At 65.8% G+C, this 227,794-nt stretch carries 211 protein-coding genes and 2 pseudogenes (1 of these 213 running past the window's edge); 144 read left to right on the forward strand and 69 right to left on the reverse strand.

Annotated elements, in window-relative coordinates:
• Positions 1–313: the 3' portion of an STAS domain-containing protein gene (locus tag I4484_RS07985; RefSeq protein ID WP_197450424.1), read on the forward strand. The gene continues 200 nt to the left of window position 1, outside the view; the window shows 313 of its 513 coding nt (coding positions 201–513); its start codon lies off the left edge, out of view; it ends in the stop codon at positions 311–313.
• Between the two features lie 83 nt (positions 314–396).
• On the opposite strand, the gene tal is transcribed toward I4484_RS07985, so the two are convergent.
• Positions 397–1,332: a transaldolase gene (gene tal, locus I4484_RS07990; RefSeq protein WP_197450425.1), complete on the reverse strand. Its 936-nt coding sequence runs from the start codon at positions 1,330–1,332 to the stop codon at positions 397–399.
• A 144-nt stretch (positions 1,333–1,476) separates the two neighbouring features.
• Here tal and I4484_RS07995 point away from each other — a divergent pair, with 144 nt between their 5' ends.
• The 7 genes from I4484_RS07995 to I4484_RS08025 all read left to right on the forward strand — a co-directional run bounded on the left by I4484_RS07995 (position 1,477) and on the right by I4484_RS08025 (position 9,422).
• A complete protein-coding gene (locus I4484_RS07995; RefSeq protein ID WP_197450426.1) occupies positions 1,477–2,682 on the forward strand; it encodes a Bcr/CflA family multidrug efflux MFS transporter in 1,206 nt (401 codons plus the stop codon).
• A 94-nt stretch (positions 2,683–2,776) separates the two neighbouring features.
• Positions 2,777–3,805 carry a PstS family phosphate ABC transporter substrate-binding protein gene (locus I4484_RS08000; protein WP_197450427.1) on the forward strand — a complete coding sequence of 343 codons (1,029 nt, stop codon included), beginning with the start codon at positions 2,777–2,779 and terminating at the stop codon, positions 3,803–3,805.
• Between the two features lie 103 nt (positions 3,806–3,908).
• Positions 3,909–5,165, forward strand: coding sequence for a phosphate ABC transporter permease subunit PstC (gene pstC, locus I4484_RS08005; protein ID WP_197450428.1), 1,257 nt, complete (start codon positions 3,909–3,911; stop codon positions 5,163–5,165).
• Positions 5,166–5,183: 18 nt separating this feature from the next.
• Positions 5,184–6,350, forward strand: coding sequence for a phosphate ABC transporter permease PstA (pstA, locus tag I4484_RS08010; protein WP_197450429.1), 1,167 nt, complete (start codon positions 5,184–5,186; stop codon positions 6,348–6,350).
• 57 nt (positions 6,351–6,407) lie between these two features.
• Positions 6,408–7,217 (forward strand): phosphate ABC transporter ATP-binding protein PstB, encoded by an 810-nt coding sequence (pstB, locus tag I4484_RS08015; protein WP_197450430.1) that lies wholly within the window; start codon positions 6,408–6,410, stop codon positions 7,215–7,217.
• Between the two features lie 57 nt (positions 7,218–7,274).
• A complete protein-coding gene (locus tag I4484_RS08020; RefSeq protein WP_234283514.1) occupies positions 7,275–7,628 on the forward strand; it encodes a metalloregulator ArsR/SmtB family transcription factor in 354 nt (117 codons plus the stop codon).
• 114 nt (positions 7,629–7,742) lie between these two features.
• Complete coding sequence (locus I4484_RS08025; RefSeq protein WP_197450432.1) at positions 7,743–9,422, forward strand: methyl-accepting chemotaxis protein; 1,680 nt, start codon at positions 7,743–7,745, stop codon at positions 9,420–9,422.
• On the opposite strand, the gene arsB is transcribed toward I4484_RS08025, so the two are convergent.
• The gene (gene arsB, locus I4484_RS08030) at positions 9,419–10,504 is read right to left on the reverse strand and encodes an ACR3 family arsenite efflux transporter (RefSeq protein ID WP_197450433.1); all 1,086 of its coding nucleotides are present in this window, start codon (positions 10,502–10,504) and stop codon (positions 9,419–9,421) included. The two genes, I4484_RS08025 and arsB, sit on opposite strands and share 4 nt — an antisense overlap.
• A 131-nt stretch (positions 10,505–10,635) precedes the next feature.
• On the opposite strand from arsB, the gene I4484_RS08035 reads away from it, so the two are divergent.
• Both I4484_RS08035 and fetB read left to right on the forward strand, forming a co-directional pair.
• On the forward strand, positions 10,636–11,256 hold the full coding sequence (locus tag I4484_RS08035; RefSeq protein ID WP_197450434.1) for an ATP-binding cassette domain-containing protein: 621 nt from the start codon (positions 10,636–10,638) through the stop codon (positions 11,254–11,256).
• Positions 11,247–12,050, forward strand: coding sequence for an iron export ABC transporter permease subunit FetB (gene fetB, locus I4484_RS08040; protein WP_197450435.1), 804 nt, complete (start codon positions 11,247–11,249; stop codon positions 12,048–12,050). Before I4484_RS08035 ends, fetB begins: the two co-directional genes overlap by 10 nt.
• A gap of 51 nt (positions 12,051–12,101) precedes the next feature.
• Here fetB and I4484_RS08045 read toward each other — a convergent pair whose 3' ends face one another.
• The gene (locus I4484_RS08045; RefSeq protein WP_197450436.1) at positions 12,102–13,289 is read right to left on the reverse strand and encodes an acetyl-CoA C-acyltransferase; all 1,188 of its coding nucleotides are present in this window, start codon (positions 13,287–13,289) and stop codon (positions 12,102–12,104) included.
• 167 nt (positions 13,290–13,456) lie between these two features.
• Here I4484_RS08045 and I4484_RS08050 point away from each other — a divergent pair, with 167 nt between their 5' ends.
• The 5 genes from I4484_RS08050 to I4484_RS08070 all read left to right on the forward strand — a co-directional run bounded on the left by I4484_RS08050 (position 13,457) and on the right by I4484_RS08070 (position 19,313).
• Positions 13,457–14,041 carry a TetR/AcrR family transcriptional regulator gene (locus I4484_RS08050; RefSeq protein ID WP_197450437.1) on the forward strand — a complete coding sequence of 195 codons (585 nt, stop codon included), beginning with the start codon at positions 13,457–13,459 and terminating at the stop codon, positions 14,039–14,041.
• A 174-nt stretch (positions 14,042–14,215) separates the two neighbouring features.
• Positions 14,216–15,880 carry an AMP-binding protein gene (locus I4484_RS08055; protein WP_197450438.1) on the forward strand — a complete coding sequence of 555 codons (1,665 nt, stop codon included), beginning with the start codon at positions 14,216–14,218 and terminating at the stop codon, positions 15,878–15,880.
• Between the two features lie 16 nt (positions 15,881–15,896).
• Entirely contained in the window at positions 15,897–16,664 is a 768-nt protein-coding gene (locus I4484_RS08060) for an SDR family NAD(P)-dependent oxidoreductase (protein ID WP_197450439.1), read from the forward strand.
• Between the two features lie 91 nt (positions 16,665–16,755).
• Entirely contained in the window at positions 16,756–17,208 is a 453-nt protein-coding gene (locus tag I4484_RS08065; RefSeq protein WP_197450969.1) for a MarR family winged helix-turn-helix transcriptional regulator, read from the forward strand.
• Between the two features lie 293 nt (positions 17,209–17,501).
• On the forward strand, positions 17,502–19,313 hold the full coding sequence (locus tag I4484_RS08070; RefSeq protein ID WP_197450440.1) for an acyl-CoA dehydrogenase C-terminal domain-containing protein: 1,812 nt from the start codon (positions 17,502–17,504) through the stop codon (positions 19,311–19,313).
• Positions 19,314–19,423: 110 nt separating this feature from the next.
• Here the strand turns inward: I4484_RS08070 and I4484_RS08075 are convergent, their stop codons facing one another.
• Positions 19,424–20,434 (reverse strand): alpha/beta hydrolase, encoded by a 1,011-nt coding sequence (locus I4484_RS08075; RefSeq protein ID WP_197450441.1) that lies wholly within the window; start codon positions 20,432–20,434, stop codon positions 19,424–19,426.
• The gene (locus I4484_RS08080; protein ID WP_197450442.1) at positions 20,431–20,733 is read right to left on the reverse strand and encodes a helix-turn-helix domain-containing protein; all 303 of its coding nucleotides are present in this window, start codon (positions 20,731–20,733) and stop codon (positions 20,431–20,433) included. The genes I4484_RS08075 and I4484_RS08080 overlap by 4 nt, the downstream gene beginning before the upstream one ends.
• 179 nt (positions 20,734–20,912) lie before the next feature.
• Between I4484_RS08080 and I4484_RS08085 the strand changes: the two genes are divergently transcribed.
• A complete protein-coding gene (locus tag I4484_RS08085) occupies positions 20,913–21,173 on the forward strand; it encodes a hypothetical protein (RefSeq protein WP_197450443.1) in 261 nt (86 codons plus the stop codon).
• A 20-nt stretch (positions 21,174–21,193) separates the two neighbouring features.
• Here the strand turns inward: I4484_RS08085 and I4484_RS08090 are convergent, their stop codons facing one another.
• Entirely contained in the window at positions 21,194–21,619 is a 426-nt protein-coding gene (locus I4484_RS08090) for a DUF721 domain-containing protein (protein ID WP_234283513.1), read from the reverse strand.
• Positions 21,620–21,716: 97 nt separating this feature from the next.
• On the opposite strand from I4484_RS08090, the gene I4484_RS08095 reads away from it, so the two are divergent.
• The 4 genes from I4484_RS08095 (at position 21,717) to I4484_RS08110 (ending at position 27,287) form a co-directional block, all read left to right on the forward strand.
• Positions 21,717–22,109 carry a hypothetical protein gene (locus I4484_RS08095; protein ID WP_197450445.1) on the forward strand — a complete coding sequence of 131 codons (393 nt, stop codon included), beginning with the start codon at positions 21,717–21,719 and terminating at the stop codon, positions 22,107–22,109.
• 62 nt (positions 22,110–22,171) lie between these two features.
• The gene (secA, locus tag I4484_RS08100; RefSeq protein WP_197450446.1) at positions 22,172–24,910 is read left to right on the forward strand and encodes a preprotein translocase subunit SecA; all 2,739 of its coding nucleotides are present in this window, start codon (positions 22,172–22,174) and stop codon (positions 24,908–24,910) included.
• Between the two features lie 94 nt (positions 24,911–25,004).
• A complete protein-coding gene (gene argJ, locus I4484_RS08105) occupies positions 25,005–26,234 on the forward strand; it encodes a bifunctional glutamate N-acetyltransferase/amino-acid acetyltransferase ArgJ (RefSeq protein WP_197450447.1) in 1,230 nt (409 codons plus the stop codon).
• 93 nt (positions 26,235–26,327) lie between these two features.
• Positions 26,328–27,287, forward strand: a complete 960-nt coding sequence (locus I4484_RS08110) for a Nudix family hydrolase (RefSeq protein WP_197450448.1) — start codon at positions 26,328–26,330, stop codon at positions 27,285–27,287.
• 56 nt (positions 27,288–27,343) lie between these two features.
• Here I4484_RS08110 and I4484_RS08115 read toward each other — a convergent pair whose 3' ends face one another.
• The gene (locus I4484_RS08115) at positions 27,344–28,246 is read right to left on the reverse strand and encodes a carbon-nitrogen hydrolase (RefSeq protein ID WP_197450449.1); all 903 of its coding nucleotides are present in this window, start codon (positions 28,244–28,246) and stop codon (positions 27,344–27,346) included.
• Positions 28,243–29,304: an agmatine/peptidylarginine deiminase gene (locus tag I4484_RS08120; RefSeq protein ID WP_197450450.1), complete on the reverse strand. Its 1,062-nt coding sequence runs from the start codon at positions 29,302–29,304 to the stop codon at positions 28,243–28,245. The genes I4484_RS08115 and I4484_RS08120 overlap by 4 nt, the downstream gene beginning before the upstream one ends.
• A gap of 162 nt (positions 29,305–29,466) precedes the next feature.
• On the opposite strand from I4484_RS08120, the gene I4484_RS08125 reads away from it, so the two are divergent.
• Positions 29,467–30,708, forward strand: coding sequence for a lipoprotein-releasing ABC transporter permease subunit (locus tag I4484_RS08125; RefSeq protein WP_197450451.1), 1,242 nt, complete (start codon positions 29,467–29,469; stop codon positions 30,706–30,708).
• Entirely contained in the window at positions 30,701–31,444 is a 744-nt protein-coding gene (locus I4484_RS08130) for an ABC transporter ATP-binding protein (protein WP_197450452.1), read from the forward strand. The genes I4484_RS08125 and I4484_RS08130 overlap by 8 nt, the downstream gene beginning before the upstream one ends.
• 43 nt (positions 31,445–31,487) lie before the next feature.
• Here I4484_RS08130 and I4484_RS08135 read toward each other — a convergent pair whose 3' ends face one another.
• Positions 31,488–32,027 (reverse strand): DUF2062 domain-containing protein, encoded by a 540-nt coding sequence (locus tag I4484_RS08135; RefSeq protein WP_197450453.1) that lies wholly within the window; start codon positions 32,025–32,027, stop codon positions 31,488–31,490.
• A gap of 140 nt (positions 32,028–32,167) precedes the next feature.
• Here I4484_RS08135 and I4484_RS08140 point away from each other — a divergent pair, with 140 nt between their 5' ends.
• The 9 genes from I4484_RS08140 (at position 32,168) to murB (ending at position 40,889) form a co-directional block, all read left to right on the forward strand.
• Positions 32,168–34,447: a DNA internalization-related competence protein ComEC/Rec2 gene (locus I4484_RS08140; protein ID WP_197450454.1), complete on the forward strand. Its 2,280-nt coding sequence runs from the start codon at positions 32,168–32,170 to the stop codon at positions 34,445–34,447.
• A gap of 33 nt (positions 34,448–34,480) precedes the next feature.
• Positions 34,481–35,149: a MotA/TolQ/ExbB proton channel family protein gene (locus I4484_RS08145; RefSeq protein WP_197450455.1), complete on the forward strand. Its 669-nt coding sequence runs from the start codon at positions 34,481–34,483 to the stop codon at positions 35,147–35,149.
• Positions 35,146–35,574: a biopolymer transporter ExbD gene (locus tag I4484_RS08150; RefSeq protein ID WP_197450456.1), complete on the forward strand. Its 429-nt coding sequence runs from the start codon at positions 35,146–35,148 to the stop codon at positions 35,572–35,574. Before I4484_RS08145 ends, I4484_RS08150 begins: the two co-directional genes overlap by 4 nt.
• Positions 35,571–37,328 (forward strand): lipid A export permease/ATP-binding protein MsbA, encoded by a 1,758-nt coding sequence (gene msbA, locus I4484_RS08155; protein WP_197450457.1) that lies wholly within the window; start codon positions 35,571–35,573, stop codon positions 37,326–37,328. Before I4484_RS08150 ends, msbA begins: the two co-directional genes overlap by 4 nt.
• Complete coding sequence (gene lpxK, locus I4484_RS08160; RefSeq protein WP_197450458.1) at positions 37,325–38,335, forward strand: tetraacyldisaccharide 4'-kinase; 1,011 nt, start codon at positions 37,325–37,327, stop codon at positions 38,333–38,335. Before msbA ends, lpxK begins: the two co-directional genes overlap by 4 nt.
• 78 nt (positions 38,336–38,413) lie before the next feature.
• Entirely contained in the window at positions 38,414–38,623 is a 210-nt protein-coding gene (locus I4484_RS08165; protein ID WP_197450459.1) for a Trm112 family protein, read from the forward strand.
• Positions 38,623–39,396, forward strand: a complete 774-nt coding sequence (kdsB, locus tag I4484_RS08170) for a 3-deoxy-manno-octulosonate cytidylyltransferase (protein ID WP_197450460.1) — start codon at positions 38,623–38,625, stop codon at positions 39,394–39,396. The genes I4484_RS08165 and kdsB overlap by 1 nt, the downstream gene beginning before the upstream one ends.
• 9 nt (positions 39,397–39,405) lie before the next feature.
• Positions 39,406–39,885 carry a low molecular weight protein-tyrosine-phosphatase gene (locus I4484_RS08175; protein ID WP_197450461.1) on the forward strand — a complete coding sequence of 160 codons (480 nt, stop codon included), beginning with the start codon at positions 39,406–39,408 and terminating at the stop codon, positions 39,883–39,885.
• Complete coding sequence (gene murB, locus I4484_RS08180; RefSeq protein ID WP_197450462.1) at positions 39,882–40,889, forward strand: UDP-N-acetylmuramate dehydrogenase; 1,008 nt, start codon at positions 39,882–39,884, stop codon at positions 40,887–40,889. Before I4484_RS08175 ends, murB begins: the two co-directional genes overlap by 4 nt.
• A gap of 86 nt (positions 40,890–40,975) precedes the next feature.
• Here murB and rne read toward each other — a convergent pair whose 3' ends face one another.
• Positions 40,976–44,149 (reverse strand): ribonuclease E, encoded by a 3,174-nt coding sequence (gene rne, locus I4484_RS08185; protein ID WP_197450463.1) that lies wholly within the window; start codon positions 44,147–44,149, stop codon positions 40,976–40,978.
• 564 nt (positions 44,150–44,713) lie between these two features.
• Between rne and I4484_RS08190 the strand changes: the two genes are divergently transcribed.
• From I4484_RS08190 to sppA, 3 genes are read left to right on the forward strand one after another with little or no spacing between them, the layout of a single operon-like run.
• Complete coding sequence (locus I4484_RS08190; RefSeq protein WP_197450464.1) at positions 44,714–45,661, forward strand: RluA family pseudouridine synthase; 948 nt, start codon at positions 44,714–44,716, stop codon at positions 45,659–45,661.
• 36 nt (positions 45,662–45,697) lie between these two features.
• Entirely contained in the window at positions 45,698–46,348 is a 651-nt protein-coding gene (locus I4484_RS08195; RefSeq protein WP_197450465.1) for an HAD family hydrolase, read from the forward strand.
• A 23-nt stretch (positions 46,349–46,371) separates the two neighbouring features.
• Positions 46,372–47,475, forward strand: a complete 1,104-nt coding sequence (sppA, locus tag I4484_RS08200) for a signal peptide peptidase SppA (RefSeq protein WP_197450466.1) — start codon at positions 46,372–46,374, stop codon at positions 47,473–47,475.
• On the opposite strand, the gene I4484_RS08205 is transcribed toward sppA, so the two are convergent.
• A complete protein-coding gene (locus I4484_RS08205; protein ID WP_197450467.1) occupies positions 47,463–48,056 on the reverse strand; it encodes a nucleoside triphosphate pyrophosphatase in 594 nt (197 codons plus the stop codon). The genes sppA and I4484_RS08205 overlap by 13 nt on opposite strands.
• A 119-nt stretch (positions 48,057–48,175) precedes the next feature.
• Between I4484_RS08205 and I4484_RS08210 the strand changes: the two genes are divergently transcribed.
• The 17 genes from I4484_RS08210 to I4484_RS08290 all read left to right on the forward strand — a co-directional run bounded on the left by I4484_RS08210 (position 48,176) and on the right by I4484_RS08290 (position 63,110).
• Positions 48,176–48,703, forward strand: a complete 528-nt coding sequence (locus I4484_RS08210) for a YceD family protein (protein ID WP_197450468.1) — start codon at positions 48,176–48,178, stop codon at positions 48,701–48,703.
• A gap of 31 nt (positions 48,704–48,734) precedes the next feature.
• A complete protein-coding gene (rpmF, locus tag I4484_RS08215; protein WP_021820795.1) occupies positions 48,735–48,905 on the forward strand; it encodes a 50S ribosomal protein L32 in 171 nt (56 codons plus the stop codon).
• A gap of 35 nt (positions 48,906–48,940) precedes the next feature.
• Positions 48,941–49,978, forward strand: a complete 1,038-nt coding sequence (gene plsX, locus I4484_RS08220; RefSeq protein ID WP_197450970.1) for a phosphate acyltransferase PlsX — start codon at positions 48,941–48,943, stop codon at positions 49,976–49,978.
• Positions 49,979–49,983: 5 nt separating this feature from the next.
• The gene (gene fabD / locus I4484_RS08225) at positions 49,984–50,937 is read left to right on the forward strand and encodes an ACP S-malonyltransferase (RefSeq protein ID WP_197450469.1); all 954 of its coding nucleotides are present in this window, start codon (positions 49,984–49,986) and stop codon (positions 50,935–50,937) included.
• Positions 50,938–51,008: 71 nt separating this feature from the next.
• Positions 51,009–51,752: a 3-oxoacyl-ACP reductase FabG gene (gene fabG / locus I4484_RS08230; protein ID WP_197450470.1), complete on the forward strand. Its 744-nt coding sequence runs from the start codon at positions 51,009–51,011 to the stop codon at positions 51,750–51,752.
• A gap of 122 nt (positions 51,753–51,874) precedes the next feature.
• Complete coding sequence (gene acpP / locus I4484_RS08235; RefSeq protein ID WP_008956801.1) at positions 51,875–52,108, forward strand: acyl carrier protein; 234 nt, start codon at positions 51,875–51,877, stop codon at positions 52,106–52,108.
• Positions 52,109–52,300: 192 nt separating this feature from the next.
• Positions 52,301–53,539, forward strand: coding sequence for a beta-ketoacyl-ACP synthase II (gene fabF, locus I4484_RS08240; protein ID WP_197450471.1), 1,239 nt, complete (start codon positions 52,301–52,303; stop codon positions 53,537–53,539).
• A 22-nt stretch (positions 53,540–53,561) separates the two neighbouring features.
• Positions 53,562–54,383, forward strand: coding sequence for an aminodeoxychorismate lyase (pabC, locus tag I4484_RS08245; RefSeq protein ID WP_197450472.1), 822 nt, complete (start codon positions 53,562–53,564; stop codon positions 54,381–54,383).
• A gap of 93 nt (positions 54,384–54,476) precedes the next feature.
• Positions 54,477–55,481 (forward strand): endolytic transglycosylase MltG, encoded by a 1,005-nt coding sequence (gene mltG / locus I4484_RS08250; RefSeq protein WP_197450473.1) that lies wholly within the window; start codon positions 54,477–54,479, stop codon positions 55,479–55,481.
• Between the two features lie 24 nt (positions 55,482–55,505).
• A complete protein-coding gene (gene tmk, locus I4484_RS08255; protein ID WP_197450474.1) occupies positions 55,506–56,159 on the forward strand; it encodes a dTMP kinase in 654 nt (217 codons plus the stop codon).
• Positions 56,126–57,151, forward strand: coding sequence for a DNA polymerase III subunit delta' (locus tag I4484_RS08260; protein WP_197450475.1), 1,026 nt, complete (start codon positions 56,126–56,128; stop codon positions 57,149–57,151). Before tmk ends, I4484_RS08260 begins: the two co-directional genes overlap by 34 nt.
• 24 nt (positions 57,152–57,175) lie before the next feature.
• Entirely contained in the window at positions 57,176–57,511 is a 336-nt protein-coding gene (locus I4484_RS08265) for a PilZ domain-containing protein (RefSeq protein ID WP_197450476.1), read from the forward strand.
• Positions 57,512–57,560: 49 nt separating this feature from the next.
• Positions 57,561–58,406, forward strand: a complete 846-nt coding sequence (locus tag I4484_RS08270) for a TatD family hydrolase (RefSeq protein WP_197450477.1) — start codon at positions 57,561–57,563, stop codon at positions 58,404–58,406.
• A 30-nt stretch (positions 58,407–58,436) separates the two neighbouring features.
• Complete coding sequence (locus I4484_RS08275; protein WP_197450478.1) at positions 58,437–58,994, forward strand: DUF1285 domain-containing protein; 558 nt, start codon at positions 58,437–58,439, stop codon at positions 58,992–58,994.
• On the forward strand, positions 58,991–61,222 hold the full coding sequence (locus tag I4484_RS08280) for an ATP-dependent helicase (RefSeq protein ID WP_197450479.1): 2,232 nt from the start codon (positions 58,991–58,993) through the stop codon (positions 61,220–61,222). Before I4484_RS08275 ends, I4484_RS08280 begins: the two co-directional genes overlap by 4 nt.
• A complete protein-coding gene (locus I4484_RS08285) occupies positions 61,219–62,040 on the forward strand; it encodes a sulfurtransferase (RefSeq protein ID WP_197450480.1) in 822 nt (273 codons plus the stop codon). Before I4484_RS08280 ends, I4484_RS08285 begins: the two co-directional genes overlap by 4 nt.
• A gap of 89 nt (positions 62,041–62,129) precedes the next feature.
• Positions 62,130–63,110: a Gfo/Idh/MocA family oxidoreductase gene (locus I4484_RS08290; RefSeq protein ID WP_197450481.1), complete on the forward strand. Its 981-nt coding sequence runs from the start codon at positions 62,130–62,132 to the stop codon at positions 63,108–63,110.
• Positions 63,111–63,202: 92 nt separating this feature from the next.
• Here the strand turns inward: I4484_RS08290 and I4484_RS08295 are convergent, their stop codons facing one another.
• On the reverse strand, positions 63,203–64,873 hold the full coding sequence (locus I4484_RS08295) for an electron transfer flavoprotein-ubiquinone oxidoreductase (protein ID WP_197450482.1): 1,671 nt from the start codon (positions 64,871–64,873) through the stop codon (positions 63,203–63,205).
• Positions 64,874–65,223: 350 nt separating this feature from the next.
• Here I4484_RS08295 and I4484_RS08300 point away from each other — a divergent pair, with 350 nt between their 5' ends.
• From I4484_RS08300 to I4484_RS08310, 3 genes are all read left to right on the forward strand, one after another.
• Positions 65,224–65,973 (forward strand): electron transfer flavoprotein subunit beta/FixA family protein, encoded by a 750-nt coding sequence (locus tag I4484_RS08300; protein WP_197450483.1) that lies wholly within the window; start codon positions 65,224–65,226, stop codon positions 65,971–65,973.
• Between the two features lie 14 nt (positions 65,974–65,987).
• Positions 65,988–66,914, forward strand: a complete 927-nt coding sequence (locus tag I4484_RS08305) for an electron transfer flavoprotein subunit alpha/FixB family protein (protein WP_197450484.1) — start codon at positions 65,988–65,990, stop codon at positions 66,912–66,914.
• A 283-nt stretch (positions 66,915–67,197) separates the two neighbouring features.
• Positions 67,198–67,809: a superoxide dismutase gene (locus I4484_RS08310; RefSeq protein ID WP_197450485.1), complete on the forward strand. Its 612-nt coding sequence runs from the start codon at positions 67,198–67,200 to the stop codon at positions 67,807–67,809.
• A 128-nt stretch (positions 67,810–67,937) separates the two neighbouring features.
• On the opposite strand, the gene I4484_RS08315 is transcribed toward I4484_RS08310, so the two are convergent.
• Positions 67,938–68,705 (reverse strand): ABC transporter ATP-binding protein, encoded by a 768-nt coding sequence (locus I4484_RS08315; protein ID WP_197450486.1) that lies wholly within the window; start codon positions 68,703–68,705, stop codon positions 67,938–67,940.
• A gap of 20 nt (positions 68,706–68,725) precedes the next feature.
• The gene (locus I4484_RS08320) at positions 68,726–69,130 is read right to left on the reverse strand and encodes a hypothetical protein (RefSeq protein WP_197450487.1); all 405 of its coding nucleotides are present in this window, start codon (positions 69,128–69,130) and stop codon (positions 68,726–68,728) included.
• Between the two features lie 169 nt (positions 69,131–69,299).
• On the opposite strand from I4484_RS08320, the gene fhuB reads away from it, so the two are divergent.
• Complete coding sequence (fhuB, locus tag I4484_RS08325) at positions 69,300–71,303, forward strand: Fe(3+)-hydroxamate ABC transporter permease FhuB (RefSeq protein WP_197450488.1); 2,004 nt, start codon at positions 69,300–69,302, stop codon at positions 71,301–71,303.
• Between the two features lie 33 nt (positions 71,304–71,336).
• Here the strand turns inward: fhuB and I4484_RS08330 are convergent, their stop codons facing one another.
• From I4484_RS08330 to I4484_RS08340, 3 genes are read right to left on the reverse strand one after another with little or no spacing between them, the layout of a single operon-like run.
• Positions 71,337–72,257, reverse strand: coding sequence for an ABC transporter substrate-binding protein (locus I4484_RS08330; RefSeq protein WP_197450489.1), 921 nt, complete (start codon positions 72,255–72,257; stop codon positions 71,337–71,339).
• On the reverse strand, positions 72,248–73,204 hold the full coding sequence (locus tag I4484_RS08335; RefSeq protein ID WP_197450490.1) for a sucrase ferredoxin: 957 nt from the start codon (positions 73,202–73,204) through the stop codon (positions 72,248–72,250). The genes I4484_RS08330 and I4484_RS08335 overlap by 10 nt, the downstream gene beginning before the upstream one ends.
• Positions 73,201–73,512, reverse strand: a complete 312-nt coding sequence (locus I4484_RS08340; RefSeq protein ID WP_197450491.1) for a hypothetical protein — start codon at positions 73,510–73,512, stop codon at positions 73,201–73,203. Before I4484_RS08340 ends, I4484_RS08335 begins: the two co-directional genes overlap by 4 nt.
• A 200-nt stretch (positions 73,513–73,712) precedes the next feature.
• Here I4484_RS08340 and I4484_RS08345 point away from each other — a divergent pair, with 200 nt between their 5' ends.
• A complete protein-coding gene (locus tag I4484_RS08345) occupies positions 73,713–75,899 on the forward strand; it encodes a TonB-dependent siderophore receptor (RefSeq protein ID WP_197450492.1) in 2,187 nt (728 codons plus the stop codon).
• Between the two features lie 134 nt (positions 75,900–76,033).
• Here I4484_RS08345 and I4484_RS08350 read toward each other — a convergent pair whose 3' ends face one another.
• Entirely contained in the window at positions 76,034–79,093 is a 3,060-nt protein-coding gene (locus I4484_RS08350; RefSeq protein ID WP_197450493.1) for a cellulose binding domain-containing protein, read from the reverse strand.
• A 369-nt stretch (positions 79,094–79,462) separates the two neighbouring features.
• On the opposite strand from I4484_RS08350, the gene I4484_RS08355 reads away from it, so the two are divergent.
• From I4484_RS08355 to I4484_RS08380, 6 genes are read left to right on the forward strand one after another with little or no spacing between them, the layout of a single operon-like run.
• A complete protein-coding gene (locus tag I4484_RS08355) occupies positions 79,463–80,230 on the forward strand; it encodes a DUF3450 domain-containing protein (protein ID WP_234283512.1) in 768 nt (255 codons plus the stop codon).
• On the forward strand, positions 80,227–81,603 hold the full coding sequence (locus I4484_RS08360; RefSeq protein ID WP_197450494.1) for a MotA/TolQ/ExbB proton channel family protein: 1,377 nt from the start codon (positions 80,227–80,229) through the stop codon (positions 81,601–81,603). The genes I4484_RS08355 and I4484_RS08360 overlap by 4 nt, the downstream gene beginning before the upstream one ends.
• Complete coding sequence (locus I4484_RS08365) at positions 81,587–82,120, forward strand: MotA/TolQ/ExbB proton channel family protein (protein WP_234283548.1); 534 nt, start codon at positions 81,587–81,589, stop codon at positions 82,118–82,120. Before I4484_RS08360 ends, I4484_RS08365 begins: the two co-directional genes overlap by 17 nt.
• Positions 82,113–82,520 carry a biopolymer transporter ExbD gene (locus I4484_RS08370; RefSeq protein ID WP_197450496.1) on the forward strand — a complete coding sequence of 136 codons (408 nt, stop codon included), beginning with the start codon at positions 82,113–82,115 and terminating at the stop codon, positions 82,518–82,520. Before I4484_RS08365 ends, I4484_RS08370 begins: the two co-directional genes overlap by 8 nt.
• On the forward strand, positions 82,517–83,266 hold the full coding sequence (locus I4484_RS08375; RefSeq protein ID WP_197450497.1) for an energy transducer TonB: 750 nt from the start codon (positions 82,517–82,519) through the stop codon (positions 83,264–83,266). Before I4484_RS08370 ends, I4484_RS08375 begins: the two co-directional genes overlap by 4 nt.
• Before the next feature lie 9 nt (positions 83,267–83,275).
• A complete protein-coding gene (locus I4484_RS08380; protein ID WP_197450498.1) occupies positions 83,276–84,364 on the forward strand; it encodes a hypothetical protein in 1,089 nt (362 codons plus the stop codon).
• Positions 84,365–84,400: 36 nt separating this feature from the next.
• Here the strand turns inward: I4484_RS08380 and xthA are convergent, their stop codons facing one another.
• Both xthA and I4484_RS08390 read right to left on the reverse strand, forming a co-directional pair.
• A complete protein-coding gene (gene xthA, locus I4484_RS08385) occupies positions 84,401–85,231 on the reverse strand; it encodes an exodeoxyribonuclease III (protein WP_197450972.1) in 831 nt (276 codons plus the stop codon).
• Positions 85,231–85,479, reverse strand: a complete 249-nt coding sequence (locus I4484_RS08390; RefSeq protein ID WP_197450499.1) for a hypothetical protein — start codon at positions 85,477–85,479, stop codon at positions 85,231–85,233. Before I4484_RS08390 ends, xthA begins: the two co-directional genes overlap by 1 nt.
• A 144-nt stretch (positions 85,480–85,623) precedes the next feature.
• Here I4484_RS08390 and rhlB point away from each other — a divergent pair, with 144 nt between their 5' ends.
• Positions 85,624–86,898 (forward strand): ATP-dependent RNA helicase RhlB, encoded by a 1,275-nt coding sequence (gene rhlB, locus I4484_RS08395; RefSeq protein ID WP_197450500.1) that lies wholly within the window; start codon positions 85,624–85,626, stop codon positions 86,896–86,898.
• A gap of 209 nt (positions 86,899–87,107) precedes the next feature.
• On the forward strand, positions 87,108–89,243 hold the full coding sequence (gene dinG / locus I4484_RS08400) for an ATP-dependent DNA helicase DinG (protein ID WP_197450501.1): 2,136 nt from the start codon (positions 87,108–87,110) through the stop codon (positions 89,241–89,243).
• A gap of 61 nt (positions 89,244–89,304) precedes the next feature.
• Here dinG and I4484_RS08405 read toward each other — a convergent pair whose 3' ends face one another.
• Positions 89,305–90,381 (reverse strand): 3-deoxy-7-phosphoheptulonate synthase, encoded by a 1,077-nt coding sequence (locus tag I4484_RS08405; RefSeq protein ID WP_197450502.1) that lies wholly within the window; start codon positions 90,379–90,381, stop codon positions 89,305–89,307.
• Between the two features lie 299 nt (positions 90,382–90,680).
• On the opposite strand from I4484_RS08405, the gene rpoE reads away from it, so the two are divergent.
• The 11 genes from rpoE to acpS all read left to right on the forward strand — a co-directional run bounded on the left by rpoE (position 90,681) and on the right by acpS (position 101,114).
• Positions 90,681–91,286 (forward strand): RNA polymerase sigma factor RpoE, encoded by a 606-nt coding sequence (gene rpoE, locus I4484_RS08410; protein ID WP_197450503.1) that lies wholly within the window; start codon positions 90,681–90,683, stop codon positions 91,284–91,286.
• Between the two features lie 179 nt (positions 91,287–91,465).
• Positions 91,466–92,173, forward strand: a complete 708-nt coding sequence (locus I4484_RS08415; protein ID WP_197450504.1) for a sigma-E factor negative regulatory protein — start codon at positions 91,466–91,468, stop codon at positions 92,171–92,173.
• On the forward strand, positions 92,173–93,168 hold the full coding sequence (locus I4484_RS08420; RefSeq protein WP_197450505.1) for a MucB/RseB C-terminal domain-containing protein: 996 nt from the start codon (positions 92,173–92,175) through the stop codon (positions 93,166–93,168). The genes I4484_RS08415 and I4484_RS08420 overlap by 1 nt, the downstream gene beginning before the upstream one ends.
• Before the next feature lie 125 nt (positions 93,169–93,293).
• Positions 93,294–94,718: a DegQ family serine endoprotease gene (locus tag I4484_RS08425; protein ID WP_197450506.1), complete on the forward strand. Its 1,425-nt coding sequence runs from the start codon at positions 93,294–93,296 to the stop codon at positions 94,716–94,718.
• Positions 94,719–94,915: 197 nt separating this feature from the next.
• Positions 94,916–96,733, forward strand: coding sequence for a translation elongation factor 4 (gene lepA / locus I4484_RS08430; RefSeq protein ID WP_197450507.1), 1,818 nt, complete (start codon positions 94,916–94,918; stop codon positions 96,731–96,733).
• Between the two features lie 13 nt (positions 96,734–96,746).
• Positions 96,747–97,550, forward strand: coding sequence for a signal peptidase I (gene lepB / locus I4484_RS08435; protein ID WP_197450508.1), 804 nt, complete (start codon positions 96,747–96,749; stop codon positions 97,548–97,550).
• Positions 97,551–97,574: 24 nt separating this feature from the next.
• Positions 97,575–98,267, forward strand: coding sequence for a ribonuclease III (gene rnc, locus I4484_RS08440; RefSeq protein WP_197450509.1), 693 nt, complete (start codon positions 97,575–97,577; stop codon positions 98,265–98,267).
• Entirely contained in the window at positions 98,264–99,163 is a 900-nt protein-coding gene (gene era, locus I4484_RS08445; RefSeq protein WP_197450510.1) for a GTPase Era, read from the forward strand. Before rnc ends, era begins: the two co-directional genes overlap by 4 nt.
• Positions 99,164–99,214: 51 nt before the next feature.
• Positions 99,215–99,916 (forward strand): DNA repair protein RecO, encoded by a 702-nt coding sequence (gene recO / locus I4484_RS08450; protein WP_197450511.1) that lies wholly within the window; start codon positions 99,215–99,217, stop codon positions 99,914–99,916.
• 32 nt (positions 99,917–99,948) lie between these two features.
• A complete protein-coding gene (pdxJ, locus tag I4484_RS08455) occupies positions 99,949–100,734 on the forward strand; it encodes a pyridoxine 5'-phosphate synthase (RefSeq protein WP_197450512.1) in 786 nt (261 codons plus the stop codon).
• Positions 100,731–101,114, forward strand: coding sequence for a holo-ACP synthase (gene acpS / locus I4484_RS08460; protein ID WP_197450513.1), 384 nt, complete (start codon positions 100,731–100,733; stop codon positions 101,112–101,114). Before pdxJ ends, acpS begins: the two co-directional genes overlap by 4 nt.
• On the opposite strand, the gene I4484_RS08465 is transcribed toward acpS, so the two are convergent.
• Entirely contained in the window at positions 101,048–103,768 is a 2,721-nt protein-coding gene (locus I4484_RS08465) for an ATP-binding protein (RefSeq protein ID WP_197450514.1), read from the reverse strand. The two genes, acpS and I4484_RS08465, sit on opposite strands and share 67 nt — an antisense overlap.
• Before the next feature lie 117 nt (positions 103,769–103,885).
• Here I4484_RS08465 and cysM point away from each other — a divergent pair, with 117 nt between their 5' ends.
• Genes cysM through ppc form a run of 5 tightly spaced genes read left to right on the forward strand, consistent with a single transcriptional unit; the run spans position 103,886 to position 112,019 of the window.
• Positions 103,886–104,782 (forward strand): cysteine synthase CysM, encoded by an 897-nt coding sequence (gene cysM / locus I4484_RS08470; RefSeq protein ID WP_197450515.1) that lies wholly within the window; start codon positions 103,886–103,888, stop codon positions 104,780–104,782.
• Position 104,783: 1 nt separating this feature from the next.
• A complete protein-coding gene (locus I4484_RS08475) occupies positions 104,784–106,202 on the forward strand; it encodes a TRAM domain-containing protein (protein ID WP_197450516.1) in 1,419 nt (472 codons plus the stop codon).
• A 2-nt stretch (positions 106,203–106,204) separates the two neighbouring features.
• Positions 106,205–108,481, forward strand: a complete 2,277-nt coding sequence (gene relA, locus I4484_RS08480; protein WP_197450517.1) for a GTP diphosphokinase — start codon at positions 106,205–106,207, stop codon at positions 108,479–108,481.
• Positions 108,478–109,374, forward strand: a complete 897-nt coding sequence (mazG, locus tag I4484_RS08485) for a nucleoside triphosphate pyrophosphohydrolase (protein ID WP_197450518.1) — start codon at positions 108,478–108,480, stop codon at positions 109,372–109,374. Before relA ends, mazG begins: the two co-directional genes overlap by 4 nt.
• On the forward strand, positions 109,371–112,019 hold the full coding sequence (ppc, locus tag I4484_RS08490) for a phosphoenolpyruvate carboxylase (RefSeq protein WP_197450519.1): 2,649 nt from the start codon (positions 109,371–109,373) through the stop codon (positions 112,017–112,019). The genes mazG and ppc overlap by 4 nt, the downstream gene beginning before the upstream one ends.
• A gap of 99 nt (positions 112,020–112,118) precedes the next feature.
• Here the strand turns inward: ppc and I4484_RS08495 are convergent, their stop codons facing one another.
• The 4 genes from I4484_RS08495 to I4484_RS08510 form a co-directional block, all read right to left on the reverse strand.
• Entirely contained in the window at positions 112,119–112,778 is a 660-nt protein-coding gene (locus I4484_RS08495; protein WP_197450520.1) for a peroxiredoxin, read from the reverse strand.
• Between the two features lie 161 nt (positions 112,779–112,939).
• Entirely contained in the window at positions 112,940–113,614 is a 675-nt protein-coding gene (locus I4484_RS08500) for a hypothetical protein (protein WP_197450521.1), read from the reverse strand.
• 133 nt (positions 113,615–113,747) lie between these two features.
• The gene (locus tag I4484_RS08505) at positions 113,748–114,650 is read right to left on the reverse strand and encodes a ketopantoate reductase family protein (RefSeq protein ID WP_197450522.1); all 903 of its coding nucleotides are present in this window, start codon (positions 114,648–114,650) and stop codon (positions 113,748–113,750) included.
• A 65-nt stretch (positions 114,651–114,715) separates the two neighbouring features.
• Positions 114,716–116,644 (reverse strand): DNA topoisomerase III, encoded by a 1,929-nt coding sequence (locus I4484_RS08510; RefSeq protein ID WP_197450523.1) that lies wholly within the window; start codon positions 116,642–116,644, stop codon positions 114,716–114,718.
• Between the two features lie 129 nt (positions 116,645–116,773).
• On the opposite strand from I4484_RS08510, the gene I4484_RS08515 reads away from it, so the two are divergent.
• Entirely contained in the window at positions 116,774–118,018 is a 1,245-nt protein-coding gene (locus I4484_RS08515; protein ID WP_197450524.1) for an AarF/ABC1/UbiB kinase family protein, read from the forward strand.
• Positions 118,019–118,101: 83 nt separating this feature from the next.
• The gene (locus tag I4484_RS08520; RefSeq protein ID WP_197450525.1) at positions 118,102–119,919 is read left to right on the forward strand and encodes an SEC-C domain-containing protein; all 1,818 of its coding nucleotides are present in this window, start codon (positions 118,102–118,104) and stop codon (positions 119,917–119,919) included.
• A 9-nt stretch (positions 119,920–119,928) separates the two neighbouring features.
• On the opposite strand, the gene I4484_RS08525 is transcribed toward I4484_RS08520, so the two are convergent.
• Positions 119,929–121,296: an MFS transporter gene (locus I4484_RS08525; protein WP_197450526.1), complete on the reverse strand. Its 1,368-nt coding sequence runs from the start codon at positions 121,294–121,296 to the stop codon at positions 119,929–119,931.
• Positions 121,297–121,474: 178 nt separating this feature from the next.
• Here I4484_RS08525 and rfaH point away from each other — a divergent pair, with 178 nt between their 5' ends.
• The 3 genes from rfaH to ccoM all read left to right on the forward strand — a co-directional run bounded on the left by rfaH (position 121,475) and on the right by ccoM (position 122,837).
• A complete protein-coding gene (gene rfaH / locus I4484_RS08530) occupies positions 121,475–122,017 on the forward strand; it encodes a transcription/translation regulatory transformer protein RfaH (RefSeq protein ID WP_197450527.1) in 543 nt (180 codons plus the stop codon).
• Between the two features lie 41 nt (positions 122,018–122,058).
• Complete coding sequence (locus tag I4484_RS08535) at positions 122,059–122,565, forward strand: peptidylprolyl isomerase (RefSeq protein ID WP_197450528.1); 507 nt, start codon at positions 122,059–122,061, stop codon at positions 122,563–122,565.
• 155 nt (positions 122,566–122,720) lie between these two features.
• A complete protein-coding gene (ccoM, locus tag I4484_RS20970) occupies positions 122,721–122,837 on the forward strand; it encodes a cytochrome c oxidase subunit CcoM (protein WP_276571223.1) in 117 nt (38 codons plus the stop codon).
• A 94-nt stretch (positions 122,838–122,931) separates the two neighbouring features.
• On the opposite strand, the gene I4484_RS08540 is transcribed toward ccoM, so the two are convergent.
• The 3 genes from I4484_RS08540 to I4484_RS08550 form a co-directional block, all read right to left on the reverse strand.
• Positions 122,932–123,396 (reverse strand): lytic transglycosylase domain-containing protein, encoded by a 465-nt coding sequence (locus I4484_RS08540; protein ID WP_234283547.1) that lies wholly within the window; start codon positions 123,394–123,396, stop codon positions 122,932–122,934.
• 202 nt (positions 123,397–123,598) lie between these two features.
• Positions 123,599–125,320 carry a proline--tRNA ligase gene (locus I4484_RS08545; protein ID WP_197450529.1) on the reverse strand — a complete coding sequence of 574 codons (1,722 nt, stop codon included), beginning with the start codon at positions 125,318–125,320 and terminating at the stop codon, positions 123,599–123,601.
• Positions 125,321–125,626: 306 nt separating this feature from the next.
• Positions 125,627–126,220 carry a GNAT family N-acetyltransferase gene (locus tag I4484_RS08550; protein ID WP_197450530.1) on the reverse strand — a complete coding sequence of 198 codons (594 nt, stop codon included), beginning with the start codon at positions 126,218–126,220 and terminating at the stop codon, positions 125,627–125,629.
• A gap of 134 nt (positions 126,221–126,354) precedes the next feature.
• Between I4484_RS08550 and I4484_RS08555 the strand changes: the two genes are divergently transcribed.
• The gene (locus I4484_RS08555) at positions 126,355–126,792 is read left to right on the forward strand and encodes a hypothetical protein (RefSeq protein ID WP_197450531.1); all 438 of its coding nucleotides are present in this window, start codon (positions 126,355–126,357) and stop codon (positions 126,790–126,792) included.
• Between the two features lie 6 nt (positions 126,793–126,798).
• Here the strand turns inward: I4484_RS08555 and I4484_RS08560 are convergent, their stop codons facing one another.
• The 5 genes from I4484_RS08560 to I4484_RS08580 all read right to left on the reverse strand — a co-directional run bounded on the left by I4484_RS08560 (position 126,799) and on the right by I4484_RS08580 (position 131,374).
• Entirely contained in the window at positions 126,799–127,716 is a 918-nt protein-coding gene (locus I4484_RS08560) for an N-acetylmuramoyl-L-alanine amidase (protein ID WP_197450532.1), read from the reverse strand.
• Positions 127,717–127,718: 2 nt separating this feature from the next.
• The gene (locus tag I4484_RS08565; RefSeq protein WP_197450533.1) at positions 127,719–128,477 is read right to left on the reverse strand and encodes a DUF3307 domain-containing protein; all 759 of its coding nucleotides are present in this window, start codon (positions 128,475–128,477) and stop codon (positions 127,719–127,721) included.
• Positions 128,474–129,115, reverse strand: coding sequence for a hypothetical protein (locus I4484_RS08570; RefSeq protein WP_197450534.1), 642 nt, complete (start codon positions 129,113–129,115; stop codon positions 128,474–128,476). The genes I4484_RS08565 and I4484_RS08570 overlap by 4 nt, the downstream gene beginning before the upstream one ends.
• Before the next feature lie 222 nt (positions 129,116–129,337).
• Positions 129,338–130,516: a VWA domain-containing protein gene (locus tag I4484_RS08575; protein WP_197450535.1), complete on the reverse strand. Its 1,179-nt coding sequence runs from the start codon at positions 130,514–130,516 to the stop codon at positions 129,338–129,340.
• A gap of 3 nt (positions 130,517–130,519) precedes the next feature.
• The gene (locus tag I4484_RS08580; protein WP_197450536.1) at positions 130,520–131,374 is read right to left on the reverse strand and encodes a MoxR family ATPase; all 855 of its coding nucleotides are present in this window, start codon (positions 131,372–131,374) and stop codon (positions 130,520–130,522) included.
• Positions 131,375–131,497: 123 nt separating this feature from the next.
• Between I4484_RS08580 and I4484_RS08585 the strand changes: the two genes are divergently transcribed.
• On the forward strand, positions 131,498–132,343 hold the full coding sequence (locus I4484_RS08585; protein WP_197450537.1) for a sterol desaturase family protein: 846 nt from the start codon (positions 131,498–131,500) through the stop codon (positions 132,341–132,343).
• Here I4484_RS08585 and I4484_RS08590 read toward each other — a convergent pair.
• The 3 genes from I4484_RS08590 to I4484_RS08600 form a co-directional block, all read right to left on the reverse strand.
• On the reverse strand, positions 132,340–133,224 hold the full coding sequence (locus tag I4484_RS08590) for an NAD(P)-dependent oxidoreductase (RefSeq protein ID WP_197450538.1): 885 nt from the start codon (positions 133,222–133,224) through the stop codon (positions 132,340–132,342). The genes I4484_RS08585 and I4484_RS08590 overlap by 4 nt on opposite strands.
• A 119-nt stretch (positions 133,225–133,343) precedes the next feature.
• On the reverse strand, positions 133,344–134,159 hold the full coding sequence (locus tag I4484_RS08595) for a DUF1206 domain-containing protein (protein ID WP_197450539.1): 816 nt from the start codon (positions 134,157–134,159) through the stop codon (positions 133,344–133,346).
• A gap of 205 nt (positions 134,160–134,364) precedes the next feature.
• Positions 134,365–134,940, reverse strand: a complete 576-nt coding sequence (locus I4484_RS08600) for a hemerythrin domain-containing protein (RefSeq protein ID WP_197450540.1) — start codon at positions 134,938–134,940, stop codon at positions 134,365–134,367.
• A gap of 169 nt (positions 134,941–135,109) precedes the next feature.
• Here I4484_RS08600 and I4484_RS08605 point away from each other — a divergent pair, with 169 nt between their 5' ends.
• Positions 135,110–135,871, forward strand: coding sequence for a metallophosphoesterase (locus I4484_RS08605; RefSeq protein ID WP_197450541.1), 762 nt, complete (start codon positions 135,110–135,112; stop codon positions 135,869–135,871).
• A 132-nt stretch (positions 135,872–136,003) separates the two neighbouring features.
• Here the strand turns inward: I4484_RS08605 and nhaD are convergent, their stop codons facing one another.
• On the reverse strand, positions 136,004–137,476 hold the full coding sequence (nhaD, locus tag I4484_RS08610; RefSeq protein WP_197450542.1) for a sodium:proton antiporter NhaD: 1,473 nt from the start codon (positions 137,474–137,476) through the stop codon (positions 136,004–136,006).
• A 216-nt stretch (positions 137,477–137,692) separates the two neighbouring features.
• On the opposite strand from nhaD, the gene I4484_RS08615 reads away from it, so the two are divergent.
• Positions 137,693–137,974, forward strand: a complete 282-nt coding sequence (locus I4484_RS08615) for a DUF503 domain-containing protein (protein ID WP_197450543.1) — start codon at positions 137,693–137,695, stop codon at positions 137,972–137,974.
• Between the two features lie 541 nt (positions 137,975–138,515).
• Here the strand turns inward: I4484_RS08615 and I4484_RS08620 are convergent.
• Positions 138,516–139,007, reverse strand: coding sequence for a general stress protein (locus tag I4484_RS08620; protein WP_197450544.1), 492 nt, complete (start codon positions 139,005–139,007; stop codon positions 138,516–138,518).
• Positions 139,008–139,313: 306 nt separating this feature from the next.
• Here I4484_RS08620 and I4484_RS08625 point away from each other — a divergent pair, with 306 nt between their 5' ends.
• From I4484_RS08625 to I4484_RS08635, 3 genes are all read left to right on the forward strand, one after another.
• Positions 139,314–140,321: a potassium channel family protein gene (locus I4484_RS08625; RefSeq protein ID WP_197450545.1), complete on the forward strand. Its 1,008-nt coding sequence runs from the start codon at positions 139,314–139,316 to the stop codon at positions 140,319–140,321.
• Between the two features lie 136 nt (positions 140,322–140,457).
• On the forward strand, positions 140,458–142,233 hold the full coding sequence (locus I4484_RS08630; protein WP_234283511.1) for a methyl-accepting chemotaxis protein: 1,776 nt from the start codon (positions 140,458–140,460) through the stop codon (positions 142,231–142,233).
• Positions 142,234–142,307: 74 nt separating this feature from the next.
• Positions 142,308–143,279, forward strand: a complete 972-nt coding sequence (locus I4484_RS08635) for a DUF523 and DUF1722 domain-containing protein (RefSeq protein ID WP_197450546.1) — start codon at positions 142,308–142,310, stop codon at positions 143,277–143,279.
• Positions 143,280–143,301: 22 nt separating this feature from the next.
• On the opposite strand, the gene I4484_RS08640 is transcribed toward I4484_RS08635, so the two are convergent.
• Together I4484_RS08640 and I4484_RS08645 are read right to left on the reverse strand one after the other, a co-directional pair.
• Entirely contained in the window at positions 143,302–145,077 is a 1,776-nt protein-coding gene (locus tag I4484_RS08640) for an ABC transporter transmembrane domain-containing protein (RefSeq protein ID WP_197450975.1), read from the reverse strand.
• Positions 145,078–145,200: 123 nt separating this feature from the next.
• Positions 145,201–147,675: a vitamin K epoxide reductase family protein gene (locus I4484_RS08645; RefSeq protein WP_197450547.1), complete on the reverse strand. Its 2,475-nt coding sequence runs from the start codon at positions 147,673–147,675 to the stop codon at positions 145,201–145,203.
• A 183-nt stretch (positions 147,676–147,858) separates the two neighbouring features.
• On the opposite strand from I4484_RS08645, the gene I4484_RS08650 reads away from it, so the two are divergent.
• The gene (locus I4484_RS08650; RefSeq protein WP_197450548.1) at positions 147,859–148,584 is read left to right on the forward strand and encodes a glutamine amidotransferase; all 726 of its coding nucleotides are present in this window, start codon (positions 147,859–147,861) and stop codon (positions 148,582–148,584) included.
• Between the two features lie 30 nt (positions 148,585–148,614).
• Here the strand turns inward: I4484_RS08650 and yejK are convergent, their stop codons facing one another.
• The 9 genes from yejK to I4484_RS08695 all read right to left on the reverse strand — a co-directional run bounded on the left by yejK (position 148,615) and on the right by I4484_RS08695 (position 156,903).
• On the reverse strand, positions 148,615–149,631 hold the full coding sequence (yejK, locus tag I4484_RS08655) for a nucleoid-associated protein YejK (RefSeq protein WP_197450549.1): 1,017 nt from the start codon (positions 149,629–149,631) through the stop codon (positions 148,615–148,617).
• A gap of 118 nt (positions 149,632–149,749) precedes the next feature.
• Positions 149,750–150,976, reverse strand: coding sequence for a GGDEF domain-containing protein (locus tag I4484_RS08660; RefSeq protein ID WP_197450550.1), 1,227 nt, complete (start codon positions 150,974–150,976; stop codon positions 149,750–149,752).
• A 200-nt stretch (positions 150,977–151,176) separates the two neighbouring features.
• Positions 151,177–151,938, reverse strand: a complete 762-nt coding sequence (locus I4484_RS08665; RefSeq protein ID WP_197450551.1) for an ABC transporter permease — start codon at positions 151,936–151,938, stop codon at positions 151,177–151,179.
• Entirely contained in the window at positions 151,935–152,858 is a 924-nt protein-coding gene (locus tag I4484_RS08670; RefSeq protein WP_197450976.1) for an ABC transporter ATP-binding protein, read from the reverse strand. The genes I4484_RS08665 and I4484_RS08670 overlap by 4 nt, the downstream gene beginning before the upstream one ends.
• Before the next feature lie 195 nt (positions 152,859–153,053).
• Complete coding sequence (locus I4484_RS08675; protein WP_197450552.1) at positions 153,054–154,520, reverse strand: Nramp family divalent metal transporter; 1,467 nt, start codon at positions 154,518–154,520, stop codon at positions 153,054–153,056.
• A 158-nt stretch (positions 154,521–154,678) separates the two neighbouring features.
• Complete coding sequence (locus I4484_RS08680; protein ID WP_197450553.1) at positions 154,679–154,957, reverse strand: peptidylprolyl isomerase; 279 nt, start codon at positions 154,955–154,957, stop codon at positions 154,679–154,681.
• 82 nt (positions 154,958–155,039) lie between these two features.
• Complete coding sequence (locus tag I4484_RS08685; RefSeq protein WP_197450554.1) at positions 155,040–155,360, reverse strand: hypothetical protein; 321 nt, start codon at positions 155,358–155,360, stop codon at positions 155,040–155,042.
• A 29-nt stretch (positions 155,361–155,389) separates the two neighbouring features.
• Positions 155,390–156,274, reverse strand: a complete 885-nt coding sequence (locus tag I4484_RS08690; RefSeq protein WP_197450555.1) for an SDR family NAD(P)-dependent oxidoreductase — start codon at positions 156,272–156,274, stop codon at positions 155,390–155,392.
• On the reverse strand, positions 156,271–156,903 hold the full coding sequence (locus tag I4484_RS08695) for a glutathione S-transferase family protein (protein ID WP_197450556.1): 633 nt from the start codon (positions 156,901–156,903) through the stop codon (positions 156,271–156,273). Before I4484_RS08695 ends, I4484_RS08690 begins: the two co-directional genes overlap by 4 nt.
• 168 nt (positions 156,904–157,071) lie before the next feature.
• Here I4484_RS08695 and I4484_RS08700 point away from each other — a divergent pair, with 168 nt between their 5' ends.
• The 4 genes from I4484_RS08700 to I4484_RS08715 all read left to right on the forward strand — a co-directional run bounded on the left by I4484_RS08700 (position 157,072) and on the right by I4484_RS08715 (position 161,460).
• On the forward strand, positions 157,072–157,542 hold the full coding sequence (locus I4484_RS08700) for a GFA family protein (RefSeq protein WP_197450557.1): 471 nt from the start codon (positions 157,072–157,074) through the stop codon (positions 157,540–157,542).
• Between the two features lie 66 nt (positions 157,543–157,608).
• Positions 157,609–158,145 carry a hypothetical protein gene (locus I4484_RS08705; protein WP_197450558.1) on the forward strand — a complete coding sequence of 179 codons (537 nt, stop codon included), beginning with the start codon at positions 157,609–157,611 and terminating at the stop codon, positions 158,143–158,145.
• A complete protein-coding gene (locus I4484_RS08710; RefSeq protein ID WP_197450559.1) occupies positions 158,117–159,328 on the forward strand; it encodes a methyltransferase in 1,212 nt (403 codons plus the stop codon). The genes I4484_RS08705 and I4484_RS08710 overlap by 29 nt, the downstream gene beginning before the upstream one ends.
• A gap of 146 nt (positions 159,329–159,474) precedes the next feature.
• Positions 159,475–161,460, forward strand: coding sequence for a diguanylate cyclase (locus tag I4484_RS08715; RefSeq protein ID WP_197450560.1), 1,986 nt, complete (start codon positions 159,475–159,477; stop codon positions 161,458–161,460).
• A gap of 23 nt (positions 161,461–161,483) precedes the next feature.
• Here the strand turns inward: I4484_RS08715 and I4484_RS08720 are convergent, their stop codons facing one another.
• Complete coding sequence (locus I4484_RS08720) at positions 161,484–162,656, reverse strand: site-2 protease family protein (protein ID WP_254799129.1); 1,173 nt, start codon at positions 162,654–162,656, stop codon at positions 161,484–161,486.
• A 93-nt stretch (positions 162,657–162,749) separates the two neighbouring features.
• Here I4484_RS08720 and I4484_RS08725 point away from each other — a divergent pair, with 93 nt between their 5' ends.
• Complete coding sequence (locus I4484_RS08725) at positions 162,750–163,811, forward strand: M20/M25/M40 family metallo-hydrolase (RefSeq protein WP_234283510.1); 1,062 nt, start codon at positions 162,750–162,752, stop codon at positions 163,809–163,811.
• 85 nt (positions 163,812–163,896) lie between these two features.
• On the opposite strand, the gene I4484_RS08730 is transcribed toward I4484_RS08725, so the two are convergent.
• Positions 163,897–164,367: an aminoacyl-tRNA deacylase gene (locus I4484_RS08730; RefSeq protein WP_197450561.1), complete on the reverse strand. Its 471-nt coding sequence runs from the start codon at positions 164,365–164,367 to the stop codon at positions 163,897–163,899.
• Between the two features lie 215 nt (positions 164,368–164,582).
• Here I4484_RS08730 and I4484_RS08735 point away from each other — a divergent pair, with 215 nt between their 5' ends.
• From I4484_RS08735 to I4484_RS08770, 8 genes are all read left to right on the forward strand, one after another.
• On the forward strand, positions 164,583–164,930 hold the full coding sequence (locus I4484_RS08735; protein ID WP_234283509.1) for a hypothetical protein: 348 nt from the start codon (positions 164,583–164,585) through the stop codon (positions 164,928–164,930).
• A gap of 40 nt (positions 164,931–164,970) precedes the next feature.
• Positions 164,971–166,074, forward strand: a complete 1,104-nt coding sequence (locus I4484_RS08740; protein WP_197450562.1) for a heparan-alpha-glucosaminide N-acetyltransferase domain-containing protein — start codon at positions 164,971–164,973, stop codon at positions 166,072–166,074.
• Positions 166,075–166,091: 17 nt separating this feature from the next.
• Entirely contained in the window at positions 166,092–167,162 is a 1,071-nt protein-coding gene (locus I4484_RS08745; protein ID WP_197450563.1) for a serine hydrolase, read from the forward strand.
• A gap of 214 nt (positions 167,163–167,376) precedes the next feature.
• Positions 167,377–168,450: a TRAP transporter substrate-binding protein gene (locus tag I4484_RS08750; RefSeq protein WP_197450564.1), complete on the forward strand. Its 1,074-nt coding sequence runs from the start codon at positions 167,377–167,379 to the stop codon at positions 168,448–168,450.
• A gap of 63 nt (positions 168,451–168,513) precedes the next feature.
• Positions 168,514–169,104 (forward strand): TRAP transporter small permease, encoded by a 591-nt coding sequence (locus I4484_RS08755; protein ID WP_197450565.1) that lies wholly within the window; start codon positions 168,514–168,516, stop codon positions 169,102–169,104.
• A 3-nt stretch (positions 169,105–169,107) separates the two neighbouring features.
• Positions 169,108–170,391, forward strand: a complete 1,284-nt coding sequence (locus I4484_RS08760) for a TRAP transporter large permease (RefSeq protein ID WP_197450566.1) — start codon at positions 169,108–169,110, stop codon at positions 170,389–170,391.
• Between the two features lie 27 nt (positions 170,392–170,418).
• Complete coding sequence (locus tag I4484_RS08765) at positions 170,419–170,943, forward strand: gluconokinase (protein ID WP_234283508.1); 525 nt, start codon at positions 170,419–170,421, stop codon at positions 170,941–170,943.
• Positions 170,944–171,057: 114 nt separating this feature from the next.
• Complete coding sequence (locus tag I4484_RS08770; RefSeq protein WP_197450567.1) at positions 171,058–172,053, forward strand: substrate-binding domain-containing protein; 996 nt, start codon at positions 171,058–171,060, stop codon at positions 172,051–172,053.
• 45 nt (positions 172,054–172,098) lie between these two features.
• Here I4484_RS08770 and I4484_RS08775 read toward each other — a convergent pair whose 3' ends face one another.
• Positions 172,099–172,524, reverse strand: coding sequence for a RidA family protein (locus I4484_RS08775; RefSeq protein WP_197450568.1), 426 nt, complete (start codon positions 172,522–172,524; stop codon positions 172,099–172,101).
• 166 nt (positions 172,525–172,690) lie between these two features.
• Between I4484_RS08775 and I4484_RS08780 the strand changes: the two genes are divergently transcribed.
• Both I4484_RS08780 and I4484_RS08785 read left to right on the forward strand, forming a co-directional pair.
• Positions 172,691–174,109, forward strand: a complete 1,419-nt coding sequence (locus I4484_RS08780) for a bifunctional enoyl-CoA hydratase/phosphate acetyltransferase (protein ID WP_197450569.1) — start codon at positions 172,691–172,693, stop codon at positions 174,107–174,109.
• A complete protein-coding gene (locus I4484_RS08785) occupies positions 174,106–175,326 on the forward strand; it encodes an acetate/propionate family kinase (RefSeq protein ID WP_197450570.1) in 1,221 nt (406 codons plus the stop codon). The genes I4484_RS08780 and I4484_RS08785 overlap by 4 nt, the downstream gene beginning before the upstream one ends.
• A 44-nt stretch (positions 175,327–175,370) precedes the next feature.
• Here I4484_RS08785 and I4484_RS08790 read toward each other — a convergent pair whose 3' ends face one another.
• Positions 175,371–176,474, reverse strand: a complete 1,104-nt coding sequence (locus I4484_RS08790) for a class I SAM-dependent methyltransferase (protein WP_197450571.1) — start codon at positions 176,472–176,474, stop codon at positions 175,371–175,373.
• A 113-nt stretch (positions 176,475–176,587) separates the two neighbouring features.
• On the opposite strand from I4484_RS08790, the gene I4484_RS08795 reads away from it, so the two are divergent.
• Entirely contained in the window at positions 176,588–177,622 is a 1,035-nt protein-coding gene (locus I4484_RS08795) for a GlxA family transcriptional regulator (protein ID WP_197450572.1), read from the forward strand.
• Between the two features lie 14 nt (positions 177,623–177,636).
• Here I4484_RS08795 and I4484_RS08800 read toward each other — a convergent pair whose 3' ends face one another.
• A complete protein-coding gene (locus tag I4484_RS08800; protein WP_197450573.1) occupies positions 177,637–179,031 on the reverse strand; it encodes a PLP-dependent aminotransferase family protein in 1,395 nt (464 codons plus the stop codon).
• 97 nt (positions 179,032–179,128) lie between these two features.
• Between I4484_RS08800 and I4484_RS08805 the strand changes: the two genes are divergently transcribed.
• A complete protein-coding gene (locus I4484_RS08805) occupies positions 179,129–179,731 on the forward strand; it encodes a LysE family translocator (protein WP_197450574.1) in 603 nt (200 codons plus the stop codon).
• A 26-nt stretch (positions 179,732–179,757) separates the two neighbouring features.
• Here I4484_RS08805 and I4484_RS08810 read toward each other — a convergent pair whose 3' ends face one another.
• The gene (locus I4484_RS08810; protein WP_197450575.1) at positions 179,758–180,705 is read right to left on the reverse strand and encodes a threonine/serine dehydratase; all 948 of its coding nucleotides are present in this window, start codon (positions 180,703–180,705) and stop codon (positions 179,758–179,760) included.
• A 9-nt stretch (positions 180,706–180,714) separates the two neighbouring features.
• A complete protein-coding gene (locus I4484_RS08815) occupies positions 180,715–181,332 on the reverse strand; it encodes an exopolysaccharide biosynthesis protein (protein WP_197450576.1) in 618 nt (205 codons plus the stop codon).
• Between the two features lie 291 nt (positions 181,333–181,623).
• Here I4484_RS08815 and I4484_RS08820 point away from each other — a divergent pair, with 291 nt between their 5' ends.
• Together I4484_RS08820 and I4484_RS08825 are read left to right on the forward strand one after the other, a co-directional pair.
• Positions 181,624–183,339 (forward strand): methyl-accepting chemotaxis protein, encoded by a 1,716-nt coding sequence (locus I4484_RS08820; RefSeq protein ID WP_197450577.1) that lies wholly within the window; start codon positions 181,624–181,626, stop codon positions 183,337–183,339.
• A 179-nt stretch (positions 183,340–183,518) separates the two neighbouring features.
• The gene (locus tag I4484_RS08825; protein WP_197450578.1) at positions 183,519–184,868 is read left to right on the forward strand and encodes a cytochrome P450; all 1,350 of its coding nucleotides are present in this window, start codon (positions 183,519–183,521) and stop codon (positions 184,866–184,868) included.
• A 25-nt stretch (positions 184,869–184,893) separates the two neighbouring features.
• On the opposite strand, the gene I4484_RS08830 is transcribed toward I4484_RS08825, so the two are convergent.
• The 3 genes from I4484_RS08830 to I4484_RS08840 all read right to left on the reverse strand — a co-directional run bounded on the left by I4484_RS08830 (position 184,894) and on the right by I4484_RS08840 (position 187,899).
• Complete coding sequence (locus I4484_RS08830; protein ID WP_197450579.1) at positions 184,894–186,426, reverse strand: diguanylate cyclase; 1,533 nt, start codon at positions 186,424–186,426, stop codon at positions 184,894–184,896.
• Between the two features lie 142 nt (positions 186,427–186,568).
• Complete coding sequence (locus I4484_RS08835; RefSeq protein ID WP_197450580.1) at positions 186,569–186,904, reverse strand: DUF2795 domain-containing protein; 336 nt, start codon at positions 186,902–186,904, stop codon at positions 186,569–186,571.
• Positions 186,904–187,899 carry a DUF2795 domain-containing protein gene (locus tag I4484_RS08840; protein WP_197450581.1) on the reverse strand — a complete coding sequence of 332 codons (996 nt, stop codon included), beginning with the start codon at positions 187,897–187,899 and terminating at the stop codon, positions 186,904–186,906. The genes I4484_RS08835 and I4484_RS08840 overlap by 1 nt, the downstream gene beginning before the upstream one ends.
• 149 nt (positions 187,900–188,048) lie before the next feature.
• Here I4484_RS08840 and I4484_RS08845 point away from each other — a divergent pair, with 149 nt between their 5' ends.
• Positions 188,049–188,882 carry an AraC family transcriptional regulator gene (locus I4484_RS08845; RefSeq protein ID WP_197450582.1) on the forward strand — a complete coding sequence of 278 codons (834 nt, stop codon included), beginning with the start codon at positions 188,049–188,051 and terminating at the stop codon, positions 188,880–188,882.
• Here the strand turns inward: I4484_RS08845 and I4484_RS08850 are convergent.
• The 3 genes from I4484_RS08850 to I4484_RS08860 all read right to left on the reverse strand — a co-directional run bounded on the left by I4484_RS08850 (position 188,868) and on the right by I4484_RS08860 (position 190,679).
• The gene (locus tag I4484_RS08850; protein WP_197450583.1) at positions 188,868–189,461 is read right to left on the reverse strand and encodes a LysE family translocator; all 594 of its coding nucleotides are present in this window, start codon (positions 189,459–189,461) and stop codon (positions 188,868–188,870) included. The genes I4484_RS08845 and I4484_RS08850 overlap by 15 nt on opposite strands.
• Before the next feature lie 74 nt (positions 189,462–189,535).
• Positions 189,536–190,222 (reverse strand): type 1 glutamine amidotransferase domain-containing protein, encoded by a 687-nt coding sequence (locus I4484_RS08855; RefSeq protein WP_197450584.1) that lies wholly within the window; start codon positions 190,220–190,222, stop codon positions 189,536–189,538.
• A 40-nt stretch (positions 190,223–190,262) separates the two neighbouring features.
• Positions 190,263–190,679 (reverse strand): DCC1-like thiol-disulfide oxidoreductase family protein, encoded by a 417-nt coding sequence (locus I4484_RS08860; RefSeq protein WP_197450585.1) that lies wholly within the window; start codon positions 190,677–190,679, stop codon positions 190,263–190,265.
• A 158-nt stretch (positions 190,680–190,837) separates the two neighbouring features.
• On the opposite strand from I4484_RS08860, the gene I4484_RS08865 reads away from it, so the two are divergent.
• The 13 genes and pseudogenes from I4484_RS08865 to I4484_RS08920 all read left to right on the forward strand — a co-directional run bounded on the left by I4484_RS08865 (position 190,838) and on the right by I4484_RS08920 (position 200,206).
• On the forward strand, positions 190,838–191,320 hold the full coding sequence (locus I4484_RS08865; RefSeq protein ID WP_197450586.1) for a hypothetical protein: 483 nt from the start codon (positions 190,838–190,840) through the stop codon (positions 191,318–191,320).
• Between the two features lie 123 nt (positions 191,321–191,443).
• A pseudogene (locus I4484_RS08870) lies at positions 191,444–191,602 on the forward strand (SDR family NAD(P)-dependent oxidoreductase); the annotation flags it as partial.
• A gap of 20 nt (positions 191,603–191,622) precedes the next feature.
• Positions 191,623–191,733 (forward strand): annotated as a pseudogene (locus tag I4484_RS20900) (glyoxalase superfamily protein); the annotation flags it as partial.
• Between the two features lie 36 nt (positions 191,734–191,769).
• Positions 191,770–192,153, forward strand: coding sequence for a nuclear transport factor 2 family protein (locus tag I4484_RS08875; RefSeq protein ID WP_197450588.1), 384 nt, complete (start codon positions 191,770–191,772; stop codon positions 192,151–192,153).
• Positions 192,154–192,174: 21 nt separating this feature from the next.
• The gene (locus tag I4484_RS08880) at positions 192,175–192,732 is read left to right on the forward strand and encodes a dihydrofolate reductase family protein (RefSeq protein WP_197450589.1); all 558 of its coding nucleotides are present in this window, start codon (positions 192,175–192,177) and stop codon (positions 192,730–192,732) included.
• Positions 192,733–192,773: 41 nt separating this feature from the next.
• Positions 192,774–193,520 carry an SDR family oxidoreductase gene (locus I4484_RS08885; protein WP_197450590.1) on the forward strand — a complete coding sequence of 249 codons (747 nt, stop codon included), beginning with the start codon at positions 192,774–192,776 and terminating at the stop codon, positions 193,518–193,520.
• A gap of 415 nt (positions 193,521–193,935) precedes the next feature.
• On the forward strand, positions 193,936–194,454 hold the full coding sequence (locus tag I4484_RS08890) for a GNAT family N-acetyltransferase (RefSeq protein WP_197450591.1): 519 nt from the start codon (positions 193,936–193,938) through the stop codon (positions 194,452–194,454).
• A gap of 197 nt (positions 194,455–194,651) precedes the next feature.
• Positions 194,652–196,844 carry an OsmC domain/YcaO domain-containing protein gene (locus I4484_RS08895; protein ID WP_197450592.1) on the forward strand — a complete coding sequence of 731 codons (2,193 nt, stop codon included), beginning with the start codon at positions 194,652–194,654 and terminating at the stop codon, positions 196,842–196,844.
• A 103-nt stretch (positions 196,845–196,947) separates the two neighbouring features.
• Complete coding sequence (locus tag I4484_RS08900) at positions 196,948–197,421, forward strand: NYN domain-containing protein (RefSeq protein WP_197450593.1); 474 nt, start codon at positions 196,948–196,950, stop codon at positions 197,419–197,421.
• A gap of 56 nt (positions 197,422–197,477) precedes the next feature.
• Entirely contained in the window at positions 197,478–197,828 is a 351-nt protein-coding gene (locus I4484_RS08905; RefSeq protein ID WP_197450594.1) for a DUF1622 domain-containing protein, read from the forward strand.
• A gap of 117 nt (positions 197,829–197,945) precedes the next feature.
• Positions 197,946–198,359, forward strand: a complete 414-nt coding sequence (locus I4484_RS08910) for a GNAT family N-acetyltransferase (protein WP_197450595.1) — start codon at positions 197,946–197,948, stop codon at positions 198,357–198,359.
• A gap of 110 nt (positions 198,360–198,469) precedes the next feature.
• Entirely contained in the window at positions 198,470–199,147 is a 678-nt protein-coding gene (locus I4484_RS08915; protein ID WP_197450596.1) for a Crp/Fnr family transcriptional regulator, read from the forward strand.
• 111 nt (positions 199,148–199,258) lie between these two features.
• Positions 199,259–200,206 carry a sensor domain-containing diguanylate cyclase gene (locus I4484_RS08920; RefSeq protein ID WP_197450597.1) on the forward strand — a complete coding sequence of 316 codons (948 nt, stop codon included), beginning with the start codon at positions 199,259–199,261 and terminating at the stop codon, positions 200,204–200,206.
• 61 nt (positions 200,207–200,267) lie between these two features.
• Here I4484_RS08920 and I4484_RS08925 read toward each other — a convergent pair whose 3' ends face one another.
• The gene (locus I4484_RS08925) at positions 200,268–200,648 is read right to left on the reverse strand and encodes a hypothetical protein (protein ID WP_197450598.1); all 381 of its coding nucleotides are present in this window, start codon (positions 200,646–200,648) and stop codon (positions 200,268–200,270) included.
• A 10-nt stretch (positions 200,649–200,658) separates the two neighbouring features.
• On the reverse strand, positions 200,659–201,990 hold the full coding sequence (locus I4484_RS08930; RefSeq protein ID WP_197450599.1) for a sulfite oxidase: 1,332 nt from the start codon (positions 201,988–201,990) through the stop codon (positions 200,659–200,661).
• Between the two features lie 245 nt (positions 201,991–202,235).
• Here I4484_RS08930 and acsA point away from each other — a divergent pair, with 245 nt between their 5' ends.
• From acsA to I4484_RS08955, 5 genes are all read left to right on the forward strand, one after another.
• Positions 202,236–203,954 (forward strand): acetate--CoA ligase, encoded by a 1,719-nt coding sequence (gene acsA, locus I4484_RS08935; RefSeq protein WP_197450600.1) that lies wholly within the window; start codon positions 202,236–202,238, stop codon positions 203,952–203,954.
• A complete protein-coding gene (gene pdhA, locus I4484_RS20905) occupies positions 203,951–205,960 on the forward strand; it encodes a pyruvate dehydrogenase (acetyl-transferring) E1 component subunit alpha (RefSeq protein WP_234283507.1) in 2,010 nt (669 codons plus the stop codon). The genes acsA and pdhA overlap by 4 nt, the downstream gene beginning before the upstream one ends.
• The gene (locus I4484_RS08945) at positions 205,957–207,171 is read left to right on the forward strand and encodes a dihydrolipoamide acetyltransferase family protein (protein ID WP_197450601.1); all 1,215 of its coding nucleotides are present in this window, start codon (positions 205,957–205,959) and stop codon (positions 207,169–207,171) included. Before pdhA ends, I4484_RS08945 begins: the two co-directional genes overlap by 4 nt.
• Complete coding sequence (locus I4484_RS08950; protein ID WP_197450602.1) at positions 207,168–207,419, forward strand: acyl carrier protein; 252 nt, start codon at positions 207,168–207,170, stop codon at positions 207,417–207,419. Before I4484_RS08945 ends, I4484_RS08950 begins: the two co-directional genes overlap by 4 nt.
• Positions 207,420–207,506: 87 nt before the next feature.
• Positions 207,507–208,382 carry a LysR family transcriptional regulator gene (locus I4484_RS08955; protein ID WP_217626099.1) on the forward strand — a complete coding sequence of 292 codons (876 nt, stop codon included), beginning with the start codon at positions 207,507–207,509 and terminating at the stop codon, positions 208,380–208,382.
• Between the two features lie 13 nt (positions 208,383–208,395).
• Here I4484_RS08955 and I4484_RS08960 read toward each other — a convergent pair whose 3' ends face one another.
• Both I4484_RS08960 and fabF (I4484_RS08965) read right to left on the reverse strand, forming a co-directional pair.
• Positions 208,396–210,843 carry an FAD-dependent oxidoreductase gene (locus I4484_RS08960; RefSeq protein WP_197450604.1) on the reverse strand — a complete coding sequence of 816 codons (2,448 nt, stop codon included), beginning with the start codon at positions 210,841–210,843 and terminating at the stop codon, positions 208,396–208,398.
• Positions 210,844–211,188: 345 nt separating this feature from the next.
• On the reverse strand, positions 211,189–212,454 hold the full coding sequence (gene fabF / locus I4484_RS08965; protein ID WP_197450605.1) for a beta-ketoacyl-ACP synthase II: 1,266 nt from the start codon (positions 212,452–212,454) through the stop codon (positions 211,189–211,191).
• Between the two features lie 91 nt (positions 212,455–212,545).
• On the opposite strand from fabF (I4484_RS08965), the gene I4484_RS08970 reads away from it, so the two are divergent.
• Positions 212,546–213,202: a TetR/AcrR family transcriptional regulator gene (locus I4484_RS08970; RefSeq protein WP_197450606.1), complete on the forward strand. Its 657-nt coding sequence runs from the start codon at positions 212,546–212,548 to the stop codon at positions 213,200–213,202.
• A 50-nt stretch (positions 213,203–213,252) separates the two neighbouring features.
• On the opposite strand, the gene I4484_RS08975 is transcribed toward I4484_RS08970, so the two are convergent.
• Positions 213,253–215,313, reverse strand: coding sequence for a hypothetical protein (locus I4484_RS08975; RefSeq protein ID WP_197450607.1), 2,061 nt, complete (start codon positions 215,311–215,313; stop codon positions 213,253–213,255).
• 104 nt (positions 215,314–215,417) lie between these two features.
• On the opposite strand from I4484_RS08975, the gene I4484_RS08980 reads away from it, so the two are divergent.
• The 12 genes from I4484_RS08980 to I4484_RS09040 all read left to right on the forward strand — a co-directional run bounded on the left by I4484_RS08980 (position 215,418) and on the right by I4484_RS09040 (position 227,689).
• Positions 215,418–215,786, forward strand: a complete 369-nt coding sequence (locus I4484_RS08980; RefSeq protein ID WP_197450608.1) for a truncated hemoglobin — start codon at positions 215,418–215,420, stop codon at positions 215,784–215,786.
• Between the two features lie 255 nt (positions 215,787–216,041).
• Positions 216,042–216,485, forward strand: a complete 444-nt coding sequence (locus tag I4484_RS08985) for a DUF1801 domain-containing protein (protein ID WP_197450609.1) — start codon at positions 216,042–216,044, stop codon at positions 216,483–216,485.
• 117 nt (positions 216,486–216,602) lie between these two features.
• On the forward strand, positions 216,603–217,115 hold the full coding sequence (locus I4484_RS08990; protein ID WP_197450610.1) for a DinB family protein: 513 nt from the start codon (positions 216,603–216,605) through the stop codon (positions 217,113–217,115).
• 306 nt (positions 217,116–217,421) lie between these two features.
• The gene (gene sigZ / locus I4484_RS08995) at positions 217,422–217,991 is read left to right on the forward strand and encodes an RNA polymerase sigma factor SigZ (protein WP_197450611.1); all 570 of its coding nucleotides are present in this window, start codon (positions 217,422–217,424) and stop codon (positions 217,989–217,991) included.
• A gap of 261 nt (positions 217,992–218,252) precedes the next feature.
• Positions 218,253–218,723: an AAC(3)-I family aminoglycoside N-acetyltransferase gene (locus I4484_RS09000; RefSeq protein WP_197450612.1), complete on the forward strand. Its 471-nt coding sequence runs from the start codon at positions 218,253–218,255 to the stop codon at positions 218,721–218,723.
• Positions 218,724–218,928: 205 nt separating this feature from the next.
• Positions 218,929–221,127: a catalase/peroxidase HPI gene (gene katG, locus I4484_RS09005; protein WP_197450613.1), complete on the forward strand. Its 2,199-nt coding sequence runs from the start codon at positions 218,929–218,931 to the stop codon at positions 221,125–221,127.
• A 550-nt stretch (positions 221,128–221,677) separates the two neighbouring features.
• On the forward strand, positions 221,678–222,277 hold the full coding sequence (locus tag I4484_RS20910; RefSeq protein ID WP_234283506.1) for a cold shock and DUF1294 domain-containing protein: 600 nt from the start codon (positions 221,678–221,680) through the stop codon (positions 222,275–222,277).
• A 251-nt stretch (positions 222,278–222,528) separates the two neighbouring features.
• A complete protein-coding gene (locus tag I4484_RS21055) occupies positions 222,529–223,137 on the forward strand; it encodes a class I SAM-dependent methyltransferase (protein ID WP_197450614.1) in 609 nt (202 codons plus the stop codon).
• 25 nt (positions 223,138–223,162) lie between these two features.
• Complete coding sequence (locus I4484_RS09025) at positions 223,163–223,771, forward strand: hypothetical protein (protein WP_197450615.1); 609 nt, start codon at positions 223,163–223,165, stop codon at positions 223,769–223,771.
• A 105-nt stretch (positions 223,772–223,876) separates the two neighbouring features.
• Entirely contained in the window at positions 223,877–225,277 is a 1,401-nt protein-coding gene (locus tag I4484_RS09030) for a transglycosylase domain-containing protein (protein WP_197450616.1), read from the forward strand.
• Between the two features lie 122 nt (positions 225,278–225,399).
• Entirely contained in the window at positions 225,400–227,229 is a 1,830-nt protein-coding gene (locus I4484_RS09035; protein ID WP_197450617.1) for a hypothetical protein, read from the forward strand.
• Positions 227,230–227,356: 127 nt separating this feature from the next.
• Positions 227,357–227,689: a hypothetical protein gene (locus tag I4484_RS09040; protein ID WP_197450618.1), complete on the forward strand. Its 333-nt coding sequence runs from the start codon at positions 227,357–227,359 to the stop codon at positions 227,687–227,689.
• The last annotated feature ends 105 nt before the right edge of the window (positions 227,690–227,794 follow it).

The following is a 227,794-nucleotide window of genomic DNA, read 5'->3' on the forward strand; positions in this document are numbered from 1 at the left end:
GGCCAAGGTCGCCATGGCGGTCAAGGATCGGATCCTCTACAAGCCCACCATCGTGGTGAACAACCCCGACGTGCAGCGCATGCTCGAGGTCATGGGCTTCGCCCAGTACTTCGCCATGGTCGAGGCCCCGCTCACCGAAGCCTGCGAACTCAGTGACCTGCCCGAGGTCCCCGCCGACATGGAGGAGATGCGCCTGCGGATCCTCGAGGCGCATCGCATCCTGATGCGCATGAGCGAGCACAATCGGGAAGAGTTCCAGCCGCTGGTCGAGATGCTGGAGGCGCAGGAAACCTCGCACAGCGACAAGCACTAGCCCCGCTTTCCTACGGCGTGGCGCCTGGTGAGACGCCACGCCCGTCGCGCCGCTTCGCGGCCTGTTCCGGTGACCGAGCCCCGTTACTGGCGCAGCTCGCCCAGCAGCTTCTCCAGCTTGCGTTGGTCAGCGGTGAACTTGCGTATGCCTTCGGCCAGTTTCTCGGTGGCCATGGCATCCTCGTTCATTTCCCAGCGGAACTCCGACTCGTCCTGGGGCTCCGGCGGCGAGGTCTCGGCGCCGGCCGGGCTCAGCCGGCGTTCGAGTCGCTCTTGGCTCTCGGCCAGTTCGCCGAGCAGGGCGGGGGAGATGGTCAGGCGATCGCAGCCGGCCAGCGACAGGATCTCGCCGACGTTGCGGAAGCTGGCGCCCATCACGATGGTCTTGTAGCCGTGCCCCTTGTAGTGCTCGTAGATGCGCCTGACCGACTTGACGCCGGGATCGTTGTCACCGCTGAAGTCGGCATCCGGCCACTCCGCCCGGTACCAGTCGAGAATGCGGCCGACGAAGGGCGAGACCAGCGTCACGCCGGCATCGGCGCAGGCCTGGGCCTGGGCGAAGCTGAACAGCAGGGTGAGATTGCAGTGAATGCCCTCCCGCTCCAGGCGACGGGCGGCGCGAATGCCCTCCCAGGTCGAGGCGATCTTGATCAGGATGCGCTCGGGACCGATGCCGTGGCGATCGTAGCGCTCGATCAGCGAGCGCGCGCGGGCCAGGGTCGCCTCGGTATCGAAGGAGAGCCGGGCGCTGACCTCGGTGGAGACGAAGCCGGGTACCAGGCTGCTGATCTCGCTGCCGATCTCGACGGCAACGGCATCCAGGGCGTCGTCGATGTCGGTGGCCTGCCGGGCGATCTGCCCCAGGCGCTCGCGTCGGTCCTCATGCTGGGCGGCCTGGAGGATCAGCGAGGGGTTGGTGGTGGCATCGGTGGGCTGGAAACGGCGGATGGCGTCGATGTCGCCGGTGTCGGCCACCACGGTGCTCATCGTCTTGAGTTGGCTAAGCAGGTCCTCTGCCATGACGGTCTCTCCTGAGGGTCGGTATCGGGCCACTTTAGCAACTGGAGGGAGTAGCGAACAGCCGCCTGGCCGAGGCAGCGCGCCGGGAGTTACGCTATGATTAGCGTCCTAGCTTTTTCTCCCCCAGGTCGCAACGGAGCTCTCTTGACCCTCTCTGCCCGACGCGTGGCCCTGCTGGTGGCAACCAACACGGCGCTGGCGCCCTTCGCCATCGACGCCTATCTGCCTGCCATGGCGGCGCTTGCCGACAGCATCGGTGCCAGCATCCACCATACCGAACTCTCGCTGAGCGCCTTCCTGGCCGGCTTCGCCCTGGGCCAGCTGCTGTTCGGGCCGCTCTCCGACCGGGTGGGGCGCAAGCCGGTGCTGCTGGGGGGCCTGGTGGCCTTCCTCCTGGCCAGCCTGGTGATCACCAGCGTCGATTCGTTGTCCGAGCTCCTGGCGTGGCGCTTCGTACAGGCGCTGGGCGGCGGGGCCACGGTGGTCAACTCGGCGGCCATCGTGCGTGATTGCTTCAGCGGTCGCGAGGCGGCCAAGGTGATGTCGACCATGGCAATCATCATGCTGCTGGCGCCCCTGGTGGCGCCGGTGGTGGGCAGCGGGCTGCTCTATCTCGGCGACTGGTGGCTGATCTTCGTCTTCCTTGCCGGCTATGCCGCCTTCCTGATGTGGCTGATGGGTACCCGGCTGCCGGAGACCCGGGATCCCGGCGCGCCTGCCGCCTCGCCGCGCCAGATGCTGGGCAACTACGCCAGCGTGCTGCGCCACCGCGAGGCCATGGGTTACGTGTGCGCGGCGTCGATGTCCTTTGCCGGGCTGTTTGCTTTCATTACCGCTTCGCCGTTCCTCTACCTGGAGCACTATGGGCTGAGCCCGGGGCACTATCCGCTGGTATTCGGCGTCAACGTGGTCACCATGGCCGCCTCCAATCGCCTCAACATTCGCCTGCTGCGCTGGCGCAGCCCGCAGCAGAATCTGCGCCTGGGGCTGGCCATCCAACTGACGGCGGCCTCCGGGCTCGCCCTGCTGGTCGCCACCGGGCTGGAGTCGCTATGGAGCGTGGTGCCGCTGGTCATGCTGTTCGCCGGCACCATCGGCCTGGTGGCACCCAATGCCATCTCCTCGCTGCTCGACCACTTCCATCACATGAGCGCCACGGCGGCGGCCCTGCAGGGCAGCATCCAGTTCTCCTGCGGGGCGCTGGCCGGGGTGCTGGTGGGTGCCTTCCAGATCGACAGCGCCTGGCCCATGGTGGCCACCATGCTGGGGGCATCGCTGGCCGGCAACCTGGGGCTGCGCCTGCTGGCGGGCCGGGCGGGTCTGACGCCGGACGGATCCGGGCGGCGATAAAGTTTGGTCACATTGTCACGAAGCTGTCATCGAGTCGCGGCATCTTATGCCATGCAAAGGCGAGATACCTTTCTCATCGACAGGAGTGACCCGCATGAACCGCACCAACCAGGGCCGTGTCTTCAAGGCTACGATCGTCGCCGCCGCCGTCATGGGCGTAGTGGGCGTCGCACAGGCTCGCGATCAGATCCGCATCGTCGGCTCCAGCACCGTCTACCCGTTTGCCAGCTACGTGACGGAAGAGTTCGGTGCCGTCACCGATTATCCGACGCCGGTGATCGAGTCGACCGGCTCCGGCGGCGGCATTCGTCTGTTCTGCAACGGTGTGGGTGAGGGCACTCCGGATATCTCCAACGCCTCGCGCCGCATCAAGCCCTCCGAGCTCGAGCGTTGCGAAGAGAACGGCGTGACCGAGGTCACCGAGGTCAAGATCGGCTCCGACGGCATCGTCTTCGCCCAGTCCAGCGCCAACGAAGCGCTCGACCTGACCCTCGAGCAGCTGTTCCTCGCCGTGGCCGCCAAGGTGCCGGTCGATGGCGAGCTGGTGGACAACCCCTACGAGAAGTGGAGCGACATCGACGCCTCGCTGCCGGATCGCGAGATCTCCATCTACGGCCCGCCCAGCACCTCGGGTACCCGCGATGCCTTCGAGGAACTGGTCATGGAGGCCGTATCCAGCGAGATGGACGTGTACGGCGAGGAGGGCTATACCGAGATTCGCGCCGACGGTGCCTACATCGACGCGGGTGAGAACGACAACCTGATCGTCCAGCGCCTCTCCGAGGATACCAAGGCCTTCGGCATCTTCGGCTACTCTTTCCTCGTCGAGAACCCGGACGCCCTGACCGCCGCCAGCATCGATGGCGTCGAGGCGCAATCCGAAGCGATCAGCGCCGGCGACTATCCGATCGCCCGCTCGCTGTTCTTCTACGTCAAGAACCAGCACGCCCAGGACGTGCCGCCGCTGTACGACTATGTCGAGATGTTCGTCTCCGAGGAGATGATCGGCGAAGGCGGCTACCTGACCGACCTCGGCCTGATTCCGCTGCCCGAGGCGGAGCGCGAGCAGACGCGCGGGAAGGTGGAGGAGCGTGCCAGCCTGCAGGTTTCCGACCTGAAATAAGCAGGTAGCAGGCAGGGAGGCCTGGTTCGGCCGGCAGCCTACGGGCTGCCGGCCGTCGCACGTTCCGGCAGCCACCTGCCGTCGTCGTCACCGAGAGAGAGATATGCAGACCAACCACCTTCTGACACTCTTCCTAGGCGGCCTGCTGTTGCTGGGTCTGGTTGCCTTCACGCTGGGGCGAACCAAGGCTGCCAGGGTCCGAGCGTCGGGCCAGGCCATGTACGCTCAGCCCGATCAGTATGCCTGGTTCACCGTGATTGCCACCGCCGGTCCGGCGCTGCTGGTCGGCGCCGTCGGCGCCTTCCTCATGCTGCTGCTGGGCGCCGAGATTCCCACTGCCTACTTGCTGACGGTCAGCCTGGCAGTCGCCGCCATCGGTGCCGCTGTCGGCATCCGCTGCGTGCGTCCCGACTTCCACGCTCGACAGGCAATTGAGCGAGTGATTCGCTGGCTGCTGGTGAGCGCTGCGCTGATCTCGATATTCACCACCTTCGGGATTCTGTTCTCGATCGTCTTCGAGGCGCTGCGCTTCTTCCAGATGCACAGCTTCTGGGACTTCATCACCGGGACCGTCTGGAACCCCGGGGCGAGTTTCCTTGCCGCGGCAGGCCGCGCCGACGAGGGCGGTAGTGCTGCCCAGTTCGGCTCGGTACCGCTGTTCGCCGGTACCTTCATGATCACCGCGATCGCCATGCTGGTCGCCATCCCCATCGGCTTGCTGGCCGCCATCTACATGGCGGAGTTCGCACCCCGGCGCGTGCGCACCTTGGCCAAGCCGACCCTCGAAGTACTCGCCGGCATACCCACCGTGGTCTATGGTTTCTTCGCGGCGATTACCGTGGCGCCGATCATCGTCAACCTCGCCAATGCCATCGGGCTGGATGCGTCCTACAACAACGCGCTTGCCCCCGGCGTGGTGATGGGCATCATGATCATCCCCTTCATCTCTTCGCTCTCCGATGACGTGATCAACTCGGTACCGGACAGCATGCGCCAGGGCTCATTGGCCCTGGGAATGACCAAGGGCGAGACCATTCGTGACGTGGTCATACCTGCGGCGCTGCCCGGCATCATCTCGGCCTCGCTGCTGGCGGTGTCGCGTGCCCTGGGCGAAACCATGATTGTGGTGATGGCCGCCGGCATGCGGCCCAACTTGACGGCCAACCCGCTCGAGGACATGACCACCGTGACGGTGCGCATCGTGGCTGCGCTGACCGGTGATCTGGAGTTCGAGAGCGCCGAGACGCTCTCGGCCTTCGCCCTGGGGCTGGTGCTGTTTGCCGTCACCTTGAGTTTGAATCTGGTATCCGTGCTGATGATCCGCCGCTTCCGCGCCAAGTACCGCGTCAACAACCTGTAACGCCGAGGACACGACCCGATGAGCCAATCCTTCGACGTCATCAGCGCACAGCTGAAGAAGCGTCACCGCCGGTCGGCGCGGCTGAAGTGGATTTCCATGAGTGCGCTGGGGCTGGCAGGCCTGTTCCTGGTGCTGTTCTTCGCCGACATGCTGAGCAAGGGGCTGCCGGCCTTCCAGCAGGCCTATGTCCAGGTCGAGCTGGAGTACAACGAGGATGCGACCCGCATGGGGCGCGCCGCCATGGACCCCGAGGTGGCCCGGCTGGTGAGTCGTACCTTCGAGCGCCTCATTCCGGGCATGATTCGCAACGACCCCGACCTGCTGGGCACCAGCGAGACCCGCTGGGTGCTGGCCAACAGCCAGGTCGACCAGTACCTGAAGGGGCATGCCAACAAGCTGCGCGACAACGAGCGCGAGGCAGTCGACGAGCTGGTCGAAGCCGGGCGAATGGCGCTGCGCTTCAACACCACCTTTTTCACGCGTGGTGATTCCAAGATGGCCGAGAGCGCGGGCATCCTGTCCGCTGCGGTGGGTACGGTGCTGACCATGCTGGTGACGCTGGCCATTTCCTTCCCCATCGGGGTGATGACGGCGGTCTATCTCGAGGAGTTCGCGCCCGACAATCGCCTGACCCAGCTCATCGAGATCAACATCAACAATCTGGCGGCGATTCCTTCGATCCTGTTCGGTCTGCTGGGCCTGGCGATCTTCATCGGCTTCTTCGGTGTGCCGCGCTCGTCGCCGCTGGTAGGCGGGATGACGTTGGCACTGATGACGCTTCCCGTGATCATTATTGCCACCCGTACGGCGCTGCGCAGCGTACCCGACTCGATCCGCCACGCCGCCTTCGGCGTGGGCTGTTCGCGCTGGCAGGTGGTGCGCGACCACGTGCTGCCGCTGGCCATGCCGGGCATCATGACCGGCTCGATCATCGGCCTGGCCCAGGCCATGGGCGAGACGGCACCGCTGATCATCGTCGGCATGGTAGCCTTCATTCCCGACGTTTCGGCCTCGTTCACCCAGGCCGCCACCGTACTGCCGGCACAGATCTTCACTTGGGCCGGCGAGCCGGAGCGCGCCTTCGTCGAGAAGACCGCGGGCGGCATTCTGGTCCTGTTGTCCATCCTCATTTTCCTCAACGCCAGTGCCGTCATCCTGCGCAAGAAATTCGAGCGCCGCTGGTAGGCCAACCGAGGTCACGAATCGATGAACATTCAAGTTTCCGAGCGGAGTAGTACCCCCATGTCCCGACCCCAGACCGGCCAGCCGGTGACGCACAACCCTGATGCCAACCATGAATTGAGCATCCGCGTGCGCGACCTCAGTCTCTGGTACGGCGACACCCAGGCGCTGAAGAGCCTCAACATCGACCTGTATCAGAAGAACGTCACCGCACTGATCGGCCCGTCGGGCTGCGGCAAGTCGACCTTTCTGCGCTGTCTCAACCGCATGAACGACCTGATCCCCGGCGTGCGCATCGAGGGGCTGGTGGAGATGGATGGTCGCGACGTCAACGCCCGCAAGATGGATGAGGTGGCGCTCAGGCGCCGCGTGGGCATGGTGTTCCAGAAGCCCAACCCGTTTCCCAAGTCGATCTACGAGAACATCGCCTATGCCCCGCGCATGCACGATCTGGTCGGGCGCAAGGCCGAGCAGGACGAACTGGTGGAGCGCGCCCTGCGCGACGCCGGCCTGTGGGAGGAGGTCAAGGACAAGCTGCACCAGCCCGGTACCTCGCTGTCGGGCGGCCAGCAGCAGCGCCTGTGCATCGCGCGGGCGATCGCCGTGCAGCCCGACGTGATCCTGATGGATGAGCCGACCTCGGCGCTCGACCCCATCTCCACCGCCACCATCGAGGACCTGATGGACAAGCTGAAGAAGCAGTTCACCATCGTCACGGTGACCCACAACATGCAGCAGGCGGCGCGGGTGGCCGACTATACCGCCTTCTTCCATCTCGGCGAGATCATCGAGTACAACGACACCAAGACGATGTTCTCCACGCCGGCCACCAAGAAGGCCGAGGACTACATCACCGGACGTTACGGCTGAGACGGGCGGGTCGGCTGCGGTAAGATGGAGGCAGACTCAGCAACCGCGAGAGATGGCGTGCCCTCAGCGACCCCGACCCGCCTGTTCAAGTGCCTCGCCGACGAGACTCGCCTGCAGTTGACGCTGCTGATCCGGCGCGAGGGTGAGCTGTGCGTGTGCGAGATGACCCATGCACTCGGCGAATCCCAGCCCAAGATATCGCGCCATCTGGCGCAGCTGCGCGAATGCGGGCTGCTGCAGGATCGCCGCGACGGCCAGTGGGTCTATTATCGGCTGGCCGAGCGCCTCGCCGACTGGATGACGGCCGTCCTCGCTGCCGCCGAGGCCGGTGAGGCGTCCCGCCTGGATGCCTTGCAGGCGCGATTGCAGCATATGGGCAATCGCCCGGAGCGCCGCGCCGCGCTCTGTTGATCTTCCTGCCGTCAGACGTTGCCTACCCCGAACTGTCATCTTCAGCTGTTACTAATCTACCCGCGGGCGGCCTGCATGGGCCGTGTCGGATGACAACCAGGACGCGGGGAAGGTATGCAACGATTCCAAGACATGACGGTACGGCTCAGTTGGTCGCTGGTGCTGGTGGCTTTCAGCGTGTTGATCGCGGGAGCCGGTGGGCTGGGCCTGGTTTCCAATCATCTGAGCCGCGACGCCTTCGGTACGCTCAATCGTCTCAACGTGGAGCAGGCGGGTGCGCTGAACCGCACCTATACCAGCCTGCTTCAGGCACGCCTGGACATGGACCGCGCCGCCGAGCTGATGCGGGCGCCGGCCTTCGAGCTGCCGGGACCGGTGCTGGAGCGTGCGGGGGGCAGCCTGGCCGGCGCCGAGCGAGCCTTCCGGGCGTTTCTCGACATGCCCGTGGCCGAGCAGCGCGGGGCGGATGTCGAGGCGCTCGTCGAGCGCTACCGGTCGCTGGTGGACAACAACATGAAGCTGCAGATGCTGCTGCTCGAGGAGGGCGATGACGCCGGCTATCGCTCCGGGCAGTCTCGCGTTCACGACAGTGGCCAGGCCTTCGTCGAGGCGGCCGATGCCTTTCTTGCCGGCTCGACGGCACGGGGCGAGGCCCTGACGCGGCGCTTCGAGCGCCTGGCCAATGGCATGACCTGGGCAATCCTGGCGGCGCTGCTGCTCGCGGTCGTGTTGATCGCCGGCGTCATCTGGGGCGTCACGATTAACGTCATCCGGCCGCTGCGACGCATCGTCGAGCACTTCCAGCGTATCGCGAGGGGCGACCTGTCCGCCCCGGTGGAGGCGAGGGGGCGCAACGAGATCGGCCAGCTGTATGCCGAGCTCGCCACCATGCAGCGTTCGCTGATCGGGACTGTGGGCCTCCTGAGCAGCGCCAGTGACAGCGTCCACCTGGGCAGTCGCGAGATGGCCTCACACAACCAGGCGCTGGCGGCCCGGACCCGCCAGCAGGCCGTGGCGCTCGAGCAGACCGCCGCCAGCCTGGAGCAGCTGACGGCGACGGTTGCCAGCAACGCCGACAATGCCCGTCAGGTGGGCGAGTCGGCGGAGGCCGCCACCCAGCGTGCACGAGAAGGCGAGGGCGTCATCACGCGCTTCGTCGCTACCATGGACGAGATCCATGGCCACTCCGACGAGATCGCCAGCATCGTCGGGGTGATCGAGTCGATCGCCTTCCAGACCAACATCCTGGCGCTCAACGCCTCGGTCGAGGCGGCTCGCGCAGGCGATCAGGGCCGGGGCTTCGCGGTGGTGGCAAGCGAGGTCCGCGCCCTGGCATCGCGTAGCGCCGAGGCAGCGCGGGACATCCAGCAGCGCATCCAGGCGTCCCGGGCGAGCGTGGCCGAGGGCAACGTCCTCTCGCTGCGGGCCGCCGAGCATACCCGGGGCATCATGGCGGCCATCGAAAGGGTCGATAGGCTGATGGAGCAGGTCGTACACGCCTCGGCAGAGCAGCGGCTCGGCATCGAGGAGGTGAACCGGGCCATGGGGCAGATGGAGGCTTCCACCCGTGACAGCAGCCTGCTCGTCGAACAGGCCGCGGCAGGTGCCGGCGAGCTCGAGGTGCAATCGCTGCGCATGCAGGAGCAGGCCCAGCGCTTCGTGCTGCCCGCTGCGCAACCTGCCCATGGCATGACCGGGTCATGGGGGCCGCCTGCGGTTGGTTCCCGGCAGAAGCCCGAAGACACGGAGACGCCCGTGCAGCGCCCGATTGAAACGCTGCTCGAGCCGGCTTAGCCCTGGCCCACGCTGGCTGGTGAAAAGAGGTGTCGGGTGTTGTTGGCGATGCGCACCAGGGCCAGCATCAGCGGCACCTCCACCAGCACGCCCACCACCGTGGCCAGCGCCGCGCCGGACTGCAGGCCGAACAGCGCGATGGCGGCGGCCACGGCCAGCTCGAAAAAGTTGCTGGCGCCGATCATCGCACCGGGGGCGGCCACGTTGTGCGGCACTCTCCAGGCCCTGGCCCAGCCGTAGGCGATGTAGAAGATCAGGAAGGTCTGCACGATCAGCGGAATCGCGATCAGTACGATGTGCAGTGGGTTGGTGAGGATCACGTCGCCCTGGAAGGCGAACAGCAGCACCAGGGTGACGATCAGACCGATGGGAGTGATCGGCCCCACCCGCTTCATGAAGACATTGTCATACCATTCATTGCCGTGGCGGGCGATGAGAAAGCGCCGGGTCAGATAGCCGGCGGTCAGCGGAATGACGATATAGAGCAGGACTGACAGCGCCACGGTATCCCAAGGCACCTGGACGTTGGAGACGCCGAGCAGAAACACCACGATGGGGGCGAAGGCGAACAGCATGATCAGGTCGTTGAGAGCCACCTGTACCAGGGTGTAGGCAGCGTCGCCACGGGTCAGGGTGCTCCAGACGAAGACCATCGCGGTGCAGGGCGCGGCACCCAGCAGGATCGCGCCTGCCAGGTACTGCTGTGCGAGAGGCTCGGGGATCAGCGGACGAAACACCACCATCAGGAAGAACCAGGCGATGACGAACATGGTGAAAGGCTTGATCAGCCAGTTCACCGTGGTGGTGATGATAAGCCCCTTGGGCTGGCGGCGAACGCCGAGCACGGCGGCGAAATCGATCTGGGCCATCATCGGGAAGATCATGGCCCAGATCAGGATTGCCACCGGGATCGATACCTGGGCGACCTCGAACCGGGCTAGTGTTTCGGGCACGGCAGGGGCGAACTGGCCGAGCAGCACACCGGCCACGATGGCAAGCGCTACCCACACGGAGAGAAAGCGCTCGAATCGCCCCATGCCTTTGGCGGAGGAGGGAGCCTGCGAGAGAGTGTCGTCGGACATGTACCGCTCCTGCACGCGAAGGGATGGGCGAAAGATATATGCTTTTCCATATGTGAGCAATGCCGCCAGGCGTGTCGAATCCAGGGCCTGCGCTGCTATGATTCGGCCAACGGCTATGATGGGGAAGCGACTTGGGCCCAACCGAACCTCTGCGGCTCGCCGGCGTCGGCATCGGTGCGCTGAATGGCATCGACCTTAAGGTCTCGCCCGGCGAGATCGTCTGCCTCTCCGGGGCCAGCGGTTCAGGCAAGAGCCGACTGCTGCGCGCCGTGGCCGACCTCGAGCCGCATGCCGGCGAAGTCTGGCTGGGCGGGCAGGCCCAGTCGCAAACGCTCGGCCACGCCTGGCGGCGTCGGGTGATGCTGGTGCCCGCCGAGAGCCACTGGTGGGCGGAAACGGTGGCCGAGCACTTCGTCAAGCTGCCAGGGGCTGCCGAACTACAGACGCTGGGGCTGGCGGAAGACGCCCTGACCTGGCAGGTGGGGCGGCTCTCCACCGGCGAGAAGCAGCGCCTGGCGCTGCTGCGGGCCGTGAGCCGCGAGCCCAGGGCGCTGCTGGTCGACGAGCCCACCGCCAACCTGGACGCCGAGACCGGCGCGCGGGTGGAAGCCTGGCTGGCGGCGCGTATTCATGAGCGCGGCTGGCCGACGCTGTGGGTCGCCCATGACCGCGGGCAGATCGCCCGGGTGGGGCGCCGCCACTGGCGGATCGCCGGCGGACGGCTGGAGGAGGTGGAGGTCGCATGGACGTGATTGCGCTCTCCTGGTGGCAGCTGGCGCTGGCGGCGACAATGGTGATGCTTCTCGCCGGCTGCACCGCCGCGATGCGGCTGGGCATGAGCCGCAGCCTGCTGATTGCCGCGCTGCGTACCGTGATCCAGCTGGCGCTGGTCGGTCTGGTGCTCGAGGCGCTGTTCGCCGCCGAGCGACTGGCATGGGTCGTGCTGATGGCGCTGGCCATGCTGCTGGTCGCCGGGCGCGAGGTGATGGCGCGCCAGAAGCGCCGCCTGCTGGGTGGCTGGGCCTTCGGCATCGGCACGCTGTCGATGTTTCTCTCCTCGTTCACCGTCGCCGTACTGACCCTGACGGTCGTCATCGGCCCCGAGCCGTGGTATCGCCCGCAGTACGCCATTCCGCTGCTGGGCATGCTGCTTGGCAACACCATGACCGGGGTGGCCTTGGCGCTGGATCGCCTGACCGATACCGCCTGGCGTCAGCGCGGCGTGATCGAGAACCGCCTGATGCTCGGCGAACCCTGGCAAGTGGCGATCGGCGACATTCGTCGCGAGGCGATGCGCAGCGGGCTGATGCCGATGATCAATGCCATGGCCGCCGCGGGGGTGGTCAGCCTGCCGGGCATGATGACGGGGCAGATACTCGCCGGCACGGCGCCAAGCCTGGCGGTGAAGTATCAGATCCTGATCATGTTCGCGATCACGCTGGGCACCGGCTTCGGCACCTTGGTTGCGGTGGCCGTGGGCAGCCGTCGCCTGTTCGATGCCCGCGAGCGGCTGCGGCTCGATCGCCTGTCGCTGCCCCGTTCATGACGACGCCCGCAGCCCCTGCCGGGGCTGCGGGCGTCTGGTGGCAGGGGTGGCTCAGTCGATCAGTTCGACCGCCACCGCGGTGGCCTCGCCGCCGCCGATGCACAGGCTGGCGATACCGCGCTTGCCGCCACGGGTGCGCAGGGCATGGATCAGCGTGGCGATGATGCGCGAGCCGGTGGAGCCGATGGGGTGGCCCTGGGCGCAGGCGCCGCCGTAGACGTTGACCTTGTCGTGGGGGATGTCGAGCCCGTCCATGGCCAGCAGGGTGACCACGGCGAAGGCCTCGTTGATCTCGAACAGATCGACGTCGGCCACACTCCAGCTGAGCTTTTTCATCAGCTTGTCGATGGCGCCCACCGGGGCGATGGTGAACTCGCTGGGATGCTGGGAGTGGGTGCTATGGCCCAGCATGCGTGCCAGGGGCCTGGCGCCGAGCCGGTCGGCGGCGGCCTGGCTGGCCAGGATCAGCGCGGAGGCGCCGTCGGAGATCGAGCTGGAGTTGGCGGCGGTGATGGTCCCGTCCTTGGCGAAGGCGGGGCGCAGCTGGCGGATCTTGTCGAGCTTGGCCTGGAATGGCTGCTCGTCGTGCTCGACCACGCTCTCGCCCTGGCGGCTGGTGACGGTGACCGGCGCCATTTCGGCCTTCAGGTGGCCGGCGTTGGTGGCCTCCATGGCGCGCTCCAGCGAGGCGATGGCGAAGTCGTCCAGGCGCTCGCGTGAGTAGCCGCGCTCGCTGGCGATGTCCTGGGCGAACACGCCCATCAGCTTGCCGGTCTCGGCGTCCTCGAGGCCGTCGAGGAACATGTGATCCTTGAGCTCGCCGTGGCCCAGTCGATAGCCGGTGCGCGCCTTGGTCAGCACGTGCGGGGCGTTGGACATCGACTCCATGCCGCCGGCCAGGATCACCTCGCCGCTGCCGGCACGGATCAGGTCGTGGGCCAGCATGGTCGCCTTCATGCCCGAGCCGCACAGCTTGTTGATGGTGGTGGCACCGATGCCATCGGGAATGCCGGCCTGGCGCATCGCCTGGCGGGCGGGCCCCTGCTTGACGCCACCCGGCAGCACGCAGCCCAGGATGCCTTCGTCGATGGCGCTGGACTCGATGCCGGCGCGCTCGATGGCGGCGCGAATGGCGGTGGCGGCGAGCTCCGGAGCGGTCAGGCTCGAGAGGCTACCCAGCATGCCGCCCATCGGGGTGCGGGCGGCGGAAAGGAACACGATGTCGGTAGGGCTGCTCATGGTGGCGCTCTCCTGTCGAATCATCCGTTGTGTTTGTCGTCCTCGAGAGCTGACCTCGACAGGGCTCTCGAGCGTATCGTTGGGCGTGCTCTGCAGCAGTCGCGTTGACCTGCCGGCGACGCTGTGCTTTTCTCAAGATCAACCAAGCAAGCGCTAGTGTAAACCCGATGAATGTCGTTAACGAGTCCCCACGCCGCAAGGAATTGACCCGTCTGGCCGCTCAATTGTTCGTCCAGGAGGGCTTCGATCGCACCACGGTGCGCATGCTCGCCCAGGAGATGGGCATCAAGTCCGGTAGCCTGTTCCACCATTTTCGCGACAAGCAGGAGATCCTCGCCGCCGTCATCGAGGAGGGCACCCAGAACGCCCTGACGCTGGCGCGCCAGGCCCTGGAGGAGTGCGGGGAATCAGCCAGCGAACGCCTGCACGCCATGGCCCGGGCTCACCTGCAGACGCTGCTGACCGACCGCAACGCGCATGTCGTCGCGCTCTACGAGTGGCGCCGGCTGGACCCCTCGGCACGGGATCACCTCAGCCATCTGCGCGACGCCTACGAAGAACTCTGGGAGCAGGTCATCGACGAAGCCCTGGTCGCCGGGCTCATCCATGGCGACCGTTTCCTGGTGTCGCGCTTCGTCATGGGCGCTTTGAATTGGACGGTGCGCTGGTACGACCCCGAGGGGCCGCGCAAGCCGGACGACCTGGCCCATGAGCTGGTGGCCATGATCACTTCCTCCTCTCGCGCTTCCTGATCCCGGCTTCCTGACTCGACCAAGGTCTAGCCTACGACCGCTACCACGGGGGTTGCCCCGTCCCGGCTTTGCTTCTAGTTTGTACCTAGCGCTTGCTAGGTTGACGCTTACGTCAACGGCATCTAAGCAGTAAGAGTTCAACAACAAGCACAATCCGGCACAAGAGGGCAGTCAATGAGCACGCCAACCCTTCCTGCGTATTCCACCTACTACGGGCGTTTTTCCATCGATGCGGTCATTGACCGTCTCGATGATCACGGCGACGGCAAGTTCAACGCCTACGAGTCCTGCTGCGGCCGCCACCTGCGTGCGGGACGGGGCGACGTGCTGGCGCTGGTTCACGAGGATACCCAGGGCAACGTCAACCGGCTCACCTACGCCGAGCTCGAGGCACAGAGCGCCCGGCTGGCCGGCTGGTTCGCCGAGCGTGGCCTCGGGGTCGGCGATCGCATCGCCTGCATGCTGCCGCGCTCTCGCGAGCTGCTGGTCGCGGTGCTGGCCACTTGGCGTATCGGGGCGGTCTATCAGCCCTTGTTCACTGCCTTCGGCCCCGATGCCGTCGACTACCGCCTGGGCCGGGCCGACACCAAGCTGGTGATCACCGATCACGCCAACCGCTTCAAGTTCGACGGCCTCTCCCAGTGCCCGCCGGTGCTGGCGGTGGGCGGGCCGAGCGAAGGGCATGCCAGCGACCTCGACTGGAGCGAGGCGCTGGGTCATTCACCGATCCAGGCCAACCCGCCACGGCTCTCGCCGGAAGCACCGTTCCTGCAGATGTTCACCTCGGGCACCGTGGGCAAGCCCAAGGGCGTGGCGGTGCCGCTCTCCGGCATGCCGGCCTTCGCGCTCTACATGGAGCTGGCCATCGACTTGCGCGAGAGCGACCGCTTCTGGAACATGGCCGACCCCGGCTGGGCCTACGGGCTCTACTACGCCATTGCCGGGCCGCTGCTGCTGGGCGTGACCACGCACTTCTGCGAGGCCGGCTTCAGCGCCGAAGGAGCGTTGGCGTTCATGCAGCGGCACCGCATCACCAACTTCGCCGCCGCCCCGACCGCCTATCGCCTGATGAAGGCCTCGGGGCTGTTCGACAGCGCCCACGAGAGTCTCGAGCTGCGCGTGGCCAGCTCCGCCGGCGAGCCGCTCAACACCGAAGTGGTGACCTGGGTCGAGCGCTCGCTGGGCTGTCCGGTGATGGATCACTACGGCCAGACCGAAACCGGCATGACCTGCTGCAACCATCATGCCCTGGAGCATCCCAAGCACGTCGGTGCCATGGGCGTGCCGATGCCGGGCTATCGCCTGGCCATTCTCGACGCCGAATACAACGAGCTGCCCCCGGGGGAGCCCGGCGTGCTGGCGGTGGACATCGAGCGTTCGCCGGCGCACTTCTTCGCCGGCTATACCTGGCAGGAGAAGCATCCGTTCGCCAAGGGGTACTACCTGACCGGCGACGTGGTGATCCGCAACGAGGACGGCACCTTCCAGTTCGCCGGCCGCGACGACGACATCATCACTACGGCCGGTTACCGGGTCGGGCCCACCGACGTGGAGAACACCGTGCTGACCCATCCGGCCGTGGCGGAATCCGCCGCGGTGGGCCAGCCCGATGACATCCGCGGCGAAATCATCAAGTCCTATGTGGTGCTGCGCGAGGGCTTCGAGGCGAGCGACGAGCTGGCCGAGGAGATTCGCCAGCGCGTGCGCGAGCGACTCTCCACTCACGCCTTCCCGCGGGTGATCGAGTTCGTCGATGCACTGCCCAAGACGCCCAGCGGCAAGATCCAGCGCTTCAAGCTGCGCGCCGATGCCGCCGAGAAGGCCGAGGCAGCCAAATGAACCGGGAGACAACCCAATGCAAGTGAAGGACCGTACCTTTCTGATCACCGGCGCCGCCTCCGGCCTGGGAGCGGCCACGGCCGAGCGGCTCGTTGCCGGCGGCGGCCGGGTGGTGCTGTGCGACCTGAGCGTGGACGTCGATGCCCACGCCGAAAAGCTGGGTGAGGCGGCCCGCGCGGTGCGCGGCGACGTGACCTCGGCCGAGGACATGCAGGCGGCGGTCGACGCCGCCGTCGCCCTTGGCGGTGAAGCGGGGCTGGCCGGCGTGGTGCACTGCGCCGGTGTGGTCAGCGTGGCCAAGCTGGTCGATCGCGAAGGCAACCCCGCCGATCTCGAGGCCTATGCGCGTACCGTGCAGATCAACCTGATCGGCACCTTCAACGTGATGCGGCTGGCGGCCTCCGCCATGGCGAAGAATGGACCGAACGACGACGGCGAGCGCGGCGTCATTGTCAATACCGCCTCCATTGCCGCCTTCGACGGCCAAGTGGGGCAGTGCGCCTACAGCGCCTCCAAGGCCGGGGTGGTGGGCATGAGCCTGCCGGCGGCACGCGAGCTGTCGCGCCATGGCATCCGGGTGATGGCCATCGCGCCTGGGGTGTTCCAGACGCCGATGATGAGCGAGATTCCCGACGAGGCCGCCAAGGCACTGGCCGCCTCGGTGCCGTTCCCCAAGCGCCTGGGAAAGCCCGATGAGTTCGCCCGCCTGGCCGAACAGATCATCACCAACGCCATGCTCAACGGCGAGGTGATCCGCCTGGACGGGGGCATTCGCATGCAGTGAGCGTTGGCAGCGGCGCCTTGGCAGGCATCGGCTGGCGCGCTAGCGTAGGGCGCACGACGAGACGCACGACAAGAACAGGGGAGCCCCCGTGATGGCCAGTCAGGAGATCGGCGCCGACCTCAAGCTCGACAACCAGCTCTGCTTCACGCTCTACTCCACCTCGCTGCTGATGACCAAGTTCTACAAGCCCCTGCTCAAGGGGCTTGGCCTTACCTACCCGCAGTACCTGGTGCTACTGATCCTGTGGCAGGAGGATGGACTGAGCGCCGGGGCCATCAGCCGCCACCTGATGACCGATACCGGTTCGCTCACTCCCGTATTCAAGCGCCTGGAGGCCGATGGGTTGCTCCGGCGGGTGCGCAGCCGTCGCGACGAGCGGGTCGTGGAGCTGTTTCTCACCGAGCAGGGGAGGGCTTTGCAGGCCCGCGCTCAGGAGATCCCCGACTGCGTGGTAATGGCCAGCGGCCAGCCGGCCTCGGAGCTCGTCGAGCTCAAGGCGCGGCTGGAGGCGCTACGGGAGAAGCTGCAGGAGGCTATGCCCTAGGAACAAGGCGGGTCCTGTGCCCGGCATGGGTGGGTTTGGTTTTTATCTTGCGCGCCATTGTTTATCACTCCATATGTATGTGCGCTATTTTCTTGCTTTCTGTACGCTTCCTGAACACCTCTCCCGTGGCATAGGGCGCCTGGCCGGGCTCGTGGGTGAGCCGAGAATTAAAACGGGCGCTTGACTCCAAGGCTTCGGCGAGCTAGTTTCAAACACATGTTTGAAAGCGGCCCTCGCTGCTTTCACTCGCCCGCTTTCAGGCGACCTAATGGCGACCTTTGTGGAGAGTAGAGATGCCCGACTACCAGGCCCCCCTGCGCGACCTTCGCTTCGTGATGGATGAGTTGCTGGACTATCCCGCACACTATGCCCGGCTGCCGGGCGGTGAAGAGGCCACGCCCGACGTGGTGGCCGCCATCCTCGAGGAGGGGGCGCGCTTTGCCCGCGAGGTACTGCTGCCGCTGAATCAGAGCGGTGACCGGGAGGGCTGCCTGCTGGAGGGCGGCGAGGTCAAGGCGCCCAAGGGGTTCCGTGAAGCCTACCAGCAGTACGTCGAAGGCGGCTGGCCGAGCCTGGCGGCGGACCCCGCCCACGGCGGCCAGGGGCTGCCGCACTCGCTGGCCATGGTACTCAACGAGATGGTGTGCTCCACCAACCTGGCCTGGGGCATGTATCCCGGGCTGTCCCATGGCGCCGCCGATGCGCTGCGTCATCATGGCACCGAGGAGCAGCAGGCCACCTACCTCACCAAGCTGGTGGAGGGCGTGTGGACCGGCACCATGTGCCTGACCGAGCCGCACTGCGGCACCGACCTGGGGTTGATCAAGACCCGCGCGGTGCCCACCGCCGACGGCGCCTACGAGATCACAGGGACCAAGATCTTCATCTCCGCGGGCGAGCACGACCTGGCCGAGAACATCGTCCACCTGGTACTGGCCAAGCTGCCGGATGCGCCGGAGGGCTCCAAGGGCATCTCACTGTTCGTGGTACCGAAGTTCTTGCCCGACGCCGAGGGCAACCCGGGCGAGCGTAACGGCGTAGCCTGTGGCTCGCTGGAACACAAGATGGGCATCCACGGCAACGCCACCTGCGTGATGAACTTCGATGCCGCCCGCGGCTTTCTCGTCGGGCCGCCCAACAAGGGGCTGGCCTGCATGTTCACCATGATGAACGCCGCGCGCCTGGGCGTGGGCATCCAGGGCCTGGGGCTGACCGAGGCGAGCTTCCAGAATGCCCTGGCCTATGCTCGCGATCGCCTGCAGATGCGTGCCCTCTCTGGCCCGCAGGCCCCCGAGAAGCCCGCCGACCCGATCATCGTTCACCCGGACGTGCGGCGCATGCTGCTGACCCAGAAGGCCTTTGCCGAGGGAGGCCGGATGCTGGTGCTGTACACCGCCCAGCTGCTCGATGTCGTCGAACACGGCCAGGACGCCGCCGAGCGCGAGCGCGCCGAGACCCTGCTGGGCCTGCTGACCCCAATCGTCAAGGCGTTCCTCACCGAGGTGGGCTTCGAGGCCACCAACGAGGGCGTGCAGGTCTTCGGCGGCCACGGCTTCATCCAGGAGTGGGGCATGGAACAGCTGGTGCGCGATTCGCGTATCACGCGCCTCTATGAAGGCACCACCGGCATCCAGGCCCTCGACCTGCTGGGCCGCAAGGTGCTGATGAGCCAGGGCGAGAGCCTCAAGGTCTTCACCAAGGAGATTCACAAGTTCTGCAAGGCCGAAGAGGGCAACGCCGAGCTGGCCGAGTTCATCGCGCCGCTGGCCAAGCTCAACGCCGAGTGGGGCGAGCTGACCATGGGCATTGGCATGAAGGCCATGAACGATCGCGAAGAAGTCGGGGCGGCCAGCGTCGACTACCTGATGTACTCCGGTTACGTGACGCTGGCCTACCTCTTCGCCCGAGCTGCCAGACAGGCGCGCGAGGCACTGGCGGCGGGCGGCGGCGACGCCGCCTTCTACGAGGCCAAGATCAAGACGGCGCGCTTCTACTTCCAGCGCCTGCTGCCGCGCACCCTGGCCCATGTGCGCATGATCCAGGCCGGTGCCGAACCGCTGATGGCACTGTCCGCGGAGGAGTTCGGCCTCGGCTTCGAGATCTGACCCCTACCAGGCACTCTCTCGGTCAGTGCGACTGATCGGTGTCTTGCGGCGGGCCCTGCCCGCCGCTTTTTTTCGTCCTGTTGAATTCACCTGCCCGGCGACGTTAGCGCTCAATCGCAGTGCGAAGCCAGCGTGCTCTCACGTGTGACCTCGTAGCCTGAGGGCAGCTTGCCACCGGGCGCAAGCAGCCAGGCTGCGAGGTCCTGCTCGGTGCGGTCGCGCCGCGTGTAGCGTGTCAGCATGTGGTAGCCGCCGGGGTAGAGCGCGAGGCGGATCCCTTCATCGTCGGGGAGGCGTCGCAGCAGGGCGCAGTAGGCTTGCATGGGGATGATCTGGTCCTCGTCGCCGTAGAGCACCAGGGCGGGTGGCGGCAGCTCGCTGGCGGCCTCGAGGGCAAGCCCCATGGTGCGGGTCAGGCCGTAGAGGGTGTCGACCCGCGCGCTGCGCAGGATCAGCGGGTCGCTGGCCAACTGCCGCTTGATCGCCTCGTCGTCGGTCGGCTCGATGCCCAGGCGACGGGGGGTGCGTATCGAGAAGCTGACCTGGGGGATCAGGCGCACGCCCAGCCATAATCCGAGGCGCTGGTACCAGGGCATGGCCTCCCTGCTCCACACGGCCGGGGAGATCAGCACGCTGCCGTCCACCGGGGGCGGCTCGTCGGCGCTCATGGCGAGCAGCGTCACCGCGGCGCCCATGCTCTTGCCGACCAGGTACAACGGCGTATCGGGGTGGCGCTCGCGCAGCAGCGCGGCGAGCAGGAGGACGTCGTCACGCAGCCGCTGGTAGCCGGGCCACACTCGACGCTGCGCAGTGGTGCCGAAGCCGCGCTGGTCGTGGGCATAGACCTCGATGCCATGTTCGTTCAGGGCGCTGGCCATGATCTCGAAGCTGCCGGCATGGTCGTTGAAGCCGTGTATCGCCAGCACCACGACCTCGGTTTCCTCCGTTGCAGGCCAGTGGCGCAGCGGCAGGCGGTAGCCATCGCCGGCAATGACCTGGTAGGAGGTCAGCCGGGGCTCGCTGCCGCCGGGCCCCGGTGTCTGCAGCTCCGGTCCGGCGCAACCCTCCAGCAGGAGTGCCAGGGGTACGAGCAGTGCCGCGGTCCAGCCAGGCCGCTTCATGACAGCGCGGGATAGCCCAGGGTGCGGCGCAGCCGTTCGGCATGGCGGGCCACCCAGTCCCGGTCGATGGGCCCCCAGTCGGTGATCTCGTAGCGGCCGCTGTTGTGGCGTTCGCCCGCGGCGGGACGAAATTCGCAGCGCATGTCCAACTCCTCGAGCGCCTTGAGCGTATCCTGGGCGGTACGCCGGGGCATGCCGGTCGCGGCGATGATGGCCGGCACGCTGGCGATGCCGTTGGCAATCAGATGGGCGAGATAGAGGCGACGATAGAAGCTGGACTGGGTCTTGCTTGGTGACATGGGCGACCTATTGTAGCGCAAGGGGCGGTTGACCAGCATAGCGCCGGGCGTGGTGCGGCTCCAGACCGGGTCGGCCGCAGGGGGTGTCCCGGCCTGCGTCATCACCTACAGTGAAAGCGAATGGCCCAAGTTCGAACCGGTGCCGGTTGCGGCCGGCATGGTCAGGCGGGAGGAGAGCGATGACCGTCAAGCACGTTGAAAAGAAGGAGCTGCTGGCCCAGGTAGGACGCTGCATGTTCGGGGAACGGCTGGTGGTCGAGCGCGAAGGCAAGCGCTTCTCGGCGCGTGTCCAGCATGTGGGGGTTACCGGCGTGAAGGTCGTGCCCGAGACGATGTTGGTCGAGCACGAGGGTGAACCCGGCGACATCAACGGGATTACCGTCTCCTATGACGACATTCGCGAAGTCGACATCGACGGTACCATCTTCCGCCTGGCGTGAGCGACGCGGGGCAGGTCGCGCTAGAGATCTCGCTCGGCGTGCGAGGCGAGGCGTTCCAAGGCGCGCTTGAGGCGCGGGTCGTCGACGTCGGCGGCGCAGGCGGAGATTTCGTCCGCGGCCGGGGCCGGCAGCGTGCGCACCTGGCGGGGTGGCACCTTGAGCGGGCGCACGGGGCGCACCTTCAGGCTGAAGCCGGTGACCGTGGCGAATTCCGGCAGCTGGTGCAGCAGCTCGAGCAGCCGTGGCTGCTCATAGCGCAGCCAGGTCAGCCACACCGCACGATCGGTGAGCAGGGTCAGCTTGCCGTCGCGATAGCCTCCTACGAACAGGTGCTCACGCACTTCCTCCGGGAGGTGCTCGCGAAGGTGCTGCTGGGCCCGGGCGACCAGCCTGGCCGTGCGCATCAGCGGCGCCAGCTCGCCCTTGCCTCCCAGCAGGCGAGACATGGGCTGTGCTCGTGAGCGCTTAACCTTTATACTCATGGGCTTGTTTCTCGTCCGAACCAACACGCCAAGCCTAGCACGCTCGGAGACCCGCGACAGCATGACCGCCGCCCAGCCACAGGATCGTAGCGTCGCCAGCCCGTCGGCTGCGTCGCCTCGCTGTCGTCAGCGGTCGCGCTGGTGGCTGGCCGGGCTGCTGGTAAGCTGCCTGCTGCCGGCCGGCCTGACCCAGGCGGAAACGCTGCGCCTGGCCGAGCGGGTGGTACAGACCTGCATTCTCGCCCCCACGCTGATGCGTGCCCGCTGTCGCTACGTGGCCCGCCGCCGCGCCTTGCCACGCTGGCCGCAGCGGCGCCCGATGGCCGTGGCAAGGCGTGTCGTGCCAAAGCGCCTGGCGCCCCCGCGTCGCTGGGCGGCCGCCCATGACGTCCTTTCCCGCCGCGGGCCTCCCCGCGTGCCGCGTCGTCCCCAAGCCAACCCATGCTGCCGGTGACGGCTGGTTCCCGCCAGTCCTGAACAGCGCCGGCTGAACGCGACACGCAGAATGGACGTTTCATGATCAATTCTTTGTTACGCAAGGTCGTCGGCTCCAAGAACGACCGCGAAGTCAAACGCATGCAGCGCCAGGTGGCGCAGATCAACGCGCTGGAACCGCAGTTCGAGGCGCTCGACGATGCCGCGCTCCGGGCGCGCAGCGAGGAGTTCCGCCAGCGCCTTTCCGCCGGCGAGAGCCTCGATGACCTGCTGCCCGAGGCGTTCGCCACGGTGCGCGAGGCCAGCAAGCGCGTGATGGGCATGCGCCACTTCGACGTGCAGATGATCGGTGGCATGACCCTGCACCGCGGACGCATCGCCGAGATGAAGACCGGCGAGGGCAAGACCCTGGTGGCGACGCTCGCGGTCTATCTCAACGCCCTGCCGGGCAATGGCGTGCACGTGGTGACCGTCAACGACTACCTGGCGCGCCGCGACGCCGAGTGGATGCGCCCGCTGTACGAGTTCCTCGGCCTTTCGGTGGGCATCATCTACTCGGGGCAGACGTCCGAGGAGAAGCGTGCCGCCTATGCCTGCGACATCACCTACGGCACCAACAATGAATACGGTTTCGACTATCTGCGCGACAACATGGCCTTCTCGCTGGAGGACAAGGTCCAGCGCGGCCTGAGCTTCGCCATCGTCGACGAGGTCGACTCGATCCTGATCGACGAGGCGCGCACGCCGCTGATCATCTCCGGCGCGGTGGACGAGAACACCGAGCTCTACAAGGTGGTCGACCGCCTGGCGGCCCAACTGGAGAAGGGCGAGGTCTCCGAGGACGACGAGGCGCCCGTCAGCGGCGACTTCCTGCTCGAGGAGAAGCACAAGCAGGTCGAGATCACCGAGGCTGGCCACCACAGGGTCGAGGAGCTGATGCGCGCCGAGGGGCTGCTCGGCGAAAACGATTCGCTCTACGCTGCCCAGAACCTCAACCTGCTGCACCACATGCATTCGGCGCTGCGCGCCCGCCATCTCTACCACCGCGACGTCGACTACATCGTCGCCAACAACCAGGTGGTGATCGTCGACGAGCACACCGGGCGCACCATGCCGGGGCGGCGCTGGTCCGAGGGCCTGCACCAGGCGGTGGAGGCCAAGGAGGGCGTACCCGTGCAGCGCGAGAGCCAGACGCTGGCCTCGACCACCTTCCAGAATTATTTCCGCCTCTACGACAAGCTGGCCGGCATGACCGGCACCGCCGATACCGAGGCCTTCGAGTTCCGCCAGATCTACGGCCTCGACGTGGTGGTCATCCCCACCAACCGGCCACTGATCCGCCGCGACCTCAACGACCTGGTCTACCTCACCGCGGAGGAGAAGTTCGAGGCCATCATCGACGACGTCAAGGCCGAGACCGAGGCCGGCCGCCCGGTGCTGGTGGGTACCGCCTCCATCGAGACCTCCGAGTACCTGGCCGGGCTGATGAAGCAGGCCGGGCTGCGCTTCAACGTGCTCAACGCCAAGCAGCACCAGAGCGAGGCCGAGATCATCGCTCAGGCCGGTCGCCCCGGGGCCATCACCATTGCCACCAACATGGCCGGTCGCGGTACCGACATCGTGCTGGGCGGCAACTGGGAGGCCGAGGCGGCCAAGCTCGACAACCCCAGCGCGGCGCAGATCGAGACGCTGCGCGAAGAGTGGCGGGTGCGTCACGAGGCGGTGCTGGAGGCCGGCGGCCTGCACGTGATCGGCTCCGAGCGCCACGAGTCGCGGCGCATCGACAACCAGCTGCGCGGCCGTGCCGGCCGCCAGGGCGACCCGGGCTCGACGCGTTTCTTCCTCTCCATGGAAGACAGCCTGATGCGCCTGTTCGGCTCCGACCGGGTGCAGCGCATGATGAAGGCGCTGGGCCTGGAGCGCGGCGAGGCGATCGAACACAAGATGGTCACCAATGCCGTGGAGCGGGCGCAGAAGAAGGTCGAGAGCCGCAACTTCGACATCCGCAAGCAGTTGCTCGAGTACGACGATGTCGCCAACGACCAACGCCGCGTGATCTACGAGCAGCGCAACGAGATTCTCGCCGCCGAGGACGTTTCCGAGAACGTGCTGGGCATCCGCGACGAGGTGCTCGATCTCGCCATCAGCGACTTCGTGCCGCCGCAGAGCCTGCCGGAGCAGTGGGACCTGGCCGGCCTGCAGGAGCATCTCAAGACCGAGTTCCATCTCGACGCACCCGTAATCGAGTGGTCCGAGCAGGACGAGCGCTTCCACGAGGAGCAGCTGCGCGAGCGTCTGCACGAGATGCACCGCGGCATCTATCGGGAGAAGATCGAGATTGCCGGCGCCGAGCTGATGCGCCGCTTCGAGAAGCAGATCATGCTGCAGGTGCTCGATACGCGCTGGAAGGAGCATCTGCAGTCGATGGATCACCTACGCCGCGGCATTCATCTGCGCGGCTATGCGCAGAAGAACCCCAAGCAGGAGTACAAGCGCGAAGCCTTCGAGCTGTTCCAGACGCTGCTGGCCAACATCAAGGCCGACATCACGCGGATCACCAGCCACGTGCAGGTGCGCCGCCCGGAGGAGGTCGACGAACTCGAACGCCAGCGGCGCGAGGCGCTGGAGCGTGAGAAGGCCGCCGCTGCCAGCCGTCACGAGGCGCCCGAACTTGCCGAGGGCGAGGAGCCGGCCGGGGCCGCGATGCCGGCGGCCGACGCGCGCCCCGTGCGTCGGGAAGGACCCAAGGTGGGGCGCAACGATCCCTGCCCCTGTGGGTCGGGCAAAAAGTACAAGCAGTGCTGCGGCCAGTTGAGCTGAAGCGAATGCCTGCGCGCCGTGTGCCTGGCGGCGCGTTTGCGTGCGGGGCCGCTCGGCCATCAGATCGTGCTGTTAACTGAGGAGTGAACGTTCCATGGCGGTGGGTGAGACACGTTTTCCGGCCATGCCGGCCATCGAGGGGCTGCGCCTGGGTACCGCCATGGCGGGCATCAAGAAGCCGGGCCGGCGCGACCTGGTGGTGATCGAGATTGCCGAGGGTGCGCGGGTGGCGGGCAGCTTTACCCTCAACGCCTTTTGCGCCGCGCCCGTTACCGTGGCCAAGGAGCACCTGGCGACCTGCCAGGCGCGCGGTGAGGGGGCCCGCCTGCTGGTGATCAACACCGGCAACGCCAACGCCGGCACCGGCCAGGCCGGCCTGCGCGATGCCCGGGCGACCTGCGCCGAGCTGGCCGGGCTCGCCGGCGTGTCGGCGGACAGGGTGCTGCCGTTCTCCACCGGGGTGATCGGCGAGCCGCTGCCGATGGAGCGGCTGCTGGGCGGCCTTGCGCCGGCGCTCGGGGCGCTTGGCGCCGACAGCGAAGCGTGGCAACAGGCCGGCGAGGGCATCCTGACCACCGATACGCGCCCCAAGGGGGCCAGCGTGACCCTGGAGCTGGGCGGGGGCAGGGTGATCATCAACGGCATCAGCAAGGGCTCGGGCATGATCAAGCCCAACATGGCGACCATGCTGGCCTTCGTCGCCACCGATGCCACCATCGAGCAGGCGCTGCTCGATTCGCTGCTGCGCGAGACGGTGGATCGCTCGTTCAACTGCATCACCGTGGACGGCGACACCTCGACCAACGATGCCTGCATGCTGATCGCCACCGGCCGCGGTGCCACGGTTGCCAGCGACGAGGAGATCGCGCTGTTCCGCAACGGCTTGCAGCGGGTCATGACCGAGCTGGCACAGGCGATCATCCGCGACGGCGAGGGCGCCACCAAGTTCGTCACGCTCGAAGTCACCGAGGCGGCGAGCCGCGAGGAGGCGCTGGAGGTGGCCTTCACCGTGGCGCACTCGCCGCTGGTGAAGACGGCGCTGTTCGCCTCCGACGCCAACTGGGGGCGCATCCTGGCGGCGGTGGGGCGCGCCCCGGTACGCGACTTCGACGTCGAGCGGGTGACCATCGACCTGGGCGACGTGAGACTGGTCGAGAACGGCGGCCGGGCCCCGGGATACACCGAGGAGCAGGGTAGTCGGGTGATGCGCGAGGCGGAGATCGTCATCCGTATCGCGCTGGGCCGAGGCGAGGAGAGCGCCACGGTATGGACCTCCGATCTGTCCCACGATTATGTCAGCATCAATGCCGATTATCGCAGCTAGGCCATCGCAGCTAGACAGGGCCGCGACGCATGAACATCACCCCTGCGCCGCTCGTGACGGTGCGGGACCAGCGGGTAGGAGTCAATGAACGTAATGGTGAAGAGAAGGGTGCACGTGGCGGCGGCCGCCATCATCAGCAGCGATGGCCAGAAGGCGCTGATCGCCCGCCGTCCCTCCAACGTCGATCATGGTGGTCTGTGGGAGTTTCCGGGTGGCAAGCTGGCGCCCTACGAGACCGGCCTTGAGGGGCTCAAGCGCGAGCTGCACGAGGAGCTCGGGGTGGAGATCCGGCGCGCGCAGCCGCTGATTCGCGTGCATCACGAATATCCCGACAAGCACATCCTGCTCGATGTCTGGCAGGTGCATGAGTTCAGCGGCGAGCCGTTCGGGCGCGAAGGGCAGGCGGTGCGCTGGGTGCCGCTCGACGAGCTGGTCAACTACCCGTTCCCGGCGGCCAATCTGCCGATCCTGCAGGCGGTGATGCTGCCGACCGAGTACCTCATTACCGATGAGGAGCAGGACGAGGCGGTGTTCGATACCTGTCTCGAGCGGGCGCTGGTGGAGGATCGCGTGCGCCTGGTCCAGCTGCGGGCCAAGACCCTCGACGAAGCCGCCTACCTGGAACGTGCCGAGCACGCCCTGGCGCTGTGTCGCCGGCATGGGGCGCGCCTGCTGCTGAATGGCGAGCCGGAGCTGCTGGGTCGCGTCGACGCAGACGGCATCCACCTGACCAGTGAGCGGCTGATGAGTCTGGAGCGGCGGCCCATTGCCGAGAGCAAATGGCTGGCGGCATCGACCCACGATCGCCAGCAGCTCGGTCAGGCCGCCCGTATCGGCTGCGACTTCGTCACCCTGTCGCCGCTGCGCACCACGCCGTCGCACCCCGAAGTGGCGCCGATGGGCTGGCATGACTTCCAGCAGTTGGTGGAGCGCGCCGCCATGCCGGTGTTCGCGCTGGGCGGCATGACCCGCTTCGACGCCAACCACGCCCGTGCCGTGGGTGCCCAGGGCATCGCCTCGATCCGCGATTTCTGGAAAGCGCCGGAGGCCTGAGTTCCAGCCCGTCGGCCGCGCGGGCATGGCTCGCTCGGCCACCCGCCGCGATTCGTTCAGTCTCTATAGCGCCGGGTCAGGTCGCCATAGGCGTCGATGCGACGGTCGCGCAGGTAGGGCCAGATGCGCCGCACGTCCTCGCCGCGGCTCATGTCGAGCGTGACCAGCAGGCGTTCGGCCTCGGTGCCGGCGTGGGCCAGCAGCTCGCCCTGAGGGCCGGCGACGAAGCTGCCCCCCCAGAAGTCGATACCGTCGCCGACGCCGGAGTGGTCCGGTTCGTGGCCGACGCGGTTGGCGACGATCACCGGCAGCCCGTTGGCCACCGCGTGGCTGCGCTGGATCAGCGTCCAGGCCTCCTTCTGGCGTGACTTCTCGCCGTCGTCGTCGCCGGGGCTCCAGCCGATGGCGGTGGGGTAGAGCAGCACTTCCGCGCCGGCCAGTGCCATCAGGCGCGCCGCTTCCGGATACCACTGATCCCAGCAGACCAATAGCCCCAGCCGGCCCACCGAGGTGTCGATGGGCTGGAAGCCCTGCTTGCGGCTGTCGTCCTGATCGCCCGGGGCGAAGTAGAACTTCTCGTAGAAGCCCGGATCGTCGGGGATGTGCATCTTGCGATAGACGCCGACCTGGCCGCGGTCGCGGTCGTAGACCACGGCGGTGTTGTGGTAGAGGCCCGGGGCGCGGCGCTCGAACAGCGAGCCCACCAGCACGATGCCGAGTTCGGCCGCGAGCGCCGCCAGGCGCTGGCCGGTGGGGCCGTCCAGAGGCTCGGCCAGGTCGAACAGCTCGGTGGCCTCGTACTGACAGAAATAGTGCGTGGCATGCAGCTCCTGCAGCAGTACCAGCTCGGCGCCGGCAGCCGCCAACTCGCGCACGCCGGCTTCGCTCTCGGCCAGGCTGCGCTCCTTGTCCGGCCAGGCGGGTTGCTGGACCAGGCCGACCTTGAGGGTGCGGGTCATGAGGTTTCTCCTTGCTGTGTAGCGGCGTTCAGGCTGCCCAGGGGGAGCTGCATGGTGAGACAGTGCAGGCTGCCGTGCTGGCGGATCACGCTAAGACAGTCGATCGGCACGATGTCGCGGTCGGGGAAGGCCTCGGCCAGAGCGGCGAGCGCCCGGCTGTCGGCGGCGTCACCATAGACAGGCACCAGCACCGCGGAGTTCACGATCAGGAAGTTGGCATAGGTGGCCGGCAGCCGGTGGCCGTCCTCCGGATCGTAGCAGGGGCGCGGCCACGGCAGCGGCACCAGGCGGTAGGGCTCGCCGTCGGCGCGGCGAAACGCCTTGAGCTCGGCCTCCATGGCGGCCAGCGCCGGGTAGTGCGGGTCGGCGTCGTCGTCGCAGCGCATGTAGGCGATGGTGGCCGGGTCGCAGAAGCGTGCCAGGGTATCCACGTGGCTGTCGGTGTCATCGCCTTCGAGGTGGCCATTGGCCAACCACAGCACGCGCTCGATGCCGAAATCGGCCCTGAGCATGCCCTCTACCGCCCCGCGGTCGAGCTGCGGGTTGCGGTTGGGGTTGAGCAGGCAGGCCTCGGTGGTGAGCAGGGTACCTGCGCCGTCGGTGTCGATGGCGCCGCCTTCAAGCACGACGTCGCGCCCCTCGATCGGGCAGGCGTAGACGCCGGCTTCGGCCAGCCGGCGGGTCAACCGGTCGTCGCGTCCGGCCTCGAACTTGCCGCCCCAGCCGGTGAAGACGTAATCCAGCAGCACGGGCTGGCCGTCGCGCTCGATGGCGATGGGGCCATGGTCCCGGGCCCAGGTGTCGTCGGCCTCGGCCACGGCCAGCCGCAGGCGCGAGGCATCGACCCCCAGGTTGGCGAAGCGCCGTGCGAGATGGCTGCGGGTGGCGGTGTCGGGCACCGCGATCAGCACCTGCTGATAGCGCGCGATGGCCACTACCATCGCTTCCATGGTGGCCTCGATGCGCTCGAGCAGCGGCGCCCAATCGCTGGTCGGGCTGGGCCAGGTGAGCTGGATGGCATCCTGAGGATGCCATTCGGGAAGCAGGCGGTTGGCCATGAACGAAGCCTCTTGAGTCGCGTCTTAAGACGGTGCCGGTAGCGAGTCGGCGCAATGTAGGCGTGCATCGACAATCTTGCAAGCACTGGGCAATCCACACGCACCCGATGCAGCGCAGCGCAAAAAACCGTACCATGGCCCCCTCTGACAAGGAACGCGATGATGCTCGACCGCCTGCCACTGTTGATCGGGTTGCGCTATGTGCGCGCCAAGCGCCGCAACCACTTCATTTCCTTCATCTCCATGACCTCCATGCTGGGCCTGATGCTGGGCGTGGCGGTATTGATCCTGGTGCTCTCGGTGATGAACGGCTTCGACCACGAGCTGCGCACGCGCATCCTCGGCATGGTGCCGCACACCAAGATCGAGTCGCGCAGCGGCCTGGTCGAGTGGGAGGCGCTGGCCGACCAACTGATGCAGCGTGAACGGGTGATCGGCGCCGCGCCCTACGTGCAGCAGCAGGGCATGTTCTCGGTGAGCGGACGCAACGAGGGCGCCATGGTCAATGGCATTCACCCCGACTGGGAGGGGCGAGTCTCGATCATCGGCCGCCACATGCGCCAGGGCAGTCTCGACGACCTGCAGCCAGGCGAGTGGAACGTCGTGCTGGGTTCGCTGCTGGCGCGCCACCTGGGCGTCGGCGTGGGTGACCGGGTCACCTTGCTGGTGCCCGAGGCTTCGATCACGCCGGCCGGCGTCTTCCCGCGCCTCAAGCGCTTCACGGTGAGCGGGATCTTCAGCGTCGGGGCCGACCTCGACGCCAGCCTGGCCTACGCCAACATCGAGGACATGCAGGCCCTGGCGCGCCTGGGTGATGCGGTAGGCGGGCTGCGCCTCGAGCTGAACGACCTGTTTACCGCCGGTGCCGAGACCCGTGCCATCATCGATCAGTTGGGCGGCGGCTATCGCGGCATCGACTGGACCTTCTCCCATGGTAACCTGTTCCAGGCCATCCAGATGGAGAAGCGCATGATCGCACTGCTGCTCACGGTGATCATCGCCGTGGCCGCCTTCAACATCGTCTCGACCCTGGTCATGGTTGTGACCGACAAGCACGCCGACATCGCCATTCTGCGTACCATCGGCGCTACGCCACGTTCGATCATGGGCATCTTCGTGGTGCAGGGTCTGGCGATCGGCGTGATCGGCATCGCCATCGGCGTGGGGCTGGGTATCCTGCTGGCACTGACCGTCTCCGATCTGATCGGCTGGGTGGAGTCGACGCTGGGCATCCAGTTCCTCGATGCCGGGGTCTATTTCATCAGCGATCTACCGTCGCGCCTGCACTGGGACGACGTGCGAGACATCGTCGCCGCCGCCTTCGGCTTGACCTTCCTCTCCACTCTCTATCCGGCCTGGCGCGCCTCGCGCGTGCAGCCCGCTGAGGTACTGCGCTATGAGTGATTCGGCCACCGCGAACCACGAGAGCCTGTTGCAGCGTACGGCCAGCGGCAGGGTGATGCTGGCCTGTCGTGACCTCACCCGCGTCTATCGCGAGGGGCCGCAGGACGTCACCGTGCTCGATGGCCTCTCGCTCGAGGTGCGCGCTGGGGAACGGGTCGCCGTGGTGGGCAGCTCGGGGTCGGGCAAGACCACGTTGCTCAACCTGCTGGGGGGGCTCGATCGTCCCACCCGCGGCGAGGTGAGCATCGCCGGTGAGTCGTTGCTCGAGCTGGGTGAGGCGGCGCTGGGCAGGTTTCGCAACCGACACATCGGCTTCGTCTATCAGTTCCACCATCTGCTCGCCGAATTCACCGCGCTGGAGAACGCGGCGCTGCCGCTGATCGTGCGCGGCCAGCGCAAGAAGGCCGCCGAAGCCAGGGCGCGCGAGCTGCTGGTCAAGGTGGGCATCGAGCACCGGGCCGACCACAAGCCTGGCGAGCTCTCGGGGGGGGAGCGCCAGCGCGTGGCCATCGCCCGGGCGCTGGTCACCGACCCCAGTCTGGTGCTGATGGACGAGCCGACCGGCAACCTCGACCAGGCCACCGCGGCCAGCATCCTGGCGTTGATGGACGAGCTGGCCCGCACCACGGAGTGCGCCTTCGTCGTGGTGACTCATGACCCTTCGCTTGCCGCGCACCAGGATCGGGTGATGAGGTTGGACGGGGGGCGCCTCACCGAACAGGGCGAGAGAGGCTAGCGTCGAGGCGTTCGAGACCCTTCCAAGCCCCCGCTCCGGGGGCTTAGTCGTTCATGTCACGGCGCCGCAGGCGTCGCTTCAGGGTACGCTGCTTCCAGCTGCGTGAGATGCGCCAGCGCCATACCAGGCGTACCAGCAGATTCGCCAGAATGGCCAGCACGATGGCCGTTGCCACCGAGCCAAGCGCCAAGGCGGGCAGAATGTCGGCCATGCGTTCGGCGATCCAGCGGGTCGAGATGCGGGCGGGGGCTTCGCGCGCCGGGGTGTCCATCAGCCAGGCGCCGATGCGGTAGTTGCCGTAGAAGACCAGCGGCATGGTCAGGGGATTGGTGATCCATACCAGGCCCACGGAGAGCGGAAGGTTGCAGCGCAGCAGCCAGGCGCCGAGGGCGGCCACCACCATCTGGCAGGGGATCGGCAGCATGGCGCTGAACATGCCCACGGAGAAGGCGTTGGCCACGGTTCGCCGGGTGAGCACCCATAGCCCGGGATCGCCGATCATGCGGCTCATGAAGCGCAGCGAACGCTGGCGCCTGAGCGTCTCGGGATTGGGCATGTAGCGCTGCAGGAATCGGCGCGGCATGTCGGATTGGCTCGCTGCTTCGTGACCCGGGTATTATCCATGTCTGGGGGGAGAGCCGCCATGCCGTGGGCGGAATGTGGCTCAACGGGACGAGGCGTGTCCGGGGCAGGAAAGAAGGGGGCGAGGGAGTGCGACTGGGCATGGCGATGCCGCTGGCGTTGGCGGTGCTGGCCGGCGTGGGCCTGGGGCGCTGGGCGCCGCCGGGACTGTTCGAGATCTGGGCGCTGTGCCAGCTGTGGCGGGTCGCGCGGGGGGAGTGGCGGGGCGTCGCGCTGGGGGCGGTGGTCGCTCTCGCGGCGTCCCAGGTGCTGTTGGCCAGGGGTGCCGTGCTGCCCGACGGCCTGCTGCGAGCCGACCTCGCCCTGGAAGGGCGCATCGAGTCGGTCCAGGAGGAGGGACGGCTCAGTCGGTTGATGCTGCGCGTGGAGTCGTGCAGGCCGTTGGACTTCGCCAGGTTGCCGTGCGACTCCCTGCGCCGGGTGCGGCTGAGCTACTTCGAGGCGCCGGTGATCGCGCCGGGCGAACGCTGGACCATGACCGTGCGGCTGCGGCCACCGACGGGATTCGCCAACCCCGGGACGTTCGACTACAGCGCCTGGTTATGGCGCGAAGGCATCCAGGCGACCGGCTACGTGCGCAGCGAGCCCGCCGCCGAGCGGCTGGAGGCGGCATCCACCTCGCTGCGGCAGCGGGCGCTCGGCTATCTCGATGAGCGGGAGCTCTCCCCGCAGACCGTGCGCTGGCTGGCCGCCCTGACCCTGGGAGCGGGCGAGCGGCTCACGCGAGACGACTGGGACCTGCTCAACGCCAGCGGTACCACCCATCTGATGGTGATCTCCGGCCTGCATGTCGGGCTGGTTGCCGCCTTCATGCTGCTGGTCGCACGCGCTCTCGCTCGACTGCTCACGCCGAGCCGCTGGCGCATGGCGGTATGGCCATGGTGGCTGGCCGGCGTCGCGGCCGTGGGCTATGCCTGGTTGGCGGGTCTGCAGCCGCCGGCCATGCGCGCCATGATCATGACCCTGGTGGGACTGTGGGTGGCCAGCGGTCGCCATGCGCCCGGCCCCTGGCAGGCGTGGTGGCTGGCCTTGGGTCTGGTGGTGCTGTTCGACCCGCTGTCGGCGTGGCGCCCGGGGCTGTGGCTGTCGTTCCTGGCCGTGGCGCTGCTGATCCTGATCTGGCAGGGGCGACCGCGCCCCCGGGGCGTGAGCGGCTGGGGCTGGGGGTTGCTGCGCACCCAGCTGTTGCTGGCGCCGCTGATGGCTGCCGCCGTGCTGCTGGCATTCGCCCGCCTGGCACCGGCGGCGCCGCTGGTCAATCTGGCGGCGGTACCGCTGGTGAGCCTGGTGCTGGTGCCGCTCGGGCTGCTGGGCTGGCTGTTCGCGCCCTTGCCCTACCTCGGCAGTGCGTGTTGGTGGCTCTTCGAGCACGCTACCCGGCTTCTGGTAGGCGTGCTGACGCTGTCCGTGGAGCGCCTGCCGCTGTGGTGGCCCGCGCCGGAGCAGGTCTGGCCGCTGGCGTCGATGCTCGGCCTCGTGACGTTGCTGTGGGCGCTGCCCGGCCTGGCCAGGGCGCTGCGCCTGGGAGCGACGCTGCTGCTGGTGCCGGCCATGCTGGGACTCTCACCTTCCGTGCCCGAGGCGAAGACCCTGCGGGTCAGGGTGCTGGACGTCGGCCAGGGCCAGTTGATCGAGCTGCGCAGTGCCAACTATCGCTTGCTCTACGATACCGGGCCCCGTTTCGCCTCGGGCTTCGCTCCGCTGAGTTCAGTATGGCCGGCGGGCCAGTATTTCGATGAGGTGGTGGTCAGCCACGGCGATCTCGACCATGCCGGTGGCCTCAGCGTGCTGACCGAGCGACATGCGGTGGGGCGGTTCCTGGCGCCACCCGGCGAGTCGCTCGAGGCGCGCTACGAGACCTGCCTGCGCGGTCAGGCCTGGCAGCGGGACGGCGTCTCCTACCGGGTGCTGTGGCCGCCCGAGGAGACGACGGAGCTGTCGGGCAACGACCGCTCCTGCGTGCTGGAGGTGACGGCGGGTCGCGATCGCCTGCTGATCACCGGTGACGTCGGGCGTGACATCGAGCGCCTCTTCCTGCTCGAGGTGGCGCAGCCGGTCACGCTGCTGGTGGCAGGACATCATGGCAGCCGCACCAGTTCGGGGCCGCAACTGGTACAGTGGGCGACGCCGCGTCATGTGATCTACAGTGCGGCGCGCCACGGCGCCTTCGGCCATCCCCATGACGAGGTGGTGCGGCGATTCCGGCGGGCCGGCAGCTGCCAATGGAACACCGCCCTGGATGGTGCCGTGACGTTCTGGCTCGGTCGCGACGCGGGCGGCGAGCCCCTCGCCATGCGCGGCATGCCCTGGCGCCGCGGCGGTGTCGAAGGCAGGTGCCTTGCGGTAGAATCGCGCCATTGATCGCCGCGCTCGTTGCGTGAAGAGGGGAAGACGATGGACATGATGGATGCACTCATCGCCGGCGGCTGGCTGATGATCCCGCTGCTGGGATGCTCGCTGCTGGCAACGGTGATCATCATCGAGCGCCTCTGGACCCTGCGCGCCAAGCGTATCGCACCCTACGGCTTGGGGCAGGAGGTCTGCTCGCTGGTCGCCCGTGGCCAGGTCAATCTCTACTGGCTGGAAGGTCACTCGCCGCTGGGGGGGGTGCTGGCGGCCGGGCTGCGCAACGCCCGGCTGGGCCACGAACAGGTCCGCGCCCGGCTGCAGGAGGCGGCCACCGCGGTGATCCACGACATGGAGCGCTTCCTGAGTCCGTTGGGTACCATTGCCGCCATCACCCCGCTGATCGGGCTACTGGGCACCGTGGTGGGCATGATCGAAGTGTTCGCGGTGATCGTTTCCGCCGATGGTGCCAGCCGCACCGCCGAGCTGGCCGGCGGCATCTCGCGTGCCCTGGTGACGACCGCGGCGGGCCTCACCGTGGCGATCCCGGCGCTGATGTTCCACCGCTACTTCCTGCGCCGAGTCGAGGACATCACCGTGCGCATGGAGGAGCAGGCCGGCCAGGTGGTGGAGTTCCTCGCCCACTATCGCGGCGAGCTGGGCTTCAGCGAACAGCGCGAGGGCGAGCGCCCCGCCGCGGAGGCCCGGGGCTCGTGAAGTTCACGCGCCGTCGCCGCGACCCGGTGGAGGTCAATCTCACGCCGCTCATCGACGTGGTCTTCCTGCTGCTGATCTTCTTCATGGTATCGACCACCTTCGAGACCCGGCAGGCGCTCGAACTCACGCTCCCCGAGAGCACCGCGGGGGTCGACCTCGAGGTCTCGCCGGTCACGCTGACGGTGACGGCGCAGGGGGGGTACCGGCTGGGAGAGCGCGAGTTCGACGCCGACGAGCTCGGCGAGGCGCTCTCCACCGAGGCCGAGCAGGCCAGGCTGCACGGGCTGGTGATCGAGGCCGATGCCCGGGCCGTGCACGCCGACGTGGTGCGGGCGCTGGACCAGGCGGGAGGGCTAGGCATTCGTCAAGTTCGCATCGCCACACGCGAAACACAGGCAACATCCACGCAAGCGGAGACACCGTGACTCAAGACCGGACCCAACACTCGGGCTGGGCCCTCTACAAGCAGCTGCTGGCCTACGTCAAGCCGCACTGGATCTCCTTCACCCTGGCGATCGTCGGCTATGCGCTCTATGCGGCCTCGAGCACGGCCCTGGCCGAGATGATGAAGCGTCTGATCGACGGCATCCAGGATCCGGACGCCGCCTTCCGCTTGTTCCTGCCGCTGTTCGTGGTGTTCATGTTCGCGGTCAGGGGGCTCGGGACCTTCCTCGGCACCTACTTCATGAGCAACGTGGCGCGCAACGTCGTGCATGCGCTGCGCTGCAACGTGTTCAACCACATGCTGCACCTGCCGGGACGCTTCTTCGATTCGCACTCCAGCGGGCATCTGATCTCACGGGTCACCTACCACGTGGAGCAGGTCACCGGGGCGGCGACCAATGCCATCACCATCCTGCTGCGTGAAGGGCTGTTCGTGATCGGTCTGCTGGCCTACCTGCTGTGGACCAACTGGATGCTGACCCTGCTGTTCCTGGCCGTGACGCCGTTGATCGGCGGCGTGGTGAGCTACGCCAGCAAGCGTTTCCGGCGCATCTCACAGCGCATCCAGAGCTCCATGGGCGACGTGACCCACGTCGCCTCCGAGGCGCTCACCGGCTATCGCGTGGTGCGCACCCACGGCGCCGAGGGCTTCGAGAAGGCGCGCTTCGCCCGGGCCAGCGACTACAACCGCCAGCAGAAGATGAAGGAGGCCTTGACCAAGGCCATCAGCACGCCGGTGATCCAGCTGATGATCGCGGTGTCGCTGGCCATCCTGGTGTGGCTGGCGATGTCGCCGGCGCTGCTGGCCAACATGACGCCCGGTGAGTTCGTCGCCTTCATTACCGCCGCCTCGCTGATGGCCAAGCCGGTGCGCCAGCTCACCGAGATCAACAGCGAGATCCAGAAGGGCATCGCCGCGGCCGGGGAGCTGTTCGGCCTCCTGCGGGTGCCGACCGAGCCCGACGAGGGGACTCGCGAGCCCGATCGCCTGCGCGGCAGGGTCGAACTGCGCGGGGTGCACTTTCGCTACGGCGACGATCAGCCCGAAGTGCTCAAGGGCATCGACGTCGTCATCGAGCCCGGCGAGATGGTCGCCATCGTCGGCCGCTCGGGAAGCGGCAAGTCGACCCTGGCCGGGTTGTTGCCGCGTTTCTACCGCCCCACGGCAGGCCAGGTGCGGATCGACGACGTGCCCATCGACGAATACCGCCTGGCGCCGCTGCGCCGCCAGATCGCCCTGGTGTCGCAGCAGGTGACCCTGTTCAACGCCAGCGTCGCCGACAACATCGCCTATGGCGTGCCGCATGCCGATCGCAGCAGCATCGAGGCGGCGGCGAAGGCGGCCTATGCCCACGAATTCATCGAGCGTCTGCCCAGCGGCTACGACACCATCGTCGGTGACAACGGCGTGATGCTCTCCGGCGGCCAGCGCCAGCGCCTCGCCATCGCCCGGGCGATCTTCAAGGATTCGCCGCTGCTGATCCTCGACGAGGCGACCTCGGCGCTGGACACCGAATCGGAGCGCTACATCCAGCAGGCGCTCGAGGTGGTCTGCCACGGGCGAACCACCCTGGTCATCGCCCACCGGCTCTCTACCATCGAGCGCGCCGATCGTATCCTGGTGATGGAGCAGGGCCGAATCGTCGAGCAGGGCAGCCATGCCGAGCTGCTGGCCCGCGACGGCGCCTATGCCGCCCTGCACCGGCTGCAGTTCCAGGAAGCTTCGGTGTCATGAGCCGGGGCCTGGGCGAGCGCTGGCTACGGGCGGCCTATGGCGACGCCGCTTGGCTCAGGGCGCTGCGGCCGCTGGAGGCGCTGTATCGCTGGGTGCAGGCGCGTCGCGCGGCGGCCTATCGCGAGGGGCGGCGCACGGCATGGCAGGCCGGGGTCCCGGTGATCGTGGTCGGCAACGTGACCCTGGGCGGTACGGGCAAATCTCCCCTGGTGGCCTGGCTCGCCCGCCATCTGAAGGCGAGTGGCTGGCGGCCGGGCATCGTGTCGCGGGGCTATGGCGGCAAGACGGGGCAGGGGGCAGGCTATCCTTTACGCGTCACGACGCAGACGCCGGCCGCCCGCAGCGGTGACGAGCCACGCATGCTGGTGCGCCAGACCGGCATGCCGGTGGTGGTCGATCCCGACCGTCCACGTGGGGTGCGGGCACTGCTCGAGCAGGGCTGCGACATCGTGCTCAGCGACGACGGCCTGCAGCACCTGGCGCTGGGGCGTGACATCGAGCTGGTGGTGGTCGACGGCCGCCGCGGCTTCGGCAACGGGCGCTGCCTGCCGGCAGGCCCGCTGCGCGAACCCTTGTCGCGCTTGAACGAGGTCGATGCCGTGCTGGTCAACGGCGAAGCCGCCTTTGCACCGCCAGACGGCGCTTACCGCTTTCGCCTGGCGCCGGCCCGCTGGCGTGCATTGGCCGACGATGCGCTGTTTCCCCTGGCGCCGCTGCCTTTTCGCGGGCCGGTGCATGCGGTGGCGGGGATCGGCAATCCCGGGCGCTTCTTCGATACCCTGGCGGACCTGGGCGTCGAGGCGAAGCCGCATGCGTTTCCCGACCACCACCGTTTCACGGCGGAGGATCTGGCCTTCGACGATGACCTGCCGGTGGTGATGACGGCCAAGGATGCCGAGAAGTGCGACGCCATGACCCTCGCGCAGGGCTGGGTGCTGGAGGTCGAGGCCGAGCCGTCGGCAGACTTCGTGGCCTGGCTGGACAGGCGGCTGGCCGGGCTGCGATAGCGCCCTTGGCCACGTCGGCAAGAGTAGCAAATCAGGCGGGGCGCAGCCCCGCGACGGTCGGACGAGAGAGGTGAAACGATGGACAAGGAACTGCTGGCCATGTTGGTTTGCCCGCTGTGCAAGGGCAAGCTCAAGTACGACCGCGAGGCCCAGGAGCTGGCGTGTCACTATGATGGGCTGGCCTACCCGATACGCGATGGCATTCCGGTCATGCTGCCCGAGGAGGCTCGCCGGCTGGAGGTCGACGAGAAGCTGCCGCCGTCGTCCGGCCGTACCGGAGAGGCGTGATGGGGACGGACAACGCCTTCGTCGCGGTGATTCCGGCGCGCTTCGGCTCCTCGCGCCTGCCGGGCAAGCCGCTGCTCGACCTCGCCGGCGAGCCCATGGTGGCCCATGTTTGGCACCGAGCCTGCGAGAGCGCAGCCAGCCGCGTGGTGGTGGCCACGGACGATGCGCGTATTCGTGACGCCATGCTGCCGCTGGGCGCCGAGGTAGTGATGACGCGGGCCGACCATCCTTCCGGCACCGACCGCCTGGCCGAGGTCGCCGAACACCTGGGGCTCGCCGACGACGCCGTGCTGGTCAACGTGCAGGGCGACGAACCGCTGATCCCGCCGCGTCTCATCGACCAGGTCGCCAGGCGACTCCATGACGATCCCGGCGCCTCCATTGCCACGCTTGCCGAGCCCATCGCCGACGTCGAGACGCTGTTCAATCCCAATGTGGTCAAGGTGGTGCGGGCGCTTTCCGGCCGCGCCCTCTATTTCTCGCGGGCCCCCATTCCCTGGGATCGCGAGGCCTTTGCCGCGCGGCCCGAGTGCCTCGGGACCGATGCCTGGCTGCGCCATATCGGCCTGTATGCCTACCGCGCCGCGTTCCTGGCCGAGTATCGCGACTGGAGCCCTTCGGCGCTGGAGCGGCTGGAGCAGCTCGAACAGCTTCGGGCGCTTCACCATGGCCACGCCATACAGGTGGCGCTGGCCGCCGAGCCCAATCCAGCCGGCGTCGATACGCTCGAGGACCTGGAGCGCGTCAGGGCGCTGCTGAGCACGAGGAAGTAAGGAGGGAGGATGCGCGTTCTGTTCGTCTGTCTCGGCAATATCTGCCGTTCCCCGACCGCCGAAGGCGTGTTTCGCCGCGAACTCGAGGCGGCCGGGCTGGCCCACCGCGTGGAGGTCGATTCGTGCGGCATCGGCGATTGGCACGTGGGCAGGGCGCCGGACCCACGCTCCGCGGATGCCGCTCGCCGGCGCGGCATCGACCTGAGCGAGCTGCGCGCGCGCCAGCTCGCGGCCGATGATTTCACGCGTTTCGATTACCTCCTGGCCATGGACCACGATAATCTCGCGGCACTGAGGGCGCAGTGCCCCGGCGGGTGCCGGGCCCACATCGGCCTGTTCCTCGACTTTGCCGGCCATATCGACCGCGCGGTACCCGACCCCTACTACGGCGGCGAGGGTGGCTTCGAGGAGGTGCTCGACCTGATCGAGTCCGCTTCTCGCGGCCTGGTCGAGGAGATCGCCTCGCGGCTCGAGGGGCAGCGGCCTTGAGCGATACCCTGCTGGCCGATTACGACCTGAGTTCGGCCAATACCCTGGGGCTGCCGTGCCGCGCCGAGCGCTTCGCTGCGCCGGCGGCGCTCGAGCCGCTGCGCCGCTGGCTGCGCCTGGCGAGTGCCCGGGCGTGGCCGCTGACCGTGTTGGGCGGTGGCAGCAACCTGATCCTGCCCGAGCGGTTGCCGGGGTTGGTGCTTCAGCCGGCGCTGCGCTACTGGTGGCTGGAGCGTCGAGGTGACAACGTGCTGGTGCACGTCGGGGCGGGGGTCGAGTGGCATCCGCTGGTCATGGCGCTGGCCGGCCGTGAGCTGTGGGGAACCGAGAATCTGGCGCTGATTCCGGGCTCCTGCGGTGCCGCACCGATCCAGAACATCGGCGCCTACGGTGTCGAGCTGTGTGAAGTGCTCGAAGCGGTCGACGTCATGTTCGTCGAGGATGGCCGTTGCGCGCGGCTGACGGTGGAGGAGTGCGCCTTCGGCTATCGCGACAGCATCTTCAAGGGCGAACTGGAGAGCAAGGCGATCGTCACCGGGCTGACCCTGCGCCTCTCCCGCGAGCCTCAGCCGCGCCTAGGCTATGGCGATCTGGCCCAGCGGGTAGGCAGACACCCCGGGCCGCTCGAGGTGGCCGAGGCAGTTTGCGCCATTCGGCGCGAGAAGCTCCCCGATCCCGCTGTGCTGGGAAACGCCGGCAGCTTCTTCAAGAACCCCATCGTCGAGCGCAAGCAAGCCGCTCAGCTGTTGGCAACATGGCCCGACATGCCGCTCTTCGAATTGCCGGATGGGCGCGCCAAGCTGGCCGCCGGCTGGCTGATCGACCGCTGTGGTCTCAAGGGGTGGCGGGCCGGCCACTTCGGTGTCCACGAGCGTCAGGCGCTAGTGCTGGTGCACTTCGGCGGCGGTAGTGCCGGCGAGCTGCTGGCGGTTGCCGAGCGCATCGTCGAGCGGGTCCAGGCCCGCTTCGGCGTCTCGCTCGAGCGCGAGCCCCGGCTGGCCTGAGCGCACGTCGCCATCTGAATGGCTCCGTATGAAAATGGCCCGCGCAGGTGAACTGCGCGGGCCATTTGGCCTGGGCCGGGGCTGGATCAGCCCTGGCTGCCTTTCTGCCCCTCTTGCTCGCGACGGCGAATTTCGCGCGGATCGTTATGCGCGCGGCGCCGACGCCGTGAGGCCGCCTGCGATTGGGCCGGTTCCGCCGGTTCGCCGCTCGTCTCGGGCTTCTTGGCCTCCGTTCCGGACTGTTCCGGCTTGGGCGTCTCGGTCTTCGCCGCCTCGGCGGGCGTCTCCGCCGGCTTGGGCGCGTCGGCCTTGGGCGTCTCGGCCTTGGGCGTCTCGGCCTTCGCCGTCTCGACGGGCGTCTCCACCGGCTTGGGCGCATCGGCCTTGGGCGTCTCGGCAGGCTTCTCCGCCGGCTTGGGCGCATCGGCCTTGGGCGTCTCGGCAGGCTTCTCCGCCGGCTTGGGCGCGTCGGCCTTGGGCGTCTCGTCCTTGGGCTGGTTGGCCTTGGCCGGCTCGGCAGGCTTCTCCACCGGCTTGGGTGCATCGGCCTTGGGCTGCTCGGCCTTCGCCGGCTCGGCGGGCGTCTCCACCGGCTTGGGTGCATCGGCCTTGGGCTGCTCGGCCTTGGCCGGCTCGGCGGGCGTCTCCGCCGGCTTGGGCGCATCGGCCTTGGGCTGCTCGGCCTTGGCCGGCTCGGCGGGCGTCTCCACCGGCTTGGGTGCATCGGCCTTGGGCGTCTCGGCCTTCGCCGGCTCGGCGGGCGTCTCCATCGGCTTGGGTGCATCGGCCTTGGGCGTCTCGGCCTTCACCGGCTCGGCGGGCTTCTCCACCGGCTTGGGCGCATCGGCCTTGGGCGTCTCGGCCTTCGCTGGCTCGGTGGGCGTCGGCTGCGGCCTGGACGCTTCGCCTCTGGCCTGCTCAGGCTTCCCTTCGGGCTTGGCTTGCGACTTCGGCTGCTCGGCCTTCACTCCTTCGACGGGGGCCTGCTCCGACGGCTCGCTCTTGCTTGGTTCGGCCTGCTCGCCCGCTTGCAGGCGCTTCTGCTCGGCCTCGGCCTGCGGGTTGATGGCGTGCTGGCGCGAGCGGTTGCGCGGGTTGTTGCGCGTGCGCTTGGGCTTGCCATCGTCCGTCTTGGCGGGCTCGACCGCTGACTCGACGGGCTTCTCCTGAGGTTCGGCCTTCTGACGGCGGGGTGCCTCGTCACGGCTGCGGGGCTTGTTGCCCTGGCGACCCTCTTCGCCAGCCTGGGACCTGTCGGCACGGGCCTGGTTGCGGCCGCGGCCGCTACGGCCTTCCCCGCGGCCGGCAGCAGCGTCCTGGCGTGCCTCCTGGCGGGAGTCACTGCGGGCACTCTCCTGCTGGCGAGCCTGGCCGCGTTGGCTACGACCGTCGTCCTGGGCGTCGCTGCGCGAACGCCGCCGCTGGCGACCGTTGCGCTCGCCACGCTCTTCGTCGCCGCTACGGGCCGGCGATGACGCGGTCGGCTTGCGGGTTTCGGTCGGCGTGGCGGTATCGCTCTCGGTACCGCCGAGCAGCTTGCTGACGCCTTTGAGCAGCCGGCCGAGCACGCCGGCGGCGGGAGCGGCAGCGGCAGCGGCAGCCGGAGGAGCGGGCGGCGGCGGGGCTTGCTCCTGTTGCAGGGAGGCCGGCGCCGGCTCGTTGTGGATCACCGTCTTGACCGCCGCCTCGGTGCGGGCGACCGGCTTGGCGATGCTCATGTCCGGCTCCTTGCCGATCTCGGTATGCACCGAGAGCTCGAAGCTGGACTTGTCCTGGTCGCCTTCCTCCTCGATATGGTCGTCACGCAGGCGCTGCACGTCGTAGTGCGGCGTGTCCATGTCGGGGTTGGGCAGCACCAGAACGCGCACGCCCTGGCGCTTCTCGATATCGGCGAGCACCGCACGCTTCTCGTTGAGCAGGTAGGTGGCCACCGGCACCGGCAGAATGGCGCGGATCTGGGCGCTGCGCTCCTTCATCGCCTCCTCTTCGATCAGGCGCATGATCGACAGCGACAGCGAGCGTACGTCGCGGATGGTGCCCTGGCCGTTGCAGCGCGGGCAGACCACGCCGCTGGTCTCGCCGAGAGAGGGGCGCAGCCGCTGGCGCGACATCTCCATCAGGCCGAAGCGCGAGATGCGGCCGATCTGGACCCGGGCGCGATCGAGCTTGAGCGCGTCGCGCATGCGGTTCTCGACCTCGCGCTGGTTGCGCGCCGGGCTCATGTCGATGAAGTCGATCACCACCAGGCCGCCGATGTCGCGCAGGCGCAGCTGGCGAGCTATCTCGTCGGCCGCCTCGAGGTTGGTCTGAAGCGCGGTCTCCTCGATGTCGCTGCCACGGGTGGCGCGCGCCGAGTTGATGTCGATGGAGACCAGGGCCTCGGTGTGGTCGATAACGATGGAACCGCCGGAGGGCAGCTTCACTTCGCGCTCGTAGGCAGTCTCGATCTGGGATTCGATCTGGAAGCGCGAGAACAGCGGGACTTCGTCGGCGTAGAGCTTGATCTTCTGCTGGTACGAGGGCATGACCTGGCGAATGAAGGCCAGGGCGCGCTGGTGTACCGTCGGATCATCGATGAGAACCTCGCCGATGTCCTGACGCAGGTAGTCGCGCATGGCGCGGATGATGACGTCCGACTCGCGGTAGATCAGGAACGGCGCGGGGCGCTTGCCGGCCTCCTCGGTGATCGACTCCCATACCTGCACGAGGTAGTTGAGGTCCCACTGCAGCTCCTCGCTGCTGCGACCGATGCCGGCGGTGCGCACGATCACGCCCATCTTCTCCGGCACGGTGAGCTGGCCCATCGCCTCCTTGAGCTGGGTGCGTTCGTCGCCCTCGATGCGTCGAGAGATACCGCCGGCACGGGGGTTGTTGGGCATCAGCACGAGGAAGCGGCCGGCCAGGCTGATGAAGGTGGTCAGCGCTGCCCCCTTGTTGCCGCGCTCCTCCTTGTCGACCTGAACGATGACTTCCTGGCCTTCCTTGAGCACCTCCTTGATGCTGGGGCGTCCCGACGTCTCCTTCAGGAAGTACTCGCGGGAGATCTCCTTGAGCGGGAGGAAGCCGTGACGATCGGCCCCGAAGTCGACGAAGGCGGCTTCGAGGGAGGGCTCGACGCGGGTGATCTTGCCGCGATAGATATTGGCTTTCTTTTGCTCCCTGGCACCCGATTCGATGTCCAGGTCGTATAGGCGTTGTCCATCTACCAGCGCGACGCGCAGCTCTTCGGGCTGGGTCGCATTGATGAGCATCCGTTTCATGTTGTCTCGCAAACTGGACGCGCCGGTAGGCTTCGAAGAAGGCGAACCTCTGGGTGCTGCGTGCTTGTGCTCAGCGCATGTCGCGGATGCGCAGTGGCGCCCGATCGTACCGGTACCCGAAGCGGGCCCGGCACGACATGATCATGTTGAGTACGTGGCGGAGGCAGGACATGTCTCGGTGGGGCTTCTCCCATCCGGCCCTGCGGTCACCGCCAGACACCTGGCATTCATCGATTCGCCAACGCCGGCCACCGGCACGATGTGGAACGATTCCCGTGGCCACCGCTCACCTTTGTCGCGAGTCGGGTCCGGGCGTGGCGTCACTGCTTGTCTTCTTTACTTGCTGCTATCACTCGTCGGCGGCGGGACCCGCGGTAAGGGAGTCGTCGCCGCCCGATTTCGTCGCTCCGGCCTGCGTGTCTGTCGTGCAGGCGCCATGGGACCGAAGGGATCCATCCGAGCGAGCTGGCAATATAGCAGTATTGCCCAGGCGCAGCAATTGGCGCAGTGCATCGACGAGTGCGTTAGAATGCTGCCTCACAACAGATTTTCAGCAGGAGAGTCATGGCCGAGGGTCGCGACGTACAGTGGGTGGAAGTGGGCGAGGGCCAGTCGGGCCAGCGGGTCGACAACTTCCTGATAACACGCCTGAAGGGCGTGCCGCGAACGCTGGTCTACCGCATCGTGCGCAAGGGCGAGGTGCGGGTGAACAAGAAGCGCGTGAAGGCCGACTACCGCCTGCAGGTGGGCGACATGGTACGGATCCCGCCGCTCAAGCTGGCCCCGCGCGAGGCCGTCAAGCAGGTCAGCGAAGGGTTGCGCAACCTGCTCGCCGGCAGCGTGCTGGTGGAGGGGCCAGGCTGGCTGGTGCTCAACAAGCCGGCCGGGCTTCCCGTGCACGGCGGCAGCGGGGTCAAGATCGGCCTGATCGAGGCGCTGCGCCAGGTACGAGAGGACCTCGACTTCCTCGAGCTGGTCCATCGCCTCGACCGCGACACCTCGGGCTGCCTGCTGCTGGCCAAGTCGCGGCCGGCGCTGCTGACGCTCAACGAGGCGCTCAAGCGCCACCAGATGGACAAGCGCTATCTGGCGCTGGTGGCGGGGCGCTGGCCGGCGCGCCGCGAGTTCGTCAGCGCGCGTCTCGATCGCTACGATGCCGGCAACGGTGAGCGCCGGGTGCGCGTGGATGCCGCCGGCAAGGTGGCGCGTACCCGCTTTGCCGTGCGCGAAGCGCTGCCCAGGGCCACGCTGATCGAGGCCGAGCCGGTCACCGGGCGCACGCATCAGATTCGCGTGCATGCCGCCCATGCCGGTCATCCCCTGCTCGGCGACGACAAGTACGGCTCCCGCGAAGGCGAGGCGCTGGCGCGGCACCTGGGCCTGGCGCGCCTGTTCCTGCACGCCGAGTCGCTGACCTTCCCTGAGCCCGGCAGTGGACGGCCGGTGCAAATCCGTGCGCCGTTACCCGACGAGCTCGAGACGGCGCTGGCGCAAGCCCGCGGCAGCCGCTGAGTCCGAGCCGCCATGGGAATCACGACCGGAGCCGCTATGCGCTATCGACTGGTGATCTTCGACTGGGACGGCACCCTGATGGATTCCGCCGCCCGTATCGTTGCCTGCATGCAGGCGGCGGCCCGCGATGCCGGCTGGGGGCACCTCGAGGAGGCGGCGGTGCGCGACATCATCGGCCTGGGGCTGCCCGAGGCCATCGACCGGCTGTGCCCGGGCATCGATGCCGAGCGCTTCGAGCTCCTGCGCAGCCGCTACGCCCATCACTTCGTCGAGGGTAATCGCACGCCGATGCCTTTCTTCGCTGGTGTCGAAGCCGGCATCGCCACGCTGCGTGAGCCGCGGGCGAGACGCCTGGCGGTGGCCACCGGCAAGAGCCGGCGTGGGCTCGAACGTGTCTTCCGCGAGAGCGGCAGCGGCGGCTGGTTCCATGCTAGCCGCACCGCCGACGAGACCCGTTCCAAGCCGCACCCCCAGATGCTCGAGGAGCTGCTGGTCGAGCTCGACGTGCCTGTCGAGGAGGCGGTGATGGTGGGGGATACCGAGTACGACATGGAGATGGCTCGCGCCCTGGGGATGGACCGGGTGGCGGTGACCTGGGGGGTCCATGCCCCGGAGCGATTGGCGGCGAGCCGTCCCGTCTATACTGCCCAGGCGGTAACCGAGCTGTTCGACTGGCTGAACCGATAGCAGGCGAGAGGGAAGACGACCCGATGAGCGATGACAAGCGTCAGGATGAGGGCAGGCATGATCGCGACGAAGATCGCTGGACCCAAGGGCCGGAGTTGACGCCTGAGCAGGCGCGTCGCGAGCGACAGGCGGGGAGCGAGGAGCCGGTGCCGCCGGCGGAGAGCGCCGAAGCGCTGCGGGAGCGTCAGCGACTGGCGCAGCTGGAGATGCTCGACCGCTGGGTCGACGGGGTGTTGGTCGAGCAGCGCCGCTCGCGGCGCTGGAAGCTGTTCTTCCGCTTCTTCTTCATCGTGCTGATCCTGGCATCGTTGGCCGCTATCTTCTATGGCGTGTTCGGGGACCCGACGTCGGAGCCGGAGCGACAGCACCTGGGGGTGGTCAAGGTGGAGGGTGTGATCGACAGCGAGTCGCCGGCCAGCGCAGAGCGCATCATCGAGGGCCTCAATCGGGCCTGGGACTCGCCCAATGCCGCCGCCGTGGTGCTGCACATCAACAGCCCCGGGGGCAGTCCGGTGCAGTCCCAGCGTGTCTACAACGAGATCCTGCGCCTGCGCGAGGAGGGCGACAAACCGATCATCGCCGTCATCGAGGACGTCGGCGCCAGCGGTGCGTACTACATGGCAGCGGCGGCCGACGAGATCGTGGCGGCCCCGGCCAGCCTGGTGGGGTCGATCGGTGTGATCTTTGCCAGTTTCGGCTTCGAGGAGGCGATCGAGCGCCTCGGCATCGAGCGGCGCATCTACGTCAGCGGCGAGAACAAGGACTTCCTCGATCCTTTCTCCGAGGTGGATCCGGAGGTGCGCGACTTCTGGCAGGGGGTCATGGATATTACCCATGGCCAGTTCATCGAGGCCGTGCGCCAGGGGCGCGGTGAGCGCCTGGTCGAGGACGAGCGGCTCTTCAGCGGCCTGGTCTGGAGCGGGCAGCAGGCCCTGGAGCTGGGGCTGATCGACGGCATCAGCAGCCTCGATGCCCTGAGCCGCGAGCTGTTCGGCGAGCTTCGATTGCACAATTACACGCCGCGACTGGATCCCTTCGAGCGCCTGAGCCGCCAGTTCGGGCGGGTCGCTGCCGAGTGGGCGGGGCTGCCCTCCAGCCGCGCGCCGGTACGCTATCAGTTGCCTTGAGCACCCAACGGGTCGAGGCCCGCTTCGCGTAGCAGCTGGCACAGCCGAATCAGCGGCAGGCCGATCAGCGTATTGGGGTCGTCGCCCTCGAGCTTCTCGAACAGGGCGATGCCGAGTCCCTCCATGCGAAAGCTGCCGGCGCTGTCGAGCGGCTGCTCGCGCTCCACGTAGCGGGCGATCTCCGCGTCGCTGAGCCGGCGAAAGCATGCGTCGTAGCGCTCGTGGCAGACCCAGTGGCGCGCGTTGCGCGTATCGATAAGCGCCAATCCGGTGAAAAAGGTCACCCGGTGGCCGGAGAAGCGCGCCAGCTGTGCCCGGGCCGTGGCCTCGTCACCGGGCTTGCCGAGGATGTCGCCGTCGAAGGTGGCGACCTGGTCGGAGCCGATCACCAGGTGGTCGGGATACTCCTCGGCCACCCGGCTGGCCTTGGCCAGCGCCAGGCGGTGTACCAGGGGCTCGGGTGCTTCGCCGGGGTGCGGTGTCTCGTCGATGTCGGGGCTGGCCCAGGCGTAGGGCAGCCCCAGGCGGTCGAGGAGTTGGCGGCGCCAGCGGGAGCCGGAAGCGAGAACGAGTCGAGGCATGAAGCCCTCCTGCAGTGCGTGGTAAGAAGAGGCGTTCGGGGGTCGGGCAGGCGGGTAGTGTAACTTGTTGAGAGGGCGTCTTTGACAGGGGCTGGGGGAGTGCCTATCATTGCGCGCCTATGTTGACCTCACGACTTCCCAACAGGGTCGAGCCCTATCGGCTCGCCGCTCGTGGCGAAAGCCTCTCCGGCCTGATGGCGCTCGACCAGTTCGAGCGCCTGGCCGAGCAGGTCGGTGCCCAGGCGGGCGACTGCCAGGTGTGGCTCGATTTCGGCATCGATGCCCAGGGCCGCCGCGAGATTCGCGGTCGCCTCGAGGCCGAGCTGCAGCTGCCTTGCCGGCGCTGCCTCGAACCCATGGCGCAGCATGTCGAGAGCGAATTCCTGCTGGGCATGGTCTCGAGCGATGCGCTGGCGGCAGAGCTGCCGAGCACCCACGAGCCGGTGCTGGTGGAAAACGAGCAGCTGAACCTGCTGGCGGTGGTCGAGGATGAACTGATCCTCAGCTTGCCCCAGGTGGTTTACCACGACGAGGCGCATTGCCGCGTCTCGCGCGACCAGCTGAGCAGCGGCGAGGAGGCCGAATCGAGCGAGCCGACTCCCGCGAGTCCTTTCGAGGTGCTGCGTCACCTCAAGGGCAAATCCTGATTGTTTATCGTCTCACTTCGGAGTGACACCCATGGCAGTTCAACAGAATCGTAAGACCCGTTCCAAGCGCGGCATGCGCCGCAGCCATGACGCCCTGAGTGCGCCGACCCTGTCCCAGGACAAGGAAACCGGTACCACTCACCTGCGCCATCACGTCTCTCCTGACGGTTTCTACCGTGGTCGCAAGGTGGTCGACGCCTGAGTCGACTCGTCGTCGATGACCGTCGGCACTTGAACGTGCGGATTGCCATCGATGCGATGGGCGGAGACGCCGGCCCCGCCGTGGCCGTACATGGTGCGGCCGCTGCCGTCCAGGCCTGGCCGGGGTTGGCGATCGACCTATTCGGTCCGGGCGACCAGCTGTCAAGCGCGCTCGAGAATCTGCCGCGGCATCTCGCCGCGGCCGGTTCGCATCTGTCCGTTCACCATGCGCCGGGCGTGATTCACCCGAATCAGCGGCCCTCCGACGCGCTCAGGCGGGGCGACGATACCAGCATGGCGCGGATGCTCGCCCATGTGGCCAGTCGCGATGCCGCCGCCGGTGTCAGTGCCGGCAATACCGGCGCCCTGATGGCCTTGGCCCGGCGAGCGTTGGGGACCGTGGCGGACATTCCGCGCCCGGCCATCTGCACGGCCATCCCCACCCGTGGCGACGGGCGCTGCTATCTGCTGGACCTCGGCGCCAACGTAGACGTCAGCGCGGAGCGGCTGGTGGACTTCGCCCGCATGGGTGAAGTCATGGCGCGTCATGTGGATGGTCTCGCCGCTCCCAGGGTGGCGCTGCTCAACGTGGGCAGCGAAGGCACCAAGGGCAGCGAGACGGTGCGTCAGGCGGATGCGCTGCTGGATGCGCTTGGCTCACTGAACTATATCGGTTTCATCGAGGGGGACGGCATCTTTGCCGGCTCCGCCGATGTGGTGGTGTGCGATGGTTTCGTCGGTAATGCGGTGCTCAAGGCCAGTGAAGGATTGGCGCGCATGTTGATCGAGCGTGTTCAGACGACCTTCGAGTCGCACTGGAGCAGCCGCCTGGTCGGTGTGCTGGCGAGGCCGGCGCTGCGCCGGCTGAAAAACGAGCTCGATCCGGTGCGCTACAATGGCGCCAGCCTGCTGGGGCTCGACGGCATCGTCATCAAGAGCCACGGCAGCGCCGATGTCACCGGCTTCTCCTATGCCGTGTCGCGGGCCGTGCAGGAGGTCGACCGCGGCTTGCCGGGGCGGCTCGCCATGGAGCTGGGTACCCGGTGTGACAGCACTCAACAAGAGCAATGGTGAATGACATGACTCAACCCCTTGCCCTCGTCTTTCCCGGGCAGGGCTCCCAGCAGGTGGGCATGCTGCGGGAGCTGGCGGAACGCTACAGCGTCGTGCGCACGACCTTCGAGGAGGCCGCCGATGCTCTGGGTTACGACCTGTGGAAGGTGGTCCAGGAGGGGCCCGGCGAGGCTCTCAACGCGACCGCCTGTACCCAGCCGGCACTGTTGACCGCCAGCGTGGCCATCTGGCGCGTCTGGCAGGAGCTGGAGGGACCGCGCCCAGGCGCCATGGCGGGTCATAGCCTGGGAGAATACAGCGCCATGGTGTGTGCCGGTGTCATGGGCTTCGCCGATGGCGTGCGCCTGGTGCGCCTGCGCGGCGAGGCGATGCAGGAAGCGGTGCCGGTCGGTCGTGGCGCCATGGCGGCCATCCTGGGGCTCGAGGATGCCACCGTTGAAACGGCCTGCGCCGAGGCCGCGCAGAATGAGGTGGTGGCGGCGGTGAACTACAATGCCCCGGGGCAGGTGGTGATCGCCGGCGACAAGGCCGCCGTGGAGCGGGCCATTGCCCTGTGCCAGGAGGCAGGAGCCAAGCGTGCCATGCCGCTGCCGGTGTCGGTGCCTTCGCACTGCGCCCTGATGCGTCCGGCCGCCGAACGGCTCAAGGCCGCCATGGCCGATCTCGACATGCGTCCGCCGCGCTATACCGTCTACCAGAACGTCGATGCCCAGGCGCATGCCGATGTCGAGACCCTGCGCACGCGCCTGGTCGAGCAGCTCTATCAGCCGGTGCGCTGGACCGCCTGCGTCGAGGCGATGGAGGCAGCGGGTGCCTCGGTCTTCATCGAGTGCGGGCCGGGCAAGGTGCTCACCGGCCTCGGCAAGCGCATTGCCAAGGGCAGCAAGGGGCTGGCGGTCAACGATCCCGACAGCCTCGAGGCGGCGCTTGGCCTGGCGCGTGAGGCGGTCGGCCAGTAAGGCACGGCCGGCCCATACAACGAGGGGCATCGAGCCCCAGGACCCAACAGCAGTCGGAGCGGGAACAGGTTATGTCCAGCGAACGCAGAATCGCCCTGGTGACCGGCGCCAGCCGCGGCATCGGTCAGGCCATTGCCCATGAGCTTGGCCGTCAGGGGCGCGTGGTGATCGGCACGGCCACCACGGAGTCGGGTGCGGCCAGGATCGACGAGGACCTGCGTGCCAACGGTATCGAGGGCGCCGGCAGGGCGCTCGACGTGACCGACCAGGCCAGTGTCGATGCGCTGGTCAAGGCCATCACCGAGGAGTTCGGGGCACCCACCATCCTGGTCAACAACGCCGGCATCACGCGGGACAACCTGCTGATGCGCATGAAGGAAGACGAGTGGGATGCGGTGCTCGACACCAACCTCAAGTCGGTCTATCGCGTCACCAAGGCGTGCCTGCGCGGCATGACCAAGGCCCGCTTCGGCCGTATCGTCAGCATCAGCTCGGTCGTGGCGACCATGGGCAATCTCGGCCAGACCAACTATGCTGCCGCGAAGGCAGGGATGGAGGGGTTCACTCGCGCCCTGGCGCGTGAGGTGGCGTCTCGGGCCATCACCGTCAATGCGGTGGCGCCGGGCTTCATTGCCACCGACATGACGCGGGCGCTGCCCGAAGAGCAGCATCAGGCGCTGCTGACCCAGATTCCGCTGGCGCGCCTCGGCGAGCCCGGGGAGATTGCGGCTGCCGTCGGTTTCCTGGCAAGCGACGCCGCTGGCTACATCACCGGCGAGACGCTGCAGGTCAACGGCGGCATGAACATGCGTTGAAGCCCCCGCGGGTCGGTGGTTGCGCCGACGGGGGGGCGTCTATAAACTACCCCGCAGCTTGAGTTTGCGGACCAAACGGCTGGTCATCTGAACGGCTAACTTGAACGACTGGAGTACGTATAATGAGCACCATCGAAGAGCGCGTGAAGAAGGTTGTGGCCGAGCGCCTGAACGTCAAGGAAGAGGACATCCAGAACAGCTCCTCCTTCACCGAGGACCTGGGCGCCGATTCCCTGGACACCGTCGAGCTGGTCATGGCGCTCGAAGAGGAATTCGATACCGAAATCCCCGATGAAGAAGCCGAGAAGATCACCACCGTTCAGGAAGCCATCGATTACGTCAACGCCCACCAGTAAGGGCGCGGTCGTCACCGCTTGCTGAGGTGAAGGGCCCTGCGAGGGCCCTGGAAAAGCCGTCCTGAGTCCCAGGGCGGCTTTTTGCTTTGTGTCGAGCCGTGGCTGCCCAAGCGAGGAGCATGTCCGGTATAATGCGCGCAATGACGGCCCTGGAGAAGGGCCGTGTCATCAAGGTTGTCTGGAGGATTTCTGATGGCTCGTAGAGTTGTGGTGACCGGGCTGGGGCTGGTCACGCCGGTGGGCAACACCGTCGAGGAGAGCTGGGAGAACATCCTGGCCGGCAACAGCGGTATTGCCCCTATCGAGCATTTCGATGCTGCCGGCTTCAACACTCGCTTCGGCGGTTCGGTCAAGAACTTCGACATCAGCCCGTACCTGAACCCGAAAGATGCGCGCAAGATGGACCTGTTCATCCAGTACGGCGTGGCGGCGGGAGCGCAGGCCATCCGGGATGCCGGCATCGAGTGCACCGAAGAGAACGCCGAGCGTATCGGCGTGGCGATCGGTTCCGGCATCGGCGGGCTGCCGATGATCGAACAGAACCACAACGCGATGCACAAGGGGGGGGCGCGTCGGATCTCGCCCTTCTTCGTGCCGGGATCCATCATCAACATGATCTCCGGCAACCTGGCCATCCAGCACGGCTTCCGCGGGCCCAACATCGCCATCACCACGGCCTGCACCACCGGCACCCACAACATCGGCTACAGTGCCCGCACCATCGCCTACGGCGATGCCGACGTGATGATCTGCGGCGGGGCCGAGATGGCCACCACGCCGCTGGGGCTGGGCGGGTTCTCCGCCGCTCGGGCGCTGTCGACCCGCAACGACGACCCCCAGGCCGCCAGTCGCCCCTGGGACCGCGACCGTGACGGCTTCGTGCTGTCTGACGGCGCGGGTATCCTGGTGCTGGAGGAGTACGAGCACGCCAAGGCGCGCGGGGCGCGGATCTATGCCGAGCTGACCGGCTTCGGCATGAGCGACGACGCCTACCACATGACCGCGCCGCCCGAGGACGGCAGCGGGGCGGCACTCTCCATGCGCAATGCCATCCGCGATGCGCGCATCGACCCCGCCCAGGTCGACTACATCAATGCGCATGGCACCTCGACGCCGGCGGGCGACCTGGCCGAGAGCCGAGCGGTCCGCAAGGTGATGGGCGAGGCGGCCAACTCGGTGGCGGTGAGTTCCACCAAGTCCATGATCGGCCATCTGCTGGGGGCCGCCGGCGCCGTCGAGGCGGTGTTCTGCATCCTGGCGATTCGTGACCAGGTGGCGCCACCGACGATCAACCTGGACAATCCCCAGGAGGGCTGCGACCTGGATTACGTGCCGCATACTGCGCGCGAGATGAAGATCGACGTGGCGCTGTCCAATTCGTTCGGCTTCGGTGGCACCAACGGGACCCTGGTCTTCTCCCGGCTGCGCTGAGCCGGGCTGTCGAGGGCGTGACATGACCCGGTCGCTATCGGATACGCCGATTGCCGCCGACGATCGCGGCCTGGCCTATGGCGACGGGCTGTTCGAGACCGTGCTGGTGCGCGATGGTGAACCCCAGCTGTGGCCGCAGCACATGGCCCGCCTGGCCAGGGGGTGCCGTGCCCTGGGCATTCCCATGCCCGCTGCCGCCGAACTCGACGGCCTGCCCGGCCAGGCGGGGGCCGGCCTCATGGTGCTCAAGCTGATCGTGACCCGAGGCAGTGGAGGCCGAGGCTACCTTCCCCCGTCACCGGCCGAGCCGCGCTTGCTGTGGCAGCTGTCCCGCTTCGCACCCCAGGTAGAGCGCTGGGAGGCGGGCGTGCGGGTGCGGCATTGCCGTTTGCAGTTGGGCATCCAGCCAGCGCTCGCGGGGCTCAAGCACCTCAATCGGCTCGAGAACGTACTGGCACGCAGCGAGTGGGACGACCCCGAGGTGGCCGAAGGGCTGCTCTGCGACAGCCAGGGGAGCCTGGTCGAAGCCACCTGCATGAACCTGTTCTGGCAGCGCCGGGGGCGCCTGGAGACGCCGCGGCTGGACGGTAGCGGCGTGGCCGGAACGCTGCGTGCGGCCCTGATGGAGCGCCTGCCGATCACGGAGGTCGTCGCGGGGCCGGAGGTGCTGGCCGAAGCCGAGGCCGTGTGGCTCGGCAATTCGCTCCAGGGGCTCTGGCCCGTGATACGTCTCGATACCGCCGATGGCGCCATGCAGCGGTGTTGGACGCTGGCCGGCCTCCGCCGCGACATCCAGCGCGAGGCCCATGAGCTGCTGGGATACCCGGCCGAATTTGGGCATTGAGCTGCGCGGCTGGGCATGCGAAGCGAGATTCGCCGGCCTGGTTCCGCGGACGGAATGTACTGGGCAATGAAGAGTGGGCAACGAGGAAGACGCATGCTGCGTTTGGTGAAGTTTCTGGTGGTGTTGGCCCTCCTGGCCGCCGTGGCGGCCTTCGCCGGCTATCGCTATTGGCAGAGCCGGCTCGAGGCGCCCATTGCGGTGGAGGAGGAGACCCTCTACGAGGTGCCGCGCGGGGCGGGGTACAACCGGGTGATCGCGGATCTGGCGGCACGCGGTGCGATCGAGGACGAGTGGGCGTTTCGCCTGTTGACGCGGATCGAGCCCGAGGCGATCCCCCAGCTGCGCACCGGCGAGTACATGCTCGAGCCGGGCATGAGCGGGCGCGAGCTGATCGAGCTGCTCGGCAGCGATCGCGTCGTCACCTACCCGTTGACCATCCCCGAAGGTTGGACCTTCCGCCAGATGCGCGCCCGACTCGATGCCGCCGCCAAGCTCGAGAACCGTACCGCGGATCTTAGCGATGAAGAGATCATGGCGCTGCTCGAGCGCGAGGGACGGCACCCCGAGGGCTGGTTCTTCCCCGATACCTATCGCTACCACAAGGGCATGAGCGACGTGGATATCCTGCGCCAGGCGCTTGCACGCATGGAGCAAGTGCTGGACGAGGTCTGGGAGGCGCGTAGCGACAACCTGCCCATCGAGACGCCCTACGAGGCGCTGATCATGGCCTCGCTGATCGAGCGCGAGACCGGCGCTCCCGAGGAGCGTCGCGAAATCGCCGGTGTCTTCAAGCGGCGCCTGGAGCGCGGCATGCGCCTGCAGACCGACCCTACCGTGATCTATGGCATGGGCGAGCGCTACGAAGGACGCATCACCCGCGCCGACCTGCAGGAATCGACCCCATACAACACCTATACCATCGACGGAATGCCGCCAACGCCCATCGCCATGCCGGGGCGCGCCTCGCTCGAGGCCGCCGTCGACCCGCTGCCCGGCGAGACCCTTTACTTCGTTTCGCGGGGCGACGGTACGCACCATTTCTCACGTACGCTGCGCGAACACAACAATGCCGTGAACCGCTACATCCGCAACCGTTGAGCGGCCGGACGCACAGGAGCCCCGATGCAACAGCGTGGACGATTCATCACCCTGGAAGGCGGCGAGGGAGTCGGCAAGTCGACCAACCTGGCGTGGGTGGCTCAATGGTTGACGGCGCATGGCGTCGAGGTGGTGCGCACCCGGGAGCCGGGAGGTACGCCGCGAGCCGAAGCCATTCGTGAACTGCTGCTCTCACCGCAAGCCGACGAGCCGCTCGACGCCGATGCCGAGCTGCTGCTGGTGTTCGCCGCTCGCGCTCAGCACCTGGCGCAGCGTATTCGCCCGGCGCTCGCCCGCGGCGCCTGGGTGCTCTGCGATCGTTTCACCGATGCCACCTTCGCCTACCAGGGCGGGGGACGTGGCATCGACCCGGCACGTATCGCCGAACTGGAGCGCTTCGTGCAGCAGGGCCTAGAGCCGGACCTGACGCTGCTGCTCGATATGCCGGTGGACGCGGCCCAGCGGCGCCTGCAGGGCCGTTTGGCAGCTGGCGGCCATACCCGCGATCGTTTCGAGCAGGAGCATTCCGCCTTCTTCGAGGCCGTGCGTGGCGTCTACCTGGCACGGGCCAGGGCGGCGCCCCGACGGGTGGCGGTCATCGATGCCGACGCCCCCTTGGAAACCGTGCAGGCGCGCCTTTCGGCATGCCTGGAAGAGCGAGTGAGGGAGTGGCTGTGAGCGAGCCCTCCCTGCCGATCCCGCTGCCGTGGCACGAGCCGTTGTGGCGTCGGTTCCTGGCGCTGTACCGTGGCGCTCGGCTGCCTCATGCGTTGTTGCTCTCGGGGCCGCATGGCGTCGGCAAGCAGCGCTTCGCCGATGCCCTGGTCGCACAGCTCCTGTGCACCTCGCCGGGCGAGGTGGCCTGCGGCCAGTGCCACGGCTGCCGCATGCTGGCGTCCGGCTATCATCCCGACCTGCTGCGCGTGTCGCCTGATGAGGGCAAGCGGCAGATCCGTATCGACCCCATTCGCGAGGTCAACGCCTTCGTCGCCCAGACGGCCCAGCAGGGCGGCCATCGCGTGATCGTGCTGTCGCCGGCCGAGGCGATGAACGTGGCCGCCGCCAACGCCTTGCTCAAGAGCCTGGAGGAGCCGGGGGAGCGCACCCAGTTCGTGCTGCTGGCGGACGTGCCCTCGCGCATGCTGGCCACCATTCGCTCGCGCTGCCAGCACTGGAGCCTGCCGTCGCCTTCACCCGAGCATAGCCTGGCGTGGCTGGGCGAGCAGCTGGGCAGTCGTGAGGAAGCCGCGTTCTGGTACCGGGTCTCGGGCGGCCTGCCGCTGCTGGCGGTCGAGCTGGCGACCCCCGACTCCCGGGCGCTGCGCAACCAGTTGCACGAGACCTTCGATGCCCTGGTGCGCGGCGCCGAGCCGGTGGCCGAGGCGGCGCGCCTCGACCGCCAGTCCCTGGAATCGATCCTGTGGTACGGTATTGCCTGGCTCGAGGATCTCATTCGCCTGGGCCTGTCGGGAGAGGCCGACGAGGTGCGCAATCCCGACCTGCTGCCGCTGTTCCGCCAGGCGGTCAAGAACGCCCGGGTGCAGGATTGGTTCCGGCTGCTGGACTTTGCCCGCGAGCAGCGCCGACTGTTGGCAGCGGGCGGCAACCCCAATCCCCAGCTGGTCCTCGAGGCCTGGCTGGTCCGCTGGTCGACCCTGCTGCGCTCCTGAGCGGGGCGAAAGGGAGGAGCACTCATGGCGCCGCAGAAGGCCCTGTCATTGACGATCCAGGACGAGCAGACGCTGCTCTCCGCCTATATGCCGCTGCTGGAGCGGGGCGGCATCTTCGTGCCCACTCGCGAGCGCTACGAGCTGGGCCAGGAGGTCTATCTGCTGCTGACCCTGCCCGGCGAGAGCGAGCGGGTCCCGGTGACCGGCCAGGTCGTCTGGGTCTCGCCCGATGGCGTGGCGGGGCGGCGGGTGCCGGGTATCGGTATCCACTTCAGCCCCGAGGACCACGGCGTGCGAGACCGCATCGAGACCCTGCTGGCCGGGCAACTGGACAAGGGCGCCCCGACCTATACCCTGTGAGCGGACAGCACTGCGTTCCGCGCCATACACCTGACGAGTTTCCCCCTGCATGTTTGTCGATTCGCACTGCCACCTCGACCGCCTCGACCCCGCCACTCACGAGGGCAGCCTCGCCGCCGCCCTGCAGGCGGCCCGGGCTCGCGACGTACGCCAGTTCCTGGCCGTCGCCGTGACGCTGGACGACGTGCCGACGCTGGCCGGGATCGCCCGGGAGCACGCCGACGTGGCGATTTCCGCCGGCGTGCATCCGCTGCATCTGCTCGACTGCGAACCCGAGCTCGAGAGCATCAAGGAGACCGCCGAGCGTTTCGGAGTCGTGGCCATCGGCGAGTGCGGCCTGGACTACCATTATCTCGACAAGGCGCCCGAGCGCGTGCCGTCGCGGGAGATCCAGCGTGAACGCTTCCGCCGCCAGCTGGTCGCCGCCACCGAGCTCGAGCTGCCGGTGATCGTGCATACCCGCGACGCCCGCGAGGACACCCTGGCGCTGATTCGCGAGCACAGCGACCCGGCCATCGGCGGGGTGCTGCACTGTTTCACCGAGGACCTCGAGATGGCACGGGAGGCAGTGCGCCACGGTTTCTACATCTCGCTGTCGGGTATCGTCACCTTCCGCAACGCCGAGTCACTGCGCGAGGTGGCTCGCCGGGTGCCGCTCGACCGCCTGCTGATCGAGACCGACAGCCCCTACCTGGCACCGGTGCCGCATCGCGGCCGGCCCAACGAGCCGGCCTGGGTGGTGGAAGTGGCGCATTGCATCGCCGGCGAGCGCGGCATCAGCGTCGAGGAGGTGGCCATGCAGACCACGGCCAATTTCTACCGGCTGTTTCGTCACGCCGCTCCCGAGGTGTCCGCCGAGACACGAGAGGTGTTGGCGCGGGCCGGTCTGGTATAGCCGGAAAACGACGAAATATCGGGGGCAAGCATGAATCTGGATCCGCTGCTCAACCATGTAGTAGCCGATGGTGCCATTCCGCCAGTGGACCGCTGGCAGCCGACCCAGACAGGGGAAATGGATCTGGAAATCGCCGCCGACGGCCGCTGGTTCCATGACGGCCGCGAGATGTCACGGCCGCGCCTGGTGCGGCTGCTCTCGACGCTGCTGCGCCGAGAGGAGGACGGCCACTACTACCTGGTGACACCGGTGGAGAAGCAGCGCATCCGCGTGGTCGACCGGCCCTTTATCGTGGTCGACGCCGAGCACGACGAAGCCGCCGGCGACTGGTGGCTGACGACCCACGCCGGCGATCGCCTGCGCCTGGATGAGGAGCACCGGCTGCGCGTCAGCGCCACGCCCGATGGCGTCCTGGTGCCTGAGGTCCCGGTGCGCTTCGGCCTTGCCGCCCGCCTGGGGCGTAACGTCTACTACCGCCTGGTGGAGCACGCCGAGCAGCGGCAAGCAGAGGGTGGCGTGATCGAGCTGGGGCTTACCAGCGACGGCTGCTGGCAACCCCTGGGCGAACTGCCCGACGAGGCTTCGTGAGGCTGACGGAAGAGCAGCGTGCCGTCGTCGAGCATGGTGCCGGCCATGCGCGGGTCGCTGCCGTGGCGGGCGCCGGCAAGACCACCACCCTGGTCGCTCGCGTGCTGCACCTGCTCGAGCGCGGCGTACCGGCGAGCCGGATCCTGGTGCTGATGTTCAATCGCTCGGCGCGCGAGGATTTCCAGCGGCGGCTCGTCGAGATGGCCCCCGCCGGACAGCGCCTGCCCGACGTGCGCACTTTCCATTCGCTGGGGCATCGCCTGACCGCCAGCCTGACCCGCTGGGGGGCGCTGGCCCCGCGCCGGCTGGTGGCCGCCGACTGGCAGGTCGAGCGGCTGCTGCGCCAGGCGACCCTCGAGGTGCTGGAGGATGACGAGCGGCGCGAGCTGGCACTGGAAGCCGATACCCTGGAGGCACTGGCGCACTTCTGCGGGCTGGTGAAGGCCGAGATGGTGCCGGCGGCCACGCTGCTGGAACGGCTCGACCATGACGAGGGCTGCGAACACTTCGCTGCGGCCTTCGAACGGCTCGAGGCGCTGCTGGCCGAGCACAGCCTGATGACCTACTCGGACCTGCTCTACCGCCCCCTGCGTGCACTGGAAGCCGACCCCGGCCTGGTGCGGCGGGTCCAGGGCTTCCTCGATCAGGCGATCATCGACGAGTACCAGGACATCAACCAGGCCCAGCTGCGCCTGCTGGCGCTGCTTGCCGGCCGCCATGCCGACGTGATGGCGGTAGGGGATGCCAACCAGTGCATCTACGAGTGGCGCGGCGCCCATCCCGACACCATGCGCGAGCACTTCACCGCGACCTTCGGTGCGGCCATCGACTACCCGCTCTCGACCACCTTTCGCCATGGCCATGCGCTGGCGCTGCTGGCCAACCATGCCATTGCCGCCAACCGTCGGCGCCCCGACCAGCTGTGCCTGGCCGCGCCCGGCAACCCGAACACGGCACTGGCCATCGAGCAGGGCAGTGCGGCGCTCTTGACGACGCTCGACCGCTGGTGCCGCGCGGCAAGAACGCTCGACGAGGCATGCCTGCTGGTGCGCAGTTGGGCGCTGTCGGTTCCCGTACAGCTGCAGCTGCTGCAGGCCGGGATTCCGTTCCGCCTCTCCCGTGAGGATCGCTTCGTCTTTCGCCTGCCGCTGGTCCAGGCCCTGGCCGGCTACCTGCGTCTGGCGCGCACGCCGACCCTGCTGCACGACCCGGCGCACCTGCTGCGCCTGCTCGAGCAGCCCACGCCCTTCGTTGCCCGCGAGCGCCTCGCTGCCCTGGCGCAGCGTCTGGCGCAGACCCAGCACTATCCCGAGCGCGACGATCCCCTGCTGGCGGGCCTCAAGCCCGTGCAGCGACGCAACCTGAAGCGCCGCTGGGCGCTGCTTTGCGAGCTGCCGCGGCTCGGCGCCTGGCCGCCGGCGCGCCTGCTGGCACACATCGTCGAGGCGCTGGATGCCGAAAAGGTGCTCAAGCGTGCCGCCGCGCGTCGTGAGAAGGGCGAAGAAGACGTGCGCCTGCTCGACGTGCTGGTCGAGCAGGCCGGCGAGACACAGGACATCGACACCTTCCTCGAACTGCTCGAACGTCCCGTGGAGAATCATGCCGATGGCCTTTTGATCACCACCGTGCATGGGGCGAAGGGGCTGGAGTGGCCGCTGGTGGTGGTCGCCGGCGTCAACGAGGAGGATTTCCCGCATTACAGCCGCGACAACCCGCTCTCTCCCGAGCGCCTGGAAGAGGAGAGGCGGTTGTTCTACGTCGCCGTGACGCGGGCCCGCGAACGTCTGATGCTGCTGCACGACGGCGGCGATCATCGCCCCAGCCGCTTCCTGTCCGAGACGGCCTGGGAGGACTGTCAACACGTCGCGGCCCGGCTGGCGGAACCGGCGGCAGGCGATGCCGTCCTGGCGGTGGCGTCGCCCGGGCTGGTCTCGCGTTACCTGGCCGCCGTCGGCTACGCTGGCATCGAACTGACGCAACGGGGGCACGCGGTCGGCGAGCCGGGCGCGGCCTATGCCATACCGCCCTATCATCCCGGACAGCGGCTGCGACATGCGGTATTCGGCGAGGGAGTGGTCGTGGTGGTGGAGGGCGACCCCGCTGACCCGGTGATCGAGGTAAACTTCAAGCAGGCCGGGCGGCGTCGCTTGCTCGCCTGCCGGGCGCCCATTGAACTGCTCGCTGGCATGAAGGAGCCCACAGCGTCCATCCAAGGAGAACGCGCATGAGCCAGGTACTCATCTCGGCCAAGGAACTCGCCGATTCGCTGCAAGGCGGCCATCCCCCGCGAGTGCTCGACTGCCGCGCGCGGCTGGGCGACGGTGATGCCGGTCGTCGGCTGTGGGAAGCCGGCCATGTGCCCGGTAGTCTGCATCTCGACCTCGATCGCGACCTGGCGGCCGAACCCGGCGGGGGCGGTCGCCATCCTCTGCCCACCCCCGAGGCCTTTGTCGCCACGCTGCAGCGGCTCGGCATCTCCCCGGACGTTGCCGTGGTGGTGCTGGACGACATGGGCGGTCAGCTGGCCGCAGCGCGGGCCTGGTGGATGCTGGCCGTGTGGGCGGGACACCCCGACGTCCGCGTACTCGACGGAGGGCTGCGCGCCTGGCAGGAGGAGGGCGGCGAGCTCATGCTGGGGCAGGAAGTGCGACCCGAGCCGAGCCGCTGGCAGCCGAGTTTCGACGATAGGGCCTTCATGAGCGCAGACGAAGTCTTCTCCGGGCGGGAACTCAAGCTCGATGCCCGCAGCGAGGAGCGCTTCCGCGGCGAGGCCGAGCCCATCGATCCGGTGGCCGGGCACATTCCCGGAGCAGTGTGCCGCCCCAGCGCCGCCAATCTCACCGAAGCGGGGCGTTTCAAGTCTTCCGAGGTGCTGGACGCCGAGCTTCCCCCTGACGAGGCGGTGGTGGCCTACTGTGGTTCCGGTGTGACCGCCTGCCACAACGTCCTGGCCTATGCCGTTGCCGGTCGCGCTCTGCCTCGGCTCTATCCGGGATCGTGGAGCGAATGGATTCGAGACCCGGCGAGACCAGTGGCGCGTGGCTGACTGAACTAGGCTTTACTCATGCGAGTGATCTCTTGCGTCAGCCGATGGGCTTCAGCGAATGGCGGACAAGGAAACCGAGGGAGAACACCATGAATTTTGCCCTCATCGGTGCTGCCGGATACATCGCGCCTCGCCACATGCAGGCCATCAAGGAGATGGGACACGCCCTGGTGGCGGCTTACGACATCAACGATTCGGTAGGCATCATCGACTCCATCTCCACCGAATGCGCTTTCTTCACCGAATTCGAGAGTTTCATGGAGCACGCCTGGTGGCTCAGGCGGCAGCGGGGCAGGGGAATCGACTACTGGGTGGTCTGTTCTCCCAACCACCTGCACAGCGCCCATATCACCGCCGGTCTGTATCTGGGCTGCGACGTGATCTGCGAGAAGCCGCTGGTGTCGACGCCGGCTCAGCTCGATGAGCTGCGCAGTATCGAGCAGGAGACCGGACATCGGGTCTACAGCATCATGCAATTGCGCCACCACCCGGCCATCCACGAGCTGCGCGACAAGGTGATGCACGAGCAGCGCAATGGACGATACGAGGTCGAGCTGACCTACGTCACGGTACGCGGCCCCTGGTACCTGGCCAGTTGGAAAGGCGATCCACGCAAGTCGTTCGGCGTGATGGCGGAAATCGGCATCCACTTCTTCGACATGCTGCATGTGATCTTCGGTGGGCTCGAGAGCCAGGCGCTGCACTACCATGACGAGCACAAGGCTGCCGGCTACCTCGAGTATGAAAAGGCCCGGGTGCGCTGGTTCCTCTCCATCGATGCCGAGGACCTGCCCGAACGTGCCAGCGGTCAGTCATCCACGTTCCGCAGCATCGCCTGCGACGGGGAGGAGTTCGAGTTCTCCAGCGGCTTCAACGACCTGCACACCGTCAGCTATCGCGAAATTCTCGCCGGCCGTGGTTTCGGCATCGAGGCCGTGCGCCACTGCCTCGAGACCGTACATGGGCTGAGTCTGGACACCCCGGCGCTGCCACGCGAGGGGGAGGCGCACCCCCGGCTGTCCCGACTGGTGCCGGTATCCTCACGGGCCGCCGTCGATCGCCGCCACTGAGTGAGGGGCGGCGATCGGCGATGGCCCTGGGGCTTCGCCGCAACCACGAAGGGCGCGCCAATGGCACGCCCTTCGCTTGTTCGCTACCGCTGCTACATGTTGGGGTAGTTGGGCCCGCCGCCGCCTTCGGGCGCTACCCACTTGATGTTCTGCGCCGGGTCCTTGATGTCGCAGGTCTTGCAGTGCACGCAGTTCTGGAAGTTGATCTGGAATCGCGGCTTGCCGTCGTCGTCCTCGACCACTTCGTAGACCCCGGCCGGGCAGTAACGCTGGGCCGGTTCGGCGTACTTGGGCAGGTTCTCGCGAATGGGAAGCTCCGGGTCCAGCAGCTTCAGGTGGCTCGGCTGGTCCTCCTCGTGATTGGTGTTCGACAGGAACACCGAGGAGAGCTTGTCGAAGGAGAGCTTGCCGTCGGGCTTGGGGTAATCGATCTTCTCGAACTCGGCGGCCGGCTTCAGGGCCGCGTGATCCGGGGTGGTGTCGTGAAGGTTGGGCAGCTTGCCGCCGAGCAGTTGGTTGACAAAGTTGTAGGCACCACCGCCCACGGTGCCGTACTTGTGAAGCGCCGGGCCGAAGCTGGCGGTCTCCTTGAGCTCGGCGTAGGCCCAGCTCGACTCCCACTTCTCGCTGAAGGCGGTCAGCTCCTGGCCCCCTTCGTCGCCGCCGGCGATGGCCTCGAACACCGCCTCGGCGGCCACCAGGCCGGATTTCATCGCCGTGTGCAGGCCCTTGATCTTGGCGAAGTTCAGCGTGCCGGCGTCGCAGCCGATCAGCAGCCCGCCGGGGAAGGTCATCTTCGGCAGGCAGTTGAGGCCGCCCTTGGTGATGGCCCGCGCGCCATAGGCGACCCGCTTGCCGCCCTCAAGATGCTTGGCCAATACCGGATGATGCTTCATGCGCTGGAACTCGTCGAACGGCGAGAGCCAGGGGTTCTGGTAGGAGAGGTCCATGATCAGGCCGACGACCACCTGATGGTTTTCGGCGTGATAGAGGAACCAGCCGCCGTGGGTGTCCTTGGCCAGCGGCCAGCCCGAACCATGCAGGACCAGCCCCGGCTCGTGCTGCTCGGCGGGGATGTCCCACAGCTCCTTGAGGCCGATACCGTAATGCTGGGGGTCGCGACCCTCGTCGAGCCTGAAGCGCGAGATCAGCCCTTTGCCCAGATGGCCGCGGGCGCCCTCGGCGAACAGGGTGTACTTGGCGCGCAGCTCCATGCCCGGCATATAGCTATCCTTGGGCGTACCGTCGGCGGCCACGCCCATGTCGCCGATGAGGATGCCGCGCACGGTGCCGTCGTCGTCGTGAATGACCTCCTGGGCGGCGAAGCCGGGGAACACCTCGACGCCGAGTTCCTCGGCCTGTTCGGCCAGCCAGCGGCACAGGTTGCCGGCGCTGATCACGTAGCGCGTGAGGTCGCCGCCGGTATTGTGCATGCTCTTCGGCACCAGGGCGTTGGGCAGCTTCTGGGCTTTCTGGGCGTCCCTGAGCAGGTAGACCTCATCGCGGGTGGCCGGGGTGGTCAGCGGCGCGCCGCGCGCCTCCCAGTCGGGGAACAGCTCGGCCAGCGCGCGGGGCTCGAACACGGCGCCCGAGAGAATGTGGGCACCGACTTCGGAACCCTTTTCCACCACGCACACCGACAGCTCCTGGCCGGCCTCGCCCGCCTGCTGCATCAGGCGGCAGGCGGCCGACAGGCCCGAGGGGCCTGCGCCGACGATCACCACGTCGAAGTCCATCGAATCGCGTTCTACTTGCTCAGACATCCACTCGCTCCTCCCTCGGTTTCGGCGTCGGAGCAGCTGCCACCAACGTCGAAGGAAAATAAAACGGTCGTTTGCTTCTCGATATTCTCCATGATAGGCATAATAAACGACTCAGGACAGCCCTACGATGGCAATGTATGACGCCACCACCCGCAGCGGCGGGGAAGGGATTGTTGCGACAGGCCTGGCTGTGGCAAATTGGCAAGGTTTTGCGAGACGGCGCCTATCAAACGCTTGCATGAAACGTATAAAGGAATAGCAAACGGTTCTAAGGGGTCGCTGACCTTTAGCGAAGGACGTCAGCGAGTCCAAAACCAAACGGTTCACCCACTGAACCAAGCGAGGACACCATGAAAGTACTCGTCGCGGTCAAACGCGTCATCGACTACAACGTCAAGATCCGCGTCAAGCCGGATCACTCCGACGTCGACCTCACCAACGTCAAGATGGCCATGAACCCCTTCTGCGAGATCGCCGTGGAAGAGGCGGTGCGGCTGAAGGAGCGAGGGGTCGCCACCGAGGTGGTCGCCGTGACCGTCGGCCCCAAGGCCGCCCAGGAGCAGCTGCGCACCGCGCTGGCGCTGGGTGCCGACCGCGCCGTGCATGTCGAGACCGAAGAGCGCGTCGAGTCGCTGGCCGCGGCCAAGCTGCTGGCCAAGGTGGTGGAAGAGGAGCAGCCCGGTCTCGTCATTCTCGGCAAGCAGGCCATCGACACCGACAACAACCAGACCGGGCAGATGCTCGCCGCCCTGGCCGGCCTGCCCCAGGGCACCTTCGCCTCGGAAGTGAAGGTCGAGAACGACAAGGTCCAGGTCACGCGTGAGGTCGACGGCGGCCTGCAGACCGTCGAGCTGACCCTGCCGGCGGTGATCACCACCGACCTGCGCCTCAACGAGCCGCGCTACGCCAAGCTGCCCGACATCATGAAGGCCAAGAAGAAGCCGCTCGACGTCAAGTCGCCGGCGGACCTCGGCGTCGAGGTGACAAGCCGGCTGACGCTGGAGAAGGTCGAGTCACCGGCCGAGCGCAAGGGCGGCATCAAGGTGGGCTCCGTCGACGAGCTCGTGGACAAACTCAAGAACGAAGCCAAAGTGCTTTGAGGGGAGCCGATTTCATGAGCATCCTGGTACTTGCAGAACATCACGACGGCCAGCTCGCCGGCGCCACCGCCCATGTGGTCGCGGCGGCCCAGGCGATTGGCGGCGACATCGACGTGCTGGTGGCCGGCGAGAACGTCGGTGCCGTGGCCGAGGCCGCCGCCAGGCTCGACGGCGTGAGCAAGGTGCGGGTGGCCGACCACGCCGCCTATGCCCACCAGCTCGCCGAGCCGCTGGGGGCGCTGCTGGTCGAGCTGGCTGGCGACTATTCTCATATCCTCGCCGCCGCCTCCACCACCGGCAAGAACGTGCTGCCGCGCGTCGCCGCCCTGAAGGACGTCAGCCAGATCTCCGAGATCGTCGAAGTGGTTGATGGCGACACCTTCAAGCGTCCCATCTATGCCGGCAATGCCATCGCCACGGTCAAGAGCGCCGACGCGCTCAAGGCGATCACCGTGCGCACCACGGCGTTCGATGCGGTGGCAGAGGGCGGCAGTGCCAGCGTCGAGAGCGTCGAGTTCGTGGCCGAGAATAGCCAGTCCACCTTCCTCAAGCAGGAGCTGGCCCAGAGCGACCGTCCCGAACTGGGCGGGGCGCGGGTGGTCATCTCCGGCGGTCGCGGCATGGGCAGCGGCGAGAACTTCAAGCTGCTCGAGGGTATCGCCGACAAGCTGGGCGCGGCCATCGGTGCCTCGCGTGCCGCGGTGGACGCCGGCTTCGTGCCCAACGACATGCAGGTCGGCCAGACCGGCAAGATCGTCGCGCCGGAGCTCTACATCGCCGTGGGCATTTCCGGGGCGATCCAGCACCTGGCCGGCATGAAGGACTCCAAGGTGATCGTGGCGATCAACAAGGACGAGGAGGCGCCGATCTTCCAGGTGGCCGATTACGGCCTGGTCGGTGACCTGTTCGAGATCCTGCCGGAGCTGGAACAGAAGCTTTAAGAAGAAGATCGGGATCTTCCAGGTCGCGCTCTCGACAGTCAGCGGCCTGGTCGGTGACCTGTTCGAGATCCTGCCGGAGCTCGAGAGCAAGCTGTAAAACGCACCCATGCGTGACGAAGCCGGCCCTATGGCCGGCTTCGTTCTTTCAGGCTGCTCATCAGGCTTGGCTATATCAAGCCTATGCAATCGCTATTAGCGTGAATCGTCACTCTTTGCCATGCTTGCTGGATGCAGTCATGGGGATTGTTTCCCCGTTATCCGTTGTTTTCATGGAGGAGCGAACATGCCGCATACATTGCCCGAGCTTCCTTACGCTTACGATGCGCTAGAGCCCCATATCGATGCGATGACCATGGAGATCCATCACTCGCGTCACCACAAGACCTATGTCGACAAGCTCAACGCCGCGCTGGAGGGTACCGGGCTGGAAGACGTTCCCGTGGACGAGCTGATGGCCAGTATCGATCGCGTTCCGCAGGAGAAGCGGCAGGAGGTCATCAACAACGGCGGCGGTCACTCCAACCACGCCAAGTTCTGGCAGATGATGGCTCCCAATGGGGGCGGCCAGCCCCAGGGCAGGGTGGCCCAGGCCATCGATAGCGAACTGGGCGGTTTCGATGCCTTCAAGGAAGCCTTTACCAAGGCCGCTCTGGGCCGCTTCGGCAGCGGCTGGGCGTGGCTGAGCGTCACTCCCGAGAAGAAGCTGGTGGTGGAGAACACCCTCAACCAGGACAGCCCGCACATGCATGGCAACACCCCGGTGCTGGGCCTGGACGTGTGGGAGCACGCCTACTACCTGAAGTACCAGAACAAGCGCCCTGATTACGTGAATGCCTTCTTCAACGTCATCAACTGGGAGGACGTCGAGCGCCGTTACCAGCAAGCGGTCTCCTGACGTCGCCGCGAGGCCTTTGCCCGGACATCGCCGCAGCCCACTGGCTGCGGCGATTTCGTCTGTCAGGGCGCTGCGCCAGCGCGGCGCATTTCGGTGTAGATGGCCGGCAGGGGAGAGACGCGAGTCGCTCAGTGGGCGACGGCGATGCGGTGTTCGCCGCTGGGGTGCGGCATGACGCGCATGGGCAGACCGTAGATGGCTTCCAGCGTGGCTTCGGTCATCATCGTGTCGGGAGCCCCGTGAGCCAGGACCCGGCCGCCGTGGAGCGCGAGCAGTTCGTCGCAGTAGCGCGAGGCCATGTTGATGTCGTGCAGCACGATGACCACCCCGAGCCGCAAGTCGTTGCACAGCTGGCGAATCAGCGCCAGCACCTCCACCTGATGCGCGATGTCCAGTGCGGCCAAGGGTTCGTCAAGCAGCAGGAAGCGGCTCTGCTGGGCCAGCAGCATGGCCAGCCATACGCGCTGCCTTTCGCCGCCCGACAGGGTATCCACCAGGCGGTCGGCGAAGGCTTCGGTGTGGCTGAGCTCGATGGCGCGCCGAATGGCGGCCTTGTCCTCGGCGGTATGACGCCCCAACAGGCCGTGCCAGGGATAGCGACCGAAGCCGATCAGCTCGCGACCGATCAAGTTCTCGGCGCTGGGGAGATGCTGGGGCAGATAGGCGACCCGGCGGGCGAATTCGCGCTGGCCCCATGCGCTCAGTGGGCGGCCGTCGAGGCGGATCTCCCCTTGACTCGCCGGCTGCTGTTGAGCGAGCAGCTTGATCAATGTCGACTTGCCCGACCCGTTATGTCCGATCAGGCCGTAAATCTTGCCTTCCTCGAAGCGATATTCGACGGGCTCGAGCAGGCGCTTGCCGTTGACCTCGAAGGTGGTGCCGTTGACTTCGAACATGCGGGTTCCTTTGTGAGTGCCTACCAGCCCAGCCAACTGAGCAGCCGCTTACGAGGTGAGGTGGCGCGGCTGCTCGAGGCTCGGTCACGCTTTCCCGACAGCTGCAGCATGGCCTCCTGCAGAGGCGCCATGATCGCATCGAGATGATGCTGGCAAAGCCGTCGGTTGAGGGCGCCGGGACACTGGGCCATGAGCAGGCCGCAGTGGTAGGTGGCAGTGTTCAGTGATGCTTCGACGTGCTTGAAGGGCGACGCTTCCCAGCGGCAGCGCTGCAGCTCGCGGCAGAGCAGCCGGAGCGTATGTGCATCCAGCCAGCAGGGGGTCTCGTCGCCGGCGGGGGAGCGGGCCACCGCTTGGCGTATTGCCTGAAAGGAAACATGCAGGAAGACGCAGGTGTAGTAGAGCCGGGAGCGTTGCGATGGCATAGGATCGCCCTCATCGCACTAATGAGATTGATTTGCATTTTGGATGCGAAGCGGGCTCCTGTCAAACTCGCTCTACTTTGAATGAGAATAGGTCGTAACACGGTTCTATTGATAATCGTTTTCAGCTAGGATGCCGCTGCAACTCGCGAAGACGATCAGGAGCCAAGGCATGCCAGGGGGAGTGCGGACATTCGAGCAGGTGAAGGGTGGGCTCTCGCCGTTGCGTGCCTGCTTGTTGCTGAGCCTGCCCCTGGTATTGCTGCTCGGGAACGGGCTGTTGGATCAGGGCGGTATCGTATTGGGGCTGAAAGCACTGGTCGCCCCTTCGTTACAGGAGTCTCGTGAGCTGCTGCTGCACTACGCTTGGTGGCCGCGGCTCACGGTGGCGCTGCTGGCCGGCGGCGGGCTGGCATTGGCCGGGGTCCTGATGCAGCAGGTTCTGCGCAACCCGCTGGCATCGCCCACGACCCTGGGAGTGGCCTCGGGCGCCAACCTGGCGCTGCTGGCGGCGACCCTGCTGGCACCGGGACTGCTGGCGCTGGGGCGTGAATGGGTGGCCTTGGCCGGCGGTGGGCTGGCGATGGCCCTGGTGTTCCTGCTCGCCTGGCGCCGGGGGCTGGCGCCCGTGGTGGTGGTGTTGGCGGGGCTGGTGGTCAACCTCTACCTGGGGGCGCTGGCGACGGCGCTGTTGCTGTTCAATCACGAGCTATTGTCGGGACTCTTGATCTGGGGGGCCGGATCGCTGGCGCAGAACGGCTGGAGCGGAGTCGCCACGCTGTGGCCGCAGCTCACCGTCGGTAGCGTGGCGGCCATATGCCTGTTGCGTCCGTTGGCGGTGCTGGAGCTGGACGATGCCAGTGCCAAGAGCCTCGGCGTTTCGCTCAAGGCGCTGCGTCTTGCCGGCCTGGGGCTGGCCGTCTTTTTGACTGGTAGCGTGGTGAGCGTGGTGGGCATCATAGGCTTCATCGGCCTGGCGGCGCCCAACATCGTGCGGTTGGCCGGAGCGCGTCGCCTCGGCCAGCGCCTGCTGTGGGGGGCGTTGCTGGGAGCAGTGCTGCTGGCGACGACCGATCTGCTCTTGCAGCAGTTCAGCGGGGTGCTGCCGACGCTGGTACCCACCGGGGCCGTGACCGGGGCCCTGGGGGCGCCGCTTCTCATGTGGCTGATACCACGCTTGAAGCTGCAGGCCAACCGAGCGCCTCAGCCCGCCGCCGTGTTGGCCAACCGGCATCCCGCACCTGAGCGGCTGGCCGTGCGCCTGGCCACCGCTTTGCTGCTGGCGATCGGGTTGGGGCTGCTGCTGGGACAGGGCGCCGATGGCTGGTATGGGTTGGCACCCCATGACTGGAGTGTGATGCAGTGGCGCGTGCCGCGGGTCACGGCGGCGGCGGCCAGTGGCCTGATGCTGGCCATTGCGGGCACGTTGCTGCAGCGGCTTTCCGCCAACCCGATGGCAAGCCCCGAGGTGCTGGGAATCAGCGGTGGCTGCGCCATCGCGCTGATGCTGGGGATCTTCCTCATACCCGCGCCCACCAGCGGGATGCTGGTCGCAGTGGGAACTCTGGGGGCATTCGCCTCGCTGCTGGTCCTGGTGGCGTTCAATCGCCGCAGCGGCTTCGTGCCCGAGCGCCTGCTGCTGTGCGGGGTGGCGATCGGCGCACTGTTCGATGCAGTGCGAAGCGTGATGCTGGCGGGGGGCGATCCGCGCGGCCAGCAGATGATGGCCTGGCTGGCGGGTTCCACCTATTACGTCGACCTCGGCAGCGCCCTGGTAGTGGGAACGATGGCGGCGCTGCTGGCGCTCTGTACGCTGCCGCTGTCGCGCTGGCTGGACATCCTGCCGCTGGGAGCGCCCACCGCACTGGCGCTGGGGATTTCATTGAATCGCGCTCGCCTGGGGCTGCTGCTGCTGGTGGCCCTGTTGACGGCCTGTGCCACCTTGATGGTCGGGCCGCTCTCCTTCGTTGGGCTGCTGGCACCGCACATGGCCCGGTTGCTGGGGCTGTCCCGGGCGCGCCACCATCTGCTGGGGGCGGCACTGGTGGGCATGTTGCTGATGGTACTGGCCGACTGGGTGGGGCGTCAGGCCATCTTTCCCTATGAGATCCCTGCCGGCCTGGTCGCCTCGCTGATCGGTGGCGCCTACTTCATGTGGGGCCTGAGGAGTTTGTAAGCCACCGGACCCGGCGCGGAAGCCATGCCGGTATCAGGGTTGCCGATCCAGTCGGCTGCGATCACGCCTGTGCTCACCCAACGCCGTAACGAGCAGCTCGGCGAAGCGCTGCGCCGAGGGCAGGGCGCCGAAGCTCCAGACCGGCGGCAGGGTAATCAGGCTCTCCTCGCGAACACTGGGGTGGTACTGCCAGAGGGCGCTGTCGGTGAGATTTTCCTCGACGCCGGTCGGGTAGGGTTCCACAACCACCAGGCGGGCTTCCAGGCCAACGAGTGCCTCCAGCCCGACCAGCGAAAAGCCCCAGTAATTGGTCTCGCCTTGCCAGGCATTCTCCAGGCCCAGGCGGTCCATCACGGCCTGGAAGAGGCCATGCTCCCCGAAGACCCGAACATGGCGTTCGTCCATGAACTGGATGACCAGCAGCGGTGACGTTTCTTCCGGCAGTGCTCGACGCAGTGACTCGAAGCGTGCCTCGGTGGCGGCGATCAGCGCTTCGGCTTCCTCCTGGCGCCCATGCGCCATGCCGAGTTCACGGGTCAGGCTGAGGACCTGGCTCCAGGTGTCCCCCTGCGGCGTGTAGATCTCCCGGATATCGACCGCTCCGATCTGCTCTAGGCGGGGTGCCAGGTGGCCGAACATGGGGGAAATGAGGATATGCGCCGGGTCGAGTTGTGCGAGCAACTCGACGTTGGGCTGTGAGCGAAGCCCGATATCCGCCACATTTGTCGGCAGCCGGGGTTCGCCGACCCAGTTGTGATAGTCGCCAACCTGGGCGACCGCATCGGGTGGGTGGTCCAGGGCGACCAGGGTCTCGGCCAGCGTCCAGTCGAGAGTGGCCAGGCCACCATCGGCGCTGGCCATGGCCGGGGTCGTGGCCAACCACAGCCAGCCGAGCATCCGGGCCAGGCGCGGGGTTCGTGTCGGGTGTCGAAAACCGAAAAGCGTCACGAACATGACGTGACTCGAGCGGCGCGGCCTTCGGCGACCTCGACCTGTGTGGCCACCCAGACCTGGCTCGCCGCCGGCGGCCCCACGGCCAGGTCGGCACAGGTATCGTAGCGCCGGAGCATCCTGGGTTCGCAGCGCACCGCGAGCCGCCCCTCGTCGCCTGCGCTACGCCAGCGCACTTGCAGCCAATCCTGGCGCAGTTCGTGCCCTTTGCTCGAGGGGGCCACCGTCACGTCCGCATGAATGCCACACGAGGCCAGCCACTCCAGTGCCGCGACCTGGGCGCACTGCTGCACCGGGCTGAGCCGGGAGTCGCCGCGATAGCAGGGCAGGTAGGGGCGGTCTGCCATTTCGGCTTCTAGCAGCGGCAACACGTCTTCGGTAGCGATGCGGCCATACTTGCGCAGCGCGGGAAAGGCCACGGCGCTGGCTGCCAGCCGACAGCCGCCCAGGTGGGTGCTCTCCCACACTTCGAAGGGCAGGGCGCGCTCCGCTACCGCTGCCTCCAGTGCCTTGTAGGCGGCATAGCCGAACTTGGCGCAGCACTTGTCCTTCTTGCCGTGGGTGCAGCACAGCAGCAGCGACCCTTGGGGCGGGCCCATTTCCCAGCGCGTGAGGGGTTCGCCCCGCTGCAGTGCGTCCAGAACAGCCGGCAGTTCGGCGCGTGGCATCTCGTAGCGGCGATTCTCCGGCATCAGATAGAGCCGGTGATGCTCCCCGGGCTGGTCGCGGCGATGAATCAGGTTGACCCGCCGCCCCGCCTCGGCGATGGCCTCGAGCTGAGCCGCTACGTCATCGGGCATATCGCTGGCCCGGCGCAGGCTGCGCCGCCATTTCGACCGCGGCCAACTGAGCAACACGTTGCGCTCGGCGTGGGCAGCACTGCCCGCCAGCGGGTCGCCCATGGCGAGGCTCTCCCGGGCGCAGAAGTGCTGGGTGGCTCTGGTACTCATGCGGGTAGCTCCTCATTGAGTCTGCCAAGAGCAGCGGCACTGCCCAGGGCCGGGATGCAGACCGGCCGACCGGTGTTCGGGGCGCGTATGACGTCGGCGTCGAGATCGAATACCTGCTTCAGGTTGGCCGCGGTGAAGACCGCTTCAGGCGGGCCGCTGTGCTCGATGCTGCCGTTGGGGCCCAGTAGCGCCGTGAGACGGCTCTCGGCGACGCGGAAGTCCACGTCCTCGAGAACGCGACGATCCCCGTAGCCGGCCGTGATGTCTTCGCCTTCAAGGCTTGTGAGCACAGTAGGTGTGGGAGCCATCGATACCAACCGTTAAAATCTGGTGCCAAGTATAAGCGTTTCTCATTATCGATGCGACGCGTATAGAGTGGATGACCCTCCTGTCGGCTACCGGCTTGCCTCGCCCAACCCCTGCCGAAGGCAATTAAGATTTTGCTTGCTAAAATTTAATCGAATTCATTATCATTCGCTATACACTATCATACTGAGGCCTGTCCCACATGTTACGCCCCGTCCCCCTCTCAGCTGATTTCGATCCACTTGCCAAGGCTGTTCGGAAGGCTTTAGGGCTAGCTACCGTCAGTGTCATGATGGTGGTATCTCCATCGCTGCTGGCACAGGAAGCTGGGCAGACCGCCGCTTCTGCCAATGAGCTTGAGACGATCACCGTTGAGGCCGAGGCGCTTTCTCTTGTCACGGAGGGCTCCGACAGCTATCGCGTTCCGCGCACTAGTACCGCTACGCGCCTCGACCTAACGCCTCGCGAGACCCCGCAGTCGGTGTCCACCGTGACTCGGGCGCAAATGGACGATTTCCAGCTCGATACCGTCAATGACGTGCTCGAGAGTACCCCGGGCGTGACGGTTGAGCGGCTCGAGACGGATCGCACCTATTACACCGCTCGCGGGTTCGAGGTGTCGAATTTTCAGGTCGATGGCCTTCGGGTGCCGATGCCTTACAACAACGTTCACGGCGACATAGACACCGTTGTCTATGATCGTGTCGAAGTGGTGCGCGGTGCGACGGGGCTGATGTCTGGCTCGGGCAACCCCGGCGCGACCATTAATTTCATCCGTAAGCGACCCACGGATCTGCCTCATGCCAGCGTCACTGCCAGCGTGGGCTCATGGGAGCATCGGCGTCTAGACGTGGACGTGGCAGGGCCGCTCGACGGCGAGGGAAAGGTGAGAGGGCGCCTTGTGGCCTCGGGGCTACAGACCGATTCCTATCTGGATCGCTTGAGCCGCGAGCGCGGGCTGCTGTATGGCGTGTTGGAAGCGGATGTCAGCGACACCACCCAGTTGACCGTGGGGCACACCTGGCAGCAGAACGATACCGACGGCAACATGTGGGGTTCACTGCCGCTGTATGATTCGGCCGGCAATCCAACCAACTACGATGTTTCCACTTCATCAGCACCCGACTGGTCCTATTGGGATGTGGAAACGCGGCGCAGCTTTCTGGAGCTGGCACAAGAACTCGGAGAGAACTGGACACTCAAGGGCACTGTGACGCACCTGGACATGCTCTCGGATACCCAGTTGCTCTACATTTATGGTATGCCGGATGCCGCGACTGGCCGAGTCGATGCCAGTCAGCTCACCATCAGTAAATATGACCGGCATCTGGAGCAGTGGATAGCCGACTTGCACGCTAAAGGCGACATCGAACTGCTTGGGCGGACTCATCAGTTGGTGCTGGGCAGTGACTGGAGCCAGAGTCGTAACCAGCAGAGTTCTTTGTACGATGCAGCATCCCAAGGCTTGCCTCCGCTGAACGAGTGGAATGGCAGTTACCCTCAGCCCAGCTTTGGCGAACCGTCGTTTGGTAACGATGCGACTGTCAAAGAGAGAAGTTTCTACAGTGCGGCCAAGCTGGACCTTGCCGATCGCTGGACGGGTGTCGTGGGGGCGCGTCTGAGCTGGCTGGATACCGTTGGCGAACAATATGGCAGCTCACAGGATACGACTTACAACAGCGTTCTGACGCCCTATGCCGGTCTGATCTTCGATGTCACCGATCAGGCGTCGGTCTACGCTAGCCATACCGAAATCTTCCAACCACAGACCGAGATCGACCGCAACGGCGACTATCTCGAACCCATCGACGGGGTGGCACAGGAAATTGGTATCAAGGCCGATCTGTTCAACGGTGGGGCCGATGCTTCCCTGGCGCTGTTCCGCATCGATCAAAACAACGTGGCCCAGCCGGCTGGTACCTTGCCCGATGGCACATCGATCTACATGGGTGGAGACGGAATCACCAGCGAGGGTGTCGAAGTGACACTGGCAGGCGAACTCGCCGAGGGTTGGCAGGCCAGCGTCGGCTATACCTATCTGGAGATCGAGGATGCCGAAGGAGAGGCGACAAATACCTACATTCCTCGCAATATGCTGCGTGCGATGACTAGCTATCGTCTGCCGTTCATGCCACAGCTCAAGGTTGGGGCCAGGGTGCGCTGGCAGGACGAAATCCATCGCGAGCGTGATTATCTCCCTGGCGAGACGCGGCAGGACGCCTATACCCTGGTCGATCTGATGGCCAGCTACGACATCAGCGAAAGCCTAACTGCTTCCTTGAACGTCAACAACGTGACCGACGAGGAGTACCTGACGAGCCTCAAGTGGGATCAGGCTTTCTCCGGTGCGCCACGCAGTGTGATGGCTAACCTGACTTGGCGATACTGATTCGAGACTAGCTGAAGCTTCAAGGCTCATCCCGCTGCGTGGGGTGGGTCTTCTGCGTTAGGAACCTTCCGAGCAAAGGAAACGGGCAAATACGCCCGGCACATGGCCGGGCGTGGTCACGACAGCAGCCCTGACTAGAGCAGGAAATCCTCGGTGCGCAGGCCGTCGACGCCCAGCACGTTGATCTGCAGGTCGACGACGCCGTCGCCGTTGACGTCGCCCTGTACCAATCCGCCTTCGTTGCGCAGCTCGCCTGCCGTGCCGCTGAAGGCGGCGTTGCCGACCCAGGCAAACGCCTGCTCGCCTTCGCTGGCCAGATCCGCATCGATGCCCGAGAGGTCGATCAGGTCGCCTTCACCGCGGTCGAAGTCGACGATGATATCGCTGTCGAAGGGCGTGGACTCGTAGGTCGAGAGGTAGACGAAGCGATCGCCCCCCTCGCCGCCGGTCAGGCTGTCGGCACCCAGGCCACCGTAGAGGGTATCGCTGGCCGCCGTGCCCAGAAGGACGTCGTCGCTTTCGCCGCCGATGAGGCCATCGTCCTCCACGGTGGGTATGCCAACCAGCTCGCCCTCGGCGTTGAGGTTTTCGGGCAGGGCCTGGCTGTCATCGCGCACCTTGTAGGAGACGCGCCATGTCTCGCCGGGATCCAGCACCGTGCCGCCATTGAGAGCGTTCACCACATAGCCTTCCTCAGTGGCCGTATATTCTCCGTTCCACATGTCGGTAATGGTCCCGGGGAGGTGGAAGCTCACCGACGGCTGCTCGATGACGACGTCCGAGGTGTTGGTGACCAGCACCTCGCTCATGTAGCCGCCCGACCAGGTCTTGGTGACTTGGCTGGTGAGCACCAGGAAATCCGCCGCGGTGGGGGCAGGGGCGAGTGCGTCGAGCAGCACGGGATCTGCCGCCTCGCCGGCAACCAGGTCCTCTGGGTGGAGGGTCAGGTCGGTACCGTTCAGGGTCAGCGAGGTCGGCGCCTCGCTGACCGGCGCATAGGCCTTGAAGGAGAAGCGCATGACACCGTCCGCCTTGAGCGTATCACTGCCATCGTAGGCGATCCGGTACGTATCGCCGTCACGCGCTAGCAGGGTGGCGCCGTAGAAGGTGGTGATCTCCGCGGGTAGCGTGAAGGAGATCTCGGGTCTGGCGACATCGCTGGCCGAGTGGTTGGCGATCTCCACGCGCATCACATAGCCGCTGGTCCAGCGGCTGACCACACTCAGTCCCACTTCCATGTCGCTGGCAGTGATAGTGGGTGCGGTTACCGTCTCATCGGCAATTTCCGCCCCCGACTCGAGGACGTCCGAAATCGGAGATGACACGGCGATGTCGCTCATGTCTTCTTCCGCCCCGGCGAGGATCTCCTCCGGCGTAGGAGCGCTCGGTACCTCTCCCTGGGAGAGGGTGCGGGTGGCGACATCGAGCATGATGCCATCGGCGAACAGCACCCTTTCGATGCCGACCAGCGTATCGGTGTCTTCGCTGCCACCCGCCATGTGAATGCTGCCGTCGTCGTCGAAGCGAACGGTATAGGCGTCGTGGTTCTGCTCCATGTGGGCGGTGTCGATACCGGCGCCGCCGTCGAGAACATCGTTGCCCCGGCCGCCACGCAGGATGTCGTTTCCGGCGCCGCCGATCAGCGTATCGTGACCCAGGGCGCCGTCGAGATAGACGCCGTTGTCGGTTCCCTGGATGGTGTCGTCACGGCGCGAGCCGATCACATAGTCGAACGTGATCTGGTTGGCACCGGCCTCGGTGATGGCACCGAACGTCTCGCCGCCGTCGTTGTACCACACGACGGGCGAGAGCCCGTCGGAATCGGCGTCGCGGAGGGAGCGCTCGACATGCACGCTATTGCCATGGTCCTGGCCGCCGTGGAAATTGATGTCGCGATCCGTGGACGTTACGTGAATGTCGTTGCCCACCGAGGAGCGCCACGAGGCGAACAGCACGCTATGACGCATGCCCGAGTCCTCGAGGTTGCTCAGGGTGCCATCGTAGCTCTCGCGCAGCTCGAAGGCATAGCCATTGCCCCCGCTGCCCTTGTTGAAGGCGCCGTGCGCACCGAGCGAGTCGGCATGCAGGTCGAGGGAGAGGGCGAACTCGAAGGCGGTAGAGGGGCCATTGACCACTTCGATGTCGCTGAGGTGGGCAGCCACCGTACCGTTCAACTTGATCGCCTGGTAGCCGGCCAGATCCGGGAGTGTGTTGCTGAACGATGCCTTGTCGGGCGTACCCAGCTCGTATCCCAGCGTGAAGCCCCGCAGGGTCACGTTCTCCAGCGCATCGTAACGCTGTATCTTGGCCGCGCCGCCGTCGAAATCGAAGTGGACGCCTCGGTCGAGCATCACCGTGCCGCCGTCCACCGAGACCACCTTGGCCATGCTGGTGCGCAACGGAGCATTCAGTTTCTGCCAGGAGGTATCGCCGATCTCGGCGAAGTACTCTTCCGTGTTGTCCTGCCAGATGCGTACGGTATCGCCGGCCTGCAAGCCATGGTCGGTCTTGAGCGACAGAGTGTCGTCGCCCAACGCGGCATTCTGCTGGAGATAGCCGGCAAACTGAGTCGCCTTGCTCTCCACCAGGAAGGCATGCGAGTCGCCCGCGGCGAGGGCTTCGTCGGTGAAGGTGATGCGCGTCTCGCCGCGCCCGGCTCCCACGATGCTGATGTCGGAGCGAGAGATGGCGATCATGGCATCGAAGCGATAGTCACCGGCCGCCAGATGCAGTGTGGCCCCCTCCGGGGCGTCGTCGATCAGTGCCTGCAACTCAGCGGCAGTGGTATCGGGGCCGACGATGGCCTGGCCGTTGTCGTCGAACGGGCTGGCGACCGACTGGGTCTCGACGGTCTCGGCGAGCAGCAGCGTCTGCGCTTCGGGTGAGAATTCGGGAGTGGTGCCATTGACCGTCAGTTCGAAGGGCATCCGTCCGCTTTCGGTCAGTACCTTGACCTTGAAGCGCACCGTCTCGCCCGGGGCGATGTCGTTGTCGGTGTCGTCGTCGACGATGGTATAGCGATCGCCGCTGTGTGCCTCGACCACGCCATCCCAGATATCGGTGATGGTGCCGTCCAGTGTGAATTCGACCCGATAGTCGACGATCGATTGGGTTCCCTGGTTGGAGAGGAAAATCTCCATCACGAAGCCGCCATTCCATTGGCTGCTGAGAGAGGCATCGATGAAGGGACGCATGGAGCTACCGCCTGAAGAGTGAAAAGCAGGCCGCCGGGGGCGGGCAGGTTGTCGGCTGCGGCAGAAACAGTGCCCATACGGGCGCCGGGGGGGCGCGTCGCATGGTCGGGCAGTCAGTTGCCCACTGTCGTCCCTGGGGTCGTTCTAACGGGCAGGACGAGGGTACTGTAGCGTTTCGTTTCGTTTCGCTTAATGAAGAAAAGCGTACCTTTCATTACGCAATTCCTAAGCCGGTTTGGCCGTAACAGAGGGCCGAATGGGCCGAGGGAGCCGGGGTGAGTGGATTGATAACAATTATCATTAGTGGCATCATCGGACACCGCCCAACCATGGCGACCATTCGCCGTTACACGTCTGGGGAGTTAGCCAGTGAGATCGTTTCGTCAACCCTGCCTTCTGTGTTTGCTCTGGCTGGGTCTTGTCACCGCAGCCAGCGCCGACCCCGCTGTTCGCGAAGAGGCCAGGCAGGCCCAGCGCAGCCAGGCCGAGTTGCAGGCGCGTATCGACGCCGCCGATGACGCATCGCGGGCCATGCTCGAGGAGCTGCGCGAGCTGGAGCGCGCCGAACGGCGGCTGGCACGCGAGAACGCCGAACTCGCCCCGCGGATCGAGCGCCAGGCGGAGTCCCTGCGCCGGCGTGAGCAGGCTCTGGATACCCTGGAGGAGACCCGCGACGCCTTGCCGGCACTCCAGGCTCGGATGGTCGATCGGCTCGAGCGGTGGATCGAGAGCGATATGCCCTTCCTGCGCGAGGAGCGCCTGGCACGCGTCGCCAGCCTGCGTTCACGGATCGGTGAGCTGTCCGCCGCCGAGCGCTGGGAGCGGATCGTCGAAGCCTGGCGCGCCGAGCTGGAGTACGGTCGCAAGGTCGATGCCTGGCGCGGTTACCTCGGCGATGGGGAGTCGCGTCGCGAGGTGGACTACCTGCGCCTGGGTCGCGTGGGCTTCTACTATCTGACGCCGGACGGCCGCGCCGGACGAGCCTGGCAGGCCGATGCGGGCAGCTGGGCGGCGCTGGACGAGACACAGCGGCGCGAAGTTCGCAACGGGCTACGCATCGCGCGCGACCGCCGCGCACCGGAACTGCTCAGCGTGCCGCTGTCGCAGCCGCTCGAGTCAGTGGAGGACGACACATGACAGTGACACGTGTTGCCGCGGGCCTGCTGGCAGCGCTCTGGCTGAGCACTGGCCTGACTCAGGTGCAAGCCCAAACGGAACCGCTCGAAAGCCTGCGTGCCGAGCGCGAAGCCGCCGAGGGCCGTGACCGCGCGCGCCTGGCCGAGCTGGTCGAGGATCGCGAGGCGCTCGAGGCGGCCCTGGAAGAGGCGCGCGCCTCGCATGCCGAGGCCGAGGCGCGTCACGCAAAACTGCAGCAGAGGGCACGCGAGCTGGATGAACGAGCCGAAGCCATCGAGGCGCGCCAGAACGAGCAGGGCGACGAACTCGAGGCGATCCTGGCGTCGCTGAAGCGGCATAGCGGCGAGCTGCGCGACGGTCTGGCGGACAGCTGGCTGCTCGTCGGCGGTGCCGAGTTGCCGCCCCGCCTCGATGATGCCGAGGTGCTCGAACTCGAGCATCTCGAAGCCTTCGCCGACAGCCTGATCGGACTGACCGTCGACACCGGCCGCGTGATCCGCTTCGAAGCCCCGGTAGCGGATGCCGGTGGGGAAGTTGCCCCCCGTGAAGTCGTGCGTCTGGGCGATTTCGCCGCCTTCACCGACAGCCACCTGCTACGCCGGGGTGCCGATGGCGAGGGGCTGTCCGTGGTCGAGCGCACGCCGCCCGAAGTGGTCGACAGCCTCGCGGCCTTCCATGCCGGTGAGTCGCGGGAGCTGACACTGGACCCGACCCGTGGTGAGGTGATGGCGGCCCTGGCGCAGCGTCCCAGCCTGCCCGAGCGTTTCCACCATGGCGGTGCCGTGGGCTACGTGGTGGTCGGCCTGGGCGCCATCGGCCTGCTGGTGGCGCTGCTGCAGTATGCCTACCTGCTCAAGGTGACCCTGGCCATGCGTCGCCAGCTGCGCGATCTCGACGCCCTGCGCGAGGACAACCCGCTCGGCCGCGTGCTGCTGCGCTTCGGGGCGCTGAGGGACGACCCGGTGCCGGAAGCGCTGGAGGCCCGCCTCGACGAAGCGGTGCTGGCCGAGCTACCGCGCCTCGAGCGCGGCCAGCCGATCGTCAAGCTGCTGGCCGCCGTGGCGCCGCTGCTGGGGCTGCTGGGCACCGTCACCGGAATGATCGTGACCTTCCAGGCGATCACCGTATTCGGCACCGGCGATCCGCAGCTGATGGCCGGCGGCATCAGTCAGGCGCTGGTGACGACCGTGCTGGGCCTGATCACCGCCGTGCCGCTGCTGTTCGCGCATACGGCGCTGGCGGGTCGCAGCCGTCGCCTGGCGGGGCTGGTGGAGGGACAGGCCAGCGCCGCCCTGGCCGAGCAGCTCGAGCAGCGCCCGCATGGGCCCGACAGCATCACCGGGAGTGCCCGCCGTGATCCCGCTCTGGCTTGAGCCGCTGCAGCGCCTGGTCGAGGCGGGCGGCTCGGTCCTGGTGGTGATCGCGCTGGTCGCCATGCTGCTGTTCAGCCTGGCGCTGGAGCGGGTGTGGTATTTCCGCATCACCTACCGCCACGCGCGGCGTGCCCTGATCGCTCGCTGGGCGGCGCGCCAGGATCACTTGAGCTGGAGCGCGCTCACGCTGCGCGAAGCCTGGGCGCGGGAGCTGATCGGGCGGCTGCGCCGGCCGCTGCCGTGGCTCAGGCTGCTGGTGGCGCTGTGCCCGCTGCTGGGGCTGCTGGGCACGGTGACCGGCATGATCGCCGTGTTCGACAGCCTGGCGATGACCGATACCAGCCAGGCCCGCGCCATGGCCGATGGCGTAGCCCGGGCTACCCTGCCGACCCTGACCGGCATGGCGGTGGCGGTGGTGGGGCTGTTGTTCACCAGCCGCCTCGAGCAGATCATTCGTCGCGAGGACCAGCGGCTGCACGACCGCCTGGCCCGTGCCGTGGAGGATACCGATGCGTAGACGCCGCCTTGGCGCCGATGACGGCGAGGCCAGCGAAGTCAACCTGACGCCGATGCTGGACGTCGTCTTCATCATGCTGATCTTCTTCATCGTCACCACCAGCTTCATCAAGGAGAGCGGGGTGGAGATCGAGCGACCCGAATCCAGCGCCGCTTCCCCGCGGCCCGATGCCCAGGTGATGGTTGCCATCACGCCCGAGGGGGCGGTGTGGGTCGACGGTCGCGCGGTGGATCTGCATCGCGTTGGTGGCGAGGTGGCCGGGCTGGTCAGCGACGACGGCTCGGTGGTGATCCAGGCCGACCGCGACTCGACGACCGGCCTGCTGATCGAAGTGATGGATCGCATCCGCGAGGCCGGCGTGGAGCAGGTGGCGGTGGCCGCGAGCCGGAGCCGGTCGTGACGCGCATTCCTTTTTCCTCGCTGGGCGGGGTGGCTCTCGCCCTGCTGCTGTTCTGGCTGCTGGCCCTGCTGGTGGCGCCGCCCGAGGAGGAGTTCGACGTCATCGACGAGAGTCTGACGATGAGCATGGTCGAGGCGCCCGAGGTCGTGGAAGAGGAGGTGGCGGAACCCAGCGCCGAACCGCCGCCTCCCCAGGCCGAAGCGACCCCGCCGCCTCGGCCGGAGCCGCTGCCCCCGCTGGAGAGCCGTATCGCCATGCCCGAGCCGGAGCTGCCGCCCGAGCCGGTGGAAACGCCTGAGCTCGACACCAGCCTGCCCGAACTCAGTGAGGTCCGGCCGGAGCCGCCGCCGCAGCCCGCTCCGGAGCCCCGGCCCGAACCCGAGCCGGAACCAGCGCCCGAGCCGAGCCCGTCACCGGCGGCGCCGAGCGCCACGCCGGAGTCGGCAGCCGAACAGGCGGCTCCCGCCGAGCAGGGGCCGGTGGATGTCGGCCAGATCGCCCCGACCAATCGCGTACCGCCGGAGTACCCCCTGCGTGCACAGCGGCGCGGCCTGGAAGGGCACGTGGAGCTGCAGTTCCTGATTCGTCCCGACGGCAGCGTCGATCGCTCATCCATCCGTGTGGTCGAGTCGCAGCCACGAAACGTCTTCGATTCGGCCGCCGAGCAGGCCGTGGCGCGCTGGCAGTTCGAGCCGGCCAGCGGCGTGCGGCGTGCGCGGCAGCGCCTCGAATTTCAGTTGAGGTGAGCCATGGCGATGCGTGCCTTACGAAATCTCCTGGTTTGTGGTCTCGTCATTGGTGCGGGGCTGTTGGTCGCGCCGATAGCAGCGGCCCAGGCGCCGGCGCTCTCCGGCGATATCATCGCCGACCTGGAGGGGCTCCAGCAGGCGCTACGGCAAGGCGAACACGAGCGGGTGGCCGAGCGTGCTCGTGCCCAGGCGCAGCGCTTCGAAGGTGGCAATGCCGCCGACCGTTGGGCCGGCGCCCTGTATCGTCAACTGGCCGCGGGTGCCGCGGCCGGAGTAGGGCAGCACGAAGCAGCCGCCGAGCAACTGCGCCAGGCGCGCCGCACCCAGGAGGCACCGCAGGCGCAGCGTGACCGCTGGCTGCAGGAAGAGGCCCGGCTGCGCTTGGCGGCCGGCCAGACGGAAGAGGCAGTAACGCTGTGGCTCGACTGGCATCAGCGACATGACGGCAGCCCCGACGACCGTTGGCGCCTGGCGCGTGCCTTGGCGGAGCTCGAGCGCTGGGAGGAAGCGGCGTCGTGGGTCGAGCGCGCCCTGGCCGCCGACCCGACCCCGGGCGAGCGCCGCCAGGCGCTGGCGGCTACCGTGTTCCAGCGTGCCGGGCGCGGCGAGCAGGCGCTGGAAAGCCTGGAAACTTCGCTGAACGCGCAGGCCGAGCCCGCCGCATGGCGCCGGGCGGCGGCATTGGCCCAGGGGCTGGGCGACGCGCAACGGGCCGCGGCGATCTGGGAGGCCGGCTGGCGGTTCGGGGTGCTGGCAGGGGAGGACGATCTACGCCAGCGCATCGAGCTGCACCTGGCCGCCGGCACGCCCGCCCGGGCCGCGGAATACCTGCAGGTGGCGCTGGAGGATGGGGCACTGCCCGACACCCAGGACAATCGGCGTCTGTTGGCTCGCGCCTGGGAAGCGGCCCGCGATCGCGAGCGCGCGCTCGAGGCCTGGCACGTGCTGGCGCGGCGCAGTGGAGAAGGCCAGGACTGGCGGCGCCTGGGCCTGCTGGCGCACGCCTGGGGGCGGCCCGAGCTGGCCCGGCAGGCCATGCAGCAGGCGCAGCGTCGTGGAGAAGAGATTGACCCGCGCTGGCTCTCGACCCGCTAGGGAGAAGCTTCCCTTGCGGGGCGAGATATCAGGACTTCAGATGTCGAAGTCGGTCCACACCGGGGCGTGATCCGAAGGCCGTTCCATGCCGCGCAGGTCGTAGTCGATGCCCGCGTCGCGCACCTGCTTGGCCAGGGGATCGGTGACCAGGATGTAGTCGATGCGCAGCCCGCGCCGGGGTTCGCGTTCGAAACCGCGGGAGCGGTAGTCGAACCAGCTGAAGCGGTCATCCGCCTGGGGGTGGCGCACGCGATAGCTGTCGGTAAGCCCCCACGCCTTGAGCGTGCCGAGCCACTCCCGTTCGATGGGCTGGAAGCTGGTCTTGCCTTCGCGCAGCCAGCGCTTGCGGTTGTCCTCGCCGATGCCGATGTCGATGTCCTCGGGGGAAATGTTGAAATCCCCCATCACCGCCAGCCGCTCGTCGGGGCGGTGCCGTTCGCGCAGCAGTTGGATCAACTGGGCGTAGAACTCGCGCTTGTTGGGAAACTTGGTCGGGTGGGCGACGTTCTCGCCCTGGGGAAAGTAGCCGTTCCACACGGTCAGCGTCTCGCCATCGGCGGTGCGCAGCCGGGCCCCGATCAGGCGGCGCTGGGACTCCTCGCCGTCGCCGGGCAGGCCGAAGAAGACCTCCTCCGGGCCGCTGGGGCAGAGCGCCTTGTGACACATCAGCGCGACGCCGTAGTGACCCTTCTGGCCGTGAAAGTGAACGTGGTAGCCCATGGCCTCGACCGCCTCGCGGGGAAACTCGTCGTCGTGGACCTTGGTTTCCTGCAGCCCGATCACCAGCGGCTGGTGGGTGGCGATCAGCGCCTCGAGCTGGTGCATGCGGGCGCGCAGCCCATTGATGTTGAACGAGACCAGGCGTATCACTCGTCACGCTCCTCGCTGGATGTCGATGTACTTTCGGGATGGATGGCGATGCTGGCGCCCTGTTCCTGGCGGGCCAGCTTGCGCGCTGCCTGCAGCTTGCGCTGCTGGCGCTTCTTCTGGGTGAAGCGGCGCGACGAGGTTACCTGGTCAGGGTTCTCGTGGCGCCACTTCTTGTAGTCCTTGCGCTTGCCGGTGCGGATGGTCACCTTGTCGGCCAGCGAGCGAGTCTTCTTGCGGCGTGTCATCGGGCCTGGCTCCAATGGGTGTCTTGTGGCAGCAAAGCGCCATTCTACCAGTCCAATGCAAGAGGCGCGCCCTCGACGCCATAGGCTGGTACAATATGCGGCTGTACAAAGTTCATCCATTGCTACGGACAAGACATACAGCCTATGAGCGAGTCGGAACAGACCACAGCCCCGGCCGAGAACCGCAAGCCCAAGCGTCGTCGTCGCAAGCCGCGCCGCCGCCAGTCGAACTGGGATCTGCGCCAGTTTCAGGTGCCTGCCGTGGCGGGCAAGTGGCGCTTTCACGACTTCGATCTGCCCCTGCCGCTGATGCGTGCCATTCATGCGCTGGGTTTCGAGTACTGCACGCCGATCCAGGCCGAGGCGCTGACCCACACCCTGCTGGGTGGTGACGTGGTCGGCAAGGCCCAGACCGGCACCGGCAAGACCGCCGCCTTCCTGATCTCGATCCTGGCCTACTTCCTCGAGGAGGAGGTGCCGGACGGGCAGAAGCCCGGTGCCCCGCGCGCGCTGATCGTCGCCCCGACCCGAGAGCTGGCGCTGCAGATCGAGAAGGACGCCAAGGCCCTGGCGCGCTTCACCGAGCTCAATGTGGCCAGCGTCGTCGGTGGCATGGACTACCAGAAGCAGCGCGAACACCTGGGCAAGAAGCTCGACATTCTGGTGGCCACGCCCGGGCGCCTGCTCGACTTCCACGAGAAGCGCGACGTCGACCTGACCCAGGTCGAGATCCTGGTGCTCGACGAGGCCGATCGCATGCTGTCGATGGGCTTCATCCCCGACGTCAAGCGCATCATTCGCCATACCCCGAAGAAGGAGGAGCGCCAGACCTTCCTGTTCTCGGCCACCTTTTCCCAGGACATCCTCAACCTGGCCAGCCAGTGGACGCATCAGCCGGCCCACGTCGAGATCGAGGTCACGGTCGACAACAAGGCCAACATCGATCAGCGCGTCTACATGGTCAGCGATGACGACAAGCCGAAGCTGCTGATCAACCTGCTCAAGCAGGAGAGCTTCGACCGGGTGATGGTGTTCGGCAACCGCCGCGACCTGGTGCGCAAGCTCGAAGGTCTGCTCAAGAAGGCCGACGTCAACGTGGCGATGCTCTCCGGCGACGTGCCGCAGAATCAGCGCATCAAGACCCTGGAGCGTTTCCGCGAGGGTGAGGTGCAGGTGCTGGTGGCCACCGACGTGGCCGGCCGTGGCATCCATATCGAGGATGTCAGCCACGTGATCAACTACACCCTGCCCGAGGATCCGGAGGACTACGTTCACCGTATCGGCCGTACCGGCCGTGCCGGGGCCACCGGGGTGTCGATCAGCTTCGTCGGCGAGGAGGACGCCTTCTCGCTGCCCGAGATCGAGCGCTATATCCAGGACAAGCTGCCCTGCGAGCATCCGCCCGAGGGGCTGCTTTAAACCATCGTGTTTCGCTGAGTTGAGCGCTGATGTGCTTGCCTGGCCAGTACCGCCGTGGCGGGGAGGCCGTCGACAAGGTCTTCGAGGAGGCGCTGTGAACCCATCCCTGGGCGCTACTTTTGCCATCCATGGCAAAAGACCTCCTGTTCGACCTGTCCCCGGCCTCGCACATGCCGGGCAAGTCCCTTCGGCCTCGAAAGGGAGCGCTCATGCTGGATGACGTCCTCAAGGGCGAGATACAGGGCGCCTACCGCCGCGTGCTGGAGGCCCAGGGGCTGACGCCACGCTACGGCCAGCGGCTGATGATCGCCGAGATCGCCCGCACGCTCAGCGCCATCGAGGCCGACGATGCCGGCCGGCGGCTCTCCGACGAGCACGTCTGCGTGCTCGAGGCGGGCACCGGCACCGGCAAGACTCTGGCCTACCTGCTGGCGGCGCTGCCGGTGGCCAAGGCCAGGGGCAAGCGCCTGGTGGTGGCCACCGCCACCATCGCCTTGCAGGAGCAGGTGCTGCTGCAGGACCTGCCCACCCTCAAGGCCCATAGCGGCCTCGACTTCGACTACGCCCTGGCCAAGGGGCGCGGACGCTACGTCTGCCTGACCCGCCTGGAGCAGGCGCTGGACGGCGTCGAGGACAACCCCACCCTGTCGCTGTTCGAGCAGAGCCTGGCCCAGGGCGCCGGCGATCATTTCCAGGCGCTGGTGCAGGAAATGGCCGACGCCTACGGCAGCGGCCGCTGGGAAGGGGATCGCGAGAGCTGGCCGGAAGCCATCGAAGACCCCGACTGGCGGCGCCTGACCATCGATCACCGCCAGTGCACCAACCGCCGCTGCGGCCATTTCGGCGCCTGTGCCTTCTTTCGTGCCCGGCGTGACCTGGAAAGCGCCGACATCATCGTCGCCAACCACGACCTGGTGCTGGCCGACCTGTCGCTGGGTGGCGGCGTAGTGCTGCCGCCCCCCGGCGACTGCATCTACGTCTTCGACGAGGGCCACCATCTGCCGGACAAGGCGTTGAATCACTTTGCCCACCGGGTGGGTATCAACGGCACCCTGCGCTGGCTGGGCAACCTGAAGAAGTCGCTGACCGAGCTCCACCAGGCGCTGGCGATACAGCCGACCCTGGCGCGGCTGCTGGCCGGCCTGCCGGAGGCCATCGCCGCGCTGGAGCCGCGCCTGGGCGAGGCCTTTTCACTCGGCCACCAGCTGGCCGGACGCCAGCATGGGCTGGAAGAGGGCGAGGAGAGTCACCAGTACCGCTTCGAGATGGGGCGCGTTCCCGAGGCCCTGCATCAGCATGCGGGCAACCTGCTGGTGGGCTTCGCCGAGCTTTCGCGCACGCTCGAAACCATGAGCGACATCCTGCGCGAGAGCCTCGATCCCGACAAGCACACCGGGCTGCCGCGTGAGCAGGCCGAAGCGTGGCTGCCGCTGCTGGCGCTGTTGCATGGCCGTGCGCTGGAGGCGCATGGGCTGTGGGAGGCCTACGCTGAAACCGACATGGAAGGCGAGGCGCCGAGAGCGCGCTGGCTGACGCTGGAGCGTTTCGGCAGCGATCCCGAACTGGTCTTCTCGGCGAGCCCCGTGTCGGCGGCACCGACCCTGGCCAGGAGCCTGTGGGGCAGCTGCTTCGGTGCCGTGGTGACCTCGGCCACGCTCACGGCGCTTGGTCGCTTCGAGCGCCTGCAGGAACGCGCCGGGCTGGCCAATCGCTACCGCTACCAGCGCCTGCCGAGCCCCTTCGACTACTCCCGCGCGGTGCTCAGCGTGCCGCGCGAGGCCGTGGACCCCGGCGACCGCGACGCCCACGAGCGGGCCATCGTCGATTTCGTCAGCGGGCTCGGCGAGAAGGAGGCGGTGCTGATGTTGTTCTCGTCGCGGGCGCAGCTGCGTGCGGTGGAAAAGGTGCTGCCGGCGAAGTGGCGCGAGCGGGTGCTGGCCCAGGACCGGCTGCCCAAGCGCGAGCTGATCGAACGCCATCGGGCGAGGGTGGATGCCGGGGAGGGCAGCGTGATCTTCGGCCTGGCCAGCTTTGCCGAGGGCATCGACCTGCCCGGCGACTACCTGACCCACGTGGTGATCACCCGGCTGCCGTTCGCCGTGCCCGACGATCCGGTGGGGGCGACCCTGGCCGAGTGGATCGAGAGCCGGGGCGGCAACCCCTTCATGCGCATCAGCGTGCCCGATGCCTCGATCAAGCTGGTGCAGGCCTGCGGCCGACTGATTCGCAAGGAGGCCGATCAGGGGCGCATCACGTTGCTCGACCGTCGCGTGCTGACCCGGCGCTATGGCCAGGCATTGCTCGATGCGCTGCCGCCGTTCATGAGAGAGATCGATGGCGTCTAGATGTACTGCGCTGCCAGCAAAAGGCCCGCATGTGCGGGCCTCTGATGGAGCGCAGTCGACGTTAGCTTCGGCGTCGTTCGGCCAGTACCGGGGTGAGCTTCCGGGCCATGCGGGTCAGGGTCTCCTCGGTGGTGGCCCAGTCGATGCAGGCGTCGGTAATGGAGACGCCGTACTGCATCTGGCTATGATCGTCGAGGATCTTCTGGCTGCCCCAGCCGAGGTTGGATTCGACCATCAGCCCCATGATGGAGGTATTGCCCTCGAGGATCTGGTTGGTGACGTTCTCCAGCACCAGCGGTTGCAGCGCCGGATCCTTGTTGGAATTGGCGTGGGAGCAGTCGATCATGATGTTGGGCTTGATCTCGGCCTTCTTCAGCTCCTGCTCGGCCAGTGCCACGCTGACGCTGTCGTAGTTGGGCTTGCCGTTGCCGCCGCGCAGCACCACGTGGGCGTAGGCGTTGCCGCGGGTGCGGATGATCGCCACCTGCCCGCTCTGGTTGATGCCGAGGAAATTGTGCGGGTGCGACACCGACTGCAGCGCGTTGATCGCCACGTCGAGGCTGCCGTCGGTACCGTTCTTGAAGCCCACCGGGCTGGAGAGGCCGGAAGACATCTCGCGGTGGGTCTGGGATTCGGTGGTGCGGGCGCCGATCGCCGACCAGCTGATGCAGTCCTGCAGGTACTGCGGCGAGATCGGGTCCAGGGCCTCGGTGGCCAGCGGCAGGCCGAGCTCGGAGAGTTCGACCAGCAGCTTGCGGGCAATGTGCAGACCCTCCTCGATCTCGAACGAGCCGTTGAGATGCGGGTCGTTGATCAGCCCCTTCCAGCCGACCGTGGTGCGGGGCTTCTCGAAGTAGACGCGCATCACGATATAGAGGCTGTCCTTCACCTCGTCGGCCAGGCGACGCAGGCGGCGCGCATAGTCCAGGGCGGCATCGACGTCGTGGATCGAGCAGGGGCCGATCACCACCAGCAGGCGCGGGTCGCTGCCGTCGAGAATGTTCTGGATGGTCCGGCGGCCCTCGATCACCGTTCTCTCGGCGACGTCGCCGAGGGGGATTTCGTTCTTGAGGGCTTCGGGGGTGATCAGTACGTCCTGGGACAGGACGTTGAGGTTGCTGACCTGCTGATCTGACATGTTGCTACCTGTGTCGTGGTGCGTTGATGGCAAGAGGATGAACTACTATACACCCGCCGAGGAAGAAATCCGCAATCGCAACGGAACCCGGCGGCCCCCTGGTTGTCACAGCGCCGGCGGCATGGCGGCCGGCTTGATGCGCGGCCAAGAAACAGGAACACTTGTCGAAACGGGCGATGACGTCCAGGGACTTACAGCGGCCAACGGGCTCCAGGTTGATACCATGCATGCAGACTACCTAACGACGAATTCGTCGCTCATCCCGCTTCGGGGTTCCTCCCCTGCCTGGGGGAGCGTGAATGGGTAACCGGGAAACCGATCAACAGCTCGTTGAGCGTGCACAAAAAGGCGATACGCGAGCCTTCGACCTGCTGGTCAAGAAGTACCAGCACAAGATCATCGGGTTGATCGGACGCTATATCCAGGACCACGCCGAGGTGCAGGACGTGGCCCAGGAGGCCTTCATCAAGGCCTACCGGGCGCTTGGCAAGTTTCGCGCCGAGAGCGCCTTCTATACCTGGATGTACCGCATCGCCATCAACACGGCGAAGAACCATCTGGTGTCGAAGGGGCGGCGGCCGCCCGGCAGCGATCTCGACATCGTCGACGCCGAGATCCTCGACCATACCGGACGCCTGTCGGACATCGAGACGCCGGAGTCGTCGCTGGCCCGGGACCAGCTCGAAACGGCCGTGTTCGAGGCGATCGAGAACCTACCCGACGATCTGCGCACGGCGATCACCCTGCGTGAACTCGACGGGCTCTCGTATGAGGATATTGCCAATATCATGCAGTGCCCGGTGGGCACGGTGCGGTCGCGAATCTTTCGTGCCCGCGAGGCAGTGGACCAGCACATCCAGCCGCTGGTGACCACATCGCGTACGCGGGAATCGATCACGGAATGAAGTTTTCGATACTGTTTTTGCTTCGACGCTGAACTGTCTCGCGTCGATGACGTCTGAAGCATTGACTGCTGTATGACAGCGGCAACATGGGCTGTCGGCATTCCGGTTGGGTGCGGTCGGGAATGCCGGGAATCATTGATAGCAAGGCAGGGTGCCTTGTCGATGTGGGGGTGTGAGGAATGAGTCAGAATGCACGGGAATCGCTTTCTGCCCTGATGGACAGCGAAGGTGATGATCTCGAGCTGCGCCGAGTGCTGAAGACGCTCGAGAGCGAGCCGGATGCGGCGGAGGCATGGCGGCGCTATCACCTGATGCGCAGCCTGCTGCGGCGGGATCATGACATCGATGTCAGCACGGACCTGTCGGCCGGAATCATGGCCAGGCTGGAAGCCGAACCGGCGCCCACCATGGAGACGCCGCGCATCGCACCGCGCCGCTCCTACCCCCTTGCCCGCAGTGCGGGAATTGCCGCCGCCGTCACGCTGATGGTGATCAGCGGGGTGCAGTTCTACCAAGGCAGCGATTTCACCACGAGCGGTGGCGATGCCCAACTGGCGGGCAGCGAGGCACGCTCCGCTGCCACCCAGGCGCCGCGCAACCTTGCCGCCCAGGCGGGAAGCGGCGGCCAGGCGACCCCCGTGGGCATGCCGTTCTTCTCTCCGGCGGCCTCGGGCGGGCAGTCCGGCCTGATGCCGGTGGGAGCCAGCTTCGATTCCCCTCTGTTCATGACGCCCAATCCCCGCCAGTCGCAGCGCACCGACCAGGAGCAGGCGCGCCTGCTGCAGTCCTATCTCGATCGCCACGCCGAAGGCGCGACCTATCGCAGCGGCGATGTGTGGATGCCTCTGCTGCGTGGCTCGGGTAACGAGACACTGGGGCAGCGCTGATGGCAGGCAGGCGTATCGCAAGGCGCCTGGCTCTCCTCAGCAGCGCTGCGCTTCTGACCCATCTGTCGCCTGTCGTTGCCGAAGCCCCGGCAGGGCAGGCCGACGCCGGGCGGTTCGACTGCCGTCAGTTGGCCGACTGGGAGCCGCCCGAGACGCCGCTGGAGTGGTTCGAGCGCAGCCTGTGGGCCAACCATTGCCTCGTGTTCCAGGCACGCGCCGTGCGCATCGGTATCGATGGGGTGCGTACCCTGGCACTCTCGCGAGACATCCAGGACGGGGTCGAGCGAGAAGTGGCGCGTTTTCTCGACGGACCGCCAGTGTTCTTCGAACGCAGCGGCCACATCAGCCGCATGAACTGGTCAAGCGCCGATGAGAGTGCGCCGGCTTCCCCGGCGGGTATCGCGCGCCATGTGGACCAGTACTACCGGCTCTCCCTGGGCAATGACGAACGCATCGCCAACCGTGGTGCCGTACGCCTGGACATCGAGCCGCTCGACGGGATGCGCTTCGGCCAGCGTCTGTGGCTCGACGCCCAGACGTCGCTACCGCTGAAGCGTGAACTCATCGACGACCGTGGGCGAGTCGTCGAGACATTCCAGTTTACCGAACTACAGTCGCCACGCTTGCACGAGGGCGGGGTGATACTGGAAGACTACCGCGAGCCACCTCGGCAGTCCTGGTTTCCCACCTGGCTGCCCGACGGCTTCGTCGACCAGCCGATCGGCAGCGAGGCGGAGCCGCAGGATCGAGAGCGGCCGGTGGGACATCGCATCTACAGCGATGGCCTCTCGACGCTCAGCCTGTTCGTCGAACCGATCGAGGAAGGGCACGAGCGGCTCATCCCCGGGCTGCATCGCCTGGGGATCTCACTCGCCGTGGTGCGCCACGTGGTGGCTGACGAGCGGCCCCACCAGGTCGTCGTCATGGGCGAGCTGCCCCCACGGGTACTCGTGCAGGTGGCGGAGAATCTGGCCTGGCGCGAGTCGCCGGAGTGATTGCCCCCGTCACGTGCAATTCGTCGTGAATCCTTGGCCACCAACAAGCACGAGCCACCTTGAAAAGCGACGCGTGGCTCCCTAGTTACCGCTTGAAACGACGTTAAGCTGATGCAGGAGCTCATATGAAACCGTTGACGCGACAGTTCTCTCTCTGGGCGCTGCTGTTGGCCGTGCTGCTGTCGTGGCAGTCTGCCTTCGCCCGTGACCTGCCCGACTTCACCGAGCTGGTCGAGCAGGCTGCTCCCGGGGTGGTCAATATCTCGACCACCCGGGCCATGCCGGATCGTTCGCAGGGCTTCGAGGGGTTCGGCGGCCAGGAGATACCCGAGATCTTCCGCCACTTCTTCGGCGACCGCTTCCCGATGCCGCCCGGAGGCGGTGGCCCTGGGCGGGGCGGTGAGCGGCAGTCGCTGGGGTCCGGCTTCGTCATCAGTGAAGATGGCTACATCCTGACCAATGCCCACGTGGTCGAGGGAGCCGACGAGATCCTCGTGCGCCTCAACGACCGTCGAGAGCTGCAAGCCGAACTGGTCGGGGCCGATACCCAGACGGACGTCGCCCTGCTCAAGGTGGACGCCTCGGATCTGCCGACGCTGAACATGGGCGATTCCGACGAGCTTCGTGTGGGGGAGTGGGTAGCCGCCATCGGCTCTCCCTTCGGCTTCGACCATTCGGTGACCGCCGGCATCGTCAGTGCGATCAACCGCACGCTGCCGCGTGATGCCTACGTACCCTTCATCCAGACCGACGTGGCGATCAACCCCGGCAACTCGGGCGGGCCGTTGTTCAACCTGGATGGTGAAGTGGTGGGGATCAACTCGCAGATCTTTACCCGCAGCGGCGGCTTCATGGGGCTGTCTTTCGCCATTCCCATCAACGTGGCCATGGACGTGGCCAGCCAGATTCGCGACGACGGCCGCGTGCATCGTGGCTGGCTCGGGGTGATGATCCAGCCGGTGTCTCGCGACCTGGCCGAGTCGTTCGGCATGGACAGCCCCAGCGGCGCCCTGATTGCCGATCTCGACCCCGCGGGGCCGGCGGCACAGGCGGGCCTGCAGGCGGGCGACATCGTGCTGGAAGTCGACGGGGAGGAGGTCGAACGCTCGCGCAACCTGCCGCGCCTGATCGGTCGGGTGACGCCGGGCAATGAAGCCGAGCTGACCATCCTACGCGACGGGGAGCGCCAGGAGATCGCGGTGACCATCGGCGACTGGCCCGACAGCGAGCAGTCCGAGCAGGCGAGCGGCGGTGGGTCGGATGCCCAGGCGCGGCTGGGCATCGCCGTGGCCGAGCTCGATGAGGCCGAGCGTCAGCGCCTCGGGATCGACAGCGGTGTGCTGGTGCGTGACGTCGACCCCCGCGGGGCGGCGGCCGAGGCCGGCATCCTGCCGGGCGACGTGATCGTCAGCCTCGACCACCACGTCGTGGAGAGCGCCGAGCAGCTGCGCGAACTGGCTGCGAACCTGCCCACCGACCGCGCCGTACCCGTGCGCCTGTATCGCGAAGGGCGCTCCCTGTTCGTGGCGTTGCGCCTGGGGCGTGACTGAACCGACCCGGTGCCGGACGAGTACAGGACACCTCCCGCCTTGGCGGGAGGTGTTCGTGTTTTTTCAGGGCTCAGGCCGCTGAGCTGTCCAACCTCGGGTCATGCCGGTACAATACCGGCCATCGAATTCTCATGACGTTAGCGGGCGCCGATGACTCTGCCGCTGCCGCGCTCGTGTCGAACACCGGATTGGGCTAGATGAGCAACGAAGCAAGCAACGAAAAACTGAAGCACATTCGGAATTTCTCGATCATTGCCCATATCGACCACGGCAAGTCGACCCTGGCGGACCGCCTGATCCAGACCTGCGGTGGGCTTTCCGAGCGCGAACTGAAGGAGCAGGTGCTCGATTCGATGGATCTCGAGCGCGAGCGCGGCATCACCATCAAGGCCCAGTCGGTCACGCTCGACTACCAGGCCCAGGATGGCAATACCTACCAGCTCAACTTCATCGACACCCCGGGGCACGTGGATTTCTCCTACGAGGTGTCGCGTTCACTGTATGCCTGCGAAGGGGCACTGCTGGTGGTGGATGCGGCCCAGGGCGTCGAGGCGCAGTCGGTGGCCAACTGCTACACCGCCATCGAGCAGGGGCTCGAGGTGCTGCCGGTCCTCAACAAGATGGACCTGCCCCAGGCCGATCCCGACAAGGTCTCCCACGAGATCGAGGAAATCATCGGGCTGGACGCCACCGACGCCTGTCAGGTGTCGGCCAAGAGCGGGCTCGGCATCGATGCGCTGCTCGAGCGCCTGGTACGCGACATTCCGCCGCCCAAGGGCGACCCCGAGGGGCCGCTGCAGGCACTGATCATCGATTCCTGGTTCGACAACTACCTCGGCGTGGTCTCGCTGGTGCGCATCTTCGACGGCACCCTGAAGAAGGGCGAGAAGATCCGCATCAAGTCCACCGGGCGTGACTGGCAGGCCAACGAGGTGGGCATCTTCACGCCGCTGCGCAAGGAAACCAATATCCTGCGTGCCGGCGAGGTGGGTTTCGTGGTGGCCGGCATCAAGGATATCCACGGTGCCCCGGTGGGCGACACCATCACCCACGCCAAGACCCCGGATGTGCCGCGTTTGCCCGGCTTCCAGAAGGTCAAGCCGCAGGTCTATGCCGGCATGTTCCCGGTCAGCGCCGACGACTACGAGGATTTCCGCGATGCGCTGGAGAAGCTGGCGCTGAACGATGCCTCGCTGGAATACGAGCCCGAGAACTCCGACGCGCTGGGCTTCGGCTTCCGCGTCGGCTTCCTCGGCACCCTGCACATGGAGATCATCCAGGAGCGGCTCGAGCGCGAATACGACCTGGATCTGCTCACCACGGCGCCTACCGTGGTCTATGAACTGGCGATGAAGAACGGCGACGTCAAGTACGTCTCCAATCCCTCTAAATTGCCCGACATGGCCGACGTGGATGAGATGCGCGAGCCGATCGTGCGTGCCAGCATCCTGGTGCCGCAGGAGTTCGTCGGCAACGTCATCATGGAGTGCGAGAACCGTCGCGGCAACCAGCTCGACATGCAGTTCCTCGGCAGCCAGATCCAGCTCACCTACGAGCTGCCCATGAGCGAAGTGGTGATGGACTTCTTCGACCGCCTCAAGTCCATCTCCAAGGGCTATGCCTCGCTGGACTACAACTTCGAGCGCTTCGAGGCGGCCAAGCTGGTGCGCCTGGACGTGTTGATCAACGGCGACCGGGTCGACGCCTTGGCGGTGATCATCCACCGCGACCATGCCCATTCGCGCGGCCGCGTGCTGGTCGAGAAGATGAAGGAACTGATTCCGCGCCAGATGTTCGACGTGGCGATCCAGGCCGCCATCGGCGGCCAGGTGGTGGCGCGCTCCACGGTCAAGGCGCTGCGCAAGAACGTCACCGCGAAGTGCTATGGCGGTGACGTGACGCGCAAGAAGAAGCTGCTCGAGAAGCAGAAAGCGGGCAAGAAACGCATGAAACAGGTCGGTCGGGTGGAAATTCCCCAGGACGCCTTCCTGGCCGTGCTCAAGGTGAACGACTAGGAACGCCGACGCTATGGATTTTTCACTTTTGTTGGTGGTGGCCGTGGCCGCCACCGGCCTGATCTGGCTGCTCGACATCGTCTGGCTGCGTCCCGCCCGGCGCCAGAGGCTGGCCGCCGTGGAGGCGGGCACCACCGAAGGACTCGACGAGACCGCCCGTGAGCGGGCGATGAAGGAGCCCTGGCCGGTCGACTATGCGCGCTCCTTCTTCCCCGTGCTGCTGGTGGTGCTGCTGCTGCGCAGCTTCCTGGTGGAGCCGTTCCAGATCCCTTCCGGTTCGATGCGTCCGACCCTCGAGGTGGGCGATTTCATCCTGGTCAACAAGTACGCCTACGGCCTGCGCCTGCCGGTGACCCATACCCGCGTCCTCGAACTCGGCGAGCCCGAGCGCGGCGACGTGATGGTATTCCGCTTTCCCAGCGAACCCTCGGTGAACTTCATCAAGCGGGTGGTCGGGCTGCCGGGCGACACCGTGCGCTACGAGGACAAGCAGCTCTACGTCAATGGAGAACTCGTGCCCAAGCAACTGCTGGACGAGACGCCTTCCTCGGCGCCCGGCGAGTGGCTGCTGGAGGAGCGACTGGGCGAGGTCAGCCATCGTATCTACAATAACCCACGTGACCCGGGTCCCCGCGTGCGCGAGATCGTCGTGCCCGACGGGCACTATTTCACCATGGGTGACAACCGCGATCATTCCAACGACAGCCGCTACTGGGGCTTCGTGCCCGAGGAGAACGTCGTCGGCCGGGCGTTCGCCGTGTGGATGCACTGGGATGGTGGCTTGCCCAGCTTTACCCAGGTTCGCCGCATCCATTGATGGACCAGAAATAACAGGAATGACGTGAGCAAATCCCTTACCGCCTTCAGCCGCCGCATCGGCCACAGTTTTCGCGACGACTCGCTGCTGGAACTGGCCATGACCCACCGCAGCTTCGGAGGCCAGAACAACGAGCGACTGGAGTTCCTCGGCGACTCCATCGTCAACTTCGTCATCGCCGAGGCCTTGTACGAACGCTTCCCGCAGGCCCGGGAAGGGCAGCTGTCGCGTCTGCGCGCGCGCCTGGTACGTGGCCAGACCCTGGCCGAGCTGGCCCGCGAGATGGCCTTCGGCGAGTGCCTTCGCCTGGGTTCCGGCGAGATGAAGAGCGGCGGGCACCGGCGCGACTCGATCCTCGCCGACGCGGTCGAGGCCGTGCTCGGGGCGATCTATCTCGATGCCGGCATGGACGTGGCCCGGGCCCGCGTGCTGGCCTGGTACGCCGAGCGCCTGGAGTCGATCGACCTGCAGGACACCCAGAAGGATCCCAAGACCCGTTTGCAGGAGTTTCTGCAGTCGCGCCAGTCGCCATTGCCGCGCTACGAGGTCGTCTCGGTGGAGGGCGAGGCCCACGACCAGACCTTCACCGTGGAGTGTCACGTCGAACTGCTGGCTTCCCACACCCTGGGCACTGGGTCCAGCCGCCGCCACGCCGAGCAGCAGGCCGCCGAACTCGCGCTGCTCCAGTTGGAGAATCGCAAGGGACAGAAAGCATGAGCGAGACATGTGGCTTCGTGGCCATCGTTGGTCGCCCCAACGTCGGCAAGTCGACCCTGATGAACCGGATTCTCGGTCAGAAGGTCTCGATCACCTCACGCCGGCCCCAGACCACCCGGCATCAGGTCATGGGTATCAAGACCGAGGGGGAAGCGCAGTTCATCTACGTCGATACGCCGGGCATCCACATCCTCGGGCGCGACCGTAACAAGGCGATCAATCGCTTCATGAACCAGGCGGCCACCCAGGCCCTGCGCGACGTCGACTGCGTGGTCTTCATCATCGACCGTACGCGCTGGACCGACGAGGATCAGGTGGTGCTGGCGCGGCTCGAGCACGTCGAGGCGCCGGTGATCCTCGCGGTCAACAAGGTCGACCGGCTCGAGGACAAGAGCACGCTGCTGCCGTGGCTCGGCGAGGTCGGAGCGCGTCGCGACTTTGCCGCCATCATTCCCATCTCGGCCAAGCATGGCACCAACGTGCCGGAGCTCGAGGCGGAAGTGGCCAAGCATCTGCCCGAGGGGACCCATCATTTTCCCGACGATCAGATCACCGACCGGAGCCAGCGTTTCCTGGCGGCCGAGCTGGTGCGCGAGAAAATCATGCGCCAGCTCGGCGACGAGCTGCCCTACCAGGTCACGGTGGAGATCGAGGAGTTCCGCGACGAGGGCAGGGTGGTTCATATCAGCGCGCTCATCCTGGTGGAGCGAGACGGACAGAAGAAGATCCTCATCGGCGACAAGGGCGAGCGGATCAAGAGCATCGGCCGCGAGGCGCGGCTCGACATGGAGCGCGCATTCGACGCCAAGGTCATGCTCAACCTGTGGGTCAAGGTGAAGCGCGGCTGGTCGGACGACGAGCGGGCGCTGAAGAGCCTGGGTTACGACCTGGACTGAGACTGCCCCGACCTGTCTGCGCTTGTCCCCACTTCGTTCAGGCGACCCACCATGCAGCCGCAGCCGGCCTTTCTCCTTCATAAACGCCCCTATCGCGAGACCAGTGCACTGGTCGAGCTGTTCACCCTCGAGCATGGCCGTGTGCGTGCGGTGGCCCAAGGGGTGCAGCGCCCAGGCTCGCGCTCGCGGGGTCGGCTGCAGCCCTTCGCCCCGCTGCACGTGACCTGGGTGGGCGAAGGCGAGCTCAAGCGCCTGCGCCTGATGGAGAGCCGCGGCGCGGCGGCGCTGCTCGCCGGCGAGGGCCTGCTGTGCGGCCTCTACGCCAACGAGCTGCTGACGCGAACGCTGCCGGTCGAGCTGCCGGCGCCGGAGGTGTTCGCCTTCTATGCCGCCCTGCTCGAGGCGTTGCCACGCCCGGAGGGTCGTGCCGTGGCGCTGCGGCGCCTGGAATTCGCCCTGCTCGATACGCTGGACGCCTCGCCGCGCTTTACCACGCCGGAAGGCGGCGAACTCGACCCTCACGGCCGTTATCGCTTCGATGCCGCATCGCGGGCCTTCGTGCCCGGCGAGCCGGGGCTCGACGGGCGCACCCTGCGCCTGCTGGCCGGCGGCGACTGGGCGGCACCGGGCCTGGCCGGCCCGGCCAAGGCGATTGCACGTGCGGCGCTGGCTCCCTTGCTCGGTTCGCGTCCGCTGCGCTCCCGCGAGCTGATGCGCCAGCTTGCCGAGCGGCGCCGTTCCCCCTCACACTGAAAGCGTTTCCTATCGACCCGCTGGAGAACGTCATGCATCCCCCGCGCATACTGCTCGGCGTCAATATCGATCACATCGCCACGCTGCGTCAGGCGCGCGGCACGCGCTATCCCGACCCCGTCCAGGCGGCGCTGCTGGTCGAGGAAGCCGGCGCCGACGGCATTACCGTGCACCTGCGCGAGGATCGACGGCACATTCAGGAGCGCGACGTGCGCCTTCTCACCGAGGTGCTCAACACGCGCATGAACCTGGAGATGGCGGTGACCGAGGAGATGCTGACGCTGGCCGAGGAGGTCCGCCCGGCGCACGTCTGCCTGGTGCCCGAGAAACGCGAGGAACTCACCACCGAGGGCGGCCTGGACGTGGCCGGCAATATCGATGCGATCTCCGCCGCCTGCCGGCGACTGGCGGCGGCGGGCTGCGAGGTGTCGCTGTTCATCGACCCCGAGCCCGACCAGATCGAGGCGGCCAGTCGCGCCGGGGCGCCGGTGATCGAGCTGCACACCGGGGCCTATGCCGAGTGCACCGGCGAAGCGGCGCGGCAGGAGCACGCGCGGCTGACGGCGGCGGCAGAGATGGCGCTGGAGCTTGGGCTCACCGTCAATGCCGGCCACGGCCTGCACTACCACAACGTCGAGGCGATCGCGGCGATTCCGGGGCTGCACGAGCTCAACATCGGCCATGCCATCATCGCCCGGGCGCTGTTCGTCGGGCTCAAGGAAGCGGTGGCGGAGATGAAGCGGCTGGTGATCGCCGGCCAGGAGGCTGGCTTCGTCGCCTCGCTGGAGGCGCACGACCACGACCACGATCACGCATGATCATCGGCATCGGCACCGACATCGCCCGGGTGGCGCGCTTCGAGGCCGCCATGGTGCGCCACGGGGAGCGCTTTCCGGCACGCGTGCTGGGTGAGTTGGAGCGTGAGCAACTGGCCAGGCGTGGCGACCGGGCGGCGTTTCTCGCCAAGCGCTTCGCCGCCAAGGAGGCCTTCGTCAAGGCGCTGGGCACCGGGTTGCGTCATGGCATGCGCTGGGCCGAGATCCAAGTGGCCAACGATGCCCTGGGTCGCCCGTCATTGATGCTGTCGGGGCGGGCTCACGAGCTTGCCGCCACGGCAGGGGTCCGGGCCATTCATCTGTCCTTGAGCGACGAGGCCGAGCTGGCGCTGGCGATGGTCGTGCTGGAAGGGTTCTCCTGATACGCGGCATGCCACTCGCCGAGGCGCTCGATGGCCTGGAACAGGTCGTCGATCAAGGCGTCGACGTCTGACATCCCACGCGAGCGCAGGCGCGTTTCCAGCGTTTCCGCCACCAGGGCGAGTTCGGGCGCACCGCAGTAGCGGCAGGCGCCGTTGAGCGAATGCACCACGTCCAGCAGCTTCTCGGGGGCGCCGGTGGCCAGGGCGTCGCGCAGCTCGCCCACGGTCTTCGGTAGCGATGCGACGAGCTCGCCCAGCAATTCGCGCGCCAGGCGCTCGTTGCCGTTGGCCAGGCGGGTGCCGAGCTCCATGTCGACGACGGCCAGCTCGCTGGCGAGCCCTGACTCCTGCGCGGCGGGTAGCGTGGGCAGTAACGTCGCCGGGCCGACATGGCGATGCAGAACGGCCTCCAGGCGGTTGGAATCCACCGGCTTGACCAGCACTTCCTGCATCCCCGCCGCCTGCAGCCGCTCGCGTTCGCTCTCGTGCGCATGGGCGGTGACCGCGATGACCGGGCAGTTCGACCAGTGTCCGCCCAGGCGGCGCAGGGCCTGGGTGGTCTCGATGCCGTCCATGCCCGGCATGCGTATGTCCATCAGAGCCAGGTGAAAGGGGGGACCCTCTGCCAGCGCCAGGGCCTCTTCACCGCTGGCGGCTTCGACCAGTTCCAGACCGGGGCGCTGCAGCAATTCGCGCAGCAGGCGGCGGTTGATGGCATTGTCATCGACGACCAGCACGCGGGTCTGACGCTCCTTGACGGTGTCAGGGCAGCGTTTCGCCTTGCTGCAGCGGCGCAGGGCATCCGCCAGGGCCTGGCGCGACGCCGGCTTGCTGAGGATCTCGCAGCCGCCGGGCAGGTGCAGGTCCGGCATGTCGAGCGGTGCGACGTTGACCAGTAGCAATACCGGGCAGGGGCTCGCCTGTAGTCTCGCCCGCCACTCGTCGAGCAGCGCCTCGTTCAGCTCGGTGGGCAGCGCCGCGACCAGCAGCGACGGGTAGGGCGGCGTCAGCTCCGGCTGGTGCAGCTCTTCCACCTGGCCGCCCCACAGCGTGAGCAGGTGATTCAGCGCGTGACGCGTCGGCGCGTGCGGCTCGTAGAGGGCGACCCGGTCGTTGTCGAGGATGGGGTCGGGCGCAAGCTCTGCGGCGTCGATGACGTCCAGCGGCAACGTGAAGGAGAACGTCGAGCCCCGTGACGGTTCGCTCTCCACGGTGATCTGTCCGCCCATCTGCTCGACCAACTGGCGACTGATCGCCAGGCCCAGCCCGGAGCCGCCATAGTGGCGCGAGTGGCTGGCGGCGGCCTGGCGGAAGGCCTGGAACAGGCTGTGCTGTTCCTGCGGGGTGAGCCCGATCCCGGTGTCGCTGATGCTGACGCGCAGCAGGGCGCGGCCCTGGGCGTTCTGCTCCTCGAGCATCACCCTCACGATGACCTCGCCCTGTTCGGTGAACTTCAGCGCGTTGTGGATCAGGTTGGTCAGTACCTGGCGGATGCGCAGCGGATCGCCACGCAGCAGCGAAGGCACGTCGTCGTAGACCAGGCCCAGCAGGTGCAGCCCCTTCTGATGGGCCAGCGGTGCCTGCTGGCCCAGCGCCTCGTCGACCAGCGACACCATGTCCAGTTCGGCGCGGTCCAGCTCGAGGCGGCCAGCCTCCATGCGCGAGAAGTCGAGCACATCGTTGACCAGGGCGAGCAGGTTGTCGCAGGCGATCTGCACCTGGTCGAGCCACTCGCGCTGGCGAGGTTCGAGGCGCGAGCGTCCCAGCAGGCGGCAGAAGCCGACGATGCCGTTGAGCGGGGTGCGTATCTCGTGGCTCATGCTGGCCAGGAACTCGGACTTGATCCGGTTGGCTTCGAGCGCCCTGCGATGGGCCAGGTCGAGTTCGATGTTCTTTATCTCGATGGTCTCCATCGACTCTTCCAGGTCGGTGGTGGTCTGCTCGATCTGGCGCTGCATGTTCTCGTGGGATTGCCTGAGTTCATCGCCGAGTGCATTCACATGGCGCGCCAGGCGCCGCAGCTCGGGGGCGCCGGCCTCGACCAGGCGCGCCTCGAAGTCGCCGCCACGCAGCCGCCGCAATGCCTCGGCGGCATCGTCCAGGCTGGTGTCCACCCGCCGGCCGAGCGCCGATGCGATCACGAACAGCAGCAGCCCGAGGATCAGCAGGCCCAGCCCCGTGATGGCGAGGCGTCGATAGTAGCCGAGGGTGAGCGGGCGGCTGTCCACGTCGAGCTCCAGCCAGGTGCGGCTGGTCACGCTGCCCTCCAGGTCGGTGGGGGCGAGCGGAACCATCAGGCGCCAGAGGTCGCTGCTGGTGTCGAGGTGTTGCTCGAGCGGTGGCGTCGTCGCGACCTGGGCGCGATTGCGGCCCAGCTCCAGCTGGATCATGCCGCTGTCGGAATAGATCCCCACGCCGCGCGCCTCTTCGATGTCCAGCAGGCGCCTGGCCATGCCGTCCAGCCGCGACTGGTCGGCCTCGATGACGGCCCGGGCCATTTCGGGGGCCTGCTGTTCGACGGCGGTAATGATGCGGTCGTGCAGGGCCGCCTTGCGCCATTCGGTATCCAGGTGCAGCACGAATGCCGCCACGAGCAACAGCACCAGCAGGGGAAGACACAGTATCCACAGCGTCAGGCGATTTCCGAGCGACATCGGCATTCCTTGGTCACGGGCCTTTCCGCTCAGTATGCCACATTGTCGAGGCATGCCTGTCCAGCGCTTGACGGCACGGATATACTAGCGAAAAGACCTTACCCTAAGGACGCTTACATGCAGTTCCCTACCATCGAGGATATCGTTGGGCATACGCCGTTGATTCGCCTCAAGCACATCACGGCAGGGCGCAACAACACGCTGCTGGCCAAGCTCGAGGGCAACAATCCCGCCGGCTCGGTGAAGGATCGTCCGGCACTGTCGATGCTGGAGCAGGCCGAGGCCCGGGGCGACATCTCGCCAGGCGATACCCTGATCGAAGCCACGTCGGGCAACACCGGGATCGCGCTGGCCATGGCTGCGACGATCAAGGGCTACCGCATGATCCTGATCATGCCGGAGAGCGCCTCGAGCGAGCGCAAGCAGGCCATGGCGGCCTATGGCGCCAAGCTGATCACGGTCAGCAAGGAGGGCGGCATGGAGGAGGCGCGCGACCTGGCCGAGACGATGATCGCGCGCGGCGAGGGCAAGCCGCTCAATCAGTTCGCCAACCCCGACAACCCGCTGGCGCACTACCGCGGTACCGGCCCCGAGCTGTGGGAGCAGACCGGCGGCACGATCACCCACTTCGTCAGTTCCATGGGCACCACGGGAACGATCATGGGCGTATCGGCGTACCTCAAGGAGCGCAACCCCGACATCCAGATCATAGGCCTGCAGCCGGAGGACGGCGCCAGCATTGCCGGCATCCGGCGCTGGCCCAAGGCGTACCTGCCCAGCATCTTCGATGCCAGCCGGGTCGACCGCGTGCTCGACATCGGCCAGCACGAGGCCGAAGAGCACATGCGACGCCTGGCCCGGGAGGAGGGCATCCTGGCCGGTGTCTCGTCCGGGGGAGCCCTGGCGGGCGCACTGCGCGTTGCCGAGGGCGTCGAGAACGCGGTGATCGTCTTCATCGTCTGCGACCGCGGCGATCGCTATCTCTCGACCGGGCTGTTCGCTCCGGAGGCTTGAGGTGGCAATGCTTGGCAAGCGACGGCCGGCGCGACAGCGAACCGGCGTCTCGGGGCTGCAACGACGTGGGGGCGACGCACCGGCTGCCGCGACAGCGGCGGCAGAGGCGACGGTGGTCATCGAACGGCTCGCCCACGATGGCCGGGGCGTGGCGCATGCGGCCAGCGGCAAGACCCTGTTCGTCGAAGGGGCGCTGCCCGGTGAGCGCGTCGAGGTGGCGGTACACCGCACGCGCAAGCGCTACGACGAGGCCCATGTCCGCGAGCTGCTCGAGCCGGCGGCCGAGCGGGCCGAGCCTCCCTGCCTCCACTATGGCCAGTGCGGCGGCTGCGACCTGCAGCATCTCGCCGTCGAAGCCCAGCGCGAGCACAAGCGGACGGTACTCGTCGAACTGCTCCAGCGAGAGGGCCTCGAACTGGCCGAGCCGCCCGAATTGCTGGCGGGAGAGGCGCTCGGCTACCGCCGACGAGCCCGCCTGGGCGTCAAGGTGGATGCCCAGGGGCGCGTGCATCTCGGTTTTCGCGCACGTCACGCCAGCCGGCTGATCGACATCGAGACCTGTCAGGTGCTGCAACCCGACCTGTCGGCGCTGCTCGAACCGCTGCGCGAGCTGTTGGCAGGGCTCGAAGCGCCACGCCTGGTCGGGCACCTCGAGCTGGTGGCATCCGCCACGCATCGCGTGGTGGTGGTGCGCCAACTGCGCGACAACCGCGCAGACCGGCATCGCTGGCAGGCGTTCGGCCAAGCCCATGGCGTCGTCGTGGCTCGCCTGCTGGGGCGCGAGGCGCCGAGCCTGGAGTGGTTGGGCGAGGCGCCGGCGCTCGACTACCGCTTGCCCGGGGGCGACGCGGAACTCGAGCTCGGCTTTGCGCCGGGTGATTTCATCCAGGTCAACGACCAGATCAATCGGGCGCTGGTGGCGACGGCGCGGCAGTGGCTGGCGCCGGTGGCCGGCCAGCGCGTGCTGGACCTGTTTGCCGGCATCGGCAATTTCGGCCTGCCGCTGGCGCTCGATGGCGCCGTGGTCACGGCGGCGGAGGGCAGCCCTGCCATGGTCGCCAGGCTTCAGCACAATGCGAGGCGCAACGGGCTCGACATCGAGGCCCAGCAGCTCGACCTCAACGACCAGGTGGCCGTGGCCCAGCTCCTGGCACGGCTCGCGCCCGAGGCGGTGGTGCTGGATCCGCCCCGCGACGGGGCCGATGCGGTGTGTCGCGCATTGATCGAACGCCCCGTGGCGCGGCTGGTCTACATTGCCTGTGACCCTGCCACGCTGGCGCGCGATGCGGCACGACTCGTGCATGGCGGTTATCGTCTCACTCGGGTGGCGGTGGCCGACATGTTCGTGCACACCTCGCACCTGGAGTCCCTGTTGCTGCTCGAATACGGTGCAACGCGGCCGTCATCGCAAGGAGCCTAGAGATGGTGAAAGTTCGCGACGATCAGCCACTGACGGACAATGGTGACGTCGATATCGGTCACTGGCTGGAGCGCCTTCAGGAAGACGTCAAGCTGCGCGACCCGGGGGAAATGCGCGAGGCGTGTGAACTCGCCAGGCGCCTTACCCGGGAGGCCGACCGCCCCCACAAGGCCTGGCTGCCCCAGGACACGACCTACCGCATGGGCCTCGAGATGGCGGACATCCTGGCCCTGCTCAAGCTCGATCAGCCGGCACTCGAAGCCGCCGTGCTCTATCGCGCCGTGCGCGAAGGGCTGATCTCTGCCGATGCCGTGGCGCGCCAGTTCGGCAAGGAAGTGGCGCACCTGATCGAGGGCGTGCTGCAGATGGCGGCCATCAGCAACGCCCAGGTGCCCAGCCAAGGCCTGGTCCAGCACGACCAGCAGGACAACCTGCGCAAGATGCTGGTCACGATGATCGACGACGTGCGCGTGGCGCTGATCAAGATCGCCGAGCGCACCTGTGCGCTGCGCCAGGTCAAGGACGCCCCGCGCGAGAAGCGCCTGCAGGTGGCCCGCGAGGTGTTCGACATCTATGCCCCGCTGGCCCATCGGCTGGGCATCGGTCAGGTCAAGTGGGAGCTCGAGGACCTCTCCTTCCGCTACCTGCACGAGGACGACTACAAGGCGATCGCCCGTCAGCTGGCCGAGAAGCGCCTCGACCGCGACCGCTACATCCACGACGTGGTCGAAACCCTCAAGGGCATGCTCGAGGCCCAGGGCATCAACCGGTACGAGGTCAACGGTCGCGCCAAGCACATCTACTCGATCTGGCGCAAGATGAAGCGCAAGCGCATCGACTTCTCCCAGGTCAACGACGTGCGCGCGGTGCGCATCCTGGTGCCGGAGGTGGCCGACTGCTACACCGTGCTGGGGTTGGTGCACTCGCGCTGGCACCACGTGCCCAACGAGTTCGACGATTACATCGCCAACCCCAAGAAGAACGGCTACCAGTCGTTGCACACCGCCGTGCTGGGGCCCGAGAACAAGGTGCTGGAGATCCAGATCCGCACCTTCACCATGCACGACGAGGCCGAGCTCGGCGTCTGCGCCCACTGGCGCTACAAGGGGCACGACACCGGCGGCAAGAGTACCAGCTACGAGGAGAAGATCGCCTGGCTGCGCCAGGTCCTCGAGTGGCAGGACGAGGTCGGCGACTTCAGCGACCTGCGCGAAGGGCTCTCCAGCGACGTGGCGCCGGACCGCATCTACGTGTTCACGCCGGACGGCCACGTCATCGACCTGCCGCGCATCGCCACGCCCATCGATTTCGCCTACCGGGTGCATACCGAGGTCGGCCACCGTTGCCGCGGGGCCAAGGTCGATGGCCGCATCGTGCCGCTCACCTACAAGCTAAGGACCGGCCAACAGGTCGAGATCCTCACCGCCAGCAAGGGCGGTCCCAGCCGCGACTGGCTCAACCCCAGCCTCGGCTACGTGCGCACTTCGCGCGCGCGGGCCAAGATCCAGTCGTGGTTCAAGCACCAGGCCCGCGAGCAGAACCTGGAGGAAGGCAAGGCGCTGTTCGATCGCGAGATGAAGCGTCTCGACGTGGAGGACATGGACCTCGCCACCCTGGCGCAGAAAGTCAACTACCAGACCCCCGAGGACATGTACGCTGCGCTGGGGGCGGGGGACCTTCGCATCGGCCAGGTACTGCACCAGGCCCAGCAGCTGTTCGGCGAGACCGACGACCAGGAGCAGCTCGATCGCCTGCTGGCCAAGCCGCGGCGCGACTCGGGCAAGGGGGCCGCCAGCGACATCACCGTGCTCGGCGTGGGCAATCTCAAGACCAGCATGGCCAACTGCTGCCATCCGGTGCCCGGCGAGCCGATCGTCGGCTTCATCACCCAGGGCCGCGGCGTCACCGTGCATCGTCAGGACTGCCCCAACATCCTGCAGCTGCGCCTGGACGAGCCGCAGCGGGTCATCGAGGTGGAGTGGGGGCAGCGTGCCCGTACCCAATACCCGGTCGACATCGAGATACAGGCCTGGGACCGTTCCGGCCTGTTGCGCGACGTCACCGGCATTCTCGGCAACGAGAAGGTCAACGTGCTGTCGGTGAACACCCTGACCGATACCCGCGACGGCATCGCCCGCATGCGCATCACCGTGGAAGTCGATGGCTTGGAGACGCTGGGCAGATTGTTCTCGCGCATCCAGCAGCTGTCCAACGTGATCGAGGTCCAGCGCCTGCGCACGGGCGCCAAGGGAGCCAAGCACAAGGGGAGCGGCCCATGAGCGAGCGGCGTCACGACATCGACGAGCTGCTGACCCTGATGGCCGTGCTGCGCGACCCCGGGCAGGGCTGTCCGTGGGATCTCGAGCAGGACTGGGACAGCATCGTGCCGCACACCCTCGAGGAGGCCTACGAGGTGGCCGATGCCATCGAGCGTCGTGCCTGGGAGGAGCTGCCCGGCGAACTCGGCGACCTGCTGTTCCAGGTGGTCTACTACAGCCAGTTCGCCCGGGAAGAGGGGCGCTTCGACTTCCACGACGTGGTGCACACCCTGACCGACAAGATGGTGCGTCGCCATCCCCACGTCTTTCCCGATGGTACCCTGGCGTCGCGTCGCCCGCCCGGCGTGAGTGCCGAGCAGGTCGAGACGCAGTTGGTCAACAGCCGCTGGGAGTCGCTCAAGGCAGATGAACGTGCCGCCCGCGGCGAGGAGGAGACGCCGGCCTCGGTGCTCGACGACGTGCCGCGCCTGCTGCCGGCGCTGTCGCGTGCCGCCAAGCTCTCCAAGCGCGCGGCCCGGGTGGGCTTCGACTGGCCCGACGCCGCCGGCGTGATCGCCAAGATCCGCGAGGAGCTCGACGAGGTCGAGCAGGCCCTGGCCGAGGGCGACCACCGCCATGCGGCACGCGAAGTGGGCGACCTGCTGTTCGCCGTGACCAACCTGGCGCGTACCCTCAAGGCCGACCCCGAGCAGTGCCTGCGCGAGACCAACGCCAAGTTCGAGCGGCGCTTCCGCCACGTCGAATCGGCCTTGGCCGAGCGCGGCGTGACCACCCGCGACGTCGACCTGGCCACCATGGAGGCGCATTGGCAAGAGGCCAAGCAGCTCGAGCGCACAGCTTCCGCACCCTCAGCGGGACATTTCGAATCGACTTCAGGAGGAGATCGACCATGAGTGGCGATCTGCACGAATCCCTACGCGACAACGTACGCATCCTCGGCGACAGCCTGGGCCGCACCATCGCCGATGACCTGGGCAAGGGCTTCGTCGACCGCATCGAGACCATCCGCGGCCTGGCCAAGAGCGGCCGACAGGGGGACGTGCAGAGCAGTCGCGAGCTGATCGAGTACCTGCGCAAGCTGCCCGACCGCGACCTGCTGCCGGTCACCCGTGCGTTCAACCAGTTCCTCAACCTGGCCAACATCGCCGAGCAGCACTACCGGGCGCGCTTTCGTCGCGTGGAGGATTACAAGCCCGGTTCGCAGCCGGTGCTGTCGGAACTGCTCGAGCGGGCTCGCCATGCCGGCCATGCGCCGCGCAAGCTGGTGGAGAGCCTGGCCACCATGCGCGTGGAGCTGGTGCTGACCGCCCACCCCACCGAGGTCATCCGGCGAACCCTGATCCAGAAGTACGATGCCATCGATGAGTGCCTCACCGTGATCGAATCCTCGCTGGACTATCCCGAGCGGGCCAGCCGCGCCCGTGGGCGCCTCGAGGAGCTGATCAGTCAGGCCTGGCACACCGACGAGATCCGTCACGAACGGCCGACGCCGGTGGACGAGGCCAAGTGGGGCTTCGCGGTGATCGAGAACTCGCTGTGGCAGGCGGTGCCGGCGTTCCACCGCGATCTCGACAGCCTGCTGCTTGAATCCGCCGGCGAGCGCCTGCCGCTGGATGCCGCACCGATCGTCTTCGCCTCGTGGATGGGCGGCGACCGCGACGGCAATCCCAACGTCACCTCGCGGGTCACCCGTGAGGTGCTGCTGCTGGGGCGCTGGATGGCGGCGGACCTCTACCTGCGCGACCTGGAACAGCTCAAGGCCGAGCTTTCCATGTGGAAGTGCAACAGCGCGCTGCGCGCCGAGGTGGGCAACGTCGCCGAGCCCTACCGCGAGCTGCTCAAGCGACTGCTGCAGCGGGTCGAGGCGACCCGCGACTGGGCCAAGGCCCAGCTCGACGGGCGCAGCTACGAGGGTGGTCCGATCATCGAGAACAGCGACCAGCTCTACGCGCCGCTGCTTACCTGCTACCGTTCGCTGTGCGATGTGGGCCTCGACACCATCGCCAACGGCGCCCTGCTCGACACCCTGCGTCGAGTGGCGGTATTCGGCGTGACCCTGACCAAGCTCGACATCCGCCAGGAGGCGAGCCGCCACGCCCTGGTCATGGAGGAACTGACCCAGACCCTGGGGCTCGGTCACTACCGCGACTGGAGCGAGGAGCAGCGCCAGGCCTTCCTGCTGGCCGAGCTGGAATCGCGCCGGCCGCTGATCCCGAGGCGCTGGGAGTGCTCGGCCGAGACCCGCGAGGTTCTCGATACTTTCCTGGTCATCGCCAACGAGCAGTCCGAGGCGCTCGGCACCTACATCATCTCCATGGCCGGCCAGCCCTCCGATGTGCTCACGGTGGCACTGCTGATGAAGGAGGTCGGGGGTGTCGTGTCGCTGCCCATCGCCCCGCTGTTCGAGACTCTCGACGACCTCAACCGCGCCGGCGACGTGATCGACCGCCTGCTGGCGCTGCCGGGCTATCGGGCACTGGCCGGCGAGCGCCAGGAGGTGATGATCGGCTACTCCGATTCGGCCAAGGACGCCGGCCAGCTGGCGGCGGCCTGGGCCCAGTACCGCGCGCAGGAGCGGCTGGTGGAGGTGTGCCGTCACCACGGCGTCGACCTGACCCTGTTCCATGGCCGCGGCGGTGCGGTGGGGCGCGGCGGTGGTCCGGCCTATGCGGCCATCCTGTCCCAGCCGCCGGGCTCGGTGAACGGCAGCCTGCGCGTCACCGAGCAGGGCGAGATGATCCGCTTCAAGTTCGGCCAGCCCGACATCGCCCTGCGTTCCATGGAGATCTACGCCTGTGCGGTGCTGGAGGCGAGCCTGCTGCCGCCGCCGGCGCCCGAGCCGCACTGGCGTGAGGAGATGGACCGGCTGGCCGGGATCGCCCACCGCGCCTATGTCGGCGTGGTACGCGAGGATCCCGACTTCGTGCCCTATTTCCGCGCGGTGACGCCGGAGGGCGTGCTGGGGCATCTGCCGCTGGGCTCGCGCCCGACCAAGCGTCGCCAGGATGGCGGGGTGGAGACCCTGCGTGCAATTCCGTGGATCTTCGCCTGGACCCAGATTCGCCTGATGCTGCCGGCCTGGCTGGGCAGCGGCGAAGCGTTCTCGGCGCGGATCGAGGAGGAGGGCGGCCTCGAGGTGCTACGCGAGATGCGCGATCGCTGGCCCTTCTTCGGCACCTACCTGGACATGCTGGAGATGCTGCTGGCCAAGGCTGACGTGGGCATCGCCTCCTACTACGAACAGCGCCTGGTCGACGAGCCGGCGCTCAAGGAGCTGGGCGCCCAGCTGCGCCAGCGCTTCACCCGGCTGCAGTCGGTGGTGCTGGAAATTCTCGACCAGCCGCAGCTGCTGGAACAGACCCCTCTGATCCGCCAGGCGATCGAGGTACGCAACCCCTACATCGACCCGCTGCATGGCCTCCAGGCGGAGCTTTTGCAACGTAACCGCGACGCCGACGGCGCCATCAGCGGCGAACTCTCGCGCGCGTTGATGGTGACCATGGCGGGGATTGCCGCGGGGTTGCGCAACACGGGCTAACGAGTGTCTGCGCTCGCGCCTTGGTCCTGTCGTTACGCCCAGACATGAATCGCCCCGGCTTGGCCGGGGCGATTCATGTGCAGTAGGTTCAGCCGTGTCTTACTGGGGCTGCTTGACGGTACGCAGGTAGGGCTTGATGGTGGTGAAGCCTTCCGGGTACTTCTTCTTGGCCTCCTCGTCGCTGACCGCTGGGGGGATGATCACATCGTCCCCGGGTCGCCAGTTCACCGGCGTAGCCACGGTGTGCTTGGCGTTGAGCTGGATCGAATCGAGCAGGCGCATCACCTCGTTGAAGTCGCGGCCCGAGGTCATCGGGTAGACCAGCATCGCCTTGACCTTCTTGTCCGGCCCGATGATGAACACCGAACGCACCGTGGCGTTGTCGGCCGGCGTGCGGCCCTCGGCGCTGCCGCTCTCCTCGGCGGGCAGCATGTCATAGAGCTTGGCGACTTCGAGCTTGTCGTCGCCGATCATCGGGTAGTTGGGCGCGGTGCCCTGGGTTTCCTCGATGTCCTTGGCCCAGGCGGCGTGGTTGTCGACCGGATCCACCGACAGGCCGATGATCTTGGTGTTGCGCTTGTCGAACTCGGGCTTGAGCCTGGCCATGTAGCCCAGCTCGGTAGTGCACACCGGGGTGAAGTCCTTGGGGTGCGAGAAGAGAATGCACCAGCTGTCACCGATCCATTCGTGAAAGTTCAGCGTACCCTGGGTGGTTTGCGCCGTGAAATCGGGCGCGGTATCGCCGATTCTGAGACTCATCTTCGTGACTCCAGGAACAGGTTCAGGGATGGTGGCCACGGCAGTGCGCGACCAGCCAGTTCACTATAGGCCATGATGCGTAAGAACACCCGGCTATGACAATAGGGGTAGGGCCAACCTAAACGATCTATGGTTCGGCACGCCGAAGCAGGGCCGGCCACCTAGAAAGCGTAGTGGAGCGAGGCCGTGATCAGGTTCAGGTGGGCCATGCTGGGCGCGTCGATCTCCTCGAACTCCAGCCGGCTCACCAGCCGGTTGTGCTGAAGTCGGGCGCCGAAGCCCTGGATGCGGGCGGTGCCGTTCGCCGCTGCGTAAAGCGGCTCGCCCTGGGTCACCGGGTCGCCCTCCCACTCGGCGAAACCCGACTTGGCGTAGAGCCCGAACCGGCCCATGCGTACCCCTGCGACCAGGCTGCCGCCCAGGGTGGTCGTGTTGACCAGCATGGCCTGGTCGGCGTAGCGGGTCGGGACCTCATCGCTTTCGCGATAGGTGAACTCGGCACCGAGGTCGAGGTGTGGCAGGTCTGCGGGCGAGAACCCCGCCGTCACGCGAAAGCCCGAAGTGTGGCCATCGAGCGTCTCGAGGTCGCCCCCCTCCAGCACGACCCCGTTGTCGAGGTACATCAGGTCGCTGGTTCTGCTGGCGTAGGAGGGTCGATTCAGCGGTGAGAAGGTCAGGGATGCCAGCAGGTCGCGAGAGGCCTCGGCGTAGGCGGCTTGCTCGCTGTACGGGGGGGCGCGCTCACCCTGAGGCAAGCCTGCATCTGCCATGGCCACGAGGGGCAACAGCGTGAGGCCGGCGGCCACGGTGATGGCACCTCTGAAACACGTGCTCATGTTTCTGACCCATTTCCCTGTGCGATACGCGTCGCTTTCCGGAACCGGCGAAGCGAAACACGCGCCTAGCTTGGGCGTACGAAGCTAATTCCAAGAGCTTAGCAGCACGATAGCGCGATCGCCAGACGACTTCTCAACGCTGGCTCGGGGCGACGAGCAGGGAGTCGTCGAGTTCGCTCAGGCAGGGGGCGGCGATATCGTGACGACGGGCGGCGGCCAGCAGGGGCCCGAGAATGGCCTCGCGCTCCGTGGGCCTTCCGGCCAGCACGTCCTGCAACATGGAGGCGCGGTTGCCGGCGGTTGCCGCCACCACCCGCCACACCAGCGCGTCCCAGCCTCCTGCGGGGGGCGAAATGCCCTCTGCCGCCATGATCCTGGCCACTTCGTCGATGACCCGCTCCACCATGGGGCGGAAGGGGCGATCGCGCAGCTGGCCGTTGCGGATACGAAAGCGCGCCACCAGCGGGTTGATGGCCGCGTTCACCGCCAGCTTGTGCCACAGTCGCGTTTCGATGTCCTCCACAGCATCGGCGGCCAGCCCCGCCTGGCCGAGCAGGGTAGCCAGCTCAAGGCAGCGCCGGGAGTGGCGATTGGCGAGGTCGCCGACATAGGTCACGCCACGGCCGGCATGCACCACGCCGTCGTCACCGGCCAGCCAGGCCCCCTCGGTGGTGGAGGCGCACAGCACCGGCCCCGGATGGCGGCGGTCGAGGTCGGGCTGTACCCGATAGCCGTTCTGCCACAGCACCAGCGTCGGCGCGCCGGCCAGCCGCGCCATGACAGCAGCGTAGGCGGCTTCGGCATCGTAGGCCTTGGTGGTCAGGTGTACGAAGGCCGGCGTCGCGGATGGCAGTCGCCCGACCTCGAACGTCGCAACGCGGCGGGACCGGCGGCTGCCGTCCGGTGTGGTCAGCGTCTGGATCGCGGGCAGCATCCGCCGCCCGGCGAGCGCCACCGGTGCGACCTCGGCCAGGGACAGCGCCAGCAGGCGGCCCAGGGCGCCGGGGCCCACGATCAGGTGGGTCTGGTCGTTCATGTGAAGCCTTGTGAGACGAACACCGGCAGCCAGCATACCGCGGCGGGTTGCCAGAGCAAGCGGCATCATGCCTTCGCGCGTGGCTTGCGGCGTGTCCGGGCCGAGGCGCTGCGCCCACGTCGGCTCTTGCCGGCCGCTGTGCGCCGTTTCGCCACGTCGGTGGCTTCGCCCTGTGCCGTGGCCATGGCCTGGCGCAGCCGGCCCGCATCGGCGCTGCCCAGCAGGCTGCGCAGGTCATCGACCAGTGCGGCGAGGAACGGTGCGGGGTCGTCGTCGCGTTCGGCGATGGCCGTCAGGCGCTGCTCCCACAAGGCGGTGCGCTCCGGGCGTGAAGCGGCCTCGGGCAGCGAGGCGATCAGGCCGCTGCCGAGGCGGGTGGCGCGCAGGGTCTTGTGTCGGCGCACCAGGTAGCCGCGCTCGATCAAGGTCTCGATGATCCCGGCACGGGTGGCCTCGGTGCCCAGTCCGTCGTGCTCACGCAGGGTGCGCTTGACCGCGGGGTCGTCCACGTAGCGGGCGATGTTCATCATCGCCTTGATCAGGCTGGCGTCGGTGAACGGCTCGGGCGGTCGGGTCTCGCGCTCCTCGACCTCGCAGGCCTGGACCCGGCAGGGCTCTCCCTCGCGCATGGCCGGCAGCGGCGGCGCCTCCTCGCGGGTGGTGAACAGCGGCTTCCAGCCGGGCTGGAGCAGCTCCTGGCCGCTGGCGCGGAAGCACTCGTCGAGGATGCTGAACTCCGCCTTGACCTCGCGCGCGATCAAGGGTGGGTAGAACTGGGCCAGCACGTTGCGTGCAATCAGGCGGAACACGTCGGCCTCGGCGCGCTCCAGCCGCTCGAGTGCGGCCGGCTTGCCGGTGGGGGCGAGGGCATGGTGAGCGCCCACTTTCTTGTCGTCCCAGGCCTTGGAGCGCAGGGCGAAGTCGGCGCCGGCGAGCCAGCCGCGAAGGGTCTCATCCTGGCCGCAGGCGCTACTCAGGGTCGCGTGCGCCTGGGCCAGGTGCTCCTGGGGCAGGTAGCGACAGTCCGAGCGAGGGTAGGTGATCAGCTTGTGGCGCTCGTAGAGCCGCTGGCAGATGTCCAGCACCGCCTGGGCGGAGAGTCCGAAGCGGCGCGCGGCGTCCACCTGCAGCGCCGAGAGCGAATAGGGCAGCGGGGCCGACTGGCGCTTCTGGCGTGTCTCGAGCGAGGTGAGCCGTCCCTCGGCGCCGGGCAGGCGCGCGGCCAGGGCCTCGGCCGGTGCGCGCTCGAGCAGCCGCCCCTGGTCGTCGAGTCGGTGGCTTTCGCCGGGCTGCCACCAGGCGCGCAGCGGGCCGTTGGCGACCGCCAGGTCGACCCACAAGACGTAAAAGGGGTAGGCGACGAAGCCTCGAATCTCGGCGTCACGGCGGACCACCAGCCCGAGCACCGGGGTCTGTACCCGGCCCACCGAGAGCACGCCCTCGTGGCCGGCCTGTCTCCCGGTCAAGGTCCAGGCACGAGTGAGGTTGATGCCGTACAACCAGTCGGCGCGGGCGCGCGACTCGGCGGCCCGGTAGAGCGGCTGGTAGCGGGCGTTGTCTTCCAGTCGCGCCAGGGCGCGCTGCACCGCCGGCCGGTTGAGGTCGCTGACCAGCAGGCGTGCCACCGGCCCCTTCCAGCCAAGGTGTTCGATCACTTCCTGAACCAGCAGTTGCCCTTCGCGATCCGGATCGCCGGCATGCACCACTTCGCGGGCCTGCTTGAGCAGCTTGCGGATGACGGCGAGCTGCCCCCTGGCCTTGGGCCGCGGGGTTAGCTGCCAGCGGCTTGGCAGGATTGGCAGATGGTCCAGTCGCCACTGCTTGAAGGCGGGGTCGTAGGCATCGGGCGGGGCCTGCTCCAGCAGGTGTCCGAGGCACCAGGTCACCACGCTGTCGCCGGCGTGAAGGGCACCGTCCTCGCGGCGTACGCCACCCGGCAGGGCGTCGGCGATGGCCCGGGCCAGGCTGGGTTTTTCGGCGATGATCAGGCGCATGTCACCCTTCCGTGCAGTCGTGTTGGTGGATATTCTTACAGTAATCGACCATCGAGGCCAGGGGGTTAGGGCGCCGCGTGCGGTATCATCCCCGTCGCGAAGGCCACCGTCAGGCAGAGGAGTGCCATCATGCGGGAACGGGGTAGGACACGGCGACTGTTCGGACTCGGGGCGCGTACCGGCGGCACCCTGCTGCGCAGTCGGCTCGGCGGCGAGGCGGACTGGCGCGCGCTGGGCGAGACCCTGTTCGAGGGGCTTTCCGAACTCAAGGGCCCGGCGATGAAGCTGGCCCAGATCATGGCGCAGTGGGACGACCTGCTGCCGCCGGACCTCGCCGACGAGCTTGGGCGCCTGCAGCGCCAGGCCGAGCCGATGCCGTGGGAAGGCATACAGCGTACCCTGGTCGAGCAGTACGGCGAGCTGGGCGACAACTTCCGCGAGATCGAAACCAGGCCCTTCGCCAGTGCTTCCATGGGACAGGTGCATCGTGCGGTGACCCATGGCGGCGATTCCCTGGTGCTCAAGGTACAGTACCCGGGGCTGGCCGAGGTGCTGGAGGGCGACCTGGCTCAGCTCCAGCGCATCATGCGCCTGGGGCGCTGGTTCAAGGTGCCCCAGGCGCGCCTGGATGCGCTGTTCGAGGAACTGGCTGCCAGCCTGCGCAGCGAACTCGACTATCACGCCGAGGCTTGCGCCCTGGCGCGCTATCGCCAGCGCTATGCGCATCTGGCGGGCCTGGCGATACCCGAGCCGCTTCCCGAGTTCTCCGGCCCGCGCGTACTGGCCATGCGCCATGTGGCCGGTACGCCGCTGCGCGAGCTGGAAGGAGCGGACGACACCCTGCGTCAGCGCATCGCCGCGACGCTGGCCGACTGGCTCACCGAGGAACTGTTCGTCCACGGCGAACTGCACGCCGACCCGCATGCCGGCAACTTCGCCGTCGACGCGGCAGGCCGGCTGGTGATCTACGACCTGGGCGCGGTGATCCCGGTGCCCGAGGCGCACCTCAAGGCGATGATGCAGCTGCTCGACGCCACCCTGGCCGGCGACCCCATGGCCATGGATGAGGCCCTGCGCCGGCTGGGCGGACGCCAGGGGCAGGGGGCGCCGCTGGCGCTGTATCGCGATGCCGCCGAGGCGGTGGCGCCGCTGTTCGCGCCCGGGCCCCAGGACTTTTCGGACGTTCGAGTGCATCGCCGCCTGCGCGATCTCACGCCCCGAGTCTGGGCGGCCATGGACCGCCTGCAGCCGCCGGCCGACGTGCTGCTGCTGTCGCGCACGCTGAACGGGCACTACTGGAATCTGGTGCGCCTGGGGGCCCGCCTCGACATGCACGCCCGCACCCGGCCACTGCTGGCCTGGGCGAGGCGTTGAGCCATGTGCGACCGCTCTTGCGTGCAGCACCGAGCCGCGCTTCCCTGTTACTATATTCGCCTTTTGAACTGGCGGAGAGTGTGATGCTGGCAGTATGGGTGGAACAGCTGCTGGGCTATGCGTCGGGGGCCCTGGCAGCCATCCGTGAGGAGGAGCGCTATCCGGCCCTGATGGCCTGGGCGCGTGAGGAGGGTGCCGAGCTGATGGGCGGCGACCTGGCCATGGCCCAGGCGTTGGCACCGATCCTGTGGAGCCAGACCCCGCTCGAACGCGCCGGCTTTACCTGCGAACCCTTGGCGCGCCCCGGCCGCAACGAACCCTGCTGGTGCGACTCCGGGCGCAAGACCAAGCACTGTTGCGGTGCCGTCGCGATGCCCGCCGAAGTACCCGACCACCTGATGTGGATGCTTTCGCTGCGCGACTGGAAGGGGCCCACGCTCAAGGCGGCGCTCGAGAGCGGCCACGCCCCCGCCCAGGCCCTGCTCGAGGCCGGGCTGATCGCCGCCGAGACGGGCCAGCGCGGGCGTGCCCAGCAGATCCTCGAGTCGTTGTTCCAGCGTGCCGACTGGTCGCGCCTGCCGGCCCAGGCCGAGCCGGCCTTCGAGCTGTTGATCGATCTCTACCAGGAGCGCGGCTTCATCCGCAAGCGTGCCGAACTGCTCGACGAGGTGCTCGAGCGCGGCCCGCTGTTCCTGCGCGGCGTGGCCCTGGAGCGGCTGTGCCTGATGCACCTGGACAACGACGACCTCGACAGCGCCCGTTCCGCCTTCGTGCGCGCCCAGCAGGCGCTGCCCGACTCGCCGACCCTGGCCTATATCGAGGCCATGCTGCTGCTGCACGAGGGGCACGAGGAGGAGGCCGCCGAACGCGCGCGCTTCTGGTTCCGTCGCCTGGCGCGCAAGGGCGAACTGGAGCCTGACCAGCTGCAGTTCCTCGCCGACCTGGCGGAAAACCCCGGCGCTACCCTGGCCGACCAGCTGCTCAACGCCGAGGAGGACCTGGCCGAGCCGCTGGCCTCGCTGCAGGAGCTATTGGCGGAATTGCCCACTGCGCGCGGCCTGGACGTGCGCCGCACGGCCGCAGGGGAGCTGGAGTACCACAGCAGCGCGCGGGAGGACACCCTGTACGCCGCCTGGCAGAAGCATTTCCAGGTCGAGGTGGATGACGAGAGCGCGCTGGGCCTCAAGGGCGATCCCTGGATCCAGGCCGGTGACTGGCTGCGCGAACTCTGCGCGCATCCCGAGTGGCTCGACTCGCCGCGAGTGGTGGAGTCGCTCACCCTGGCCCTGACCAGCCGCTTCGGCAGCCTGCCGTGGATGTCGCCGAGCCTGTTCGAGCCGCTCGCCGATCGCCTGGAGCGCTGGCTCGAGCGGATCCGCGGCGAGGGTGAGGGTCCCTTCCTGTGGGACAGTGCCGACAATGCCGTGCTGCTGCGTACCGGCCTGGCCCTCGTGGTCGGCATGGAGCGAGGGGCTCGGGAGCGCTCCCGTCGCCTGGCCGAGCGGCTGCTGACGCTCGACGACCAGGACAGCCTGGGCCTGCAGGAGCTGGTGCTCGACCAGCTGCTGCGTGAGGGGCGCGACCGTGAGGCGCTGGCCGTGACCGAGACCCGCCGCGATGACACCCCGGTACTGGGGCTGTTGATGGGTCGGGCGCTGGCGCTGTTCCGGCTGGAGCGCCTCGACGAGGCCAACGAGGCGCTGCGCGAGGTGCGCCGCCACAACCCCCATGCGTTGCCCATGCTGTGCGCCGAGCAGACCCGTCCCGTGCCGTCGGGCCCGGACAGCGTCGCCGAGCCCGGCACCCGCGCCGAGGCATGGCAGTACCGGACGCTGATGCGCGATCAGTGGCGCACCACGCCGGGAGCGCTGGCGTGGCTGCAGGAGCAGATCGACGCCTGAGACGCTGCGTCAGGCCGCGCGGGGGGCGGGGGGCGGCACCAGTGCCTTGTCGCGGCTGATCCAGATCGCCAGCGCGATGGCCGGCAGCCCCAGCGCCGTGGAAATGACGAAGAAGGTGGCGTAACCCTCCGCCGCCACGACCATCCCGCCGAAGCCGCTCAGGAACTTGCCCGGCAGTGTCATCAGTGAAGAGAACAGCGCGTACTGGGTCGCGGTGTAGGCGCGCGAGGTCAGGCTCGACAGGAAGGCGATGAACACCGCGCTGGCCAGGCCATTGGCCAGGTTGTCGCCGACGATCGCCATCACCAGCATCGGCAGGCTCTGGCCGGCCAGCGCCAGGCCGGCGAAGAGCAGGTTGGTCAAGGTTGCCGCCGTCGCCCCCAGCACCAGGATCGGGCCGATGCCGTAGCGCGCCACCAGCAGCCCGCCCAGGATGCCGCCGCCGATGCTCATGGCGATGCCGAACACGTTGGTGACGTTGGCGATGGTCTCCAGCGAAAAGCCCATGTCGATGTAGAGCGGATTGGCCATCGAGGCCATCGCCAGGTCGCTGATGCGGAACACCGCCACGAACATCAGCAGCCACAGCGCCTTGAGCCGATGCCGGGAGACGAAATCGGTGAAGGGGCACACCACCGCGCCGATCAGCCAGGCACCCATCCGGCGCAGCAGGCGCGGCTTGCCGCGGCTGAGGCGAATGAAGGCGCGCACTCGGGGTTCGTGAATCAACTGGGTGGTCAGCGACAGCCGCTCGGGTTCGGGGCGCAGCAGCACCGTGATGACCCCCACGCCGACCAGCAGCGCCATGGTCAGGTAGGCGGCCTGCCAGGAGAGCCATGCGGCCACGTAGAGGGCGCCGGCCCCGGCGGCCAGCAGCCCGCCGCGATAGCCGATGATGTAGGTCGAGGCCATGGCCGCCTGCATGTCGTCCGGCGCCGATTCGATGCGAAAGGCATCGATGGCGATGTCCTGGGTGGCCGAGCCGAAGGCCACCAGCAGGGCGAAGCCGGCCACCAGCGCCAGGTTCTGCTGCGGGTCGAGGCTGGCCAGACCCACCAGCCCGCCGGCAATCATCGCCTGGGCCAGCAGCATCCAGCCGCGTCGCTGGCCGAAGGCGCGCGTCAACGCGGGCAGGGCCAGGCGATCCACCACCGGTGCCCAGAAGAACTTGATCGAATAGAGCATGCCGATCCAGGCAAAGAACCCGATGGCGGCTACCTGGACACCGTCGCTGCGCAGCCAGGCCGAAAGGGTCGAGAACACCAGCAGGAACGGCAAGCCGGCCGAGAAGCCCAGGAACAGCATGGTGATCACGGGGGCGCGCAGGTAAATGCTCAGGGCGGCTCCCCAGCTACGCTGAGGGGTGGGGATGGTCATGCGTGGCGACACTCCTCGATGGTAGATGGCCGGTGGGGCGGCCCGCTGCCGGCAACAGTGTTAGAATGGCCCACCGCTCGGCGGAGGCGGGCGGCCCGGCAGGCCCCATTGTTCGGCCGCTCGATTGTTGCAGAGGCCCGGCATCGATGCCAGCAGGATATCCCGGTAGGAGACCTTCATGAGCCACAGCGAACGTCAGCCGATCGAAGACGAGAACGATAGCCTGCCGCGCTGGTATGTCGTTCAGTGCAAGGGAGGGGAGTCCTTCCGTGCCGCGGAGCACCTCGCCAACCAGGACTACGAGCTGTTCCACCCCATTCTGCAGGTCCAGAAGAAGCGTGGCGGCAAGCTGGTATGGCTGGATGAGCCGCTGTTTCCCCATTACCTGTTCATTCGTCTCGACCGCGTCGCCAGCAACTGGCGACCGATCCGCTCGACCCGTGGCGTGCTCAGGATCGTCACCTTCGGCGACCGACCCTTGCCGGTCGCCGAGGAGCTGGTGGCCATGCTGCGTGAGCAGGGAGCCCAGGGCCAGGAGAACGTCGCCAACGTCTATTTTCGCGCCGGCGAGAAGGTCGAGATCACCGAAGGGCCGTTCAAGGATCTGCAGGCGGTCTTTGCCAGTCACAAGGGCGACGAGCGGGCCATCGTGCTGCTCAACCTGCTCAATCGCCAGCAGCAGCTGGAGATGCCCGTGGCGAACCTGCGCCCGCGCTCGTGATCGCCTGGCACCAGCCCCGCCAACGACCAAAGGAGACCGCCATGAACATCGCCCCGCAGCGGGTCGTGACCCTGCACTATGTGCTCCGCGATGAGCGGGGCCATGTACTCGACGACTCGCGGGCCCGTGCCAAGCCCCTCGAGTACCTGCATGGCCACGACAACATCCTGGCCGGCCTCGAGCGCGCCCTGGCGGGCCACGTGGCCGGCGACAGGTTGAGTGTCACGCTGCCTCCCGAAGAGGCCTACGGCGAGCGCAACGACGACCTGGTCCAGCAGGTCGGTCGCGGCGCCTTCCCCCAGGAGGGCCTGGCGCCCGGCATGCGCTTTCAGACCCCCGGGGACGACGGCCCCCAGATCGTCACCGTGCGCGAGGTTGGTGACGATACGGTAGTGATTGACACCAATCACCCCCTGGCCGGGCACACCCTGGGCTATGCGCTGGAAGTGCTCGAGGTGCGCCAGGCGACGCGCGCCGAGCTGGCCAAGGGGCATCCCCTTGCCGCGGGGGTCGAGCCGTCCCAGGTCGAGGATCGCAAGGTTCCCTGACCTCCAGCCCCCGAATCCCCTCGAAAAACTGACCTGCATCAATTCGCTGCGCGGCGTTCCAGGCGGCCGAGGCGAAATTTGATGCAGGTCAGTTTTCCATGAGCGTCAACCGGCTAGAGTGAACCCATCACATCAGGTGACGGGGAGAAACCACCATGTACTGGGATGATGCAGTCGTTTTCGGGCTGGTAACCGTCGCGATGATGGTCGCTTTCATGGCAGGTTGGATCGGCTTCGTGATTCGCGACCACCGTCGCAAGCGCAAGCACTGAGCCAGCCAGCAGAGCAAGTCGTCAGGGGAGGGGGGATTTTCCCCCCAGTAGCCGGCCCAATTGGGCCGGCATTTTTTTATTCGTCTACACTGCTTCAGCGCGCGACCCACCAGTGGTCGGTCCAGGCGCGCATCACCCGTTCGGGATACCAGGTCTGCCCCAGGCTGCCGTTATAGCGGGCCAGCGCCCGGGTGAGGTCGCCGCGCTCCACGGCCAGGTAGTGAGCGAGAATGGTGCAGCCATAGCGCAGGTTGAGCCAGGGGTCCATCAGGTCGTCGGCCGTGCGACCCAGCTCGCGGATCCAGAACGGCATGATCTGCATCAGCCCCACGGCGCCGGCGGAGGAGACGGCCTCCGGCTGGAAGGCGCTCTCGACCTGGATGACCGCCAGCACGATCTCCGGGGCCAGGCCGGCCAGGCGGGCCTCATGGTAGATCCGGGTGAGCATCTCGCCGCGCAGGGGCTGGTCGCTGACAAAGCGAGCGAGCCTGGGTTCCATCTCGCTCATCCACTGGCGCGCCGCCCACACCTGATCCGGCGAGGGTGGCGTGGTGACCAGCGTATCGAGGGTCTGGCGCAGCGAGGGCGGCACGTCGGGCTCCACCCGCACGCGCTGGTGGGGCGAGGATTGCAGCGCAACGGGCAGGGCGTCGAGGAACCCCGTGGCTTGGATGTCGCCATCACCGCCCGGGGCCTGCGCCGCCGCCGGCAGGGTGACGAGCAGGCCGGCCGCGACCAGCAGCGCCGCGGCCAGCCCTCGATTACCCCCCGACCCGCTCGCGCAGGAACTCGACGATCGTCTCGGCAGGCACCATGGTCGCTTCACTGTCACGCCGCCCCTTGTACTCCAGCTCGCCGATATCCAACCCGCGGTCGCCGACCACCAGGCGATGGGGAATGCCGATCAGCTCCTGGTCGGCGAACTTCACGCCGGGGCGCAGGTCGCGGTCATCCAGCAGCACGTCGATGCCGGCGGCGGTCAGCGCCTGGTAGAGCCGCTCGGACTCCTCGCGTACGCGCTGCGACTTGTGCGCGTTCATCGGCACCAGGGCCACCTGGAAGGGGGCGATGGCGTTGGGCCAGATGATCCCGTTCTCGTCGTGGTTCTGCTCGATGGCGGCGGCCACCACGCGGGTGACGCCGATGCCGTAGCAGCCCATCCAGGGGTGGGCCGCCTTGCCGTTGTCGTCGAGCACCGTGGCGTTCATCGCCTCGGAGTACTTCTTGCCCAGTTGGAACACGTGGCCGACCTCGATGCCGCGCTTGATCGAGAGGGTGCCCTTGCCGTCCGGCGAGGGGTCGCCCTCGACCACGTTGCGGATGTCGGCGACCTTGGGCAGCGCCACGTCGCGTTCCCAGTTGATGCCGAAATAGTGCTTGCCGTCGACGTTGGCGCCGGCGCCGAAGTCGCTCATCAGTGCCACGCTGCGGTCGATGATGACCGGCATGTCGAGGTTGACCGGGCCCAGCGAGCCGGGGCCGGCGCCGACTGCCGCGCGGATCTCCTCCTCCGTGGCCATGGTCAGCGGCTCGGCCACCTCGGGCAGGTTCTCGGCCTTGATGGCGTTGAGTTCATGGTCGCCGCGAACCAGCAGGGCGATCAGGCCCCCTTCGGTCGCGCGGACCATCAGCGTCTTGATGGTCTTCTCGATGGGCAGGCCATGCTGTTCCACCAGGGCGGCGATGGTCCTGGCATTGGGTGTGTCGACCAGGCGCAGCGCCTCGCTCGGCGCGGCGCGCTCGGGCGTGGTGCCGAGCGGTGCGGGCAGTGCTTCGGCCTTCTCGATGTTGGCGGCGTAGTCCGATTCGGTGGAGAAGATGATGGCATCCTCGCCGGAGTCGGCCAGCACGTGGAACTCATGGGAATCGGTACCGCCGATGGCGCCGGTGTCGGCCAGCACGGGACGGAAGTCCAGGCCCAGACGGGTGAAGATCCGCACGTAGGCGTCGTACATCGCCTGGTAGGTCTCCTTGAGGGAGGCCTGGTCGATGTGGAAGGAGTAGGCGTCCTTCATGATGAATTCGCGCGAGCGCATCACCCCGAAGCGGGGCCGGATCTCGTCGCGGAACTTGGTCTGGATCTGGTAGAAGTTGGCCGGCAGCTGCTTGTAGCTGGAGAGCTCGCGGCGCATCAGGTCGGTGATCACCTCTTCATGGGTGGGGCCGACGCAGTAGTCGCGCTCGTGGCGGTCCTTCAGGCGCAGCAGCTCGGGTCCGTACTGCTCCCAGCGGCCGGACTCCTGCCACAGCTCGGCAGGCTGCACCGCCGGCATCAGCACTTCCTGGGCGCCGGCGCGATCCATCTCCTCGCGCACGATCCGCTCCACCTTGCGCAGGGTGCGCAGGCCGACCGGTAGCCAAGTGTACAGGCCCGAGGTAAGGCGGCGGATCATGCCGGCACGCAGCATCAGCTGATGGCTGATGACCTCGGCGTCGGCAGGCGTTTCCTTGAGGGTGGCGATCAACAGTTGAGTGGCGCGCATGGGTCCGGCGTTTCCTTCCAGCATGGCTGACATGAGTCGAGGTGCCGCGGCGGGCGGCGTTCGGGGCATTGTACGGCCAACGGGTAACGGCGGCAAAAGCGTTGTCTGCCTCGGGGCTGATCCGTCGACAGGGCTTCAAGGAGGCGCTGTGAACCCATCCCTGGGCGCGACTTTCGCCCTGCTTCGCTCGCGCATCCTGCTCCGCTCGCAGGACCGGGGCTGGCCATCCATGGCCAGCCCGTTCGGAGCAGTGCTCCTCACCCCTGGCAAATGACCGCCCTGTCCCCGGCGCCCCTCGTGTGACTGCTATCCCAATGACTTCAGCCAGAACACCATCGGCTTGTCGCTCTCCTCCGGCTCGCCGATGTCCTTCCAGCGGAAGGTGGTGGCGAGCTCCGGGTGGCGCTCGTAGCCCTGCGAACGCCAGAAGCCGTGCAGCGGCACGTAGCCCTCCGGTTTCAGCGGATGGTCGTCGGGGCGCTCCACGGCGCAGAAGGCGACGGTGGCAAAGCCGCGCTTGGCCGCATGACGCTCGCGCTCGGCGAGGAAGGCCTTGCCGATACCCCGGCCGCGGTAGCTCGGCAGCAGTACCGATTCGCCGTAATAGAAAACGCTGTCGATATCGAAGCCGGCCTGTTCGAACGGCGTGCGGAATTCTTCCACGTCCTCGGCCAGCGGCATGCCCGTGGCGGCCCCCACCAGGGCATCGCCATCCTCGGCCAGCACGAACAGGCTCTCGGAACACTCGGCGTAGCGGCGCAGGTAGTTGGCCTCGTAGTCGAAGCTGCCGTCGTAGAGATAGGGGAAATCGCGGAACACGGTGATGCGCAGATGAGCCAGTTCCTCCAGTCGTGGCTCGATGGCGCTGCCCTGGCAGGTATGCAGTGCGGTGTTGCTCATGTGGGCCTCCGTGAAAGATGCAAACGCTCGTATTAGTTTTCACTGTGGTAATCTCCCGCCATTCTCCATGGCGGCGCCAGGGGCGGCAATCGTCCGGCGTCGGTAACCCGACCTTACTGCGGAGCACTCCTACCATGAGGATCCAGATTCGTCGTGCCCTGGCCGGGCTGGTGCTAGGCGTGTCGATCACCGCCCTGGTGGGCTGCGGTACCGTCTTTCATCCCGAGCGCAAGGGCCAGATGAGCGGCCGCATCGACCCGGTGGTGGCCATCGCCAACGGCGTGGGGCTCTTGTTCTTCATCGTCCCGGGGGTGATCGCCTACGCCGTGGATTTCTCCAACGGCACCATTTATCTCCCAGGCGCGCCAGACAGCGCCGGCGTCGATGCCTTGAAGATGGACGGGAACATGGACGTGCCGTCGCTGGAGCGTCTGCTCTCCGAGAAGACCGGCAAGCCGGTCAGCCTCGACAGCGAGATGGTGCGGGTCGAGGAGGTGGAAAGCCTCGACGAGGCCCTGGCGCTGGTACGCATGGCCGGCATCAACGACCGCGAGCGGCTGGCGACGATGTAGGAGGAGTCATTCGGGCGCCGTTTCCTCGAGCCGCTCCAGTTCGAGGGGACGATACGTTTCCAGCAGCGCCCAGAGAATCGCGGCGGTTTCGGCATCCGGCTGCCCGCGATAGTTGGCAGGGCGGAAGCGCATCTGGAAGGCGCGCAGCACGGCGCGGGTCTCGCGGTCCAGCTCCCCCGTTGCCTCCAGCCGGTAGCCCCAGCTTCTGAGCGCTTGCTGAAGGGTGGCGAGTGGCACGCTCTCGGCTTCGAAACGGGCCTGCCAGCGAGCCACGGCTTCCTCATTCGGCCATACGCCGATGCCGGCCTCATGGAGTTGGCGCCAGGGAAACTGCGGGCCAGGGTCGATCTTGCGTGTCGGCGCGATGTCGGAGTGGGCCACCACGTCGGTGGGGTGGATGTCGTGGCGTTCGATGATGTCGCGGGAGAGGGCGATCAACGCCTCGATCTGTGCCTCGGGGTAGGGTGCCCAGCCGATCTCCACCGACGCCTCCGGGGCCTCTTCCAGCAGCCGTTCCACCTCGGCATAGGGGCGGTCGGGCCCGGTATTGACGATCTCGACGCCGATCGAGGTGTCGTTGAGGTCGGTGCGGCCCTTCCAGGCGCTGGCGCCGGCATGCCAGGCGCGGCGCTCCTCGTCGACGAGTTGATAGACCCGCGGCTGGCCACGGTGTTCTCGTGCCGGCAGCGGCAGCACGTAGTGGGCGCTGACATGGGGGCCGGTGAGTACGGCCAGCGATTCAGCCTCGTCGACGTCGGTGTAGTGGATCACCAGGTGACGCACGCGGCTGGTGTGCGAGGGTGAGACGTGGGTGTGGTCCACCACGTAGCCGTCGCGCCGCTCGAGCGGTTCCGGCGCGGCGCAGCCGGCGAGCCAAGCGCCCGCCATGGCGATGCCCAACAGGGTGGTCCAGCGTTTCGGCATGCTCAGCTCCCCTGTACCACCAGCCGTATCAGCAGGCCGAGCACCATCGCGGTCGAGACGCTGAGCAAGGTGCCCATCAGCACGTACTCGGTCAGCTTGCGATCCTGGGCGCCGCGCAGTTCGCCGAAGCGCAGTACCGACTTGGCGGCCAGCAGGAAGCCGATGGCGGTCAACTGATCGAGCAGTACCAGGGTCAGCACCAGCACGCGCTCGGCCATGCCGATGCGGGCTCCGGCGGCGATGAGCGTGCCCGGATTGTCGATCTGCGCGCTCCAGCGTTGTATCACCAGGGCAATGACGATCGACAGCGGGCGAGTGACGAGCAGGTAGGCAACGACGATGCCGAGCACCCGGGGCGTGAACAGCCAGTGCCAGAATGCGAGCAGCGGCTGCCAGTGGCCCAGCCAGGCCAGCCACACGCCCAGTAGCACCAGCAGATGCAATGCCTGGTCGAGCATGAACCAGCGCAGCCTCGTCGGCGACAGGTAGGCCTTGCCGAGATCGATCATGGCATGACTCACGGCGATCGCTGCCGCGCCACCCAGGACCACGCCCCAGGACGCAGCGGTAGCGCGGCTCAGGGTGGCCGCGCCCAGCACCGCCAGGGCCAAACCGCCATGGAGTGCCGCGTGCAGGTAGAGCTGGGGGGAGCGCACCTTGCGCACCAGGCGAGCCTCGACCCAGCGGCTCGGCTGCAAGGCGAAGTCGCCGAGCAGATGGACCAGCACCAGCCCCAGCAGCAGCGAGAGATCGGCATTCATCGTGAGTCGTCCTTGAAGCGTTGGCCGAGGTGGCGAAGGTAGTCCTCGAGCAGTGCCCAGCGCGCGGCGCGTAGCCGCTTGTGCACGCTGGGCTGGCTAATGCCGAGCCGCTTGGCGAGCGCCTGTTGGGATTCCTCGTGCCACAGGCTGAGATAGACGGCCTCGGCGGCGTAGCGCGACCAGCCGTCGATCAGGTCGTCGACGAAGCGGGTCAACAGCGCCAGGCACTCGCTGCCGTCCTCCTCGACCAGGCTGAGACACAGGTGCGAGGTGCCTTCGCTCATGGCATCCAGCGTCTGGCCGGAGCGCACGAACACCTCGCCGCTGGCCTCGGTGACCCGCTGTTCGGGTTGCCAGCGATCCTTGCCGATGGCGACCGCGATGCGCGCATCCCAGCGCTGGCGCTCCTCCGAGTGGCGAATCAGGGCTGCGCGGAGCAGCACCGCGGCGGGCAGGGCTGCCGCCGGGTCGGGCAAGGCGATCTGGAACCCATCGCCACGATACCGCTCGCCTTGGCCACCGTAGCGCTCGGTGATCGACTCGAGGGCGGTATCGAGTATCTTGAAGAGCCGCTTGGGGTCGCTGGCCTTGCGCGAATCGACCAGATCGCCCGTGAGTACGGCAATGCGCTGCGCCATGAGCATGTTCTACGCGTCGGTGATGTCAGGATAATAGCCTTTGAAGGCTATTTTTCAAGCTAATAACCAAATAGGGCTATAGCGAGTCTATCCGCTAGAACCTCCGGCCCGGCCGGATAGCGTGGCTGTCATGCTAAAACTGTATGAAAATACAGTATAGGGGTGGGCTTGGTGTGGGGCAAGCGATCCTGAGCCGAATCGCTCCTGCTCGCGGCGCCTGGGTCAGCGCGCCAGGTCGCGCATGGCATTCTCCAGGCCCTCCAGGGTCATGGGATACATGCGGTCGTCGATCAACTGACGGATCAGCTGGGTGGAGTGGGTATACTCCCAGGCTCGCGGCGGCATGGGGTTGAGCCAGGCCAGGCGGGGGAACTTGTCGGCCAGGCGCTTCAGCCATACGGCACCGGCCTCCTCGTTGAAGTGCTCCACGCTGCCGCCGGGGTGGGTCACCTCGTAGGGTGACATGGCGGCATCGCCGACGATCACCACCTGGTAGTCGCGGCCGTAGGTATGCAGCACGTCCATGGTGGGGATGCGCTCGCTGGTGCGCCGATAGTTGTTGCGCCAGACCCCTTCGTACAAGCAGTTGTGGAAGTAGTAGTGCTCCAGATGCTTGAACTCCGAGCGGGCGGCGGAGAACAGCTCCTCGCAGACGCGAATGTGATCGTCCATGGAGCCGCCCACGTCGAGGAACAGCAGCACCTTCACCGCGTTGTGGCGCTCCGGGCGCATGCGCACATTGAGCAGGCCGGCGTCGCGGGCGGTGTCGCGGATGGTGGCGTCGACGTCGAACTCCTCCGCCGCACCCTGGCGGGCGAACTTGCGCAGCCGGCGCAGCGCCATCTTGATGTTGCGAGTGCCGAGCTCGAGGGAGTCGTCGTAGTCGCGGAAGCGACGCTCGTCCCACACCTTGATTGCCCGGCGGTGGCGCGAGCCCTCCTGGCCGATGCGAATGCCTTCGGGGTTGTAGCCGTAGGCGCCGAAGGGGCTGGTGCCGCCGGTGCCGATCCACTTGTTGCCCCCGGCGTGACGCTCCTTCTGCTCCTCGAGGCGCTGCTTGAAGGTTTCGATCAGCTTCTCGAGCCCGCCCAGCGATTCGATCTGGGCCTTCTCCTCCTCGGAGAGCTGCTTTTCGAACTCACGGCGCAGCCAGTCGTCCGGGATCAGCGCCTCGATGGCGGCGTCCAGGTTCTCCAGGCCATCGAACCAGGCGGCGAAGGCGCGATCGAAGCGGTCGAAGTGGCGCTCGTCCTTGACCATCACGGTGCGCGCCACCTGGTAGAACGCCTCCATGTCGGCGAATACCACGCCGCGCTCGACCACTGCATGCAGGTCGAGCAGCTCGCGCAGCGATACCGGCACGCCGGCGTGCTTCAAGGTCTCGAACAGGCCGATGAACATGGCTCAGCGCCTCTGGTTGCCTTGGCGACGCATCATGAACGCCAGCCGTTCGAGCAACTGGGTATCCTGCTCGTTCTTCACCAGCGCACCGGCGAGCGGCGGGATCGCCTTCACCGGGTCGCGATGGTAGAGCGCCTCACGGGCCAGCTCGTCGGCCATCAGCAGCTTCAGCCAGTCGACCAGCTCAGAGGTGGAGGGCTTCTTCTTCAGCCCCGGCGCCTGGCGCAGGTCGAAGAACACCTCCAGCGCCTGGCTGACCAGCTTCGGCGCGATATCGGGGAAGTGCACGTCGACGATGGCGGCCATGGTCTCGCGGTCGGGGAACTCGATGTAGTGGAAGAAGCAGCGGCGCAGGAAGGCGTCGGGCAGCTCCTTCTCGTTGTTCGAGGTGATGACGATGATCGGCCGATGCTTGGCGGAGATGGTCTCGCCGGTCTCGTAGACGTGGAATTCCATGCGATCCAGCTCCTGGAGCAGGTCGTTGGGGAATTCGATGTCGGCCTTGTCGATCTCGTCGATCAGCAGCACCACGCGCTCGTCGGCGGTGAAGGCCTCCCACAGCTTGCCGGGCTTGATGTAGTTCTCGACATTTTCCACGCCCTCGACGCCGAGCTGGGAGTCGCGAAGGCGGCTCACCGCGTCATACTCGTAGAGGCCCTGGGCCGCCTTGGTGGTGGACTTGATGTGCCAGGTGATCAGTTGAGTGCCCAGCGAGTTCGCCAGCTCCTCGGCCAGCAGGGTCTTGCCGGTGCCCGGCTCGCCCTTGATCAGCAGCGGTCGCTCCAGGGTCACGGCGGCATTCACCGCCTGCTTCAAGGCATCGGTAGCCACGTAGGTAGAGGTCGAATCGAAAGCCATGGTCATGCCTCGGCGTAGCATCGTGTAGGGGAGAGTCAAACAAGTGTACGGAAGGGTGGAGCAAGGGACAAATCCCGCTCGGAAGCGATACCATCAGGGCAGGAATACGCCGGAGCCATGATCATGAGCGAGATACTACTGCTTCACGAACCGCTCATCCGCCTTGGCATCTTCCTGCCGGTGCTCGCGGCGATGGCGCTGTGGGAGTTCCGCGCCGCGCGCCGTGAGCAGCGAATACGGCGCTGGCAGCGCTGGCCCGGCAACCTGTCGATCCTGGTGCTGGATACGCTGGCCGTGCGTCTGCTCTTTCCCCTGGCGGCGGTGGGAGCCGCCCTGGTGGCCGCCGAGCACGGCTGGGGGCTGTTCCATCTGCTCTCGGCGCCGCTGTGGCTGGCGCTGCCGCTCTCGCTGCTGCTGCTGGACGCGGCGATCTATTTCCAGCATCGACTGTTCCATGCCGTGCCCTGGCTGTGGCGCCTGCACCGCATGCACCACGCAGATCTCGAGTTCGACGTGACCACCGGTCTGCGTTTCCATCCGCTGGAGATCCTTGTCTCGATGGGCATCAAGATCGCCGTGGTAATGCTATTGGGGGCACCGGCCGTGGCGGTGCTGATCTTCGAGGTGCTGCTCAATGCCACTTCCATGTTCAATCACGGCAACGTGCGCCTGCCCGAGTGGCTCGACCGCCGGCTGCGCCTCATCGTGGTGACGCCCGACATGCATCGCGTTCATCACTCCATCGTGCGCCGCGAAACCGACAGCAACTTCGGCTTCAACCTGCCCTGGTGGGACCGGCTGTTCGGCACCTACCGCGACCAGCCCGCTGCCGGGCACCTCGGCATGACGCTCGGCATCGACGCGTTCCGCGACCCCCGCGAGCTGAGGCTGGACCGCATGCTGATCCAGCCCCTGCTGAATCCCAGGCCGCCTGCCGCGCAGCGCGGCGGGCAGGAGCCGCAGGGTTAGTCTTTCTTCCGGCGGTATGTTTCCACCAGCGTCGCCGGGTCGTGCTCGGCGTGGCCATGATTGACATGGGCGCGCATCAACTGGGCCGCAAGACCGCTCATGGGCGTGGCGCTACCGGCGCGCTGGCTCTGGGCCAGCGCCAGGTCGAGATCCTTGAGCAGGGTGCGCAGGTGCCAGGCCGGGCTGTCGAACTCGCTCGCCGCCATGCGCGGAACGAGGATCCGGAACGGCTTGGAATCGGCGAAGCCGCCGGCCAGCGCCTCGGTCAGGCGGCTGGCGTCCACACCGCTGGCCTCGGCCAGGGCCACCATCTCGGCGATCACCGCCGCCTGGCAGCCGACGATCATCTGGTTGCACACCTTGGTGACCTGGCCGGCGCCCACCGGGCCCATGTGCGTGACCCGCGCCGAGAGCGGGGCGAGCAGGGGGCGTACGGCGTCGACGTCCGCCTCCGCGCCGCCGCACATGATCGCCAGGCTGCCGGCCTCGGCCCCCGCCACGCCGCCGGAAACCGGTGCATCGACCCAGCGCATGCCACACTCCTCTTCCAGCCGCTCGGCAAAGCGGCGCGTTGCCGCCGGGTCGCTGCTGGAGAGGTCGACCAGGCGCTGGCCCGCGAGGCCATGCGCCGCTACGCCGCCCTCGCCGAACACCACCTCTTCCACCACGGCGGTATTGGCCAGGCACAGCATCACCACGTCCACGCCCGCCATCAACTCGCCGATGGAGCCGGCGAGCGTGGCGCCGGCCTCGCGCAGCGGCTCGGCCTTGGCCGGGGTGCGGTTCCACACCGTGACGGCAACGCCGGCCTGCAGCAGGCGGCGCGTCATGGGGTCGCCCATCAGGCCGATGCCGATGAAGCCGAGGCGGGGCTGTGTCATGTCGTTCTCCAGTGCGGCGAGGATGAGTGGCTTAGCATGCCCCTGGAAAGATTTTCCATCAACTGAGCCGTGCAGGGTGCTGTGGGCAAGACGGCGGCACTTGCACTTCGGCGTTGAGCTCAGCCGGGAGTGTTCACGCGCCGGTACACGGCTTCGAGCAGGCTGTAGAGACCGAAGCTGAACAGGCCCAGGGCAACGAAGGCCAGCAACCAGCGACCGAAGGCTTGGCTGCGCAACGTGCTGAAGACGTCTGTGAGACCGCCCGCCTCGCCGGGATCCACTTCATAGGCGGCGAGGATGAAGAAGGCGCCGATGAGCAGGAACACCAGCCCGCGTACCACCAGCCCGAAACGACAGACGGGGTAGGCCCAGCGCTGGGTGCGGGATGGCATGTCGAAGTGGCGATGAAACTTCATTTTCCAACCCTTGATGCCATGGGCGATGCCGGCGCCAATGATGGCCAAGCCAACGGCGCCCACCAGCCAGCGTCCGTAGGGTTGCTGCATCAGCCAGCCGGCGAGGCTTTCCGAACCACTACCGGAATCGCCGGAGCCGCCGCCCAGGGTAAAGATCAGGCTGGCAGCAAAGAACGCCAGGAGCAGATGCGTGCCGGCGCTTACCAACAGGCCCGCGCGTATCGCCAAGCCCTGGGCGTCGGTGCCGTGACGATCGGTATCCTTGACGGCCTGGGTGCAGCGCCAGACGGCGTAGCCCACCAGCCCCACGCTGATCGCACCGAGCAGCACGCCGCCCCACGGGGCGGTCATCAGGCGCTCCAGCGCGCCGCGGCTGTCCGTGGTCTCGCCGCCCTGGCCGAGTGCCGCCAGCGCGGCGAGGCCTCCCACCAGCAGATAGACGACGCCGCGAGCCGCATAGCCCCAGCGCGCCAGCAGCGTGAGTGCCTCCCTCCGGTCGGGCGCGGTCGTGCCGTTCATCGCGGGCTCCTCCTGGTTGAGCTTGGCATGTGCAGCGCTTCCTCACCGCAACTCTAGCAGTTCGGTCTGGTTCGAAGTTCCGCCTAGAGGGCAAGCTTGTCGATGAGCTCGCCCAAGGAAAGTCCATCGAAGAGACTTTCAGACAGTAAACCCGGGCGCCTTTTCTCAGGTGCCCGGGCGAAGTGACAGCTCTTGTGTCAAGGGATCAGCCGGTCATCCTGCCGCTGAGATGGTCGCGCAGACGGTCGACCATGCCGACGCCGGGGCCCACGGTCTTGTGGAACAGCTCGGAGTGGGGGGCGCTGGGGTGGGGGCGAGTCGGTGCCAGCTGCTTGGCTTTCTCCACCTTCCTGCCCAGCTCGACGAGGTCTTCGCCGGGAATGCGCTGGCGCAGCTTGGGAAACTGGTCGGCTTCCTCGTCCTTGGCGTGGTGGCGCAGCAGTTCGTCCAGCTTGTGCACGCGCTCCATGAATGCCGGCTCGGCGGCGTCGGCGTCTTCCAGCTGCTTCATTACCTGCACGATCTCATCGTGTTCCTCCCTGTCGTGCTCGGCTTCCTCCTCGCCGTCGGGGATGCGCTTCTCCATCGCGGGGTAGACGTACATCTCCTCGGCGACGGAATGACGCATCACCTCGGCGATCAGCGTATCGGTCAGATCGCGGCGTTGTCCGGCATCCGGGGACTGCTTGATCTGATCGAGGAGTCCTTCCATCTCGCGATGGTCGAGGGTGAGGATGTCGACGACGTCCTGGGCGGACGTATTGGTGGTCTGCACGGTCATGAGACTCCCTCCATTGAGTCGTTGTGCCCTTTGCTACGGGGCCATCTCAACATAGTCGCAAGCGCTGGCATCAGCCAAACCTGGCGAAGCCTCTCGCTGCCCGCTTATGCTGGGTCAATCCGATCGGAGCGGTGTACTTGCCGGTGCGCCGGCAAACGAGGAGGTAGCCATGCGACTCAGGGTGCTTTCCGACCTGCATCTGGAACATTTCGACGAAGGACGCGAGTTGCCGGACGTGGCGGCGGACGTCGTCATTCTTGCCGGTGACATCCACCGCCATGCGGAGGGCCTGGCCTGGGCCGCCGAACGCTTCGCCGGGGTGCCGATCCTCTACGTGCCGGGCAACCATGAATTCTATGGCAGCTGCATGCCGCTGCTGCGTCAGGCATTGGCCGCCGAGGCCGAGCGGCTGGGTATTCATCTGCTCGACAATCGTTCGCTCACGCTGGGGGGCATACGCTTCCACGGCACCACTCTGTGGACCGACTTCGCGCTCTATGCCGATGACCCGGACTTCGACCCGGCGCTGACCGAAGAGAAGGCGCGCTGGTTGATGCCGGACTTCAGTATCATCGAGCAGCCGGAAGGGGAGAGGTTCAGCCCGGCCGAAAGCCAGCGGCTGCATAGCGAAGCTTTGGCCTGGCTGGCGGCGGAGCTGGCCAAGCCCTTCGACGGACCTCGGGTGGTGATCAGTCATCACGCCCCCCTGGCCGAGTGTATTCCGCCAAGCTACCGGGGCGATGCGCTGTCGCCGGCCTTCGCCTCGCATCTGCCGGCCATGATGGGGCGCATGGCGCTGTGGATTCACGGTCACGTGCACGAGCCGGTGGATTGCGAAGCCAATGGCACGCGGGTGCTGGCCAATCCGGGGGGGTACCCCGGGGAGTTCGAGCCGCCCCTGTTCGTGCCGGACCTGACCATCGACATCTGAGGAAATCCACCATGATCTCCCACGATTCGCCCTGGTTGGCTTACGAGGGGCTGCCTTCACACCCCGAGTGGCCGCCGGGGCGGTAGACGGCGCAGGCTGCCCGGCGCCATCCTTGGCGCCAGGCAGGCTCGATCAATGGAAGCTGGCGGCATTCAGCCACAGGTGGACGAGGATACTGGCGGCGTAGCCCAGCGCGATCACCGGCGCCCAGCGCAGGTGTCCGGCAAAGGTGTAGTAGCCGCGGGCCTGGCCCATCAAGGCAACCCCGGCGGCGGAGCCGATGGAGAGCAGGCTGCCGCCGACCCCGGCCGTCAGCGTGATCAACAGCCAATGGCCGTGGGACATCTCCGGCTGCATGGTCAGCACGGCGAACATTACCGGAATGTTGTCCACCACCGCGGAAACCAGGCCCAGCGCGATATTGGCCCAAGTGGCATTCCAGCCACTGTAGAGCAGCTCCGAGACCAGGCTCAGGTAGCCGAGGAAGCCCAGGCCGCCGACGCACATCACCACCCCGTAGAAGAACAGCAGGGTGTCCCACTCGGCCCGCGCCACGCGGTTGAACACGTCGAACGGCACCACGCTGCCGAGCTGGGCCAGGCGGCGCTCGTCACCCGCGCGGGTGTAGCGCTCGCGCTTGCGCTCCAGCGAACGGGGCAGGGTACGGCGCAGGTAGTAGCCGAAGAATTGCAGGTAGCCGAGGCCCGTCATCATGCCGAGCACCGGCGGCAGGTGCAGCAGGCTATGGCTGGCCACGGCGGTGGCCACGGTGAGCAGGAACAGGCCGATGATACGCCGCGCGCCGCGCTTGAGGTCGATCTCCTCTTCGTTGCCTTCCGGCCTGCGGTCGCCGACGAACAGGCTCATGGCCACCGCCGGCACCAGGAAGTTGACCAGCGAAGGCACCAGCAGGGCGAAGAACTCATAGAACTGCAGCATGCCGGCCTGCCACACCATCAGCGTGGTGATGTCGCCGAAGGGGCTGAAGGCACCGCCGGCGTTGGCCGCCACCACGATGTTGATGCAGGCCAGGTTGATGAAGCGCCTGTCGCCCTCGGCCACCTTGATCACCACGGCGCACATCAACATGGCGGTGGTCAGGTTATCGGCCACCGGTGAAATGAAGAAGGCGAGCCCACCGGTGAGCCAGAACAGCTGGCGGTAGCTGAAACCCTTGCGCACCATCCATGAGCGCAGCGCATCGAAGACTCGTCGCTCCTCCATGGCGTTGATGTAGGTCATCGCCACCAGCAGGAACAGCATCAGTTCGGCGAATTCGAGCAGGGTCTCGCGGAAGGCATGCTCGGCCTCGGCGGGCATGCCCGCCCGGACGTAGACCCAGCCGATCATGAACCAGATCAAGCCGGCCGCGACCAGCACCGGCTTGGACTTGCGCATGTGCAGTTTCTCTTCGGCCATGACCAGCGCATAGGCGAGCACGAACAGCACCACGGCGACGAAGCCGACCAGAGAATTCGTCAATGCGAGCGGTCCGGTGGCGGCATGCGCCAGCGGGCTTGCGAATAGAGCAACAGCGACGAGCAACAGCAGAGCCGGGCCACGGAGAGACCGAGGCCTGGCGGAGGTGGAGCAGCCGAAGGGCATGGGGAAGCGTCCTGAGGAAGGGAGCGGAAGAACTCAGCGCTTATATAACATGCCATGTTGCGTTGCGGTATCGGTGGGAGGGCCGTGGGCCATGCCAGTTTGGCATGAGCGAGCCAGTCGTCCGAGGCGTTCCTGGTCCCAATCGTGAGGGAGGGATGTGCTAGCGTGGAGCCGTGACATCAACGGGCGAAAAACGCTTCGAAGAGTGGAGGTAGCATGCACATTGCCGTGATGACGGTACGGATTTCCCTGCCTGGCTGCGCGTCGTTGAAGGAGAAGCGGCAGCGCATGGGTGGCCTGCACGAGCGCTACGGCCGCAACCCGGCTGTGGCGGTTTGCGAAAGTGGTGAGCACGACCGGCTGGAGGCGAGCGAATGGACCTTCGTGACGGTGGGCAACGAGCGGCCGAAGGTGGAGTCGCTGTGCAGTGAGATCGAGGACAAGCTGCAGCGCACGGTGGACGGACGAGTGATGGAGGTTTTGCGGGAGCTGCTGTAGGCCTGAGCGACGAGGCAGGTTTATCGGATATGGCATCGGCTAATTTTGCGTTGCATCATGATGCAGCAAAACAGCTCTTAAGTGAGCTTCGGTGGTGCAGAAGGGGCGAGCTGGCGACATATGGCACAAAGCCTGCGTAGCTGTTTTTTTTGCAGGTCTTTGTTTTGTAAGAAATTCTATAATTATTGGCGCAGTAATCGCATTGTGTTGGTTAGCTAACCGATCAACGCTGCAGGAAGGTCGGCTTTACCTTCCTCGGCAACGTCGCCAACGGTTAAGGACCAGGGCGATGTACCGATGTGAGCTGGCGTGCTCCACCTGACCCCCTTCGGGGGGTCTTTTTTGTCTGGCCAGGGTGAGCGTTCGCCACCCCCGTCGCAACTCGACCTTGGTCGCGTGTGGAACGTCGCGCACGGAAAAAGCTGCCAGGGCGTACCCTGACAGCCTTGTAAGGTGAAACTACCGTAGGGAGTGGTTTCAACCGTTCCTCGAAGCTTCCTGCTTCATGGCTCGATCCGTGAGGTGGAACGGAAGAGGGCGCTTAGCGACCCTGGTTCTTGCCTCCCTTGCGGCCGGCTTCCGAGGCCTTCTGCGGGTCGTTGGCAAAGTTGCCGCCGCTGTGCTGGCCGCCCTTCTGGCCGGCCTCCGAGGCCTTCTGCGGGTCGTTGGCAAAATTGCCACCGCTGTGCTGGCCGCCTTTCTGGCCGGCTTCTGAGGCGCGCTGCGGGTCGTTGGCGAAGTTGCCACCGCTTTCGTGTCCGCCTTTCTGGCCGGCTTCTGAGGCGCGCTGCGGGTCGTTGGCGAAGTTGCCACTGCTCTGCTGGCCGCCCTTGTGGCCGGCTTCGGCAGCGCGCTGCGGATCATTGGCGAAATTTCCACCGCTTTCATGGCCGCCTTTCTGGCCGGCCTCTGACGCCTTCTGCGGATCGTTGGCAAAGTTGCCACCGCTGTGCTGGCCGCCCTTTTGGCCAGCTTGAGAAGCTTTCTGCGGATCGTTGGCAAAGTTGCCCGGATTCTGGTTGCGCTGTGCCATGTCAGATCTCCTTCCTAGTTTGCCTGTCGAGTCACAAGCGAGATCGTACGTCCATTTACCGGCTTTCCGGCACTGCTGGCGTCTGCCATCACGCATAAACGTAGGAATCGGCAACCGGCTTATCAACCTGTCTCGGGTTTCCTAATGAAAAGAAAAGTTGGCATTCCAAACGAAAGTTTGCCCACAACGGCAAGAACGCCGATTCGCCGCGATATTGATGACGCATACGGGGAGTCGGCTCGGTGAAACCCGTTGGATGAACTAGGGTATCGGGAGGAATCCATTCGCTAGGCCAAAGGATGCGCCATGTCGACTTTCATCGCACTCAGCGGTTTTCTTCTGCTGGGTCTGGTGTGCTACGACGCCGTCCAGACGACGCTTTCCGCAGCCAGGTCGGGGCCCATCACACGGCTTCTCGGTCGGTTCGCCTGGTATACGGCCCTGTGGTTCTACCGGCGCTTCTCCCGGCATGGGCTGCTTCGGGCCGTTGGTCCCTGGGTCACCGTCAGCCTGATGCTGGTATGGGTCGGTCTGATCTGGCTGGGGTGGTGGCTGGTCTTCAACAGTCATCCCACGGCTGTGTTTCATCCAGACTCCGGCACCTACGCCAACCCCGTGGAGCGACTCTATTACGTCGGCTATACCATCACTACGCTGGGGTACGGTGACTTCGTGGCCGGTGGTGCCAAGTGGCAACTGCTGTCCGTGGTCGCGGCAGCGAACGGCTTTTTTCTGCTGACGCTTGCCGTAACGTATATCCTCTCGGTCATGTCTGCAGTGGTTCAGAAGCGCCAACTGGCGCTCTCGATCCACTCCCTGGGCGCTACGCCGGCGGACATCGTGGGCCAATGGGGCGAGGAGGGCGATTTCAGCGTGCTGGCCAGTCAGACCGACGCGTTGAAATCGACGATCATCAGCGTCGGGCAGCAGCACCTCGCCTACCCCATCCTGCATTACTACCACCAGGGTCACGCCGAGCGAGCCCTGCCGGTCGCGCTGTTCCGGCTCTACCAGGCCCTTGTCATCGTCTGTCACGGCAGCACGTCGCTTGCCCCCTCGGTGCGCCTCCAACTGCAAGCGACCCTCCATGCACTGGAGGACTTCCTGTCGGTGTTGAGCCAGGACTTCGTGCGACCCGCTCGGCACGTGCCCGAGATCGATGCCGCCTGGCTGCCCGCCGCAGCCGGCCTCGACAGATCGCCCGAGGCGCTCTGTCGCTATCTGGAAACGCTGGAGATTCAGCGCCTATGGCTGGCCTATGTCCACAAGGACGGGTGGGACTGGCGAACGCTGTGGGTGAATGAGTTGACCTAAGTCAACAAGATGAGCATCGCTTTCATGAAAAGGTATCAAGGCCTCTGGTGCGACCGGCGGCTGTGCGGCTTCATTGGCTTGCGGAAACGACGCTGGACCATCCGCATCGACCACCCACAGCCGAAATGGCCAGATCATGAAAACGTACGCAAACAAGGAAGCCCGGTTCGCCGGTCTCAAGCGGTTGCCGGCGCTCAATCTGCAGAACAAGATACTATTGCTCGTCCTGGTACCACTTATCATATCCTCCTCCAGCCTGCTGGTGCTCGAGGGACTGGAGCGCATCGAGACCAATCGCACCCAGCTCGAGCGGCAGCGCGAGCTGATGATCGAGTCTCGCCGCATGGGAGTCGAGAGGATCGTCGAGATGGCCCGGACCCTGGTCCGCAACATGGCGGCCGGTGGCGGCGACCCGGCCGTGGCGCAACACGAGGCCAAGGCCCTGCTGCGCGACCTGCGCTTCGATGATGACAACTACCTCTTCGTGTTTGATGACCAGGGCACCATGCTGGTGCAGCCGGCGATACCCGAACAGGAGGGGCGCAATCTGCTCGATCTCGAGGATGCCAACGGCAAGCCGCTCATCCGCGACATGATCGAGATCGCCCGCCAGGGCGGCGGGGGTTATGCATATGAGTGGCTCAACCCCGCCACCGGCCGGGAGGAGTCGAAGTATTCCCATGCCGCGGCGATCCCCGAGTGGAACTGGATCATTGGCGCCGGCGTGTACGCCAACGAGGTGGACGCCGCCATGCTCGGCATCGAGGCGGCAGCCCGTGAGCAGTTGTTCGAAACCTTGGTGCGACTCTGGCTCGTTGCCTCGGCCATCAACCTGGCCATTACCTTTCTGGCCATCTGGGTCACCCGCCGCACGGTGCGCCAGATCCGCCGTACCGCCAGCGACATGCACGAGATTGCCCAAGCGGTGGCCCAGGGGCACGGCGACCTGACCCGGCGCCTGACCGTGACCAGCCGCGACGAGATCGGCGAGCTGGCAAGTCAGTTCAACGGCTTCCTGTCGCGCATACAGGCTACCCTGCGCGACGTCCGCGGAAGCGCCAATCGGGTCTATGACGCGGCGCAGACCATCGCCCGCGACAGCGAGGAACTCGCTTCGCGTACCGACCAGGCCGCAGCCAACCTGCAGCAGACGTCGTCGGCCATGGAGCAGATCACCTCCACGGTGCAGAACAACGCCGACCATGCCCAGCAGGCCGATGGCCTGGTCCGCGGCAGCGCCGAGGTGGCGCGCCGGGGCAGGGAGTCGATGGCGCGGGTGGAGTCGACCATGGGCGACATCAGCGACGCTGCGACGAAGATCGGGGAGATCGTCTCGCTGATCGACGGTATCGCCTTCCAGACCAACATCCTGGCGCTGAATGCCTCGGTCGAGGCGGCCAGGGCCGGCGAGCACGGCCGCGGCTTTGCCGTGGTGGCACAGGAGGTGCGCTCCCTGGCACAGCGCTCGGCCGATGCCGCGCGCGAGATCAAGGCGCTGATCGACGACTCGGTGAACCGCACCCAGCACGGGGCCGGAATCGTGCACCAGGCGGGCGAGACCATGCAGGAAATCTTTGCCAGTATCAGCCGGATCAGCGAGGTGATTGCCGAGATCAGCGCCGGTTCGCGCGAGCAGAGCGCGGGCATCCATGAGGTCAACACGGCGGTCAACCAGATGGATGCCATGACCCAGCAGAACGCGGTGATGGTGGAGCACAGCAGCGAGACGGCCGCGGCGATGCGGACCCAGGCGGAGCGCCTGTCCCGCCTGATCAACGCCTTCGTGCTTGGCGACGAGGGGAAAGTGCCGCAGGACTCGGGTAACGGCGATGCGCCGCTACCGGCGTCCGTACCCAGGGCGCTTGTGCGGCGAGAGGCACGCGCGGCCGAAACCGAATGGGAGGCCTGGTAGCGTCCGTTCGAAGCTTGCCCCGAGAGGGTCGAAGCGCGACGATAGAGCGACATTCCGCTGGCGGAGAGCGAGCTTTGGCTGAGGCAACTGCGTCTGGGCAGGCGATCCCGGTAGGCATCAGTGCCTGCCTGATGGGCGAGCAGGTGCGCTATAACGGCGGGCACAAGCGTTCTCGCTACTGCCTGGAAGTGCTCCAGGAGTGCTTCGCCTTCGAGCCGTTCTGCCCCGAACTCGAGGCCGGCCTCGGCGTGCCGCGGGAGCCGATTCGCCTGGTCGGCGCGCCCGGCGAGCCGCCGAGGGTAGTGGGCACCGACGACCCCTCCCGCGACGTCACCGAGCGATTGCGCGAGGTCGGCGAGGCGTTCGTCGCCCGACACCGGCACCTGCGTGGCTTCATCCTGATGAAGGGTTCGCCGAGCTGCGGGCTCGAGCGGGTCAAGGTCTATCACGAGAACGGCATGCCCAGCCACGCCGACTCCGGCCTGTTCGTGCGCGTGCTGCGCGAAGGCTTCCCCGAGCTGCCGCTGGAGGAGGAGGCGCGCATGAACGATGCCGTGCTGCGCGAGAACTTCATCACCCGGGTGTTCGCCTTCGACGACTGGAAGCGCCACGTCGAAGCGGCGAGCGAGTACCACGCCCTGATCCAGTTCCACAGCCGCCAGAAATACCTGCTGATGGCACACCACGTGGAAGCCTACCGCGAGCTGGGCCGCTACCTGGGTAGCGAGGGGCATGCCCTGCCACTGGAGGAGGTCAAGCGCTCTTACCTGCAACGCTTCATGGCGGCACTGTCGCGACCGGCCACGCGCAAGACCCACACCAACGCGCTGATGCACGTGCTCGGCTATCTGAAGCAGGCGGTGGACAGCGAGGTCAAGCAGGACCTGCTGCAGGCGGTGGAGGAGTATCGCCTGGGCCACGTGCATCTCGCCGTGCCGGTGCGCCTGCTCAACCACTACGTGAAGCGCCACGGCTCGGCGTACATCCGCCAGCAGACCTATCTCGATCCCCACCCCTACGAGCTGGGCTTGCGCAACGCCATCTGAACAGGGCCAATCGCCCTCCTTCTCATGCCTCAGCCCGGTGGCGCCCGAACTGCAGCTCCGCCAGGTGGCGATAGAGCGGGCTCTGCTCGAGCAGTTCGGCGTGGCGGCCGGCGGCGACGAGTCGTCCTTCGTCGAACACCAGCAGGCGGTCGGCGGCGGTCACCGTGGCCAGCCGGTGGGCGATCACCAGGCTGGTGCGTCCGGCCATCAGCCTGTCCAGCGCCTGCTGGACCAGGCGTTCGCTCTCGGCGTCCAGTGCACTGGTCGCTTCGTCGAGCAGCAGCACGCGGGGATCCTTGAGCAGCGCGCGGGCGATTGCCAGGCGCTGGCGCTGGCCGCCGGAGAGCTGCACGCCGCCCGGGCCGAGCTGAGTATCGAAGCCGTGGGGCAGGGCCTCGACGAAGCCCAGGGCGTTGGCATCGCGGGCGGCGGCGCGAAGCTCGTCAAGACTGGCGTCGGGCTTGCCGTAGCGCAGGTTGTCGGCCACCGAGCCGGTGAACAGCACCGGCTCCTGGGCGACCAGGCCCATGGCGGCGCGCAGTTCGAGTGGGTCCAGCGCGCGCAGGTCGACCCCGTCGAGGGTCACGCGGCCCCGGTCGGGGTCGTGGAAGCGCAGCAGTAGCCCGAGCAGCGTACTCTTGCCGGCCCCGGAAGGCCCCACCAGGGCGATACGCTCGCCGGGTCGAATCCACAAGTCGAGCGAATCGAGCGCCGGTAGCGTGCGGCCCGGGTAGGCAAAGCTCACCTTCTCCAGGCGGATCTCGCCGCGCAGCGGCTGGGGCAGGGGCGTCGGCTGCGCCGGTGGGCGGATGCCCGGCTCGGCGTCGAGCAGTTCGAGCAGCCGTTCGGCGGCGCCGGCGGCCCGCTGCACGTCGCCGGCAACCTCGGCCAGGGTGGCCACCGCCCCGGCGGCCAGCACGGCATAGAAGACGAAGGCGGAAAGCTCGCCCGCGCTCATCTCGCCGGCCAGCACCGCCTGGCCGCCTTGCCACAGCATCAGGCCCACCGCGGCGAATACCGCCAGCATGGCCGCTCCGGTCAGCCAGGCGCGCTGGCGGGTGCGCACCACGGCGGTGGCGAAGGCCTGCTCGACGCGCTCGCCGTAGGCGTGGCGGTCGATGTCTTCGTGAGTAAAGGCCTGCACGGTGCGGATGCCGTCGAGGGTTTCGCTGGCGTAGCGGCCAAGCTCGGCCACCCGGTCCTGGCTGTAGCGCGAGAGACGGCGCACGCGGCGACCGAACCACAGGATCGGCAGCACCGTGGCAGGGATGCCGATCAGCACCAGCGCCGAGAGCCAGGGCTGGGTGACCAGCATCAGCGCCACCGCGCCCAGCAGCATCACCAGGTTGCGCAGTGCCAGCGAGATCGACGAGCCGAACAGGGTTTGCAGCACGCTGGTGTCGGTGGTCAGCCGCGAGGCGATCTCGGCCGGGCCGCGGTCGCGATGGGCCGCGCTCTCGAAGAAGGCCGGCTCGAGGTCGAGCAGGTGGTCGTAGACCTGTCGGCGCAGGTCGGCGGCCAGCCGCTCGCCGATCCAGCTCACCTGGTAGTAGCGCAGTGCGGAGGCCCCGGCCAGTACGCTGACCACGCCGAGCATGGCGGCCAGTGTCTGGTTGAGGCGGGTGCTGTCCTCGGCGAGGAAGCCCTGGTCGATTACCAGGCGCAGCCCCTGGCCGAGCATCAGCACGCTGGCGGAGGCCAGCAACAGCGCCAGGGCGGCGATGGCCAGCCGGGCGCGATAGGGCCCCAACAGCGCCATCAGGCGCAGCAGGAGGCGGGGGTCGGGGCGAGAAGTCATGGCGGGGGCGTCGCTCTTGGCAGGCATGCAGACACGATACCAGCGGCCCGGGATCGCCAAAAGCGACGAGGCGCCCAGCGGCGTCTCGTCGCAAGGGGAGACCGGCGTACCTTGCCGTGACGCTCAGGCCAGCAGCCGGCTCCAACTGCCATACTCGCCGCGGATCGCTCCCCGCCGCAGGCTCAGTGCGATCACCGCCGCGCCGCAGGCCAGGCTGTTGACGGTGGATGGCAGGTCGGCGCCATGCAAGAAGGGCACGAAGAACAGCAGGATCCCCAGCGGGATCAGCAGCCAGCGCACGGGGCGGGCCGATTCGGCCATGGCGACCACGCCTACGGTGATGATCAGCGCACCGACCAGGTGATCCCAGTTGGCCAGGGTGCCTTCGGCGCCGAAGGTCAGCCGCGTGAACATCAGCCAGGCGCCGATCAGGATACACAGAGCCAGGTTCCAGGGCAGGTTCACGCCGGTGGAGAGGGCGTCGCCGAGAATGGCGACGGGCTTGCGCTGGAAGTTCTCGTCCACCGATTCGTTGGGCCCTTCGTCGGTGTCGCCGGTGAAGAAGATCTTGAGCACCGGAGCCCCGGCCTTGTGGCGCCGCTTGAGGAACTCGCCGGTGGCGACGAATTCGTTGAAGGCGTAGGCGATCTGCAGCAGCATGGCGCCGGCCTGGATCAGGCACAGGGTGCACCAGGTGCCGATCAGGATCGGCTGGATGATGATGAAGGTCACCGAGACCACGCCCAGCGGCACGATGAGTACGCCGAACGAGGCGACGATCCAGGGCATGGTGCGCCAGCGGTTGGCCGCACCGATGAAGCCGAGCAGGATTTCCAGCATGTAGACGATGCCGCCCAGGCCGGCATCGGGTACCGGCCACGCCTCGGAGGCCTCGGAGGTGATGATGTCCTCGGTGCCGTTGAGCCCACTGCGGGTGCCGTCGAAGAAGGGGTCCCATACGGCATCAATGTGGCCGAGCTGGTAGGCGGCGAGGTAGCGCGAGACGAAGAAGCCGACGAAGGCCAGCACGATGATCGGCATGCGCTGGAACCAGCTCGAGGGGTTGTTGTTCCAGCCGGGCGGCGTGGTGGGGCCGGTCATCGCCGCGGCGGGCGATATTCCCGGCGCCGGTCGCACCAGGGCGGAAAAGCCGATGGCCAGGGTGCCGACCAGGGTGCCGTTGAGATAAGCCGCGGCACTCTCGCTCCAGAACACCAGCGGCGCGAACAGCACCCACAGGCCGATGGCGGCGGCTGCCCAGCGCGCCCAGCTCAGCTTCAACGACAGCGAGAGCGCGCCGAACAGCGCCAGCAGCAGCCCCGCGGCCATGTCGCTCACGGCCATGCCGCCGCCGTAGCCTAGCGTGGCGGGGGAGACCACCAGCCAGGCGCCCAGGGCGATGTTGAAGAAGTGCGCCCACAGGAAGCGATAGTGCTCGCGCCGGGCATGGGTCTGATACTCCTCGAGTACCCGCTCGGGATTGGCGCCCTTCTCCTCGGCCTCCTCGACCCAGTCGGGCGGGGTGATGCCGTTGGCCTGGTACCAGCCGTGGGGATCGGCGAGCAGGTGGTCGACCATGGCCTCGAGAGTGTCGTAGAGCTGATGGCGAGGTTCCCAGCCGAGTTGCTCCCGGGCGCGGCGAATGTCCAGCTCGTAGTGGTCGTCGGCCATGTCGATCATGAACGGCCGGATGAAGGGCTTTTCGCCCTTGTCGAAGTCGTCCGGCACCAGCGGCTCGCTCTTCTCCTCCAGCAGCGCGCCGGTCTTGGCCAGCGGCTTCGGCATCACCACGGTCTTCCACTTCTTCTTGCCGTGGATGAGCTCGCCGAGCCGGTTCTGCAGCGCCTCGTAGCTGACGGCGTGCTCCTCGCCGATGAGGATCTCGTTGCGCTCGGGCAGTTCGCGGCGGCGGTCGATGGTGCGGCGGAAGGCATCGATCATGTCTTCCTTGTGCACGCAGGCCTGGCCGGCATTGGTATTGCCCGAATAGAAGTGGCTCTTGAAGGTGTGCTCGTAGATGCGCGCGATCTGGTGTGACAGCGTGGGCACGCTGGTCTTCTCGTCGTACATGCCGGCGAGCCGCAGCAGGGTGTAGGGCATGCGGGCATGTCGGCGAATCACTTCCTCGGTGCGCGCCTTGGACTGCGGGTAGGGCCAGGTGGGGCCGATTGGGGTCTCTTCGTTGACACGGTGACCCGGTACCTGCGGTTCGTGAACCAGCATGGTGCTGGAGTAGACGAAGCGCTCGACGTTCATGCCTTCGAGCGCCTCCAGCAGGTTCCTGGTGCCCTGTTCGTTGACCTTCTCGTAGAGCGGCGACGCCTCGCCGGTGAAGTCGAAGTAGGCGGCCAGATGCACCACCGCGGCGATGTCGCGGCCGTGTCGCTCGGCGATCTTGTCCATCGCCTCGCGGATGGATTCGAGCTCGGTCAGGTCGAATTCGTAGCTTTCGTCTGCCTCTTCCGCTTCGTTACGGTCCAGGGCGATGATCCGATAGTCGTTCTTGAGGCTTTGGGTCAGGGCCGTTCCCACGCCCCCCGAAGCCCCCGTGATCACCACCAGCGGTTTCTCCTGGGTTGCCACTTCCTTGTCCTGCATGGCCAGGGTTCCCTCCTCGCTGCTGCGTTGAAGTGCCTTCGCGCTGCTGCACACTCAAGCTAGTCGGCTTTGCACTCGAACGGCAAACTCGACCTGTTTCTTGGCACAGGCTGCATTGGCTATGCTGCTGAGGTATTGGCGCTCATGCCAAACCGTTCGGAAAGGAAAGGGAGCTTCTCGTTCATGAAGAGTGTCGTTGCCATTCGCCACGTGGCTTTCGAGGATCTGGGTATCTTCGAGCCGATCCTGGAGGAATTCGGCTATCGGGTTCGCTACCTCGATCCGGGGCTGCTGGGGCCGGATGCCCTCGAGGCGCTGGACGTCGACAGCCCCGAGCTGATGGTGGTGCTCGGCGCTCCCCTCGGGGCCAACGACGATGCGCTCTATCCCTTCCTCACTGCGGAGCTGGACGCCATCCGTCATCGCCTCGACTCGGGGCGCCCGCTGCTTGGCATCTGCCTCGGGGCGCAGCTGATCGCCCGGGCGCTGGGCGGCAGAGTATTTCCCATGGCGCAGAAAGAGATCGGCTTCGCCGATGTCTCGCTGACCCGCGACGGTCAGGAAGGGCCGCTGCGCCACCTCGGCAACCCGGACGTGGTGCTGCACTGGCACGGCGACATGTTCGAGACGCCGCCCGGCGCCACCCGCCTGGCGTACAGCCACGCCTGCTCTCACCAAGCCTTCGCCGTGGGCGAGCAGGTGCTTGGCCTGCAGTTCCACCTCGAGGTGGACCCCGCCAGGATCGAGCCGTGGCTGATCGGTCACGCCGCCGAGCTGGCAGCGGCGCAGATCGATCCGGTAGCGCTGCGCGAGCAGGCCGAGCGCTACGGTCCCGGGCTCAAGCAGCGCGGGCAGCAGGTGCTGCGCGAGTGGCTGGCGACGACGGAAGCGGCCCACGGCATCGAGTAGCGACCGCGCCGGTGACAGGGAGCGCCGGGGTCAGCCCTGGCGTTTCTTCAGCTGCTCCTTCAACTGCTTGGGTAGCTGCTTGATGATCAGGCGGTCCTGGCTTTCGTCGTACTCGATGCTGGAGCCGAGCAGGTGTGAGTCGAAGCTGATCGACATGCCGCCGGCGCGCCCGGTGAAGCGGCGAAACTGCCGCAGGGTGCGCTTGTCGGGTGGGATCTCGGGGGAGAGGCCATAGTCGGCGTTGCGGATGTGGTCGTAGAAGGCCTTGGGCTGCTGCTCGTCGAGTAGCTCGGAGAGTTCCTCCAGGGTGATCGGCTCGCCGCGGCCGGCCTGCTCGTTGGCGTAGTCGATCAGCGCCTCGGTCTTCTCCCGGCTTTGCTCCTCGGGCATGTCCTCCCGCTCCACGTAGTCGCTGAAGGCCTTGAGCAGCGTGCGTGTCTCGCCGGTGGCGTCGATGCCCTCGGTGGCGCCGAGCACGCCGGCCAGGTCCTCGGAGAGCTTCTTGCCGCCGCGGTCGTGAATCCACGAAAGGTAATGGCGGGATGCGGCACCCTCGCGCCACTGGGTCAGGTTGATGCGCAGGCCCAGGCTCATGCGCGCCAGGTTGAGCTGGGTGGCGGGTACGACCTGCAGCGAGTCGCCGACGCCGAACCCCTCGCGCTGGTGCAGCAGCGCCAGGGCGAGATAGTGCGTCTCGCCCTGATGGTAATCGACGCACAGCAGGTGGCCCGAGACCGAGAGGTGGGCGTCGACCACGGGCAGCAGCCGCTCGGCGGCCCCGCGGGTGAAGGCAGCGAAATCGTGCTTGCCGTCGAGATAATCGGCCAGGGCGGGGGCGAGCCCGGCGGCCGACTCGGCCTGGTCGTCGCTTGCGGTCACGAAGTGTCCCCAGGCCTTGGTCTTGGCGTGGTAGGCGTCGTGAAAGCGGGCGAGCAGCTCCTCCAGCAGTGCCGAAGGTGCCAGCTCCGCGGTGGCGGGGCTCAGGCGGGCGGGCTGGTCGCTTCCGGCCTTGTCGACGGCGTGGACGATGCAGTGCTGTATCGGCATGACCTGGGAATCCTGCGAAGCGAAGGGAGGCTGCGAGAGGGCACGAAGGGTGGTGCCGGCAAGCTGAAGAGCGAATCATACCGGGCTCATGGGCCAGTTCAACCCGCGCCGGTTGGCTTCAGACCCGGGCGACGATCGAGGAAGGGGCTTCGCCCGCCACCACCACGCAGTTGCGCCCGCGGGCCTTGCCCGCGTAGAGCGCGTCATCGGCGCGTTGCAGTGCTTGCTCGAGCCGCGCCTCACCGGGTTCGACCTGGCTGATGCCCACCGTCACGGAGAGATGCTGGTCCTCATCGAGCATGGGCAGGCGCAGCGAGGTCACCTTGTGGCGCAGGCGCTCGGCGATGAAGCTGGCGGTTTCGAGATCGGCCTGGGGCAGGGCGATGACGAACTCCTCGCCGCCGTAGCGGCCGATGATGTCCGTCTCGCGCAGCATCGAGGCGCAGCACGAGGCGACGGTGGTCAGGACCAGGTCGCCGACGGCATGGCCGTGATGGTCGTTGAGCGTCTTGAACAGGTCGATATCGACCATGCAGATCGTCAGCGGCGTACCGTCGCGTTGTGCCCGGCGGAATTCGCGTTCGGCCAGCTCGAAGAAATGTCGGCGGTTGGCAATGCCGGTCAGTGGATCGGTGCTGGCCATGTGGCGCAGCTGGGCCTCGAGCAGCTGACGCTCCTCGATCTCCTTCTGCAGCTTGCGGTTGATCTCGCGCTCCGCCACCAGCAGGGCGAACTGCTTGCGCTGCAGCCGATTGAGGCGGCTGTAGGTCAGCCAGCCCATCAGGTTGGCGAAGGCGAGAATTAGAAGGCTGCTGATCAACATGCCGGGCGCGAGCGGCTTCCACAGCGCCACCACCAGCACGAACCCACCCGCCAGGTAGCCGTTCCAGGCCAGTATCCATGGCAGGCGGTTGGGCACCAGCAGATAGATGGCCAGGCTCGATATCGCCACGCTCGAGATGTGCAGGCCCACGCTGCCTGGGTGCAGCAGGATCGATACCAGCAAACCGCTGATCGCAATGCAATAGACCAGATTGAGCGGCCGGGGGCGATGGGCCTGCGCCGAATGGCGGCCGATCAGGCGTGCCAGCGCCAGGCAGCTGGAGGCCACCACGAAGCGGACCAACAGCAGGGCCAGCAGGGCGAGACTGGCACCGAGCAGGATATAGTCCGCTGCACCGAACAGCAGGAAGGTGCCGGCAATGATCCATAGCGCGTAACGTAGCTGCTGTGCGTCCTGCAGCTGCATGGTGCGTCGATACAGGGCTTCCAGCGCCGAGTCCTGGAACTCGTCGCGCCAGTCGAGCGAAGCCCCCTCCCCAGCCTCGTTCTTGCCAGCAGTCATGTAGTGTTCCCTTGAAAGGAGACGCCCGGCTACGTGACGTCCTCCTGCGAAGCCTTGTGGTTATCTTGGCCCGTGATGCTCAGCGATTTGTATTACTTTTTGTTACGTGAAGACAGCTATTGAAGAATGGTCAATAACTTCGCCATGTGCCAGCCGCGACTATGCCCAAACGCCGCGGCGGGAAAAAATCGAACGCGGGGTCAGGGCTTGAGGCGATAGCCGGTACGGAAGATCCAGTTGACCACGGCCAGGGCCACGCCGAGGAACAGCGTGATGATGGCCAGGCTGGCCCAGATGCTGACGTCGCCCGAGCCGTAGAAGCTCCAGCGGAACCCGCTGACCAGGTAAACCACCGGGTTGAGCAGCGTCACGGCCTGCCAGAAGGACGGCAGCATGTCGATGGAGTAGAAGGTGCCGCCGAGGAAGGTCAGCGGTGTGACGATCAGCAGCGGCACCAGCTGGAGCTTCTCGAAGCCGTCGGCCCAGATGCCGATGATGAAGCCGAGCAGGCTGAAGGTCAGCGCGGTGAGGATCAGGAACAGCAGCATCACCAGCGGATACTGGATCGTGAAGGGTACGAACAGGCGCGCCGTGCCGAGCACGATCAAGCCCAGGATCACCGACTTCGTGGCTGCCGCGCCGACATAGCCGAGCACGACCTCGAAGTAGGAGATCGGCGCCGAGAGGATCTCGTAGATGGTGCCCGAGAAGCGTGGGAAGAAGATGCCGAACGAGGCGGTCGAGACGCTCTGGGTCAGCAGCATCAGCATGATCAGCCCGGGCACGATGAAGGCGCCGTAGCTCACGCCGTCCACCTCGCTGATGCGCGAGCCGATGGCGGCGCCGAACACCACGAAGTAGAGCGAGGTGGATACCACCGGCGAAACGATGCTCTGCAGCACGGTGCGCAGGCTGCGGGCCATCTCGGCCAGGTAGATGGTCTTCACCGATTGCAGGTTCATGCGCTCTCCCGTACCAGGTTGACGAAGATCTCCTCGAGCGAGCTCTGCCGTGTATGCAGGTCCTTGACGCGCACGCCGGTGGCCTCGAGGTCGGCCAGCAGCCCGGCGATGCCGGTGCCTTCGTCCTGGCGGGTGGCGTCGTAGGTGTAGACCAGCGCATGGCCCTCGTCGGCCAGCACGAGATCGTGGCCGGCGAGGGCGGCGGGCACGGCTTCCAGCGGCACGGCGAGGTGCAGCGTCAGCTCCTTGCGCCCCAGCTGGCGCATCAGCGTCGCCTTCTCTTCCACCAGCACCAGCTCGCCGCGGCGGATCACGCCGATGCGGTCGGCCATCTCCTCGGCTTCCTCGATGTAGTGGGTGGTGAGGATGATGGTCACGCCCTGGTCGCGCAGCCCGCGCACCACTTCCCACATCTCGCGGCGCAGCTCCACGTCGACGCCGGCGGTGGGCTCGTCGAGGAACAGCACCAGCGGCCGGTGCGACAGCGCCTTGGCGATCAGCACCCGGCGCTTCATGCCGCCGGAGAGTTCCAGCAGGCGGTTGTCGCGCTTGTCCCACAGGGTTAGGGCGCGCAGCACGTTCTCGATGTGGCCCGGGTCCTTGGGCTTGCCGAACAGCCCGCGGCTGAAGCTGACCGTATCCCACACCGTGGTGAAGGCCTCGTTGGTCAGCTCCTGGGGCACCAGGCCGATGCGCTCGCGCGCCTCGCGATACTGCATCACGTTATCGAAGCCGTCGACCTTGACGCTGCCGCTGCTGGCATTGACCAGCCCGCAGATCACGCTGATCAGGGTGGTCTTGCCGGCGCCGTTGGGGCCGAGCAGAGCGAAGATCTCGCCACGGCGGATGGTCAGGTCGACTTCCTTCAAGGCCTGGAAACCGTCGCGGTAGGTTTTCGAGAGCTTTTCGACCCGGATCATCGGCGTCCCGGCGTCGGCGTTGCCGCCGGCGGAACTGCCCTGTTCCGGCAGCGTGGTCGGGTTGGCTGAAAGGGTCATGCGGCGTCCCTGTTGGCAAAAGAGCGAATCGACATGCCCTATCCTAGCGCGTGGCAGCCCCCGGCGCAGAACTCATGAGGCTCATGACGAAGCGCCCGGTGGGGGCGCTGTCCAGGCTCAGCCATTCAGCAGGCCCGCCATGTTCAACAGGTAGAGCACCGCAAAGCCGAGATAGAACAGGCCGGCAACCGTCATCGTGGCGGTGGCCGCCATGCCCGGCCGCAGCTGCCTGGGCAGGCGGGTGCGGTTGACGTAGAGCGCCGCCAGGGCAATGAAGGGCGTATGGGCTGCCGCAATGATGCCTGAAACCGACATCACCTGCACCGGATCGGAGAACGCCAACAGAATGAGCAGCGGCACGATGCCGGTCACGCCGACGATGTAGAGCCGCTTGAGCCAGCGCCGCTCGAACATGGGCCAGGGCAGGCGTCGGTCGAGGGCATTCAGGCCCTTCAGCAGCAAGCCCGGTTCACCGGACTCACGGCGGGCCCGGGTCACGATCAGGGTCATGTCGGCGAAGCTGCGACCCCAGCCGTCCTGGTTGGCCAGCACGCTGCCGCCCAGGGCGATGACGATGGCGGCGAGCAGCACGTAGCGGCCGAGCTCGCCCCACACCTCCGAGAAGATGCTGGTCAGGTCCACCGCGACCTCCGGTCCCTCGGGCATGATGCCCTCAGGGGCCAGTAGTTCGGCGCCGAGCACGAGGAACGAGAAGATCACCACCAGCCCGCCGACCACACCGAGGGCCGCGGTCACGGTCATGGTGCGAATCCAGCCGCGGGCATGGGCGACCCGCACTTCATGCGGCTTGGGGCCTGTCCTGTCCAGCTCCTCGCGCGAGTCGTCGGGCTGCTCGTCGTCGGGCTCGCGGCTCTGCAGGCCGCCGCCGAAGCCGCGGGTGGCGGTCCAATAGCCGAACCAGACGATGCCCATGGAGCCGGCGAGAATGGTGCCCACCCAGGGCAGAATCACGTAGAGGTCGGGATTCTCCGGCCAGCCGGGGGTGAGACCCTCGGCGAGCGGCGCCACCCCGGGGAAGACGATGGCCGCCGTGACGATGGCCATCACCATCAGCGCCAGGGCCATCACGCGGCTGAAGGTCTCGATCAGCGAGTAGCGCCCGGTGGCGGTGAACAGGGTGGAAGCCACCACCATGGCCATGGCATAGAGCGTGTTGGCGCCGGGCAGGGTTTCGCCGAGGGCACTGCCGACGACGGCGGCGAGTCCGGCGATGCCGATCGACGCCGCCAGCAATTGCGGCACGAAGATCACCCACACGGCCCAGTTCCTCGGCCCGCTCAGGGTGTGCATGCCCTCCAGCATGGTCCGGCCGGTGACGATGGAGTAGCGCGCCATCTCGCGGATCATGACCCACATGAACAGCACCACCACGAGCAGTATCCAGAGCAGCTGATACTCGTAGGCGGAGGCCACGCGAGGGGTGAAGAGGATCGAACCGGTCCCCACGGCGGAGAGCATCCACAGCAGACCGGGACCATACCACTTGAGGCGCTTTCTGCCTTGCGGCGGGTCGGGGACCCGCTCGCGAAAATGAGCGTCCTGCTCCTGTTGCTTCCCTGTCACACTCGTCTCCTTGCTGCCTGCATGGATGATTCAAGGTAGCAGGCCAGGCTTCCGCAAGGTCAAGGAAGGGACACACAGCCAGAACGACGAAGCCGCCATGGCGAGGCATGGCGGCTCGGGCGGGTTTGGCCGGGCGCAGCGAGCCGGCCGCGCCGGGATCAGCTGCGGCTGGTGATCTCCAGCAGATGATAGCCGAACTGGGTCTTCACCGGACCGTGCACCTTGTTCAGCTCGCCGGAGAACACCACTTCGTCGAACTCGCGCACCATCTGGCCCGGGCCGAAGCTGCCCAGGTCGCCACCCTGGCGGCCCGAAGGGCAGGTGGAGTGTTCGCGCGCCGCGTCGGCGAAGTCGCGGCCGCCCTCGATCTCGGCCTTGAGGGCCTCGCACTTCGCTTCGTCGTTTACCAGAATATGCCGTGCCGTTGCCCTGGCCATGCCGTGCTCCCGTGAGGTGGATTGGTGTCAGTGCGGCGAGCATAGCACGACAGCCGCGCCTGGCGAACTCGCCCCCATGCGTTCATCCGCCTACGCCGAACCTCAGCCGCAGGTTCTGCAGGCCGTCGAGCTCCATGCGCATTTCGTCCGAAAACAGCGGGTGGCCGTACAGGCGAATGGTGACCGTGGCATCGGCGCCGCGGTAGCCGACCTCGGCACGGATGGTGGCCTCGGTGCTGAGGGGCGCCAGCGGGTCGTAGTCGATGCGCTGAACCTCGAGGGCACTCAGCCCGCGCGCCTCGAGCTGCTCGTCGATGGCCCGTTCGACGACACGGCCGTAGTAGAAATAGAGGCCGCCGTAGGCCAGGGCGGCAATGAAAAGCAACGAGATGAGTCGGCCCAAGGGGGTCTCCTTCGAGTCTGGAAGTCAGGCTAGGGTCGGCGTTCGTCACGCGTCGAGGCCAGCAGCACCCGGTCCATGCCGCGCGTGGAGAGCAGGCGCTTCAGCACGCCGAACAGGTGGGTGGGCAGGGTCACATGATAGCGCGGTTTGGGGCGCCGGCTCTCCAGGGCGTGGATCAGCTTGTCGACCACGGCGTCGGGACCCAGGGTGAAGGCGCCGCCGGATGAGCCCTTGCTGCCCGCCAGCCGGGCTTCCACGGCGCGATAGGTCTCGTGGTGGACGCTGTGTTCGGCATCGATGTTGGCCCTGAAGGCGCGATAGGCGTTCTCGCGGAAGCGGCTGGCGATGGGGCCGGGCTCGATCAGGCTGACGTGGATGCCGCTGCCGTAGAGCTCCTGGCGCAGGGTGTCGGTCAAGCCCTCCAGGGCGAACTTGGAGCATACGTAGGCGCCACGATAGGGCAAGGCGGCAAAGCCGAGCACCGAGCTGTTCTGCACGATGCGCCCACCGCCCTGCTCGCGCATCACCGGAATGATCCGCGTGGTGAGTTCATGCGTGCCGAGCAGGTTGGCCTCCAACTGGGCGCGCAGCACCGCCCGGGAGAGATCCTCCACCGCGCCCGGTTGGCCGTAGGCGGCGTTGTTGAACAGGGCGTCGAGCCGCCCGCCGGTGCGTTCCAGCAGCTGCGTAACGCAGCGTTCGATCGATTCGCTGGAGGCCAGCTCCAGGGGCAGGGCGTCGAGCCCTTCCGCCCGAAGCCGTGCGAGATCCTCCTCGCGGCGGGCGGTGGTGAAGACGCGCCAGCCGCGCTGCGCCAGGGCATGCGCCGCGGCATGGCCGATGCCGCTGGAGCCGCCGGTCACCAGCACGCTGGGTGGCGTATCAGCGCGGGAAAGGGGGGAGCGGCGACTCATGGCAGGGGGATCTCGTTGACCTTCTTCGGCACCTGATAGCCGCGCTGAACCGCCGGGCGGCTGGCGATCTCGACGTACCAGCGCCTGACGCTGGGATAGTCGGCGAGATCGATGCGCTGCCATTCGTAGCGCGACACCCAGGGCCAGCAGGCCATGTCGGCGATGGTGTAGTCGTCGCCGGCCAGGTAGGCGTTATCGGCCAGGCGTGCGTCCATGACGCGGTAGAGCCGCTTGGCCTCATTGTGAAAGCGCCTTTCGGCATAGGGTGCCTCGCCGGGATTGAAGTGCAGGAAATGGTGGGCCTGGCCGAGGAAGGGGCCGAGGCCGCCCATCTGCCACATCAGCCACTCCAGGGCGCGGTAGCGCTTCTCCGGCTCGCTGGGCAGGAAGCGCCCGGCCTTCTCGGCCAGATAGATCATGATGGCGCCCGACTCCATCAGGGCGATGCCGGTCTCGTCATCGCGAATGGCGGGAATCTTGTGGTTGGGGCTGACCGCGACGAAGGCCGGCTCGTGCTGCTCGCCCTGGGTGATGTCCACGGCGTGGATGCGGTAGGGCAGGCCCAGTTCCTCGAGCAGGATGGAGACCTTGCGTCCGTTGGGAGTGGTCCAGGTCCAGAGGTCGATCATGTCGGTGTCCTTGCGCCTGAGGGGAGGCTCGCACGCAATGCGTCTGCGAAGTCTGCCAAGACCATACCACTCCAGGCGGAGTCGGGGTAACGGCCGGGCCGCCCTCGCCAGGAGCAGGCCAGCGGCTACGCTGAAGGGACATGCACCTTCGAACCTGCGAGGCCTGCCATGCACCTGCAAGGGTCCTGTCACTGCGGAGCGGTAACGTTCGAGCTCGAGTCGCCACACCCGTATCCCTACCAGCGCTGCTACTGCTCGATCTGTCGCAAGACCGCGGGAGGCGGCGGTTATGCCATCAATCTCGGTGGCAGGTACGACACGCTACGGGTAGCGGGGGAGGAGGCGGTCTCGATCTATCATGCGCTGATCGATGGTCAGCCGAGCTCTGGTGAGCGGCACTTCTGTTCCCGCTGCGGCAGTGCCCTATGGGTCTTCGATCCGAGCTGGCCGGCGCTGGTGCATCCTTTCGCCTCGGCCATCGATACGCCTTTGCCGGTACCGCCCGAACGGGTCCACCTGCTGCTGGACAGCAAGGCCAACTGGGTGGAGCCGGAAGTGAGGCCGCGCGACGCGTGTTTCGACCGCTACCCGGAAGAGAGCCTGGCGGAATGGCACGAGCGCCTGGGGCTTGCCAGGTAGGCGGCAGCCCATGAGAATGGCCGCCGAACGGCTGCAGGCGAGCTGGAGCGACGGCGAGGGGGAAACATGACCGGGAAACACGCGCTGTGGGTGTGGCTGGGCCCATGGGCACTGCTGTCGTTGGCTGCGCCGCTAGCGGCCAGCGCTCCGGATGAGCCCGAGATCAGTGGCAGCATGGTGGGGTTGCTGGACGGTGAGGAGCGTGAATGGTTCATCGTGAGCCAGGGCACCGACTCCAACGCCACCTTCACCGAGCTGGGCGACCAGGTACAGATCGACCTGGTCGGTTTCGTCAAGCCCGATGACTGGCAGGTGCGCGACTCGCTCTCGCTCAGCATCACGCTGGAGGAGGGGGAGGTGACGAACTTCGACGTGCTGCATCCCATCGGCGCTACCGCCATGCCACCGGTGTTCACGTCCGACAACGCCTCGGTACGGCTGAACCTGAGCACCTACGAGGTGCAAGGAAGCAAGGTCCATGTCGTCGGCAGGGTGGAGGGCGTTCTGGCCCTGCAGAAGGAGCTGGGTGAAGAGGCCGTCGAAGACGAGGGCATCGGCATTTCGGTGGAGTTCGATGCAGAAGCTTCCCGACTCGAGTACTGAACTGCGCTTCTCCCGCCTCACCTCGTTGCTGGCCGAATGGCAGCCGCTGTGGCGCCCGGCGCCGTTCATGCACCGCCGGCTGCCCTGGGGGGAGGCCTACCGCGAGCTGGCCGAGCGATTGCTGGGGCTGGACGATCGCCAGGTGGCGCGCCTGCAGGCGGACCCGTGGCAGGATTCGCCGCTGCGTGACTGGCTACCGGTCGAGGAGCTGGCCGAGCGGGTGCGTCTGGCGCCGCTGGCTGCCGGTGACGTGTCGTTGCCGCCAGCCTGGGGGCAGCACGTGAGTGGCCGCAAATGGCAGCAGGTCGAGGCCTTCGCGCGCCATCTACGGCTGTCGCCTCAAGACAGGCTGCTGGACTGGTGCGCCGGCAAGGGGCACCTGGCCCGCGCCCTGGCCCGTCGTCACGATGTCGCCGTCACCGCCCTGGAGTGGCAGGCGACGCTGTGCCAGGAGGGGCGTCGCCTGGCGACGATACAGCGAGCTTCGGTGCACATGCAGCAGCAGGACGTGATGGCGGCGGAGGCCGGGCGCCATTTCTCCCCCCGGACTCACGTCGTCGCCCTGCATGCGTGTGGCGACCTGCACCTGCGGCTGCTCGAGCTGGCCGCGGCTGCGGGCAGTTCGGTCAGCCTGGCGCCGTGCTGCTACCACCGTACCCGGGAGGAGACGTATCGACCCGTATCGCAGCGCGGCCGTGCGCTGTCCCGCGATGACGCCCTGCGGCTGACGCGCGACGACCTGGCGCTGGCGGTGCAGGAAACGGTCACCGCACCGCGCGGGGTGCGCCGTCGCCGCGAGCAGGCCAGTGCCTGGCGGCTGGGGTTCGACGAGCTGCAGCGCGAGTTGCGCGGCGATGACCGCTACCTGCCGGTGCCCAGCCTGGCCTACGGCCGCTTTCCCGAGCGCTTCGACGACTTCTGTCGCTGGGCGGCGGCACAGAAGGGGCTGACGCTGCCCGCTTCGCTCGATCCGGCGCCCTTCGAGCGTGCCGGCTGGCAGCGCCAGGCCGAGGTGAAGCGGCTGGAGCTGGTGCGCCATCTGTTCCGCCGGCCGCTGGAGATATGGCTGATACTGGATCGACTCTCGCTGATGGAAGAGGCGGGCTACACGGTACGGATCGGGACGTTCTGCAGCCCGGATCTGACGCCGCGAAATCTGTTAATTTTCGCCAGGAAGGCCTAATCTGGAAGTCGTAGGTCGCCTCCTGTTTACAGCTCAGGCCCGGCCTGCCGATAAAGAAAAAATGATTATAAGGCGCCAGTGCGGATCCACGGATGACTTCGTCCAGGGGGTCCGGCGAAGGTGCCGGTACGCAAGGGAACCGGGCTGTGAACGAAGGTAACTCGACGGCGTCCTCCGACGACGATCTGGGCTGTCTGCTGCACGCTTTGCCCCTGCCGGTTCTGGTGGTTCAAGCCAGGCAGGACTGGCGGCTGCGATACGCCAACGGGGCTGCCCGCCACTATTTCGATCTTGTCGGCGAGATCGGGAGCCGCTCACTGCTGCCCCTGCTGGGTGACGCCGACCGGCGCTCGCTCGAGACAGCCCTGGCACAGCCGGAACTCGCGGCACCCCGCGTCCACTGCCAGGGCGTCGAGGGCAAGGCACCCTTCGAGGCAATACTGCGCCGCGCCACGTGGCAGGGGCAGGCGGCGTGGCAGCTGACGCTGGTAACGCTAGCCCCGCGCGCCGGGCCGGGCAACGAGCCCTTCTTTCAGCAGATGTTCAACACCAACCCGGCGATCAAGCTGCTGATCGACCCCCTCGATGGCCGCATCGTCGACGCCAATGCGTCCGCCGTGGCGTTCTACGGCTACTCCCTCGATGCTCTCAGGCAGCTCAAGATCACGGATATCAACTGCATGGGCCCCGAGGAGGTCCGGGCCGGCATGGCCAGAGCGGAATCCTGCCAGCAGCTCTTCTTCGAGTTCCGCCATCGTCTGGCCGGCGGTGAGATCCGCGACGTCCACGTCTACTCGGGGCCGGTATGCCTGAGCGGCCGTGAATACCTGCACTCGATCATCGTCGACGTCACCGACGAAAAGCGATACTGCGCCCAGCTGGAGAAGTACAACGAGCTGTTCCACAACCTGCCGGTGGGGGTCTATCGTCACACGGCGGATCCGGCGGGGCACTTCACTGCCGCCAATCCCGCCATGCTGCGCATCTTCGAAGCGGATTCGCGTCAGGCGCTCTTCACCGCACCGGTCACCGCATTCTACGACTGCCCTACGCAGATCCACCGCTTCCTGGTGGATCTGGAGCGCGACGGCGCCGTGATTCGCCGCCCGCTGCGGTTGCGCACCCTCAAGGGGCGTCTCATTCATGCCGAGGTCACTGCCTACCGTCAGGTCGCCGCGGACGGCGCCGTCGAGTACAGCGGTATCGTCGAGGACGTAACGGAGCGCTACGCCGCCCAGGTCAACCAGGAGCGGCTGACGCATCTGCTCGATACCTCGCCGGACATCGTGTCGATTGCCGATGCCGAGCATCGCGTGGTCTACCTCAACAAGGCCGGGCGGGAGCTGCTGGGTATTCTCCCCGAGGCCTTGTCGGAAGCGCTGGCCGCCGTTCACCCGCTGTGGGCGCGGCGGCTGATCCAGGAGAAGGGCATCCCCTATGCCATCGAACACGGCCACTGGTATGCGGAGACGGCGGTGCTTGGGCGCGGGGGGGAAATCCCCGTCTCGCAGCTGATCGTCACCCGCCGCGACGAGAACGGTGACATCGAGAGCATTGCCACCATCATGCGCGACATCAGCCAGGCCAAGCGCTACCAGGCCGAGCTCGAATACCACGCCGGCCACGACCCGCTGACCGGCGCGGTCAACCGCAACCGCTTCATCGACCTGCTGGCGCGCGAGCGGCAGGAGGCCCGTCGCAACGGCCGCGCCTTGAGCCTGGTCATGTTCGACATCGACCACTTCAAGCGCGTCAACGACAGCTTCGGCCACAGCGTGGGCGACATGGTGCTGGGCCGGCTGGTTCATACCTGCAGCGCCTTGCTGCGCGAAGTGGACGTGCTGGCGCGCTGGGGCGGTGAAGAGTTCATGCTGCTGCTGCCGGGGACGCCGCTGGCCGGTGCCGTGACGCTGGCCGAGCGCCTGCGCCTGGCGGTCGAGGGGGAGGACTTCAGTCCGGTGCCGGGCATTACCAGCAGTTTCGGTGTCGCCGAGCTCAGCCCCGACGAGCCGGAATCCCAGTGCTACAAGCGTCTCGACGAGGCGCTCTATCGCGCCAAGGCCGGCGGGCGTAACCGAGTGTGCGTGGCTGACCTACTCGACGACCTCAGCGAAAAGTGCGGGGTTCAATGAACGGCGCTGCGAGCGACAGTTTTTCAGCGCTTGATTTCCAGATGGATTTCGATGGTGCGCAGCAGACGCTGACGGTCGATCCAGCCACTGACACGCCCGTTCTCCATGACGGGGATTTGGTTCAGGCCGTGCTCGTTGAGCAGTTGCAATATCTCGTCGGCCTTGGCGCCGGGGGGCACATGATAAAGCTTGTCGGCAGGGGTCATGATATCCGCCACTCGTGTCTCGGGCCACTGCGCTTGCGCCACCCGGCGTGCATCGCTCAGAGAGACCAGCCCCTCCACGTGAGCGGTATCGCGACCGACCAGGAAGGCTCGGCGCCCTGAAGGCAGCACGTCCTGGTACAGCCACGCCTCGACCGGGCGTTGCCCCGTCACCAATGGCACGTCGGGGTCGGCCAGGTCTCGAGCCCGCACGCCGGCCAGTCGCTCCTTCAGCAGGTACATGCGACTCTGTGCCTGGGTCATGTTGAGCAGGAACCAGGCGATCAGCAGGATCCACAGCCCGCCGACGAGATTGCCCACCACCATGTTCCACACGGCCAGTCCGAACAGTCCGTAGGCGACCAGCTTTCCGCTGGCGAAGGCCGTTTCGTTTGCCTTGCCGGCGTCATTGGTCAGCTTCCACACCACGGCTCTCAAGACCCTTCCGCCGTCGAGTGGGAAGCCTGGTATCAGGTTGAAGACGGCCACCAGCAGGTTGATCGTCGCCAGCCATCCCAGGGCAACGGGAACCGGCTGATACCAGCCGCTAGTGATTGCCGCAAGCAAGCCGAAAGCGCCTGCCAGAACGAAGCTGACGATCGGCCCAGCGATGGCGATCCAGAACTCGTCGTTCGCCTTGTCCGGATCGCGGTCCATCTGCGCGACGCCGCCGAAGATAAACAGAGTGATGGCCGTAACGAGAACACCTCGATGTATCGCCACGAGACTGTGTCCCAGCTCATGGGCAAGGATGGAGGCAAAGAACAGCAGAGCGGTAACCAATGCGGTGATGACAGCCGTGGTGACGGCCCAGCCGGGATGCTGGTTCTGGAATCCCGCACTCATCGTCGTCAGCAACAGGACGAAGATGATCAGCCAACTGATGTGGACTTCCAGGCGAATCCCGCGGAAATGACCGATGACCAGAACGGACTTGAACATCGTGAGCCTCCTCTTTTCGGCCAGTTTGACCGCTTCGGCGGGGCCGGCCAAGGAGAACCGCCTGCTAACAGGTTTTGTTCTGTTCACCAGCCTCCCCCGCGCCTATCTTCCAAACGTAGGTGTGACTCCAGGGAGGGAGGGCGGATGCCGTCGAAACGCATGCAAGGGGTGGAGGAGCGCGAAGCGGGCCGAACGGTGAAGCGCAGGCACTCGCGCCTGATGGCGCTGCTGGGAGCACTGGCGCTGGTCGTCTTCGTGGCGCTGGCGAGTGGCTACTGGCTGATGCTGTCCATGCCGGGGGTTTCCTTTCGCGATGAGCCCGCCCCGTTGAAGGAGGAGGGCGAGGCCCTGCGTGAACGGCTCCATGCTCACGTGCGCATCCTGTCCGAGGAGATCGGCGAACGCCACTACTGGCGGCCGGATGCCTTGCGGGCCGCAGGCGACTATGTCGAGCGCGCCTTCGAGGCGGCTGGGCACCGGCCGCGGCGGCAGGCCGTACCGACGGGTAGCCGGACGTTCCATAACATCGAGGTGGTCCTGCCTGGCGGGCTGCTGGCCGACGAGGTGCTGGTGGTCGGCGCGCACTACGATACGGTGCGCGGCAGCCCCGGTGCCGATGACAATGCCTCCGGCGTGGCGGTGCTGATCGAGCTGGCACGTCTCCTGCAGAATGCCGAGCTCGATCGCACCTTGCGCCTGGTGGCGTTCGTCAACGAGGAAATTCCGTTCTTCGGCAGCAGGGCCATGGGCAGCCTGTACTACGCGCGGCAGGCCAGCGCCGAAGGGATGGATATCGTGGGCATGATCTCACTGGAAATGCTCGGCTATTTCAGCAGCGAGCCGAACAGCCAGGCCTATCCGTTCCCGCTGAGCCACTTCTATCCCGACCGGGGGGAGTTTCTCGCCTTCGTCAGCAACCTGGAGTCGCGCCGCCTGCTGCATCGGACCATCGGCGCCTTTCGCCGGCACGCCGAGATTCCCTCCGAAGGGCTGGTGGCGCCGCCGCAGCTCGGTGACATACGCCGCTCGGACCACTGGGCCTTCTGGGAGTCGGGGGTTCCCGCCATCATGCTGACCGATACCGCCAATTTCCGTAACCCTTACTATCACCGCCCAAGCGATACGCACGACCGCCTCGACTATCCCGCCATGGCCAGGCTCACCGAAGCGCTGGTGGCCACGCTCGAGGCCTTGGCCAGGCGCTGAGCCGGGCCGCTTCCATGAACCGGGCCTCGCCGCTGGCGAGGCCCGGGGAGCGACGAGCGACAGGGCGGCAAGGCACTCCTGGCGCTCAGTGGTGGCGGCTGAACTGACCGTGCGGACTGTTGCCCATCAGCTTCTCGAACTCGTTGCCGCTCATGTGCAGCAGCGTTTCGTGATCGCCGGCATCGAAATAGATGTCGGGCTGGTGGCGCAGCATGTCGTCGACGTAGACCTGCAGGCCGTACGCCTGGCCCACGGGGCTGGTGGCGCCGGGGTCGCAGTCGCGAAAGCGGCTGACGATCTCATCTTCCGTGGCCAGCTCCACCGGTTCGTCGAACAGCTGGGAAAGGCTGTCGAGGTCGGCATCGCAGGTACTGGGCAGTACGGCGATCCGGTAGCCCGAACTGCCGTGTAGCATGACGGCCTTGGCGAGCTGCTCGCCGGTGATGTGGGATTGCTGGGCAACGCGGCTGGCGCTGACTTCACGGACGTGCTTGACCTCCTCGTAATCGATGTCACAGGCTCTCAAGTACTCCCGTAGGGTTGCCGGGATAGCCATGGCTCTGTCTCCCTCGGCACGGTGGCCGACGTACGCTGGTGGTGTGCCTCCCTGCGGCGGTGTCTGTCCTCGCCTAATCAGCATAGCGCGCCAATGGGTGGGTATCTCGTACAGGAGGCGCGACGGCCTGCGTTGATCGACAAGCGGGCAGTGCGATGCTCGGCTGGCCATACTGTGTCGTAGGATTCCGGAGGCGACCAGCCAGGTGGGGCGAAGTGCGATCGATACGTCAGAGGTTGATGGCCGGACTGGCCCTGCTGGCTCTTGCGGCCTGCTCGGATTCGACGGGGAAGGCGCGTGAAGTGAGCCTGCCGGTGCTCGTCGATCAGGCTGGACAGCTCGACGGCTCGCGGTTGGCCACGCAGGGGAAGGTGCGCCACTTCGAGGACCCGCTGCACTACTGGATCGAGGATGAGGACCTCAACCGAGTGGAGATTTTCCCCCACGAGCGGATCGCTCCCCACCTGGGCGAGACGGTGCGTGTCATCGGGGTTTTCGAGTACTCTCCCAGCCGTGGGCGTCGTTTGACCCTGGAGAGCGTCGAGCCGGTCGGTGAGCGCTAGGGCAGGCGCAGGGGCAACGAGTCGCAGCGAGGGAACCGCCATGATCGGGCTCAGCCAGAGGCCGCAACTGCCATCCTTGCCCGCCAGGGTAGAGGCCATCGACCTGGCCCGAGGCATTGCCATCGCCCTGATGATCCTCAGTCACACGGTCAGCGGGCTGCTCGGCATCCGCGAGGTGCCCGACTGGGGCATGGTGCCGATCCACCTGTTCACCAAGTTTTCCTCCTCGCTGTTCATTCTGGTGTTCGGCATCGCCCTGGCGGTGGCCTTCCTGCCCAAGGTCGGCACGCCCGACTGGCCCCGGCGCCGGCGCAAGCTGGTGCTGCGTGGGCTGGAAGTGCTGTTCTGGTACAAGGCGTTGACCATCGTCGAGATGCTGCCGCTGTTTCCGCCCCCCGACATACTCGCCACGCTGCTCTACCAGCGCTTCGCCATCTGGGTCGAGATTCTCGGCTTCTACGCCCTGGCGCTGCTGTGGCTGCCGTGGGTGCTGCCGCTGTGGTGCCGCATGCCGCTATGGTCGCGGCTGCTCGTTCCGGTGGCGGTGGGCGTGATCTCGGTACTGCTCGAGCGCCATTTCCACTTCTGGGGCAGCGTGATACTCAAGGCGCTGCTGGTCGAGGACGTCGACCACTACACCTGGGGCCAGCTCGCGCGGCTGCCCCTGGTGATGGCGGGCCTGCTGATCGGCGAGGCGGTGCTGCGCTGGTATGGCGAGCCGGCTACCCGGCGGCGCCTGATGGCATGCCTCGCCGGCATGGGCACGCTGTTCCTGGCGGGCTTCGCGGTGCTTGCCTGGCCCGATGGCCACGAGGCGCTGCTGGCCGTGGCCTGGAATGTCGGCAAGCACCCTCCCGAGGTGCCCTTCATGCTGTTCAGTACCGGCGGGGCGCTGGTGATCCTGGCGCTCTGCCTGCTGGGGGGGCGGCGTGCGGCCACCTGGCTCGCCCCCTTCACCGTGATCGGCGGCGATGCCCTGCGCGCCTTCATCTTCCACATCGTGGCGATCTTCCTGGTGCTGCGCTTGCTGTTCGGCGCCTGGCAGGTCTACAGCTATCCGCAGGTGTTGGCCATCGCCGTTGGCCTGATCCTGCTCACCGTGGGCTGGATTGCCCTGGTACGCCGCTTCAGGGAGCTGAGTTGATGACAGGAAGGAGGTGCATGCGGGCGCTGCTGCTGCTGGCCATGACGATCCCGTCGCTGGCCGTGGCCCAGCCCGGCTGGGCGGAGCAGGTAGAAGCCTGGGTCGAGCCGCCCTGGGCCGAGCGGCTGGATGCCCGGTTGGCACTGCTGGATGCCGGCTTTCACGGCGAGCTCGGCGTGCACGTGCACAACCTCGAGACGGGGGCGCGGCATGGCTGGCGCGACGCCGAATCCTGGTACCTGGCCTCGCTGGTCAAGGTGCCGGTGGCGATCGAGCTGATGGCCCGGGTCGAAGCGGGGGAGATGGCCCTGGGCGACCGCCTGACGCTCGCCCGCAGCGATTATGTAGACGGCGCCGGCTCCACCAACTGGGCGTCACCGGGCAGCGCCTTGCCGCTGCGCCGGCTGCTGGAGTCGATGCTGGTTGCCAGCGACAACACCGCCAGCGACATGCTGATGCGCCACCTGGGGGTGGAGAGGGTCAACGAGAGGGTGCGCCGCCTCACGCCTGCCGGTGGGCTGGGGCCGATCACCACACTGGTCGACGTGCGCCGTCGCGCCTATGCCAACCTGCATCCGGACGCCTCCGGCCTGAGCGGCATGGATTTCATCGAGCTGCGCAAGCGCGACGGGGAAGAGGCGCGGCTGGCCTGGTTCCTTCGGCGCCTGGGGCTGTCCCCGCCGCAGCTGCTGGCGCCGAGCATCGACGAGGCCTTTCAGCGCTATTACGCCACCGACCTCAACAGCGGCCGGCTCGACGCCTATGGCGACCTGCTCGAGGCACTGGCGCTGGGCAGGGCGCTGGGGCCGGATGCCACCGCCGAGCTGCTCGCGGTGATGTCGCGTACCCGCAGCGGCGATCGGCGGCTCAAGGCCGGCCTGGGCCACGACATTCGCCTGGCCCACAAGACCGGCACCCAGCATCGGCTCGCCTGCGATGCGGGCATCGCCACGCAGGGGCAGGGCGAGGAGGCTCGCCGCGTGGTGATCGTGGCCTGTGTGCGCGGCGAGCTCGACCTCGCCCGCAACGAGCAGATGCTGGCCGCCGTGGGGCGTGCCGTGAGGGAAGCGGGGGCGTTCGAGGGCTGACCGGGGTGCGTTCGAGAGGGAGGCGGGCCCGGACTTGCGACGAACGTATAATGGCCGTTGCCGCGTTCGAGATTGACAGCCCAGCGGGCGATGTCTAGCCTTCAAGCATCGAATGTTACCGGTAACAACGCCGACATTCGATCCGGTGGGCTGCATGCCTGCCGGAGACGCGACGATGTGCCAACTCACAACGATAATTCGACTGGAGTCCGCCATGACCCCCATCTGGCGCAACACCCTTACGCTAGCCGGTGCTGCTACCCTCTCCGTGGGCCTTGCCTATGCTCAGAGCCCGGACCTCTCCGATCCGCCCGCCATCGAGGGCGAGGTGGTGGGCGACCACGGCAGCCATACCCTGCGCATGGGCATCGGCCTGGCCGAGAGTTCGCCGCAGTATCTCTCCAGCCAGTATTTTGCCGACATTCTCGAGCAGCGTACCGATGGGCGCATTACCGTCAACATCTTCCCCAACAGCCAGTTGGGTGACGACGTGCAGATGATGGAAATGCTCCAGACCGGTTCGCTGGACATGACCTATCCCTCCTCTTCGCCGGCCACCACCTACGTCGAGGAGCTGGCGGTGTTCGACCTGCCCTTCCTGCTGCCGAATCGAGAGGCGGCCATCGCCGTCATGCAGAGCGATACCGCCCAGCGCATGCTCGATGGCTTCGAGGGATCCGGCATCAAGGCGCTGGCCTTCTCCGAGAACGGCTACCGTCAGCTCTCCAACAGCGTACGCCCGGTCGAGTCGCCCGAGGACGTCGCCGGCCTCGACGTGAGCGGCCTGACCATTCGTACCATGGAGAACCCGGTCCACCTGTCGATCTGGGAAACCCTGGGCGCGAACCCCACGCCGATGGCGTTCGGTGAGCTGTTCTCGGCCATGGAACAGGGCGTCGTGGATGGCCAGGAGAACCCCTGGAGCACCATCCTGACCTCCAACTTCCACGAAGTGCAGGACTACGGCTCCGAAACCCGCCACGTCTATACGCCGTTCATCATGATGATCTCCGAGCGCACCTGGGAGCGCATGGCGCCCGAGTACCAGGAGCTGGTGCAGGAGGCCGCGCGGCAGTCGGCCGAGTACGAGATCCAGCTGGCCACCGAATACGACGACTGGTCGCGCGAGCAGCTCGAAGAGAAAGGCATGCAGATCACCCGCCTCGACGACGAGCAGATCGCCGCCTTCCAGGAAGCCGTGCAGCCGGTCTACGACGAGTGGGCCCCGCGCATCGGCGAGGACCTGATCGCCGAGATCCAGGAGATCGTCGAGTCCTCTTCCCAGTAATCCTTCCAACGACCGCATTGGCAGGGCAGGGGGCTTTCCCCCTTGCCCTGCACGGAGCGCTGCATGACCACGCACAACCCACCTCCGGCCGACCCCGGCGTCTATCTCGACGACCCCAACCGTGAACCGCTGGAGCTCGATGTCGAGGGCCGCCGCGGCCCGGCGGCCTTTCGCTGGCTGACCGTGGCCATGGAACACCTGATCGCGACCATCCTGGTCGCCCTGATCGTGTCGGTGTCGGCCAACGTCATCGGCCGTTCGATGTTCAATCGCTCGCTGCCGTGGGCCGACGAGCTGGCCCGCATGCTGTTCATCTGGCTGATCTTCGTCGGCGCCGCGGCGGCCTTCGCCCGCTACGAGCACATCGCCGTGGATTTCCTGGTGCGCCGGCTCAAGCCGCGCGCCGCCTATGTCCTTTTCCTGCTCCAGCACCTGATCATCGCGTCCCTGATGGGCATCATGGTCTGGGGTGGCTACTTGGTGATGTCACGCTCCACCGGTCGCACCGCCATCCTCGGCGTCCCGTGGAACCTGATCAACGTCTCCCTGGTGCTCTGTTCGCTGTTCATCGTCGCAGTGGCCTTGTGGCGTGCCTGGCTATGCCTGCGCCTCATCCGCGACCCTCAAGCCGCCGTGCGGCAAGCGGGAGACTGACCCATGCTGTGGATTTTCCTCGCCATTCTGTTCGCCTCCATCGTGCTGGGGCTGCCCATTGCCTTCGGCCTCGGCATCGCCGCCGTGGTCATGGCGGTGCTCTCCGACATTCCGCTGTCGATCCTGATCGAGCAGTCGATCCGCGGCGTGAACAATTTCCCGCTGTTGGCCATCCCGTTCTTCATTCTGGTGGGAGAAGTGATGAGCAACGGCGGCATCGCCCGCCGGCTGATGGAGCTCGCCGGGGCGTTGGTCGGCTTCGTGCGCGGCGGGCTCGGGCAGGTGGCGATCACCGGCTCGATGTTCTTCGGCGGCATCAGCGGCTCGGCGGTGGCCGATACCGCCGCCACCGGCGCGATGATGATCCCGTCGATGAAGCAGCAGGGCTATACCGCCCCGCATGCCACCGCGATCAACACCGTCTCCTCGGTGATCGGCATCATCATTCCGCCGTCGATCCCGCTGATCCTGTTCGGCATCGTCACCGAGACCTCGATCAGCCGGCTGTTCATCGCCGGCATCGTGCCGGGCCTGCTGATCGGCTTCGCGCTGATGGTGACCACGTTCATCATGGCCAGCATCGAGCACGCCGGGCAGACCCGAAAATTCGAGCTGGGCCGCCTGTGGCAGGCGCTGAAGGCGGCGTGGCTGGCGCTGGTGCTGCCGGTGATCGTGATCGGTGGCATCCTCGGCGGGGTCTTCACCGCCACCGAAGCGGCCGTGGCCGCGCTGCTCTATTCGCTGTTCATTTCGCTGGTGGTGTACCGCGAATTTCACCCTCGCGAGCTGTGGGGCATGCTGATCCGCACCGCGCGGCTGACCGGCATGGTGCTGCTGCTGCTGGCGTTCGCCACCGTCATTGCCTGGTTCCTGACCATCAACATGGTGCCGCAGACCCTGGTGCGCCAGGTACAGGCGATCACCCAGGAGCCGTTCTGGCTGCTGCTGATCGTGGCCGGTCTGCTACTGCTGGTGGGGTTCGTGATGGACCTGACCCCGGCGATGGTGATCATGGCGCCGATGCTGACGCCGATCGTCACCTCGGTGGGGGTCGACCCCGTCTACTTCGGCGTGCTGATGGCCTTCATCCTCGGCATCGGCCTGCTGACGCCGCCGGTGGGCACCTGTCTCTACGTCGGCTGCGGTGTCGGTCGGGTCAGCATGGAGCAGCTGGTCCGGGCAATGCTGCCCTATTACGCGGCGCTGCTGGTGGTGCTGGTAGTGTTGATCGCCTTCCCCGGGATCGTGACCTGGCTGCCCGACATGGCCGCAGTCCGTGGAAACTGAGTGCGGCAACTGACGAGCGGAGGTCCCGTGAAGGATGACACATACCGCATCGTGGTGATGGGCGTATCGGGCTCGGGTAAGTCGCGTATCGGCGCCTTGCTCGCCAGTCGCCTGGGCGTCGCCTTCATCGATGGCGACGACTACCACTCGCCGGCCAATGTCGACAAGATGGCCAACGGCATACCGCTCGACGACGACGACCGCCGCGAGTGGCTGGAGACCCTGGCGGGGCTGATCGGCGACCATCGCCGCCGCGATGCCTCGCTGGTCCTGGCCTGCTCGGCGCTGAAGCAGCGTTACCGCGACCTGCTTCGGCGCGGCGACCCCGAGCTCGCCTTCCTGTTTCTCGAAGGAGGGCGCGAGCAGCTGCGTGTGCGCCTGGCCGCGCGGGAGGAGCACTTCTTTCGCGGCGAGGCGATGCTCGACAGCCAGCTCCACGACCTGGAGCCCCCGACGGAAGCCGAGGCCGTGGTGTGCAGCATTGGCGAAACTCCCGAGACGATCGTCGAGACATTCCTGGAAGCCTTGCCTCACGTGCACCGCGCTCCCTGAGGGGATTGGCTCGAGTCGGCGGCGGGACCGGGGCGACTCCGGTATGATGCCGCTCGTGACGGCGGCGGGTGCCGCTCGGCGCCGGCCAGGACCAACAGCAGCCAGCGGGGCACCGTGAAGAAGAAGCGACCGACACTGCAGGACATTGCCGACCGGGTCGGGGCGACCAAGATGACCGTGAGTCGCTGCCTGCGCGATCCCACTACCGTCTCGGAGGGGCTGCGCGAGCGGATCTTCCGGGCGGCGGAACAGGTCGGCTACATTCCCAACCGGGCGCCCGACCTGCTCTCGCGTGCCACCAGCCACTCCATCGGCGTGCTGGTGCCCTCGCTGACCAACCAGGTATTCGCCGACGTGCTGGTGGGCATCGAGGAGGTCACCGAGCCGCTGGGCTATCATCTGATGCTCTCGCACTACGGCTACAGCCAGGAGCTGGAGGAGCGCAGCCTCGCCTCGCTGCTCTCCTACAACGTCGATGGCGTGATCCTCTCCGACAGCCACCACACCGCGCGCACCTGCCGGATGCTAGAGACGGCGGGCATCCCCATCGTGGAGATCATGGATTCGCTGACCCCGCCGCTGCAGCAGTCGATCGGCTTCGACAACGTGCGTGCCGCCGATGACATGGTCAGCGAGATGATCCGCCATGGCCGGCGTCGGATCGTCTACCTCGCCGTGCGCCTCGACTCGCGGACGCGCCAGCGCGAGCAGGGTTACCGCCAGGCCATGGAGCGGCACGGGTTCACGCCGCTGACGCTGCAGCGCAGCCAGCGCTCCTCGTACAGCGTGGGGGCGGCACTGCTCGACGAGATCCTCGCCGAGCATCCCGAGACCGACGGCATCTTCTGCACCAACGACGACGTCGCGGTGGGGGCCTACTTCGAGTGCCTGCGGCGTGGCGTCGAGGTGCCGGCACGCATGGCCATCGCCGGTTTCCATGGCCACGACGTGGGCCAGGTGATGACGCCGCGGCTGGCCAGCGTGATTACCCCGCGACAGGCGATCGGCAAGCGTGCCGCCACCGAGCTGCTGCGGCGTATCCAGGGCGGTGAACTGGAAAAGCGCACCATCGACCTGGGCTACCGCATCGAGCCTGGAGGGACGCTCTGAGCCGAACGCTACGATGCCGACTGTGAGAACGGCCGGCCATGGGGGTCATGTCTCGTGGCCGGCTTCGCCCTTGCAATGAGAGGAGGTCGACGGCTGGCGAGCCATCAGCGTGATCTCGACATTGGCGCCACCGCTCAGGCGTGATGACTCGGTGCAGGTGCGGGCCGGATAGCTGTGATTCTCGAAGAACTCGGCGTAGGCCGCATCCATGGTGTGGATGGTATCGAGGTTGGTCAGGTGGATGTCGACCCGCACCACGTGCGCCAGCGAGGCACCGGCGTACTCCAGCATGCGCGACAGGCGGCGCATCACCCAGCGGGTCTCCTCGGCGATGTCGCCGAGTACGGCGTCGCCGCCCTGGATATCGGTCACCGTCAGACCGGAAAGGAAGAGGTAGTGGCCATCCATGGCGATGTGGCTACCCGGGAAGACCGGAACGGCAAGCGTCGGATCGTTGAGGAAGCGATGCATGGGGGTTCCGCCTCGTTGGGTTATCGTTCTCTCATTGTGACGGCTTACGTCATGGCTGCAAGGCGCTTGCCTTCATCGGGGGCGTAGCCGATGCTATTAGCACCGGCTTGCTGCGTTGCAGTATTCGACGGCGCCGGGTTCTCCCTCTCCGGTCGAGGCGTAGTACATGGACAGTCAGGATCGGTTGACCACCAACGGCCATATCGCAAACCGCACCTTCGACGAGATAGCCATCGGCGATACGGCATCGCTCGAGAAGCGCCTGACCCTCGACGACATCAAGCTTTTCGCGATCATGTCAGGCGACATCAACCCGGCGCATCTCGATGACGACTTCGCCAGGAGCACGCGCTTCCAGGAGGTGGTCGCGCACGGCATGTGGGGCGGGGCGCTGATCTCCACCGTGCTGGGCACCGAGCTGCCCGGACCCGGCACCATCTACCTGAGCCAGACGCTGCGCTTTCGCAGGCCGGTCCGGTTGGGCGACGTGTTGCGGGTGAGCGTGCGTGCGCAGGCCAAGGACGAGCGGCTCAAGCGCATCGTCTTCCAGTGCCTGTGCACCAACCAGAACGGCGAGACCGTCATCGAGGGCGAGGCGGAGGTGCAGGCGCCGACCGAGAAGATCGTTCGGCCGCGTGCCGTTCTGCCGCGGGTACGCCTGGCCGAGCGGGCGCGCCTGCACGAGATGCTCAGCGCCGCTGAGCATCCCGCGCCGGTGAGCATGGCGGTGGTGCACCCCGTGGACGAGGCGTCGATCCTTGGCGCCTTCGAGTCGGCGCGCCAGGGACTGATCCGCCCGGTGCTGGTGGGGCCCAAGGCCAAGGTACATGCCGCCGCCGCAGCCGCCGGAGTCGACATCGCCGAGTTCGAACTCGTCGACGTGCCGCACAGCCATGCCGCGGCGGCCGAGGCGGTGGCCTTGACCCGGGCGGGGCGGGTAGAGGCGCTGATGAAGGGCGCGTTGCATACCGACGAGCTGCTGCACGAGGTGGTCAAGCGCGACACCGGCCTGCGCACCGAGCGCTGCCTGAGCCACGTGATGGCGTTCGACGTGCCGACCTACCCGCGACCACTGTTCATCACCGATGCGGCCATCAACATCTACCCGACGCTGGCCGACAAGAAGGACATCGTGCAGAACGCCATCGACCTGGCCCATGCGGTGGGCAACGCCTCGCCCCGGGTGGCGATCCTGTCGGCAGTGGAAACGGTCAACCCCAAGATCGCTTCGACCCTCGAGGCCGCCGCGCTGTGCAAGATGGCCGAACGCGGACAGATCCTCGGCGGCGTGCTCGACGGCCCGCTGGCCTTCGACAATGCCGTTTCCGAAGCGGCCGCCGCGGCCAAGGGCATCGTCTCGCCGGTGGCCGGGCGTGCCGACATCCTGGTCGCTCCCGATCTCGAGTCGGCCAACATGCTGATGAAGCAGCTCACCTACCTGGCCGATGCCAGCGGTGCCGGCCTGGTGATGGGGGCACGGGTACCGATCGTGCTGACCAGCCGCGCCGAGGATGCCATCACCCGCCTGGCTTCCTGCGCCTTGGCGCTGCTGGTGGCGGAGCAGCGCAAGAAGAGTGGGCCATGAGCGGGGAGATCCTGGTCGTCAACAGCGGCTCCTCGAGCCTCAAGTTCGCTCTGTTCGAGGCCGTGCCCGCCGAGACCCCCATAGGCCTGAGGCTGCGCTGTCGCGGCCAGTTCGCGGGGCTCGGGGACCAGGCTCGCGTCGAGCTGGGCGCGGGGTTCGACGAGCCCCCGAGCGATGCGAACACCGCCGCACTGTGCAACGTACCGCCCATGCTGGGCCACCCGGGTGCCCTGGCCCGCCTGCTCGAATGGGTGGAGGCGAATCCGGCCCTGGGCGACCTGCGTGCCGTGGGGCATCGCATCGTGCATGGCGGGGCGAAGTATCGCGATCCGCTGCGCCTCGACGAAAGCAACCTCGGCGAACTGCAGGAGCTCGTGACATTGGCGCCCTTGCATCAGCCGCATGGCCTGGCGGCGGTGCGGGCATTGGCCGACCTGCGGCCGGCACTGCCTCAGGTCGCCTGCTTCGATACCGCCTTTCACGCCGGCCAGCCGGCGGTGGCCCAGAGCTTCCCGCTGCCGCGCCGCTATCGCCAGCAAGGCGTGATCCGCTACGGCTTCCATGGGCTCTCCTTCGACTATGTCAGCCGTGTCCTGGGCGAGCAGGAGTTGCCGCAGCACCGCCAGGCGGCATCGAGCGGGCGGGTGATCATCGCCCACCTGGGCAATGGCGCCAGCCTGTGTGCGCTGCGCGATGGCCGCAGCGTCGCCGCCACGACCGGGTTCACGGCGCTCGAAGGGCTGATGATGGGCACCCGCAGCGGCAGCCTCGACCCCGGTCTGGTGCTGCACCTGATCCTGCAGGAGGGCATGAGCGCCGAGGCGGTACAGCGCATGCTCTACCGGGAGTCGGGCCTGCTCGGTGTGTCGGGGATCAGCGGCGACATGCGCGAACTGCTGGCCAGCCGGGCGCCTGCCGCGGCGGAGGCCATCGAGCTTTACGTCTACCGCATCGTGCGCGAGATCGGCAGCCTCGCGGCGGCCCTGGGCGGGCTCGACCATCTGGTCTTCACCGCCGGCATCGGCGAACACGCCGCCCCGGTGCGCGCCGCCGTGGCCAAGGGCTGCGAGTGGCTCGGCGCGCGGCTCGACACCGAGGCCAACGCCGTCCATGCCACCGACATCGCCGCTCCCGACAGCCGGCTGGGGCTGTGGGTCATTCCCACCGACGAGGAGCGCATGATCGCCTGGTATACGGCCGGCGTCATGCTCCGCTAGCGGGAGGCAGGCCGCTCGGCGCTGCCTCCAAGTGCGGTGTGACATCAAGGGTGGCAGACGAAGTAGTCGTTCTGGATGTCGTGCTCGAGCTGGTGAACCGCGATATCGCCGAAGCCGGCCTCCTCCAGGTAGGCCAGCGCGCGCTCGCGCCCCCACATGGTACCCAGCCCTTCGCCGCCCTGGGCCAGGGATACCGTCATGCAGTGGCTCACCGAGACCGCGTAGAGCATGGTACCCAGCGGGTGTTCGCGGTCGAGGTGGTGGTGGCTCGAGGCATGAATGTCCTGCACCAGGTAGGCGCCGCCCGGCGCCAGACTGCGACGAATGCCCCTGAGCAGACTGCGTGGCCGCGCCTGGTCGTGGATGCCATCGAAGGTGGTGACCAGGTCGAAGGCCTCGGGCTCGGCGGTCTCGTCGAAGTCGCTCAGGTCACGCACCTCGAACGTGAGATTGGCAAGCCCGGCGCGATCGGCTTCACGCCTGGCCCAGTCGATGGCCTCCTGTGACAGGTCGTAGCCGACGAAGCGGCTGGCGGGATAGCGCTGGGCCATGGCCATCAGCGCCCGCCCGCGACCGCAGGCGCAGTCGAGCACCCGGATGCCACGCTCGAGTCGCTCGGTGAGGCCCTCGGCCAGCGGCAGGATGGCATCGAACAGGGCCGGCAGCACGGTCTGGCCGCTGTCGCTGGCCATCACTTCCTGGAAGCGTGGATAGCGCGAGTAGGGCACGCCGCCGCCTTCGCGGAAACAGCGCACCACATCGTCCTCCACGCTGCCCAGAATGGCGATAAACTGCGAGTAGACGGCGAGGTTGGCCGGGCCCTTGTCCGTCAGCAGCAGGGCATGCTCCTGTGGCAGCCAATAGGTACCGATCGACGGATCGGTCTCGACGACGCCGCTGGCGACCATGCCCCCTAGCCATTCGCGGACGTAGCGTTCGTCGAGCTCGGTGCGCGTGGCCAGGGCCTCGCTGGTTTCGGGAGGCGCTTCGGCCATGGCCGCCAGCAGGCCGGTGCGATGACCGAGCGAGAGCAGCAGCATCAGGCCGCTTGCGTTGAGCGCCTCGACCAGGCGTGCCTCGAAGGCTTCGGTCGTGGTGGCAGCGCCAGTGTTGGTTTCCTGGGCGCCAAGAGTGGGAACATCACACATGGTGGCTCTCCTTCGTGTTGTCGTTGTCGTTGGCGTTGTCGTGCAGGATCACGTTACGACCGTCGGCGCGGCATCACGCAGGAGCAAAGCGACGCAATCGGGAGTTTTCTGCCATGGGGAACGATGTCGAAGCCGATGAGCCGCTGACCATTGCGTTGCTGGCCACGCCCGAGGCGACCGCCTCGACGCTGTACGGAATGTTCGACCTGTTCGGCTCGGCGGGGCGGGATTGGAATTTCCTGGTCCACGGGCGGATGGGCGAGCCTCTGCTGCGCCCGCTGATCGTCTCGCGCAGCGGCGAAGGCTTCCGCGCTCCCAATGGCGCCTGGGTCCAGCCTGACTGCAGCCTGGAGGCGTGCCCGCCGATCACCGCGGCCTGCATACCGGATCTCTTCATTGCCCCCGAAGCGCGGCTGGCGGGGTGCTACGGGGCCGAGATCGCCTGGTTGCGCGAACGTCACGTCCAGGGGGCCCTGTTGGCGGCGGCCTGCACCGGCGCCATGCTGCTGGCCGAGGCGGGATTGCTGGCAGGGCAGGAGGCCACCACCCACTGGGCCTACTGCGAGGCCTTGGCGCGACGCTATCCGGAGGTGCGGGTGTACCCGCATCGCATCCTGGTCGCCAGCGGGGAAGGGCAACGGTTGATCATGGCCGGCGGCGGTACCAGCTGGTTCGATCTCGCCCTCTACCTGGTGGCGCGCCTGGTTGGCACCGACGAGGCAATGCGCCTGGCCCGTGTCCACCTGATCGACTGGCATCAGGACGGGCAGCAGCCCTACGCCGTGCTCAGTAGTTCACGGCAAGTGGCGGATGCCTGCATCGCGCGCTGCCAGGTGTGGGTCGCCCAGCACTACGACGACCACTCGCCGGTGGCCTGCATGGTGGAGGTCAGCGGCCTGTCGGAACGCGCCTTCAAGCGCCGCTTCAAGGCGGCGACCGGCATGACGCCGATGGACTATGTGCACACTTTGCGCCTGGAGGAGGCGAAGCAGCTGCTGGAGCAGGGCGACGAGCCGATCGAAGCGATCGCCGAACAGCTCGGTTATGCCGACCCCAGCTTCTTTCGTCGTCTGTTCGGTCGTCGCGTGGGGCTGACGCCCAGCCGCTACCGGCGGCGCTTCCGCGGGCTGCGACTGCGCCTGTCTTGAGGCGATCTGTTGCGCTACAGCGTCTGCCAGGGCGCGGCCGGAGGCTCGGCGAGCAGCCCCGCCAGCGTATCCAGCGCCTGGGCCAGCGCCTCGCGCGAGGGCGCGGCACTGAGGCACAGCCGCAGCGCCTGGGGCGCGGGTTCGCTGCCCACGCAGAAGGGCTCGGCGCTGCTGACCAGGACCCGGCGCTGCGCCAGCGCTTCCACGAACACGGCGCTGCGCAGCCCCTCCGGCAGCGGCAGCCACAGGTTGTTGCCATGCGGGCGTCCGCTCACGGCATAGCCGGCCAGGCGTTCCCGGGCCATGCGCTGGCGCTCCCCCAACTCCTCGATCAGCCAGTCGAGCAGGGCGTCGCTCTCTTCGCTTGCCACCCAGCGACACACCGCCTCGACCATCAGCGGCGGCACCATCCAGCTCTGGGCGCGCAGCGCCGTGCCCAGCCGCTCGCGCAGCGCCGGCGGCGCCAGCAGCGTACCGATGCGCAGGCCGCCGGCCAGCACCTTGGCGGTGCTGAAGAGAAACAGCGTGCGCTCCGGCGCCAGGCGGTAGACCGGCGTGCCGCGCTCCGCCTCGGGCAGGTACTGCACGCCATCCTCGACGACCCAGAAGTCGTGGCGACGGGCCAGGGCCACCAGGCGTTCGCGGCGCGCTTCGCTCATGGGCGTGCCGGTGGGGTTGTTCTGATCCGGCGTGACGTAGACCAGCCGCGGTGGCTGCTGCGCGCAGAGCCGCGCCAGGGCGTCCATGTCCATGCCCTCGGCGTCCATCGGCACGCCCACCAGCTTGAGGTGCGCCTGGCTGGCGGCGGTGATCAGGCCCGGATAGGTGAGCACGTCGGCGGCGATGCGCTCGCCCGGCCGCGTCAACGTCTGCAGCGCCAGGTGGATGCCGTGCTGGCCGCCCTGGGTGACGACCAGCGGCTCGGGCTCGGCGGGCATGCCCAGGCGGGTCATCCACGCGGCCAGCTGTTCGCGGTGGGCGGGAACGCCGCGATCCGGCTGGTACTCCACGGCGCGCTGGAGAATCGCGGGCTGCTCGGCGATCTCTTGCAGCACGCGCCCCAGGCTGGCGACTCGCATCGGGTGCGGCGGCGGCAGGCTCAGGCTGAGGTCGATGGTGCCATCCTCGACGGGGCGGCTGGCCAGAAAATCCTGGCCTGACGCCGCCTCGTTGCCGCGCACGAAGGTACCGCTGCCCACGCGGGCCACCACCCACCCCTGACGCTCGGCTTCGGCATAGGCACGGGTCACGGTTCCCACGGTAACCCCCAGGCGGTCGGCCAGGCGGCGCTGCGGCGGGAGTTTCTGCCCCGGCAGGAGTTCACCGGCCTGCACCGCCACGGCGATGGACTCGGCGATGGCGCGGTAGCGCACGCCCGTTTCGGCAAGCTGTGGAACCCACATTGTCATGGTGACAATAAAACCTTTGACGGCGGATTTAGCCTCATTATGCTGACAATTGTAGGAAAATTCCAATCCTGACGATAAATTGTATGGGTACAAAAACATGGAAGCTCTGGCGTTTCTCGGCCCTGCGGCACTCTACATGATCTCGATGACCATCACCCCGGGGCCCAACAACATGATGCTTACGGCCTCGGGGGCCAACTACGGCTTCATGCGTACCTTGCCGCACATCTTCGGCATCCTGGGCGGCTGCTTCCTGCTGTTTGCCGCCATCGCCCTGGGGCTGGGGTTGATCTTCGAACGCTACCCCGCGGTGCAGATGACCCTGCGTGTGGTCGGCAGCGCCTACCTGCTCTACCTGGCCTGGAAGATCGCCACGGCGCCGCCGCCCGACCTGCGCCACAAGGGCGAGGGGCGGCCGCTCAGCTTCTGGCAGGCGGCGGCCTTCCAGTTCGCCAACCCCAAGGCATGGGTGATGGGCCTGGCGCTGATGGCGGGCTTCCTGCCCGAGGGGGGCGACACCGTCCTCAACGCGCTGCTGCTGGCCGGGTTCGCCGAGCTGGTGGGCCTGCCCTGCATCGCGCTGTGGGCGGGCTTCGGAATGGCCATCGGGCAGTGGCTCGACACACCGCGTGCCTGGCGCGTCTTCAATGGGACCATGGGTGGGCTCACCGCAGCCTGCGTCTACTTCATCCTGGCCTGATGTGCCGGGCGGTAAGGCGGCTGGCGTTACAGGAATGGTTCCAGCTCCTCCCGGCTCATGTTGCCGCCGGTGATCACCACCACCACGTCGCCTTCGGGCGGAAGCGCGACAGCTTCCTCCAGCAGGGCGGCGACGCCCACCGCGGCGCCCGGTTCGGCCATCAGCTTGGCCTGGTAGAGCAGGTGGTGCAGGGCGCGGCCGATGGCCGCGTCGTCTACCTGCGCGAGTGCCCGTACGGTTTCACGGCAGATGGGGTAGGTATGCTCGCCGACGATGGCCGCGCCCAGGCTCTTGGCGCAGGTTTCCACCTTGCCTAGACGCGAAGGCGCGCCCTGGGCCCAGGCGTGGGCCATGCTGGCGGCGCCGCAGGGTTCCACGCCGAAGAGTGCCAGCTCAGGGCGCAGCGCCGCGGCGGCCGAGCCGATGCCGGCGATCAGCCCGCCGCCGCCCACCGGGCAGAGGATGGCCGTGGCCTCGGGTGCCTGCTCGAGGATCTCGAGACCCACCGTGCCCTGGCCGGCGATGATGCGCTCGTCGTCGTAGGGGTGGACCAGCGTCAGCCCGCGCTCAGCCACCAGCTCATGCATCCGCTCCCAGGCGGCGTTGATGTCGCCGTACAGGATCACCTCGGCACCCAGCTCACGGCTGCCCTCCACCTTGAACCGGCTGGCGTTCTCCGGCATCACGATGGTGACCGGTACGCCGGCCTGGCCTGCCGCCCAGGCGAGCCCCAGGGCATGGTTGCCCGCCGATACCGCCCCCAGGCCGCCGGCCAGCTCCTCACGTTTGGCGGTACGCACCCAGTGCAGGGCGCCGCGCGGCTTGAACGAGCCGGTGCGCTGGAACAGTTCCCCCTTGAGCCACACGCGACGGCCCAGTCGGTCCGACAACCCATGGTCGAGCAGCAGGGGAGTGGGCGGGAGGGTGTCGGCAATGAGCCGCTGGGCTGACTGAAGGCGTTCGAGCGGGAGCATGGGCTACCCCTACAGCAGGTTGTAAAGAATGACGAACAGGCTCGTGCCGGTGATGAGAAAGGCAAGGATCGACAGCAGGCCGTCACGCGCCATGATCGCCAGGCCGAAGAAGGTCAGGGCCACGCCGGCGATGTTGACCGTGAGCGGCACCAGTTCCATGGGCGGCATGGCCAGGGCCAGCACGAAGCACGACAGGGCGGTGAGCTGAATGCCAAGCGGGCCGGTCATGAAGGAGAAGCGCGGGTGCAGTAGCCGGTCGATCCACTGGGCCGGCTTGTACATCCACTTGAGCCCCTTGTGCACCTTGTCGCTGGGCAGCGTTCGGTTGCGCAGCCAGCGTGGCAGCCAGAAGGTGCGTCGACCGATCAGCAGCTGTGCGCAGACCAGCAGCGTGAACAGGGCCATCAGCGTGGGTACGCCGGGGATACCACTGACGATGGGCATCAGCGTCACGAGCCCGGCCAGCAGCAGCAGCGGGCCGAAGGCGCGCCGGCCGATGGCGTCCAGCACCTCGTCGAAGCGGATGCGCCCAGAGGGTGTATCGATCGATTCGATGGCCTGCATGAGTTCGACCAGGCTATGTGGCTCCTTGACGTCATCCGCTTTCGTGTCTCGTGAGGCCTGCATCCTTTCTCCCATTGGCTCTCCCTTTGCGTGCACAAGAACTCCTGATGGCTCACAGCATAGCGCCAACGCGGCGGGACGTGCTCATGCCGCCGCCGTGTCTACCCGCCCTGACCGGATCGTCGACCCGCTCGGGTCAGACCAAAGCGGAATTGCTGGCGCGCACTTATGCCATTGCTCTATATCCAGAGATCGAATTTGTCTTCCACGTTTTCTCAACTTTTCGCTTCGCAGGCCGATGGGATAAGGGAAACCACCCAAAAAAACCAGAACGCGTCATGCAAGGGGCGATGTATGAAGAACCTATCCATCAAGTGGAGCCTGACAGCAGCACTCGCGGTACTGGTGCTGATGATCGGTTTGATCAGCGGGCTGGGGTTCTACTCCAGCGGCAAGGGTGAAGCGGCCCTGCACGAGCTGGCGGAAACCAACATGAAGCTGGCCGACACGGCCAACCGGGCGCAGGTGAACGTGCTGCGCGCCCAGACCTTCCTCGACCGCTATGCCAGCCTCAGCACCCAGGGCAACCCGGACAAGGCTGGTGAGAACCAACAGTTGGCGGCGGCCGCGATTGAAACGGCACAGCAGCGCTTCGCTGAATTCCGTGAAGTGTCACTCGACCCCGCGGATACTCGTACACCACACGTCGTGGCCATCACCGAGGCTTACGATGCGCTCGTCAACGAGGGCCTGGTGCCGCTGCTGGATGCCGCGCCGTTCCAGGTCCAGCGCAGCCAGGAGCAATTGGCCGAGCTGGGCGCGCAGCTCGATCGGGCCATGGATACTTTTATCCATTACATCGAAGAGCGCGCCGTCCACGATATCGAGGCGGTCGAGGCCCTGGATCGCAACGTGACGATCATCGCCACGACGCTGCTGGTGGCGGGGCTGGTGGCCGCTTTCCTGATTCGCCTCGCCCTGATGCGGGTGGTCGTGACCCCGCTGCGCGAAGCAATAGTGCATTTCCAGCGTATCGCCGATGGCGACCTGACCGCACGGATCGAGGACCGCGGTCGCAACGAGATCGGCCAGCTTTACGCTGCGCTGAAGGGGATGCAGGAAAAGCTCAAGGTGCTGGTGATCTCGCTGCGCGACAGCAGCGAGAACGTCTTTACCGGCGCCGGCGAGATCGCCACGGGCAGCCAGGATCTCTCCTCGCGCACCGAGCAGCAGGCCTCCGCCCTTCAGGAAACCGCCTCCAGCATGGAGGAGATGGCCTCCACGGTGAGCAAGAACACCGACACGTCGATCGAGGCCGACCGGCTCTCTGCCTCTGCCTCGCAGACCGCCGAGGCCGGTGGCCAGGAGGTCGAGCGCACCGTGAAACTGATGCGCGAGATCGCCGAAAGCGCCAAGCGCATCAATGACATCATCGGCGTCATCGACTCCATCGCCTTCCAGACCAACATCCTGGCGCTGAACGCCTCGGTGGAGGCGGCAAGGGCCGGGGAGCAGGGCCGCGGCTTCGCCGTGGTGGCCAGCGAAGTGCGCTCCCTGGCCAGCCGCAGCGCGGAGTCGGCCAAGGAGATCCGTGGCCTGATCGAGGACACCACCGCGCGCATCTCCAGCGGCGCCGAGCAGGCGGAACGCAGCGGCCAGACCATCAACGACACCGTCGACTCGATCCGCCAGGTCAGTGCCCTGATGGCCGAGATCTCCACTGCGACGCGGGAGCAGAACAGCGGCATCGAGCAGATCAACACCGCACTGACCGAGATGGATTCGGTGACCCAGCAGAACGCCTCCCTGGTGCAGCAGACCAGTGCCGCAGCGGCCTCACTGGAGGAGCAGGCTCGTAACCTCGCCGCACTGATTGCCACCTTCCGCGTCGACGAGCACGCCACGCCCAAGGCGGTGAAAAACGAGCGGGCGTCCACCGCCCGGAGCGAAACACGAGGTGGCAGGGCAGAGCGGCAGGCCAGCCAGCACCAGCTCGTTCACCTGACAGATCCCAAGCCGTCCAGCGCTCGCCAGCGCTCGAACGTCGAAGAGGACTGGAGCGAGTTCTAGCGTTGGGTCCGCCGGGTTCTCCTGCGCCGGTTCTTCAACCTCCGACCTGACCGGCTCGGGGTGTTTCGTCGCCAGGCTTGGCGCCCAGCCATCTGCATGTAATTTTTTGTTTAAAACAAGGGCTTATGGTCTCTCCGCGACTAGACTGCCGGTAGGAAAGGCAATCCAGGGAGAGAGCGATGGCTAGGGATCCGGTACATGGCAGCCTGCCGACGGCAACCGTGGGCGAAACCTTGGCGGTGGTGGGCAACGTCTTCGTTCCCAACATCGCCAAGGGGGTGATCATCCGTCGCCCCAGGGTGGTGGGCATGGCGGAGAAGCTTGGCCTGGACAAGCACAGCATCCGCCGCCTGCAAAAGCTCAACGAGAAGTACGGCGCCGGTCCGTTGATGCTGCACACCCCCAAGAGCAAGCCCATGGCGCTGGTGCTCGACCCCGACCACGCCAACCGTGTGCTCAACGAGACGCCCGAGCCTTTCGCCACCGCTGAATGGGCCAAGCAGAAAGCCCTGGAGCACTTCGAGCCCGACATGGCGTTGGTTTCTCACGGCCCCGAGCGTGCCGAACGCCGCCGTTTCAATGAGGAAGTATTGCAGAGCGGGTGCCCCGTGCACGGCCTGGGGGCGCGATTTGCCCAGGTGGTCGAGCAGGAAGCCAGCGAGCTGCTCACCTTCGTGGAACGGCACGACGGCAAGCTCGACTGGGGCATGTTCGAGGAAACCTGGAACCGGGTGGTGCGCCGCGTGGTGCTGGGCGATACCGCGCGCGACGACCGCGCCTTGACCGAGATGCTGGAAAAGCTGCGTTCCGCCGGCAACTGGGCCTTCCTGCATCCGGGCCATGACCGCCTGCGCGATACCTTTCACGAGCGTCTCCGCACCTACCTCAAGCGGGGGGAGGCGGGCAGCCTGGCCGCCGAAGTGGCGCGGGCTTCGACCGACGCCGTCACCCAGCCGGAGCACCAGGTGCCGCAATACCTGTTTGCCTTCGATCCGGCCGGCATGACCACCTTCCGTGCCCTGGCGCTGCTGGCTGCGCATCCCGGCCAGGCCGAGCGGGCGCAGGCCGAGGTCACCGAGCACGGCCTGGAGCGAGCGCCCAAGCTCAACTTCCTGAGAGCCTGTGTACTCGAGTCGCTGCGACTGTGGCCCACCACACCGCTGCTATTGCGCCAGACCACCGAAGCGACCGAATGGGAGAACGGCACGATGCCGGCGCAAACCTCGGTACTGCTGCTGGCCCCCTATTTCCACCGCGACGATCGCTATTTGGACGATGCCAATCGGTTCGATCCCGACCTCTGGCTGCAGCCGGGCGAAGCCGGGAACTGGCCGTTGGTTCCGTTCAGCGGCGGCAGCGGCATCTGCCCGGGCAGGCACGTGGTGCTACTGGTGACCAGCCTCATGCTGGCCCAGTTGCTGAAGGGGCGGGAGTACCGGTTGAACCCGCCGACTCGGTTGCTCAGCAGCAGGCCGATGCCGCCGCTGCTCAACAACTACGGTCTGGCCTTCGACTGCAGGGCGTGTTGAGCGCCGCGGCCGTGTGTCGCGCGGCTCAACCAAGGGCGGCGCGTTGCCTGCGGCGCTCGCTCTTGTCGTCGTACATGCGCTCGTCGGCCAGGGCGAGCACTTCCTGGGCTGACGTCTCGCATGAGCTGGCGCCACCCAGGCTCAAGCGAAGCTCCAGCGTCAAGCGCTCGCCATTGGCCGAGGTGATGGAGCAGCGCTGGCCTTCGAGATGCGTTCTGATCAGGCTGGCCAAGCGGTTCGCGGCCGCTAGATCGGCGGAGGGAAACAGCACGACGAATTCGTCGCCGCCGTAGCGGGCGAGGATGTCGCTGGCACGGCAGTGCACCTGAAGACGCTCGGCGACCGTGGTGATGAGCTGATCGCCCGCCACATGGCCATGGCGATCGTTCACCTGCTTGAGCCCGTCGACGTCCATCATCAGCACGGCGAAATCCAGGTTCGGTGACTGCGCCTTGCCCTGGATGCTCAGCTGCAGAGCCGACTCGAAGAAGCCGCGGTTGTAGAGCCCGGTCAACCCGTCGCGTTCCGCCGTCTTCTTCAATGCGAGATGCAGCAGCTTGTTCTCGGTGGCCGCCGCCAACTGGTCGACGAACAGCGTCAGCATGCGCTCCAGGCGCCGATCCAGCCTGGGGGCGCGCACGATCAGCCAGCCTTCGTACATGCTGAGGCGGCCTGCCATGGGGGTGGCGTACAGCTGCTCTCCGTCCGGCTTCACGCGCAGCTTGACCGTACTTTCCGGCCGCTCCTGGAGCGTTGCCAGCAGGCCGCCCAGCTGGCGTTCGTCTTCGGCGCCCAGGCGGAGGCCGGCCACGGCCGCGTAGCGCGTCACTTCGGGGCGCTGCCGCTCCTGCAGAAACACGGCGAAACCGTACTCCGGAAAATCGGCATGCAGATGCTTCAGCGAATCGTCCAGCAGGGTATGGATGTTCGAGGCGCGATTGGCCACGACGCCAAGATCGAGCAAGGCATGAAAGACGCGGTTCTGGAACTTGATCTCGGCAATGCTGCGGCCGATCTTGCGATTCTGCCCGTACATCACATAGGCGAGCGCGAGGAAATAGAGCACCGCGCCGGTGACCTGGTAGATATCCAGCTCGGTGCTGACGTAGGGGCGGAATTCGAAGCCTGCCGACAGGCCCCAGCCCAGTGCGCCGGCGGCAAACAGCGCCATGGAGACGGCCAACCGGCGCAGGCCGCCGACCACCATGTTGTTCATGAAGCAGGCGAGGCCGATGGTGACGGTGGCCAGTACATAGAAGTCCAGTACGCCGCACCACATGCCAAACAGCAGGCTGTCCAGGGCTAGATTGCGAAACTCGGCGCGTTTCGAGTCCTGCGCCAGCACGGCATGGCCATAGGCCAGCGCTGGCCACAAGAGTAGAAGCAGGCCTGGGCCGATCAAGGTCCAGCCGCTGCCCTCGACCAGGGCAATCCACAGCGTGAGGCCGAAGGTGTGACAGAAAGCGAAGGCGCGGGGTCCCAGCGTCGCCAGGGCGAGACGGTGAGGGCGCTTGAATCCGGGCTGAGCCCGAGTCGAGAGAGTCTTGAAATCTACCATGCCCGCCTGGGTCGTCTTGCCCGCTCGAGGCCGACAACCATACGTTGGAGTTATAAGCCGATTAACTTTAAGTTGACTGTAGCCTAACACTGGCGGGTAGGACTGGCATCAACCTGGTGCATCGCCGAGGGACCCGTGGCGTTTACGGCCGCTTTGAACGCTCACCCCCTGGGCCGCCCGGCTGGTCGTCGGCCGCCTGCGCGTGGGTGCGAAGCTCGCCGAAGGCCTGTGCCACATCGGCGGCATCGCGGTACCGGCGCGAGGGCAGTTGCGCGACGATGTCGCGTATCTCTCGCTCCTCGCCCCTCACGACATCGACAAGGTCTGCGTGACCCACGGGAAAATCGATGCCTCTCAGTGCCTTCTCGAGGTCGGCGGCCGACACGGCCCGTGTCGGGTGGGAAGTAAGCATATGCCGTTCATAGCGGCTCTTCTGCTCGAACGTGGCGCCGCAGATCTCGCAAGTGAACTGTGCCATCAACGTAGCTCTCCCACGGCGCGCTGAACGTCCGCCATCGTGTCGTACCTGCGGCGGGGAAACTCGTTCAGTACCTCGATGACCTCGGCCGCGGCGCGGTTGGTCTTGGCCTGATGGATCAGCGCGGCCTTGTCGCAGGGGAAGTCCACCCCCTTGAGCGCCTGGGCGATCCCGGCCGCCGAAGCCGTGCTGCTGGCCGCCTGGCCACCACGCTCGCCGCCCTTGCTGCGGTCTCCCGCGGGCGCGTGGCTTTCCGGCTGCATGTGCGGTCGGGCGAGGTCGCCGCCCTCCAGTGCCTCGGTCGGCCACTCCCGCCGATCCAACCCCAGAGTCCTGAACAGATCCGCCTTGCCGCTGATCGTCACATCCTCCTCGCCGAGATCGTCGTGCGCACCGATCAGCAGCAGCTGGACGCTCTCGTAGTCGAGCAGGCGGCCATCGTCGACATCGATCCAGCGCCGGTCGGCGAACTTGTCCTGCAAGCGCTTGGGATAGTTCGGTTTGGACTCGGGGAAACCGGGTACCTCCAGGGAGGGGTTGCGCACCGAGATGATGAAGCTGGCCTCGGCCAGGATGCCCAATTCCCGCTGGGCCTTGCCGGGCCTGCCTGGGCGGCTGAGGCGGTAGGCCAGGCGGGAGCTGTTGCCGCGCTCGAAAATCGCGTAGCGACCCTCGCCGGCAGGAATGGCCTCGCCCTGCTCCTGCTCGCCGCGGGTCCTGGTTTCGTACTCCAGCGGCGCCAAGGCCTCGCCGATCGCCTTGGGCTTTCCCGTCAGGTCGACCATCATCCATTCACGGGCGGTGGACTTGGGCTTGCCCTTCACGATCTCCGGCAACCGCTTCTTGCCCACCAGCAGCAGGCGGGCGGTCTCGCGATCGTCCGGCACCAGCACCACGTGCAGGCGTTGTACGTCGTCGAGCGACTGCACCGTCGTCGTATTCACCTTGGGCCGGTAGAAGAAATGGATCTCTCCTTTCTCGACATGATCCGCCATCTGGCACCTCCTGTGCTGGAATGGGCGTGTCGCGACAAGAATCCTTATCTCTGGTTAGCAGAGAGGCGCCGAGCCTGCAAAGAGGGTACCGCTGGCGGCGGCCACCAACGAGCGCTATCTTGGAATTCGATTCACTCCGGAAGCCTGTCATGTCGGACGCCACCAAACCCCTGTTCTGGCGCGACCCGCGCATGCCGCACGTGGAACTGCGCAAGGTCGATGACGGCCGCAGGGTCTGCTACGCCCCGCACAGCCACGCCCATTGGTCGCTGGGCGCCATTACCGCCGGGGAGAGCTCCTTCCGCTACCGGGAGGATTGCTACCACGTGCATGCCGGCACCCTGGTGCTGATGAATCCCGACTGGATGCACGCCTGCCGCGCCATTGACGACCGGCCCTGGGCCTACCTGATGCTCTACGTCGATACCGACTGGCTCACTGAGCTGCGCCATCAGGCCGGGCTGCTGGCATCGCCGCGCTGGCAGGATTTCGCCACCGCCGTGATTCGCAGTCCCACGTGGTATGAGGGGTACTGTCACATGGCGGCATGCCTGCTCGAGCCGACCCGTGACCTGCTGGACAAGCAAACGGTGGTGGTCGAATACCTCGCCGCCCTGATGCACGAGCTGGCCGGCCAGCCGGCCCGGGCAGTGGCCAGGGCGCCGGCCGTGTTGAAGGAGCTGGCGGCCTACCTGGATGCGCATGCGACGGAGGAGATCTCACTGGACGACCTGTGCGAGCGTTCCGGCTACAGCCCCGGCCACGTCATTCGCGCCTTCAAGCAGCACTTCGGCTTCACGCCGCACGCCTACCTGATCAACCGGCGCATCCAGTTGGGCCAGCGCGAACTGAAGCGCGGTACGCCGATTGCCGAGGCGGCGCTGAACGCCGGTTTCGCCGACCAGCCGCACTTCCAGCGCACCTTCAAGCGCCTGGTGGCCGCCACACCGAATCAGTACCGGCAGCCCTCACTCGAGAAGTAGGTACAAGCAGCTAGCGACGAGCAGCACCGCCAGCGTGCGATTGACGGTGGTCAGCACGGCCGGCCTGTGCACGTAGCGACGCAGGAAGGCCCCGGCATAGACCCAACTCCCCAGCGACAGCCAACAGATCGGCAGGTAGAGCCCGGCGAACAGCAACACCTGATTCAGATCGCTGCCGCTGGTGTAGGCGCCGATGCCCGAGGCCGACGCCAGCCACGCCTTGGGGTTGAGCCACTGCATCAGCGCCCCCGTCATGAAGCCCGGCGCCCGCGGGGCCTCGCTCTCGGGCAGGCGGCCTTCGTCGCGAAACAGCCGAACGCTCATATAGAGCAGAAACGCCACCCCCGCCCAGCGCAGTGCCCGATCCAACCCCGGCACCACCGCCAGCACCGAGTAGAGCCCCAGCCCCACGGCAACGAACAGCACCACGAAGCCCAGCGTGGCTCCAGTGACGAACACCAGCCCCTGCGACAGAGGGTAGCGCGTGCCGCTGCTCAGGCAGACCAGGTTCACCGGCCCCGGCGAGATCGAGGCCGCAAGGGCAAACGCCGACATCGGCAGTATCATGGCAAGGCTCATCGTCATCCTCCTGGGTGGCAATGAGCCAAGCGTGCCGTACGGCTGGGGCCGCGGTATTGAACGAAATTGAGGTATTACCTGCCGAGCGCCTCCAGCAGCAGCCGGGCCGTCGGCTCGGAGGAGGGGGGATTCTGGCCGGTGATCAGCCGCCCGTCCTGGCGGGTGTAGGGCGTGAAGACATCGGCCTTGGTGTAGTGGGCGCCGCCCTCTTTGAGGGCGTTTTCCACCAGGTGCGGAACGACTTCGGTGAGGCCCACGGCTTCTTCCTCCTCGTTGGTGAAGCCGGTGACCTGGCGCCCACGGATGATCGGATTCCCTTCCTCATCACGCGCATGGAGCAGCACGATGGGCGCGTGGCAAACGGCGGCCACCGGTTTCTGCTGTGCCCAGAAGGCCTCGATCAGGCGGATCGAATCCGCATCGTCGACCAAATCCCAGAGCGGGCCATGGCCGCCGGGGTAGAAGATGGCGTCGAAATCGTCGGCGCTCACCTCGCTCAGTTTGTGTGTATTGGCCAGCGCCTGCTGGGCCTGGTCGTCCTGCTGGAAGCGGCGGGTCGCCTCGGTTTGGCTCTCTTCGGCGTCGCTCTTGGGGTCCAGCGGTGGCTTGCCACCCTTGGGCGAGGCCAGCACCACCTCAGCGCCGGCGTCCAGGCAGGCGTAGTAGGGTGCCGCCAGCTCCTCCAGCCAGAAACCGGTAGGCTCGCCGGTATCGCCGAGACGGTCGTGGGAGGTCAAGACCATCAGAATTCTCTTGCTCATGGGGCTCTCCTTTTCACTCATACGTTGACGGGTCACTCACTCATTTACGGGCCAAGTTCCCGATGCGTCCCTTCCCCAAAACCCTCAATAACCCATTGCGGCATGCCCTGAGCAGAGGATAGAGCCGTGCCGTGCGCTCCTGGCTTGAAAAGAGCCGATACATCGTTCGATTGAACGCGCCGCTGCGGGTACCGAGCAGGGTGAGGCGGTGCAGGGCTTCGCTGCCGTGATACCAGCGCTCGCCTACCTGCAGGGCGAAGCCCTCATCCAGGTCAATGCCCAGGTTTGTGAGCTCCCGGCGTGCTGCGCTGTTCTGCCTCGCGTCGATCAGCTCCAGTTCGCCGACCTCCTGGCGGATGCGCTGCCAGCGTACGTAGCGGCGGCACATCGGGCAGGCGCCGTCGTACACCAGGCGGAGCTTGCGGCTCGATGCGCCCTGATCGCGCGAATCGTTCATCGTCGGCACTCTGCTATCCTGACGTCGTTGGCGAGTAGCGCTGCTCCGGCAAAGCCGGAATCTTCGAGACATGTCAGTGAGGGTAGCAATCTTCCGCGGTGGTCTCGACCGCTCATGAATGTCCAGTCCCCCATTCCCATCATTTCGAGGAGGCGAACGTGCTTCGTGTGTGGTGGCATTTCACATTACTTATTACGGCGCTTGGCCTCGTCATGGGGGGAGCCCATGTGCTTGAGCTACCGGTTCGGATGCAATACGACCCCGAGTTCTACATGCGGGTCACATCAACGCTCTATGCGTTTTTTGGTCTTGTCGGCGGGCCGCTCCAGCTCATTGCCCTCCTGGCCGCTGCCGTGCTGACCTGGTTGCTTCGTGGGCGGGTCGCGTTCCGCTCGACGCTGACGGGAACGGCCTGCCTGGCCCTTTCTCTGGCTCTCTGGTTCCTGCTCGTACAGCCGGTGAACGCCGCCTGGGCTGAGGCGCTGCTGGCCAGCCCGGCTGATGCGGTTCAGGCCTACGCCCGGTTGCGCAGCCGCTGGGAATACGGGCATGTCGCTGCCTTCGTGGCCTGGTGCCTGGGTTTTGCGTTCTTGCTGAATGGGGTGCTTCGCGAAGCGATGGCGGCCACACCCAGAGCTTGACCGCGCAATTGCCAGCCTTGCTGGGTCGGCATCGTTGCCAAGCCTTGAGCCAAGGGCGCCTTTGACCTATGCCTGAAGGTGGCGCTGATGGCGCGTCCTGCATGGGTTACCTAGAGGTGCGATATGGAATTCACGGGCAAAGTCGCCGTGGTGACGGGGGCGGGTACCGGCAACGGTGAAGCGATAGCCGAGCGGCTCCATGCAGGTGGGGCGTCGATGGTTCTGGTCAGTCGTCGTCTCGAAACCGTGCAAGCGGTAAGTCAAAGAGTCGATCCGCAAGGCGAGCGGGTGCTGGCGCCGGTTATTCGTACGCCAAGCCGGGGCTGGAAACGATGCCCTGGGGCTGCAAGGAGATGAAGATTGCAGACCCGTTCGGCAACCGGCTCATTTTCACCGATGCCATCAGTACTTGAGCATCCTTTACGTGAGCACCTTTAGAGGAAACCATCATGGACGATGCAACGAAACGCGACCTCATCGAGCGCTATATTACCGCCTACAATAATTTCGACATTGACGGGATGCTGGCCGTACTCGATCCGGGCATCAGCTTCGAGAATTACTCGGGCGATGAACTCACCACCTCGGCCAATGGCATCGACGAGTTTCGTCAGCTTGCCGAACATGCCAAGGGGTTCTTCGCCGAGCGTGTGCAGCGTGTTAGCAGCCTGACCCTCAGTCAGGACGGCGCCACGGCCGAGATCGACTACCATGGCCGTCTGGCCCAGGACATTCCCGGCGGGCCGAAGGCGGGAAGCCTGATCGAGCTGAATGGCGTCTCCGAGTTCACCTTCGGCGCTGGACGGATCATCAAGATCATCGATCGAAGCTGACTAACGGAAAGGCGTGAAGCCATGAAGACACAGTATTACACCGCATCCAGTCTGGATGGCTTTATCGCCACCGAAGACGACTCCCTGGAGTGGCTGTTTCCGTTGGGTGAACTGAACGAATCCAGCTATCCGGATTTCATTGCCGAAGTGGGCGCTTTGGCGATGGGAGCCACCACCTACGAGTGGATCCTGCGCCATGCCGACACCGTAGCAGCCGAGACCGGTTCGCCATGGCCGTACACTCAGCCTACCTGGGTGTTCACCCATCGCGATCTCCCAATTCCGCTAGGAGCGGACGTCCGCTTCGTGCAGGGAGGCGTGTCCCAGGTTCACGAAGAGATGTGCGCAGCCGCGGGTGGCAAGAACCTCTGGGTCGTCGGAGGCGGCGACTTGGCGGGGCAGTTTCACGATGCCGGCCTGCTCGATGAACTCATCGTTCAGGTCGGCTCCGTTACCCTGGGCAGGGGTAGGCCGCTCTTTCCACGTCGCGTGCTGAGCCCGACCCTTCGTCTCGAGTCGGTACGCCAGATGGGAACCGGCATGGTCGAGCTGCGGTATCGGCTTTCCCTTCAGGAGTAAGACCGTCAGGATCAAGAGCAGAGCGGCAAGGAGGAGGTACATTGAAAAAGGTCCTGATGATTACCGGCGGCAGCCGAGGAATCGGCGCGGCAACGGCGCGCCTGGGCGCCGCTAGCGGTTACGCCGTGTGCATCAACTATCGGCATAACGAAGCCGCGGCTCTCGCCGTGGTCGAGGAGGTCGCCCGGGCTGGCGGCGAGGCGATTGCCGTGGCGGGTGATGTCGGCCATGAGCCCGACGTGGCACGGCTATTCGAGCAAGTCGACGAGAAGCTCGGCCCGGTCACGGCGCTGGTCAACAACGCCGGCATTCTGGAAACGCAGATGCGCGTAGAGGAGATGGACGCCGCGCGCCTGCACCGGGTGCTGACGGCTAACGTGATCGGCAGCTTTCTCTGCGCCCGGGAAGCCGTGCGGCGCATGTCGACCCGGCATGGTGGGCAGGGCGGAGCGATCGTCAACGTCTCTTCCATTGCCTCCCGGCTCGGCGCACCCAATGAATACGTCGACTACGCCGCCGCCAAGGGCGCCATCGATAGCTTCACCATCGGCCTGGCCAAGGAGGTCGCGGGCGAGGGCATCCGCGTCAACGCCGTACGCCCGGGCGTGATCTACACCGAGATCCACGCCAGCGGCGGCGAGCCCGATCGCGTCGAGCGGGTGAAAACCTCCGTGCCCATGCAGCGCGGCGGCCAGGCCGAGGAGGTAGCGCGCGCCATCCTTTGGCTGCTTTCGGATGAAGCCTCCTACTCCACCGGGGCGCTGCTGGACGTAACGGGCGGGCGGTAGTCGCCCGCTTAGACATTGCAACGCATGCCGACGCTTGCGTTTCCAAATATTTCCATAGCCGCTTGGTGACAGGAACTCGAGGTAGCATAGCGACAACATGTTCAGTCACTTAGCAGTATTGTTCTCTGCCAAGCAGTACCAGGACGGCCATGCGCCTTAGCCCTTTGTCTATGTTGCTTTTAACGTTACTCAACGTTAATTTGAGTAACGAAAGCTGCTGAGACAGCTCTGACGAAAAGACATAAGTACGCAGGGAACTACCCGGTAACGCGTTTACCGGGTAGACTCTTGTTTGCCTCCAGTCAGTCCCTTCGCATCCTTCAGAATTTCCTCGTATCGATGCTCGCTACCCATTCCAGATAGTGCGTGACGAGCGCGATGGCGATTGGTTCAAGTCGAAGCGAGACGTAAGCACATGCCGTCAAATTTGCTCATCCGCAGCGAAACGCCTGCCGATATTGACGCAATACACGACGTGACCGTCGCAGCCTTCCAGGCGATGCCATATAGCAGCCACACCGAGCAGTACATCATCGAGGAACTGCGCGCCGCCAATGCTTTGGCGGTATCGCTCGTGGCGGAGCGGGATGATCGGCTGGTAGGGCACATTGCCTTCTCCCCGGTGATCGTCTCGGACGGCAGCCAGGGCTGGTACGGGCTGGGACCCGTGTCGGTGCTCCCGGAATACCAGCGCCAGGGGATTGGCAAGGCATTGGTGGAGGAGGGGTTGGCACGCCTGAGAAATATCGGCGCTAAAGGATGCTGCCTCGTTGGCCACCCCGAGTACTATGTCAAGTTCGGGTTTCGCAACATGCCGGAACTTGTCTATGAAGGTGTGCCGCCGGAATATTTCTTCGTGCTGCTGCTAGGCGGTAATGCTCCTCAAGGCACCGTGACCTTTCACGAGGCGTTTCTGACAGAGCGGCCCTCCTGAGCCCGTGGGGCAAGCCCATGTCCGTTAGGCTGGAGCTCATCCATTTTATTGGAGAAACCGCAAGTTGCCGTGTGCGCTTCCCTGGGGCCAGCGCCGCGTGACCATGCCGGGCCGGTGGTTGCCGAAAGGGTCGGGGTGGTGTGGTAGACTGCGCGCCTCGGCCTGCGCCTGCAACACATCCCCACCGGTAGCCCGTCATGGAAATCAAAGTCAATTTTCTCGAAAATCTCAGGCTTGAAGCCAAGTTTGACGATTTCACCGTCATCACCGACCAGCCCATTCGCTACAAGGGCGACGGCTCGGCGCCAAGCCCCTTCGACTACTTCCTGGCGTCCTCCGCGCTGTGCGCGGCCTATTTCGTGCGGGTGTACTGCAAGGCGCGCGACATCCCCACCGAGAACATCCGGCTCTCGCAGAACAACATCGTCGACCCCGAGAACCGCTACAACCAGATCTTCAAGATCCAGGTCGAGCTGCCGGAAGACATCTCCGAGAAGGATCGCGAGGGCATCCTGCGCTCCATCGACCGCTGCACGGTCAAGAAGGTGGTGCAGACCGGCCCCGACTTCCAGATCGAGACGGTGGAGAACCTCGACGAGGACGCCCAGGCGCTCCTGATGGTGCAGCCCGACGAGGAGGCCTACACCTGGATCGAGGGCAAGGACCTGCCGCTGGAGCAGACCATCGCCAACATGTCCGGCATCCTGGCGGAGCTGGGCATGAAGATCGAGATCGCCTCCTGGCGCAACATCGTGCCCCACGTGTGGTCGCTGCACATTCGCGACGCCGCCTCGCCGATGTGCTTCACCAACGGCAAGGGCGCCACCAAGGAGAGCGCGCTGTGCTCGGCGCTGGGCGAGTTCATCGAACGCCTGAGCTGCAACTTCTTCTACAACGACCAGTTCTTCGGCGAGGAGATCGCGAACAGCGCCTTCGTGCACTACCCCAACGAGGAGTGGTTCAAGCCGGGGCCCAACGACGCGCTGCCCGAAGGCATCCTCGACGACTACACCCGCGAGATCTACGACCCCGAGGGCGAGCTGCGCGGCTCGCACCTGATCGACACCAACTCCGGCAAGCGGGAGCGGGGTATCGTCGCCTTGCCCTTCGTGCGCCAGTCGGACGGCGAGACGGTCTACTTCCCCTCCAACCTGATCGAGAACCTCTATCTCAGCAACGGCATGAGCGCCGGCAACACGCTGCAGGAAGCCCAGGTGCAGTGCCTCTCGGAGATCTTCGAGCGGGCGGTGAAGCGCGAGATCCTCGAGCAGGAGCTGGCGCTGCCCGACGTGCCCATGGCAGTGCTCGAGCGCTACCCGGCCATCCTCGAAGGCATCCAGGCGCTGGAGGCCCAGGGCTTCCCGGTGCTGGTCAAGGACGCCTCGCTCGGCGGCCAGTTCCCGGTGATGTGCGTGACCCTGATGAACCCGCGCACCGGCGGCGTGTTTGCCTCCTTCGGCGCCCACCCCAGCTTCGAGGTGGCGCTGGAGCGCAGCCTCACAGAGCTGCTGCAGGGTCGCAGCTTCGAGGGCCTGAACGACTTCCTGCCGCCGACCTTCAACTCCCAGGCCGTCAGTGAGCCGAACAACTTCGTCGAGCACTTCATCGACTCCTCGGGGCTGGTTTCGTGGCGCTTCTTCAGCGCGAAGAGCGATGTCGAGTTCGTCGACTGGGACTTCTCCGGCACCAACGCGGAGGAAGCGGCGACCCTGTTCGGTATTCTGGAAGAGATGGGCAACGAGGTGTACGTGGCCGTGCACGAGGACCTGGGCGCGCCGGTGTGCCGCATCCTGGTGCCAGGCTACTCCGAGGTGTACCCGGTGGACGACCTGATCTGGGATAACACCAACATGGCCCTGGATTACCGCGAGGACATCCTCAACCTCCATGCGCTGAACGACGGCCAGCTGGCCGACCTGCTGGCGCGCCTGGAGGAGAGCCAGCTCGACGAGCACATGGACATCATCACCCTCATCGGCATCGAGTTCGACGAGAATACCGTGTGGGGGCAGCTCACCATTCTCGAGCTGAAGCTGCTGATCCACCTCGCCCTGGGGCAGCACGAAGAGGCGCTGGAGCGGGTCGAGATGTTCCAGCAGTACAACGACAACACCGTGGAGCGCGGGCTGTTCTACCAGGCCATGGCTGCGGTGCTGGAGATCGTGCTCGACGACGAGCTGGAGCTCGACGACTACCGGCACAACCTCACCCGCATGTTCGGCGAAGAGACCATGGCCGCGGTGATCGGTTCGGTGACTGGCGAGGTGCGCTTCCACGGCCTCACGCCCACCAGCATGCAGCTCGAAGGCCTGGAGAAGCACCAGCGGTTGATCGAGAGCTACAAGAAGCTGCACGCCCACCGCGCCAGGCGGGCGGGCGTGGCGCTGTAAGCCGAACGAGCACCAGCTCCGTGCACACAAGCGCCCCGGGTCAGTTCATACTGGCTCGGGGCGCAGCGTTTGGCGCCTCTATCGATAAGAAAAGGAGCCTGCAATGGCCAAGGTGGCAATTTTCGTCGACGTCCAGAACGTCTACTACACGGTGCGGGAGGCGTATCGACGCCATTTCGACTACAACGCGTTCTGGGCAGAGGCCACGGCTGGCAGGGAAGTCGTCACGGCCATTGCCTATGCCATCGACCGGGGCGACCGGAAGCAGCGCGAGTTTCAGGCTATCCTTCGCGCCATAGGATTCGAGGTGAAGCTGAAGCCATTCATCCAGAGAGCGGACGGCACCGCAAAAGGCGATTGGGATGTCGGCATTGCCCTCGATGCCATCGAATACGCCGAGCAGGCGGATGTCATCGTGCTGGTCTCGGGAGACGGCGATTTCGACCTGCTGGTGGACAAGCTCCGTCAAGTGCACGGCAAGAGGGTCGAGGTCTATGGCGTGCCGCAGTTGACGGCAGCTTCGATAAAGCGAGCGGCGACCGAGTTTAAGCCGATCGGGGAAAAGCTTCTGTTGTGACATGACTCTTCGTCCTACGGCGCCACTACAGGAATGTATCGCATGCAGGAGGCAACGTGCCGGAATTGGTAAAAGCGGTTGCAGAGTGGGGAGTGACGATCACCGAGATCGTCGGCATCCTGATTATCGTCGGATTTGCCTTATATGCCCTGGTGGTTGTACCGCTCCTTCGGTTGAAGCATCACCAACCCAATGAGATCTATACCCAGGTCCGTCAACGACTTGGTAGAGGTATCCTGCTTGGCCTGGAATTTCTCGTGGCAGCAGACATCATTCATACCGTGGCGGTGGAGCTGACCTTCGAGACGGTAGGCATACTCGCCATCATAGTGCTGATACGCACCTTCCTCAGCTTCACGTTGGAAGTCGAGCTGTCCGGGCGCTGGCCGTGGCAGAAGAAGGAGTAGGCATGGGCCCGCCACGGCGAACGTCGGCCGAAAGCCTCGTATCTCGGCTGCTCTAAGCTGGCCCTATGCCAGCTTCTCGGTGCATGGACGTTACCTCTAGCCAACAAGAGGCCTCGCATGAACGTATTCAAGACAACAACGTTAACCAAGCCTACCGCCGACGAGCTCCATACCTTGTTCCAGCAGACGACCTGGGCGGCGGACCGCACCCTTGGAGACATCGAAGCGATGATCGCACGCCTCGATGTTTTCGTCTGCATTCGTCAAGAAGGCAAGCTGGTGGGGTTCGCAAGGGCCCTTACTGACGGTGTGTACCGCGCCCATCTCGACGACATCGTGGTCGACGCCCAGGTGCGGGGGGCAGGGCTGGGGCGGTCGCTGGTCGATTCACTTCTGAAGCAGCTCTCCCGCGTAGAGGAGGTATTTCTCAATGCCGGGGAAGAACTGGTGCCATTCTACTCAAGAAGCGGCTTCAAGCTCTTCGAGGGACGAACCATGGTACTTGCCCGATCGCAGTCAAGCGATGCCTGAGCAGCTATCCGGGAGCGTTATCGGCTAGCACCGTCCAGGTATCTTGGTGTCGAATGGCTTGCCGGCCATTCCAGCGAAGGGTACTGGGCAGGGAAGACGGCGAAACCGACATGGACAAAGACTTTGCGGGCTATGCTGGACACCCTTCGGATGGCATTCTTGAAAACCTCAGCATCCAGAACAATGTGCATGAGGGCCATTTGAGTACAGCGAAACACATTCTCGAGCAGCTCGCCGGCTGCTTACTTCCCGACTGGCAACTCGTCGAACCTCTGCTTCGGCGCAAGACGTTACAGCCCGGCGATGCCCTCTTTCGGGACGGCGTCGTCCACCCCTTCGTCTACTTCGTGGAAAGCGGGATCATCAAAATGATCTACGAAACCGATGAAGGCGATGCCTGGGTCAAGGCTTTTGTCGCTGAGAGCAGGTTTTTTGCCAGCCTTGCCGCGCTTTCACCGGGCGGGGTCACCAGCTTCAGCGCCATCGCGGCCTGTCCGGCTGTGGTCGAATCGTTGCCCTATCAGATCCTGGATCAGCTCGCCGACAGGCACCCCCAATGGCAGCGCGCCCTAAGGCGCTCGTTCGAGCTCTATGGCTTTCGCAAGGAATGCCGCGAACGCGACCTGCTGACGCTCTCCGCCGAGGAGCGCTATCGGCGCTTCATCGAGGAATACCCTCACATCGCCGCGCGCCTGGCCGACCGGGACATAGCCGGCTACGTTCGCGTCACCCCGGCGTCTCTTAGTCGAATCAAGGCGCGAATCAGGCAGGCTCATACTCGCGTATGAGCTCGATAGTCATAATTTGCTCTGTTTCCCGGCCTCGCTATGTCAGAGTCATGGCTAGTGAGGCGAGAACCTGCACGGACGCGTCCAGCGATATGCAGAGGCCATGAATCCATGAGTATCGGTGCCGCAGAGTTGAGCGTGGATACCGCCATTTACAAGACGCTGCTGGAGTCTACCCAGGCCATCCCCTGGAAGATCGACTGGCAGACGATGCGCTTCGCCTATGTCGGCCCGCAGATCGAGCGCCTGCTGGGCTGGCCCCAGGGTAGTTGGATCGGTATCGACGACTGGGTCGAGCGCATGCACCCGGAGGACCGCGAGCGGGTCGTCGGCTTCTGTGTGGCCCAGTCCAAGGCGGGAGTCGACCATGAGGCGGATTACCGCGCGCTGAAGGCCGACGGCAGCTACGTGTGGATTCGCGACGTCGTGCACGTGGTACGCAAAGACAACGGTGAAGCGGAAGCGCTGATCGGCTTCATGTTCGACATCAGCGAGCGCAAGAAGAATGAGGAGAAACTGCTGCGGCTCCAGCGTGAGTTGGAGGAGCTCTCCTATCAGGATGGCCTGACCGGTGTCGCCAACCGGCGCCTGCTCGACTCCATACTGGAGTCGGAGTGGGCGAGTGCTCGGCGCTCCGGCCAGCCTCTATCGTTCATCATGCTCGATATCGACTGCTTCAAGCAGTACAACGATCACTACGGTCATCTCGCCGGCGACGACTGCCTGCGCCGCGTGGCGCAGATACTGGGCTCGTCGGCCGTGCGGCCGCGCGACCTGCTGGCGCGCTTCGGCGGCGAGGAGTTCGCCCTCGTGCTGCCCGAGACGGACCAGGAAGCCGCCTGTCAGGTGGCGGAGCGCTGTCGAGCCGCCCTCAGTGACGAGGCCATTCCTCATCGCGCTTCCGATGTCTCTCACCTCGTCACCGTCAGCATGGGAGTGGCCACCGCTAATCCAGCGGATGGCGGTGGTCAGGCCTCGCTGATCGAAAAGGCGGATAGGCTGCTTTACCGGGCCAAGCAGGGTGGGCGCGATTGTATCGTTGCGGAGGGAAAGCTGTAGGGGCAGCTACCGTCCGGCAGAAGTGCCTCGATGCAGGCCCCTCGCGAGGGGCCTGCTGGGATCAGTCAGCATCGGCAACCGTAGGATACGGATTATCCGGCATAAGCGTGCGCGGTAGTGCAGGACGCCGTGTGTCTTCCTTGGGGCCGTAGTACTCGGCAAGGTAATCGAGGATGGTTTCCTCGGTCTCGGCTTCGAACTCCCATAGCCCCTGGGTATCCTGCATCCAGCGGATCAGACTCTCCCAATGGTTGCGGGTCCCGCTGTTCTGAGTCACCAGGTTGGCCGAATGGCAGGCGGTGCAGTTGTTGCGCACCGTCTCCCATCCTTCGGCTTTTATCAGACCGGTATCTGAATCGGTTTCTTGAGCCGGCGCGGCAATCGAGAAGCAGAAGATGGCGGCACCAAGGGGCGTGATGACAAGCCTGTTTGAGCGCTTCATGGATACCCCCCTAGGTAACCTGAACCGCTATGCGGTGGCAGGCATTGTTGAGGTAGCCCTTGGGATTCCATCCCGGTACCACCATGGGCTGAGATCTCCCTTCCGAATCGGTGGCTTTGGCCCAGACCTCATAGTAGCCGGGTTCCGGAAACCCCACCGTGGCGATCCAACGCTGCCAGGCCAGTCGATTGGGAGGCGGCTGCAGGTCAGCCTTCTGCCAGGTGGTGCCGAAATCGATGGAGACATGGACTTCCTCTACCGAAAGGTCGCCTGCCCAGGCATGGCCACGTACCGTCAACGATTCGCCAAGAGCATGCTCGATACCCGAGCGAGGGTACGTCACCAGCGACTTCACCGGCATCGATTCGATGGTTTCGAAGTCCTCGTCGGGCACCACGCTGCCCGGAGCCACCGGATATTTGGGCATACTGTAGGAAGGCGGCGCCATCTTGGCACCATCATGCTTCTGGTTGCGAACCACGATCCGCTTTAACCATTTGCCGGAAACGGAGCCTGGCCAGCCGGCGCAGACGAGCCGCAGGGGATATCCGTTCAAGTGGGGGATATCCTCATCGTTCATTGCCCAGGCGATCAGCGACTCGTCTTCGAGCGCCTTCTCCATGGGCACGCCGCGCGAGATCGCTTCCTTGTTGGGATCGCCACTGGCATGACGGTCGGTGCCGTAGTAGCCGATGTAGACGGCGTCATCCTTGATCCCACAGGCTTCCAATACATCGCGCAGGCGTACGCCTGTGAACGTCGGGCAGGCCACCGCGCCGGTCGTCCACTGGTTGCCGCTGGCCGAGGGTACGTACTCGCTGCGGCCATTGCCGCCGCACTCCACTTGTAACTGCAGGGTGTGGTGTTCGAAGCGCTCCTTGAGGTCGGCGATGGTGAAAGTTTGCGGGTTCTCGCAGGACTCGCCGGCAATCTCCAGCTCCCAAGTGTCGGCATCGATGCTTTCCAACTCGGGGGGAATGCCGTTGTTGCGCACGAACATGTGCTTCGCCGGCGTGATGTCGTCATCGAGCAGGTGGGCCGGGGTCTCTGCATTGATGGGGCGATCATTGAGTACAGTCAGGCCCTCCTTGCCCTCGAGCGTGAAGGGCTCGTCACTCTGTGCCAACGCGGCTGGGATCAGCCCACCGGGCATGCGGTCGGCAAACGGAATGGAGCCACCCACGGCAGTGGCCATGGCCAGCAGGCTAGAGCGCTTTAGAAAACCACGGCGAGTCAGTGGATCGACTTCGCGGCCCCACAGCAGGCGATCTGCCGCTTCGGGATCTTCTGCGTAAAGCGCGTGGATGCCTCGGGTTCGGTTATTGGTAGGAAGTTTCGTCATGGCGCTGCTCCAGGCAGGCCTTGGCGCCGAGCTCCCTTGTGCGCCGTGCCGGAATTGTCGTTGTCGTGATGGAGTTGTCCTTTACTCCTCGTCTTTCGTTATTCCAGATTAGCAGTAAACTCTGGAAGCAACTGGCAAGTCGCACTTAACTTGATGTTCGTCATGATGGCCCTTCGGGAATTCGCACTACGCTTCGATGACCACACGTCACAACCCATGACAGGCTGTCACCCAGGAGGTGGGCGATGCGGCTGTCCCCGACCCTGCCAGATTATGCTGCTGTACGGGCGTCGTTTAACTGGAGCGATGCCCGTGCACAGCTCAACGGAATGCCTGCTGGGATCAACATTTCCCACGCGGCTCTCGACCGCCACCTCGGTACGCCCACTGCAAACCAGACGGCGATCCGATTTTTGCCCCGCGAGGGCGACCCCGTCGATATCAGCTATCGTGAGCTGGCGGCGCGGGCCAACCGCTTTGCCAACCTGCTGGCCACGCTGGGCCTGCAACCGGGTGACGGCGTCTACTGCCTGGCCCATCGCATCCCTGACCTCTACGCCGCCGCCCTGGGCACACTGAAGCACGGTGGCGTTTTCACCCCTTTGTTTTCTGCCTTTGGGCCGGAGCCGATTCGCTCACGGGTGGAGATCGGTGCGCCGGTGGCCATCGTCACCACCGAGCGACTCTATCGTCGCAAGCTTGCCGACTGGATCCACAAGATGCCCTCCGTGAAGCATGTATTGCTGATTGGTGGGGTGGGGGAGGCGCCGCGGGGAACCCTGGATGTCGACGATGTCCTTCGCGACCAGTCGGCGGAATACGCGACCCGGGCCATGAACCCCGAAGACCCGGCGCTGTTGCACTTCACCAGCGGCACCACGGGGCGGCCCAAGGGCGCCATTCATGTGCATGAGGCGGTAGTGGCCCATCACATCACAGGCCAGTACGCTCTGGACCTGCATCCAGGTGATATCTACTGGTGCACCGCCGATCCCGGCTGGGTCACCGGCACCTCCTACGGCATCATCGCGCCGCTCACCAATGGCGTGACGATGGTGGTGGACGAAGAGGAATTCGATGCCGAGCGCTGGTACCGCATCCTCCAGGACCAGAAGGTAGCGGTCTGGTACACCGCGCCCACGGCCATCCGCATGTTGATGAAGCTAGGGCCGGAGCTGGCACGTCGCTACGATCTATCGAATCTACGCTTCCTCGCCAGCGTGGGCGAGCCGCTGAATCCAGAAGCGGTGTACTGGGGCAGGGCAACGCTGGGGCTGCCCTTCCACGACAACTGGTGGCAGACGGAGACCGGCGGGATCATGATCGCCAACTTCGCCAGCATGGCGATCAAGCCTGGCTCCATGGGGCGCCCCGTGCCCGGTATCGAAGCCGGTGTGGCAAGGCGCACCAGCGCCGGTATCGAACTGATCGAGGAGCCGGACGAGACCGGCGAGCTGGTCCTCAAGACTCCTTGGCCCTCGATGTTTCGCGGGTATCTGCATGAAGAGGCGCGCTACCGCCAGTGTTTCGCCGGCGCCTGGTACCTCACCGGCGATCTGGCCCGCCGCGACGCGGAGGGCTACTTCTGGTTCATCGGCCGCGCCGACGACGTGATCAAATCCTCGGGGCACCTGATCGGCCCCTTCGAGGTAGAGAGCGTGTTGATGGAACACCCAGCAGTGGCCGAGGCAGGCGTGATCGGCATCCCCGACGAGATCGCAGGCGAGACGGTCAAGGCCTTCGTGTCGCTCAAGCCCGGCCATGAACCCGGCGAGGCACTGCGCAAGGAGATCCTTGGTTTGGCACGCAAGCGTCTCGGGCCGGCCGTGGCACCCCGTCAAGTCGAGTTCCGCGATAGCCTGCCCAGCACGCGCAGCGGCAAGATCATGCGACGCTTGCTACGGGCCCAGGAGCTGGGGCTGCCGGAGGGCGATACATCAACGCTGGAAGGAGCCCGGGAATGAGTACGCCTTCGATCGATAAGCCGCGGCTGTCCCGGTCGCATCTGCTCGACCTGCTGCGCCAGATGCTGCGCATTCGCCGTTTCGAGGAGCGTTGCGTGGAGCTCTACACGCAGGAAAAGATCCGCGGCTTCCTGCACGTCTATATCGGCGAGGAGGCCGTGGGCACGGGGGTCATGTACGGACTGAAACCCGACGATGCGGTGGTCTCCACCTATCGTGAGCATGGCCACGCGCTACTCAACCGCATTCCCATGGATCGGGTGATGGCCGAAATGTACGGCAAGCAGGCCGGCTGCAGCAGGGGGCGAGGAGGCTCCATGCACCTGTTCGACGCCGCCGCCCGTTTCTTCGGTGGTAATGCCATCGTCGGCGGCGGCCTGCCGCTTGCCGTCGGCCTGGCCCTGGCGGACAAGCTCGCCGGGCGTAGCCGGGTCACTGTCTGCTTCTTCGGCGACGGCGCCGCGGCGGAAGGTACCTTCCATGAGGGCCTCAACCTGGCGGCCCTGTGGAAGCTGCCGGTGCTTTTCGTCTGCGAGAACAACCTGTACGCCATGGGCACGGCACTGCGTTACTCCCATGCCCAGACGGAGCTTCACCGCAAAGCCGAGGCCCTGGGAGTGCCTGCTGAGTATGTCGATGGCATGGATATCGCCCGGGTGGAGGCCGCCAGTGCCCGGATGCTGGAGTCAATCCGTGCCGGTGAGGGACCGCGTTTCCTAGAGTGCCGCACCTATCGTTTTCGCGCCCACTCGATGTTCGACCCGGAACTCTATCGCGACAAGGCCGAGGTGGAGGAGTGGAAAAAGCGCGATCCCATACTGCGCCTGTCACAGTGGATGCAGCAATCGGGGATGTTGCACGAGGGCGAGCTCGAGGCAATGGAAGGCGTGATCAGTGAAGAAGTGGAGCAGGCCGTTGCCTATGCCGAGGCAGCGGAATGGGAGCCGGAGGCCAGCCGGTTCGAACACGTCTATCGGCAAGCGAGCGCTGCACCGATAGCGCCGCCTGCCGTCGAGCCTGAGCCTGTGGAAGTCAGTTATCGCGAGGCTTTCCGGCTCGGCCTGATCGAAGCGCTTGAGCACAACCCGCGAGTATTCCTGATGGGAGAGGACATCGGCCACTACGGCGGCTGCTACGCGGTCAGCCGCGGCCTGCTGGAGCGCTTCGGTCCCGAGCGCATCCGCGATACGCCGCTGTCGGAGAACGGCTTCACTGGCGCCGGCATCGGCGCGGCGCTTGGCGGGGCGCGGCCCATCGTCGAGATCATGACGGTGAACTTCAGCTTGCTGGCCATGGACCAGATCGTCAACGCTGCTGCCACCCTGCTGCACATGTCCGGCGGCGAGTTCAATGTACCTCTGGTGATCCGCATGGCCACAGGAGCCGGCCGCCAGGTGGCCGCCCAGCACTCCCACAGCCTGGAGCACTGGTACGCCCATGTACCGGGTCTCAAGGTACTGGCCCCCGGCTGCCTGGAGGATGCTCGCTACATGCTCTGGGCGGCACTGCAGGATCCCAACCCGGTGCTGATCTTCGAGCACGTGATGCTCTATAACCGTGAAGGGCGGCTGGACCCCTGCCCGCAGGGCGTGGACATCGAGCGTGCCGCCATCCGCCGAGCGGGTCGTGACCTCAGCCTGATCACCTACGGCGGCAGCCTGCCCAAGACCCTGGAGGCAGCCGGCGTCCTGGCCGAGGAGGGTATCGAGGCCGAGGTGGTGGACCTGCGCGTGCTGCGCCCGCTGGACACGGCGACGCTGATCGAGTCGGTCAGTCGCACCCATCGCGCCGTGATCGTCGACGAAGGCTGGAAGACCGGTAGCCTGGCAGGCGAGATCGCCGCTATCCTCGCGGAGCAGGCCTTCTGGGCACTGGATGCTCCCATTGAACGGGTCTGCACCGACGAGATCCCCATACCCTACCCGCGACATCTCGAGAAAGCAGCGCTGCCCCAGGTGGCGGGCATCCTGGCCGCGGCTCGCAAGGTCATGGGGGCCACGCCGTGAGCGATTTCCTGATGCCGTCGATGGGGGCCGACATGGAGGCGGGCACCCTGGTCGAATGGTTGGTGTCACCGGGCGACCGTGTGGAGAAAGGGCAGGTCATCGCCGTGGTGGAGACTGCCAAGGGAGCTATCGATGTGGAAGTGTTCGAGAGCGGCGTGGTCGAAGAGTGCTATGTGGAGCCGGATACCAGGGTGCCGGTAGGTACGCCCCTGGCTCGCATCGGTAGCAGCGAACGAGTGGTTGCCGGGCGGCCCGGCTCCTTGCTGGAGCCAGCCGTCTTGGCCGAAACCGTTTCCGCGGAAGCGACATCCGCCGGGCCGGTAGCAGAGCCTTCTCAATTTCGGGAGTCGCCTCCGGCACCAAGCCCTCAGCCGGAAACCGACAGGGTAGCGGCCTCACCTGCCGCGAGGCGACGGGCGCGTGAACTTGGCCTGGAGCTTGGCAATATCAACGGCAGCGGCCCGGGTGGTGCCGTTGTGTTGCGTGATCTTGCCCAGGCTGCCGATGACAAGCCCAGGCATGAGCATCGGCGCAGCGGTGCCTTCGACCGCGACGAGATGCGCCAGGCCATTGCCGCGTCCATGAGTCGCTCCAAGCGCGAGATACCTCATTACTACCTCGCCACGACGCTCGACTTGCACGCTGCCGAGCACTGGCTGGCGGAGTACAACCGAGAACAGCCGCCCGAGGCCCGCCTGTTGTTGGCTGCGCTGTTCATGAAGGCAACCGCCCGGGCATTGTCGCGCTACCCGGATCTCAACGGTCATTACGACGAACAAGGCTTCCACCCAGCCGAGCGTGTCCACCTCGGCATGGCCATTCATTTACGGGGCGGAGGACTTATCGCTCCGGCGCTGCGGGATGCCGAAGCGCAGGATCTGCCAGCACTGATGAGCCGCTTGCAGGACCTGGTGCAGCGTGCCCGCAGCGGTGGACTACGCGCCTCCGAACTCAGCAGTGCCACGGCCACCGTCACGGCGTTGGGGGAGCGAGGAGTGGATACCGTGTACGGGGTCATCCATCCGCCTCAGGTAGCGATGGTCGGCTTCGGTTCCGTACGCAGGCGTCCGCTGGCGGTGGGAGACATGCTGGCGATTCGACCGGCAGTGGATGTCAGCCTGGCCGCCGATCATCGTGTCTGCGATGGCCACCTCGGCGCGCGATTTCTCAACGAAATCGATGCTCAACTGCAACATCCGGAGGCGCTGTGAACAGAGAAGAATTGCGTACCATCGTGCTCGAGGAGCTTTCCGCCATTGCGCCGGATATCGATATCGACCACTTCGATGACCGTGCCCGGCTGCGTGACGAATACGATCTCGATTCCATGGATGCCCTCAACCTGCTAACCGCTGTACACCAGCGTCTGGGCGTCAACATCCCAGAGAGTGATTACGCACGGATGCAGAACCTCCAAGCGCTGCTGGATTATCTGGAAACGCGAGTCGAAAACTGTTGAACTCCACTCTTGGGCAGCTCTCAAGTTTGCGACTCCTTCGTGAAAAGGGTATAGGTGCTGCATCGACAAGCAGGACCTTGTGCAGCTATGCCTATGCAAAATCTCCAGCTCAACTGGTTGAAAACCTTCGAGGCGGTGGGTCGGCACCTGAGCTTCTCACAAGCCGCTCAAGAGCTGAACATGAGCCAATCGGCTGTCAGCCAACAGATCAAGCTGCTTGAGAACAAGCTGGGTCGGCGTCTTTTCGAGAGGCGGACACGCGCCATCCAGCTGACCGTAGCGGGACGTGCCTATCTGGGCGTGGTGCGGGAAGGGCTTGGGCACATCGAAAAAGGGCTAAACAGTATCTTCGATTCCGAAGCTCAGGGGACGCTGGAACTCAGCGTCAACAACACCTTCGCTCAGTTCTGGCTGGCACCTCGGCTGGAGAGGTTTGCCAAACTCTACCCTCATATCACGGTACGCATCTATGGCATGAACTGGGAGGCGGAATCACCCCCAAGCAGCGCCGAACTGGAAATCCGTTATGGTTCAGGCAATTGGCCTTCATATCAGGCCAAGTGCCTGCTGTCGAGAGAGATACGTCCTTATTGCTCGTTAACCCTGGCCAATCACTTGCGCGATACCGGTAACCTGCTCGAGCTGCCTCTGATCGATGTTCTTGGCACTCCCAACGGCTGGAAAGACTGGCTCACGCGACACTTGCCAGAATCCACCGCGAGTGGCCAGCTTTTCTACGTCGATAGCTATACCATAGCCGCCAGCCTGGCGATCGAGAACGTAGGCGTCTGCTTGCTCAATGACGAGCTGGTCCAAGGCTCGTATTTGCACAAGTTTCTCATGTCGCCATTCCGAGAGGGCATGGAATGCCAGGCAAGCTATTTCCTCATCAAATTGCATGAAAGGCCGCTTTCCGGCGTTGCCCAGGCATTCCACGACTGGCTGCTGAAGGAGCTCGGCTAGCGCACGGGTCGCATCAACGCTTTACTCGCTGCATATCGGGATCGTAGAACGCACGCAGGCTTGCCTCGACCTTGTACCGATGCATGGCGATTTCTATTTCGTATTCTCCGCTCTCGATCCATTGTTTTGTGATGCCAGCGGGGTTTTCGACATAGCCCATGGCAATATTGGCACCAACGTAATGACCAAACATACCCGAGGTGGTGCGGCCTACAATTGAGCCATTGCGGTAGATCGGCTCTTCATGGAAGTTGGTGGCTTTCGGATCGAGAAATCGGAACAATACCATCCGCTTCGTCACACCCTCCTCTTTCTGTCGGAGTAGTGCTTCGCAACCAATGAAGCCATCCGGCTTGTCGAAATCCGAAGCGAAGGATAGCCCCGCTTCAAGCGGCGTGTCTTCCTCAGTGACGTCATGACCGTAATGTCGATAGCCTTTCTCGATGCGCAACGAGTTGAGTGCATGGTAGCCGCATAGCTTGAGATCGAAGGGTTTACCGGCCGCCATGATCCGGTCGAAGACATCCGGCGCAAATTCGGTGGGAATATACAACTCCCAGCCCAATTCACCGACATAGGTGATGCGCGAAGCACGCACCCGGGCATAGCCCAGCTCGATTTCGCGCGACGTGCCGAAAGGGAAGCCTTCGTTGGTGAGATCCTCATCGGTCAAACTTTGCAGTAGCTCGCGCGAAGCAGGGCCCATCACACCGAGCACGGCCATCGATGAGGTCATGTCGGTCACCACGACCCTTGCTTCCTCGGGGGTGTTTCGCTGCAGCCAGTCGAGATCACGTGTCTGGGTCGGCGCACCGGAGACGACTAGAAAAGCCTCCTGCGTGAGTCGAGTGACAGTAAGGTCGGCTTCGATGCCGCCACGCTCGTTGAGCCATTGGGTATAGACGATGCGCCCCGGGCTCACGTCTATGTTGTTGCTGCAGATACGGTTGAGCAGCGTTACCGCGTCGCGGCCCTGCACCAGCAGCTTGGTAAAGGAGCTCTGATCGAACAGTCCGACTTTCTCGCGCACGGCCATATGCTCCGCCGCTGACCAATCGAACCAGTTCTGCTTGCCCCAGCTGTACCGATATTCCGCTTTTTCACCCTCGGGAGCGAAAAAATTGGCCCGCTCCCATCCTGCCACTTCGCCGAAGCACGCGTTGGCCGCTGCCAGTCGGTCATGCAGGATGCTTTTTCGTACATTGCGTGCCGTTTCGAACTGGCGGAATGGCCAATGCATGGCATACAGCAGGCCCAGCCCCTCGGTGGTCCTGTCATAGAGATAGGTGGCATTTCCCTGGAAGGGCAAGTTGCGACGTATATCCACGTCCCACAGATCCATCGGGGCGTGTCCCTTGCTGATCCATTCGGCAAGTACTTTGCCGGCGCCTCCTGCAGACTGAATGCCGACCGAATTGAACCCGGCGGCGACGAAATAGTTGCGCAGCTCCGGAGCTTCACCAAGGTGGTATCGGTCATCCGGAGTGAAGCTCTCGGGGCCGTTGAAGATGACCTGGAGGCCGGTCTTGGCGAGGGCGGGCACGCGTCGTATGGCGGCCTCAAGGTAAGGTTCCAGGTGGTCGAGGTCCGGCGGTAGCTCATCGAAACTGAAATGCTCGGGGATACCCTCGTGTCCCCACGGCTTGGCATTTGGCTCGAAGGTACCAATCAGCAACTTGCCGGCATCGGTCTTGAAATAGTTGCAGTTGTCGAGATCCCTTAGGGTAGGCAGTTGGGTCGCCAAGTCAGGCATCGCTTCGGTGACGACATAGTAATGCTCGGCGGCATGAAGCGGGATATTGACTCCTGTCTTCCTGCCGAGGTGGCGAGCCCACATGCCGGCACAATTGACGATGTATTCCGCTTCGATGTCACCCAACTGGGTGACCACGCCGGTGGCCGTGCCATGCTTGGCCTTGATCTCGAGGACTTTGGTATTCTCGTAGATTCTGGCTCCTCCCATGCGCGCCCCCTTGGCCAAGGCCTGGGTCACATCGACCGGATTAACGATACCGTCGAGTGGGAGGTAGATGCCCCCGACGATATCGTCGGTATTCATCAACGGCCACAGCTCACTCGCCCTTTGCGAATCCACGACCTCGCAAGGGAAACCGCATAACTTGGCCATCGAGGCACCGCGCTTGAGTTCGGTGAAACGCTCCTGGTGAGTGGCCACGCTCAATGAGCCGTTGCGCACAAAACCAGTGTCCTGTTGGGTTTCATCGCGCAAGCGTTCATACAGGTCGGCACTGTAGCGGGCCAGCATGCTCATCCGGTAAGTGGCTCTCAGGGTCGGCACCAGTCCGGCGGCATGCCAGGTCGTCCCACAGGTCAGTGAGTTGCGCTCCAGCAAGACGACGTCGCGGATTCCCTGCTTGGTCAGGTGATAGGCCACACTGCAGCCTATCACCCCACCGCCAACGATCACGACGCGGGCCGAGCTCGGCACTGTCTGGCTCATGGTCAGTCTCCCGGGGTTATTGTCCTTTTGTTCCGATGCTAGGGAGCGAGCCAGGCGGAAGCCAACGATTTTTCTTTGGGTGATTAATAAGCTGAGCTTATTCGTTTGACTTGCCAACCTTGCCGTCGAGCAGGCAATGTAAGCGTGGCGATGCGCATCACAGCAGCCCCTGGATTAGTTCGTTACCACCAATATTGAAAGGTTGCCTCGCGAGCTGAGGCATTCTCTGAAAATTTAATAGACGATCAGTTTATTAAGAGGTGCTTTATGCGAAGTGACATGCAGGGATGCGCCGGACTCGCCCGGCGCTTGAGTGCCCCTCAAAAGTCAGCGAAGAGCTGATCCCTACACCTTGCTCACGATCAGCGCCGCATTCACCCCGCCGAAGCCGAAGCCGTTGCACAGTACGTGCTGGGTCGCGTGCTGGCGCGCCTCACCCGAGACGATGTCCAGGTCGTGAAGGTCCTCGTCGCGGTGCTCCAGGTTCAGGGTCGGGGGCAGGCGGTCGTGCATGGCGGACAGAATGGAGAAGATGCTCTCCACGCCCCCGGCGGCACCCAGCAGGTGGCCGGTCGAGGCTTTGGTGGCGGAGATCGGGATGTCGCCGAGGGCGTCACCGAAGGCGTTGCGCAGGGCGGCGATCTCGGCGCGGTCGCCGACCGGCGTCGAGGTGGCGTGGGCGTTGATATGGTCGATATCGGTGGGCGTCATGCCCGCCATTCGCAGCGCCGCGCGAATGGCCGCCGCGGCACCGCTACCGTCTTCCGGGCCGGCGGTGATGTGATGGGCATCGGCGCTGGTGCCGTAGCCGCTGAGGATGGCCAGCGGCGTGGCGCCGCGTGCCTCGGCGTGGGCCAGGGTTTCGATCACCAGCAGCCCCGCGCCTTCTCCCATCACGAAGCCGTTGCGCGCCTGGTCGAAGGGGCGCGAGGCCCGGGCGGGGTCGTCCTGCTCGGTCGAGAGCGCCTTCATGGCGTGGAAGCTGGCCAGCGACAGCGGGTCGATGCAGGCCTCGGCACCGCCCACCAGGGCCACCTCGGCCTCGCCGCTGCGGATCATGCGCATGCCGTCGCCGATGGCCTGCACGCCGGCCGCACAGGCGGTGACCGGGCAGCCGATCGGCCCGCGCAAGCCGTAGCGGATCGAGACGTTGCCCGCCGCCAGGTTGGCCAGGAAGGCCGGCACGGTGAAAGGGGAGAGCCGGCGGTAGCCGCGCGTGGAGAGGGTATTCTGCGCCTGGGTGATGGTGGGGAAGCCGCCGATGCCTGAGCCGACGATGGTGGCCGTGGCCAGCCGGTCTGCGTCGCTTTCGGGGAACCAGTTGGCCTGGCGCAGCGCTTCCTCGGCGGCGGCCATGGCGTAGAGGCTGAACAGCTCCATCTTGCGACGCTCCTTGGCGTCGACCACGCGATCCGGATCGAGGCCGGCCTGGGGGTCGTCCTCGATGCCCGGCACTGAGCCTGCCACCTTGATGGGCAGCTCGCCGGTGTCGAATCGGCTGATCATGGAGAGGCCGGAACGGCCGGCCAGCAGGCGCTCCCAGCCTGCCTTGACGCCGCAACCAAGCGGGCTGATCATGCCCATGCCGGTGATGACGAGCGGTGATTGCATGGTAATTTCCTGAACAGCTTGGGGTTGTGCCACGCTAGCAGTCAGGTTGATATGATCAACATAATATTCAGCGTAGGAGTGTGAGATCGCCATGCCCTACTCGACGAACCACAAGGCCAAGTCGCGTGAGCGCATTCTCAAGTCGGCCATCGAGCTGTTCAGCCGAAAGGGCTTCGAGAAGGTCTCCATCGGCCAGATCATGAAGCTGGCCAAGATGACCCATGGCGCCTTCTATGCGCACTTCGCCTCGAAGGAAGCGCTCTATCACGCCTCGGTGCGCGAAACCCTGGAGAGCAGCCGCGCGGCCCGGTTGGTCAAGGGGCCCCTCTCAGTGAAGCACCTGACGGAGCTGGTCGCCAACTGCTGGAACCTGCAGGAACTGGAGCGCAAGCGCAAGCCGGGTCCCGAGTCGGTGCTGTTCAACGAGATCGGCAACGAGAACGCCGAGATCCGTACGCTCTTCGAGGCCTCCTACCTGCGCATGAAGAAGATGCTGGAGACCCGGCTCATCGCCTTGAGCCGCCTGAAGAAACTGCCCTTCGAGCCCGACCGCGAGATCATCGCCGACAAGTCCCGCGTGATTCTCGCCTCCCTGGTCGGTGCCGTGGCCATCGCCAAGAGCCTGCCCAGCGAGCAGGAGCGCCAGCGTATCCTCGACGCCGCCCAGCGCAACATCCTGCAGATGCTCGGCGTCGACGAGAGCGAACTGGACGGCATGACGGGAGCTGCGGGGCAGGGCGGCGTTTGAGCGTACTCGATCGGCCCTGAAGTCCGGAGCGGCGTGCCCGTCCGGGGTCGTCAGGTCATCCAGTGCACCGGCGCGCGCGGGTCGGGTTCGTAGGCGAAATAGCTGCCGGTGCGGATCGTTCGCGCCAGGTGCTCGCCGAGGCTCGGGTGATGTTGCGAGATGCGCTTGAGGGCGTAGCGCAGCGAGCGGGTGGCGCTGGTGCGAGCGCGTTCCAGGCCGTCACCGACGGCTCTGGCCCGGCCGTTCAGGCCGACGCCGCGACGAAGCTCATCGATCAGGAACTGACGATCGGCACGCGCCAACTCGGCGCGGTGGAAGTCGTTGTTTGCCTCGGCCTCGGCAATGTCCTCTTCGGTCTCGGCGAGCCGCTGTCGGTAGGCCTCACGCGCCTTCGAGTCGAACACTTCCAGCCCCGCCTGGCCCAAGCCGGAATGGGCATCGCGCCTGGGGCCATCCACAGTGTCACCGACAGGGAGTGAGCCACGCTCCACTGCCACCAGGTCGAGCACGTGGAATTCCCGGCCGGGCTCCGTCAGCAGGCGTTCCAGGTAGTGCATGCCCTTCAGATCCTTCAGGTACACGGTAAGACCGTCGAACGTCACCGTGCGCATGTCCCCCTCGCAACGGAAGACACACTGCTCGGGCTCGGCCGCTTGCCGCGACGCGGTGACCGGCAGGTGCTCGCGGGCCAGTTTCGCCCAGGGCAGGGCATGGAGGGTCTCGAAGGCTCGACACGCCGCCTCGAGCTCCCGTTCGGCCGTCTTCTCGTCGCCCGCCGTGCGGTGCGCCGCCGCGAGCTCGACGCGCAGTTGCGCTGCCTCGAACGGCATTCGCAGCGAGACCCACTCCATGACGGCCTCGCTGAGAAGCCGTATCGCATCGCTCGCCTGACCGTCGTACAACGCCAGGCGCCCCTGCGCGGCGAGCGCCGAGTTCTGCAGCGTGCGGCTGCGGTACGTCCGGGCGATCTCCGCGAGGTCGGCTGCGGCGGTGCGAGCCGTGTCGCCGTCTCCGGCCGCCAGCGCAATGACCACCTGGGCATCGCGCAAGGGAGCCCGCTGCAGGCCTCCCGAAGGCGGGCGCTCCTTCGACGGCACGTCGAATGGATGGTCGAGGGCGCCGTTGATCATGGACAGCGCTTCGTCGGCCCGACCCTGGGCCAATCGCAACAGCGCCAGGCCCGGCTGAGGCAGCCAGGCGTTTTGATGCGCCGCGAGAAACGCCTCCTCGGCACCGGCGAAGTCACCCTTGCGCAGCCGCACGTTGCCGAGTTCGGTCAACGGCCAGCCGTACTCCCGCCGCATCCACGGGCGCAGCTCCTCGCAGGCCAGCAGCGCCTCCTGCTCGGCGGCGTCGCATGGCCCGCGCAGGCGCATGATCTCCGCGCGGTGCACCCGGCAGCGCCCGTTGAGCCCACCGAACGCCGCCCCATGACGCCAGCGTTCCATCGCCTCGGTCCACTCCTCGGCGCGGTCGTGCTGGCCGATCCACTGCATGGCGCAGATGACCTCGCACCACATCTGCCCCGTGGTGAGGGGGTCGAGATGGCCGGAGCTCAGCTCCACGGCAACGTCGTCCAGCGCACTCAGCCCTTCGTCGAGGTCGCCGTCATGGATGCGGACCCGCGCCATGGCCACCCGCCCGATGATCGACGGCGGTGCCAGGCCGTGCCGTTGGCCTTCGTCCATGGCCCGTTGCGCCCACTGCGCCGTGCCCGGCATGTCACCGCACATCAGGCGCTCATAGGTGCGCACCGCGGCGAGCCACGCCCAGGCGGGATTGTCCGGCGCGTCTTGCACCAGGCGTTCCGCCCGCGACAGCCACGCGCGTACCGTGGCCATCAAACCCGTGTCCATCATCAGGTACATGCCGACCATGACGGCGGCGAAGGCAGCCTCATGGAGACGGTCCGCTTCCAGGTGCAGGTGGTAGAGCTCGCCATAGGCGGCCAGCGTACCTTCCAGGTCGCCGGTGCCGTAAGCCGCCTGGGCTCGTAGCGCCAGCAGCTCGGCTGAAGGGGGCATCGAAAGCCCGTCGAGCAGTTGCTGGGCCAGGGCGAAGTCGCCGGCGTCGAGGGCGGTGCGAATCGACGACAGGTCCGCTTTCGTCATCGCTCAATTGCCTTTTGTTGCGGTTGTAACAAGGAATGTTACGCCCTTTATGTAGGTGCCACGGCACCGAACCGAAACCGCATCCAAGAAAGGAGCATCTCGCCATGAACGAAACCCTTTATCACAGACTCGGCGGTCGCGACGGTATTGACAAGCTCTGCGACCGCATCGTCGAACTCCACCTGCAGAACGACGTCGCCGGCCCACGCTACCAGGCCCTCGACCAGGAGGCGCTGGAGCGGGCCCGCATCAAGGTCAAGGAGTTCATCGCGGCCGGTACCGGCGGGCCGGTGGAGTACACCGGGCGCTCGATGCTCGAGACCCACGCCGGGATGAACGTCAGCGCGGCCGAATACGTGGCCGTGATGGACGACATCATGCAGGCGATGAACGAGATGGAGTATCCGCGACCGGTCTGCGACGAAGTGCTGGGCATCGCCTATTCGCTCAAGGGAGAGATCATCCACCGATGAGCGAGGTCATGCCGCTCGGCCATCCCCAGCCGCGGTCGGTTGCTTCGGCCGTCGGGCCGGGTGTCCTATTCTCCCGATGCCGGTATCGGCCAGCTTGGCGTCGGTCGATACCGGTCTGTGCAACATCGCCATGAAGGGCCAAGTCTTCGCCTAACCTGTAGCTGATGTGCTGAGCGACACCGGAAAGGGCGACGGTAACGTATACGCTACCGCGACATTTCAACTGCACTCGTTCGGCCTGGACAGGAGGAGAGCATGATGCCACGCGACAAGGCCAAGCCAGCGGCAGAAGCGAAACCGAAGCTGCTTTCGGGAGGCAACCCGCAGATCCCCAAGGGTGACGGCGACGGCCCCGTACAGGCCTACATCGCCGCCATGCCGGAGTGGAAGCAGGACGTCGGGCGCCGGCTCGACGAGCTCATCGTGCGTACGCTGCCCGAGGTGCGCAAGGCCGTGAGGTGGAACTCGCCCTTCTATGGCATCGGGGGCCAGGGCTGGTTTCTCACCTTTCACTGCTTCACCAGGTACATCAAGGTGGCGTTTCTCAACGGCGCCTCGCTGGAGCCACCCCCGCCTGTCGCCTCCAAGGACCCCAACACGCGCTACCTGCACATCCACCAGGATGAGCCGATCGACGAAGCCCAACTGGAAGAGTGGCTTCGCCAGGCAGCCCGGCTGCCCGGGGAGCGTATGTTCTAGCGAGCGACCGGGCCAATGTCACCTGGATCTCAAAGAAAGCTGAATGAATGTCGTCTAGCCGAGTAAGCTGGTGGTGATCTGCTCCCGCTTAATGCCAGGCCTCAGGAGGGTGTCGACATGCATGCGCAACAGGCAAGAGATCTAGCCAGTTACAACCGGTGGATGAACGAGCGTCTCTACGCCGTGTGCGCCGAGCTTTCGGAGGCCGAGCGGCATGAAGATCGTGGAGTCTTCTTCAAGTCCGTGCATGGTACCCTGAACCACCTGCTGCTGGCGGACAAGATCTGGCTGGCGCGATTCACCGGGAAAGCATTTCACGTCAGCGGCCTGGACCAAGAGCTTCACCCTGCATTCGATGCGCTGAGAGATGACCGGAAAGCCACCGATGAAGAGATCGTGCGGTGGGCCGAATCGCTCACGGAAGACAAGCTTTCAGCCACGCTGGCGTATACGAGTATCAGCAACCCCGAGCCTCGCTCCCTCGAGATGTGGTTTGCGGTCACGCACTTCTTCAATCACCAGACCCATCATCGGGGCCAGCTGACGGCGTTGCTGAGCCAATGCGGCAAGGACTATGGCGTGACGGATTTGATCGCGCTACCGCAGGTGGCACTGCGCCATGCAACCTGATCTGGAAGCCAGATGGAGAATTTTGCGTCCTTCTGCCGCCTGATCCGTCTCCTGTTGTGAAGGCCTCGCAAAGGGCGAGGCATCTATCCAGGAGGAACATGCCATGCTGAAGAAGATGCCATCAGCCGTATCGTCAGAATCGAGCCGCACGGCTCCTGCGGTCGAGAGCGCGCGCCCCGCGGCAGAGGCGGCCGGGCAGGGCATCGCATCGCATTCATGCTGCGACCCAAGCGAACAGGCCACCTGCTGCCAGCCACAGGCCAAGGCCAAGGCCAAGTGCTGCGGCCCAACCACGGAGGAGGATTCATGCGGGTGTCGTTGAGCGCGAACGACGAACAGGCCCAACGCCTGCTGTGGCAGACGTTTCGCAGCGAACTCCTGCGCTTCGTGAGCAGACGGCTGGCGGACGAGGGCGTGGCAGAGGACGTCGTGCATGACGTCCTCATCAAGGCCTTCGCACACCGCGATGAGCTGAGAGACGGCTCCCGGCTGCGCGCCTGGCTCTACCAGATCACGCGCAATGCGCTGGTGGATCACTATCGGGCACACAAACCGCTGGAACCGTTGCCGGCGGAGCTGGAGGAACAGGCGGAGGCAGATGAGCGAGTGGAAGCGGAACTGGCGCTGTGCCTGCGCCCGCTCATGGGCAAGCTGCCGGAAAAGTACCGCGAAGCGCTGCTCTCCACCTTGGAGAGCGGCTTGAGCCAGAAACAGTACGCATCCCAGGCGGGGCTGTCGATCTCCGGCGCCAAGTCCCGCGTGCAGCGCGGTCGCACCATGCTGCACGATGCGCTGGTGGAGTGCTGTCGGGTCGAAATGAACCAGCGCGGAGAGGTGTTGAACTACGACCTCGATGAACGCTGCCAATGTCACTAGCACAAGGCCGCGTTGGCATTAGTCCGGAAATGGCGATCCGGCTCTCTATCGCGTTTGATAGCGCGACAGAAAACTGGCTGAATCCGGTTGAGGATCACACCTTGCCGAGCGGAGGAGAGCACAGATGACCAAGTCCGAGCGAGCGAAGGTCTATCGAGACGACACCGCCTCCAGGCCGTGCAGAGGACACGCCAGGCCTGCCCTGGTAGCGCCAACTAGGCGGCGTCTCTGCTCCGCCATTGACTGGAGGGCATCGGAACGATGCACCTGGGACAAGCCATAAAGCGTCTTGATAGTGACGACCTTGGTCTCATGAACGCCTTGATGGAGGTGTTTGGACAGGCATTTGGCGACATGAAGACCTATGTCGGCAGCCGGCCCTCGGCGGATTACCTGAGCCGGCTGCTTGCCAGGGATGAGTTCATTGCCCTGGTCGCCCTTCGGGATGGAAAAGTGGTGGCGGGGTTGGCCGCGTACGAGCTGAAGAAGTTCGAGCAGGAGCGCAGTGAAGTCTATCTCTACGACCTGGCGGTTGCCGCCGAATACAGGCGCCAGGGGATTGCCACGGCCTTGATCGAGGCGCTCAAGGATACCGCTGCGGCGCGCGGAGCCTACGTCATCTTCGTCCAGGCCGATACGGGACCGGAAGACGAGGCGGCCATCGCCCTGTATTCGAAGCTGGGCATCAGGGAGAACGTCCTGCATTTCGATATCCCCGTCAGGCGCAGCTGAGCCTTCTCATAGCCTGCCCCTATCGAGGCGAAAGCCTCTCTCCAGCTTGACGGTTTCGCTCTCTAATCCTTGACTGATACTTGACGGCTTACGGGACGCTCAATGCCTGCGGCGAAGGGCCGGAAGGCGTTTACAACAACATGAGGCGATGCGGCGTTATCGGCTCAGATACCCTGTAGGCCACCATCCAGTCGAGGAGAAGACCGTGTCCGATCAAAAGCCTACACGCCGGGAGTATGGGGCGCGCACCACGTCCCGCCTGCAGGGCAACGAGCACTGGTGGCCCGACCAGCTCAACCTCAACATCCTGCACCAGAAACACCCCGACGCCAGCCCGTTCGGGGCCGACTTCAGCTATGCCGAGGCATTCTCGCAGCTCGACGTCGACGAACTCTGCGCCGATCTCGATGCCTTGATGACCGATTCGCAAGACTGGTGGCCCGCCGACTGGGGCCACTACGGCCCGTTCTTCATTCGCATGTCGTGGCACGCCGCCGGCACCTATCGTGCGCTGGACGGCCGCGGCGGCGGCGGTACCGGCGCCCAGCGCTTCGCCCCGCTCAACAGCTGGCCCGACAACGGCAACCTGGACAAGGCCCGCCGCCTGCTATGGCCGATCAAGCAGAAGTACGGAGAGAAGATCTCCTGGGCCGACCTGCTGGTACTCGCCGGCAACCGCGCACTCGAAACCATGGGCTTCCGCACCTTCGGCTTCGGCTACGGCCGCGCCGACATCTGGGCACCCGAGGACGACATCTACTGGGGCCCCGAGACCGAGTGGCTGGCCACCAACGACGAGCGCTACACCGGCAGCTGGGAAGACGGCAGCCGCGTGCTCGACAACCCCCTCGCCGCGGTGCAGATGGGCCTCATCTACGTCAACCCGGAGGGCCCCAACGGCATTCCCGACGCGATGAAGTCCGCCCAGGACGTACGCGAGACCTTCGCTCGCATGGGCATGAACGACCGCGAGACCGTCGCGCTGACGGTGGGCGGCCACACCTTCGGCAAGATGCACGGCAACGGCTCGCCGGATGCCGTGGGCGAGGCCCCCGAGGCCGCCAAGATTCACCTGCAGGGCTTCGGCTGGGCCAACACCAATGAGACCGGCCTCGGCGAGTACACCGTGACCTCCGGCCTCGAAGGCGCCTGGACCCCGACGCCGACCCAGTGGGACAACGCCTACCTCAACACCATCTTCGCCCACCAGTGGGAGGTGAAGAAGTCGCCCGCCGGCGCCAACCAGTGGGAGCCGGTCGAGGTCAAGGAGGGCTACTGGGTGCCCGACGCCCATGTGGAAGGCAAGAAGAACCCGCCGGTGATGAACACCGCCGACATGGGGATGATCACCGACCCCATCTACCTCGAGATCGCCAAGGAATTCCACCAGAACCCCGAGAAGCTCGCCGACGAGTTCGCCCGCGCCTGGTACAAGCTGCTGCATCGCGACATGGGCCCGCGCGCCCGCTACCTCGGCCCGCAGGTGCCCAACGAGGTGCTCGTGTGGCAGGACCCGGTGCCCGAGCATCAGGGGCCGCTGGTCAACGACCAGCAGATCGCCACGCTCAAGCAGCAGATCGCCGACTCTGGCCTCAGCGCCAAGCAGCTGGTGAGCACCGCCTGGGCCTCGGCCTGCACCTACCGCCAGACCGACCATCGCGGCGGTGCCAACGGCGCGCGCATCTGTCTCGAGCCGCAGACCGGCTGGGACATCAACCAGCGCTCCGGCGTGTATGACGTGATCGACAAGCTCAAGCAGATCAAGGACGCCTCGGAGGCCAACATCTCGCTGGCGGACATGATCGTGCTGGGCGGCAGCGTCGGGGTCGAGATGGCGGCCAAGGCGGCCGGGCACAACGTCACCGTGCCGTTCACCCCGGGCCGCACCGACGCCACCCAGGAGATGACCGAGGTGGATACCATCGCCTACCTGGAGCCGAGGCACGACGCCTTCCGCAACTACATGCAGCCCCAGGTGACCTCCATCCCCGCCGAGCACCTGATGGTCGACCGCGCCTTCATGCTCAACCTCAGCGTACCGCAGATGGCCGCGCTGCTCGGCGGCATGCGCGCCATCGGCGTCAACGTGGGTGACAACAACGACGGCATCCTCACCGACCGCCCCGGCCAGCTGACCAACGACTTCTTCGTCAACCTCGTCGACATGGGCACCGTGTGGGAGCCCCTCGACGAGAGCGAAGAGCGCTTCGAAGGACGCATTCGCAAGACGGGCGAGAAGAAGTGGACCGCCACCCGCGTCGACCTCGTGTACGGCTCCAACTCCCAGCTACGCGCCATCGCCGAGGAGTACGCCGCCAACGGCGGTGAGGAGCGCATGATCGACCGCTTCGTGAAAGGGTGGGTCAAGGTCATGGAGAACGACCGCTTCGACCTGCATCGCTGAAGCACAGGTCCGCGGCAGTAACGCGGGCCTGGTGGGCTTCAAAACTGATCCCGGAGGCTGAGCAACCAGCCTCCGGTTTTTTTATGTCCCGACTCAGATCAAAAGAAGTGGCGCTAGCAACGCCTCATGCTTTCGTTGGCATTGCCCTAAACGTTTCGCTTGGTTACGGTTAGTAAAAAGCCGCAGTAGACGGCTCAGGCTCTACCTGAAAACTGGCTGCGCTCGGCCATACGGTGTTAAAAATCGGCTCAAAGTACTCATTTGCACCCCGTAAACTCCGTCTTTTTGCCGATTTTTGCCTTGTCTGGCCTTCGCTCGCCGCCTTTTCAGGCAAAGCCATGCAATCAAGACGTACTCAGGGACTGCCGCATTAGGATGATGCGAATCATCATCCATTCTGCCAGCAGGGGCGGTAGCGTGCCCCGTCTCCCAACTTCCCCGCCAGACGAAATCAAGTCTTATTTACATTCTCCAGTAACTTACTGAATTCAAATAGTTTCGACCGTGCATGGTATTCTCTGACAATTGATTGGTTCAGAAGAGATAACCCATGCGCCATGAAGGCAAACTCACCGAGTGGAACGACGCCAAGGGCTTCGGATTCATCACGCCAGCCGCAGGCGGCCCTCGCGTGTTCGTCCATATCAGCGCCTTTCCACGCGGTGAAGGTCGGCCAAAAGTGAACGAGCCAATCACTTACCATCTGACCCGTGATAGCCAGAGCAGGCCCAGAGCACAGAAGGTACTTTTCCTATCACCAAACCGCTCAGCTCCTCGCAGCAAGGGGATGGCATTCGCTTGCACTGTGGCCGCAGCCTTCTCCGCGCTTCTGGCGGCCTTGAGTGCTCTGGGTCACATATCGCTAAAGCTTGTGGGAGCCTACATGCTGCTGAGCGCGATCACCTTCGCCATGTACGGCTTCGACAAAGCCGCAGCGGAAAGGGGCCAGTGGCGAACATCAGAAGCCACGCTTCTCTTCGTGGGGTTGATCGGCGGCTGGCCCGGCGCGCTGGTAGCGCAGCGGCTGTTTCGGCACAAAACCAGGAAGCAGCCGTTTCAGGCCATATTCTGGTGTGGAGTGGTGGTGAATTGCGGGGTGGTTGGGTGGCTGATTTATGCGGGGGAGGTGGGGCGGCTTTGGGCTGTTTAAGGAGCGGTTAACTGACTTGGTTCGTAGCACTTGGTTGCCTCCCAGCCTATTAGTTTATGTGCATACAGTATATTGGTTCCGGCAAAAAGAGCACGCGCGCGAATTCTGCATAGGTGGCAGAGCTATACTTAGGTGCTAGAAAAATCAACGAGTTGCAAGGAATGAAGCGCGTCAGATAATATTGTTGAACGCGCAGGATGTTCATTGAATATCAGGACGTGCAGTCCAATCACTGTTAAGTGGAGAATTCGATGCTCCAAGGCAGTTGGGATAAGGTCGCCAGTGACGTCGATTTCAATCTAGAAATTGATTTGGCGCGATTTCTGGACTTGATTAGCCGAAAAGCTAAGGTGCTAGACTTTGGGTGTGGGTATGGGCGGATTTCCAACGAACTTACTGAGTCCGGGTACACTGATGTAATGGGCGTTGATCCTTCTTGCGCAATGATCGAACGTGGAAGGAAGGCGTTTCCTGGGTTGCCTCTCCTGCATTTGGATGGGATGGATCTTCCGTTCGGCGAGAATGCATTCGATGCCGTCGTCATTTGCGCGGTACTTACGTGCATTCCTTCACTTGAGGAGCGGGGTAGAGTGGCTGCGGAAATAACCCGTGTGTTGAAGCCAGGCGGGGTCGTTCATATATCGGAGTTCTGTTCTGAAGAAAGTAAGGGCTTTATTTCCGGCCTCGGTTTACCGATGCGATACAGTAGCCCGAAAGAGCTCCGCGACCTATTCGCTAGTTTCTCTTGCTTTCACGATGAGGTGGTAAGTGCTACTACTATGAGTGGTGGTTCCACGTCTAGCTACCGCGCGTTCATCCGAAAGCCACTTAACAAAGCAATGCACGCGACAAGCGCGTGATTGCCGGCGTTAAAAAGGGAGAGAAATGGATCTGATCGATAGGCTGCTAGAAGGGATAAAATCAGCAGTCGACAAACACTGGGATTACCAAAAATCGATTTTAGAAGTTAAGCCAGAGTACCTGTTTACAGTCGCAACGGCAGATGAATTGGTTAAGGGATTTGACGGAATAAGTGGGCTAGATATAGAGGTTCACCTTGAAAAGCCAGTTAACCCTATAGGCGGCCAAGGATTGATTAGAAAGGTTGGTCTTAAAGAGTATTTTGGAATTCTAAAAGAAAAAGTTAGCCGTTCGGGCAAAGTAGATATTTTTGTTGACATTGAGCCTAAAGACCACTCTTTAGTAATCGAGCTCAAAGGGTTCGATCCAAATGCGACTGAAGTAAAGAAAGAAATAGAAAGGTTTATTGATTTTCTACAACTATATAACGGTAATACAGCGATAGAAGGTTGCTATCTATCGTTTCCAACGAAAGATAATAAGCGTACGTGGATTGATAAGCAAGTTAGTGCGGTGGGTCTGCCTTCCTCGCTGACACATGATATCAGGATAAAGGGATATCACACTAATGAAGGCCCAGAAGATGGTCTTCCTTATTTTTATGCTAATGTGCTGAAAGTATGCCGTTTTTAACAAGCGCATCAACGGGACCGTTTTGTTCCGCTGGTCGCTCCAAAAATCGGCCCGTTATGCGTGGCGTTGGGCGGCTTGAAATGGCTAGGGGTAAACCAAAGCGTAATGTCTATTTATAGTGATGACGAACCAGCTTGGCGGCAACATTTTCCGACCTACCACTTTGAAGATCGGGACGTTGCGCTAGAGGAATATCGCCTAACTGCAAAAACCCTGGAAGCAGATGAACGGGTGTTCCTAAATGCAGCAAATATATCCATCGTAATAGGTGCTGCATTTGGCTCGCTTGCTCTCGGAAACCTCAATGCTATTACTTCATCCCTTGCTCCGTACGTTCCTGAGCTTGCGACGCTTTTCGTTGTTTTATTGGTTTCAGTTGCGGCCGGAGTCATCTTCTTGCGGTACTTTGCAGACCGTCAAAAGGCCATCGTTTTTGCTGGTAGAAAGCTAATCGTACTTCGTCGCATGCTAGGAATGTCTTACGGAAGATTGCAACTCGTTCTTCCAAACTGGCGTATCGAAGGAGCAGATGAACCTTTCGCATTACGCTTATTCCCGGGTTGGAACACATATGTCGCATACCCATGTTATGCGCTCGCGGGTATATCGTCAGTCGTGGTTTTCTTCGTTGGTGCAACTATCCTTTCCAAGGCTTTTGGTGCAAACCATATTTCAGCGTCCTTGCATCCTCTTTTTCTAGCAATTTTCCTATCAGTGGCTTGGTTCGTATACCTCTGCTGGCTCTATCGTAAGGCTCTTCTGGATACTCATGAGCGCACTTCCTTCTTGGTGGCGCGGACTATCGCGAATATTCTTGGTGTCAGGATCGATGATCGTGCTGAGTACCTGATTTATCGAGCAAATCTTGCTACACACGAAGTTCATCGCCTAGGGATCGATCTCACTTCGCTAAAGAAAATGGCTGTCCAGATTGAGGACAAGGAATTTTTCTCACATCGTGGTGTAAGTTGGAAGGGTATTGCCAGGCTGCTTCTTTCAGTCATGAGGCTTGGGCCAAGATCGGGAGGTTCAACCATCACACAGCAGTTGGCGCGAACACTCTTTATCGTTGATCAAAGTAAGCTAATACGGCGTAAGCTAGTTGAAATACTTCTGGCACTTTGGCTTTCAAAGGTTATTTCAAAGGATCGTGTGTTAGAAATGTACCTTGTGTCCGTTCGCTTCGATTATGGTGTAATGGGAATAGCAGCAGCATGCTCACGTTTTCTGAAGGGACCAAGAGAATCCGCTATTGGGAATGCCGAGGCGTTCTTCCTAATTGAGAGGCTATCGAATGTTAGGTCGCTGCTACTTGGGCCAAGGGTTGCCCAAACACTACGACGGGCTGTTTATGATGGGGTGCTAACTGCGGAAGATGCAGTTAATACTGTTGCTATCTATCGCAGGGTGATTGATCAAGGTTTAATAAACGATCAGGGCAAATATCTACCAGAACTGGAGATTGAGTGGCCCGCCGCCCAACAAGTCGTTGCAGGGGAGGTTTGATCCGCCGCCCATTTTTTGCTGCTGCAAAAAGGGACGCCGTCTCAAACGCCCCTGAACTCAAGCGTTAGCATTCCGGTAAACACAAGCCGCTCGAATGTGTTCAGATATCAAAGAAGGTGAGAATGGACAAATTCAATGCCCGTTACGCATATGAGTCGCTACTTCTCATGCAGCCCCATATTGAATTTTCCGGGCTGTGGACAAAAGGTGATCGCTTTCTTATTTCATGTCCTTCTTTGGATAAGAATCCATTAACAAGTGATGGGAAGCCATTAAGGGATTGGTTTCACTACAGCTGCAGACCTGTTTGCTGCCCTATAGAAATAGCGTCTGACGTACCGGAAGGATACGAGCAGATCAATGAGCGCAGCGAAAGTGAGCTGGCAAGACTATTTGGAGAACCGCTTACACTCTCTGAGCTACATAGGGAGCTATATATTACTCTTCCTAAATCATTTCCACTTAGTGCAATTAAATCTGGTGCAGGGAAAGTCGTTGTCAGCGTAAATAGGCTGCTAACGCAAAACGAAGAAAATGAGATAAATATTGCCTTCGCAAATATTGGGATAGATTTCGATATCGAGGTTGTTGACCCTTCAGAAGATTCAGAAACAAATAACGATAAAGCATTAAAAAAATCTTTCGATGGATTGACGCTTATCCTAAGTGAACGCATAAAAGATAAAGTTCCTAATTGTGTTTTGTCTTCCTATGAAGAAGATGAGGAGTTCTGGATTGACAATCGAGTCAATGTATTCTCATCGGATATATGCTCAAGGAAAGATGTGCTAAAACCGTCTTTCTTGAAAAAAACTTCCGCATGCTTTATTGACGCCACGGTTTTTCCTCCCAAGAATATCAGAACCTACCTTCCCATATATCAACGCTTAGTCATTTCAATGCCTCTCGCAACTCACTTTGCTTCGGCATTAGATGCTTTCAATGTGCAAGAGACAGAGCTTTTGAATTTGATTGCGCGTGGAAGAGTACAATTCATCCTTCCGCAATCAATCCAACGCTATAATCTGAATTTTATTGCCAAAGCCATAGAAATAGATCCTGACTCGGTATTGCTCTCACGTAGACTAGCTGCAGCGTCAGTAGCTGAAACAAGGGCAAGACTTCCATTTCTTTACCCTCCTTTCGGCGCATCTGCTAAACGAGATTTATTGAGGCTGCTGGTAAGCGTTTCGGAACCGAAAATTAAGCCGGTAGGGGAGGTCCTAGCTAGGAGCCTTGCTCAGGGTTGGGTTGGGATGGAGAGGAATATAAGCAACCGTGGTGGAATGGGTACTGCTAATAACGGTGTAGGAACAATATTGGGTGAATTGATTAATACCGTGTCTGGAAGGGATTTACGACTTGAGTTAATAACTAGCTCAATGTCAGTAGAGTGGGCTGCTGCCGTTGGTGCAACTTACTGCCCTATAGAAAATAAAGGCTACTCTGATTTTAATGCAGCAAATCTGTGTGCAAGTCTGTACTCCGGCGTTGAAAATGCTCCTCTTATAAACCCAGTAAAATCACTCGAGCCGTTTATGGAGGGGCTTCTAACACTTAACAATGATGCCTCTGTTTTGGAGGTAGATGATGTGTTTACGTCAAGTGACATTGATAGATTGGGCGGATATTTGAGGGGAGTGACTGGCCTCGAAGACCCCAGTGAGGAAATTGCTGCTCTAAATGAGAGAATTAGAAAATTCGAGACCAATCAGAATAGAATTAATAGATTAGATATTCTTGGTCTAGGAGGTGTGGCGGTGGCTACAGCCATGACCGGAAACCCTTATGTTCCTTTCGGCTTATGGATTGCCCAATATATATTAAAAAATGCAGATCCTAGCAGGGATGTTGGCGGTAAGGCCATTGATTGGATTAGAGCAATAAATGCGAGGTCTTCAACTGATGCTGTTCTGGTTAGTCGGTTGCGATCAAAAATCCAAGGCCTATGAACCTTGCAATTTGCTCAATGCTAACAAAGCGCTTCTGCCGGACAATTTTTCCGCTGCGCTCCAAAATTGCCGCAGAGCGTGGCGTTAGACGCGAGACCTATGGAACCGGTAGGCGCCCATAATCCGTATGTTGGTCGATCTTAAGAGCTGGCTGCTCTCTCGTGCGCTCATCGAAGACGTGCCCATTGAGAAGTTCAACGAGATTCTTAAGGATCATCTGGATGAGGGCTGGGAGAAGATTTATGTCTATGGTGGGTTCGACGCATGGATCGACTACGGTCGAGCCAATCAGAAGAAGGGCCGTGTGATCCTGCGATTCGAATGGGGTAACTGGACGGAAGGGAAGGTCATCGGTCCGAAGCCGATGATTGATCAGATAACCCTTCGGCACGGCCTGAAAGTGTCGAAGCGGAGAGAAAGATTTGGTTCCGGCGGTGGTGTCAACGTCAGTGAAGATTGACCGGCCTCGCTGCTGCGGCGTGCTGTGGCGCAGGAGATATCAATAGTTAAGAAGCGCCAGCGCTGGCTAGCCTGGCGATACATAGCAGAAGAATCAAGAGGCTAA

This window comes from Halomonas sp. SS10-MC5, assembly GCF_015992245.1.
In the GTDB taxonomy this organism is placed as follows: domain Bacteria; phylum Pseudomonadota; class Gammaproteobacteria; order Pseudomonadales; family Halomonadaceae; genus Halomonas; species Halomonas sulfidoxydans.

Coding starts and splice junctions, on each gene's coding strand:
- tal (WP_197450425.1), bottom strand. CDS start 1,332: ATGGCAGAGGACCTGCTTAGCCAACTCAAGACGATGAGCACCGTGGTG.
- I4484_RS08000 (WP_197450427.1), top strand. CDS start 2,777: ATGAACCGCACCAACCAGGGCCGTGTCTTCAAGGCTACGATCGTCGCC.
- pstC (WP_197450428.1), top strand. CDS start 3,909: ATGCAGACCAACCACCTTCTGACACTCTTCCTAGGCGGCCTGCTGTTG.
- pstA (WP_197450429.1), top strand. CDS start 5,184: ATGAGCCAATCCTTCGACGTCATCAGCGCACAGCTGAAGAAGCGTCAC.
- pstB (WP_197450430.1), top strand. CDS start 6,408: ATGTCCCGACCCCAGACCGGCCAGCCGGTGACGCACAACCCTGATGCC.
- I4484_RS08025 (WP_197450432.1), top strand. CDS start 7,743: ATGCAACGATTCCAAGACATGACGGTACGGCTCAGTTGGTCGCTGGTG.
- arsB (WP_197450433.1), bottom strand. CDS start 10,504: ATGTCCGACGACACTCTCTCGCAGGCTCCCTCCTCCGCCAAAGGCATG.
- fetB (WP_197450435.1), top strand. CDS start 11,247: ATGGACGTGATTGCGCTCTCCTGGTGGCAGCTGGCGCTGGCGGCGACA.
- I4484_RS08045 (WP_197450436.1), bottom strand. CDS start 13,289: ATGAGCAGCCCTACCGACATCGTGTTCCTTTCCGCCGCCCGCACCCCG.
- I4484_RS08050 (WP_197450437.1), top strand. CDS start 13,457: ATGAATGTCGTTAACGAGTCCCCACGCCGCAAGGAATTGACCCGTCTG.
- I4484_RS08055 (WP_197450438.1), top strand. CDS start 14,216: ATGAGCACGCCAACCCTTCCTGCGTATTCCACCTACTACGGGCGTTTT.
- I4484_RS08060 (WP_197450439.1), top strand. CDS start 15,897: ATGCAAGTGAAGGACCGTACCTTTCTGATCACCGGCGCCGCCTCCGGC.
- I4484_RS08065 (WP_197450969.1), top strand. CDS start 16,756: ATGGCCAGTCAGGAGATCGGCGCCGACCTCAAGCTCGACAACCAGCTC.
- I4484_RS08070 (WP_197450440.1), top strand. CDS start 17,502: ATGCCCGACTACCAGGCCCCCCTGCGCGACCTTCGCTTCGTGATGGAT.
- I4484_RS08075 (WP_197450441.1), bottom strand. CDS start 20,434: ATGAAGCGGCCTGGCTGGACCGCGGCACTGCTCGTACCCCTGGCACTC.
- I4484_RS08080 (WP_197450442.1), bottom strand. CDS start 20,733: ATGTCACCAAGCAAGACCCAGTCCAGCTTCTATCGTCGCCTCTATCTC.
- I4484_RS08085 (WP_197450443.1), top strand. CDS start 20,913: ATGACCGTCAAGCACGTTGAAAAGAAGGAGCTGCTGGCCCAGGTAGGA.
- I4484_RS08090 (WP_234283513.1), bottom strand. CDS start 21,619: ATGTCTCGCCTGCTGGGAGGCAAGGGCGAGCTGGCGCCGCTGATGCGC.
- I4484_RS08095 (WP_197450445.1), top strand. CDS start 21,717: ATGACCGCCGCCCAGCCACAGGATCGTAGCGTCGCCAGCCCGTCGGCT.
- secA (WP_197450446.1), top strand. CDS start 22,172: ATGATCAATTCTTTGTTACGCAAGGTCGTCGGCTCCAAGAACGACCGC.
- argJ (WP_197450447.1), top strand. CDS start 25,005: ATGGCGGTGGGTGAGACACGTTTTCCGGCCATGCCGGCCATCGAGGGG.
- I4484_RS08110 (WP_197450448.1), top strand. CDS start 26,328: ATGGTGAAGAGAAGGGTGCACGTGGCGGCGGCCGCCATCATCAGCAGC.
- I4484_RS08115 (WP_197450449.1), bottom strand. CDS start 28,246: ATGACCCGCACCCTCAAGGTCGGCCTGGTCCAGCAACCCGCCTGGCCG.
- I4484_RS08120 (WP_197450450.1), bottom strand. CDS start 29,304: ATGGCCAACCGCCTGCTTCCCGAATGGCATCCTCAGGATGCCATCCAG.
- I4484_RS08125 (WP_197450451.1), top strand. CDS start 29,467: ATGCTCGACCGCCTGCCACTGTTGATCGGGTTGCGCTATGTGCGCGCC.
- I4484_RS08130 (WP_197450452.1), top strand. CDS start 30,701: ATGAGTGATTCGGCCACCGCGAACCACGAGAGCCTGTTGCAGCGTACG.
- I4484_RS08135 (WP_197450453.1), bottom strand. CDS start 32,027: ATGCCGCGCCGATTCCTGCAGCGCTACATGCCCAATCCCGAGACGCTC.
- I4484_RS08140 (WP_197450454.1), top strand. CDS start 32,168: ATGGCGATGCCGCTGGCGTTGGCGGTGCTGGCCGGCGTGGGCCTGGGG.
- I4484_RS08145 (WP_197450455.1), top strand. CDS start 34,481: ATGGACATGATGGATGCACTCATCGCCGGCGGCTGGCTGATGATCCCG.
- lpxK (WP_197450458.1), top strand. CDS start 37,325: ATGAGCCGGGGCCTGGGCGAGCGCTGGCTACGGGCGGCCTATGGCGAC.
- I4484_RS08165 (WP_197450459.1), top strand. CDS start 38,414: ATGGACAAGGAACTGCTGGCCATGTTGGTTTGCCCGCTGTGCAAGGGC.
- kdsB (WP_197450460.1), top strand. CDS start 38,623: ATGGGGACGGACAACGCCTTCGTCGCGGTGATTCCGGCGCGCTTCGGC.
- I4484_RS08175 (WP_197450461.1), top strand. CDS start 39,406: ATGCGCGTTCTGTTCGTCTGTCTCGGCAATATCTGCCGTTCCCCGACC.
- rne (WP_197450463.1), bottom strand. CDS start 44,149: ATGAAACGGATGCTCATCAATGCGACCCAGCCCGAAGAGCTGCGCGTC.
- I4484_RS08190 (WP_197450464.1), top strand. CDS start 44,714: ATGGCCGAGGGTCGCGACGTACAGTGGGTGGAAGTGGGCGAGGGCCAG.
- I4484_RS08195 (WP_197450465.1), top strand. CDS start 45,698: ATGCGCTATCGACTGGTGATCTTCGACTGGGACGGCACCCTGATGGAT.
- sppA (WP_197450466.1), top strand. CDS start 46,372: ATGAGCGATGACAAGCGTCAGGATGAGGGCAGGCATGATCGCGACGAA.
- I4484_RS08205 (WP_197450467.1), bottom strand. CDS start 48,056: ATGCCTCGACTCGTTCTCGCTTCCGGCTCCCGCTGGCGCCGCCAACTC.
- I4484_RS08210 (WP_197450468.1), top strand. CDS start 48,176: ATGTTGACCTCACGACTTCCCAACAGGGTCGAGCCCTATCGGCTCGCC.
- rpmF (WP_021820795.1), top strand. CDS start 48,735: ATGGCAGTTCAACAGAATCGTAAGACCCGTTCCAAGCGCGGCATGCGC.
- fabD (WP_197450469.1), top strand. CDS start 49,984: ATGACTCAACCCCTTGCCCTCGTCTTTCCCGGGCAGGGCTCCCAGCAG.
- fabG (WP_197450470.1), top strand. CDS start 51,009: ATGTCCAGCGAACGCAGAATCGCCCTGGTGACCGGCGCCAGCCGCGGC.
- acpP (WP_008956801.1), top strand. CDS start 51,875: ATGAGCACCATCGAAGAGCGCGTGAAGAAGGTTGTGGCCGAGCGCCTG.
- fabF (WP_197450471.1), top strand. CDS start 52,301: ATGGCTCGTAGAGTTGTGGTGACCGGGCTGGGGCTGGTCACGCCGGTG.
- pabC (WP_197450472.1), top strand. CDS start 53,562: ATGACCCGGTCGCTATCGGATACGCCGATTGCCGCCGACGATCGCGGC.
- mltG (WP_197450473.1), top strand. CDS start 54,477: ATGCTGCGTTTGGTGAAGTTTCTGGTGGTGTTGGCCCTCCTGGCCGCC.
- tmk (WP_197450474.1), top strand. CDS start 55,506: ATGCAACAGCGTGGACGATTCATCACCCTGGAAGGCGGCGAGGGAGTC.
- I4484_RS08260 (WP_197450475.1), top strand. CDS start 56,126: ATGCCTGGAAGAGCGAGTGAGGGAGTGGCTGTGAGCGAGCCCTCCCTG.
- I4484_RS08265 (WP_197450476.1), top strand. CDS start 57,176: ATGGCGCCGCAGAAGGCCCTGTCATTGACGATCCAGGACGAGCAGACG.
- I4484_RS08270 (WP_197450477.1), top strand. CDS start 57,561: ATGTTTGTCGATTCGCACTGCCACCTCGACCGCCTCGACCCCGCCACT.
- I4484_RS08275 (WP_197450478.1), top strand. CDS start 58,437: ATGAATCTGGATCCGCTGCTCAACCATGTAGTAGCCGATGGTGCCATT.
- I4484_RS08285 (WP_197450480.1), top strand. CDS start 61,219: ATGAGCCAGGTACTCATCTCGGCCAAGGAACTCGCCGATTCGCTGCAA.
- I4484_RS08290 (WP_197450481.1), top strand. CDS start 62,130: ATGAATTTTGCCCTCATCGGTGCTGCCGGATACATCGCGCCTCGCCAC.
- I4484_RS08295 (WP_197450482.1), bottom strand. CDS start 64,873: ATGTCTGAGCAAGTAGAACGCGATTCGATGGACTTCGACGTGGTGATC.
- I4484_RS08300 (WP_197450483.1), top strand. CDS start 65,224: ATGAAAGTACTCGTCGCGGTCAAACGCGTCATCGACTACAACGTCAAG.
- I4484_RS08305 (WP_197450484.1), top strand. CDS start 65,988: ATGAGCATCCTGGTACTTGCAGAACATCACGACGGCCAGCTCGCCGGC.
- I4484_RS08310 (WP_197450485.1), top strand. CDS start 67,198: ATGCCGCATACATTGCCCGAGCTTCCTTACGCTTACGATGCGCTAGAG.
- I4484_RS08315 (WP_197450486.1), bottom strand. CDS start 68,705: ATGTTCGAAGTCAACGGCACCACCTTCGAGGTCAACGGCAAGCGCCTG.
- I4484_RS08320 (WP_197450487.1), bottom strand. CDS start 69,130: ATGCCATCGCAACGCTCCCGGCTCTACTACACCTGCGTCTTCCTGCAT.
- fhuB (WP_197450488.1), top strand. CDS start 69,300: ATGCCAGGGGGAGTGCGGACATTCGAGCAGGTGAAGGGTGGGCTCTCG.
- I4484_RS08330 (WP_197450489.1), bottom strand. CDS start 72,257: ATGTTCGTGACGCTTTTCGGTTTTCGACACCCGACACGAACCCCGCGC.
- I4484_RS08335 (WP_197450490.1), bottom strand. CDS start 73,204: ATGAGTACCAGAGCCACCCAGCACTTCTGCGCCCGGGAGAGCCTCGCC.
- I4484_RS08340 (WP_197450491.1), bottom strand. CDS start 73,512: ATGGCTCCCACACCTACTGTGCTCACAAGCCTTGAAGGCGAAGACATC.
- I4484_RS08345 (WP_197450492.1), top strand. CDS start 73,713: ATGTTACGCCCCGTCCCCCTCTCAGCTGATTTCGATCCACTTGCCAAG.
- I4484_RS08350 (WP_197450493.1), bottom strand. CDS start 79,093: ATGCGTCCCTTCATCGATGCCTCTCTCAGCAGCCAATGGAATGGCGGC.
- I4484_RS08360 (WP_197450494.1), top strand. CDS start 80,227: ATGACAGTGACACGTGTTGCCGCGGGCCTGCTGGCAGCGCTCTGGCTG.
- I4484_RS08370 (WP_197450496.1), top strand. CDS start 82,113: ATGCGTAGACGCCGCCTTGGCGCCGATGACGGCGAGGCCAGCGAAGTC.
- I4484_RS08380 (WP_197450498.1), top strand. CDS start 83,276: ATGCGTGCCTTACGAAATCTCCTGGTTTGTGGTCTCGTCATTGGTGCG.
- I4484_RS08390 (WP_197450499.1), bottom strand. CDS start 85,479: ATGACACGCCGCAAGAAGACTCGCTCGCTGGCCGACAAGGTGACCATC.
- rhlB (WP_197450500.1), top strand. CDS start 85,624: ATGAGCGAGTCGGAACAGACCACAGCCCCGGCCGAGAACCGCAAGCCC.
- dinG (WP_197450501.1), top strand. CDS start 87,108: ATGCTGGATGACGTCCTCAAGGGCGAGATACAGGGCGCCTACCGCCGC.
- I4484_RS08405 (WP_197450502.1), bottom strand. CDS start 90,381: ATGTCAGATCAGCAGGTCAGCAACCTCAACGTCCTGTCCCAGGACGTA.
- rpoE (WP_197450503.1), top strand. CDS start 90,681: ATGGGTAACCGGGAAACCGATCAACAGCTCGTTGAGCGTGCACAAAAA.
- I4484_RS08415 (WP_197450504.1), top strand. CDS start 91,466: ATGAGTCAGAATGCACGGGAATCGCTTTCTGCCCTGATGGACAGCGAA.
- I4484_RS08420 (WP_197450505.1), top strand. CDS start 92,173: ATGGCAGGCAGGCGTATCGCAAGGCGCCTGGCTCTCCTCAGCAGCGCT.
- I4484_RS08425 (WP_197450506.1), top strand. CDS start 93,294: ATGAAACCGTTGACGCGACAGTTCTCTCTCTGGGCGCTGCTGTTGGCC.
- lepA (WP_197450507.1), top strand. CDS start 94,916: ATGAGCAACGAAGCAAGCAACGAAAAACTGAAGCACATTCGGAATTTC.
- lepB (WP_197450508.1), top strand. CDS start 96,747: ATGGATTTTTCACTTTTGTTGGTGGTGGCCGTGGCCGCCACCGGCCTG.
- era (WP_197450510.1), top strand. CDS start 98,264: ATGAGCGAGACATGTGGCTTCGTGGCCATCGTTGGTCGCCCCAACGTC.
- recO (WP_197450511.1), top strand. CDS start 99,215: ATGCAGCCGCAGCCGGCCTTTCTCCTTCATAAACGCCCCTATCGCGAG.
- pdxJ (WP_197450512.1), top strand. CDS start 99,949: ATGCATCCCCCGCGCATACTGCTCGGCGTCAATATCGATCACATCGCC.
- acpS (WP_197450513.1), top strand. CDS start 100,731: ATGATCATCGGCATCGGCACCGACATCGCCCGGGTGGCGCGCTTCGAG.
- I4484_RS08465 (WP_197450514.1), bottom strand. CDS start 103,768: ATGTCGCTCGGAAATCGCCTGACGCTGTGGATACTGTGTCTTCCCCTG.
- cysM (WP_197450515.1), top strand. CDS start 103,886: ATGCAGTTCCCTACCATCGAGGATATCGTTGGGCATACGCCGTTGATT.
- relA (WP_197450517.1), top strand. CDS start 106,205: ATGGTGAAAGTTCGCGACGATCAGCCACTGACGGACAATGGTGACGTC.
- mazG (WP_197450518.1), top strand. CDS start 108,478: ATGAGCGAGCGGCGTCACGACATCGACGAGCTGCTGACCCTGATGGCC.
- ppc (WP_197450519.1), top strand. CDS start 109,371: ATGAGTGGCGATCTGCACGAATCCCTACGCGACAACGTACGCATCCTC.
- I4484_RS08495 (WP_197450520.1), bottom strand. CDS start 112,778: ATGAGTCTCAGAATCGGCGATACCGCGCCCGATTTCACGGCGCAAACC.
- I4484_RS08500 (WP_197450521.1), bottom strand. CDS start 113,614: ATGAGCACGTGTTTCAGAGGTGCCATCACCGTGGCCGCCGGCCTCACG.
- I4484_RS08505 (WP_197450522.1), bottom strand. CDS start 114,650: ATGAACGACCAGACCCACCTGATCGTGGGCCCCGGCGCCCTGGGCCGC.
- I4484_RS08510 (WP_197450523.1), bottom strand. CDS start 116,644: ATGCGCCTGATCATCGCCGAAAAACCCAGCCTGGCCCGGGCCATCGCC.
- I4484_RS08515 (WP_197450524.1), top strand. CDS start 116,774: ATGCGGGAACGGGGTAGGACACGGCGACTGTTCGGACTCGGGGCGCGT.
- I4484_RS08520 (WP_197450525.1), top strand. CDS start 118,102: ATGCTGGCAGTATGGGTGGAACAGCTGCTGGGCTATGCGTCGGGGGCC.
- I4484_RS08525 (WP_197450526.1), bottom strand. CDS start 121,296: ATGACCATCCCCACCCCTCAGCGTAGCTGGGGAGCCGCCCTGAGCATT.
- rfaH (WP_197450527.1), top strand. CDS start 121,475: ATGAGCCACAGCGAACGTCAGCCGATCGAAGACGAGAACGATAGCCTG.
- I4484_RS08535 (WP_197450528.1), top strand. CDS start 122,059: ATGAACATCGCCCCGCAGCGGGTCGTGACCCTGCACTATGTGCTCCGC.
- ccoM (WP_276571223.1), top strand. CDS start 122,721: ATGTACTGGGATGATGCAGTCGTTTTCGGGCTGGTAACCGTCGCGATG.
- I4484_RS08545 (WP_197450529.1), bottom strand. CDS start 125,320: ATGCGCGCCACTCAACTGTTGATCGCCACCCTCAAGGAAACGCCTGCC.
- I4484_RS08550 (WP_197450530.1), bottom strand. CDS start 126,220: ATGAGCAACACCGCACTGCATACCTGCCAGGGCAGCGCCATCGAGCCA.
- I4484_RS08555 (WP_197450531.1), top strand. CDS start 126,355: ATGAGGATCCAGATTCGTCGTGCCCTGGCCGGGCTGGTGCTAGGCGTG.
- I4484_RS08560 (WP_197450532.1), bottom strand. CDS start 127,716: ATGCCGAAACGCTGGACCACCCTGTTGGGCATCGCCATGGCGGGCGCT.
- I4484_RS08565 (WP_197450533.1), bottom strand. CDS start 128,477: ATGAATGCCGATCTCTCGCTGCTGCTGGGGCTGGTGCTGGTCCATCTG.
- I4484_RS08570 (WP_197450534.1), bottom strand. CDS start 129,115: ATGGCGCAGCGCATTGCCGTACTCACGGGCGATCTGGTCGATTCGCGC.
- I4484_RS08575 (WP_197450535.1), bottom strand. CDS start 130,516: ATGTTCATCGGCCTGTTCGAGACCTTGAAGCACGCCGGCGTGCCGGTA.
- I4484_RS08580 (WP_197450536.1), bottom strand. CDS start 131,374: ATGGCTTTCGATTCGACCTCTACCTACGTGGCTACCGATGCCTTGAAG.
- I4484_RS08585 (WP_197450537.1), top strand. CDS start 131,498: ATGAGCGAGATACTACTGCTTCACGAACCGCTCATCCGCCTTGGCATC.
- I4484_RS08590 (WP_197450538.1), bottom strand. CDS start 133,224: ATGACACAGCCCCGCCTCGGCTTCATCGGCATCGGCCTGATGGGCGAC.
- I4484_RS08595 (WP_197450539.1), bottom strand. CDS start 134,159: ATGAACGGCACGACCGCGCCCGACCGGAGGGAGGCACTCACGCTGCTG.
- I4484_RS08600 (WP_197450540.1), bottom strand. CDS start 134,940: ATGACCGTGCAGACCACCAATACGTCCGCCCAGGACGTCGTCGACATC.
- I4484_RS08605 (WP_197450541.1), top strand. CDS start 135,110: ATGCGACTCAGGGTGCTTTCCGACCTGCATCTGGAACATTTCGACGAA.
- nhaD (WP_197450542.1), bottom strand. CDS start 137,476: ATGCCCTTCGGCTGCTCCACCTCCGCCAGGCCTCGGTCTCTCCGTGGC.
- I4484_RS08615 (WP_197450543.1), top strand. CDS start 137,693: ATGCACATTGCCGTGATGACGGTACGGATTTCCCTGCCTGGCTGCGCG.
- I4484_RS08620 (WP_197450544.1), bottom strand. CDS start 139,007: ATGGCACAGCGCAACCAGAATCCGGGCAACTTTGCCAACGATCCGCAG.
- I4484_RS08625 (WP_197450545.1), top strand. CDS start 139,314: ATGTCGACTTTCATCGCACTCAGCGGTTTTCTTCTGCTGGGTCTGGTG.
- I4484_RS08630 (WP_234283511.1), top strand. CDS start 140,458: ATGAAAACGTACGCAAACAAGGAAGCCCGGTTCGCCGGTCTCAAGCGG.
- I4484_RS08640 (WP_197450975.1), bottom strand. CDS start 145,077: ATGACTTCTCGCCCCGACCCCCGCCTCCTGCTGCGCCTGATGGCGCTG.
- I4484_RS08645 (WP_197450547.1), bottom strand. CDS start 147,675: ATGCAGGACAAGGAAGTGGCAACCCAGGAGAAACCGCTGGTGGTGATC.
- I4484_RS08650 (WP_197450548.1), top strand. CDS start 147,859: ATGAAGAGTGTCGTTGCCATTCGCCACGTGGCTTTCGAGGATCTGGGT.
- yejK (WP_197450549.1), bottom strand. CDS start 149,631: ATGCCGATACAGCACTGCATCGTCCACGCCGTCGACAAGGCCGGAAGC.
- I4484_RS08660 (WP_197450550.1), bottom strand. CDS start 150,976: ATGACTGCTGGCAAGAACGAGGCTGGGGAGGGGGCTTCGCTCGACTGG.
- I4484_RS08665 (WP_197450551.1), bottom strand. CDS start 151,938: ATGAACCTGCAATCGGTGAAGACCATCTACCTGGCCGAGATGGCCCGC.
- I4484_RS08670 (WP_197450976.1), bottom strand. CDS start 152,858: ATGATCCGGGTCGAAAAGCTCTCGAAAACCTACCGCGACGGTTTCCAG.
- I4484_RS08680 (WP_197450553.1), bottom strand. CDS start 154,957: ATGGCCAGGGCAACGGCACGGCATATTCTGGTAAACGACGAAGCGAAG.
- I4484_RS08690 (WP_197450555.1), bottom strand. CDS start 156,274: ATGAGTCGCCGCTCCCCCCTTTCCCGCGCTGATACGCCACCCAGCGTG.
- I4484_RS08695 (WP_197450556.1), bottom strand. CDS start 156,903: ATGATCGACCTCTGGACCTGGACCACTCCCAACGGACGCAAGGTCTCC.
- I4484_RS08700 (WP_197450557.1), top strand. CDS start 157,072: ATGCACCTGCAAGGGTCCTGTCACTGCGGAGCGGTAACGTTCGAGCTC.
- I4484_RS08705 (WP_197450558.1), top strand. CDS start 157,609: ATGACCGGGAAACACGCGCTGTGGGTGTGGCTGGGCCCATGGGCACTG.
- I4484_RS08710 (WP_197450559.1), top strand. CDS start 158,117: ATGCAGAAGCTTCCCGACTCGAGTACTGAACTGCGCTTCTCCCGCCTC.
- I4484_RS08725 (WP_234283510.1), top strand. CDS start 162,750: ATGCCGTCGAAACGCATGCAAGGGGTGGAGGAGCGCGAAGCGGGCCGA.
- I4484_RS08730 (WP_197450561.1), bottom strand. CDS start 164,367: ATGGCTATCCCGGCAACCCTACGGGAGTACTTGAGAGCCTGTGACATC.
- I4484_RS08740 (WP_197450562.1), top strand. CDS start 164,971: ATGATCGGGCTCAGCCAGAGGCCGCAACTGCCATCCTTGCCCGCCAGG.
- I4484_RS08745 (WP_197450563.1), top strand. CDS start 166,092: ATGCGGGCGCTGCTGCTGCTGGCCATGACGATCCCGTCGCTGGCCGTG.
- I4484_RS08750 (WP_197450564.1), top strand. CDS start 167,377: ATGACCCCCATCTGGCGCAACACCCTTACGCTAGCCGGTGCTGCTACC.
- I4484_RS08755 (WP_197450565.1), top strand. CDS start 168,514: ATGACCACGCACAACCCACCTCCGGCCGACCCCGGCGTCTATCTCGAC.
- I4484_RS08760 (WP_197450566.1), top strand. CDS start 169,108: ATGCTGTGGATTTTCCTCGCCATTCTGTTCGCCTCCATCGTGCTGGGG.
- I4484_RS08775 (WP_197450568.1), bottom strand. CDS start 172,524: ATGCATCGCTTCCTCAACGATCCGACGCTTGCCGTTCCGGTCTTCCCG.
- I4484_RS08780 (WP_197450569.1), top strand. CDS start 172,691: ATGGACAGTCAGGATCGGTTGACCACCAACGGCCATATCGCAAACCGC.
- I4484_RS08785 (WP_197450570.1), top strand. CDS start 174,106: ATGAGCGGGGAGATCCTGGTCGTCAACAGCGGCTCCTCGAGCCTCAAG.
- I4484_RS08790 (WP_197450571.1), bottom strand. CDS start 176,474: ATGTGTGATGTTCCCACTCTTGGCGCCCAGGAAACCAACACTGGCGCT.
- I4484_RS08795 (WP_197450572.1), top strand. CDS start 176,588: ATGGGGAACGATGTCGAAGCCGATGAGCCGCTGACCATTGCGTTGCTG.
- I4484_RS08800 (WP_197450573.1), bottom strand. CDS start 179,031: ATGACAATGTGGGTTCCACAGCTTGCCGAAACGGGCGTGCGCTACCGC.
- I4484_RS08805 (WP_197450574.1), top strand. CDS start 179,129: ATGGAAGCTCTGGCGTTTCTCGGCCCTGCGGCACTCTACATGATCTCG.
- I4484_RS08810 (WP_197450575.1), bottom strand. CDS start 180,705: ATGCTCCCGCTCGAACGCCTTCAGTCAGCCCAGCGGCTCATTGCCGAC.
- I4484_RS08815 (WP_197450576.1), bottom strand. CDS start 181,332: ATGCAGGCCTCACGAGACACGAAAGCGGATGACGTCAAGGAGCCACAT.
- I4484_RS08820 (WP_197450577.1), top strand. CDS start 181,624: ATGAAGAACCTATCCATCAAGTGGAGCCTGACAGCAGCACTCGCGGTA.
- I4484_RS08825 (WP_197450578.1), top strand. CDS start 183,519: ATGGCTAGGGATCCGGTACATGGCAGCCTGCCGACGGCAACCGTGGGC.
- I4484_RS08830 (WP_197450579.1), bottom strand. CDS start 186,426: ATGGTAGATTTCAAGACTCTCTCGACTCGGGCTCAGCCCGGATTCAAG.
- I4484_RS08835 (WP_197450580.1), bottom strand. CDS start 186,904: ATGGCACAGTTCACTTGCGAGATCTGCGGCGCCACGTTCGAGCAGAAG.
- I4484_RS08840 (WP_197450581.1), bottom strand. CDS start 187,899: ATGGCGGATCATGTCGAGAAAGGAGAGATCCATTTCTTCTACCGGCCC.
- I4484_RS08845 (WP_197450582.1), top strand. CDS start 188,049: ATGTCGGACGCCACCAAACCCCTGTTCTGGCGCGACCCGCGCATGCCG.
- I4484_RS08850 (WP_197450583.1), bottom strand. CDS start 189,461: ATGAGCCTTGCCATGATACTGCCGATGTCGGCGTTTGCCCTTGCGGCC.
- I4484_RS08855 (WP_197450584.1), bottom strand. CDS start 190,222: ATGAGCAAGAGAATTCTGATGGTCTTGACCTCCCACGACCGTCTCGGC.
- I4484_RS08860 (WP_197450585.1), bottom strand. CDS start 190,679: ATGAACGATTCGCGCGATCAGGGCGCATCGAGCCGCAAGCTCCGCCTG.
- I4484_RS08875 (WP_197450588.1), top strand. CDS start 191,770: ATGGACGATGCAACGAAACGCGACCTCATCGAGCGCTATATTACCGCC.
- I4484_RS08880 (WP_197450589.1), top strand. CDS start 192,175: ATGAAGACACAGTATTACACCGCATCCAGTCTGGATGGCTTTATCGCC.
- I4484_RS08890 (WP_197450591.1), top strand. CDS start 193,936: ATGCCGTCAAATTTGCTCATCCGCAGCGAAACGCCTGCCGATATTGAC.
- I4484_RS08895 (WP_197450592.1), top strand. CDS start 194,652: ATGGAAATCAAAGTCAATTTTCTCGAAAATCTCAGGCTTGAAGCCAAG.
- I4484_RS08900 (WP_197450593.1), top strand. CDS start 196,948: ATGGCCAAGGTGGCAATTTTCGTCGACGTCCAGAACGTCTACTACACG.
- I4484_RS08910 (WP_197450595.1), top strand. CDS start 197,946: ATGAACGTATTCAAGACAACAACGTTAACCAAGCCTACCGCCGACGAG.
- I4484_RS08915 (WP_197450596.1), top strand. CDS start 198,470: ATGGACAAAGACTTTGCGGGCTATGCTGGACACCCTTCGGATGGCATT.
- I4484_RS08920 (WP_197450597.1), top strand. CDS start 199,259: ATGAGTATCGGTGCCGCAGAGTTGAGCGTGGATACCGCCATTTACAAG.
- I4484_RS08925 (WP_197450598.1), bottom strand. CDS start 200,648: ATGAAGCGCTCAAACAGGCTTGTCATCACGCCCCTTGGTGCCGCCATC.
- I4484_RS08930 (WP_197450599.1), bottom strand. CDS start 201,990: ATGACGAAACTTCCTACCAATAACCGAACCCGAGGCATCCACGCGCTT.
- acsA (WP_197450600.1), top strand. CDS start 202,236: ATGCGGCTGTCCCCGACCCTGCCAGATTATGCTGCTGTACGGGCGTCG.
- pdhA (WP_234283507.1), top strand. CDS start 203,951: ATGAGTACGCCTTCGATCGATAAGCCGCGGCTGTCCCGGTCGCATCTG.
- I4484_RS08955 (WP_217626099.1), top strand. CDS start 207,507: ATGCCTATGCAAAATCTCCAGCTCAACTGGTTGAAAACCTTCGAGGCG.
- I4484_RS08960 (WP_197450604.1), bottom strand. CDS start 210,843: ATGAGCCAGACAGTGCCGAGCTCGGCCCGCGTCGTGATCGTTGGCGGT.
- fabF (WP_197450605.1), bottom strand. CDS start 212,454: ATGCAATCACCGCTCGTCATCACCGGCATGGGCATGATCAGCCCGCTT.
- I4484_RS08970 (WP_197450606.1), top strand. CDS start 212,546: ATGCCCTACTCGACGAACCACAAGGCCAAGTCGCGTGAGCGCATTCTC.
- I4484_RS08975 (WP_197450607.1), bottom strand. CDS start 215,313: ATGACGAAAGCGGACCTGTCGTCGATTCGCACCGCCCTCGACGCCGGC.
- I4484_RS08980 (WP_197450608.1), top strand. CDS start 215,418: ATGAACGAAACCCTTTATCACAGACTCGGCGGTCGCGACGGTATTGAC.
- I4484_RS08985 (WP_197450609.1), top strand. CDS start 216,042: ATGATGCCACGCGACAAGGCCAAGCCAGCGGCAGAAGCGAAACCGAAG.
- I4484_RS08990 (WP_197450610.1), top strand. CDS start 216,603: ATGCATGCGCAACAGGCAAGAGATCTAGCCAGTTACAACCGGTGGATG.
- sigZ (WP_197450611.1), top strand. CDS start 217,422: ATGCGGGTGTCGTTGAGCGCGAACGACGAACAGGCCCAACGCCTGCTG.
- I4484_RS09000 (WP_197450612.1), top strand. CDS start 218,253: ATGCACCTGGGACAAGCCATAAAGCGTCTTGATAGTGACGACCTTGGT.
- I4484_RS20910 (WP_234283506.1), top strand. CDS start 221,678: ATGCGCCATGAAGGCAAACTCACCGAGTGGAACGACGCCAAGGGCTTC.
- I4484_RS21055 (WP_197450614.1), top strand. CDS start 222,529: ATGCTCCAAGGCAGTTGGGATAAGGTCGCCAGTGACGTCGATTTCAAT.
- I4484_RS09025 (WP_197450615.1), top strand. CDS start 223,163: ATGGATCTGATCGATAGGCTGCTAGAAGGGATAAAATCAGCAGTCGAC.
- I4484_RS09030 (WP_197450616.1), top strand. CDS start 223,877: ATGTCTATTTATAGTGATGACGAACCAGCTTGGCGGCAACATTTTCCG.
- I4484_RS09035 (WP_197450617.1), top strand. CDS start 225,400: ATGGACAAATTCAATGCCCGTTACGCATATGAGTCGCTACTTCTCATG.
- I4484_RS09040 (WP_197450618.1), top strand. CDS start 227,357: ATGTTGGTCGATCTTAAGAGCTGGCTGCTCTCTCGTGCGCTCATCGAA.